This window comes from Clostridium collagenovorans DSM 3089 (assembly GCF_900130005.1).
GTDB lineage: Bacteria > Bacillota > Clostridia > Clostridiales > Clostridiaceae > Clostridium_D > Clostridium_D collagenovorans.
Map to the genome: position 1 here is coordinate 115,343 of NZ_FQXP01000003.1, position 230,686 is coordinate 346,028.

General features: G+C 29.2%; 214 protein-coding genes, 3 riboswitches and 2 other annotated features (1 of these 219 only partly in view). Of the genes, 194 read left to right on the forward strand and 20 right to left on the reverse strand.

Annotated elements, in window-relative coordinates; all coding sequences use genetic code 11:
- Positions 1-482 precede the first annotated feature (482 nt).
- The gene (locus BUA48_RS00620) at positions 483-755 is read left to right on the forward strand and encodes an ATP cone domain-containing protein (RefSeq protein WP_072829003.1); all 273 of its coding nucleotides are present in this window, start codon (positions 483-485) and stop codon (positions 753-755) included.
- A 286-nt stretch (positions 756-1,041) separates the two neighbouring features.
- Here BUA48_RS00620 and BUA48_RS00625 read toward each other — a convergent pair whose 3' ends face one another.
- Both BUA48_RS00625 and BUA48_RS00630 read right to left on the reverse strand, forming a co-directional pair.
- Positions 1,042-1,671, reverse strand: coding sequence for a Type 1 glutamine amidotransferase-like domain-containing protein (locus BUA48_RS00625; RefSeq protein ID WP_072829006.1), 630 nt, complete (start codon positions 1,669-1,671; stop codon positions 1,042-1,044).
- Between the two features lie 636 nt (positions 1,672-2,307).
- A complete protein-coding gene (locus BUA48_RS00630; RefSeq protein WP_072829009.1) occupies positions 2,308-3,072 on the reverse strand; it encodes a TSUP family transporter in 765 nt (254 codons plus the stop codon).
- 490 nt (positions 3,073-3,562) lie between these two features.
- On the opposite strand from BUA48_RS00630, the gene rlmD reads away from it, so the two are divergent.
- The 3 genes from rlmD (at position 3,563) to BUA48_RS00645 (ending at position 7,358) form a co-directional block, all read left to right on the forward strand.
- Positions 3,563-4,927 (forward strand): 23S rRNA (uracil(1939)-C(5))-methyltransferase RlmD, encoded by a 1,365-nt coding sequence (gene rlmD / locus BUA48_RS00635; RefSeq protein WP_072829013.1) that lies wholly within the window; start codon positions 3,563-3,565, stop codon positions 4,925-4,927.
- Between the two features lie 636 nt (positions 4,928-5,563).
- Complete coding sequence (locus BUA48_RS00640) at positions 5,564-6,202, forward strand: dTMP kinase (protein ID WP_072829015.1); 639 nt, start codon at positions 5,564-5,566, stop codon at positions 6,200-6,202.
- A 139-nt stretch (positions 6,203-6,341) separates the two neighbouring features.
- Entirely contained in the window at positions 6,342-7,358 is a 1,017-nt protein-coding gene (locus tag BUA48_RS00645; protein ID WP_072829017.1) for a serine hydrolase domain-containing protein, read from the forward strand.
- A 283-nt stretch (positions 7,359-7,641) separates the two neighbouring features.
- On the opposite strand, the gene BUA48_RS00650 is transcribed toward BUA48_RS00645, so the two are convergent.
- The 3 genes from BUA48_RS00650 to BUA48_RS00660 all read right to left on the reverse strand — a co-directional run bounded on the left by BUA48_RS00650 (position 7,642) and on the right by BUA48_RS00660 (position 11,222).
- Positions 7,642-8,076 (reverse strand): methyltransferase domain-containing protein, encoded by a 435-nt coding sequence (locus BUA48_RS00650; RefSeq protein WP_072829019.1) that lies wholly within the window; start codon positions 8,074-8,076, stop codon positions 7,642-7,644.
- A gap of 708 nt (positions 8,077-8,784) precedes the next feature.
- Positions 8,785-10,041: an MFS transporter gene (locus tag BUA48_RS00655; RefSeq protein ID WP_072829021.1), complete on the reverse strand. Its 1,257-nt coding sequence runs from the start codon at positions 10,039-10,041 to the stop codon at positions 8,785-8,787.
- An 11-nt stretch (positions 10,042-10,052) separates the two neighbouring features.
- Positions 10,053-11,222: a M20 metallopeptidase family protein gene (locus BUA48_RS00660; RefSeq protein ID WP_072829023.1), complete on the reverse strand. Its 1,170-nt coding sequence runs from the start codon at positions 11,220-11,222 to the stop codon at positions 10,053-10,055.
- A 204-nt stretch (positions 11,223-11,426) separates the two neighbouring features.
- Here BUA48_RS00660 and BUA48_RS00665 point away from each other — a divergent pair, with 204 nt between their 5' ends.
- Both BUA48_RS00665 and BUA48_RS00670 read left to right on the forward strand, forming a co-directional pair.
- Entirely contained in the window at positions 11,427-12,752 is a 1,326-nt protein-coding gene (locus BUA48_RS00665; protein ID WP_072829025.1) for a helix-turn-helix domain-containing protein, read from the forward strand.
- 169 nt (positions 12,753-12,921) lie between these two features.
- A riboswitch (NiCo riboswitch) is annotated at positions 12,922-13,013 on the forward strand.
- Positions 13,014-13,122: 109 nt separating this feature from the next.
- Positions 13,123-15,681, forward strand: a complete 2,559-nt coding sequence (locus BUA48_RS00670; RefSeq protein WP_072829026.1) for a cation-translocating P-type ATPase — start codon at positions 13,123-13,125, stop codon at positions 15,679-15,681.
- Between the two features lie 132 nt (positions 15,682-15,813).
- Here BUA48_RS00670 and BUA48_RS00675 read toward each other — a convergent pair whose 3' ends face one another.
- The gene (locus BUA48_RS00675) at positions 15,814-16,578 is read right to left on the reverse strand and encodes a 4Fe-4S binding protein (protein WP_072829028.1); all 765 of its coding nucleotides are present in this window, start codon (positions 16,576-16,578) and stop codon (positions 15,814-15,816) included.
- A 404-nt stretch (positions 16,579-16,982) separates the two neighbouring features.
- On the opposite strand from BUA48_RS00675, the gene BUA48_RS00680 reads away from it, so the two are divergent.
- From BUA48_RS00680 to BUA48_RS00695, 4 genes are all read left to right on the forward strand, one after another.
- Positions 16,983-18,005, forward strand: a complete 1,023-nt coding sequence (locus BUA48_RS00680) for an ABC transporter substrate-binding protein (RefSeq protein WP_072829029.1) — start codon at positions 16,983-16,985, stop codon at positions 18,003-18,005.
- A 26-nt stretch (positions 18,006-18,031) separates the two neighbouring features.
- Entirely contained in the window at positions 18,032-18,802 is a 771-nt protein-coding gene (locus tag BUA48_RS00685; RefSeq protein WP_242944283.1) for an ABC transporter permease, read from the forward strand.
- A 15-nt stretch (positions 18,803-18,817) separates the two neighbouring features.
- Positions 18,818-19,633 carry an ABC transporter ATP-binding protein gene (locus BUA48_RS00690; RefSeq protein ID WP_072829032.1) on the forward strand — a complete coding sequence of 272 codons (816 nt, stop codon included), beginning with the start codon at positions 18,818-18,820 and terminating at the stop codon, positions 19,631-19,633.
- A gap of 356 nt (positions 19,634-19,989) precedes the next feature.
- Positions 19,990-20,301, forward strand: a complete 312-nt coding sequence (locus BUA48_RS00695) for a hypothetical protein (protein WP_072829036.1) — start codon at positions 19,990-19,992, stop codon at positions 20,299-20,301.
- Between the two features lie 558 nt (positions 20,302-20,859).
- On the opposite strand, the gene BUA48_RS00700 is transcribed toward BUA48_RS00695, so the two are convergent.
- A complete protein-coding gene (locus BUA48_RS00700; protein ID WP_084665989.1) occupies positions 20,860-21,705 on the reverse strand; it encodes a putative RNA methyltransferase in 846 nt (281 codons plus the stop codon).
- Between the two features lie 121 nt (positions 21,706-21,826).
- Here BUA48_RS00700 and BUA48_RS00705 point away from each other — a divergent pair, with 121 nt between their 5' ends.
- From BUA48_RS00705 to BUA48_RS00835, 27 genes are all read left to right on the forward strand, one after another.
- Positions 21,827-22,069 (forward strand): GNAT family N-acetyltransferase, encoded by a 243-nt coding sequence (locus tag BUA48_RS00705; protein WP_143147647.1) that lies wholly within the window; start codon positions 21,827-21,829, stop codon positions 22,067-22,069.
- Positions 22,070-22,170: 101 nt separating this feature from the next.
- A complete protein-coding gene (locus tag BUA48_RS00710) occupies positions 22,171-22,848 on the forward strand; it encodes an ABC transporter ATP-binding protein (protein WP_072829042.1) in 678 nt (225 codons plus the stop codon).
- Complete coding sequence (locus tag BUA48_RS00715) at positions 22,848-25,373, forward strand: ABC transporter permease (protein WP_072829045.1); 2,526 nt, start codon at positions 22,848-22,850, stop codon at positions 25,371-25,373. Before BUA48_RS00710 ends, BUA48_RS00715 begins: the two co-directional genes overlap by 1 nt.
- Positions 25,374-25,481: 108 nt before the next feature.
- On the forward strand, positions 25,482-26,156 hold the full coding sequence (locus BUA48_RS00720) for a response regulator transcription factor (protein WP_072829048.1): 675 nt from the start codon (positions 25,482-25,484) through the stop codon (positions 26,154-26,156).
- Positions 26,157-26,299: 143 nt separating this feature from the next.
- Positions 26,300-27,343 carry a sensor histidine kinase gene (locus tag BUA48_RS00725; protein WP_072829051.1) on the forward strand — a complete coding sequence of 348 codons (1,044 nt, stop codon included), beginning with the start codon at positions 26,300-26,302 and terminating at the stop codon, positions 27,341-27,343.
- Positions 27,344-27,412: 69 nt separating this feature from the next.
- Positions 27,413-27,877 (forward strand): NUDIX hydrolase, encoded by a 465-nt coding sequence (locus tag BUA48_RS00730; RefSeq protein ID WP_072829054.1) that lies wholly within the window; start codon positions 27,413-27,415, stop codon positions 27,875-27,877.
- 162 nt (positions 27,878-28,039) lie between these two features.
- Positions 28,040-28,516 carry an NUDIX hydrolase gene (locus tag BUA48_RS00735; protein WP_072829056.1) on the forward strand — a complete coding sequence of 159 codons (477 nt, stop codon included), beginning with the start codon at positions 28,040-28,042 and terminating at the stop codon, positions 28,514-28,516.
- Positions 28,517-28,536: 20 nt separating this feature from the next.
- Complete coding sequence (locus BUA48_RS00740) at positions 28,537-29,760, forward strand: alpha/beta hydrolase (protein WP_072829058.1); 1,224 nt, start codon at positions 28,537-28,539, stop codon at positions 29,758-29,760.
- A gap of 125 nt (positions 29,761-29,885) precedes the next feature.
- Positions 29,886-30,449, forward strand: a complete 564-nt coding sequence (locus tag BUA48_RS00745; RefSeq protein WP_072829061.1) for a class I SAM-dependent methyltransferase — start codon at positions 29,886-29,888, stop codon at positions 30,447-30,449.
- 335 nt (positions 30,450-30,784) lie between these two features.
- A complete protein-coding gene (locus tag BUA48_RS00750) occupies positions 30,785-31,435 on the forward strand; it encodes a helix-turn-helix transcriptional regulator (RefSeq protein WP_072829063.1) in 651 nt (216 codons plus the stop codon).
- A 59-nt stretch (positions 31,436-31,494) separates the two neighbouring features.
- Positions 31,495-32,484 (forward strand): choloylglycine hydrolase, encoded by a 990-nt coding sequence (bsh, locus tag BUA48_RS00755; RefSeq protein WP_072829065.1) that lies wholly within the window; start codon positions 31,495-31,497, stop codon positions 32,482-32,484.
- A gap of 394 nt (positions 32,485-32,878) precedes the next feature.
- A complete protein-coding gene (locus BUA48_RS00760; protein WP_072829066.1) occupies positions 32,879-33,199 on the forward strand; it encodes a PadR family transcriptional regulator in 321 nt (106 codons plus the stop codon).
- A 3-nt stretch (positions 33,200-33,202) separates the two neighbouring features.
- Positions 33,203-33,886 carry a DUF1129 domain-containing protein gene (locus BUA48_RS00765; protein WP_072829068.1) on the forward strand — a complete coding sequence of 228 codons (684 nt, stop codon included), beginning with the start codon at positions 33,203-33,205 and terminating at the stop codon, positions 33,884-33,886.
- Between the two features lie 447 nt (positions 33,887-34,333).
- Complete coding sequence (locus BUA48_RS00770) at positions 34,334-35,206, forward strand: alpha/beta hydrolase (protein WP_072829070.1); 873 nt, start codon at positions 34,334-34,336, stop codon at positions 35,204-35,206.
- Positions 35,207-35,364: 158 nt separating this feature from the next.
- A complete protein-coding gene (locus tag BUA48_RS00775; protein ID WP_072829072.1) occupies positions 35,365-35,922 on the forward strand; it encodes an HAD-IIIA family hydrolase in 558 nt (185 codons plus the stop codon).
- A 495-nt stretch (positions 35,923-36,417) separates the two neighbouring features.
- Positions 36,418-37,134, forward strand: coding sequence for a response regulator transcription factor (locus BUA48_RS00780; protein ID WP_072829073.1), 717 nt, complete (start codon positions 36,418-36,420; stop codon positions 37,132-37,134).
- A complete protein-coding gene (locus BUA48_RS00785; protein ID WP_072829075.1) occupies positions 37,121-38,731 on the forward strand; it encodes a sensor histidine kinase in 1,611 nt (536 codons plus the stop codon). The genes BUA48_RS00780 and BUA48_RS00785 overlap by 14 nt, the downstream gene beginning before the upstream one ends.
- A gap of 205 nt (positions 38,732-38,936) precedes the next feature.
- Entirely contained in the window at positions 38,937-40,442 is a 1,506-nt protein-coding gene (locus BUA48_RS00790; protein ID WP_072829076.1) for an amino acid adenylation domain-containing protein, read from the forward strand.
- Between the two features lie 9 nt (positions 40,443-40,451).
- Positions 40,452-41,639, forward strand: a complete 1,188-nt coding sequence (locus BUA48_RS00795; RefSeq protein WP_072829078.1) for a diaminopimelate decarboxylase family protein — start codon at positions 40,452-40,454, stop codon at positions 41,637-41,639.
- Between the two features lie 18 nt (positions 41,640-41,657).
- Positions 41,658-41,888 (forward strand): acyl carrier protein, encoded by a 231-nt coding sequence (locus tag BUA48_RS00800; RefSeq protein ID WP_072829080.1) that lies wholly within the window; start codon positions 41,658-41,660, stop codon positions 41,886-41,888.
- A gap of 1 nt (position 41,889) precedes the next feature.
- Positions 41,890-43,473, forward strand: coding sequence for an MBOAT family O-acyltransferase (locus BUA48_RS00805; RefSeq protein ID WP_072829082.1), 1,584 nt, complete (start codon positions 41,890-41,892; stop codon positions 43,471-43,473).
- Positions 43,474-43,485: 12 nt separating this feature from the next.
- Entirely contained in the window at positions 43,486-44,424 is a 939-nt protein-coding gene (locus BUA48_RS00810; RefSeq protein ID WP_072829084.1) for an SGNH/GDSL hydrolase family protein, read from the forward strand.
- A 69-nt stretch (positions 44,425-44,493) separates the two neighbouring features.
- On the forward strand, positions 44,494-44,874 hold the full coding sequence (locus tag BUA48_RS00815; RefSeq protein WP_072829087.1) for a hypothetical protein: 381 nt from the start codon (positions 44,494-44,496) through the stop codon (positions 44,872-44,874).
- Positions 44,875-45,324: 450 nt separating this feature from the next.
- Positions 45,325-45,882: a non-canonical purine NTP pyrophosphatase gene (locus tag BUA48_RS00820; RefSeq protein ID WP_072829090.1), complete on the forward strand. Its 558-nt coding sequence runs from the start codon at positions 45,325-45,327 to the stop codon at positions 45,880-45,882.
- 238 nt (positions 45,883-46,120) lie between these two features.
- Positions 46,121-46,738, forward strand: a complete 618-nt coding sequence (locus BUA48_RS00825) for a class I SAM-dependent methyltransferase (protein WP_072829093.1) — start codon at positions 46,121-46,123, stop codon at positions 46,736-46,738.
- A 42-nt stretch (positions 46,739-46,780) separates the two neighbouring features.
- A complete protein-coding gene (locus BUA48_RS00830; RefSeq protein ID WP_072829096.1) occupies positions 46,781-47,344 on the forward strand; it encodes a GNAT family N-acetyltransferase in 564 nt (187 codons plus the stop codon).
- A 28-nt stretch (positions 47,345-47,372) separates the two neighbouring features.
- Entirely contained in the window at positions 47,373-48,200 is an 828-nt protein-coding gene (locus BUA48_RS00835; protein WP_072829099.1) for a GNAT family N-acetyltransferase, read from the forward strand.
- Positions 48,201-48,402: 202 nt separating this feature from the next.
- Here BUA48_RS00835 and BUA48_RS00845 read toward each other — a convergent pair whose 3' ends face one another.
- A complete protein-coding gene (locus BUA48_RS00845) occupies positions 48,403-48,777 on the reverse strand; it encodes a PH domain-containing protein (protein WP_072829104.1) in 375 nt (124 codons plus the stop codon).
- 557 nt (positions 48,778-49,334) lie between these two features.
- On the opposite strand from BUA48_RS00845, the gene BUA48_RS00850 reads away from it, so the two are divergent.
- The 10 genes from BUA48_RS00850 to BUA48_RS00890 all read left to right on the forward strand — a co-directional run bounded on the left by BUA48_RS00850 (position 49,335) and on the right by BUA48_RS00890 (position 60,757).
- The gene (locus tag BUA48_RS00850) at positions 49,335-50,189 is read left to right on the forward strand and encodes an alpha/beta fold hydrolase (protein ID WP_178138926.1); all 855 of its coding nucleotides are present in this window, start codon (positions 49,335-49,337) and stop codon (positions 50,187-50,189) included.
- A gap of 193 nt (positions 50,190-50,382) precedes the next feature.
- Positions 50,383-51,126 carry an SDR family NAD(P)-dependent oxidoreductase gene (locus tag BUA48_RS00855; RefSeq protein WP_072829110.1) on the forward strand — a complete coding sequence of 248 codons (744 nt, stop codon included), beginning with the start codon at positions 50,383-50,385 and terminating at the stop codon, positions 51,124-51,126.
- Between the two features lie 477 nt (positions 51,127-51,603).
- Positions 51,604-52,389, forward strand: coding sequence for a pseudouridine synthase (locus BUA48_RS00860; protein ID WP_072829112.1), 786 nt, complete (start codon positions 51,604-51,606; stop codon positions 52,387-52,389).
- A 187-nt stretch (positions 52,390-52,576) separates the two neighbouring features.
- The gene (locus BUA48_RS00865; RefSeq protein WP_072829114.1) at positions 52,577-53,248 is read left to right on the forward strand and encodes a response regulator transcription factor; all 672 of its coding nucleotides are present in this window, start codon (positions 52,577-52,579) and stop codon (positions 53,246-53,248) included.
- Between the two features lies 1 nt (position 53,249).
- Positions 53,250-54,263: a sensor histidine kinase gene (locus BUA48_RS00870; protein WP_072829117.1), complete on the forward strand. Its 1,014-nt coding sequence runs from the start codon at positions 53,250-53,252 to the stop codon at positions 54,261-54,263.
- 120 nt (positions 54,264-54,383) lie between these two features.
- The gene (locus tag BUA48_RS00875) at positions 54,384-55,151 is read left to right on the forward strand and encodes an ABC transporter ATP-binding protein (RefSeq protein WP_072829119.1); all 768 of its coding nucleotides are present in this window, start codon (positions 54,384-54,386) and stop codon (positions 55,149-55,151) included.
- Complete coding sequence (locus BUA48_RS00880) at positions 55,144-57,090, forward strand: ABC transporter permease (protein ID WP_072829121.1); 1,947 nt, start codon at positions 55,144-55,146, stop codon at positions 57,088-57,090. Before BUA48_RS00875 ends, BUA48_RS00880 begins: the two co-directional genes overlap by 8 nt.
- A gap of 351 nt (positions 57,091-57,441) precedes the next feature.
- The gene (locus tag BUA48_RS00885) at positions 57,442-57,816 is read left to right on the forward strand and encodes a hypothetical protein (RefSeq protein WP_072829124.1); all 375 of its coding nucleotides are present in this window, start codon (positions 57,442-57,444) and stop codon (positions 57,814-57,816) included.
- 376 nt (positions 57,817-58,192) lie between these two features.
- The gene (locus BUA48_RS15455) at positions 58,193-58,357 is read left to right on the forward strand and encodes a hypothetical protein (RefSeq protein ID WP_178138927.1); all 165 of its coding nucleotides are present in this window, start codon (positions 58,193-58,195) and stop codon (positions 58,355-58,357) included.
- Between the two features lie 135 nt (positions 58,358-58,492).
- Positions 58,493-60,757 (forward strand): ATP-binding cassette domain-containing protein, encoded by a 2,265-nt coding sequence (locus BUA48_RS00890; RefSeq protein ID WP_072829126.1) that lies wholly within the window; start codon positions 58,493-58,495, stop codon positions 60,755-60,757.
- A gap of 241 nt (positions 60,758-60,998) precedes the next feature.
- Here the strand turns inward: BUA48_RS00890 and BUA48_RS00895 are convergent, their stop codons facing one another.
- Entirely contained in the window at positions 60,999-61,526 is a 528-nt protein-coding gene (locus BUA48_RS00895; RefSeq protein WP_072829129.1) for a DUF4825 domain-containing protein, read from the reverse strand.
- Between the two features lie 963 nt (positions 61,527-62,489).
- On the opposite strand from BUA48_RS00895, the gene BUA48_RS00900 reads away from it, so the two are divergent.
- The 16 genes from BUA48_RS00900 to BUA48_RS00980 all read left to right on the forward strand — a co-directional run bounded on the left by BUA48_RS00900 (position 62,490) and on the right by BUA48_RS00980 (position 81,943).
- Positions 62,490-65,180, forward strand: coding sequence for a leucine-rich repeat domain-containing protein (locus BUA48_RS00900; protein ID WP_072829131.1), 2,691 nt, complete (start codon positions 62,490-62,492; stop codon positions 65,178-65,180).
- Between the two features lie 260 nt (positions 65,181-65,440).
- A riboswitch (cobalamin riboswitch) is annotated at positions 65,441-65,640 on the forward strand.
- Between the two features lie 196 nt (positions 65,641-65,836).
- The gene (locus tag BUA48_RS00905) at positions 65,837-67,759 is read left to right on the forward strand and encodes an aconitate hydratase (RefSeq protein ID WP_072829132.1); all 1,923 of its coding nucleotides are present in this window, start codon (positions 65,837-65,839) and stop codon (positions 67,757-67,759) included.
- Positions 67,760-67,780: 21 nt separating this feature from the next.
- Positions 67,781-69,010 (forward strand): NADP-dependent isocitrate dehydrogenase, encoded by a 1,230-nt coding sequence (locus tag BUA48_RS00910; RefSeq protein WP_072829135.1) that lies wholly within the window; start codon positions 67,781-67,783, stop codon positions 69,008-69,010.
- 130 nt (positions 69,011-69,140) lie between these two features.
- Positions 69,141-69,440 (forward strand): citrate lyase acyl carrier protein, encoded by a 300-nt coding sequence (gene citD / locus BUA48_RS00915; protein WP_072829137.1) that lies wholly within the window; start codon positions 69,141-69,143, stop codon positions 69,438-69,440.
- A complete protein-coding gene (citE, locus tag BUA48_RS00920; protein ID WP_072829139.1) occupies positions 69,440-70,339 on the forward strand; it encodes a citrate (pro-3S)-lyase subunit beta in 900 nt (299 codons plus the stop codon). Before citD ends, citE begins: the two co-directional genes overlap by 1 nt.
- Entirely contained in the window at positions 70,326-71,861 is a 1,536-nt protein-coding gene (citF, locus tag BUA48_RS00925) for a citrate lyase subunit alpha (protein ID WP_072829142.1), read from the forward strand. The genes citE and citF overlap by 14 nt, the downstream gene beginning before the upstream one ends.
- Positions 71,862-72,215: 354 nt before the next feature.
- Positions 72,216-73,052, forward strand: a complete 837-nt coding sequence (locus BUA48_RS00930; RefSeq protein ID WP_072829145.1) for an Mrp/NBP35 family ATP-binding protein — start codon at positions 72,216-72,218, stop codon at positions 73,050-73,052.
- Between the two features lie 197 nt (positions 73,053-73,249).
- The gene (locus BUA48_RS00940) at positions 73,250-73,693 is read left to right on the forward strand and encodes a DUF134 domain-containing protein (protein ID WP_072829149.1); all 444 of its coding nucleotides are present in this window, start codon (positions 73,250-73,252) and stop codon (positions 73,691-73,693) included.
- Between the two features lie 65 nt (positions 73,694-73,758).
- A complete protein-coding gene (locus BUA48_RS00945; RefSeq protein ID WP_072829151.1) occupies positions 73,759-74,247 on the forward strand; it encodes a Csac_0668 family 2Fe-2S cluster-binding (seleno)protein in 489 nt (162 codons plus the stop codon).
- Positions 74,248-74,600: 353 nt separating this feature from the next.
- On the forward strand, positions 74,601-75,167 hold the full coding sequence (locus BUA48_RS00950) for a biotin transporter BioY (protein ID WP_072829153.1): 567 nt from the start codon (positions 74,601-74,603) through the stop codon (positions 75,165-75,167).
- 1 nt (position 75,168) lies between these two features.
- Positions 75,169-76,134, forward strand: coding sequence for a biotin synthase BioB (bioB, locus tag BUA48_RS00955; RefSeq protein ID WP_072829155.1), 966 nt, complete (start codon positions 75,169-75,171; stop codon positions 76,132-76,134).
- Positions 76,131-76,817 carry a dethiobiotin synthase gene (gene bioD / locus BUA48_RS00960; protein WP_072829158.1) on the forward strand — a complete coding sequence of 229 codons (687 nt, stop codon included), beginning with the start codon at positions 76,131-76,133 and terminating at the stop codon, positions 76,815-76,817. The genes bioB and bioD overlap by 4 nt, the downstream gene beginning before the upstream one ends.
- A gap of 3 nt (positions 76,818-76,820) precedes the next feature.
- Positions 76,821-78,161, forward strand: coding sequence for an adenosylmethionine--8-amino-7-oxononanoate transaminase (gene bioA / locus BUA48_RS00965; protein WP_072829160.1), 1,341 nt, complete (start codon positions 76,821-76,823; stop codon positions 78,159-78,161).
- A gap of 398 nt (positions 78,162-78,559) precedes the next feature.
- On the forward strand, positions 78,560-79,921 hold the full coding sequence (locus BUA48_RS00970) for an O-antigen ligase family protein (RefSeq protein ID WP_072829163.1): 1,362 nt from the start codon (positions 78,560-78,562) through the stop codon (positions 79,919-79,921).
- Between the two features lie 96 nt (positions 79,922-80,017).
- Complete coding sequence (locus tag BUA48_RS00975) at positions 80,018-80,446, forward strand: hypothetical protein (protein ID WP_072829166.1); 429 nt, start codon at positions 80,018-80,020, stop codon at positions 80,444-80,446.
- A 174-nt stretch (positions 80,447-80,620) separates the two neighbouring features.
- Entirely contained in the window at positions 80,621-81,943 is a 1,323-nt protein-coding gene (locus BUA48_RS00980) for a CCA tRNA nucleotidyltransferase (RefSeq protein ID WP_072829170.1), read from the forward strand.
- Between the two features lie 125 nt (positions 81,944-82,068).
- On the opposite strand, the gene BUA48_RS00985 is transcribed toward BUA48_RS00980, so the two are convergent.
- Entirely contained in the window at positions 82,069-83,589 is a 1,521-nt protein-coding gene (locus BUA48_RS00985; protein WP_072829173.1) for a YfcC family protein, read from the reverse strand.
- 685 nt (positions 83,590-84,274) lie between these two features.
- Between BUA48_RS00985 and BUA48_RS00990 the strand changes: the two genes are divergently transcribed.
- The 3 genes from BUA48_RS00990 to BUA48_RS01000 all read left to right on the forward strand — a co-directional run bounded on the left by BUA48_RS00990 (position 84,275) and on the right by BUA48_RS01000 (position 89,318).
- On the forward strand, positions 84,275-85,636 hold the full coding sequence (locus BUA48_RS00990; protein WP_072829175.1) for a dicarboxylate/amino acid:cation symporter: 1,362 nt from the start codon (positions 84,275-84,277) through the stop codon (positions 85,634-85,636).
- 114 nt (positions 85,637-85,750) lie between these two features.
- Positions 85,751-85,959 (forward strand) — a binding site (T-box leader).
- Positions 85,960-86,036: 77 nt separating this feature from the next.
- Entirely contained in the window at positions 86,037-87,980 is a 1,944-nt protein-coding gene (gene thrS, locus BUA48_RS00995) for a threonine--tRNA ligase (RefSeq protein WP_072829178.1), read from the forward strand.
- Positions 87,981-88,280: 300 nt separating this feature from the next.
- On the forward strand, positions 88,281-89,318 hold the full coding sequence (locus BUA48_RS01000; RefSeq protein WP_072829180.1) for a patatin-like phospholipase family protein: 1,038 nt from the start codon (positions 88,281-88,283) through the stop codon (positions 89,316-89,318).
- A 120-nt stretch (positions 89,319-89,438) separates the two neighbouring features.
- On the opposite strand, the gene BUA48_RS01005 is transcribed toward BUA48_RS01000, so the two are convergent.
- Positions 89,439-89,933 (reverse strand): metal-dependent transcriptional regulator, encoded by a 495-nt coding sequence (locus BUA48_RS01005; RefSeq protein WP_072829182.1) that lies wholly within the window; start codon positions 89,931-89,933, stop codon positions 89,439-89,441.
- Between the two features lie 134 nt (positions 89,934-90,067).
- On the opposite strand from BUA48_RS01005, the gene BUA48_RS01010 reads away from it, so the two are divergent.
- The 6 genes from BUA48_RS01010 to BUA48_RS01035 all read left to right on the forward strand — a co-directional run bounded on the left by BUA48_RS01010 (position 90,068) and on the right by BUA48_RS01035 (position 96,579).
- Positions 90,068-90,307 (forward strand): FeoA family protein, encoded by a 240-nt coding sequence (locus BUA48_RS01010; protein ID WP_072829184.1) that lies wholly within the window; start codon positions 90,068-90,070, stop codon positions 90,305-90,307.
- A gap of 328 nt (positions 90,308-90,635) precedes the next feature.
- Positions 90,636-92,786 carry a ferrous iron transport protein B gene (feoB, locus tag BUA48_RS01015; protein ID WP_072829185.1) on the forward strand — a complete coding sequence of 717 codons (2,151 nt, stop codon included), beginning with the start codon at positions 90,636-90,638 and terminating at the stop codon, positions 92,784-92,786.
- Positions 92,787-93,297: 511 nt separating this feature from the next.
- The gene (tpx, locus tag BUA48_RS01020; RefSeq protein WP_072829187.1) at positions 93,298-93,786 is read left to right on the forward strand and encodes a thiol peroxidase; all 489 of its coding nucleotides are present in this window, start codon (positions 93,298-93,300) and stop codon (positions 93,784-93,786) included.
- A gap of 79 nt (positions 93,787-93,865) precedes the next feature.
- Positions 93,866-94,453: a rubrerythrin gene (gene rbr / locus BUA48_RS01025; RefSeq protein WP_072829189.1), complete on the forward strand. Its 588-nt coding sequence runs from the start codon at positions 93,866-93,868 to the stop codon at positions 94,451-94,453.
- Between the two features lie 343 nt (positions 94,454-94,796).
- Positions 94,797-95,897: a DEAD/DEAH box helicase gene (locus tag BUA48_RS01030; protein ID WP_072829191.1), complete on the forward strand. Its 1,101-nt coding sequence runs from the start codon at positions 94,797-94,799 to the stop codon at positions 95,895-95,897.
- Between the two features lie 151 nt (positions 95,898-96,048).
- Complete coding sequence (locus BUA48_RS01035) at positions 96,049-96,579, forward strand: phosphatase PAP2 family protein (RefSeq protein ID WP_072829193.1); 531 nt, start codon at positions 96,049-96,051, stop codon at positions 96,577-96,579.
- A gap of 30 nt (positions 96,580-96,609) precedes the next feature.
- Here the strand turns inward: BUA48_RS01035 and BUA48_RS01040 are convergent, their stop codons facing one another.
- The 3 genes from BUA48_RS01040 to BUA48_RS01045 form a co-directional block, all read right to left on the reverse strand.
- Positions 96,610-96,849, reverse strand: coding sequence for a hypothetical protein (locus BUA48_RS01040; RefSeq protein ID WP_072829194.1), 240 nt, complete (start codon positions 96,847-96,849; stop codon positions 96,610-96,612).
- Positions 96,850-97,102: 253 nt separating this feature from the next.
- Positions 97,103-97,270: a hypothetical protein gene (locus BUA48_RS15460; protein ID WP_178138928.1), complete on the reverse strand. Its 168-nt coding sequence runs from the start codon at positions 97,268-97,270 to the stop codon at positions 97,103-97,105.
- 81 nt (positions 97,271-97,351) lie between these two features.
- On the reverse strand, positions 97,352-98,248 hold the full coding sequence (locus tag BUA48_RS01045; protein ID WP_072829195.1) for a polysaccharide deacetylase family protein: 897 nt from the start codon (positions 98,246-98,248) through the stop codon (positions 97,352-97,354).
- Between the two features lie 407 nt (positions 98,249-98,655).
- On the opposite strand from BUA48_RS01045, the gene BUA48_RS01050 reads away from it, so the two are divergent.
- The 4 genes from BUA48_RS01050 (at position 98,656) to BUA48_RS01060 (ending at position 101,030) form a co-directional block, all read left to right on the forward strand.
- Complete coding sequence (locus tag BUA48_RS01050; protein ID WP_072829197.1) at positions 98,656-99,675, forward strand: tetratricopeptide repeat protein; 1,020 nt, start codon at positions 98,656-98,658, stop codon at positions 99,673-99,675.
- A gap of 58 nt (positions 99,676-99,733) precedes the next feature.
- The gene (locus BUA48_RS15465; RefSeq protein WP_178138929.1) at positions 99,734-99,892 is read left to right on the forward strand and encodes a hypothetical protein; all 159 of its coding nucleotides are present in this window, start codon (positions 99,734-99,736) and stop codon (positions 99,890-99,892) included.
- A gap of 169 nt (positions 99,893-100,061) precedes the next feature.
- Complete coding sequence (locus BUA48_RS01055; protein WP_072829199.1) at positions 100,062-100,673, forward strand: DNA-3-methyladenine glycosylase; 612 nt, start codon at positions 100,062-100,064, stop codon at positions 100,671-100,673.
- 18 nt (positions 100,674-100,691) lie between these two features.
- On the forward strand, positions 100,692-101,030 hold the full coding sequence (locus tag BUA48_RS01060; RefSeq protein WP_072829201.1) for an arsenate reductase family protein: 339 nt from the start codon (positions 100,692-100,694) through the stop codon (positions 101,028-101,030).
- A gap of 283 nt (positions 101,031-101,313) precedes the next feature.
- Here the strand turns inward: BUA48_RS01060 and lepB are convergent, their stop codons facing one another.
- Positions 101,314-101,850, reverse strand: a complete 537-nt coding sequence (gene lepB, locus BUA48_RS01065; RefSeq protein WP_178138930.1) for a signal peptidase I — start codon at positions 101,848-101,850, stop codon at positions 101,314-101,316.
- Between the two features lie 328 nt (positions 101,851-102,178).
- Between lepB and BUA48_RS01070 the strand changes: the two genes are divergently transcribed.
- The 14 genes from BUA48_RS01070 to BUA48_RS01135 all read left to right on the forward strand — a co-directional run bounded on the left by BUA48_RS01070 (position 102,179) and on the right by BUA48_RS01135 (position 118,173).
- Complete coding sequence (locus tag BUA48_RS01070; protein WP_072829203.1) at positions 102,179-103,537, forward strand: MATE family efflux transporter; 1,359 nt, start codon at positions 102,179-102,181, stop codon at positions 103,535-103,537.
- Positions 103,538-103,913: 376 nt separating this feature from the next.
- Positions 103,914-104,552, forward strand: a complete 639-nt coding sequence (locus tag BUA48_RS01075; RefSeq protein ID WP_072829205.1) for an HD domain-containing protein — start codon at positions 103,914-103,916, stop codon at positions 104,550-104,552.
- A 79-nt stretch (positions 104,553-104,631) separates the two neighbouring features.
- Entirely contained in the window at positions 104,632-105,879 is a 1,248-nt protein-coding gene (locus tag BUA48_RS01080) for an aminopeptidase P family protein (RefSeq protein ID WP_072829206.1), read from the forward strand.
- 189 nt (positions 105,880-106,068) lie between these two features.
- Complete coding sequence (gene manA, locus BUA48_RS01085; protein ID WP_072829208.1) at positions 106,069-107,016, forward strand: mannose-6-phosphate isomerase, class I; 948 nt, start codon at positions 106,069-106,071, stop codon at positions 107,014-107,016.
- Positions 107,017-107,170: 154 nt separating this feature from the next.
- Positions 107,171-107,503, forward strand: a complete 333-nt coding sequence (locus BUA48_RS01090) for a YqfO family protein (RefSeq protein WP_072829209.1) — start codon at positions 107,171-107,173, stop codon at positions 107,501-107,503.
- A gap of 342 nt (positions 107,504-107,845) precedes the next feature.
- Entirely contained in the window at positions 107,846-108,403 is a 558-nt protein-coding gene (locus tag BUA48_RS01095; protein ID WP_072829210.1) for a DUF3867 domain-containing protein, read from the forward strand.
- A gap of 106 nt (positions 108,404-108,509) precedes the next feature.
- The gene (locus BUA48_RS01100) at positions 108,510-109,913 is read left to right on the forward strand and encodes an MATE family efflux transporter (RefSeq protein ID WP_072829213.1); all 1,404 of its coding nucleotides are present in this window, start codon (positions 108,510-108,512) and stop codon (positions 109,911-109,913) included.
- A gap of 330 nt (positions 109,914-110,243) precedes the next feature.
- Positions 110,244-110,918: a uracil-DNA glycosylase gene (locus tag BUA48_RS01105; protein WP_072829215.1), complete on the forward strand. Its 675-nt coding sequence runs from the start codon at positions 110,244-110,246 to the stop codon at positions 110,916-110,918.
- Positions 110,919-111,198: 280 nt separating this feature from the next.
- Positions 111,199-112,419 carry a NupC/NupG family nucleoside CNT transporter gene (locus BUA48_RS01110; protein ID WP_072829217.1) on the forward strand — a complete coding sequence of 407 codons (1,221 nt, stop codon included), beginning with the start codon at positions 111,199-111,201 and terminating at the stop codon, positions 112,417-112,419.
- 231 nt (positions 112,420-112,650) lie between these two features.
- Entirely contained in the window at positions 112,651-113,118 is a 468-nt protein-coding gene (locus BUA48_RS01115) for a DUF4358 domain-containing protein (RefSeq protein WP_072829219.1), read from the forward strand.
- Positions 113,119-113,246: 128 nt separating this feature from the next.
- A complete protein-coding gene (locus BUA48_RS01120; RefSeq protein ID WP_072829221.1) occupies positions 113,247-114,653 on the forward strand; it encodes an MBOAT family O-acyltransferase in 1,407 nt (468 codons plus the stop codon).
- 14 nt (positions 114,654-114,667) lie between these two features.
- Complete coding sequence (locus tag BUA48_RS01125) at positions 114,668-115,807, forward strand: DHHW family protein (protein ID WP_072829223.1); 1,140 nt, start codon at positions 114,668-114,670, stop codon at positions 115,805-115,807.
- 202 nt (positions 115,808-116,009) lie between these two features.
- Positions 116,010-116,519, forward strand: a complete 510-nt coding sequence (locus BUA48_RS01130; protein WP_072829225.1) for a thioredoxin family protein — start codon at positions 116,010-116,012, stop codon at positions 116,517-116,519.
- Positions 116,520-116,811: 292 nt separating this feature from the next.
- On the forward strand, positions 116,812-118,173 hold the full coding sequence (locus BUA48_RS01135) for an MATE family efflux transporter (RefSeq protein WP_072829227.1): 1,362 nt from the start codon (positions 116,812-116,814) through the stop codon (positions 118,171-118,173).
- A gap of 286 nt (positions 118,174-118,459) precedes the next feature.
- Here BUA48_RS01135 and trpB read toward each other — a convergent pair whose 3' ends face one another.
- Complete coding sequence (gene trpB, locus BUA48_RS01140; RefSeq protein ID WP_072829229.1) at positions 118,460-119,644, reverse strand: tryptophan synthase subunit beta; 1,185 nt, start codon at positions 119,642-119,644, stop codon at positions 118,460-118,462.
- Between the two features lie 77 nt (positions 119,645-119,721).
- Positions 119,722-120,038 (reverse strand) — a binding site (T-box leader).
- Between the two features lie 173 nt (positions 120,039-120,211).
- Here trpB and BUA48_RS01145 point away from each other — a divergent pair.
- From BUA48_RS01145 to BUA48_RS01435, 59 genes are all read left to right on the forward strand, one after another.
- Positions 120,212-121,480, forward strand: coding sequence for a replication-associated recombination protein A (locus BUA48_RS01145; RefSeq protein WP_072829231.1), 1,269 nt, complete (start codon positions 120,212-120,214; stop codon positions 121,478-121,480).
- A 97-nt stretch (positions 121,481-121,577) separates the two neighbouring features.
- Positions 121,578-122,018, forward strand: a complete 441-nt coding sequence (locus tag BUA48_RS01150; RefSeq protein ID WP_072829233.1) for an RrF2 family transcriptional regulator — start codon at positions 121,578-121,580, stop codon at positions 122,016-122,018.
- 16 nt (positions 122,019-122,034) lie between these two features.
- On the forward strand, positions 122,035-123,216 hold the full coding sequence (gene nifS / locus BUA48_RS01155; protein WP_072829235.1) for a cysteine desulfurase NifS: 1,182 nt from the start codon (positions 122,035-122,037) through the stop codon (positions 123,214-123,216).
- A gap of 2 nt (positions 123,217-123,218) precedes the next feature.
- Complete coding sequence (nifU, locus tag BUA48_RS01160) at positions 123,219-123,650, forward strand: Fe-S cluster assembly scaffold protein NifU (protein WP_072829237.1); 432 nt, start codon at positions 123,219-123,221, stop codon at positions 123,648-123,650.
- A 115-nt stretch (positions 123,651-123,765) separates the two neighbouring features.
- On the forward strand, positions 123,766-124,842 hold the full coding sequence (gene mnmA / locus BUA48_RS01165; RefSeq protein ID WP_072829239.1) for a tRNA 2-thiouridine(34) synthase MnmA: 1,077 nt from the start codon (positions 123,766-123,768) through the stop codon (positions 124,840-124,842).
- Positions 124,843-124,895: 53 nt separating this feature from the next.
- Entirely contained in the window at positions 124,896-125,309 is a 414-nt protein-coding gene (nifU, locus tag BUA48_RS01170) for a Fe-S cluster assembly scaffold protein NifU (RefSeq protein WP_072829241.1), read from the forward strand.
- A gap of 185 nt (positions 125,310-125,494) precedes the next feature.
- A complete protein-coding gene (locus BUA48_RS01175) occupies positions 125,495-126,013 on the forward strand; it encodes a PRC-barrel domain-containing protein (RefSeq protein WP_072829244.1) in 519 nt (172 codons plus the stop codon).
- Positions 126,000-127,013 (forward strand): AI-2E family transporter, encoded by a 1,014-nt coding sequence (locus BUA48_RS01180; protein WP_072829246.1) that lies wholly within the window; start codon positions 126,000-126,002, stop codon positions 127,011-127,013. The genes BUA48_RS01175 and BUA48_RS01180 overlap by 14 nt, the downstream gene beginning before the upstream one ends.
- Before the next feature lie 275 nt (positions 127,014-127,288).
- Entirely contained in the window at positions 127,289-129,928 is a 2,640-nt protein-coding gene (gene alaS, locus BUA48_RS01185; protein ID WP_072829249.1) for an alanine--tRNA ligase, read from the forward strand.
- A gap of 119 nt (positions 129,929-130,047) precedes the next feature.
- Positions 130,048-130,281: an IreB family regulatory phosphoprotein gene (locus BUA48_RS01190; RefSeq protein WP_143147658.1), complete on the forward strand. Its 234-nt coding sequence runs from the start codon at positions 130,048-130,050 to the stop codon at positions 130,279-130,281.
- A 117-nt stretch (positions 130,282-130,398) separates the two neighbouring features.
- On the forward strand, positions 130,399-130,812 hold the full coding sequence (gene ruvX, locus BUA48_RS01195; RefSeq protein ID WP_072829253.1) for a Holliday junction resolvase RuvX: 414 nt from the start codon (positions 130,399-130,401) through the stop codon (positions 130,810-130,812).
- An 11-nt stretch (positions 130,813-130,823) separates the two neighbouring features.
- Positions 130,824-131,084, forward strand: a complete 261-nt coding sequence (locus BUA48_RS01200) for a DUF1292 domain-containing protein (RefSeq protein WP_072829255.1) — start codon at positions 130,824-130,826, stop codon at positions 131,082-131,084.
- A gap of 100 nt (positions 131,085-131,184) precedes the next feature.
- The gene (locus BUA48_RS01205) at positions 131,185-131,637 is read left to right on the forward strand and encodes a Fur family transcriptional regulator (protein ID WP_072829256.1); all 453 of its coding nucleotides are present in this window, start codon (positions 131,185-131,187) and stop codon (positions 131,635-131,637) included.
- 55 nt (positions 131,638-131,692) lie between these two features.
- Positions 131,693-133,360, forward strand: a complete 1,668-nt coding sequence (locus tag BUA48_RS01210) for a ribonuclease J (RefSeq protein ID WP_072829258.1) — start codon at positions 131,693-131,695, stop codon at positions 133,358-133,360.
- Positions 133,361-133,539: 179 nt separating this feature from the next.
- Positions 133,540-135,372: a translational GTPase TypA gene (gene typA / locus BUA48_RS01215; RefSeq protein WP_072829260.1), complete on the forward strand. Its 1,833-nt coding sequence runs from the start codon at positions 133,540-133,542 to the stop codon at positions 135,370-135,372.
- An 83-nt stretch (positions 135,373-135,455) separates the two neighbouring features.
- Positions 135,456-135,734 (forward strand): endolytic transglycosylase MltG, encoded by a 279-nt coding sequence (locus BUA48_RS16000; protein ID WP_084665999.1) that lies wholly within the window; start codon positions 135,456-135,458, stop codon positions 135,732-135,734.
- A gap of 104 nt (positions 135,735-135,838) precedes the next feature.
- Positions 135,839-136,120 (forward strand): endolytic transglycosylase MltG, encoded by a 282-nt coding sequence (locus BUA48_RS15870; RefSeq protein ID WP_072829262.1) that lies wholly within the window; start codon positions 135,839-135,841, stop codon positions 136,118-136,120.
- Between the two features lie 45 nt (positions 136,121-136,165).
- The gene (locus BUA48_RS01230; RefSeq protein ID WP_072829264.1) at positions 136,166-136,825 is read left to right on the forward strand and encodes an O-methyltransferase; all 660 of its coding nucleotides are present in this window, start codon (positions 136,166-136,168) and stop codon (positions 136,823-136,825) included.
- 1 nt (position 136,826) lies between these two features.
- A complete protein-coding gene (locus BUA48_RS01235; protein ID WP_072829266.1) occupies positions 136,827-138,053 on the forward strand; it encodes a peptidase U32 family protein in 1,227 nt (408 codons plus the stop codon).
- Complete coding sequence (udk, locus tag BUA48_RS01240; RefSeq protein ID WP_072829268.1) at positions 138,053-138,673, forward strand: uridine kinase; 621 nt, start codon at positions 138,053-138,055, stop codon at positions 138,671-138,673. Before BUA48_RS01235 ends, udk begins: the two co-directional genes overlap by 1 nt.
- 58 nt (positions 138,674-138,731) lie before the next feature.
- Complete coding sequence (locus BUA48_RS01245) at positions 138,732-140,486, forward strand: penicillin-binding transpeptidase domain-containing protein (RefSeq protein ID WP_084666001.1); 1,755 nt, start codon at positions 138,732-138,734, stop codon at positions 140,484-140,486.
- A gap of 103 nt (positions 140,487-140,589) precedes the next feature.
- Entirely contained in the window at positions 140,590-141,300 is a 711-nt protein-coding gene (sigK, locus tag BUA48_RS01250) for an RNA polymerase sporulation sigma factor SigK (protein WP_072829270.1), read from the forward strand.
- A gap of 235 nt (positions 141,301-141,535) precedes the next feature.
- Positions 141,536-142,801 carry a cell division protein FtsA gene (gene ftsA, locus BUA48_RS01255; RefSeq protein WP_072829272.1) on the forward strand — a complete coding sequence of 422 codons (1,266 nt, stop codon included), beginning with the start codon at positions 141,536-141,538 and terminating at the stop codon, positions 142,799-142,801.
- A 21-nt stretch (positions 142,802-142,822) separates the two neighbouring features.
- Positions 142,823-143,920 (forward strand): cell division protein FtsZ, encoded by a 1,098-nt coding sequence (gene ftsZ, locus BUA48_RS01260; protein ID WP_072829273.1) that lies wholly within the window; start codon positions 142,823-142,825, stop codon positions 143,918-143,920.
- A gap of 347 nt (positions 143,921-144,267) precedes the next feature.
- Positions 144,268-145,068 (forward strand): sigma-E processing peptidase SpoIIGA, encoded by an 801-nt coding sequence (spoIIGA, locus tag BUA48_RS01265; RefSeq protein WP_072829275.1) that lies wholly within the window; start codon positions 144,268-144,270, stop codon positions 145,066-145,068.
- A gap of 16 nt (positions 145,069-145,084) precedes the next feature.
- A complete protein-coding gene (sigE, locus tag BUA48_RS01270; protein WP_072829277.1) occupies positions 145,085-145,792 on the forward strand; it encodes an RNA polymerase sporulation sigma factor SigE in 708 nt (235 codons plus the stop codon).
- 75 nt (positions 145,793-145,867) lie between these two features.
- Complete coding sequence (gene sigG, locus BUA48_RS01275; protein WP_072829280.1) at positions 145,868-146,641, forward strand: RNA polymerase sporulation sigma factor SigG; 774 nt, start codon at positions 145,868-145,870, stop codon at positions 146,639-146,641.
- An 86-nt stretch (positions 146,642-146,727) separates the two neighbouring features.
- Positions 146,728-146,991, forward strand: coding sequence for a YlmC/YmxH family sporulation protein (locus BUA48_RS01280; protein WP_072829282.1), 264 nt, complete (start codon positions 146,728-146,730; stop codon positions 146,989-146,991).
- A 218-nt stretch (positions 146,992-147,209) separates the two neighbouring features.
- On the forward strand, positions 147,210-147,665 hold the full coding sequence (gene nrdR, locus BUA48_RS01285) for a transcriptional regulator NrdR (protein WP_072829284.1): 456 nt from the start codon (positions 147,210-147,212) through the stop codon (positions 147,663-147,665).
- A 210-nt stretch (positions 147,666-147,875) separates the two neighbouring features.
- The gene (pgeF, locus tag BUA48_RS01290; protein WP_072829286.1) at positions 147,876-148,586 is read left to right on the forward strand and encodes a peptidoglycan editing factor PgeF; all 711 of its coding nucleotides are present in this window, start codon (positions 147,876-147,878) and stop codon (positions 148,584-148,586) included.
- Between the two features lie 24 nt (positions 148,587-148,610).
- Entirely contained in the window at positions 148,611-149,306 is a 696-nt protein-coding gene (locus BUA48_RS01295) for a response regulator transcription factor (RefSeq protein ID WP_072829288.1), read from the forward strand.
- Positions 149,307-149,309: 3 nt separating this feature from the next.
- Positions 149,310-151,016 carry a HAMP domain-containing sensor histidine kinase gene (locus BUA48_RS01300; protein ID WP_072829290.1) on the forward strand — a complete coding sequence of 569 codons (1,707 nt, stop codon included), beginning with the start codon at positions 149,310-149,312 and terminating at the stop codon, positions 151,014-151,016.
- 266 nt (positions 151,017-151,282) lie between these two features.
- Positions 151,283-152,194: a phosphate ABC transporter substrate-binding protein gene (locus BUA48_RS01305; protein ID WP_072829292.1), complete on the forward strand. Its 912-nt coding sequence runs from the start codon at positions 151,283-151,285 to the stop codon at positions 152,192-152,194.
- A 29-nt stretch (positions 152,195-152,223) separates the two neighbouring features.
- Positions 152,224-153,114: a phosphate ABC transporter permease subunit PstC gene (gene pstC, locus BUA48_RS01310; RefSeq protein WP_072829294.1), complete on the forward strand. Its 891-nt coding sequence runs from the start codon at positions 152,224-152,226 to the stop codon at positions 153,112-153,114.
- On the forward strand, positions 153,115-154,002 hold the full coding sequence (gene pstA, locus BUA48_RS01315; RefSeq protein WP_072829296.1) for a phosphate ABC transporter permease PstA: 888 nt from the start codon (positions 153,115-153,117) through the stop codon (positions 154,000-154,002). It begins immediately after the preceding gene.
- 21 nt (positions 154,003-154,023) lie between these two features.
- Positions 154,024-154,776 (forward strand): phosphate ABC transporter ATP-binding protein PstB, encoded by a 753-nt coding sequence (gene pstB, locus BUA48_RS01320; RefSeq protein WP_072829298.1) that lies wholly within the window; start codon positions 154,024-154,026, stop codon positions 154,774-154,776.
- A 26-nt stretch (positions 154,777-154,802) separates the two neighbouring features.
- Complete coding sequence (gene phoU, locus BUA48_RS01325; RefSeq protein ID WP_423231105.1) at positions 154,803-155,465, forward strand: phosphate signaling complex protein PhoU; 663 nt, start codon at positions 154,803-154,805, stop codon at positions 155,463-155,465.
- 125 nt (positions 155,466-155,590) lie between these two features.
- The gene (locus BUA48_RS01330) at positions 155,591-156,925 is read left to right on the forward strand and encodes a DUF512 domain-containing protein (protein ID WP_072829300.1); all 1,335 of its coding nucleotides are present in this window, start codon (positions 155,591-155,593) and stop codon (positions 156,923-156,925) included.
- 3 nt (positions 156,926-156,928) lie between these two features.
- Positions 156,929-158,245, forward strand: a complete 1,317-nt coding sequence (der, locus tag BUA48_RS01335; RefSeq protein WP_072829302.1) for a ribosome biogenesis GTPase Der — start codon at positions 156,929-156,931, stop codon at positions 158,243-158,245.
- A 3-nt stretch (positions 158,246-158,248) separates the two neighbouring features.
- The gene (locus BUA48_RS01340; RefSeq protein WP_072829304.1) at positions 158,249-159,244 is read left to right on the forward strand and encodes an NAD(P)H-dependent glycerol-3-phosphate dehydrogenase; all 996 of its coding nucleotides are present in this window, start codon (positions 158,249-158,251) and stop codon (positions 159,242-159,244) included.
- A gap of 79 nt (positions 159,245-159,323) precedes the next feature.
- Positions 159,324-160,802: a stage IV sporulation protein A gene (gene spoIVA / locus BUA48_RS01345; protein ID WP_072829306.1), complete on the forward strand. Its 1,479-nt coding sequence runs from the start codon at positions 159,324-159,326 to the stop codon at positions 160,800-160,802.
- Between the two features lie 440 nt (positions 160,803-161,242).
- Positions 161,243-162,229 carry an asparaginase gene (locus BUA48_RS01350; RefSeq protein ID WP_072829308.1) on the forward strand — a complete coding sequence of 329 codons (987 nt, stop codon included), beginning with the start codon at positions 161,243-161,245 and terminating at the stop codon, positions 162,227-162,229.
- Positions 162,230-162,317: 88 nt separating this feature from the next.
- Positions 162,318-162,417, forward strand: a riboswitch (purine riboswitch).
- A 161-nt stretch (positions 162,418-162,578) separates the two neighbouring features.
- The gene (locus tag BUA48_RS01355; protein ID WP_072829310.1) at positions 162,579-163,946 is read left to right on the forward strand and encodes an NCS2 family permease; all 1,368 of its coding nucleotides are present in this window, start codon (positions 162,579-162,581) and stop codon (positions 163,944-163,946) included.
- Between the two features lie 180 nt (positions 163,947-164,126).
- A complete protein-coding gene (locus BUA48_RS01360; RefSeq protein WP_143147651.1) occupies positions 164,127-165,275 on the forward strand; it encodes an aminotransferase class I/II-fold pyridoxal phosphate-dependent enzyme in 1,149 nt (382 codons plus the stop codon).
- 101 nt (positions 165,276-165,376) lie between these two features.
- A complete protein-coding gene (locus BUA48_RS01365) occupies positions 165,377-166,255 on the forward strand; it encodes a YicC/YloC family endoribonuclease (protein WP_072829314.1) in 879 nt (292 codons plus the stop codon).
- A 15-nt stretch (positions 166,256-166,270) separates the two neighbouring features.
- A complete protein-coding gene (gene remA, locus BUA48_RS01370; protein ID WP_072829316.1) occupies positions 166,271-166,543 on the forward strand; it encodes an extracellular matrix/biofilm regulator RemA in 273 nt (90 codons plus the stop codon).
- On the forward strand, positions 166,536-167,168 hold the full coding sequence (gene gmk, locus BUA48_RS01375; protein ID WP_072829318.1) for a guanylate kinase: 633 nt from the start codon (positions 166,536-166,538) through the stop codon (positions 167,166-167,168). The genes remA and gmk overlap by 8 nt, the downstream gene beginning before the upstream one ends.
- Positions 167,161-167,385, forward strand: coding sequence for a DNA-directed RNA polymerase subunit omega (gene rpoZ, locus BUA48_RS01380; protein ID WP_072829321.1), 225 nt, complete (start codon positions 167,161-167,163; stop codon positions 167,383-167,385). Before gmk ends, rpoZ begins: the two co-directional genes overlap by 8 nt.
- Before the next feature lie 2 nt (positions 167,386-167,387).
- Positions 167,388-168,572, forward strand: coding sequence for a bifunctional phosphopantothenoylcysteine decarboxylase/phosphopantothenate--cysteine ligase CoaBC (gene coaBC / locus BUA48_RS01385; protein ID WP_072829322.1), 1,185 nt, complete (start codon positions 167,388-167,390; stop codon positions 168,570-168,572).
- Between the two features lie 38 nt (positions 168,573-168,610).
- Complete coding sequence (gene priA / locus BUA48_RS01390; protein ID WP_072829324.1) at positions 168,611-170,812, forward strand: primosomal protein N'; 2,202 nt, start codon at positions 168,611-168,613, stop codon at positions 170,810-170,812.
- A gap of 162 nt (positions 170,813-170,974) precedes the next feature.
- Positions 170,975-171,430 carry a peptide deformylase gene (def, locus tag BUA48_RS01395; protein ID WP_072829326.1) on the forward strand — a complete coding sequence of 152 codons (456 nt, stop codon included), beginning with the start codon at positions 170,975-170,977 and terminating at the stop codon, positions 171,428-171,430.
- Positions 171,427-172,356, forward strand: a complete 930-nt coding sequence (fmt, locus tag BUA48_RS01400; protein ID WP_072829328.1) for a methionyl-tRNA formyltransferase — start codon at positions 171,427-171,429, stop codon at positions 172,354-172,356. The genes def and fmt overlap by 4 nt, the downstream gene beginning before the upstream one ends.
- A gap of 37 nt (positions 172,357-172,393) precedes the next feature.
- On the forward strand, positions 172,394-173,722 hold the full coding sequence (rsmB, locus tag BUA48_RS01405; protein WP_072829330.1) for a 16S rRNA (cytosine(967)-C(5))-methyltransferase RsmB: 1,329 nt from the start codon (positions 172,394-172,396) through the stop codon (positions 173,720-173,722).
- Positions 173,723-173,730: 8 nt separating this feature from the next.
- A complete protein-coding gene (rlmN, locus tag BUA48_RS01410; RefSeq protein ID WP_072829332.1) occupies positions 173,731-174,765 on the forward strand; it encodes a dual-specificity RNA methyltransferase RlmN in 1,035 nt (344 codons plus the stop codon).
- A 12-nt stretch (positions 174,766-174,777) separates the two neighbouring features.
- Positions 174,778-175,524: a Stp1/IreP family PP2C-type Ser/Thr phosphatase gene (locus BUA48_RS01415; protein WP_072829334.1), complete on the forward strand. Its 747-nt coding sequence runs from the start codon at positions 174,778-174,780 to the stop codon at positions 175,522-175,524.
- The gene (gene pknB, locus BUA48_RS01420) at positions 175,499-177,688 is read left to right on the forward strand and encodes a Stk1 family PASTA domain-containing Ser/Thr kinase (protein ID WP_072829336.1); all 2,190 of its coding nucleotides are present in this window, start codon (positions 175,499-175,501) and stop codon (positions 177,686-177,688) included. The genes BUA48_RS01415 and pknB overlap by 26 nt, the downstream gene beginning before the upstream one ends.
- A 23-nt stretch (positions 177,689-177,711) precedes the next feature.
- Complete coding sequence (rsgA, locus tag BUA48_RS01425) at positions 177,712-178,578, forward strand: ribosome small subunit-dependent GTPase A (RefSeq protein ID WP_072829338.1); 867 nt, start codon at positions 177,712-177,714, stop codon at positions 178,576-178,578.
- Positions 178,572-179,222 (forward strand): ribulose-phosphate 3-epimerase, encoded by a 651-nt coding sequence (gene rpe / locus BUA48_RS01430; protein WP_072829340.1) that lies wholly within the window; start codon positions 178,572-178,574, stop codon positions 179,220-179,222. Before rsgA ends, rpe begins: the two co-directional genes overlap by 7 nt.
- Before the next feature lies 1 nt (position 179,223).
- Positions 179,224-179,859 (forward strand): thiamine diphosphokinase, encoded by a 636-nt coding sequence (locus BUA48_RS01435; protein ID WP_072829342.1) that lies wholly within the window; start codon positions 179,224-179,226, stop codon positions 179,857-179,859.
- Between the two features lie 375 nt (positions 179,860-180,234).
- Here the strand turns inward: BUA48_RS01435 and rpmB are convergent, their stop codons facing one another.
- Complete coding sequence (rpmB, locus tag BUA48_RS01440) at positions 180,235-180,426, reverse strand: 50S ribosomal protein L28 (RefSeq protein ID WP_072829344.1); 192 nt, start codon at positions 180,424-180,426, stop codon at positions 180,235-180,237.
- A gap of 194 nt (positions 180,427-180,620) precedes the next feature.
- On the opposite strand from rpmB, the gene BUA48_RS01445 reads away from it, so the two are divergent.
- The 6 genes from BUA48_RS01445 (at position 180,621) to BUA48_RS01470 (ending at position 186,383) form a co-directional block, all read left to right on the forward strand.
- Positions 180,621-180,971 (forward strand): Asp23/Gls24 family envelope stress response protein, encoded by a 351-nt coding sequence (locus tag BUA48_RS01445; RefSeq protein ID WP_072829346.1) that lies wholly within the window; start codon positions 180,621-180,623, stop codon positions 180,969-180,971.
- A 14-nt stretch (positions 180,972-180,985) separates the two neighbouring features.
- Positions 180,986-182,623, forward strand: a complete 1,638-nt coding sequence (locus tag BUA48_RS01450) for a DAK2 domain-containing protein (protein ID WP_072829348.1) — start codon at positions 180,986-180,988, stop codon at positions 182,621-182,623.
- 53 nt (positions 182,624-182,676) lie between these two features.
- Positions 182,677-184,713, forward strand: a complete 2,037-nt coding sequence (gene recG / locus BUA48_RS01455) for an ATP-dependent DNA helicase RecG (protein ID WP_072829349.1) — start codon at positions 182,677-182,679, stop codon at positions 184,711-184,713.
- A gap of 91 nt (positions 184,714-184,804) precedes the next feature.
- On the forward strand, positions 184,805-185,362 hold the full coding sequence (rsmD, locus tag BUA48_RS01460) for a 16S rRNA (guanine(966)-N(2))-methyltransferase RsmD (RefSeq protein WP_072829351.1): 558 nt from the start codon (positions 184,805-184,807) through the stop codon (positions 185,360-185,362).
- Between the two features lie 2 nt (positions 185,363-185,364).
- Positions 185,365-185,844 carry a pantetheine-phosphate adenylyltransferase gene (gene coaD, locus BUA48_RS01465; protein WP_072829353.1) on the forward strand — a complete coding sequence of 160 codons (480 nt, stop codon included), beginning with the start codon at positions 185,365-185,367 and terminating at the stop codon, positions 185,842-185,844.
- A 14-nt stretch (positions 185,845-185,858) separates the two neighbouring features.
- Positions 185,859-186,383, forward strand: a complete 525-nt coding sequence (locus BUA48_RS01470) for a hypothetical protein (RefSeq protein ID WP_072829355.1) — start codon at positions 185,859-185,861, stop codon at positions 186,381-186,383.
- On the opposite strand, the gene ylbJ is transcribed toward BUA48_RS01470, so the two are convergent.
- Both ylbJ and BUA48_RS01480 read right to left on the reverse strand, forming a co-directional pair.
- Positions 186,373-187,533, reverse strand: a complete 1,161-nt coding sequence (gene ylbJ, locus BUA48_RS01475) for a sporulation integral membrane protein YlbJ (protein WP_072829357.1) — start codon at positions 187,531-187,533, stop codon at positions 186,373-186,375. The genes BUA48_RS01470 and ylbJ overlap by 11 nt on opposite strands.
- 64 nt (positions 187,534-187,597) lie before the next feature.
- Positions 187,598-188,821, reverse strand: coding sequence for a nucleotidyltransferase (locus tag BUA48_RS01480; protein ID WP_072829359.1), 1,224 nt, complete (start codon positions 188,819-188,821; stop codon positions 187,598-187,600).
- Positions 188,822-189,043: 222 nt separating this feature from the next.
- Between BUA48_RS01480 and pta the strand changes: the two genes are divergently transcribed.
- The 19 genes from pta (at position 189,044) to BUA48_RS01575 (ending at position 206,492) form a co-directional block, all read left to right on the forward strand.
- Entirely contained in the window at positions 189,044-190,042 is a 999-nt protein-coding gene (gene pta / locus BUA48_RS01485; protein WP_072829361.1) for a phosphate acetyltransferase, read from the forward strand.
- A 69-nt stretch (positions 190,043-190,111) separates the two neighbouring features.
- A complete protein-coding gene (locus BUA48_RS01490) occupies positions 190,112-191,302 on the forward strand; it encodes an acetate/propionate family kinase (protein WP_072829363.1) in 1,191 nt (396 codons plus the stop codon).
- A 213-nt stretch (positions 191,303-191,515) separates the two neighbouring features.
- Positions 191,516-192,034 carry a YceD family protein gene (locus tag BUA48_RS01495; protein WP_072829365.1) on the forward strand — a complete coding sequence of 173 codons (519 nt, stop codon included), beginning with the start codon at positions 191,516-191,518 and terminating at the stop codon, positions 192,032-192,034.
- 50 nt (positions 192,035-192,084) lie between these two features.
- A complete protein-coding gene (gene rpmF, locus BUA48_RS01500; protein ID WP_072829367.1) occupies positions 192,085-192,267 on the forward strand; it encodes a 50S ribosomal protein L32 in 183 nt (60 codons plus the stop codon).
- A gap of 102 nt (positions 192,268-192,369) precedes the next feature.
- Complete coding sequence (gene plsX / locus BUA48_RS01505) at positions 192,370-193,392, forward strand: phosphate acyltransferase PlsX (protein ID WP_072829369.1); 1,023 nt, start codon at positions 192,370-192,372, stop codon at positions 193,390-193,392.
- Between the two features lie 180 nt (positions 193,393-193,572).
- Complete coding sequence (acpP, locus tag BUA48_RS01510; RefSeq protein WP_072829371.1) at positions 193,573-193,806, forward strand: acyl carrier protein; 234 nt, start codon at positions 193,573-193,575, stop codon at positions 193,804-193,806.
- Positions 193,807-193,864: 58 nt separating this feature from the next.
- Positions 193,865-194,569, forward strand: coding sequence for a ribonuclease III (gene rnc / locus BUA48_RS01515; RefSeq protein ID WP_072829373.1), 705 nt, complete (start codon positions 193,865-193,867; stop codon positions 194,567-194,569).
- Entirely contained in the window at positions 194,562-195,647 is a 1,086-nt protein-coding gene (locus BUA48_RS01520; RefSeq protein WP_072829375.1) for an elongator complex protein 3, read from the forward strand. The genes rnc and BUA48_RS01520 overlap by 8 nt, the downstream gene beginning before the upstream one ends.
- A gap of 211 nt (positions 195,648-195,858) precedes the next feature.
- Positions 195,859-199,434, forward strand: a complete 3,576-nt coding sequence (gene smc, locus BUA48_RS01525; RefSeq protein WP_072829377.1) for a chromosome segregation protein SMC — start codon at positions 195,859-195,861, stop codon at positions 199,432-199,434.
- 2 nt (positions 199,435-199,436) lie between these two features.
- Positions 199,437-200,351, forward strand: a complete 915-nt coding sequence (ftsY, locus tag BUA48_RS01530) for a signal recognition particle-docking protein FtsY (RefSeq protein ID WP_072829379.1) — start codon at positions 199,437-199,439, stop codon at positions 200,349-200,351.
- Between the two features lie 262 nt (positions 200,352-200,613).
- Positions 200,614-200,961 carry a putative DNA-binding protein gene (locus tag BUA48_RS01535; protein WP_072829381.1) on the forward strand — a complete coding sequence of 116 codons (348 nt, stop codon included), beginning with the start codon at positions 200,614-200,616 and terminating at the stop codon, positions 200,959-200,961.
- A 9-nt stretch (positions 200,962-200,970) separates the two neighbouring features.
- The gene (gene ffh, locus BUA48_RS01540; protein WP_072829383.1) at positions 200,971-202,326 is read left to right on the forward strand and encodes a signal recognition particle protein; all 1,356 of its coding nucleotides are present in this window, start codon (positions 200,971-200,973) and stop codon (positions 202,324-202,326) included.
- A 59-nt stretch (positions 202,327-202,385) separates the two neighbouring features.
- Positions 202,386-202,631: a 30S ribosomal protein S16 gene (rpsP, locus tag BUA48_RS01545; protein ID WP_072829385.1), complete on the forward strand. Its 246-nt coding sequence runs from the start codon at positions 202,386-202,388 to the stop codon at positions 202,629-202,631.
- Positions 202,632-202,649: 18 nt separating this feature from the next.
- Positions 202,650-202,877, forward strand: a complete 228-nt coding sequence (locus BUA48_RS01550; RefSeq protein WP_072829386.1) for a KH domain-containing protein — start codon at positions 202,650-202,652, stop codon at positions 202,875-202,877.
- Positions 202,878-203,079: 202 nt separating this feature from the next.
- Positions 203,080-203,571, forward strand: a complete 492-nt coding sequence (gene rimM / locus BUA48_RS01555; RefSeq protein WP_072829388.1) for a ribosome maturation factor RimM — start codon at positions 203,080-203,082, stop codon at positions 203,569-203,571.
- Entirely contained in the window at positions 203,572-204,285 is a 714-nt protein-coding gene (trmD, locus tag BUA48_RS01560; protein WP_072829390.1) for a tRNA (guanosine(37)-N1)-methyltransferase TrmD, read from the forward strand.
- Between the two features lie 114 nt (positions 204,286-204,399).
- Complete coding sequence (gene rplS / locus BUA48_RS01565; protein WP_072829392.1) at positions 204,400-204,744, forward strand: 50S ribosomal protein L19; 345 nt, start codon at positions 204,400-204,402, stop codon at positions 204,742-204,744.
- 65 nt (positions 204,745-204,809) lie between these two features.
- Positions 204,810-205,649, forward strand: coding sequence for a ribosome biogenesis GTPase YlqF (gene ylqF / locus BUA48_RS01570; RefSeq protein WP_072829394.1), 840 nt, complete (start codon positions 204,810-204,812; stop codon positions 205,647-205,649).
- Positions 205,650-205,658: 9 nt separating this feature from the next.
- Positions 205,659-206,492, forward strand: a complete 834-nt coding sequence (locus tag BUA48_RS01575; RefSeq protein WP_072829396.1) for a ribonuclease HII — start codon at positions 205,659-205,661, stop codon at positions 206,490-206,492.
- A 99-nt stretch (positions 206,493-206,591) separates the two neighbouring features.
- Here the strand turns inward: BUA48_RS01575 and BUA48_RS01580 are convergent, their stop codons facing one another.
- Positions 206,592-206,963 carry a YraN family protein gene (locus BUA48_RS01580; RefSeq protein WP_072829399.1) on the reverse strand — a complete coding sequence of 124 codons (372 nt, stop codon included), beginning with the start codon at positions 206,961-206,963 and terminating at the stop codon, positions 206,592-206,594.
- Between the two features lie 269 nt (positions 206,964-207,232).
- On the opposite strand from BUA48_RS01580, the gene BUA48_RS01585 reads away from it, so the two are divergent.
- From BUA48_RS01585 to infB, 20 genes are all read left to right on the forward strand, one after another.
- Positions 207,233-208,753, forward strand: coding sequence for a YifB family Mg chelatase-like AAA ATPase (locus BUA48_RS01585; protein ID WP_072829401.1), 1,521 nt, complete (start codon positions 207,233-207,235; stop codon positions 208,751-208,753).
- Between the two features lie 16 nt (positions 208,754-208,769).
- The gene (gene dprA, locus BUA48_RS01590; protein WP_072829403.1) at positions 208,770-209,846 is read left to right on the forward strand and encodes a DNA-processing protein DprA; all 1,077 of its coding nucleotides are present in this window, start codon (positions 208,770-208,772) and stop codon (positions 209,844-209,846) included.
- Positions 209,847-209,899: 53 nt separating this feature from the next.
- Positions 209,900-211,990, forward strand: a complete 2,091-nt coding sequence (gene topA, locus BUA48_RS01595; RefSeq protein ID WP_072829405.1) for a type I DNA topoisomerase — start codon at positions 209,900-209,902, stop codon at positions 211,988-211,990.
- Positions 211,991-212,198: 208 nt separating this feature from the next.
- Complete coding sequence (codY, locus tag BUA48_RS01600) at positions 212,199-212,972, forward strand: GTP-sensing pleiotropic transcriptional regulator CodY (RefSeq protein ID WP_072829407.1); 774 nt, start codon at positions 212,199-212,201, stop codon at positions 212,970-212,972.
- Between the two features lie 275 nt (positions 212,973-213,247).
- Positions 213,248-213,949: a 30S ribosomal protein S2 gene (gene rpsB / locus BUA48_RS01605; protein WP_072829409.1), complete on the forward strand. Its 702-nt coding sequence runs from the start codon at positions 213,248-213,250 to the stop codon at positions 213,947-213,949.
- 50 nt (positions 213,950-213,999) lie between these two features.
- On the forward strand, positions 214,000-214,917 hold the full coding sequence (tsf, locus tag BUA48_RS01610) for a translation elongation factor Ts (RefSeq protein ID WP_072829411.1): 918 nt from the start codon (positions 214,000-214,002) through the stop codon (positions 214,915-214,917).
- A gap of 77 nt (positions 214,918-214,994) precedes the next feature.
- Complete coding sequence (gene pyrH, locus BUA48_RS01615) at positions 214,995-215,705, forward strand: UMP kinase (protein ID WP_072829413.1); 711 nt, start codon at positions 214,995-214,997, stop codon at positions 215,703-215,705.
- An 18-nt stretch (positions 215,706-215,723) separates the two neighbouring features.
- Positions 215,724-216,281: a ribosome recycling factor gene (frr, locus tag BUA48_RS01620; protein ID WP_072829415.1), complete on the forward strand. Its 558-nt coding sequence runs from the start codon at positions 215,724-215,726 to the stop codon at positions 216,279-216,281.
- 221 nt (positions 216,282-216,502) lie between these two features.
- Positions 216,503-217,264: an isoprenyl transferase gene (locus BUA48_RS01625; protein WP_072829417.1), complete on the forward strand. Its 762-nt coding sequence runs from the start codon at positions 216,503-216,505 to the stop codon at positions 217,262-217,264.
- A 13-nt stretch (positions 217,265-217,277) separates the two neighbouring features.
- The gene (locus BUA48_RS01630) at positions 217,278-218,075 is read left to right on the forward strand and encodes a phosphatidate cytidylyltransferase (protein ID WP_072829419.1); all 798 of its coding nucleotides are present in this window, start codon (positions 217,278-217,280) and stop codon (positions 218,073-218,075) included.
- Between the two features lie 146 nt (positions 218,076-218,221).
- Complete coding sequence (locus BUA48_RS01635) at positions 218,222-219,178, forward strand: AI-2E family transporter (RefSeq protein WP_178138931.1); 957 nt, start codon at positions 218,222-218,224, stop codon at positions 219,176-219,178.
- A 14-nt stretch (positions 219,179-219,192) separates the two neighbouring features.
- Positions 219,193-220,350: a 1-deoxy-D-xylulose-5-phosphate reductoisomerase gene (gene dxr, locus BUA48_RS01640; RefSeq protein ID WP_072829421.1), complete on the forward strand. Its 1,158-nt coding sequence runs from the start codon at positions 219,193-219,195 to the stop codon at positions 220,348-220,350.
- Between the two features lie 26 nt (positions 220,351-220,376).
- Complete coding sequence (rseP, locus tag BUA48_RS01645) at positions 220,377-221,402, forward strand: RIP metalloprotease RseP (RefSeq protein ID WP_072829423.1); 1,026 nt, start codon at positions 220,377-220,379, stop codon at positions 221,400-221,402.
- Between the two features lie 11 nt (positions 221,403-221,413).
- Positions 221,414-222,463, forward strand: a complete 1,050-nt coding sequence (gene ispG, locus BUA48_RS01650; RefSeq protein WP_072829425.1) for a flavodoxin-dependent (E)-4-hydroxy-3-methylbut-2-enyl-diphosphate synthase — start codon at positions 221,414-221,416, stop codon at positions 222,461-222,463.
- A gap of 63 nt (positions 222,464-222,526) precedes the next feature.
- A complete protein-coding gene (locus BUA48_RS01655; RefSeq protein WP_072829427.1) occupies positions 222,527-226,858 on the forward strand; it encodes a PolC-type DNA polymerase III in 4,332 nt (1,443 codons plus the stop codon).
- Positions 226,859-227,049: 191 nt separating this feature from the next.
- Positions 227,050-227,508, forward strand: a complete 459-nt coding sequence (rimP, locus tag BUA48_RS01660) for a ribosome maturation factor RimP (RefSeq protein ID WP_072829429.1) — start codon at positions 227,050-227,052, stop codon at positions 227,506-227,508.
- A 2-nt stretch (positions 227,509-227,510) separates the two neighbouring features.
- Entirely contained in the window at positions 227,511-228,578 is a 1,068-nt protein-coding gene (nusA, locus tag BUA48_RS01665; RefSeq protein ID WP_072829431.1) for a transcription termination factor NusA, read from the forward strand.
- 27 nt (positions 228,579-228,605) lie between these two features.
- Complete coding sequence (gene rnpM, locus BUA48_RS01670; protein WP_072829433.1) at positions 228,606-228,872, forward strand: RNase P modulator RnpM; 267 nt, start codon at positions 228,606-228,608, stop codon at positions 228,870-228,872.
- Positions 228,865-229,176 carry a ribosomal L7Ae/L30e/S12e/Gadd45 family protein gene (locus BUA48_RS01675; RefSeq protein WP_072829435.1) on the forward strand — a complete coding sequence of 104 codons (312 nt, stop codon included), beginning with the start codon at positions 228,865-228,867 and terminating at the stop codon, positions 229,174-229,176. Before rnpM ends, BUA48_RS01675 begins: the two co-directional genes overlap by 8 nt.
- A 16-nt stretch (positions 229,177-229,192) precedes the next feature.
- Positions 229,193-230,686 carry the 5' portion of a translation initiation factor IF-2 gene (gene infB, locus BUA48_RS01680; RefSeq protein ID WP_072829437.1) on the forward strand. The gene runs 585 nt beyond the window's last position, so the window shows 1,494 of its 2,079 coding nt (coding positions 1-1,494); its start codon is at positions 229,193-229,195; the stop codon falls past the right edge of the window.

A 230,686-nucleotide genomic window follows, 5' to 3' on the forward strand; every position in this document is an offset into this window, starting at 1 on the left:
CAATATAGTTGAAGGTTTTTTTGATTTAAGGGGGAGTATCTTTGACATAAAGACTATGATAGACCTAATAATATTAAAAAACTTTTGTATTTATAAAATTAATTGTCACTATACTAAAATAAAGTAGATTATTAAGGAAACTCAAGAGCTTTAGGGAAAAAATAAGTTATTTTAGAATGAATTAAGATATTATAGAGAATACTAAGTATAAAATATTTAGCAAAGTTTCTACAATAAACTATAAAAATATTTCTATAAATAACAAAGCTTCAATAGCAAAGAAAAAGGAAATTCAAGAGTATTTGTAAGAAAAATTATTTTTAATATATAGATTAAGAATAAATCTTAAGAATATTTAGAAGTGATTATTATTAAGTAAAGCTAATCTTTTTAGTAAAGTTAAATTTCAATTAAAGTATAGATTCTTAATTGAAATTTAGATATTAATGTAATTTTAAAAGAAGAAAGGATAGGTGTTTTGAATGTTAGTAGTTAAAAGAAGTGGTATGAAACAAGAATTTAATCCAGATAAGTTAGTTAGCGCTATACAGAATGCAGCAGAGGATTGTAATGAACCTCTAAATGCTTCAGATTTAGAAGTTTTAATAAGAGCTATATTAAGAAGAATTAAGAACTTAAATGTACCAGAAATAACTTCAGAAGAAATATATGAAACTATAATTGTAGAACTTACTAAAGCTAGATTTTATCATTTAGCAAAGATATATAATGAAGGTGCCTTACAAAGAAGATAAAACTCTTCTAATAAAAATAAATGATTAAAATATAAGAATCTGTTTTAAAACAGTATCTATAATAGACAGTATGGGGATGTCGCCCTAAGAATAAACCCTACAATATATTGTTTTAATTTTAAATATGAAAAACAATATACTGTATGTAAATTCTTTAATGCGACAGTCCCCTTTTAAATTGCAATACTTTAAAGTTTTTTCTCATAATCTCATTTAGAAATTATTACTATGAAAACCATTGTTCAAAACTTTATATTCTATTATGAAATATGATTTAAAAGCTATGCTATGATTTAAATATATGATGGTCGCCATATATGCGTATATCCGCATCAATTACTGCTATAAAGGACTCATCAAAAAGTCCATAAATAGTAGAATGTTGAGATGCCTCATGAATTTCCTTAAGATGATTTTCATTGGATAAATCTAAATGAGGTTCGATGTTAATATCTACAAGACCAATTCCTTCATAAACACTTAATTCGGGAATATTATCCTCTAAATCCTTTGCAAGCACAACATTTTTAGCCATATTAATAGAACCAGCACTCATACCAATGGTAATTCCCTCTCTTTCTTGTAAAGCAGGAATTAGTTCGTAATCCTTTATAGAATTAATTTGCTTAAGAGTATTTCCACCAGAAAGAAATACAATAGCTGAATTTTTTATTAGATTAAGAGCTTCTTCCTTTGAAGTTCTAGAATCAATCACATATACATCATTAAAGAAAATATTCTTATTATTAAAATTGCTTATGATAGCATTAGAATACTTATCAGATTTATAAGTATTTTCAAAATCAGAAGCAACAAATACAAAGGAACCATCATTGTAATAATAGTCTTTTATGCATTTAATAAAACTTTGAGGGAACTCACCAGAAAAACCACTTGTCAAAATAGAAACTTTCATAATGTTACTTTGCAACTCCTTTACATAAGGTTTTTTTATGACACTTAGGACAATATAAAGTTTTATAATATATACCAGAGTTAATTCCAAAAACATTTTCCTTTAAGCTTATCTCAAAGCTCTCACCACAAACTTCACATATCCATTTATAATTCTTAGTACTCCAAGACATTAAGATATAAATACCTAAAAACAACATAACCAAGGAAATTAAAAAAAATATAAGATTATACACTATACCAATGATTAAAAAAATTAAGGAGAGTAGAGACAATGTAATACCTAGGATAAATTTAGGCTTATTTTTCAATGTAACACCTTCTTTTAGAAATATTAAAGTCTCAAAGTATTTTACAATTACAAAACATACAAAGCTTGGTTATATTTAACATGCTATGGGATAAAATAAATTCTAAGTCTTAAGTAGATCCTAGAATTTATTAAAATACTATAACATAGTATTTAGTTCTCTAAACCTTGGTACTTCATAGCTAAAAAATCTAGTAGTATCATAAGGAAACAATACAATATTCCTTGTAATACTTGGTATTAATAGCTAAAAAGCTAGTAATTTTATAAGGCTTAGACATAAGAATAAATTTAGTTATATTTATAATTAAATTATACAACCAACTGCTAAAATAATGAAGAAATCAAAGGAAATATAAGTTTAATAAAAACAGCAATAGACATAACAGCAAAAATCGGTTTAATAAATTTAGGGCCCTTATCTATAGCGAGTTTAGTACCAACCCTTGCACCTAAAATCATGAAAATTGCAACAGGAATTCCAAACAAGTAATTAATATTTCCTTGAATTGCAAACAAAATTAAGGCAGAAACATTACTTGTGAAATTAAGCATCTTAGCATTACCACTAGCCTTGGTAAAATCAAACTTGAAAATCTTAATAAATCCAAATATTAAAAAGGAGCCTGTCCCAGGACCGAAAAAACCGTCATAAAAACCTAAACAAAAGGCAAAAATCATACCAATAATTAAAGTTTTTTTCTCTATAACATCACAAGAATTATCCTCCATACCAAGGGTTTTTGATTTAAGAGAATAAACTCCTATAAGTAAAACCAACACTAAAACTATACTCTTTAAGAAGTCAGCAGGTATAAATTTAAGTACATAAACACCAGTAGCTGAGCCAATAAAAGTAAATGGAATAAGAAACTTTAAAAGCTTAAAATTAACCTTACCACTTTTAGCAAACTTAAGAGAACTAGTAAAAGAAGCCGTTGTAGAAGCAAACTTATTAGTACCTAAAACCATATGAGTAGGCAGATTAGTCATCATCAAAGCAGGTACACTAATAAGTCCACCACCACCAGCTATAGAATCAACTAAAGCAGCAATAAAACCCATAACACAAAGCAAAACCACAGTTAACATAAAACCTCACCTCTTTTGTAAAAATTCAAAATTTATCAAATAAAAACTTTTAAAATAAAACTTATATATTTTAGTAATGAAAGCTTTCAATAAAAATACCTACATTTAAAATATAGCTATTTCAATAATGAAGCTCAGGGCATTTAGAATTAATTATTAAATAGATATAACCCTAAATTACTGTATATAGTTACTTTGGATATATATTTAATAAAATAACTTCAATACTGATAAGAATATAAGTTTTAATTAATAGTTTATATTTGTAGTAATCCGTGTATTTATTCTATAATAAACCTTACATCTAAATAGAAAGAAGATTATTTATTAGAATATATAATAATAAGCTAAGTTAATTATATTAAAACTTCGCCATAATTAGAAGAGTATATACATAATAATACTTGATTTTATTTAAGGTTTTTATTAAGCTAGAAGTATTGATTATTTGAGGAAACATTATAGTCCTATGAAAAGGAGAAGAGCATACATGAGAAAAGGAAAAGATTACGAATTAAATATAGTAGAAACAGAATTTCCAGCAGTAGGAGTAGCATATCACGAGGGAGAAAGAGTCCTAGTTAAGGGATGCTACCCAGGACAAAAAATAACAGCAAAAATAAGCAAAAAAAGAAGAGATAAAATAGAAGGAAGATTACTAAAGGTACTAGAAGAAGCACCATACGCAATAGAAACACCTTGTCCAGTAACTCATTTATGTGGAGGATGTTCATCACAACAAATACCATATGAAAAACAATTAGAGTTCAAAAAAGAACAAATAGAAAAATTATTTAAAGCAGCTAAAATAGAAGGCTTTGAATATGAAGGAATAGAAGAAAGTCCAGAAGTATTTGAATACAGAAACAAAATGGAATTTACCTTCGGAGACATGGAAAAAGGTGGAGAACTAACACTAGGAATGCACGTAAAAAGACAAAGCTTCTCAGTTGTAACAGTAGACAAATGTAAAATAGTAGACGAAGACTTTACAACAATATTAAGAGTAACATTAGATTACTTCAAAAATAAAGGACTAAAATACTATAGAATAATGTCTAGAGAAGGATATTTAAGAAACCTAGTAGTTAGAAAAGGAATAAACACAGGAGAAATCCTAGTAAACCTAGTAACAACATCACAAGAAAACTTCGATTTAACAGAGTGGAAAGAACTAGTACTATCCCTAGAATTAAAAGGACAAATAGTAGGAGTAGTAAACACTATAAACGACAGCTTCTCAGATGTAGTACAATGCGATAGATTAGACATATTAGAAGGAAGAGAATACATATACGAAGAACTATTAGGATTAAAATTCAAAATAAATCCTTTTGCATTCTTCCAAACAAACACAAAAGGTGCAGAAAAACTATACAGCATAGTAAGAGAATACATAGGAAATACAGACAACAAAGTAGTATTCGACCTATACTGTGGAACAGGAACAATAGGGCAAATAGTAGCACCAAAAGCAGAAAAAGTAGTAGGAATAGAACTTATAGAAGAAGCAGTAGAAGCAGCAAAAGAAAATGCTAAACTAAACAATCTAAACAACTGTAAGTTCATAGCAGGAGACGTAGCCAAGGTAATAACACAAGTAAAAGATAAACCAGACGTTATAATCCTAGATCCACCAAGAGCAGGAATACATCCAGTAGCAATGAAATATGTAATAGAATTTAATGCCCAGGAAATAGTTTACGTATCATGTAATCCAAAAACATTAGTAACAGACCTACAAGTACTAATAGAAAATGGATACAAAATAGAAAAAGTAAGAGCAAAAGACATGTTCCCAAACACACCGCATGTTGAAACATGTGCCCTATTAGTGAAATCAAGTGAAGCGTAGATTGAACTTAGAGGCACAGTTGTTCTGGCGAATGAAATGAGAACAGAACTTCCTTAATCTTTACGAAGAGTGGAGCGACGAAGTAGGTTTTCTACAACTACCCATGCAAGGATTGCCCACAAAGCAGAGTGAAACGAAAGCTGAGTGGAAGCAATCTACTGCTTGAGGTAGTACTTAAGCGAATGAAATGAGAACAGAACTTCCTTAATCTTTACGAAGAGAGAAGCGATGAAGTAAGCTTTTTACTACCACCCATGCAAGGATTGCCAAGAGGCATTGAACACTTAGCGGAGCAATAGCTGAGCTTAGTGTGAAAGCCCATCTTACAGAATGAAATGGAGTAAGATGATCCATAAAAGGTAAAGAAAGCTGAGTGGATATAAAAACACTCATTTGTAGTAATAAAGAAAGACTATGAATTTGATTTAAATAATCAATTTTATAGTCTTTTTTTAAATAATATGACTGTTTTTATAAAGGAGTATAATATTTTTTGTAGAATAATATAATATTGTAAAAATTTATAAAATATATAAAAGCTAAGTAAATTCAAGCATCTAAGTCATACACTTAAAGTAGTTTAATTTGTTATTGCAATTTGCAATAAAATAAAATTATCAAGAGAGGAGTAATACAATGAAGAAACCATATACAATAGGATTTTGTGGTATAGATGGGGCAGGAAAAACTACACAATTGAATAAATTGAATGGATGGTTAGAAGATAATGGATACAAAACTAAATCAACAAAGGTTAAGTTTTCAGCTTTAGAGGTAATATACGAATTATCAGATAGACTTTATGGGAATCCATACCTTTATGGTAATATGCCTCCACTAGTTGTACGTTTAGGAATAGCTTATGATGTAGCATATCATTATCTTAAATTAAAAGAAGAACTTGAGGGAATAGATTTTTTGTTATGTGATCGCCATAAAATATGCTTTAAGGCATACGGTAAGGCATATGGTGTTTCAGACATGGAATGGATAGATAAAATTTTATCTATTGTAGATGAACCAGATATGATATTTTATTTTGACTCTGACCCCAATACATCGAAAGAACGTATTATGTGTCGTAAGGAAAAGCCATTAAGAGCTGATGAACTTCCAGAACATCTAAATGATGTTAAGTATTATTATGAGGAATTACTTAATGAACAGAGTAATGTAATAAGAATTAATGCTAATGCAAGCGTTGATGAGATTTTTGAAGTTATTATAAATAGTCTCAAAGATTTGAGCATCTTTGATAAATGCAAAGAAGAATAAAAATATAAATTAGGTGCTAGATATATTTTAGAAACGGCAGGTTTTCCAAAATATGTTGTGTTTTTGTGTATATATTTTATAATATATACAAGTAACTGAATAGTTACTTGTAAATAACAAAAAGGGGATTATAGATGGTATGAAAATGATGGATGAATTTATAGCTAATTATACAAAAAATAAAAGTGTGTCTCCGGGATTTTCATTGGCGGTAATGAAGGATGGAAAAAGTATATATAACAAGTCATATGGATTCAGTAGCATGGAAGATAAAGCTGAAATAACGGAGGATACATGTTTTTATATTGCATCACTTGCAAAGAGCTTTACAGCTGCAGCAATAATGTTATTATACAAACAATCTAAACTAGATTTAAAGGATAATATTAATAAATATTTTAAGGACTTGCCACATTATTATGATAATGTGAAAATTATTAATATGGTTAATCATACTTCAGGCATAAAAGATTACTTTACTGTTTACGAAGATAATAATAAAAGCACGGATAATATGACTAATGATGATGTTTATGATTTTATGCTTAGAGAAAAAGAACTGGAATATCCATGTAATAGCAGGTATGGTTACTCTAATACTGCTTATGTATTATTGGCATTATTAATAGAAAAATTATCAGGACAATCTTTTTCAGACTTTCTAGAGCATAACTTCTTTAAGCCTTTAGGAATGAAAGATACTTTTGTAGTTACAGAAAAAACGCAAACTATTCCTAATAGGGCTTATGGATATAAAAAAGAAGGGGATGAATTTTACGACTTTGATTATTGTGGACTGACTACAGGAGATGGAGGTATATATTCAACCATTAATGACTTAAAGCTATGGGTGGCGGCTTTTGAAAATGAAAGTATTTTTAATAAAGATATTATTGATAAAATCTTTACTTCAAACAAGTTAAATGATGGATCCATAGGAAAGTATGGATTTGGCTGGTTTATTTTAGACAAAGACAATGTGAAGGTTACTTTTCATGCAGGGCAGTATAATGGATTCACTAATGTAATATTAAAAGTACCTGAAGAAAAAGTTTCTATAATAATATTGTCTAATTATTATGAAGAAGGTTGGCAGAACATATTTAAGAATGGTCATGGGTTTGCTATGGAAACAAAAGAAATTGGTATCAATTAAACACTATGGAAATAGTTAAATCAATGTACTGTGTTTTTACATTTATAAAGGTAGAGAAATGAATATGACACAGCTATCTATACTTTTCCTAAAAAGGCTTTTCTTAAAGAATAGTGTTGATAATATGCAATTGTTTAAGGGAACTACTTAAAAAGTTCCCTAATTTAAATTGAAAATATTAATTTGCGATTAGATTCTTTTGGAAGATATAATATATCCATGAGGATTCTTCATCAATTGAAAGTTCTTTAACAAAGTTAAATTTCCAAAAGGAATATATTTGTCATTCTTCAAGTGTATGCAAATAAAACTCTCTATCATAGTTTTCACCTTCAATTGTTGTATAACTGGACTTTTCACTTTTACCTAGTCCGTCTCTCACAGCAATAAAAAGAAATCCATCATCATTTAAGACTTTATAAAGTTGATCAAAAGCTGTTGAAAGTTTCTCATTAGGAAGATGTACTAATTCTGCGATAACTGCACAAACATCAAATTTACCTAGATATGAATAGTCCTTAAGCATATCTTCAATAACAAATTCAACATCTGAATTTCGTTCTTTTACAATTCTTATACTTTCTTCACTAAAATCAAGACCAATTACAGTAGCACCAAGTTTTTTTATCCTCATACTTTCATATCCTGAACCACAGCATAAATCTAAAACATGAGGATTTTGAGGTAGATAATTAATAAATTCCTTTAGGTATGGCAATAATGTTTCATCATCATACCATTTATTAGCCCACTATGGTGCTGTTTTGTTATAGAAGTCTTTTATACCTTTCATAAAAATTCCCCCTTTTCATGGTATTATACATTACATGAGCATGGGATTACAAATATTTTACAGGAGTTACACAAAAAATTCTTCATAAACTCCAAAGTACTTTAATTTGCTATTAGTAGAGGATTGTATTCATTTGAAAAATATAAAAGTATAGACGTTTATACAGCAGTATTAGATCATGGAATTACTACTAAAGAAGAATTCTTAATAAAGCACAAAATAGAGCAAACATCTTGTAAATAAAATAATTTATTAAATAATAGTGTCATTAAAATTTATATGTAAGTTATAAGGGTTAACTTGTATCTTTTAAGTGCTACTTTAAAAGGTGGTATTTTAAAACAATTCTTATATGAAAGAAATTACAGTATTACTTTTAAAATAATATATAAGCTATAGTTATTATTACAAATAAATAGTAAGATTTATATAGAAATAAAAAAAAGAGTTTATTATATATAATTTAATAGATTGCATCTAATATTTAACATACAAGGTGCTTTTATTGTGTTTATATTTAAATATTTTTGTATTTATGCTTTATAAATTGTAAATTGATATAGTGTAAGAAAGGATAGAAAAGTAAAGATGAATTTTGCTTTTCTATCCTTTCTTTTATAATATTAAGTTTATTTATTTTGAAGGATTTGTAGAGCAATATTTTCTGGATAGAAGGTAAGAGCCAATCCAACCCAAATAAGTTATTGCTGTTAAAATTAATAAGATAATCCATGCTGGAGAATAAGATCCAAATATATCATATAGCGAAGCTATGAATAATGAGCCTAAAGCAAGACCTACTTGACTTGCACTATTAACAATACCATAAGCTTCTCCATACTTTTCTGAACCAAAAATCTCAGAGGTGATAAGTGGGGGAATAACTGTACCAATAGCAGTACCAAGTCCAAAAGAAATTGCCATTATATATAAAGTAGTAACACTGTTACCAAATAACATGAATACAAAAGCAAGACCAAAAGTTATACAACCAAAGGTAGTACTAGCAACGATCCCGAATTTATCATTAATCCATCCTATTAATAACTTACCAAAGATTCCTATTAGAGAATATAGAGATATAATAGCAGCTTGTACTTTTGCTCCTTGTAATTCTTCAATAGCAGGTGGAAAATGACCTAAAGCTCCTGAGTTTATAATAGAATTTGTAAACATTCCCAAAAGCAATATCCAAAAGAAAAGTTTTCTTTTAGAGTTCGTAACACTTAAAATTACACTAGAAGAAGTTTTAGAGGAATTATTATTTGAAGAAGAAACCTCATCAGCACCATAAGCTGTTAATCCCATGTCTTCTGGTTTTTTTCTAAGAATAAATAAAGCTGCAGGAAGAGCTAATAATAAAACTATAAGAGCCATAACTCTATAAGTAATTCTCCATCCGTAATTTGATAAAAGGATAGTTGTTATAGGACTAAATATAAACCCTCCTATACCGATTCCAGCCATAGCTAAACTCATAGCAAGTCCACGCTTTTTTATAAACCAGTTTGTAATCATCATACTTACAGGAATTAAAGTTGCATTAAGATAAAATACCCCTACAAAGAAAGCTGAAATATAAATATGAAAGATATTTTGAGCAAAGGAATAAGAAGCATAAGAAATAGCGAATCCAAGTATGCTCACACTTTGAATTTTTTTCATATTACCATTAGCAAGTTTTTTAGCAACTATAGGAGATAAAAATATTCCTAATCCTTGAAGTATTGTATTTGCAAGAGTAAATGAACTTCTACTTATATTCATTTCTTTAGTTACTTGAATAAGAAATTTATTTGAAAGTGACATAACTAAAGGAACTATGGTACTTGTAATAATTATACATCCTAAAATAATCCACCAGCCATAGAAAATCTTTGATTTTTTCATAATTGCCCTCCTTAATTGTTATTATTTAACCAGTTAAATGCACAGGTTGAGTAAATAGAAGCGCCATATGCCATAGCATTCTCATCAAATAGTACATTAGGATTATGATGAGGATAATCATTTCCAGGTACATGACAGCCTAACATGAAATACACAGTGGGAACCTCTTTTGATATAAAAGCAAGATCATCAGAAGGTGTAACACGATAATTAGGTATGTATTTCATATTCTCATCTATATCTTCAACATATGAAACTAGCTCTTTCAAAAGAGTAGGATCTGTATAAGTTGAAGGAACAGAAGAGAGAACTTCATATTGAATTTTAACATTACACATTAGTTCAGTAGACTTTATAATATCTTGAATTCTAGAAAAAAGTTTATTTCTTACTTCTGTATTATAAGTTCTTAATGTACCTTGAAGTGTAGCTATATTTGGAATTATATTAGGTGAATTTCCAGAGGAAAACTGTCCTAAGGTTAAGCTAGCCGTTTCCATTGAGGGAGTTTCACGTGCAATTAGTTCTTGAAAACTCAAATATATATGAACACCAGCATTTATAGGATCAATACCACTGTGAGGAAGGGCACCATGACAACCCTTACCTGTGATTGTAATTTTGAATCCATCACAAGAAGATGTCATATTTCCTTCACAGAAGGCAACAGAAGGGGCATCATAATCAAGCATAGTATGAATACCAATAGCTGCATCTACAGAAGGATTTTTAAGGACACCTGATTTAATCATATTTTGAGAACCTTGAAAAATTTCTTCAGCAGGTTGAAACATTAACTTTACATTACCTACAAGTTCTTTTGAAGATTCTTTTAGAAGTTGTGCTGCTGAAAGAAGCATTGAGGTATGGATATCATGACCACAATTATGAGCAGCATTTGTTTTGGATTTAAATAATAAATCATTAGTTTCAGACATAGGCAAAGCATCAGTATCACATCTTAATAAAATGGTTTTACCTGGTTTTTCTCCATATATGGTAGCTGTAACACCAGAATCGCAGATTTCTTCAGGATCAAGACCAATTTGTTTAAGTCTTTTTATAATGTACGCAGTAGTATTAGGTAAATGAGAACCACATTCAGCATTTTCATGCAGGTAGTGTCTGTCTTTAAGCATGTTAGGCATTAATTCAGTTGCTCTTTTAAAAAAATTATTCATTTACAGTTCCTCCTATATAATATAAAGACTATATAAAGACAAACGTCTTTATATAGTCTTTATATTATATTAATATTTTGAAAAAATCAATATATTTTTTGAAAATATAAAAAATTCAAATATGATAAAATTTACAGAAAAATATTTCTGAATAAGATAAATATGATAAAATAACAATAGAATTTAAATAAGGGAGTGCTTTAATTGAAAAAAAAGGTTGCTGTTATAACAACAAAATTTTTAGAAGAATTTCTAAATAATTCTTTTAATGAAATGAATATAGATTGTGACTTTCAAATATACATATATGAAACTTTTGAAGATATTAAAAATATATATTTAAATATACCCTTAGATACAGAGGGAATTCTAACAAGTGGTGTTTTCCCAGCACAAGTTATAAAAAAGAGTTTCCAAGAAAATACGATCCCTATTTCATATTTTAATATCGATGACGCTGATATATATAGACTATTTTTCTTGATTTTATATAAAAATAGAAATCTTGATATAAATAGAGTTTATGCAGATCCTCTTGGAGCGTTCGATATTGACTTAAATAAGTATCTTCAAAGTAATCATAAGCTTGATTACTCTGAAATGATAGAGCCTATGGTAAAAAATATGAGCTTAGAGGAATTAAAAGATATTGAAAAGGAACAACTTAAAAAGCATGTGACATTATGGAGAAATGGCCATATAGATATATCCGTTACACGATTTAGCAGTTTAGTAGAGCCATTGAAAAAATTAGGGTTAAAAGTATATTTTCCATTTCCAAGTCATGAGTATTTGAAGGATTCGTGTATGCAACTTTGTCAAAAAATTGATTTGATAAAAATGAAGGAAAATCAACCTGCTGCTATCAATATAACTATAGAGAATTCTGGTGTATTAGATGCAAACTTGGAAAGAAAGTATATTAATCTTCATGAGGCTCTTTTAGATTTTAGTGGAAGTTCTCTTATGGAATATGTGATTCAAAGAAATGCTTTAGGATTTGAAATACTTACACATAGAAAAAAGATTGAAGAAAAAACACTAAACTATACATCATGTACACTTAGAAACTTTTTAAAAGATAGATTAGATTTTAAAGTATATATAGGATATGGAATAGGAAATGATATGTATCAAGCTAGAATGAATGCAATAGATGCTAATAGAGAGGCTGTAATTAATCAAGTAGAAGGAAGTTTTTTGATTAATAATCTTAATGAGCTTATTGGTCCATTAGGCTTACCTAGTAATTTTATAATTCAAGATAATATATCAGAAAAAATAAAGAGCCTTACTAAAAATATCTCTCTTTCTCCTATAACTATAAGAAAAGTTGTTTCTGCATTTAAGTCTATGAGTAATGAACAATTAACAGCTAAAGAATTAGCATTAAAGTTATCTATAACTCAAAGAAGTGCGAATAGATTTTTAAGTTCCATGGAAAAGGGAAACATGGTAAAAATTATAGATGAGAGAAGGATAACAACAAAGGGACGTCCAGAAAGAGTTTATAAATTAAATGATCAATAATAAAAAATAAAGGTATGAAGATATGGATTATAGAAAATATAAGAATATAAACATTATATTTAATTATTTACTATATTTGTTAAATCTATGTTAAACCTATAAATTATTGTATACAAATTAATAGTCAATTGCTAAAATAATAGTATCTATTTGCGCTGCATATAAATCTACAGTACAAACTGATCAGGCAATAAACTTATTAAGTTTGTGAAGCCGGGCCTTAATTGGCAACAGGATGATTATTACGCCTGTGGGACAGTGAAATGTTCCACAGGTTTTTTATATTTAACCTTAGAACATTTCTGAAGATTGCAATGCCATAGAACTGTCTTTAATATTATGCTAGAAATAGCACATGGAGGTAATTGTTATGGTTGAACAACAGATCAAAGAAATTCAGGGGATCACGTCCCAAGAAGCAAAAAAGCTTCAAGAAAAGTATGGTAAAAATGAACTTATATCTGAAAAGAAGGAAAGTGTATTTCACAAAATTTTTCATGTCATTACGGAACCAATGTTTTTATTACTAATTGTTGCAGCAGGGATTTATTTTATTTTAGGAGAGCCTAGAGATGGAGCTATAATGCTCATTTTTGTTATTGGAATTATAAGTATAGAAGCAATTCAAGAATGGAAAACTGATAAAACACTAAAAGCACTAAAGGATCTATCTGCCCCTCATGTTACGGTACTTAGAGATGGAGCTAAAAAAGTAATAAATAGTGCTGATTTAGTACCAGGGGATATCATGTATATTAATGAAGGTGTTAAAATACCTGCAGATGGTATAGTGTTAAAGTCGAGCACACTTTGTGTTGATGAATCTTCTCTTACTGGGGAAGTGGAAGGAGTATGGAAAAGTATAACCGAGGATATAACTGAGAAAAATACCGACTATTGGCGTAAAGATTATTGTTATGCTGGAACATTAGTTATACAAGGTACTGGAGTTATATTAGTAGATAAGATTGGTTCGCAAACTGAGTATGGTAAAATAGGGCAAAATGTTATATCAGCACCAGAGGCCTCAACACCACTTCAAAAACAAACTGGAAAGTTAGTGAAGTTATGTGCAGGAATTGCAGTTGCTTTATTTATATTTGTGGGAATTATAACTTATTTCAATATACCAGATCATGGATTTAGTGATAGGATTATAGAAAGTATTTTATCAGGTGTTACCCTTGCAATGGCAATGATACCAGAGGAATTCCCAGTTATATTAACGGTTTTTTTATCTATGGGTGCTTGGAGACTTGCTAAAAAACATTCTCTTGTAAGAAGATTACCTTCAGTAGAAACCTTAGGTGCTGTTTCTGTTCTTTGTGTTGATAAAACAGGTACAATAACTATGAATCAAATGAATGTTAAAGAGACTTGGAGTATATTAGATGATACAAAAAATCTGATTCATATAATGGGAATGGCTTGTAAACAAGATGCTTATGATCCAATGGAAAAGGCTATGATTTCATTCTGTGAGAAAGAAGGAATTGCAAAAGATATTTTATTTGGTGGAGAACTTATAAAAGAATATGCTTTTACTGATGAAAATAAAATTATGGGTAATGTTTGGAAAAATTATGAGATCATTACAGTTGCAGCTAAGGGTTCACCGGAGCATATTTTAAAAATATGCAACTTAACAGATCATGAAAGAAAAATAGCTGAAGATAAAATACTAGAAATGTCTAAAGAAGGCCTGCGTGTTATTGCAGTAGGACAGGTGATTTTAAATAGTGTTTATGATATAGAAGAAGATATTAAGGATTGTAGATTACAATTATGTGGAATGATTGGACTTGCTGACCCGCCAAGAGAATCTGTAAAGGAAGATATCAAGATTTGTACTAAAGCAGGAGTCAGAGTAGTAATGATAACTGGTGATAATGGAATTACAGCTAGCTCAATTGCAAAGCAAATTAACATGCCAAATAGTGATAAGATTATAACTGGTGATGAGCTTAATGCAATGACTGATGATGAACTTCGTGAAAGAGTGAAGGATGTTAGTATATTTTCTAGGGTTATACCTGAGCATAAAATGAGAATTGTAAAGGCATTCAAAGAAAATGGTGAAATAGTTGCTATGACTGGTGATGGTGTCAATGATGCAGCTGCACTTAAATATGCTGATATAGGTATAGCAATGGGTAAACGTGGTTCAGAGGTTTCAAGAGAAGCGGCGGATTTAATTTTACTTGATGATAATTTTTCAACTATAATTGATACTATAAAAGATGGTAGAAGAATATATGATAATATTAGAAAAGCAGTTGGATATGTGTTTAGTATTCACATTCCTATTGCATTTGCCTCATTATTTGCACCTTTATTAGGAGTGAATCCAGCAAGTCTTTTATTATTACCATTACATGTTGTTTTGCTAGAGTTAGTAATTGATCCAACTTGCTCCATTGTATTAGAACGTCAACCAGCTGAGCATGACATTATGGATAGAAAGCCTCGTGATCCAAATGAAAAGTTATTAACTTCAAAAACACTTATTAAAAGTATCCTTCAAGGGTTTACTATTTTTGCAGTTTCATTTGGAACGTATTTTACATTCTTGGGGTATTATCCAGATAATGCAGCACTTGCAAGAACAATGGGTCTTAGCATCATATTATTAGCTAACTTATTCTTGGTTCAAGTTAATAGTTCAGATTCAGAGTATGCTATTCAATCTTTTAAAAAGCTTATAAAAGATAAAGTAATGTGGATAGTTAATTTAGGCACTGTACTTGGATTAGGAGTACTATTATATACGCCAATAAGTAAGTTTTTAAAGCTTACTTCCTTATCTATAGAGCAAATAGGGTTAGTTATTCTTATATCAGCAACATCAGTTGGGTGGTATGAAGTTGTTAAAATGATAAATAACATGAGTAGAGGTAAAAGCAAAAAATCAAGTTATGAAGAAAACTAAGATTTTAGATAATAGAAATAAATATTAGGTAACATTAGATAACTATTCATTAAGCTTATATAAAAATTAGAACTCCTGATTAAAGCTCAGGAGTTCTAATAAAAATCAAGTCTTTAATTTATAAGAGCATTTTTACAAAAAAAGTTCATTTTCATGATATACAGAACAGATTTTTTTCATCTTTTCTGAAGCTATTGTTAACATTACTTTACTAACACTACGAGCTTTAGAAGGACAAATAGCAACACAACGCATACAAGAGATGCATTCTGATTTATTTGTTTTTGATGGTGTATCCACTGCAATTGCATTTACAGGACATTTATTTACGCAAATTCCACATTTTATACAGTCTTTATTTACTGTAGGTTTCATAGGAACACCCTTATATTCTCTGTAAGGATAATTACCAGGAACAACTAGAGAGTTAAAGTTGTTTCCTGCTGTAAGTTTAGTTTTAATTTTTTCTGCAAAGGAAATTAATTCTTTATAATCATTATCATTAGGTCTTCCCGTTGCAAATTGATGCATAATGGAATGTTCAGCTACTGCTGCTATAGCAGCTACACAACAAAAACCACAGCTCTCCAATGTACTTTTTAATTCTAAAAGAGTGTCTTCATAGGCACGATTGCCATATACACAAATTAAAATTGCCTTTGAATTTTCAGCCTTCATTTCTTTAAGTCTTGAAACTGCAACTTGAGGTACTCGTCCACCAAATGACGGTACGGAAATAATACAAATATCATCATGGTTAAAGTTAAAAGAATTAAAATCCAGATTAGTATCTGTTAAATCTATAGAAGTGCTATTCTGGCAAAATGCTTTTGTAAAGGAATCAGCTACTTTTTGAGTTCCTCCTGTAGGACTGAAAGTGATATTATAACAAGTCATTAAAAATCCCCCATATTAATTAGTTAAAGAGAAGAAACTGAGTTCATTCTCTACAAATATCGATTTATATTGCCAATTATAGCATAATAATTAATTATATAGAAATATATGTAATTGTAATAAGTTTATACCATGGGTATAGAGAGAGGAAATAAGTTTTATTAATTGAGATTTTAATTACAAATTTATAAATCTTAATCTACAATTTTTATGGCAGTTAATGGTTTGAAATTGAATAATAAATAAAAAATGGTATTTGATTTCATGATAAGAAATGTAAAATCTATAAGAAAAATGTATTAGACAGGAATTAATTGTAAGTGGTAATATGAAGAACGTGTGGGCAAATATAAGTTAATTAAACTTATATTATTTATTTTATTAAAAATTAAAGGAGAGAGATCATGAAACACAAATTTTTAAAAGTACTTTCTGTACTTATAACCATTTCACTTTGCTTAGCTGGATGCGGGACATCTAATAAAAGTAGTGAGGTTACACCAGCTAATGCCAATGAAAAACAAAAGTATCCTGAAACTATAACAATAGGATATGTACCAAGTGCGGGTATATTACAAGTTCTACCTATAGTTGCAAATGACAAAGGGTGGTTTCAAGAAGAGTTTAAAGATACAAATACAAAAATTCAATTTGAAGCATTTAAAACGGGACCATTAATAATGGAAGCTTTTAATGCAAAAAAAGTAGATATTGGACATATAGGAGATCAGCCTATTTTTTCTAGTAGAGCTAATGGTGTTGATTTAAAAGCTTTTGGACTTCATTCTATAGGAGATAAGAATTACGGTCTTGTAGTTACTAATAAATCAGGGGCTAATGGTTTTAAAGATCTTAAAGGTAAAAAAATAGGAGTTTCTCTTGGAACAATTGGACAAAGAATATATAATCTTTATCTTGAAAAGTATGATTTAAAAGAAGGAGATATGGAAGTTATAAATATTCCACCATCTGATATGAAAACTGCACTTGAAACAAACAATGTAGATGGGGCAATAATATGGCAACCATGGATTGGAGTTATTGAAAATGAGAAAATAGGAAAACAGGTTGAGGATACCGTAGGACTAAAAGATAATATAAATATAACTATTGCTACTACAGAATTTATGAATGAATATCCAGAAACCATAAAAAAGTTACTTAAAGTATATATAAAAACAGAAAAGTGGGTTAATGAGAATAAACCAGAAGCTGCTAAAATTATAGCAAAAGAAATGAAGATTGATGAAAATATAATACTTAATGCTATAGAAAAAGAAAAATATGTGGTTAATATTACACAAGAAGCAATCGATTCAATGGAAGATACTTCAGAATTCCTTAGAAAAATAGGAGTGCTTCGCCAGGAAGTTCCAGCTAAAGAATGTGTTGAATTAAAATTCCTTAAGGATCTTGGTATTGAGTAATGACTATAGGCATTGATAAGGTTAAGATGAGTAATAAGAATATTAGGAAAATTAGGTCAATAATCACAATAATAATTATTATTCTATTTTGGGAGTATGCTAGTCAAACGGAACTTGTAAGAAAATCAATTTTACCAGCACCATCTACTATTGTGAAAACATTTTTTACTATGATATCAAGTGGTGAACTTATGGGGCATATAGGCATAAGTATTTTAAGAGTACTTGAGGGGTTCTTGATAGGAGCTATATTAGCAATTATAGTAGGGATACTTTGTGGTCTTTATAAAAAAGTTGAAGATTACTTAAGTCTTTTAATAGGTTTCTTGAGACCAATACCTGTACTTGCATGGACACCTTTATTGATTTTATGGTTAGGAATTGACGAAGCATCTAAGGTTGCACTTATAGCTATAGGGACATTTTGGACTGTATTGTTAAATGTTGTATCAGGAATAAAAGGTACTGATAAAAAACTTATGGAAGTTACATCTATGCTTGAGAAGGATAAAAGAACATTATTGTTAAAGGTAATATTGCCATCGGCTTTACCATCTATTTTTACAGGATTACGTTCAGGTATTGATATGGCATGGCGTTCAGTTGTTGGAGCTGAAATGATTGCAGCATCTAAAGGAATTGGATTTTTAATAACTTATGCTAGAGAAATTTCGCAACCAGATGTTATGATTGTTGGTATGATATGTATAGGAATAATTGGGATTTTAATTGAAAAGTTACTTGCTTTTTGTGAAAGGCATTTATTAAAATGGAATATATCCATTATTGAAAATTAAAATATAGGTGATCAAATGAATAATGAATATATTGATAATGTAAAATTAATAGATAAAGAAAATAAGGAAATATTTACAAGGAAAGTAGAAATTCTAAAATGTAATGCTATACATAAAAGTTTTCAAGTAGATTCAAAAAGTGTGCTTGTACTTAAGGATATTAACTTCACTATAAAACAAGGTGAAAGCATTGTATTACTTGGAGCAAGTGGATGTGGGAAGAGTACACTTTTAAGGTTAATAGCTGGACTTGATACAGAATATGAGGGTGACCTTTTCTTTCATGATGAAAAAATAAAGGGGACAAGTGTGAAAAGGGGAATGGCATTTCAGGAACCTAGGCTTTTTCCATGGCTTACTATAGAGGAGAATATAGAATTTGGACTAAAAAAGGATCTGGAAAAGTGTCAGAAGAAAATAGTGGTTGAGGAACATATGGAACTTGTAGGACTTAATAAATTTAAAAATGCCTTACCTCATCAGTTATCGGGTGGAATGCAACAGAGAGTAAGCATTGCTAGAGCTCTTGTTAATAAACCTGAAATATTGTTACTTGATGAGCCATTCGGTGCACTGGATGCTCTTACACGTACTAATATGCAAAAAGAGCTTTTGAAAATATGGGCAAGGGAAAAAATCACAATGATTCTTGTAACTCATGATATAGAGGAAGCTATATTGTTAGCAGATAGAATTTTCGTTATGACTCCACTTCCAGGAACTATTGCTGAAATAATAAATGTAGATATTGATAAAAATGATAAATTTACTTCAAAAAGGATTTTAGAATTAAAAAATTATATATATAATAAGTTCTTTAGTGGCAATTAGGATTATATATTATTTTAAATATGATATATCATGACTATTGAAATCAATTAATTAATAATAGCAATAAGTATACTAATAATTTAACCTATAGAGTAGATGAAAGAAAAAATCTACCTATAGGTTTTCTATATATTAGAACTATATATTTTATTGATTAAATAGCTATTCGCGGCCTTATATCTTCTTATCAGCGCATACAGGTGTCGTTGTAAAGTTGATTAAACAAAACTTGTACAAGTCAATCGAAAAACAATGGGGAACTTGGAACAAAGAAAATTTATATAATACACAGAAATATTACACCCCGATGTCAAGTTGGTTATGATATAATTTAGAAAAAAAGGAGGAAAATATAAATGGCACGCTTATCCGGGTTAAAAACCAAGCTACCTAGATTTAATATAGAGGAAAAAATAGCAAAAGAAATCATTGGTAACGGTGACCTTGTTGGTATTACGGAAAGAATGGAAAAACTACTCGATCCTGATATTACCTATCAAATTTTAGATTCAAGTGCTTGCGGGACTTCTCATAAGGAACTTCATTTGCTCAAACAAATTGAAGGTGAAACTTTACAGAAAAAGATTGAAAAAATAGCTTCTTTGGATGATTTTCATTCTGATTGGAATGTTAGTTTAAATAATGACAACACCTTAACAGCAGGGTGAAGCATTAAAGATAACGAGAGTTTTGCTTGTGTATGTTCAGCCTCTGTTAATAAAAAACAGAAAGTAAGGGAACTTTCACAGGAAGGTTGCACAATGCCACTTACATATTGTTTATGTTGTGCCGGTCATTGCAGACGTCATTTAGAAAAATTGCTTTGTGTACAGCTGAAAACAAAAGAAGTGGTTTCTTCACCAATTAACAGCAAAGGTCAAAAACCATGTGAATTTATTTTTGATATTCTAAAATAATTTCACTATTTTTTATTAATCTATTAATTTTATGGAAAGTCAAAAGGAAGAGGTCATATGCATATCCTTACAGAATCAGAAAGAGAAATGATAATTAAATTTTTAAAGTGATATTTATAAAGTTAGCATATTAAATATAAAAGCAAATGAGATTTAAAAAGGCACTACAGCTTATAATTAAGATTGAGTGCCTTTTATTTATTCATTAAACAAACTACATAAACATTTCTAACTTTAAGAAGACTAAAATTAAATAATGTAGTTTTAAAATTACAAGATATATACTAAAACAAAAATGAGTTATTAAATTTAAAGTTTCTCATAAATACTTACAGTAAAGTTTAAGTCAGTTTTTAAATGTTGAATCTTTTCAACTTCCTCGCGCATATCTTCTTTAATGCTCCAATAATATGGTGTCATTAAAATAAGGTTATTTATATCTTCTGAGTTGTCTATATCAATTGAATATTTTATCTCATCTTTGAATATAAGCTTAAGTCCTTCATAAGCAAATTCTTTTTCATCGTGTTTTCTAGGAATATTATATAGCTTTTCTTTTAAACCATATAAATGATCTATTCCAGGAGTTATTATTATAAGCTTACCAGATTTTTTTAGTGTTCTATAAAATTCATCATTACTTCCAGGGGCAAAGTTTCGTATAATGCAATTAAGACTATTAGACATAATTGGAAGATTGAAATTACTACCAACTATAAAATTAATTTCTTTATCGCGTTTTGATGCATATGCAGCGGCAAATTTAGAGATATCTAATCCATAAAACTCAATGTTTTTATTTCTGTTTTCCTTAAGAAGTTTTTCTTTTAAGTTAGCAACAAAATATCCGTCACCACAGCCAGAATCTAATATATTTAAATCCTCATCACATAAATTTTCTGAGATTATAGTATTTAATTTATCGGAAAACTGTTTATAGTAGCCTTTATCTAAGAAATTACTACGGCTTTTAACCATTTCTTTATTATCACCAGGATTCTTTGTTTTCTTTTGGTTCACCATTAAAAGATTAATATATCCATTTTTAGATAAATCAAAATTATGGTTATTATCACACATGAACTGTTTTTCATGCTTTTTTAAGTTTAACCCACATGTAGGGCACATATATATGTAATTATTGTTTTTCATCATAAAATTAAAAAAACCTCCTGAAATCAATTTGAAACTGTAATTTTGTTATAACCATAGATAATTATATTTAGCGTTAAAGTATCCATAGTTGCTTATAGCATATGTGAATTATAATATATTTTTGAATTTTAAACAACTAAGCAATAAGATGGTAAGTTTTGAGGCAGTTGCTTGTTTGATGGAGCATAGAAAGAAGGGAATAAGTAAAGCTATGATACTACATGAATTAAAGGCAGCTGAGAATTTAGGTGCAGAAGTTTCAACTGTTTTTACTCTTTGTCCAGAAAAGTTTTCATCACCAAATAGATTATATTCAGGAGTCGGCTTTAAGTTAGTTGGAAATATGTTTACATGGAAAAAATAAAAGAATAGAGGACAGTATAAAATCAATTCTGTCAGAACTTTGTAAGAAGTTTTATTTAAAATAATATTCATAGAGAGTAAATAAAGTTTGGAGTGATGAGAATGATTATTTTAAAAACAGAAAACTTAGTAAAGATATATGGTGAAGGTGAAAATACGGTTAGAGCTTTAGATAATGTAAGTATAGAGGTAAATGAAGGGGAGTTTGTTGCCATTATTGGTACATCAGGTAGTGGAAAATCTACTTTATTAAATATGATAGGGGGATTAGATAAGCCAACTAGTGGGGATACCATAATTTCAGGTAAAAAAATTAGTAATATGAAGGATGAAGAAATTACTGTGTTTAGAAGAAGAAATATAGGCTTTATATTTCAGTCATTTAACTTAGTTCCCATTTTAAATGTCTATGAAAACATAGTACTTCCTATAGAATTAGATGGAACTAAAATTGATGAGAATTATGTTGATTCCGTAATTGATACCTTAGGATTAAGTAGTAAAGTAACTAATATGCCTAATAATCTTTCAGGAGGACAGCAGCAAAGAGTAGCAATTGCAAGAGCCTTAGCTACAAAGCCAAGTATAATTTTAGCTGATGAGCCAACGGGTAATCTTGATAGTAAAACTAGTATGGATGTTATAGGGCTTTTAAAAACTACAAGTAAAAAGTTTAATCAAACTATGATTATGATTACACATAATGAAGAGATTGCACAAATGGCAGATAAAATTATAAGAATTGAAGATGGAAAGGTATTTATTAGGGGTGAGAAATAATGAAGCTTGAAAATAATAATAAGGAAGTTGTAAAAAGGCTCACAAATCGTTCTTTAAAAACAAATAAAATAAGAAATACCTTTGCAGTTTTAGCAATAGTTTTAACTACCTTTATGATATCTTCAGTATTTACTATTGGAATTAGTTTTGTAAAGAATTATAAGACAATGAACTTAAGAGTTCAAGGAACAACAGCAAGTGTTTCTTTAGAGGGTCCAAGTGAAAAGCAAATTGAAAAGATAAGATCCTTAGATATTATAAGTAACTTAGGTTCTGAAATTACAGTGGGACAAGTAGAGCTTGAAACACTGAGAAAAAATAGATGTGCTATTTTAATTAGATATGCAGACAAGGAGGATTTTGAGAAGCAAATAAGTCCTGCTATTAGTGATATTATAGGAACTTATCCAGAGCAGATAGATGAAATAATGATATCTAGAAGAGCTTTAGAGTTCTTAGGAAAATCAAATGCAGAGATAGGGGATGAAATAAAGCTGTCATACATAATAAATGGTGCAGTGCAGGAAAAAGAATTTAAGTTAAGTGGAATTTATACGGATTATGGAATAGTACAAGATATAGGAAATATATTGATTTCACATAAATTTATAGAAGCTAATAAGCTATCTGTAGAGAAAAATGGAAAGTTATTTATGACTTTAAAGCCAAGTGCTAGGTACACAGCTCAGGATATTCTTGAGAAGGAAGTCAAACTTGAGGGAAATCAAAAGTTTTCTTATAGTTATGATAGAAATGAAACTTTAGTAAAGACAGCCTTAGCAACGGCAGCCTTAGTAGTAATGATAGCCTTATTTATAGTTTTAAGTGGATATTTACTTATTTATAATGTGTTATATATTGCAGTTGTAAATGATATTAATTTTTATGGGCTTCTAAAAACTATAGGAACTTCTCCAAGACAAATTAAAAAGATAGTTAGGAATCAGGCTTTAAAATTATCTATTGTTGGAATTCCTGTAGGATTAATTTTAGCAGCTACAGTTTCCTTTATAATAGTTCCTTTAGCAATGAGTACTTTCTTTTCAGGAACCAGTGCAACAGCTATGCCAAGGGAAATATCTTTTAATCCATTAATATTTATAGGTGCAACTATATTTTCAATTTTAACTATTTTATTGAGTTGTAATAAACCAGCTAAAATAGCTGGAAATATATCCCCAACAGAAGCATTACGTTATACTGGGGCTAAGGCTAAAAAGGAAAAGAAAAATAGAAATTCAACCAAGGGTGGTAAGCTTTATAAAATGGCTTGGTACAATGTTTTTAGAGAAAAGAAAAGAGCTGTTTTAGTATTTTTATCATTGTTCATGGGGGTAATAACTTTCTTAAGTGTAAATACATTTTTAAGTAGTATGAATGTAGAAAATTATATAGAAAGGTATGTTAAAAATGATTTTACCTTACAAAATATATTAGATGAAAATCGTGATTTACAAGATAACTTAGATGAGGATTTAGTGAATTCTGTAAGGAGTATAGAAGGAGTTACAAGAATTAATTTAGTAAAGTCAAGTAAATTACAGATTGAAATGAATGAAAAGGTATTTTTACCTTCTTTATTAAATCAATATAAGAATCTTGAGGGTTCTACAGATGGAGCATATAAATTTTTAGAGTATATAAAGAAAAACCCAAAGGAGTTATTTACATCTGTTGTGGGTGTAGATGATGATTTGATAGAAAGAGTCAATGGAGAACTTAAAGAAAAAATTGATGTTGAAGCTTTTAAAAATGGGGAGTTAATATTACTTAATGCCTGGTACTATGGAGAGAATTATGAAGATATAAATGAAGAATTAACTATAGAAAATTCAGATGGCAAAGGCAATAAGAGCTTTAAAACTAAGCTAGTTAATGATACCAGTGGTAGATTACCTCATGGTTTAGGATCGCCTTTAGGAATTTCAACAATATATATGAGTAATTCTGCCTTAGAAAGACTTGATAGTGAAGCTAAGAATTTGAATGTATATGTGGATTGTGAAGAAAAATATGAGCCTAAGGTAAACTCTGAATTAAAGAATATAGCTGATAATAGAGGTCTTTGGTTAGAATCAAAAACAGGAGATACAGAAGAGTTTAATAAATCTCAAAAGGTAATGAATATATTAGGTGGTGGAGTTTCTATAATATTAATTCTTATAGGGATACTTAACTTTATAAATGTTATGATAACAGGAGTAAATATTAGACTTAAAGAATTTGCTGTAATGGAAAGTATAGGAATGACTAAAAAGCAAATTAAAAGATTATTAAGCTTTGAAGGAATGTATTATGCGGGTATAACGAGTATGCTTATTTGCACATTAGGAGTGGCTATTGTATATTTAGTTGCAGAAATGACGAAGAAAATAGTTGATTATGCACAATTTATATTCCCTATAACTCCTTTAATAATTCTTATAACTATTATTTTTTTAGTGTGTTTAATTGTTCCAAGAGTTGTATTTAAAATAGCATCAAAGAAAAGTGTAACAGAAAGAATTAGAAAAATAGAAAATTAGTGAAAGTGCGGTAGATGGCTATATCTATCGCATTTTGATATAATAGGATTTATTTATAAATTTTAAAATTAAGAATACATATAAGGTAAGATTTTGAGGGAGATAAAGATGGCAACTATACTTATAATTGAAGACGATAGGGTTTTAAATAAAGGAGTAAGTTTTGCTTTAAGAAAGGATGGACATGAGGTTATTTCTGCTTATTGCAAAACAGAGGGAAAGCAAATAATTTTAAATGAAGAGGTTGATTTTTTACTTTTGGATATTAATTTACCTGATGGCTCGGGGGTAGATTTGTGTAAAGAACTTAGAGAATATGTTAAGTTCCCAATAGTGTTTTTTACAGCTAATGACACAGAAGAGGATATGGTTAAGGGCTTTGAAAGTGGCTGTGATGATTACATAGCAAAACCTTTTTCAGTGGAGATTTTAAAACATAAGATTAATGCCATGCTTAAAAGAAATAATACAGTAAGCTTAAATTCTTTTGAGTATAATGGATTAAAGATAGATTTTGATAAAATGACTGTAGAGCTTAAGGAAAAGGAAGTATCTTTAACGGCTACGGAATATAAACTTTTAGAGCTTTTAGTAAAGAATAAGGGAAAGGTACTTACTAAAGAAATACTTATTGAAAAGCTTTGGGATAACAGTGGTAACTTTGTTGATGAAAATACTTTAAGTGTTAATATAAGAAGACTTAGAAAGAAAATAGAAGAAGATACTAAAAATCCACAGTATATAATAACGGTATTCGGCATAGGGTACAGCTTTGGAGAATAGTAGATAAGCTATAAAAGTTCATGAAAAATAAAAGTTAAGGCAAAGAAATTATAATAAGTTTTTTATAGAAGTTTTAGAGAGGAAGATGTATTGGAGTTTAGTTTTAATATATTAAAGTATATATTTATATTTGGGGAGTAGAGATGAAGAAAATTATTTATAAAGATAATATGGATAGGATTTTAGAATGGATTATGATAATTACTTTAATTATTTTAATTGGAGTTGTACATTTAATAGGTAGAAGCGTGTTATTAACCTATGTTGTAGCAGGATTCTCTTTAGTTATAATTATGGTAATGTTTTTTTATAAAGTTTTTCATAAAACCTATATAGAAAATATACTTGTTCAACTTTCTGACTTGTTAGATACAATAATAAATATTAGTGATGATCCTATATTTTCAACCACAGAGGATACTATTTTTTCAAAGCTTCAATTTCAAACTATAAAGTTAACTAATATTTTAAAAAAGAAAAATAAACAAATAAAAGAAGAGAGAGATGAAATTAAAGCTTTAATATCTGATATAGCACATCAATTAAAAACTCCTTTAACTAATTTAAAAATGTATGGAGAGTTTTTACAAGATGAAAGCTTGAGTAAAGAGGAAAGAAAAGAATTTAATGAAATAATGATTTTATCCTTAAATAGACTTACATTTTTAGTTGAAAGTATGATAAAGATGTCTAGACTAGAAAGCGGAGTAATTCAATTAAGAAGTCAAAGAAATAATTTGAATGATACTGTGCTTAGAGCTATAGCTCAAGTACAAAAAAGAGCAAAGGAAAAGCACATAAATATAAGGTTTGAAGAAAAGCATAAGGTAGAAATTAATTTTGATAAGAATTGGATATTTGAAGCAGTTCTAAATATCCTGGATAATGCAATAAAGTACACACCATCAAATGGTGAAATACAAGTTAAGCTGCAAAGCTACGAAATGTTTTCTAGAATTGATATTATAGACAATGGGATAGGAATTTTAGAAGAGGAGATAGCTTTAATATTCAAAAGATTTTCAAGAGGGAAAAATGTTGGAGATGTTGAAGGAATAGGTATAGGACTTTATTTAACACAGGAAATAATAAGTATGCATGGAGGATATGTAAAGGTGAATTCCTCTCAGGGAAAAACTAAGTTCTCACTATTTTTACCTATTGATATAAATAAAAGTGCTTATTAATCAAATAGATACTTATATATACTTTAGTATATAAGTTTAAATTTCAATTAAGATTTAAGGAGTAGTTAAATGGATTATGTAAAGTACATACGTGATAAAGTTGGGCATTCCGCAATTAATCTTACAGGGGTTAACGTATTGATTATGAATGAATGTAATGAGATTTTACTTCAAAAAAGAGGAACTTTTCCTTTGAAATGGGGATTAATCGGAGGGATTACAGAGTTAGGAGAATCACTTGAAGATACTGCAGTGAGAGAAGCTAAGGAAGAAACAGGACTAGATATTAAGGAGCTTATATTATTAGGTACAACTTCTGGAAAGGATTGTTTTATTAAGTTTCCTCATGGAGATGAAGCATATTTTATAACAGTGGGCTATGTTACTAAAAAATATAGTGGGGAATTATTAGTAGATGGAATAGAGACTAAAGAACTTAAGTTTTTTAGTTATGATGATTTACCAAATAATATTCCCAAAAGTCATTTGAAATTTATTGAAAAATATTATGCTCAGTCAGGTACCAAAGGATAAACTTATGGTACTGGACTGAGCATAATTAATTTAAAAGAAAAACTTCACTATAAGTATAAATTGTTATACTATGTAATTAATGCATTATATTATGATAATTAGAAGTTACATTAAAGAGGTTAAAGCTTAACTTTACAGAAGGAGAGCTTAGGGGGAGAGAGTATGGATGTAACATTTGAAATGGAAGATGGTAAATTTAACTATAGAGTATGTGGAATTATTATACATGAAGAAAAACTTCTTGCAATGAAAGATTATGGCTCACCACATCATTATTTACCAGGTGGTCGTGTACAACTTCATGAAACTGCAGAGGAAGCTGTTGTAAGAGAGATTAAGGAAGAATTAGAAATTGATTCGAATATTATTCGTCCATTATGGCTTAATCAGAATTTTTTTGTACAAGATATAACACAGGAAAAGTATCATGAATTATGTCTTTACTTTTTAATGGATGTAAGTAATAGTGATTTGATAAGTAGAGGAAATAAATTTTTAATAGATGAGGGTGAAGAGCATCATAGCTTTCAATGGATACCTTTTGAAGAATTAAGTGAAACATATCTTTATCCTAACTTTATAAAAAAAGAGATCTATAATCTTCCTAAGTCATTGGTAATGATTACAGAAAGAAAATAAAGAAAAGGGGAACATGAAAGATGGGGAATATAAAAGATATAGAGAGTTATAAGATAAGAAACTTATATAATGAATTAATCGAGGAAAATTATAAGGCACTAGATGTTTTCTGGGATGAAATAAAGGAAAGTGGTTCACCAATAATTGAGGCAGTAGAGGATGATAACACACAGGTTATGGTGACATTTATTTATAAAGCAGAAGAGAAGATTGAAAATGTAGTTGTTTATGGTGCTTTTCCAAGTTATAGATATAAAGAAAATCTTATGGAACAATTATTAGATTCAAATTTATGGTATAGAACATATAAAGTTAGAAATGATATAAAATTTTCTTATAATTATTCTGTAAATGATGCTTTAGATGATGATTACAAGAAAAGATCTAGTAATTTTAGTTTAGATAAATTAAATCGAAATATAATAGTGTTTCCTAAGGACCCAGAGGATGAAGAAGATAGGGAGCAAAGGAAATCATTAGTTAAATTATGCAATGTAAAAGAAGATATATGGAATAAAACTATGAAACACAGTAATCATGGAACTTTAGAATTACATAGATTTAAAAGTGAAATTTTAAATAATTCTAGAAGAGTTTGGGTTTATAAGCCATATAAATATGAAGAAAACCTTGATGAAAATAATCTTATTATATTTACAGACGGATTTTTGCATATCAATATACTAAATTCAGTAACTATATTAGATAATTTAATATATGAGGATTTAATTCATGAAAGTGTATGTGTATTTGTAGATAGTAATGATAATAGAGTTGAAGAGTTAGCTTTTAATAAGAGTTATGGTGAGTTTATTACAAAGGAAATATTACCATGGGTTCATTCTAACTATAAGGTAACTAATGAATTATCAAAAACAGTTATAAGTGGAGTAAGTCTTGGAGCATTGGCATCTACATATATAGCACTTAAATTTCCTAATGTATTTGGAAATGTACTTGCTCAATCAGGTTCATTTTTCTGGGATAATCATTGGTTAATAGATGAGTATGAAAGTAGTGAAAAAGTTCAATCAAAGTTTTATTTAAATGTAGGTATTTTAGAGGATAGACCATATGATGATGAACCTATAATGAAGGATTATATAGATAAACTTAGAGATGTCTTAATAGCTAAGGGATATGATGTCTTTTATGAAGGATTCCAATCAGGACATGATTTCTTAAGTTGGGGAGAAAAACTTGCAACGGGGCTTATTGCATTAATAGGAAAAAAGAACTTATAAAATAGATGAAGTTATAAGTAAATATTAAAGTGTTAAAGTTTGAAGATAAAAGCAAAATCTAAAATTTATTTTGAGAGGTGAAAAAACTGTTTAATTGGTATAAGAATAAATGTTTTCCTTGGATAATGAAAAAGAATATAGGAAGTAAAGCAATATTAGGAATTCGTAAAGGCGTATTATCTAAGGCTCACGGGAAAATTTTAGAGATAGGTATAGGGACAGGTACTAATCTTCCACTTTATCCAAGTGAGGTTAAAAGAATAACTGCTGTTGATAGCTATATTAGAAATGTACCAAGTTCGCTTATTAAGGTTGATTTAATAAATGAAAGTGCATGTAAAATGAGTTTTCCTGAAAATACTTTTGATACGGTGGTTTCTACATTTGCACTTTGTAGCATTGATGATTTAGAAATTAGTTTAAATGAGATCTATCGTGTACTTAAACCAGGTGGACAATTTTTGTTTTTAGAACATGGTAAATCTAAAAATAAATATGTTTCTTATATACAAAATACTTTTAATCCACTTTATAACATTTTTGCCTATGGGTGTAATATAAATCGAAGCTATGTAAATGAAATAGAAAAGAGTGGGTTTGTTATTGAGGAATCAGTATATGAAAAGGCCCCTATTTATCCAAGGATATTAGAGGGGTATATCTACAGAGGAGTAGCAAGAAAGTTTTAAGATGGGAATCTTTAGGATTCAACAAAATTAGGAAAAAATACTTATTTTATAGCAAGTAATAAAAGATATTTTAAAAGGGGAATATATAATTAAGATTAAATTTAATACTAAATTAGTAATAAAAAAACATAACTCTAATATTCTATAAAAATTTATGCTAAGAATATTAGAGCTTTGTAATTAAGTTAAGCTTATATTTTAAAATAAAAAATTAAATATGACTATATATGTCCTATTTATGGGTTATTATAAAGATAAATACTTTATTTGTTTAGGAATATAGAAGATAAAAGTCTAAATGATTTACAAAGATGTGATTAAGAAAGGATAAAGCTATGAGAATACTAGAAATACTATTTTATTTATTAAAATGTAATTCTAAAACTACTATAGGGGAATTAGCAAGGATATTCAAGGTATCAGAAAAAACTATAGGAAGAGATTTAGATAAGTTATCAGTTTTAGGTATTCCTATAATTTCATATAGAGGAGTAAATGGAGGAATAGAGATTGATAAAAATTATGTCATAGCTAAATATGTTTTAACAGAGAGTGATTACAAGAACCTAATATTATCACTTTATATAGCTGAAAATATAGTAGGATCATTGAAAAAATCAGATCTTATTGATAAATTTAAACTTATTAATAATGATGGGTGTAATGAAATATTATCTAAATTAGAAAAAAGGTTTATAATAGATTTTGATGAAAAAAAAAGAATTCCTGAAAATGATATATGTAAAGTTATTGATGAGGCTCTAGATAATAAAAGCTTTATAAAGTTAGAATTTAAGGAAGAGAATATAGAAGTTTTTCCAATTTGCTATGTTTTAAAAAGAGAGGGCTTATATTTATATTGTTATAATGAAGAATATAGGTTAGTTTTGATAGATAATATACATAGAGTATCACTGAACTATACATATTATGAAAAGGAAGTTATTCCATACGAAGATAATAAAGAGAATTTAATAATTATGTAGAATTTAATTTTAAATAATATAAGATTAAAGAAAATTAGAACACAAAGGAGAGATGGTATATGTGCACAGCATTAAGTATACAATCTAAGGAAGGTAAATGTTTCTTTGGACGAAATATGGATTTGGCTTATAATTTTAATCAATCAGTTATGATTATTCCTAGAAATTATAAATATGAAGATAAGGTTACAGGAAATATGGTAACTAATAAACGTGCTATTATTGGTATGGGAACAGTTATTGATAATCATCCAGCAATGGCTGATGCTATGAATGAAAATGGGTTGGCATGTGCAGGATTAAACTTTGATGGGTATGCTTATTTTGAAGAAGAGCCTATTTTAGGTAAGTTAAATATCGCACCTTATGATTTTATACAATGGGTATTATCTAATCATGAAACAGTTGAAGAAGTAAAAAAAGAAATTAAAAATTTAGAGTTGGTAAATATACCTATAAATAAAAATACACCAGTTTCAAAACTTCATTGGATGATTTCTGATAAAAGTGGAAAGTCAATAGTAGTTGAAAAAACTAAAAACAACTTTTCTGTCTATGATAATCCGGTGGGAGTTATGGCTAATAATCCAACTTTCGATTGGCATTTAACTAACTTAAATGAATATATGAATATTACTCCTACTCAGCCAAGAGAAACTAAATGGAGTGAAAAAAATTTAAAGGCTTTAGGAGTTGGTGCTGGAACCTTAGGAATACCTGGAGACTTTGCCTCTGTTTCAAGATTTATAAGAATTGCATATATTAGAGCTAATATGCCAAGTGTAGAAGGCGATAAAAAATCTATCTCTCAATTCTTTAATATGCTTGATTACGTTAAGATGGTAAGAGGCGGAGTAATTACAGAAGAAGGTATAGAGGACTCTACGATTTATTCTTCTTGTATGGACCAAGAAAAAGGAATTTATTATTACAGAACCTATGATAATAATAGAATAAATGCTGTAGATATGACTAAGGAAGAGTTAGAAGGGGAAGAAATAAAGACTTTTTCATATTTATCAGAGCAAGATGTAAATTATCAAAATTAAGATTACAGAGTTCGAGACGGATTTAATAAATGTTTTTTAGTATGTAAGATATAAAATTTATATAAAAGGCTATGGTATTAAGTGTAGATGCTACGTTATATAATTCTAACTTTATAAGTACAGAATTATATAGAGTTAGTAAGCTTATAAGTACCATAGCTTATTTTTTTATAATATAATTTTCCTTATATTAAAAGTAAAATAGAATATTTTAATTTCGGTTAACTATTTTTAAATTATAAGAAAAGCGTATTTAATAAAGTATATGATTAAGAGCAAAAGTTATATTATTTATAAAAATGGAAAATATAAGTTGAAGAACTACTTGACATTACATAGTAGCGGATATATTATGGAATTAACAACTATTACGTAATACAAAGTAGGTGATTTATTGGCTAGTGATACTCAGATATTAAAAGGGTTATTAGAAGGATGTATCCTTAAAATAGTAAGTGAAAATGAAACTTATGGATATGAAATATGTGAAAAATTAATAGAGTATGGTTTCGAAGCTATTTCTGAGAGTAGTGTATATCCAATACTTATAAGATTAGAAAAGAAAAAGTTATTATATTCTGTTATGAAAAAATCTCCCTTAGGACCAATGAGAAAGTATTATTATCTTACGGATGAAGGGGGAGAGGAATTAAAGGCGTTTACAGTATCATGGGGAAAAATAAAAAAGAATGTTGATAGTGTATTGGAGGGATAAGGTATGTTTACGGCATTGAAATTAAAAAAAATTAGAGTTAAAGAGCAAAGAAAATTAGATAAAAAGAATTTAGCCTTATACAAGAATATAACTTCTCATATGAAAGAAAGTAATTTAACATCAGATGAAAAGGAAGAAGTTTTGCAGCAAATTATGGATATGATGTTGCAAGCACAAAAGGAAGATAAGTCTATTGATTTATTTATAGGAGATGATTATGAAGTCTTTTGTAATTCAATTATTGAGGAATTTAATAACAGTAAAAATGTAGTTTATAAGATTCTTAATTATATACAAAAGTATTTAATAGAAACTGTATTAATACTAATAGTCATGGTATTAGGAACCTTTATAAAAAATTCATCATTTCCTACAAGCATTACAGTAGATCAATTTATACTTGCTAGTGCCATTTCTATAGCTATTATTCCGTTTTCTAAAAATAAGGAGATGCAATCGGTTCTTATACCTGTAAGTGAAAAAATTAATTTTAGTTTTAGAAAGGTGAAAAATCAAAATGCTTCATTTATTGTATTAATGGTAATACTCATTAGCAGATTCGGACTTATGGAGTTCTTTGCTCCAGAGTTTTTAAACTTCAACCTTATTTTTTCGATTATTGCATTAGGAGCTTTGCTAATAATAGCCACAATAGAGATATATAAGAAAGCTTATAATAAGGTGTAATGGGGAAAATTAAGAATGATTATTGAAAAATATATATGTTTTTCAATAAGAATTAAGAGTAATATAAAATTGTCTCATAAATAATATGAGGCAATTTTTTTTATAAGAAAAATAAAATATTTAGTGAGAAATTTAGAAATTTTTATTTAGAAATTGTTTGAATATATGAATATATGTAGAGTATAATTTAATTAATGTAAAATAATAGGTACAGTTCATAATATATTCCGTATTCCTGAAGATAGTTCAATTTAAGTTATCCATGTAGGAGTATTTTAATCAAAATAGAGTTTATGATGCAAACAGGAAATATTATAAAAATACTAACTAATATGATAAAGTCATCAATTATATTTAATCAAATAAGAATTATATTATTTTGAATTAAATATAATTGATGTAAATTTAGTACATGTTTTTGAAGTTTATCAGTAAAGGAAGAGAATTATGAGAAAATTAGATTTAGAGTATAAAATTATTGGAGAAGGTAGAGGTGTACTTGTTATAGAAACAGGTATAGGAGGGTCATTTTATGACTGGTATCCCATTGTGGAAAAGTTAAAGGAGCACTTTACTATTGTGTTATATCATAGAGCAGGTTATGGCAAAAGTCAAAACCCTAGTACACCAAGAACTACTAAGAATATAGCAAATGAACTAAATTGTCTTTTAGAAGCTATAGGAATAAAAGAAAAATTTATTTTAATGGGTCATTCTTTCGGGGGATTATGTGTACAGCAGTATGCAAAAATGTATCCTCATAAATTGAAGAGTATAGTTTTGCTTGACTCTACCTCATTTAATTTTAAATCGCTTTATATGCTTGATATACCAGTTATGAAAGAATTTATTGCAATAAATAAAATGGTAGAGAGCAATATTAATTCTTCAAAAAAATCTAAGGAAGAGTTGAAAAAACAAAATCAAAATATAATTTCAGCCTATAATAATCGTATAAGTGAAGAAGATATGGTGGCAGTAGAAGAATTTTTTACGAGTCATATGTTACATAAGACTATAGCACAGGAATTTGAAAACTGGGATACAGATAGCAAGGATATTAAGGACATGAGAGAATTTCCACAAATTCCGCTTATAGTAGTAGCAAGAGATATTGATTTAGCTATAAAAGAATGGATAGATTACGATATTCCGGAGAAAGAGGCTGTTTTGTATGAAAATCAGTGGCGTAGACTACAAAGAGAATTATCGGAAGTTTCAGAAAAAAGCAAATTTATAATTGCTCAAGGTAGTGGTCATGAGGTTTATTTAGATAGACCTGATCTTATAATAAATAGTTTAAATATCATAATATCATAAAACAATACTTTAATTTTAGGATGTTAGCTATATAAAAACTATATTAGAAAAAGAATTATATCAAAAATGAGATAAAATATATCTCTATTAGCAACTATTTATAGTAATCACTAACCTTGTAGTAAAAATATCGTATTTTCTATAAAGGAGCAAATTGAATGAGTCTTAAAAAGATACAAGCCATATTTATTGATAGGGATGGAACAATAGGTGGTACAGGAAAATTCATACATCCTAAGGATTTTCATTTATATCCATTTTCAGCAGAGGCTTTGAAATTACTTAAGGAAAGAGGCTTTAAAATTTTTGCTTTAACTAATCAGCATAGAATATCAAGAAGTGAAGCTACAATAGAAGAATTTACACATCAATTTAAAGAATATGGATTTGATGATGCTTTTATTTGTCCACATGAGGAAAATGAAAATTGTAATTGTAGAAAGCCTAAGGGAGGAATGTTATTAAGAGCTGCTAAGAAGTATAATCTTGATTTAGAAAAATGCATAGTTATTGGTGATGTAGGAGATGTTGATATGGTACTAGCAGATGAATTTAACTGTATAAAGGTTATGGTCAAAACTGGATGGGGAGAGAACTCATTGGGTGAATATAAATATTTATGGAAAGATGTAGAGCCAGATTATATTGGAGAGAATCTTTTGCAAGCAACAAATTGGATTATAAAAAATTATGAAAGTGATAAAAAATCAAAATAAATTGCTTATAATTCATCAATATATATCTAAGATAAAATTTGAAAAGTAGTTATAGTAGTTATAACAACCTAAAATCTACTCTATACATTTTTCATTTCCATTTTATTGGGTGCTTGATGGCAAATTAGATAGTATATAAAGGTATTTATTAAGTAAGAAGTTATTGCATAAAGAAATGTAACCTCAATATATGAAGTAAGTTACTTTATAAATAATAGTATGTTGACATTATAATTTAGTGCAATAGCTTTTTTTTTTATTGAAAGTTTAAAAAAAGGTTAAAATTTTTGAAATAGATTGGCACAAAAACATTAAAATGGTAAAATGAAGATGGAATTTAAGTGATTATTTTAAGTTGTAAAAGTAAATATCTAAATTTCTTAGGAAATAATTTAAGTTAAATAAATTTTAGATTAAAGAAAAATACTAAGATAATAATATTAAAATAATTATGTAAGTTAAATAAATTAAGTTGTATCAGAAAGGATGATAAATATGAACTATACTATATTAATTGCAGAGGACGATCCAGACATAGTTGAATTATTGAGGCTTTATCTTTCAAGTCAAGGATATAATATAGTTTCTGCATATAATGGTATAGATGCAGTTAAGATCACAGAAAATGAAAAAATAGATTTAGCTGTGATTGATGTTATGATGCCAGGAATGAATGGATATAGTGTTACGGAAGAGATTAGAAAACGTAGTAATATTCCTATTATTATGTTATCCGCGAAGAATCAAGAATATGATAAAATTCTGGGGCTTAATATAGGTGCAGATGATTACATAACGAAACCTTTTAGTCCTATGGAAGTAATAGCAAGGGTTAATTCTAATTTGAGAAGGTTTTATGATCTTGGAGACAGTAAAGCAAATATAAGCAACACTAATATTAATGGAACTTCCAAGATTTCTTTAGGGGAACTTTCCGTTGATATAAATTCTTTTAAGGTTGAAAAAAATGGAAAGTACGTCAATCTTGCACCTATGGAGTTTAAAATTCTTGTTAAGTTAATGAAATCACCAGGAAGAGTTTTTACTAAGACACAAATTTACGAAAGTATATGTGGAGAGTTTTTTGAAAGTGATGATAACACTATGATGGTACATATATCGAAACTAAGAGAGAAAATAGAAGAGGATCCAAAGAAACCTAAATACATTAAAACTGTAAGAGGATTGGGGTATAAAATTGAGCAACCATAATAAAGGACGAAGTACAGGAAGTTTTTTTTCACTGCTTGCTAAAAACCAAATAGTATTTATATCAGCATTTTTGAGTATAGTGTTTTTGATATATGGTGCAACTACAATATATACTTCAAGCATATCCTATAAGCCTAAATATACAGAACTAATAAAGGAAATTGGAAACTTAGAGGCAGAAAAGTACAGTAGCATTGTTTTGAATAAATATCTTGGAAAAAATCATGATATGTTCATTTTTGATGAAGAAGGAAAGATGATTTATTCAACTTCTAAAAGTCAATTCTCTGCCTTTTCTTTAGATGAAATAAATTGTATTCCTGATACACAAGAGGATTATATATACTCAGTATCTCAATATCAAACATCAGAAGGAACAAAAAAACTTATTGTGCAATTTGATGAAGGGCAGACTTCAAGTGATTACTTTAATGCATATTCAATACTTGATGAAGATTTATGCGTAATAGAGGGTGAGTTATTTTCCTTAGGAAAGATTTTTACGGAAGATGAATTAAATCTTTATATGGGTGTATATAGTGATGAAGCAGAAGTTAGAAAAATTAAGTTCTATAACAATTATGGGGAAGAAAGATACGCTGTATTTATGGTGAAAACTTTAAGTAATAATAAATATGAACAGATTATTTTTCTTTGGAAAAATAATTGGATATTATTTATTGTTATATATATCTTTATGATAATTATTTCTATTATTTGGTTAAATAAAAGGACCAAAAAGTTATTAGATCCCCTTAATAAAGCAATTGTTGATTATATGAATAAAAAAGACACAGATCTTAAGGGTTATGTAGGTCCATATGAATTTGTAGAGATAGTAGATAACTTTAGTGAGCTTGCTAATAGACTTGATGAAAGTGAAAAAGAAAGAATTAATTTAGATGAAGCTAGGAAAAAAATGCTTGCTGATATTTCACATGATTTTAAGACGCCTATTACTGTTATTCAAGGATATTCCAATGCTGTTAAAGACGGAATAGTTCCAGAAAATCAACGAGAAAGATATTTAGATACTATTTGTAAAAAGGTAGATACGCTTTCTCATTTAATAGACACTTTCAGTGAGTATAGTAAGCTTGAACATCCAGAATTTGTTTTGAATTTACAAAAAACTAATCTTTGTGAATTTTTTAAACAATTGCTTGCTGATAAGTATCAAGAATTAGAGCTTGCAGGGTATTTTCTTGAAGTAGATATCCCTGATAATCCAATCTATTATGAAATTGACAGAGCTCATATGAAAAGAGTAATAGATAATATAATAGGAAATTCTCAGAAGTATAATCCACCTAAAACCTCTATTTATTTTTCAATAAATGACGATGGGAGTAGTATAGAAATTACATTAGGTGATAACGGAGTTGGTATACCTAATGATATTATAGAAACAATATTTAATCCTTTCGTTATAGGTGATGAAGCAAGATCTAATAAGCAAGGTACAGGATTAGGATTATCTGTTGCAAAGGAAATAGTGGAGAAGCATGAAGGAAAAATATATCTTGCTAAGCATCCTATTCTACCATATAAGACACAATTTAATATTATATTTCATAAAAATACGCAAAAAAATTGAAAATAACTTTTTATTGTAAATATATCGAAAAGATTCTTTACAAATCTTAAGGTTTGATAAAGAATCAATTAAGTTTAAGCTGATATCATATTCATATTAAGTTGGTTGTTTTATATAAAGTTATAAAACGTGTATTACCACAAAAACTTATTTAACAAACTAGATATCAGCTTATATTTATTTTGTTAGAAAGGAGATTACACCTATGAAGAATGTACTTGAATATCTTGAAGATTCAGCTAAAAAATATCCTAACAAAATAGCTGTAAAAGATAATAAAAGTAGCTGTTCATATATAAATTTACTTGAGAATGCTAAACATATTGGAAGTTCTTTATTAGAATATGAAGAGCCAAGGAAACCAATAGTTGTATTTATGGAAAAGAGCGTACAGGCTTTAAGTACTTTTATGGGAATAGTACACGCTGGTTGCTTTTATGTTTTTATTAGTCCAGAGCAACCTGAAGCACGTATTCAGCAGATTTTAGAGGTTACGCAGGCAAAGTGTATAATAACACAACATGAATATGTAGATGATATTAGAAAGTTACAGTTTTCTGGTCATTTACTTGATTATAGTGAGCTTATAAAAGGTGAAATAAGAGAAGATGAGTTAAAGCGTATAAGAGCATTAACTTTAGATATAGATCCACTTTATTGTAATTTTACATCAGGTTCAACAGGTGTCCCTAAGGGGGTATTAGTAAGCCATAGAAGTGTTATAGATTTCATGGAGTACTTCCCTAATATATTTAATATTACGGAAAATGATGTAATTGGAAATCAAGCTCCTTTTGATTTTGATGTATCTGTAAAGGATATATACTCAACTTTAAAGCTTGGAGCAACTATGGTGATAATACCAAAGCAATATTTTTCAATTATTACCTTATTACTTGACTATATGTGTGATGAAAAAATTACAACAATGATATGGGCAGTTTCAGCATTATGTTTAATAACACAATTAAAGGGATTAACATATAAGGTTCCAACAAGTGTTAATAAAATATTGTTTAGTGGTGAAGTAATGCCTATAAAACATTTGAAGCTGTGGAAAGAAGCATTGCCAGAAGCAAGTTTTGTGAATTTATATGGTCCTACTGAAATAACTTGTAACTGTACATATTACTGTATCGATAAAGAAGTGAAAGACAGTGAGATTTTACCTTTAGGACAAGCATTTCCTAATGAAAAGGTATTTTTACTTGATGAAGATGATAAAGAGGTTAAAGAAAAGGATAAGATTGGTGAGATATGTGTATCAGGCACAGCACTTGCTTTAGGTTATTACAATAACAAAGAGCAAACAAGCAAAGCCTTTGTACAAAACCCTTTGAATTCACTTTATATGGAGCCTATATATAGAACAGGAGACCTTGCTTTTTATAATAGCAATGGAGATCTTTGCTTCTCAGGACGTAAGGATTTTCAAATAAAGTATATGGGACATCGTATTGAGTTAGAAGAAATAGAGGCTATATTAAATAGTTACCCTGAGGTTAATAGAGCTTGTTGTATTTTTGAAAGTGATAAAAATAGAATAGTCGCTTTTTATATTGGAAGTATAGAAAAGAAAGAATTGCAGAAAAGAATGAAAGAATCTTTACCTATTCATATGATACCAAGGATTTTTCATTCAATGGATGAGCTTCCGATAAGCAAAAATGGCAAGATAGACAGAAAAAAACTCAAGGATTATGGGAGGTAAAATAAAAAAATGTATGATAACTTTTTAGATGAGGCTATATCTAAATACAAGACACCTTTTTACATTTTTGATATAGATGTTTTAGTTAAGCAGATTAAAAAAATTAAATCTGTGCTTGGTAAAAATGTTGAGTTATGTTATGCAATGAAGGCCAACCCTTTTGTAATTAAGGGTATGGAGAATGTAATTGATAGCTTTGAGGTTTGCTCACCAGGAGAATTCCATATTTGTGAAAGAGCAAAGATAAATATGGAAAAAATAATTATGTCTGGTGTATACAAGAATGAAGATGATATAGAACATGCTATTGTAAATTATGGACATAAGATAACTTATACTGTTGAGTCATTAATGCAATGGCAAAACCTTAAAGAGTGTGCGTGCAAGCATAATGTAAGTATTAATGTCTTGCTTAGATTAACTATGGGAAATCAATTTGGTATGGATGAGAAGGTCATAGAAGAAATTATTTCTAATAGAAACTCATATAAGAATATTGAAATTGAAGGAATACAGTTTTTCTCAGGTACACAGAAAAAGTCTGGTGGAAGAATAAAAAAGGAACTTAATATGCTAGATGATTTTTGTGAAAATTTGAAAACTTCTTATGGTTTTGATGCAAAAAGATTAGAGTATGGACCAGGACTTCCTATTTCGTATTTTGAAGAAGAAAAAGATTGTGAAGATGAGGTTTTAAATATTCTTGCGGAGGAGCTTTCAAAATTAAAGTTTAAAGGAAGAATTGTATTAGAGGTTGGAAGATTTATTGCAGCAACTTGTGGTAGTTATATTACTAGTGTAGTTGATATAAAGTCTAATCAAGGACAGAATTACTGTATAGTTGATGGTGGTATTCATCACATTAACTATTATGGACAAATGTTAGCAATGAAAAAGCCTCCAATAATTCATTTAAATAAAGAAGAGTCTGGTGAAGTAGAGGAGTGGACAGTTTGTGGTTCTCTTTGTACCATGAATGATGTACTTATAAAACAATATCCTTTTATTAATCTTCAATTAAAGGACAAGTTAGTATTTAAAAAAGTAGGAGCATATTCTGTATGTGAAGGAATCTCTTTATTTTTAAGTCGTGAACTTCCACAGGTTATTTTATACTCCAAAGAAAATGGATTTTCTTTAGCTAGAAATAATTTTCCTACTGATAAATTAAATTATATACAAGATAAAAATTATTAAAAAAAGGTGGTACAAACTATGGAAAAATTACTTGAAATCTTAGATGAAATTGATTCTACAATTGATTATGAAAAAGAAAAAAGACTTATTGATGAGGGATACCTTGATTCATTATCTATTTTATCACTTGTTACAGAATTAGAAGATGGATTTGATATTGAAATTAGACCAGTGGATTTAGTTCCAGCAAATTTTAATTCAGTTGAGGCTATGTGGAATATGATTCAAAGATTACAAAGGGAGAGCTAATATGAGTTACCTTTCCCCTATTTATCTTATTATTTTTTTACCATTAGTTTTGCTTGCATATGGAATTACACCACGTAAGTATAGATGGTCAATCCTATTGATTGCAAGCTATACTTTTTTCTTTTTAATAAGTAATAAGTTAATTATTTATTTGGTATTATCTACGATTTCAATTCATGGCATTGGGCTTTGGCTTGATTCATGTAAGAAAAAATATCATGAGAAAGAAAAGAATACAGAGGATACTACTGAACTTAAAAATTGGTATAAAAAGAAAAGACACAGAATTTTGATTTTTGCTATTTTATTTCATATAGGTATATTGATATTTTTGAAATACTCGACCTTTATTTTTGATAATATAAATGATATTTTCAACTTAGTGTCACTACCTAAGTTATTACCAGAAGTAAAATTTGCATTACCAATAGGTATTTCATTTTATACTTTACAAGCGGTATCATATATTGCTGATGTTTATCAAGAAAAAATTGAAGCTGATGATAATTTAGCTAGGTTAGCTTTATATATGTCGTTCTTTCCAACAATAATGGAAGGATCTATTTGTAGATATTCGGATACAGCTCAGGATTTATATAAGGGAGAGCCTCTTAAATATAAAAATGTAACCTTTGGAATTCAAAGAGTTATATGGGGAATCTTTAAAAATCTTATTATAGCTGATAGATTAAATGCTCTTGTAAAAACTGTTTTTAATGATTATACAAAATATGGCGGAATAATAATAATAGTTGCTGCAGCTTGTTATACAATACAATTGTATATGAACTTCTCAGGAACTATTGATGTAACTATTGGTGTTGGTGAAATGTTTGGGATAAAAATTCCTGAGAACTTTAAACAACCATTCTTTTCAAGGACAGCATCAGAGTTTTGGCAGAGATGGCATATAACCCTTGGAACATGGTTTAAAGATTATATATTTTATCCCTTGTCATTAACTAAATTTGTGAAAAAGCTTGGTAAAAAGTCAAGAAAGAAATTTGGAAAACATATAGGACAAATTATTCCTACTATTATTCCATTATTGGCTGTATGGCTTTGTAATGGACTTTGGCATGGAGATAGATGGAGTTATATATTCTTTGGGGTATATTATTTCGTATTGATTTTACTTGGAAAGATAATAGAACCATGGAATAAAAAAATCTTATTAGCTTTAAAAATAAAAAGAGAAAATATATTTTATAGATGTTTTCAATTTATAAAAATGCTTATAATTATTTTTACTGGAGAGTTATTCTTTAGAGCTAATGGATTAAAAGCTGGTTTAATAATGTTTAAGTCTATATTTACAAAATTCTCATGGGGAGCTTTAACAGATGGATCTATATTTAAGCTAGGAGTTTCACAAAGTGATTTTATTATAGTTTTCATAGCGCTTATAATAATATTTATTTTTGGAGTGCTTAATGAAAAAGGAATTTGTATTCGTGAAAAAGTAGCTAGCTGGAATATTGTATGGCGTTGGAGTTTCTACTATTCAGTTTTACTTATAATAATTATTTTTGGTGCTTATGGACCAGGATATATTCCAGTAGAACTAATTTATGCAGGATTTTAGGAGGAGAGAGCTATGCGCTTTAAAAACATAATAAAACCAGTTGCATTTTTAGGTATCTTTGTGCTTATATTGGTTGTTGTATCCTTATTTTTTACGCCAAAAGCTACTGATAAGGGAGTTGAAAAGGAAGAGGCTAACACTATTGATTATCTAGTTATTGGAGATAGTGAAGCTTATGCAAGTATAGAGCCTATGGAGATATGGAATGAGTATGGATTCACAGGATATAATTTAGGTGTTCCAGGGCAAAGGTTGCAAGATACATATTATTTGTTACAAAAGTCACTTCAAAACCAAAGTCCTAAGGTAGTTATGCTTGAAACAAACTCTATACATAGAAGTGCTAATATAGGCAGTGAATTAAATAAAGTAGTAGATAGTATGGCTAAGGAAAATATTTCAATATACAAAGATCATGATGATTGGAAAAATGTTTTTGATAGTAAAAAAAGAGAAGAGAACAACAAAAAACGATATAAAGAAGGTGTTTTAAAAGGAGCATATTATAATAGGGTGGTAAATGCATATAAAAATGGTCCTTATGTAAAGCAAACTAATGATATTGAAGAGATTAAATCAGTTCCTATGTATTATTTAAATAAAATAGTAGAGCTGTGTAAAGAAAAAAATATTAAATTAATATTATATACATCACCATCACCAATTTGTTGGAGTTATGCAAAATATAATAGAATCAAATCCTTTGCTGAAGATAATGAATTAAATTTTATGGATCTAAACTTAAATACTGATGAACTTAATATAGATTGGGAAAAAGATACTCATGACAAAGGTGATCATGTAAATTTCTCTGGAGCTAGAAAGGTAACTAGGTATATTAGTGAATATTTATATCAAAACACTGACTTAACTGACCATCGTAATGATAAAAAGTATGACTCTTGGAAGAAAAACTTGGAAGAGTATTTAAAGTTGATAGGTGAAAATTAGTATAAGTAAATGAATATATGGAAAGTTTAAATTATATGGTTTATAAATGCTTTAAAAGGAGTGTTACAAATGAATAACTATATAATTGTGTTACCAGATGGAGAAACAAAGGGATTTAGGAAAGAAGAAGATACGCATATGTTTATTCAAGGATATTATGAAGAGAAAGTTGGACGATTAAATAATGATATAGACTTGAGTTATGAAGACTATGCAACGGAACCCTTAGAAGCTACTATTGGAATCTGTGTGAGTTTAGGAGCCTATGAAGGAGAATGTGTTATATATCAATTAGAAGATGTTCTTGAGAAAATTAATAAATCTGGACTTTTTCCAGAAGAAAAGCAAGAAATAATTGAGAAGTTAACACAAGATAAGATTGAATTTAATGTCTTTGATTATCAAATAGATAATATTTTAAAAGATGCTACTGTTATACCTCATAGGTAAATTACAATAACTTTAAATTCTAATAAGTGTAAATTGTAATTTAAGTTATATTTATTAACTTATTAGTAACTTAAATATGATGCTTAAGAGAAAATTAAATTTAACAGACTGTTATATTAGAAAACTTATGTATATTATATCATTTGAAGATATCATATAATATATTGGGTATTTTAATGTAACAGTCTTTTTGTATTCTTAAAGAAGCTTAAAAGAATAGGAATAGCATATAAAACCATATACTATAGAAGGTAAATATGATATAATAATTCATGTATATTAATTGGAAAAAATGATAAAAAATAGAACAAATCAAGTTAAGTATAAAGAATAATAGCATTTTAAAATGAATCTTAGTAAGCGTTATGGAAATAGTGTAAAAGTTCAAATTCTCATAAGTGTTTTATATTAAAGGAACATAATAAGTTAATAAGTTTTGGGGAATAAGTTATGCATATAAATTATGTTACAGGCAATAAAATGAAATTTGAAATTGCAGCCAATGTTTTTAGTGATAGTAAAATAACACTAATACAAAATAAATTAGATACACCAGAAATTCAAAGCTTTGATGTTTCAGAAGTTGCTAAATACTCGGCTATATGGGCTAGAAAACAATTAAAATCAGATGTTATAGTTACTGATGCAGGGTTTTACATTAATGGATTAAATGGATTTCCTGGACCATATATAAAATATATAAATAAATGGTTAAAAGCAGAGGATATACTAAAACTTTTAGAAGACAAAGAGGATAGAAGCATCATTATAAAGGATTGTTTAGTTTACTGCTCAATGTCTGGGGATACTAGAGTTTTTGAAAGTGAAGTTAAAGGTACAATAGTGAAAGAAGTTAAAAGCAAAGGTGGCTCTATGATAGATAGATTAGTTATACCAGATTCATTAAATTGTACTATAGGAGAACTTACACATGAAGAAGCTATAAAGTTTTGGAGTAACAACATTAATTTAGTTAATTTTAAGAATTGGATAAATAAAGAAAAGTAAGAAACAAGCAGAATTTTAGAGTAATGTAATCGTGTAGTATTTCAAAATCAATTTAGAAAACTAAATAATCAAATCAATAAAATATATTAATATATACTTCTAAATGTTAAAACTACATTAGTATATTTTATAAATTTTAATATTTTATTATAAGGTTATAACAATAAAAGGCTAAGTAGTTGGGTATGAGTTATTATATATACCCAAATTAATACTATGAAAGGAAAGGATATGTAAATTGAAAATTTCGGAGTATGTAGGGAGTCAATTTAGAAATCCTCAAGGTATATTAGGAAAAATAGCATGTTTTTTTATGAATAGAATAAATAAGATACAGTATAATCTTGTTCTCAACGAAATAATTAATAAAGATAATATGAGAGTATTGGATATAGGATATGGCAATGGTTATTTAATAAAGAATATTTATAATAAATGCAAGTGTGACATAAATGGAATAGATATTTCCGAGGACATGAAAGAAAATGCAATTAAGAGAAATAAAGAAGGAGTTTTACGTAATAAAATTAATTTAGAAATTGGAGACGTTTGTAACCTACACTATGAAGAAGAAAGTTTTGATTATGTAACTTCTGTTAATACAATTTACTTTTGGGATGATATGGAGAAGGGATTAAGAGAAATACAAGGAGTCTTAAAGCAAGGCGGTAGATTTGTAAATGCTATTTATTCTAAGGAGTGGCTTGAAAGTTTAGCTTATACTAAGCAAGGGTTTAAGTTATATGAAATAGAAGAAATAGCAGAAAAGGCTAGACAATGTGGATTTTCAAAAGTAACAATAAAAAACTCTAAGAATAAAAAATCCTATATTATAATTTGTGAAAAATCTAAGTAAATCTTAAGTTTAATTTTGAATTATGGGGAAGGGTGATTAAAAATGAATAAGTTAAGAAAATTAGTAGGGGAAAGATGTTTTTTATCTCCAGTAGATATCAGTGAAACAGAAATTGTTGCTAAGTGGAGTAATGATATAGATGTAGCACTTAAAACGGGGGATATATCTGATATGATTTCATATGAAATACAAAAATCATATTTAGAGGGGATGAATAGTAGAAGTGGATATGGATTTTATATAGTAGATAAATGCAAGGATGAAGTAATAGGAATTGCTAGACTTATGCGAATTAACTTTATTAGTAGAAATGCTGTTATGGGTATGTTTATTGGAGAAAAGGATAACAGAGGTAAGGGATTAGGAACTGAAGCTACTAAATTACTATTAGACTTTGGATTTAACATACTTAATCTTAAAAATATTATGGTTGAAGTTGTTTCTTTTAATGAAGCATCTTTAAACCTTTGTAGAAAATGTGGATTTAAGGAAATAGGTAGGAGAAGAAAAGCTATTATTTATGGAAAACATGAGTATGATGAGGTATACATGGATATATTAGATGAAGAATTTGAAGACTTTGTAATTGAGGAGCATTTAAGATAACATATAGTTTAAAGATTGGGGAAGTATAATGAGAAAAGTTAATATTATTACAGAGCGTTTAAGGAAAAAAATATTAGAATTATTATATAAAGATGAAATGTACAACTCTATTTTAATTGAATTAATTCAAAGCAGTAATAGTGAGTTAGGAGATTTGTATATAAGTGAGAATGAAAAAGAAATAACTGCAATTTTACATGTAAAGAATGATGGGAACTCAGATTTAACTAATTTTGCATATACATCAAAATTAGGATTAAATGATATAGGATGTAAGATTAAGGAGATAAAGTATAATAAAATTTTATTAGCAGGGAAGCTAAAGGATGTACAAGCCTTATTTGAAATTTTAGAATTCAAAAATACTATAAGTCCTGATATTTTTTATAGGTTAAATATTAAAAAATATCAAGATATTAATATGAAATTTAATTGCAAAATTAGATTGGCTACTTCTAATGAAGAAGATATAGATAAGGTGAAAAGTTTTACAACCTTATTTTTAGAAGCGAAGACGGAAGAAGAAATAGAAAGTATATCTAATAATGAAAAAATATTAGAGAAGATTAATAATGGTATTTATTTATTAGACTTCAAAAACAATTCCGTTGGAATGTCTAGGTTTATAGGAAGAACTAATAATTTTTTAGAAATAACAAGTGTTTATATACAGGATCCATATAGACATAAAGGATTTGGAAGGGAATTAGTTGCTCAAATGATTGAAATTGCAATTAAAGAAGATAAGATTCCTATGCTAGCTACATCACATGATAATATTAGTGCAATGAAATTATATGAAAAAATGGGTTTTGAAAAACAAGAAGAATATGCTTATGAATTTTTAATTCAATGATAATTTGAATAAAATAGAGTGGAAGATAAATATCAGGCTATTAGGTTAAGTATTACAATTGAAGAGGGTATTGAATATTTTTATGATAAAGTAAGATGTATAGGTTTACAGGAGAAAGTATATTTAAGTATGGTAAATTTACAAAAAATTAAAAGGTACTGCATGTCTACTTTAAAAAGAAGCTATGCAGTACCTTTATTTATTATAAGATGTAATTTCCTATAAGTTTGCTTAATGTACGTATGTCAAAGTTACCTTTGATTTCAAATTTAACTTTACCAAGACTACTGAACCATAATTCAAGTTCACAATCTAAGTCAAAAGTACCTGCAGTTTCAACTGAAAAAGCTTGTACCTTACTGTAAGGTAAAGAAGTATAATCTACTTTTGATCCAAGCATTCCTTGAACATTTACAGCGATTATACGTTTATCTGTAAAGATAACCATATCTCTTACGCTCTTTAGTGCAGCAAATATGTTTTCACCGTCAATTAGAAGTGGAGCAACTTTTTTATATCCATCTTGAGGATCAACAGGTTTTAATTTTAAATATGAAGCATTTTGAAAATCTATCATTTTATAATCTCCTTCGAATAATTATTTAATAATTTTGAACATTGCGATAAGTTAAATGATTATCTGTATTTATAATCTTAAGTTTATTATAATTAAGTTATATGGATTTCAATTATAAAACTACATTTAAATTTAGAATTAGGTTTAAAGTAGTAATAGTTAATTCTAAATAGAATGGAGAATGATTAATAAAATTATACAATAAAAGAATTATTAAGCAAATTAAATGATTTCTATAAAGATAAAGTGAAACACTTTACTAAGATAATAATTACTAAAAATTCTTTGACTTTAAACTTAAGATATCTTAAGCACAGTATATATTATTTTTATATTCATTGTAAATATAAATTATGTGAACTTATTTAAAATAAAGTTAATAAAACTTAAGAAAAGTAATTATTATAGTTTTAAAGTTTAAGTTTCGAAGAAGTATATTAATTATTATAAAGAATCAGATAAATAATAAAGGGGGATTTGGTAAGAGTGTTATGCATTGAAAGATACTCTTTTACTAAGTATAAACTATGAAAGAAAAATTTTTGAATAGTGGTGATATGAAAACTAGGGTTTATGAATGGGGAAATGAAGGAAAACCGACTCTTATTTGTATACATGGTTTAGGAAGTACAAGTCTTAGTTTTTTAGAAGTAGCAAATTTTTTAAAAGATGAGTATCATATTTTTTCTATTGATTTACCTGGACATGGAAAAACTACTGAATTTAAAACTGATAAAGAGTATGAAATTCCAAACTTATTAAAATGGCTTTGCAATGTAATTGACTTAATAGAGAAAGATGAACTTTATTTAATGGCACATTCTTGGGGTGGATGTATTGCTCTTCATTATGCGGTGAATTTTCCTGAGAAAGTAAAGAAAATTTTATTACTAGATGGAGGGTATCATGTAAAATCATTTGAGTATGAGTATTTTTCTAAAGTAGATAAAAGTAAACTTGGATTTAAACCTAGTTGCACTTTAGATGAGGAAATACAGTCTTATGAAAGCGATTTTGATGGATATGTATTTTCTAATTGGGAAAGTTTTTTAGAGTGTGAGAAAAATAATTATTTAAGATGGTCAGATTTATTAGAGGTTGCAGCTAAGGATTTAATGAAAAAAGAAGAAAGTGGAGAGATTAGGTTTGCAGTTAGGGGGAGAACTGCAAGAGGAGCTATTAAATCTATGTATAAGTATCCTACTGATGAATTATTTGATAAGATAGACGTACCTATATTACTTCTTCAGGCTACTCTTCCAGATGGCTGGAGAGAAATTAGAGAATTGCAGGTAAAGAAATTTAAAGAGGAAACTAACTCTATAGTGAGAGTCTTAGAGGGAACTACTCATTTGATTCATTGGGACAATCCATGGTTAATAGCAAAGTATACTATGGAATGGATGAGATAACATATTTTAAAATGATAGAAGGTAATAAATTGTATAAAAAAACGCACTTATTTTCAATAACTATTAAATAATAACTGTTATTTAATAAAGTGTGAAGTTTTTATATTTTTCATATATATAAATAAAAATGATGATATAATCACACTATATAGAATATTAATTTAAGTAGATAGATTAAGGAGGTAATGCATAAATGCTAAAGGGTAAAGTAGCTATTGTAACAGGTGGAACAAGAGGAATTGGTTTTGCTATTGTAAAGAAATATTTAGAGAACGGAGCAACAGTTGTTTTATGTGGCTCAAAACAAGAAACAGCAGATAAAGCTGTAGAAAAGCTTAAAGCAGAAGATAGTAATTATAAAGTAGAAGGTATTGCTCCTAATTTAACTTCCTATGAAGAAGTAAAGGAAGCTTTTAAAGATGTAAAAGATAAATATGGAAGCATAGATATACTTGTAAATAATGCGGGTATTTCAGCAAGAGATAGCATATATCAATATAAAGCAGAAGATTTTAATAAAATTATGGATTTGAATGTTAATGCAGTTTTTAATTGCTGTCAAGTTGTGTCTAACATAATGAAGGAGCAAAAGGGCGGAGTAATTTTAAACACAAGTTCAATGGTAAGCATTTATGGTCAACCAGCAGGTTGTGGATACCCAGCATCTAAATTTGCAGTTAATGGACTTACTAAATCTCTTGCAAGAGAGCTTGGCAAGGATAATATACGTGTTAATGCTGTTGCACCAGGTGTTATTAACACAGATATGGTGGCTAGTCTTCCAGATGAGGTTATAAAGCCTTTAATCGCTACTATTCCTTTAAGAAGAGTTGGAGAGCCAGAGGATATTGCTAATGCATTCCTTTTCTTAGCTAGTGACTTAGCAAGTTACATCACAGGAGTAATTTTATCAGTTGATGGAGCTACAATGAGTTAATAACTTAAAAAGTATTTTTTATAATTGAACAGTAAATTTGAAGAATATTTAAGATAAATAATATATAATGAAAATCCTAGGTTATTTAGAGCCTAGGATTTTTATTATTATATAAGTTATAATTAATGTAGTTCAGTTGTGTTAATAGCTATATTTATTTTATAAGGATAGTTAACCATAAATAGTTTTAAGAAAGCTTAGTAGAATATATAAGTTCTAATTAATAGACTACATTTATATTAATTATTAAATTTACTCTATAATGGACCTTATATAAATATAAGAAAGATTATTTATTAGAAGATATACATATATGATTTATTTTTCTTGAATTAAATATTAGAGTTTAGGTAAGGTGAATTATCATAACTTTACGCAAAATAAAAAGTATTGTATATTAGTATAAGAATTTTAGCATAATAGAAAGTAATTTAATGACTAAAGGTTTTAGTTAACTAAGGATTAAAAGGGGACAAGATGAGACTAGATAAATTTTTGGCAGAAGCATCTGTTGGAACAAGAAAAGATGTGAGAAATTATATTAAAGAAGGAAAAGTAAAGGTTAATGACGAAGTTATAATAAAAGCGTATTTAGAAATTGATGAAAATAAAGATGTTATTACATATCTTGATGATGTGGTTATGCATAGTGGAAGAGTATACTATATGTTTAATAAACCAGCAGGGTATATTACAGCTAGAAAAGACGAATTCAGCAAAACTGTGTTTGATTTTTTTCATGAAGAAAATTCAGAGGGAATATTTCATGTAGGAAGGCTTGATAAAGATACTGAGGGATTACTATTATTCACCAATGATGGTGACTTTAATAATAATTTAATGTGTCCAGAAAAGCATGTTAAAAAGAGATATTTTTTCATAGCTTTAGGATTTTTAGATGAAACTAAGATTAATTTATTGGAAAGTGGAATTTCTATTGGTGAAGATGAAGATATTACAAAACCCGCAAAGCTTGATAATGTAGAGTGTAAGGACTATGGATATTTTAATGAAACTACTAATGTAAGTAAGTTTTACTCTATGGAGCCTAGTAGATATGATGCACCAGTTGTTTCAGGGTATCTTACTATTTCAGAGGGACGTAAGCATCAAGTAAAGCGTATGTTGAAGGCTGCAGGGTGTTATGTTATATATTTAAAGAGAATTTCCATTGGTGATTTAAGCTTAGATGAAACTTTAGAAATGGGTCAATATAGAGCTTTAACGGAAAATGAGATAAATAGTGTTTTAAGAAAATCATAAGGATTCAAACTTATTGGTTTACAATACATATGTATAATCAGATATATTTTAAAGGTATTGAAGCTTTATTCTATAACTTATGTTTTGCTATGTTTTTTAAATAAGGATAAATGTAGACTCTTTAAGAAAATATAGTCTGCAGAAGGTAAGAGTAATATTATATAAATTATAAAATAGGGGTAATTTTATGTATAGGATTTTAATTGTTGAGGATGATATGATAATTGCAAAGGAGCTTGAGGGCGCTTTAAAACAATGGGGTTATGAAGCAAAATATGTTTCTGAATTTAATGATGTTATTACAGATGTGGTGTCTTTTGATCCTCAATTAGTACTTTTAGATATATCCTTACCATTTTTTAATGGTTATCATTGGTGTAGTGAAATTCGTAAAATATCAAAGGTTCCTATTATATTTATTTCGTCAATGTCGGACAATATGAATATTGTTATGGCCATGAATATGGGGGGAGATGATTTTATTTCTAAGCCCTTTGATTTAAATGTAATAGTAGCAAAGATCCAAGCACTTTTAAGAAGAACATACTCTTTTAATGGTACAATGAATGTAATAGAACATAAGGGAGTGGTTTTAAACCTTAATGATACAACTATTCAATATAAAGATTTCAAAATAGAGCTTACCAAAAATGAGTTTAAAATAATACAAATTTTACTTGAGAATGTAGGCAAGGCTGTATGCAGAGATGATATTATGACTAGATTATGGGAAAGTGATAGCTATATTGATGATAATACCCTAACAGTAAATGTGACTCGCTTAAGAAAAAAACTTAGCGAAATGGGACTTAGTGATTTCGTAAAAACAAAAAAAGGTATTGGGTATATGGTGGAATAATATGAATGAAGAATCTTTTATATACATTTTTTATAGATATCTTAGAGATAAGATAAAAAATTTGATTTTATATGGAATTTTTATAGTAATATTTTTAGGCGTTTTTTCTTTATATAATTTAGAAAAGGAAGCTATAGTATATGCTTTTGCTTTATGTTTTATAGTAGGGTTTATATTTATGGCAATTGACTTTTATAAGAATTATAAAAAGCATAATAAACTTTTGATTTTAAAAAAACAAATTAATAACTCCTTGGATGCAATGCCAGATGCAAAGGGATTATTAGAAGAGGATTATGCAAAGGTTTTAATAGAAATTTATAAATTAAAGCAAGATGCAGCTTTACAAAGTGATATGAAACAAAGTGAAATGATGGACTATTATACTCTTTGGGCACATCAAATAAAGACTCCTATTGCTGCTATGAGATTACTTCTACAAAAGTCACAAAATGAGCAAAATAAGGAATTATTAGAGCAACTTTTTAAAATAGAAGAGTATGTGGAGATGGTTTTAGGATATTTAAGAATAGAAAGCTCAACCTCAGATTTAGATTTTAAAACCTATGATCTGGATAGTATAGTTAAGCAAGCAGTTAGAAAATATGCTAAGATCTTTATAAGAAAAGGTATCGCTTTAGATTTTAAGAAAATAGAGTGTAATGTTATAACCGATGAGAAATGGTTAGTTTTTGTGATTGAGCAAATCCTCTCCAATGCATTGAAGTATACTTCAAAGGGAAGTATATCTATATACATCAGTGATGAAAAAGAAAAAACTCTTATAATTAAGGATACAGGAATAGGAATTGCAAAGGAAGACTTGCCTAGAATATTTGAAAAAGGCTTTACAGGATATAATGGCCGCATGGATAAGAAAGCTACGGGTATAGGATTATATCTTTGTAAAAAAATATTAAGAAAGTTATCTCATAAGATAGCAATTGATTCGGAGGTAGGAGTAGGTACTATGGTGAAAATAGATCTTTCTTCTATAAATACTATTATTGAATAGAAAGAATACCTTACAGAAGTGTAAGGTTGCAGGATAAGATGTAAGCTAAGGTTATGGATGCTTATATCTTTTTTTCTTATAATAAAAGTATAGTTAGAATTGAGTTAGGGGGAAGAAAAAATGGCATTATTAGAAGTTAATAATTTGAAAAAAGTATATACAACAAGGTTTGGAGGAAATCAAGTTCAGGCCTTAAGCAATGTAATATTCTCAGTAGAAGAAGGAGAATACGTTGCTATTATGGGTGAATCAGGTTCAGGGAAAACTACCTTATTAAATATATTGGCATCCTTAGATAAACCAACTAGTGGAGAAGTGCTTTTAAATGGAAAAAATATTGTATCTTTAAAAGAAAGTGAAATTACAGCCTTTCGTAGAGAGAATTTAGGCTTTGTATTTCAAGATTTTAACTTACTGGATACCTTTTCATTAAAGGATAATATATTTCTACCACTTGTATTATCACGTAAAAACTATGAAGATATGGAAAAAAGACTTGAGCCTATAGCAGTACAATTGGGAATTAAAGATATATTAGCTAAATATCCTTATGAAGTATCAGGTGGACAGAAACAAAGAGTTGCGGTTGCAAGAGCACTTATAACCAATCCAAAACTTATATTAGCGGATGAACCTACAGGGGCACTTGACTCTAAGGCAACAGATTATTTATTAAATTTATTCACAGATATTAATAAAAATGGGCAAACAATATTAATGGTAACTCATAGTACAAAGGCAGCAAGCCATGCTGGAAGAGTATTATTTATTAAGGATGGGGAGGTATTCCATCAACTTTATAAAGGGTCTATGAGCAATGAAGAGATGTTTGAAAAGATTTCTAACACACTAACAGTGATTGCCACTGGAGGTGGAGCAAATGAATAATTTATTTTATTCTAAATTAGCAATAAGTAATATAAAAAAGAATGGTAAAACCTATATTCCATATATAATTACTTGTATATGCACAATTATTATGTTTTATATTATGCATTCACTTTCTATAAATAAGGGATTAGATGAAGTAGCTGGCTCAGCAAATTTAAAAACTATTTTATCCTTTGGAACTGTTATAATAGCAATATTTTCTTTTATATTTCTTTTTTATACAAATAGTTTTCTTATAAAAAGAAGGAAAAAAGAAATAGGTTTATATAATGTATTAGGACTTGATAAAAAACATATTGCTAAGGTATTGTTATTAGAGAATCTTGTTATCTCAGTAATAAGTTTAGTAATTGGACTTTTAGGAGGAATAGTTCTAAATAAGCTAATGTTTTTATTACTTTTAAAAATGCTTAATTTTAAAGTAGTTCTTGGATTTCAAATAGATCCATCCTCAATAGGGTTAACAACTACTCTCTTTATTAGTATATTTTTAGTAAATTTACTGTGGAATTTGTTTCAAATTAAGCAATCTAATCCTATTGAGCTTTTAAAGGGTGGCCAACATGGTGAGAAAGAACCAAAAACAAAGATAATTATGACTATAATAGGCTTAATAGCTCTTGGTTCAGGTTATGGAATAGCATTAACAGTTGATAATCCACTAGAAGCTTTAAGTCTATTCTTTGTTGCTGTTATTTTAGTTATGATAGGAACTTATGAATTATTTACAGCTGGAAGCATAGCACTTTTAAAGCTCCTAAGAAAAAATAAAAAGTTTTACTATAAAACTAAAAACTTTATTTCAGTTTCAACTATGATGTACAGAATGAAGCAAAATGCAGTAGGACTTGCTAACATATGTATTTTAAGTAGTGCTGTTCTTGTGGTTTTATCTACAACAGCATCTTTATATGTAGGAATGGAAGATACCTTAAGGTATAGATATCCTAGAAATATTACAATTTACACTGAAAATATAAGAAGTGAAAATATAGAAAGAGTAGATGATATTTTAGATAAGGAATTAAAAGAAAATAACGTTAAAATTAAAAATGCTTTCAATTATACTTATAATTCTTTTGTAGTTTCTAAAATTAATGATGATAAGTTTTCCTTTGAGGCAGGATCTGCTTATGATTCAAAATTAAATGCAATAATGACTATTAATCTTAAAGATTATAATAGAATGGCAGAAAAAAATATTACACTTAATAGTGATGAAATTATGATATTCTCTACAGATAATAGCTATGAAAAAGATACTATCACTTTTGGAGAGAAGACTTTTAAAATAAAAGAAGAACTAAATAAGTTGCCATTTATGGATAAAAACCCACTTGATATAGTAAGCTCTTATGTAATTATTACTAATAATATTGAAGAAATAAACAGTGATATGAAAAGCTCAGCATATACAATAGCTTTTGATATGAATAGTGAAGATAAGGATATGATATCACTTAGCAATGATTTGAGAGCTAGATTTGTAGAGAATAATCTAGAAGCCTCAGTAGATAGTGTAGATGAAAATAGAGAATCATTTTTGCTTATGAATGGAGGATTATTTTTCCTTGGGATTTTCTTGGGAACATTATTTTTAATGGCTACAGTACTTATCATATATTATAAACAAATTTCAGAGGGATACGATGATAAAGAGCGTTTTGAGATAATGCAAAAGGTGGGAATGAGCAAAGAAGAAATAAGAAAAACCATAAGAAATCAAGTGTTAATGGTATTTTTCTTGCCACTGTTATGTACAATTATTCATATAGCTTTTGCTTTTCCTATGATTACCAAGCTACTTGCAGTTTTAAATTTAATAAATAAGCCGCTATTTATGATGACTACAATAGTTACTATTTTAATATTTACAGCTATTTATGCAATTGTGTTTGCTATAACGGCAAGAATCTACTATAAAATTGTTGAGTAAAACATAAAAAATGCATTATAAGTTTATAAGTATATTAAAAGTGATTTTATATAAATTTAGACTAGTATTTCAAATTATAGAGTTGAATTTAAAAAAGTTTGTAATATACAAGTATTTTAAGTTCAGTGTAAAGTTCATGTATAAGGATGATAGGATTAAAGCTATCATCCTTTTTATAAGTAAAAATCTTTGATACATAAATAGAGGGTGAAAAATATTAAATATAGTTTGTGAGGGACAAAGAAGAGCTTGGAAAAGTAAGGCACTAATTCATAGCTTTACATATATAGTTTTCCTTATGACTTAGAATAATATATATGTAAAAGATAATGCTATCTATGAGGTGATTAAATGAAAAAAATAATTTCTTTCATAGTTGCATTAATAATCTCTTTTTCATTTATGCAAACAGAAGTATATGCAGATAATAAGGATAATAGATTTACTAACTTAGTAAGTCATGGAATTTATAAAATACAGAGTCATGGAGGAGATTTTATACCTGGAGTTTATAAAATTGAATTATTAAGCAAGGAGTCTATAGGATATGTTTTCGTAATAAGTAAGGATAGTGATCTCAGATATATTAGAAGGTTTAAAAATTCATCAGAAACAGAATCAAGGGTGTGTGTAATAGGACCATTAGAAGAAGGAGATTCCGTTATTATATATGGTGAATGTGAGTTTTACTTCAATAAAATAAAAGATGGTTTTTATTGCAATTAACCTTAAAATATAATTATAAAACTGCATATATTTAATTAAGAGGCTATTTCACTAGAGTTATAAATATAATATAGAGATAGGTATTTAGAAGATAACTTATCAGATATATTATGAATAACTTTTGTGGTATAGCCTTATTTTTTTCATAGTATAAAGTAAAATATATATTAAATTTTTTATACTATTGTAGTTTATTATTAAGAATAATAAACCTAGGTAATAGCAGAAATTCTAAAATATTTCTTAAGGAATATAAATTTATATAAAAATTATATGAAAATGCTTTATAATATATATATAATAAAAAATAGTTGAAATAAGTTCTGTAAGAAACATACTAAATTAAAGGAAAATTCCTTGGAAGTTGGTGAACTATTTGAAAATAGTAGATATAATGATGAAATTTTTTATGGATTTTTGGTATTTATGGCTTTTAATTATTTTAGCATTAATATTAGAAGTTTTTATTCCAAGGACTAAAAAGTTTTTTAAAAACAGATTTAATAAGACTGTAGTGCAGAAGAATAACATTGATAAATAAGATTTAAAGAGTTACGGCACTAGTACTTTATATAAAAATTTTAATTTTGACATAATTTCTGCATAAGGATATAATTGTAATATTAATCAATCATTAATATTATAACTAAAATCTAGGCTGTAAAAGGAGCTAAAGGTGCAGAATTTTAAAGAGAACTTTATAAATATAATAAATGCTAAGGAAAATAATTTAAAAAGTGTATCAGTTAAAATACCTAAAAAGCAAATAACTGTTTTTACTGGAGTTTCAGGTTCAGGTAAATCTTCACTTTGCTTTGATACTATAGCTGCTGAATCAAGGAGAGAGTTAAATGAAACCTTTCCTATTTTTGTGCAACAATATCTTCCTAAGTATGGAAGGCCCAAGGTGGATAAAATAGAAAATCTTCCTGTTACTATAGTAATAGATCAAAAGAAACCTTCAGCAAATTCTAGATCTACAGTTGGTACATATACAGATATATACCCCCTTTTAAGATTGCTTTTTTCAAGAGTTGGAACGCCCTTTGTAGGATATTCAGATATTTTTTCTTTTAATCATCCTTCAGGAAAATGTTCTCGTTGTGATGGATTAGGTTTTGTTAAGGATTTAGATATACATAAACTTGTAGATTTTAATAAGTCCTTAAATGATGAGGGAGTTATAAATTACCCTGCATTTACTACAGGGGCATGGAGATGGAAAAGATATGCTTACAGTGGACTTTTCGATTTAGATAAAAAAATTAAGGATTATTCAAAGGAAGAATTAGAATTATTTTTATATTCTCCTCAAATAAAGCTTAAAAATCCACCAGAGCAGTGGCCTAAAACTGCAAAGTTTGAAGGTATTTATCCGAGAATGTATAGAAGTGTAATAAACACCAAGGAGGGGAAGTTACACGAAAAAATACTAAATAAAATGGTGAAAACAGGTCTTTGTCCAGAATGTAGTGGTTCAAGACTTAATGATAAAATAAGAAGTTGTAAAATAAATGATAAAAATATTGCAGAGGTAGCGGATATGCCTATACCGGATGCAATTGAATTTATAAAGAACATAGAAGATAACTTAGCTCAGGATTTAAAAAGAGAACTTGTGACGCGTTTAAGAGCTTTAATGGATATAGGACTTGGATATCTTTCTTTAAGTAGAGGAACTTCAACTTTATCAGGAGGAGAAGCACAAAGAATTAAGATTGCTAAATATATAAACTCAGCTTTGACTGATATGGTATATGTTTTAGATGAGCCTAGTGTTGGACTACATCCACAGGATATACAGCTTTTAAAGGACTCCATAATTAAATTAAAGGAACATGGAAATACAATATTAATAGTTGAACATCATAGAGAAATTATTAACATGGCAGACTTTATAATAGACATGGGGCCAGAAGCAGGAGCTAAGGGTGGAGAAATAATCTTTACAGGTTCCTATGAGGAACTTATAAAATCAGATAATTTAACAGGAAAATTAATTACCAATAAAACTTCAATGAAGAAATCCTTAAGAGAAGTAAAAAAATGGGTTACATTAGAACATGCTAATTTACATAATTTAAAAGATATTAATATTAAACTACCTTTGGGAGTATTAGCAGTAATAGCAGGGGTAGCTGGCTCAGGTAAAAGTTCTTTAATGGAATTTTTCAATGAAAATTATGATGAGGAAATAGTCTTAATTCATCAAAAGGATATTGGTATAAACTTAAGATCAACTCCAGCTACATATTTAGATATAGCAGACGAAATAAGAGATATTTTTGTTAAAGAAAATAAGGTATCTAAATCATTATTTAGCTTTAACTCTAAGGGTGCATGTCCTGCATGTGGAGGAAAGGGAGTTATTGTTTCAGAGATGGCTTTTATGGATTCAATAGAAACACTATGTGATCTTTGTCATGGAAATAGATACTCAAAGGAAGTCTTAGACTATAAATATAAAAATAAAACTATAGCAGAAGTTATGGATTTTACAGTAGATGAAGCGGTAGAGTTTTTTCATGGAGCAAAATTTCTTGAAAAGTTAGATTCTTTACAAAAGGTAGGACTTGGTTATCTTCATCTTAATCAATCTATGACAACCTTATCAGGGGGAGAACTTCAACGTATTAAACTTGCAAGCAAGCTTAATAAAAAGAACTCTATTTTTATAATTGATGAACCAACAGATGGACTTCATCTTCAAGATGTAAGAAAGCTAATGAAGCTTTTTAATGAGTTAGTAGATGAAGGTAATAGTTTATTTTTGGTTGAGCATAGTGTTGATGTAATGAAGGATGCAGATTATATCATAGAACTTGGACCAACTGGAGGAATGGCAGGTGGAAATGTGCTATTTCAAGGAAAACCAGAGGGTATGTTAAGTTGTAATAAGTCAATAACAAGAAAGTATTTACTTGAAAGCCTACCAAAGTAGATAGAATATGCAATTAAGTAAGAAGCTTTATGGTAATTATAATAATAGATTAAGTGAAAAGAAAGAGAAGACTTTTCAGTAAGTAAATTATTTATCATTTCATAAGTGGTTTTTAGAGTCAGTGATATAGTAATAAAAAGTTATAATAAATATAATAGTCCCCTTTAGAAAGAACTAACCTATTCAGAGCTTTCTAAAGGGGATTGTTTATTTTGAAAAGTTATTGAATATATAAGTTGGTTTATTTTAGTGTAGATTTTATAAAGTTTTCTAAGGCTTTTTCCTCTTTAGTTATTTCCTCAAGATTATCTCCAAAGTCTTTTTTATAAGCATCTATAAGTTCATTCTTTTTATAAGTAATAGTTACACCTTTATCAAATTTGAAGTTTATTACATCAGCATTTTTTACAAGGGAAATTATGATCATAGCATTTTTAATTAATACATCCTCAAAGGGAAGAGATAATATGGATTTATCATCAAATTCAATAGAAGCAGAATCAAAATCTTTATAATTCACAGTTAATCCATAGGGTGTATGATCAGTTTGCAATTCAAAATCTTTAACATATTTATTAGCAGGTAAGTTCAATAGTATACCGCTGATAGATGAATTATCCCCTATATTGCAATCCTTATATTGAAGCAATTTGCTTATATTAATACTATTGTTAGTTTTAGATTTTTCAGTTATAGAGCAACCTATTAAACCTAGAGTTAGTATAAAACTTATAATTATTAATGAAAATCTAAATTTATTAAAAGTCATAGTTTATTTTAGTGAGAAGGTATGTTGTAAGTACCAAAGTCTCCCTAAATCCTCCTTTTGCACTATTGCGTATTTCTTAATGTACAATAAGTTAGTTTTTAACTTACATATTTTCTAAAGGGGTTTTATTATGCTCTTTATATAATGTTTCAGTATATTTAAAGCAACTAATAGTTATTTCCTTTAAATAAGTACTTATGAATAAGAAAAAATATATTACTAAAATTATTACATAGAATTATAAAGTAATCAAGAATAGGTGTAAAGTAAGTATAAGTTAACTTACATCATAAATAAACTAAATTATAAAGAATGGAGTAGGGTACAATGTACATTAAATAATAGTAATAAAATTAAAGTTTTTTAGATAATATATTTAATTTGAGTGTTAAAATACTATCCACGTTTTGGATTTGTTCTAGCAAGCATTTACAAAATTACTGCTCCATTTAAAGTTCCAGATGAATCATTTATGGCAATTGAATTAAAAAAGAGGCTTTAAAGGATAAAGAAGGAACAGTTATTTATGCACAGGAGTTTTTTATGTAGAGAGTATTTCTTTATTTGATTTTTAGTTTACATAAATTTTGTTTTGAAAAATTCAAAACATATGAATGTTAAACTTATTAAAAGATATAGAAATAATATTGAAAAGATAAATTCAAAATACTATAAAAACTTAACATAAGTTTACAAAGTCAAAAAATACTTGGGGAAATTGTTTGTTAACAAAAATTTAACAAAATCATAAAAAGTCGAAAAAATAAATAAAGTGTAAAAATGAGTAAAATTTAACGTTAAACCTTAATATATTATAAAAATTACCAATAAAACAATAAATAACTATTATAAATAGCAATAGTTAGGTTTATTTACAAAAAATATACATAGGAGTATATTGAGAGGGCATGCATGCGAATATTTTTATATTTTTAGTAGAAAAAATAAGAAAGGAAGAAAGTTATGCAAAAAAAGATGAAAAAAAGAACAAGATTTTTAGCATTATTAGTATCATTTTTTATGTTATTCTCAATTGCTGGAACTCAACAAGCTATGGCTTATGTAATAAATAAAGATGAGCTTGTAACTCCTAATGAAAATGATATAGTACCAGATAATTTATTAAACTGGGTTTTAAGATATTATATGACACGCCAAACAAAGAACTATAAGCAAATTAAACCAGAGGATTTTAAAGGATTAGAGGAAATCTATTATTCTGAAGGTGACCATTATGATTTGTATGAATTTAATGTATTTGTAAAAAGCATGGAAGGGCTTCAATATGCTACAGATGCATATAGAGTTTTATTACCATATAATAAAATTTCAGATTTAAGTCCTATATCTAAATTAACAAAAGTAAATAAAATTAATTTTAAAGATAACTTAATAACTGATCTTAGTGATTTATCTAAATTAACTAATATACAGAGTCTTGAATTAGGTTTAAATAAAATTGAGAATTTAGAACCTCTTAAAGATATGACTAAACTTGAGGAGTTAGATCTTCCATATAATAAAATTTCTAATATAGATGTGTTGAAAAAATTCACAAATTTAAAGAAATTAGACTTGCAAAATAATAAAATAAAAGATATTACTGCCTTAGAAGGTTTAACTAAATTAGATGATAGATTAATTTTAGGAAATAACCAAATAGAAGATATTACTCCACTTGCTAATTTAACTAAAGTAAAAGAGTTAGATCTTTCTTCAAATAATCTTTCTGATATTAGTGTTTTGAAAAATCTTAGAGATTTAAAAATATTAAGATTAAGCAATAATCCAAAGATTAATGACTTTGCGGCACTTACTAACTTAACTCAGTTAGATAAATCAGAATTATGGTTAACTGGAACTGGAATAGGAGATAAAAAAGATGATTTATTTAAAGTAATAGATGTTAACAAAATAATAAATAGATTTAATGCTAACAACATAACTCTAGAGGATAAAGATAATGTAGAAGCAGCAAGAAATGAATATAATGCTTTACCTCAAGAATTAAAAGCTTATATTCCTGAATTAAGAATTACTGGAGCAGAGAATAATATAAGTAATCTTAAAAAAGGACAACCAACAAAATACTACGAAGAATTAAAAGAATTTGATAACATAGCAGATCCTATTGAAATTAAATCTTTAAAAATTAAGGTAGTAGATGAAAAAGGACAACCATTAAAGGATGTTAAATTTAATCTCCAAAATACATATGGAGATGTATTAAAAACTCTTGTTTCTGATGATAATGGAATAATTAATCATAAAGTAGCTTCTTATGATCAATACATGACAGAGGATATAGTAGTTGCTGATTCAGATAAGTATATTTCTAATGTTGATAAAATTAGATTTAAAACAGATGGGAAAGCAAAAATTGTTGAAGTAAATGGAATGGCACCTACAGGAAAAGAAGATTTAAAATTTATACTTAAAGCTAGAAATGAAGAAATTAAAGTTGACAAAACAAATTTAGAAAATAGTATAAAAGAAGCAGAAGGAAAAGATAAAACTGCTTATACAGAAGAATCTTATAAAGCAATGGAAGATGTTTTAGCAAAAGCTAAAAAAGTATTTGCAGACCTTAAAGTAACACAAGAGGATGTAGATAACATTACAAAGGTTCTTTCAGATGCTATAAAGGCATTAGTTGAAAAGGTTGTTGTGCCAGAAACACCAGCTGCAGATACTATTGTTATTACAGCAGTAGACCATAATGGAAAGCCATTATCAAATGTGGATTTTAATATTAAGAATTCATTTAATCCAACAGTAAGCAAAGTTACTTCAGATGGAAATGGAGTTATAAAATATACTACTCCATCATATATGATGTACACAATGTTTACTGTAACTTTAGCTGATGAAGAAAGATATTCTTCAAATCCTAAAAATATAACATTCTCAATAGGAGAAGATAATAACATAGTTAAAGTAAATAATGAAAAGATAGGTGGAATTGAAGATTTAAAAGTTAATATGACAGTTTTAGATAAAGTAGCTATTGAAAAAGAAAATCAAGCAAAAATTGATGCTATAAAAGAAAATGTAAAAGATACAACTGCTGATAATGTTAAGAAAAATGATGAAGTAGTTATAAATAAAGCAGTTACTGACTTAGAAGATTTATTAGCTAATATTGAAACTCTTACAGAGACTCAAAAAGCTGATATAAATACTGAAATTGCAAGATTAAAGGAAGTTGTTAATGTTTTTGAAACTGTAAAAGGCGTAGAAGAAAAAATTAATAATTTACCTGAAATTGATGATATTTCTGAAAATGATAAAGAAGCTATAAAAGCAGTAGAAAATGAGTTTAATGCTATTTCTGAAAATGCTAAATCATTAGTAAGTGCTGAAGCTAAGGAAAAGTTAAACAATACTTTAAAGGAATTAGAAAGAGTTATTAATGATAATAACAATGATGATGAGATAACTACTAATGAAAACAACAATAGCAATGTCAATAAAGAAACTGCTAATGACAATACTGTAAATAAAGAAAATAATAATGCTACTAATAAGAATAGTCAAAATGTAACTACTCCAATTACAGGAGATAATATGCCAATATTAGCATTAGGGGTTCTTATGATTATTAGTGCTATAGCAATAGTTTCTTTAAAAAGAAGAAATCAAAAAAGAGCCTAAGAAATAATATAAAAGCTTTATTTTGTTGATGGCAAAACTTCAAATTAAGTTATAAAAAACCATGAGTTAGAAACAATTTAAAAGGTTAAATGTTAGTTTACAATAAATCTTTTAAAGACCTATACTCATGGTCTTTTTTATTATCTTTAAATAGTTGGTACTATAGTTAAAAATAATTTTAAATAAAGTACCTATTTACATTTTTTAATAATAAATAAAGTTATTGACTATAAAGTTATTTAAGACTATAATGAAATAAAATTTAATATGTCAATAGAGGTACAAATAAAAAGTAGAATTTATTTTTTATTTGTTTAAAAGGGAAGTAGGTTAAAATCCTACGCGGTCCCGCCGCTGTAATGGTGAGAAACTTCAATTTATGCCACTGATTTTTAAATTGGGAAGGTTTGAAGAGACGATGATCCTAAGCCAGAAGAACTGCCTTTATTATACATTTCATAACTCTACGAGCGATAGGGGGGATGTCTAGGAATTAATTATAATTCTTTTTTGTCATGTAATTAATACCACTGGATTATTGCGCCACTTAGCTTTTAGCTGAGTGGTTTTTTTATGTTTGTTAAGTAATAAATCAGGTAGATTAAAGTGTTTATGTAGATATTAAAAGATATCTACACTAGTAGGGGGAGTTAACAATGTCAGGAACTATAACAGAGAAGATATTATTCTCACATATTGTTGAGGGAAAACCAGTAATAGGAGAAGAAGTTGCTTTAAAAGTTGATAATACATTAACTCAAGATGCTACAGGAACTATGGCTTATTTACAATTTGAAGCTATAGGCATAGACAGAATAAAAACTGAGTTAAGCGTAAGTTTTGTTGACCATAATATGTTACAAACAGATTTTAGAAATGCTGATGATCATAAATTCTTAAAGACTATTGCACAAAGATATGGATTGCATTTTTCAAGACCAGGAAATGGTATATGTCATCAAGTATTTTTAGAAAGATTTGCAACTCCAGGCAAAACCTTGATTGGTTCTGATAGCCACACTCCAACGGCTGGAGGAATGGGAAGCTTTGCTATGGGTGCTGGAGGATTAGATGTTGCAGTAGCTATGGCTGGTGAAGCTTTTAGAATAAAATACCCTAAAATTGTGGGAATCAAATTAAGTGGAAAACTTCAAAAATGGGTTTCTGCAAAGGATGTAATATTAGAGCTTTTAAGCAGAGTTGATGTAAAAGGTGGAGTAGGTAAGGTATTTGAATACTTTGGACCAGGAGTTAAAAATTTAAGTGTTCCAGATAGAGCAACTATAACTAATATGGGAACTGAAACAGGATGTACAACTAGTATATTTCCAAGTGATGAAATAACTAGGGAATTTTTAAAAGCTCAAGGAAGAGAAAATGATTGGATTGAATTAATTGCAGATGAAGATGCCAAGTATGATGAGATCATTGAAATTAATTTAGATGAAGTTGAGCCTATGGCAGCACTACCTCATAGTCCAGGAGCTGTAAAAAAGGTATCAGAAATTGCAGGTATAAAGGTAGATCAAGTTTCAATTGGTTCTTGTACAAACTCTTCACTAAGAGATTTACTTATTGTATCAAAAGCCCTTAATGGAAAAACTATATCTGAAGATCTTCACTTAACTATAAGTCCAGGTTCTAGACAAGTAGTAGAACACTTAATAAATAGTAAAGATATGAACTCTTTAGTACAATCAGGAGCAAGAATTTTAGAAAATGGTTGTGGACCATGTATAGGAATGGGTTGTGCACCAAGTTCAGCAGGAATTTCAGTTAGAACATTCAATAGAAACTTCCTTGGAAGAAGTGGGACTAAAGATGCACAGGTTTATCTAACAAGTCCTGAAACTGCTGTTGCTACAGCTTTAACAGGAGTTTTAACTGATCCAAGAACTTTAGGTAAATGTCCAGATTTTGAGATGCCTAATAAGTTTGAAATCAATGACAATATGATAATAAAACCATTACCTGCGGAAGAAGCAAAGAATATAGAGATTGCTCATGGACCTAATATTAAGCCATTACCAAAGTTCTCTCCATTACCAGATAAATTAGAAGGTAATGTTCTTATAAAACTTGAAAATAACGTTACTACAGATGATATTATGCCAGCGGGAGCTAAGATTTTACCTTTACGTAGTAATATACCTGAAATTTCAAAACATGTTTTTGAAAGTGTAGATGGAGAGTTCCATAATAGAGCAATAGAAAATCAAGGTGGATTTATAATTGCAGGGGAAAACTATGGACAAGGTTCTAGTAGAGAACATGCAGCTTTAGCACCGAAATACTTAGGAGTTAGGGCGGTTATTTCCAAATCCTTTGCACGTATTCATATGGCTAACTTAATTAATTTTGGTATTGTGCCATTGGTGTTTGAAAATTCAAAAGATTATGAAAAGATTTCAGCGGGGGATAAATTAGAAGTAGTTATAGGTGATTTGAGAGGAAAAGCTCTTTTAAGAAATATTTCTAAAAATGAAGAAATTGCTCTTACTCATAGCCTTTCAGAATTAGATGCTTCTATATTGAAGTTTGGCGGTAAATTACCTTGGATTAAAAGTAAAATTAAATAGTTAAAAGGGGAGAAAATTAGTATGATAAATAAAAAAATAGATATGATAGTTCCATTAGTGGAGATGGATGGAGATGAAATGACTCGTGTATTATGGAAAATGATAAAGGACATCCTTATTACTCCATATGTGAATCTTAAAACAGAATATTATGATCTTGGTGTTGAAAAAAGAGATGAAACTGATGACCAAATAACTATTGATGCAGCAGAAGCTATTAAAAAATATGGAGTAGGTGTAAAGTGTGCAACTATTACTCCAAATGCAGCAAGAGTAGAAGAGTATAAATTAAAGAAAATGTGGAAGAGTCCAAATGGAACAATTAGATCTATTCTAGATGGAACTGTATTTAGAGAACCAATTATAGTTAATACAATTCATCCATATGTTAAGACATGGAATAAGCCTATTGTTATTGCAAGACATGCTTATGGAGATGTTTATAAAAATGTAGAGTATAGAGTTGATGAAGCAGGTAAAGCTGAATTAGTCTTTACTAACAATGAAGGAAAAGAGTTATCAAGACAAACTATACATGAATTTAAGGACAAGGGTGTATTGATGTCAATGCACAATAGAGATAAATCAATAGAAAGCTTTGCAAAATCTTGTTTTAATTATGCTTTGGAAAAGAAAATTGATTTATGGTTTTCTACTAAGGATACAATATCTAAAACTTATGATGCTAACTTTAAAGAAATCTTTGAAAGAATTTTTGAAGCTGAATATAAAGACAAATTCCAAAAGGCTGGAATCGTTTATTTCTATACATTAATCGATGATGTAGTTGCTCGTATAGTAAAATCAGAGGGTGGAATGTTATGGGCATGTAAGAATTACGATGGAGATGTTATGTCTGATTTAGTTGCAACTGCTTTTGGTAGTTTAGCAATGATGACTTCTGTACTTGTTTCTCCTCAAGGGTATTTTGAATATGAAGCTGCTCATGGTACTGTTCAAAAGCATTACTACAAGCATTTAAAAGGAGAAGTAACCTCTACTAATCCTATGGCTACAATTTTTGCATGGACAGGAGCTTTAAGAAAACGTGGTGAGCTAGATAAGATTGAAGAACTTGTTACTTTTGCTGATAAATTAGAAGTTGCATGTATCAAAACAATAGATCATGGGACTATAACTAAGGATTTAGCAGAGCTTTCAGATGCTAGTCATAAAAATGTAGTTACTTCAGAGGAATGGCTACGTGCTACAGCAAAATATTTAGAAATTTTACTTTCACAAAATCTATAAGCAATAAAAGAGTTGTCTCACTAAAGGATATAAGTAGCAGATGGTGTTATTAAATTTATTTGTGGGACATCTCTTAATAAAATATTATAAATTTATATTATTAAAGAAATGTTTAAGGGTGGCGAAGTATATGAAAATTATTAAAAAATCATTAGCTGGTACCTTGGAATCAAATGATATTCAAATAATGATTTCACCAAATGAAGAAAAGGGCATAGAAATTGAACTTACAAGCAATGTAGAAAAGCAATTTGGAAGACAAATAAGAAAGGTAATTAAAGAAACTATAGAAAAATTAGGTGTTGAAGATGCTATAGTTTTTGCTAATGATAAGGGTGCCTTAGATTGTACAATTCAAGCAAGAGTACAGTGTGCAGTATTTAGAGGCTGCGACACTGAAGGAAAGTATAATTGGGAGGTAATTGACTAATGGAACAGTTAAGAAGAACTATGTTATTTGTTCCAGGAAGCAATGCTGGAATGATTAAGGATGCAGGAATTTATGGTGCTGATTCTCTTATGTTTGACTTAGAAGATGCAGTTGCTATAAGTGAAAAAGATTCAGCAAGATTATTAGTTTATAATGCAGTAAAGACTTTGGATTATGGGAAAACAGAAATAGTTGTAAGAATTAATCCATTAAGTAGTCCTTATGGTAGAGATGATATAGAGGCTATGGTTAGGGCTGGAGTTGATGTTATTAGATTACCTAAAACAGAGACTAAAGAAGATATAGAAGATGTAGAAGCTGTTATTGAAGAAGTTGAGAAAAAGATAGGGCGTGAAGTAGGAAGTACTAAGATGATGGCAGCTGTTGAGGGTGCACTTGGTGTTGTTAATGCATATTCTATTGCCACTGCTAGTTCAAGACTTATTGGTATTGCATTAGGTGCTGAAGATTATGTAACAAATATGAAAACTAAAAGATATCCAGATGGAATGGAATTATTAGGTGCAAGAACTCAAATTATTATAGCTGCAAGAGCTGCAGGAATTTATGCCTTAGATACAGTTTACTCTAATGTAGATAATGAAGAGGGATTCAGAAGAGAAGTTGAACTTATAAAACAGCTTGGGTTTGATGGTAAATCTGTTATAAATCCAAGACAAATTAAGCCAGTTCACGAGATTTATAGTCCTACAGAAATGGAAATAAAAAAATCAATAGATATTGTTACAGCTGCAAAAGAAGCTGCAAAACAAGGATTAGGCGTTATTTCATTAAATGGCAAGATGATTGATAAACCTATTATAGATAGAGCAAGCAGAGTTTTACAGCTAGCAAAGGCTGTAGGTTTATACAAGGAGGATAGCCATGATGAAGAATAGTATAGGAAGAGAAATTCCAAAGGAAGTAATTAATGAAAGAAGTTTATTTCAAGGAGCTTTTTTTAAGGAAGAAGAAATAAAAAAAGTAGCTCCTATTATTAAGCCAGTTAAGCCTTCACATAATAAATTATTAAGTACCATTGAAGAAGCCATAATTAAATGTGGTTTGAAAGATGGTATGACTATTTCTTTTCACCACCATTTTAGAGAGGGTGACTATGTATTAAATATGGTAGTAGATATCATAGCTAAATTAGGAATAAAGAACCTAACACTAGTACCTAGCTCTCTAAACAATGTTCATAGCTCCATTATTGAACATATAAAGAATGGTGTAATTACAAAGATTTCAACTAGTGGCTTAAGGGGAAAACTAGCAGAAGAAATTTCTAATGGACTAATGGAAGAACCAGTAATCATAAGATCCCATGGAGGAAGAGCTAGGGCTATTGAAAATGGAGACATAAAAATAGATGTAGCCTTTTTAGGTGCACCTTCCTGTGATGAATATGGAAATGCAAGTGGTTCAAGAGGAAAAGGTAACTGTGGTTCCTTAGGGTATGCGAAAATTGATGCACTTTATGCAGATAAAGTTGTAATAATCACAGACTCTTTAGTTGAATTTCCTAATATGCCTGCAAGCATATTACAAAATAATGTAGATTATGTTGTTCAGGTTAATAGCATAGGGGATCCTGCTGGTATAGCTTCAGGAGCTACAAGATATACTAAAAATCCAAAGGAATTATTAATTGCGGAGTATTGTAGCAAAGTTATAACTAACTCTGGATATTTTAAAGATGGCTTCTCTTTTCAAACAGGTACAGGTGGGTCATCCTTAGCTGTAAGTAGATTTTTAAGAGAAGAGATGAAAAAGCAAGAGATAAAAGCAAGTTTTGCCTTGGGAGGAATAACAAAACCAATGGTAGAAATGCTTGAAGAGGGACTGATAAAAAATATATTTGATGTACAGGGATTTGATTTAAGTGCAGTAAACTCAATAGATAAAAATTTAATGCATCATGAAATAGACTCCTCTTTTTATGCAAATCCTCATAATAAGGGATGTATTGCTAATAAGCTGGATGTAGTAGTCCTGTCAGCACTAGAAATTGATACAGATTTTAATGTAAATGTTATAACTGGCTCAGATGGAGTGGTTAGAGGTGCATCAGGTGGACATTGTGACACGGCTGCTTGTGCTAAGTTAACAGTAATAGTTACTCCAACTATTAGAGGTAGAATACCATGTATAGTAGATGCTGTTAATACGGTTGTTACTCCAGGAGAAAGCATTGATGTATTAGTCACAGAATTGGGAATTGCAATCAATCCTAGAAGAAATGATTTAATTGAGAAATTTAAAGGAATAGATATTCCTATATACACAATTAATGAATTAAAAGAAAAGGTAGAAAGCATTGTTGGTATTCCAGATAATATTCAATATGATGATAAGGTAGTAGCTATTGTTGAATATAGGGATGGAAGTATTATTGATGTTATAAAAAAAGTTAAATAAAGACAAAGGTTAAATAATTTTCTTAATGATTTTATATGTAACTTTCAATTCATAAAAAATATAAGAAATATTTAACTTTGTAAAGTGTTTTATAAAGTATATTAATTTAACGATAGGAAACTGTGGTAATAAATAAGTTATATATGGGGATATTGATTGCAAATTTTAAATTGGCAAAATATAAAACCTATAGATGATTTAGTGCTACAGTTTCTTTTTACATAAGGTAAAAGTAATTAAAGACATAAGGATCTAACAAGAATATTTAACATATAAAGTTAATAGCATTTGACAATAACTAATGATGGTATTATTATATAATTAGCAAATGCCAATAATTAAGGAGTGGATTTTATGTCAAATTGTAGTACATGCCCTTCAAATAATGGGTGCACTAAGGATAAAACTGAATGTATGATTGAAAATAATCCTATGAATAACATTAAGAATGTTATAGGAGTTATGAGTGGTAAAGGTGGAGTGGGAAAATCTACTATATCTACTATGATTGCAAGAGGATTAAAGGATTTAGGCTATAGTGTAGGAATTTTAGATGCAGATATAACAGGACCAAGTATACCAAGATTAATGGGTTTACAAAATAAAAGAGCTGATGGAACTGATTATATGATATATCCTTTAGAAAGTGATGATGGAATAAAAGTTATTTCATTAAACTCTTTAATAGAGGATGAGAATCAGCCTGTAATCTGGAGAGGGCCAGTAATTGCAGGAATGGTAAAACAATTTTGGACAGACGTACTTTGGGAGGAGTTAGATTATTTGATAATAGATATGCCTCCAGGAACAGGGGATGTAGCTTTAACAGTTATGCAATCAATTCCTATAGATGGGTTAGTTATGGTATCAGTACCTCAAGATTTAGTTTCTATGATTGTTACGAAGGCAATAAATATGGCCAATAAAATGGATGTAAAGGTTTTAGGTATAATTGAAAATATGAGTTATATACTTTGTCCTGATTGCAATAAAAAAATAAAATTATTCAATGAAAGTAATTTAGAGGATTTTACAAAGGTAAGTAATATTAAGCTTTTAGGTGAATTACCTATGGTAAGTGAAATATGTAATTTATCTAATAATGGATATAATTCTTCCAAGGAAACTTTAAATACATTATTCAGCCCTATAGTACAAAATGTATTATCAGCTTTAAATGAAGTTAAATAATAAAGGCTTTAGGAAAAAACCTATTCATATACATTTTAAATGTAATAAGTGTAATAGTATAATAGATATAGATTACAAGAATTTAGTATTAGAATATTTAAAGTTAAATACTTTTATTGAAAAAGAGAATGGGTTATTAATTTATGATGAAGAAATAATGCTAAATGGAGTATGTCATAAATGTATGGAGGATAGCAATGCCTAGACCAACTAAATTTAGAAAAGTAGAGTTTTTTCCGGAGAGTAATTATTTTGTGCCAATAGGAAAAGCAAAATGTGAGCTTCAAGAAGTTGTATTAAAAGTAGAAGAGCTGGAGGCTATGAGGTTAAAGGATATAGAAGACTTAAATCAAGAGCAATGTGCTGAGAACATGCAAGTATCAAGACAAACCTTTCAAAATATTATTGATAGTGCTAGAAAAAAGGTTGCAATTGCACTTACAGAAGGAAAAGCAATCAATATAAGTGGAGGTCATTATACAACCAATCATTGCAAATTTAAATGTATGGACTGTGATAACGAATATAACATAAAATATGAACAAGATAAGTCATCTTGCCCTAAATGTGGTTCTCATAATGTAATATGTAGTAAGAAAGCAAAGTTTTGTGGTAAGTGGTGCAATGATAAAAGAATATAAGGTATTAATATATCATATTAATTTAGTATAATAAAAAAATCTTATTATATTAGGGAGCTGTGAATATGAGAGAGAATGGTAATATTTGCTGTAATGATAAAAAAGAGAGAGTTAAAAGAGTAGAGAAAAATCAAATTTGTGCAATATGCGGTAAGAAGGGACAAGGTGTTTTAGAAGCAACAGTAAAGAATTTAATAAAAGATGAATTTAAATATAAGATTAAAGAAAAAGTATATTACTTATGCATGGATAAGAACTGTGAAGTAGCATATTATGACGTATATGGTGAGTATATAAAAGCTAATGAGTTAAAAGTTCCACTTTGGTTTAAAGATGGAGCAAATCCTAAGTATATTTGTTATTGTAATTATGTTACTGAGGAAGATATAGTAGATGCAGTTGTAAATAAGGGAGCTAAGGATATAAAAGAAGTAGCAGAAATTACTGGAGCTATGAAGAATGGCAATTGTAAAATGAATAATCCCTTAGGAAAATGCTGTGGTCCATTAATTAAAGAGATTATAAAAAGAGAGTTGGAGTTAAAAAAGAAATAATATTTAAAGGTCTATTTTCTATAAATATAAATTTAGAGGTAATTTAAGTTTATAGAAAATAGATTTTTTTATTTATATATAGATATAAGTAATAGAGATTTCAAGTAATTCTTCTTAGAATATTTATAGCTAACTTGGACTATGCAATGAAATTAGTTATGAAAATAAATGAAAACTTAAATATATTTTTATTGGTAAAAAAAGTAAAAAATAATACGAAACATATTGTAAACCTTGAATTTATATTGGGTTGACAATATGCTTTTTTTATTATACAATCAAAAACATAAAATATCCAGTATATTTATAATCTATAGTTTGTAAGTAAAAATATATTTAGGAGAAGACTTTAAATGGTAGAAACAAGTAAAAAGTATAATACAAAATCACTTATTATGTGTTCTATATTTGTGGCACTTATTTCTATTGGAGCATTTATAAAAATACCCATTCCTGTAGTTCCGTTTACATTGCAATTATTGTTTACTACTTTAGCAGGGGTAATATTAGGATCTAGATTAGGAGCGATTTCAGTTTTACTTTATATAATTTTAGGGTTAATAGGAATACCTATATTTACCAATGGTGGCGGTATTGGATATGTACTTCAGCCTACCTTTGGATATCTTATTGGTTTTTCTATTGGAACTTATTTAACTGGACTTATAGTGGAAAAATCAGAAAAAATTACAGTTAAGTCTTTAATGATAGCTAACTTTATAGGATTAGCTGCTGTTTATATAATTGGAATGATTTATTATTACATTGTTGCTAATACTTTTACGAATTCCCCTATAGGAGTTTGGTCTTTAATATTGTACTGCTTTATATTGGCGGTTCCGGGAGATATAGTTATTTGTGTTGGAAGTGCATTTTTTTCTAAAAGGTTACTTAAGATTTTAAAGGGTGGTGTCAGGTAGTATGAGCTGTATAAAAGAATTAAAAGATAAGATTTTAAAAGGTTATGAAATTAATAGGGATGAAGCTATAAGGCTTGTCACTGCACCTTTAAAAGAATTATGTGAATCAGCTAATGAAATTAGAGAAAAACTTTGCGGTAATTCCTTTGATCTTTGTACTATTATTAATGGTAAAAGTGGAAGGTGCTCAGAGAATTGTAAGTTTTGTGCACAGTCTATACATTACAAAGTAAAAATAGATGAGTATCCAATTTTATGCTCAGATAAGATTTTGAAAGAAGCTATTTATAATGAAAAACGTGGTATTTTAAGATATTCAATTGTTACTTCAGGAAGAAAACTTTCAAATAATGAATTTGAAAAGGTATATGAAAGCTATAAATTATTAAAGGAAAAAAGTGAAATTTCTCTTTGTGCGTCTCATGGTCTTTTATCCTTTGAGCAATTTGAAAAATTGAAAGAGGTGGGTGTTCTTAGATATCATAATAATTTAGAGAGTTCTAGAAGATATTTTAAAGAAATATGTACAACTCATAGTTATGATGAAAAGATTAATGCAATTAAGAATGCTCAGAAAGCAGGTTTGGAGGTTTGCAGTGGAGGAATAATGGGCATGGGAGAAACTATGGATCATAGGATTGATATGTTTTTAGAACTTAGAGAATTAGGAATTAAGTCAATTCCTATTAACATATTAAACCCTATAAAAGGAACACCCTTTGAAAATTTAGAGGTTCTTAAGAAAGAAGAAATATGTAGAATAGTTTCTATTTGCAGATTTATAGTACCTAGTGCTGCTATTAGATTAGCAGGAGGAAGAGGGCTTATGGATGACAAGGGAAAAGACGCTATAAAATCAGGTGCTAATGCTGCAATATCAGGCGATATGCTTACCACAGCAGGAATAAGTATAGAAGAAGATATGAAAATGATAAAAAGCTTGAATTTTGAGGTGAAGAGAATATGAGTAAGGGTATATTTATTACAGCTACGGGTACGGATATAGGTAAAACCTATATTACAGCTTTAATTGTAAAGTTACTTAGAGAGTCTTCAGTAAATGCAGGTTATTATAAAGCAGCACTTAGTGGTGCACAAAGACAAGGTGATAGTTTAGTACCAGGAGATTGTAAATTTGTTTGTGATGTTGCAAAACTTAATTTAAATCCTTGTGATTTAGTTTCATATGTATATGAAACTGCTGTATCTCCACATTTAGCATCAGAAATAGAAGGAAATCCTGTGGAACTAGAATGTATTATTGAAGACTTTGAAAATATTGAATCAAAGTTTGATTATGTTGTAGTTGAAGGTAGCGGAGGAATAGTATGTCCTCTTAGGCTTAAGGATAAAACTATAATGCTAAAGGATGTTATTACAAGTTTAAATCTAGATATTATTATTGTAGCTTCAGCAGAATTAGGAACTATAAACAATGTAGTTTTAACTGTGGAGTATGCTAAAAATCATGACATTAATGTAAGAGGTATAATTTTAAATAACTATGATGAAAAAAGCTTTTTACATAAAAATAATAAAAAGGTTATTGAGGATCTTACGAATATTCCTGTAATTTCATGTGTAGGAAAAGATGAAAAAAATATTGAAATAGATATACATGGGTTATGTAGTTTATTTAAGGAGGTATAAAGCATGGATTTTATAAAAAAGGACTTAGAACATATTTGGCATCCTTGTTCTCAAATGAAAGATTATGAGGAGTTACCTCCTATAGTTGTGGATCATGCTAAAGACATGTATTTATATGATATAAATGGAAAGTCATATATGGATGTGGTTAGTTCATGGTGGTGTAATCTTTTAGGACACTGCAATCCCCGTATAAATGAAGCTCTTAAAAATCAAATTGATAAATTAGAGCATGTAATCTTTGCTAACTTTTCACATGTTCCAGCTATAAGTTTATGTGATAAGTTATCTAAGGTATTACCAAATGGATTAAATAAGTGTTTCTTTACAGATAACGGCTCCTCTGCCATAGAAGCAGCAATGAAAATGAGTTTTCAATATCATTATCAAACAGGTAAGGCTCATAAAAAAAGATTTATGGCCTTGTCAGATGCTTATCATGGTGAAACTGTAGGTGCTTTATCGATGGGTGGAATGGACTTATACTCAGAAATTTATAAACCTATGCTTATGGACATTATTCATGTGGAAGCTCCTGACTGTTATAGATGTAAATATGGAAAGTGTAGAGAAAATTGTGATGCACAATGTTTTGAAGAAGCTGAAAGAGAGTTTGAGAAATACGGTGAGGAAACAAGTGCTTTCTTTGTGGAACCCTTAGTTCAAGGTGCGGCAGGTATGAGAATATATCCTTCTATATATTTAAAGAAACTAAGAAAGTTATGTGATAAGTACAATGTTCATATGATTGCAGATGAAATAGCAACGGGCTATGGAAGAACAGGAAAAATGTTTGCTTGTGATCATGCAGAGATTTCACCAGATATTATATGTCTTTCTAAAGGGTTAACTGGGGGATACATGCCTATGGCTTTAGCTGTTACAACAGACAAAATTTATAATGTTTTTTATGCTGATTATAATGAAGGTAAAGCTTTTATGCATAGTCATACTTACAGTGGAAATCCTTTAGCTTGTGCTGCAGCTATAGAAGTTCTTAATATATTAGAAGAAGAGAAAATTTTAGAGACAGCAAAGGAAAATGCAACTTATTTTAATAATTTAATTTGTGATAAACTTAAAAATCATAAATATGTAGGAGAAATTAGAAGCATAGGATTGATAAATGCTATTGAATTAGTGGAAGATAAAAAGAATAAAAAATCCTTTGATTCTAAGAAAAGGTATGGATATGAAATTTATAAAAAAGCTTTAGAAAAGGGAATTTTATTAAGAACTCTTGGAGATATTATATATTTTAACCCACCATTAATTATGACTCGTGAAGAGATGGATATTGCTGTGGAAGTATGTGTGCAATGTATAAATGAAGTATTAAAGTAAGTTAAGTGAGAAAAATCATATAAAAAATTTAAAATCAAAGAATGTAATAAGATATCCATAGTAGATTTTTTGAAATTTCATGATTTTTTTCAAAATAAATATACATATCCTTAAAAGGAAAAATTATTTATAAATTAAATTTAGCTTAGGGATTGTAATAAAATAAACTTTAAGAGACTATAAAATAAGAATTTTACAAACTAGATACTGCTTTGCAAATTTTAAATTAGCAAAACATCTAGTAAGGTATTCTTAATTTAATAGTTTCTTTTTACTTTGAAGTTAATAGCATAATAAGAAAAATATGAAAAACATGTTTACGAAATATGAACATATATAGTAATATATTCTTAATATCATATTTTACGGTTTTACTTTAATAATTGGAGGGGGAATAATTGAATAGTGTTTTAAAGGATGTGAATAAACTTAGAAAATGTGAGACTTTAGAGGAGTTTTTTAGAAAAATTCCTAAAAGTTTTTATGAAAAGTGTTCATTGTTACTCATGTTATATTGGGCTATTTCACCAATCATTGTTATTACAATATCTATGATAACGAAAGAAAGAGCAGATATAGAATTATCATCAATGGTTTATGAAATAGGATATATAGGATTAATATTAGGGGCATTTTTACTAATAAGATCGATAAGCTTAAAAGAATATAATAAGAAAAATTATAGCACAAAAGAGTATATTAAAAATAACATTCATCATATTTTATTGCTATTAATGTTAACTTATAGTTTAATAGCATCTATAAATGCCAATAATACAGTACTTTCATTTTACGGAGATAACTTCAGACGAGAAGGATTTTTTAGATACCTTTCATATGCAGGATTTTATATATCAGCTTTAAATTTAAAAAATGAAAAATATAAAAAAATATTTTATTATGTTTTGGTGGGAGTATCAACAATATTATCAATTTTAACAATATTACAATTTTACGAATTAAGAGTATCAGTTTTATCAATGTATATAACATATGCTGGGATTTTTAACGCTTTAAATCATTTTGGATATTATTTAACAATTACAACAGTAATTGTAGCAATTTTATGTGTTCAAGAAACTAATAAGTATTTAAAAGCTCTATGTTATTTTCAATATTCATTAATGATTATGGCGATGATCATTAACAATACTTTTGCCACATATATAGCAGTTTTAATGGGACTTATATTTTTGATAATTGGTTATTTTATTAAAGGAGAAAAGAATAGAAAGTATTTTATTCCTTTGATAATTTTTACATTTATAAGTATAGTTATGAATAGTTTATATGGTGGGCTAATAGGAGAAAATTTTTCGATTTTAAGTAGTGATACTAAAAAAATTATGATGATGTCAGATGATAGGGGAAGAGCTGGTTCAGATAGATGGATGCTATGGGTAAGTGGGATTGATTTTGTAAAAGAAAAACCATTATTAGGATATGGGCCAGATAATTTAGAAGAAGAATATAGAAAGATAGGAATATATCAAAGCCGACCTCATAATGAGTATCTTCAACATGCTGTTTGTTTAGGTATACCAGCACTTTTACTATATCTTAGTGCACTTTTTAATATATTCATAAGAAACTTTAAGCGAAGAAAAATTTTAAATGAAGGTAATATTATTGCTCTTGTAGCAACCTTTGCATATCTTGCATCAGCTTTTTTTGGAAATACTATGTATTATACAGCACCATACTTTTTTATTATATTAGCTATTGCGGCTCAACTAAGCAATTTAAAGGAACATATATAATTAATAAGTTTTATGTTAAACTCATTATATCTGTAAATAAAATCATGTTTTAATCATAGTATATAGTAAATTAATTCAAACTAAGATGAGGTAAATATGAGTAACACAGCTAGTAGTGGAAGTAAAAATAATACAAAACTTAAAGAACAAGTTTCAATTATAAATATTTCGTTGATAGCTACATTTTTTATAATTTTATCAATTATATTATCATCTATAGCATTAAATAAATCTAGGGTTCAGATGTTAGATAAAATCAATGGTACTAGTAGTGCAAAGAAACTTCCAGAAACTGCTGGATTTCAAAATACAGCTAACATATTAGCCTTAGGAGCTAGTTTAGTTTTCTTTTATTTTTCATGGCAAGGAATGATGGATAAGTCAGTTAGGATAAATCAGCAGAAAGTAAATTATAATAATTTTTTAGCTAGTGGATTAGTAGTTCTTGCAACCTTTATTAGGTATGTGACATTAGTACAAAACCCAGGACCTGTTACTGGTTTAGAGGAAGAAGAAACTTTTTAATATAATGAGTAATTAAGCATAGAATTCAAATAATAGTACTAAATATTTTCTTGGAATTGTTGTAAAATAATTAATGAGAGTTAAGTTTACAACAATTCTTTTTTTGAAAATTATAATTAATTAAGGAGTATTTAGTGAAGAAAAATAAAATCGGATGTTCACTAAGAATTATTTATGAATAAATTTAAGATTAATATAGATAGTGGTGCAAAAAAAATTATAGAGATTTTAAAATATAATAATTTTGAGGCTTATGTAGTAGGTGGTTGTGTAAGGGATAGTTTATTAAAGAGAGCCCCTGGAGACTGGGATTTAACTACCAATGCTTTACCACAAGAGGTTATGGATATATTTAAAAATTTGGGTTATAAAGTAATACCCACAGGGATAAAGCATGGTACTGTAACTATTTTAATTGATAAAAATAGTTATGAAATAACCACCTATAGAATAGATGGAGAATATGAAAATAGCAGAACACCAAAAGATGTAGAATTCACAAAGTCTCTTAAAGAAGATCTAAAAAGAAGAGATTTTACTATTAATGCTATGGCCTATAATGATCTTAATGGTTTGATAGACTATTTTAATGGGGTTGAAGATTTAAATAATAGGATAATTAAATCCGTTGGAAATGCAGAAAAAAGATTTACAGAAGATGCTTTAAGAATGATGAGAGCTGTTAGATTTATGGCACAACTTGAATTTAAAATTGAATCATCAACCTTAAATGCACTTCGTAGTTTAAGTAAAAATATAGGTGTTATCTCCGTAGAAAGAGTGAGAGAAGAATTTAATAAGTTAATTTTAAGTAATGTGTATTACATGAATGAATTAAAATATACGGGATTGCTTCATTATTTTTTGAAGATTCATATGAATAATTATGAGTTTATAAAGGAGTTAAATTATGAGGATTTTATTAACAAATCCAGTGTAAGCATTAATTATATAAAAGAAAATTATGGTGAGATATCCCTTGAATTAATTTTAACTATATTACTATATAATTTAGAAAGACAAAACTTAAGCGAAATTAATATTTCCGAAGAAATATTAAGGATTATGAGGTATGATAAAAAATTCATATTAAAGGTTAAGTTATTGATAAAATTCATGAAAAAGGAAATTTTAAATGATAATAAAGATATTAAATATGTTCTAAGGGATATAGGAGAAGAGAATTTAAGAGCGGTAATAAATCTTAAGAAGGCATGTTTACTAAATGAAACTGAAGAATATAGAAGAATAAAGGAATATGAATTAAATGAAATCTTATATAAATTAGAGAGTATTTTAGAACTTAAAGAATGTTATGTAATAAAGGATTTAAAAGTAAAGGGAAAGGACTTAATTGAATTAGGTATAAGCCCTGGTAAGAACATAGGAGAAATACTAGAATATTTATTATGTAAAGTTATTGAAGATAATAAAGTTAATAATAAAGAGAAGTTGATTAAAATTGTAGAAAAAAATTTTATAAAGGTAGAATATTAATTAGAACTTATCAATAAATAAGTTATGGTGATTAAATCTTAAGCTTATTATTGTATATATTATAAAGAACTGTATGAATAATAAAGGGCTGTGGTAGAAACATATTGTACCACAGCCCTAATATTTTAGAAATTAACTTGGATTAATAACATTACTGCACTAAATAGAGCTAGATAGCCCATGAGTGGCATAATGAATTTGAGCCATTTATCATAGGTTACTTCAACCATAGATAAGGTAGCTAATATTAATCCCGTTGGTGTTATAAAGGCAATTAAACCTATTCCATATAAGTAAGATGAAATTATAACATCTCTTGGAAGTCCAACTGCATCTGCAAGTGGAGCCATTATTGGAATGGATAAAACAGCTAAACCAGAAGATGAAGGAATAAAGAATCCTAATATTACGAAGATTGCAAGCATTAAGATTATAAATATATTACTATTCATTCCAGTTATAGCAGTAGAGAAGAAGTTAAGTATAGAGTCAGCTATTCCCCCGCTTTCAAGAACGATGTTAATACTTCTTGCAACACCGATAACCAAGGCAACACTGATTAAATCTGCAGCACCTTCAACAAACTTATTAACAAATTGCTTTTCTCCCATGCCAGATAATATACCAAGTATAATACCAGACACTAAGAAAAGTGCGGTCATTTCTGTGAACCACCAACCTTTAACAGCAACACCGTAAATCATTATTACAAAGGTTGCGGCAAAGATAATAAGCATTAATTTTAATCTTAATGTTAATTTTGGAGCTTCACCCTTATCAATAGAGAATTTCTTTTGAATTTCTTCTTTTTGGTCATATATTAAAGATTTAGTAGGATCGGCTTTAACCTTTTTAGCGTAACGAAGAATATAAACTAAGGTGATGATAATTGCAAGAACTAAACCTACAACTCTAAAGGTTAATCCATCCATAAAGCTTATTCCAGCTGCATTAGAACCTATAACTGCTGAAAATGGATTTGTAGTTGAGAACATAGTACCAATGGATGAACCCATATATATTGCAGCGATACATACTAAAACATCATAATTAGCTGCTAAGAATATTGGTACTAAAATGGGATAAAGTGCTATAGTTTCCTCTGCCATACCAAAGGTTGTACCACCTAAGGCAATTAAAAATGTTACAAATATGATTAAAATATATTCTCTTCCTTTTGTTATACGAGAGAGACTGGCTATACCAGCATTAAAAGCACCAGAGAAATTTAAAACACCAATAACTCCTCCAATAATAAATACAAACATAATAATATCAATTGTGTCGTACACCCCTAAAATAGGAGCTTGAATAATCTCTTTTAAACCTTGAGGATTTTGTTCTATTTTTTCATAGGTACCAGGTACTGATACAGGTTTTTTTATACTACCATCAGTAAATTTTTCAAGTGTAGCTTTTACATTAAGTTTATCTAAAGTTTCTTGAGTAGCAGGCATTTCTTTAGTATCACCATTAGGACTTAATAAGGTAAATACACTTTTATCACTATCGTAACTAAGTTTAACATAAGAACCTGATGGTATTATAAATGTTAATAAAGCAGATAGGATTAAAACAATAAAGAGTACCGTAAAGGCAGTGGGAAAACTTCTTTTCTTTTTAGTTTTGTTTGCTTGTTTTGCCATGAAAATTCCTCCTTTTTCTTTATTTTATGAAGATTATATTATGAGTATACGCTTTTTATAAATACTTAACAATAACTGAAATAATGAATAAATATTGGAAGCATAAACTTTACTGAAAAATAATGAATAAATATTCATTTAAACAAGGTGAATACTCATTTATTCTATCTTTCATAAAATGATAAACTTTGGGTAATAATATGTTTTATGTCATTAAAATTCTAATAATATAAAACATATATAATTATTTTATTCACTTACAATTATTTTAATGAATAATTGTGAAAAATTTAATGAAATTCAAAATAAATATTTATTAACTTGAAATGAATATATATATTGTAAAAATTTCCTCAATAGTTATTTTAAATTAAATCCATAAGGAAAATAAATAGCAAAAAAACTTTTAATTTAATAATAAAAATAGAATAATCTCTAATAAGGATGAGAGAATTACATAAGTTTAAAATAAAACTAATATATTACTAAGAAAAAAACAAAGATAAATGTAGAATATTGACTTTGTAAGCATAGTAAGGTATATTAAAAGCGTAGGATACCTTTAAGTTAGTCCAGAGAGACTAGTAAGGCAAATTACGCAAGACGTGCTATTTTCCTTAATATCTTTATAGGTATTAAGGTTTTTTTATGGTGTCCTATTAGAAAATTTTAGGAGGATACTATAATGACTTTAAAGAAAAAAGTTTTAAAACAAAAAAGCAATAATCAATTAGCCATTAATATGGCAATATCACTACTAGTTGGTCTACTAGTAGGGGGAGCATTTATTTTATTAAGAGAATACTTAAATGGAAGTGGAAAAGATGCAATTTGGGCATCTATAAATAATTTTCTATTTCAAGATATAAGTAAGCCAGAGGGTGTTAAGTCTATAGGTTTATTTTATATAATAGGACAACTATTCATAAATTCATTACAATTAGTAATTGTACCAATGGTATTTACTTCAATTGCTTTAGCAATGTGTCATATTACAGATACTAAAAAATTAGGACGTATTTCATATAAAACAATTTTAGGATTTTTAGGAACTTCAGTTTTTGCCTTAATACTTGCAGGAGCTTTTGGGCTTATAGCTAATAGATTAGGACTATTTAATGTAAATATCTCAAATATAGGAGCATCCACAGCTAATGGCACAAGTAGCAATCCATTACTTGTATTAGTGCAAGCAGTACCTAATAATATAACTTCAGTGTTTTCAGAAAATGGAAGAATACTTGCTGTTGTTTTCTTAGCAGTAATTACAGGGCTTTCAATTAATAAATTAGGTGATCAAATAACCATGTTAAAGAAGTTATTAGAAGAAGTTAATAAAATAATAACGGTATTTTTAACATTTATTATAACTAAATTTGGTCCTATAGCAATCTTTGTATTAATTACAAGAACCTTTGCTATATATGGAATTGATCATTTAAAACCAGCTCTTGCTTATGTAATTACGGTAGTAATTGCTTTACTAATATTCTTAGTTTTTGGATATGCTATATTTATATTTGTTACTACAAGATTAAATCCTATAACTTTTATAAAGAAAATTTCAAAGGTTGCATTATTTGGATTCTCAACATCTTCTTCAGCTTCATCTTTGCCATTAAATACAAAGACTACAGTTGAGGAGTTAGGTGTAAGTGAGGATGTGGCATCATTTGTATTACCATTAGGTATGACAATAAATATGAATGGAACAGCTATAATGCAAGTAATAGCAGCAGTATTTATTGCATCTAGTGCTGGTTATGAAGTTACAATTGGAAGTATAGTTATAATAGGTATTTTAGCTTTAATATCTTCCATAGGAACACCGGCAGCACCAGGAGCAGGGGCTATAATATTATTCACAGTGCTTACTGGAATGGGTTATAATAATGATGCAGCAGTTCTTGCTTATTCATTAATACTTGCTATTAATAGACCAGTTGAAATGTTAGTAACGTCACTTAATGTAGTTGGAGATTCAGCTACTGCTGTTGCAGTTTCTAAATCAGAGAACTCATTAAATGAAGACATTTACAATTCGTAATTTGACTTAAGGTGCTATTAAAGTTCTTAATTTAATATTTATTTTTATTTTTTATTAAAGTAGGGCTTTAATTATTAAAAATTTGTGATATAATAAAAAAATAAATTCAATAAATATAACCCATTGATGAGAAGAGTAAGTATGAAAATACTTTTTCAGAGAGAAAGCATTATAAGCTGGAAGTGCTTTTAAAAGAATCATGCTGAAGACTACCTCAGAGGGGCTTTAATACAGTCCGGTGACAACGTTATAGTCATTTCAAAGTGGTCCTAAAATTTATTAGGACAATTTGGGTGGAACCACGGGTATAACTCGTCCCTTTTCTTAGGAAAAGAGACGAGTTTTTTTATTACAAAAATACATAATATTTATAAATAAAATTGTGAAAGGAGTTTTTCAAATGATTAAAATAACATTAAAAGATGGATCAATTAAAGAATTTGAAAATGAAATTAGTGTTTTAGATATTGCAAAAAGTATTTCAGAAGGACTTGCTAGAGTTGCTACTGCTGCAATTGTAAATAATGAAGTTGTAGACCTTAGACATATAGTTAAAGAGGACTCTGAACTTAGCATATTAACTTTTGATAACGAAGAAGGAAAGAAAGCTTTTAGACATACTGCATCACATATTTTAGCACAGGCAGTAAAAAGATTATTCCCAGAAGCTAAACTTGCTATAGGACCTGCAATAGAAAATGGATTCTACTATGATTTTGATATAGAAGGCGGTTTTTCTAATAGTGATTTAGAAAAAATAGAAGCTGAAATGAAGAAAATAGTTAAGGAAGATTTAAAGATTGAAAGTTTCATATTACCTAGAGAAGAAGCTATCAAATTTATGCAAGAGAAAGATGAGCCTTATAAGATTGAGCTTATTGAAGATTTAGATAAGGATGAAGTTATTAGTTTTTATAAGCAAGGTGATTTTGTTGATCTTTGTGCTGGACCACATTTATTATCAACTAAAACTGTAAAGGCCTTTAAATTAACTAAATTAGCAGGTGCTTACTGGAGAGGAAATGAGAAAAACAAAATGTTAACTCGTATCTATGGTACAGCATTTACTAAAAAATCTGATTTAGATACATACTTAGAAGCTGTAGAAGAAGCTAAAAAGCGTGATCATAATAAGTTAGGAAGAGAACTAAAACTTTTCACAACAAGTGAATGTATAGGTCAAGGACTTCCATTATTAATGCCTAAGGGAGCTAGAGTGGTTCAAACTCTTCAAAGATTTGTAGAAGACGAAGAAGAAAATAGAGGATACCAATTAACAAAAACTCCTTTAATGGCTAAGAGTGATTTATATAGAATTTCAGGTCACTGGGATCATTATAAAGATGGTATGTTTATACTTGGAGATGAGGAGCAATCTGATGAAGTTTTCGCACTTCGTCCAATGACTTGCCCATTCCAATTCATGGTTTATAAAGCTGACAAGAAAAGTTATAGAGATTTACCAATAAGATACGGTGAAACTTCTACTTTATTTAGAAATGAATCTTCAGGAGAAATGCATGGGTTAATTCGTGTAAGACAGTTTACAATATCAGAAGGACACTTGGTATGTACTCCAGAGCAATTAGAAGAAGAATTCAAGGGTGTAGTCGATTTAATTGATTACATGATGAACACTTTAGGAATAGCTGAAGATATTTCTTATAGATTCTCTTTATGGGATGAAAATAATAAAGAAAAATACATTGATAGACCAGAAGAATGGTATGCAACTCAAGATAAGATGAGAGAGATACTAGAACACTTAGGTATTGAATATACAGAGGCTATAGGTGAAGCTGCATTCTATGGTCCTAAGTTAGACCTTCAGTTTAAAAATGTACATGGTAAAGAAGATACTATAATTACTGTACAAATAGACTTCTCATTAGCTGAGAGATTTGGAATGACTTATACTGATAAAAATGGGGAAGAAAAATATCCATATGTAATTCATAGAACTTCTATTGGATGTTATGAAAGAACTTTAGCTATGCTTATTGAAAAGTATGCAGGAGCATTCCCAACTTGGCTTGCACCAGTACAGGTTAAGCTTCTACCAATATCAGAAAAGTACCATGATTATGCTGATGAAGTTTATAAAGAACTTAGAGCACATAACATCAAAGTTGAAGCGGACTACAGAGCAGAGAAGATTGGTTATAAAATAAGAGAAGCTCGTAATGAAAGAGTACCTTACATCTTAGTTGTAGGAGAAAAGGAAGCAGAAAACAAGGAAGTTGCAGTAAGAAGCCGTAAGAATGGTGACGAAGGTTCAATTGCTTTAAATGAATTCATTGAAAGAATAGCAAAAGAAATTGCAAATAGAGAAAGAGAAGTTTAAGAAACTGTATACTATTAAAAATAAGGACTAAACTAATTTTAATTAATATATATATTGCATTAAATAAGCTTCATTCATATTTTATAGGATAAAAAAATTTAATATGTAATAAATTATGATGATGTAGATTTAATATTACAAAGTATATACTAAGAAAAAATAAAATTTATTAAATGTAATATATGGAAATCTCATTAATAAGTCTTTTAAAGATTTGTTAATGAGATTTTTTTATTTTAAAGAACTTACTTTAGAAAAATATAATACTATATTATAAACAGTAATATAGGAGTAAAGTTTATGGAGTTAATAAGAATACTTTCTATTGATGGAGGGGGAATAAGAGGAGTAATTCCAGCTACAATCCTCGTTACCTTAGAAAAACTTATACAAAAATATAGTGGAAGAAGTGACGCTAGAATAGGAGAATATTTTGATTTTATAGCAGGAACTAGCACTGGGGGAATACTTACAGCTTTATATTTATGTCCAGATAAAAAAAATCCTAAGAGGGCTAAAATGTCAGCAGAAGAAATTGCTAAATTTTATATAGAAGATGGAGAAAATATTTTTCACAAATCTATAAAACATACTGTAGCAAGTGCTTTTGGATTGTTTGGTAGTAAATATGGATGTAAGAACTTAGAGGACAAATGTAAAGAACTAGTGGGGGATATAAAATTAAGTGAAATTTTAAAACCCTGTTTAATTACTTCTTACGATATTAATAATAATTCAACGATATTTTTTAATAAAGCTGATGCTTTTGCAGATAAAGAAAAGGATTTTTACTTAAGAGATGTAATAAGAGCAACATCAGCAGCACCAGCATATTTTGAGCCTGCTTATATTAAATCAATATCAGGAACTTATTATACTATGATAGATGGAGGAGTATTTGCTAATAATCCTTCTATGTGTGCTTATGTTGAAGCAACTAAATTAAGATACAACTTAAATGCGGATAAGATGATAGTCTTATCTATAGGAACAGGGTCCTATAATAAAAATTTCAGAATTAATAAGAATAGTGGACTTATAAATTGGGCCTTTCCTTTATTCTATATGAATATGTCTGGAGTATCTGATAGTGTAGATTATCAATTAAGAACTATATATGAGTCAGTGGATAAAAATTATTATTATTTGAGAGTGGATAAGGATTTAAGAGAATATCCTAGAAGTATTTTTGAAATTGATAATACCTCTAAAAGAAATATAAGGTTACTACAAGAAGCTGGATCTAAGGCAGCCTATGAATCCCTACATGAATTGGATAATTTTGCTAAGCTGCTTGTTTACAAAGATTTTTCATTAATAAAAGAAAAAAGTTCATAAATTTTTTAAAGGCTATAGTATTAAGAATAACTACTACACTAGATTATTGTAGAGTTCTTAGTAACATAGCCTTTTAGCTTTATAATAACTATTAATTTTCAAAGAGAAACTTAAATAGAATTATTTATTATTTAGAGGTAAAAGCTTCTTATTCTTAAAATTAATAAAATCATTATATATTTTAGGATTTATATTTATAAATTCATTAAAAATCTTTATAGAATCTATGGTGTTTTTTGAAAGATGATGTTCAATTAATTCTGTTTCAACTAAGGTATTTTCATTAGGACTTATAATATTTAAAAACTCTTCTATTATGTTATGTCGATTAAGTAAAAATTCTCCTATGCGTGTGCCTTCTTCACTTAAGGATACAAGACCATATTTTTTAGAATTAATAAGTCCAAGATTAATTAATTTTTCTACCATTTTTGTAGAGGAAGAGGGCTTTACATGAAGTAGTTTTGCAAGTTCTCCAACTTTTAAATATTCATTATTCTTAGTAACTCTATATATCATTTCTAAATAATCTTCCATAGAAGAGGTAATAACTTTATTTTTAGAGTCCATTAATTCATACCCTCTAAAGGTACAAAATATTTGAGAGTTATCCATATTTTTATCCTCCAATAAAATCTTAATAATAACATTATATTAGTAACAAAGTAAATTTATTTCACATATATTAGTCTAGGGAAAGAAATTTTCCCTAGACTAATATAAATTTATATGAACTGAGGTGTTGTTTTATGTATGATAATTTGACATCATTAAGCAGTTTAAGCTTAGGAAAAGTAGGAAAAATAAAAAGCTTACAGTGTGATGGAATGCTTAGAAGAAGAATGCTAGATTTAGGGTTAATAGACGATACTGTTATTGAAGCGCTTTATAAAAGCCCATCAGGAGATCCAACTGCTTATTATGTTAGGGGAGCTGTTATAGCAATCCGTTCTGAAGAAGCAGAAAAAATTCTAGTAGAATTAAACTAATATATATTAAAGATAAAATTATTTTGAAATATAAGTTTTGCTATGGAAGAAAGTTAATAGTACTATGTGTTAAATAACTTCCTAGTTAGTATAAAAGCAAAATTCATATAAAAAGAGGGTAAGTAGAAAATTGAAAATAAAGTAAATTATCCTCTTTTTATAAATATCAATTTTCAAGGATTATTTGAGTTGTAATTAGTTAGTTCTAGTTAGATTTATGTTGTAAGTACATTAACTCTAATAAGATAGTGATTATTAAATATACTTATAACTTTAGATTTTATTTCACAATAAAGAAGGCAACTTAAATGAAAGGAGTGAATGATAAATGGGTTTAACGAAAAAATCTATGGGAAAAGACATTTTAGGAGACAATTTTAAAATAGTAAAGGAAGGTAAAGAGGATAAGGTAGTAGCTTTAGCTGGAAATCCTAATGTAGGAAAAAGTACTGTATTTAATGGACTTACAGGACTTAATCAACATACAGGAAATTGGCCAGGAAAAACTATAACTAATGCACAAGGAAATTATAAACATAAGGATAAAAACTTTGTTATTGTAGATATACCAGGCACTTACTCCTTAATGGCAAATTCAGCAGAGGAAGAAGTAGCAAGGGATTTTATATGTTTTGGCGATCCTGATATTACTGTAGTGGTGGTTGATGCTACTTGTCTTGAAAGAAACTTAAATTTAGTGCTTCAGACAATTGAAATAACAAATAAAGTAGTGGTTTGTGTAAATCTTTTAGATGAAGCTAAGAAGAAAAAAATATATATAAACTTAGATAAATTAGCCTCTGAACTTGGAGTTCCTGTTGTTGGAACAAGTGCAAGAGAAGGTAAAGGGTTAAAGGATTTAATGGATATAGTATACAATGTAACAGAAAATAAAATAAGTACTAATCCTATTAAGATAAAATATGAGGATAAAATAGAAAAGGCAATAAGTAAAGTAGAAAATTCTATCACTCCTTTATTGAAGGGTAAATTAAAAAGTAGATGGGTAGCATTAAAACTCCTAGAGGGAGATGTAAAGTTAATTGATTCAATAGATAAATATTTAGAAATTGACTTAATGAAAAATGGTGATATAGATAATAGCTTAAAAGAAGCAAAAGAGTTTTTAAAAGAAAATAATTTTAAGCAAGATGAACTTAGGGATAAACTTGTTTCCACTATTGTACGTATAGGCGAGAATATAAGTGAAAAGGTTATAAATAAGAAAAATAAAAATTACAATAATTTAGATATTAAAATAGATAAGATATTAACATCCAAAGCTTTAGGTATTCCTATAATGTTATTGCTTTTAGGTGTTGTATTTTGGATTACTATTGTAGGAGCAAATTATCCGTCACAAATGCTAGCAGAGTTATTATTTTCTTTAGAAGATAAGTTTGCCATATTTTTTAATTATATAAATGCACCAGAATGGATGTACAGTTTACTTGTAACTGGAATGTATAGAACTTTAGCTTGGGTAGTTGCAGTTATGTTGCCACCTATGGCAATTTTCTTCCCCTTATTTACAATACTTGAGGATTTGGGATACTTACCAAGAGTAGCCTTCAACATGGATAACTTCTTTAAAAAATCCTGTGCCTGCGGTAAACAAGCCCTTACAATGTGCATGGGTTTTGGGTGTAATGCTGCAGGTATAATTGGATGTAGAATTATTGATTCACCAAGAGAAAGATTGATAGCTATTATAACAAATAACTTTGTTCCATGTAACGGAAGATTTCCAACTTTAATAGCTATTATTACTATGTTTTTTGCTGGTGTAGTCATGGGACCATTTAAATCAGTTATTTCTACTTTAATGTTACTGGGAGTAATAGTATTAGGAATAATTATGACTTTGCTTGTATCTAAAATATTATCTAAAACTATTTTAAAAGGAGTTCCATCTTCTTTTACTTTAGAATTACCACCTTATCGTAAACCTAAAATAGGTTCGGTTATTGTAAGATCTATTTTTGATAGAACCTTATTTGTATTAGGAAGAGCAGTTTCAGTAGCCATTCCAGCGGGAATAGTTATTTGGATTATGGCAAATATAAAAATGGGAAATTTAAGTATATTAGATCACTGTGCTAAGTTCTTACAACCCTTTGCACATTTAATTGGATTAGACGGATATATTTTAATGGCATTTATTTTAGGTTTCCCTGCTAATGAAATAGTATTACCTATAATTATTATGAGTTACATGGCAAGTGGAAGTTTAATTGAATTCGATAATTTAGTTAAGTTAAAAACCTTATTACTAGACCACGGTTGGACATGGCTTACAGCTTTATGTACAATGGTTTTCTCACTTATGCATTGGCCATGTAGTACAACCTGCTTAACTATAAAGAAAGAAACTCAAAGTTTTAAATGGACACTTGTATCATTTTTAGTTCCTACTATATGTGGAATAGTTATATGTTTTATAATTGCTAGTGTAGCTAGACTTATAGGTTTAGCATAAGTTTTAAAAAGCTGTTGCATTAAGAATAAGATTTATAAGATATTGTGATTAGGGTAAATTTCAAATCAATATAAATCTTTATGTGACAGCTTTCTTTTTACGTTATTAATTAAAATATATTATGGTAAACAAGATTAATAAGAAATGTTTTTAATAGTAAACATATGGTTGAAATAAGAATTATGAAATTACCGTAATTAATCTCATAAATATATATCTTGCATTAAATAATCTTAATTTATATTTTATAGGATAAAAAAATTTAATATGAAATAAATTAGGATGATGTAGCTTTAAATTGCAAAATACATATTTTAAATATGCATTGAAATTTTTTGAATACATAATTTCCTAATTTGCTTAATGATAAAAAGCAAAAACTTAAATGAATTTTTAAGAGTTTTAAGAAAAAAAATAAAATGAAGAGTATAAAATAAATTCCTAAAGGAAAGATAAAAGAGAATGAATTAATGGAACTTATAACTAAAAGTTAAGTAGAGGAGGAAGAAAAATGACTGTTAAATTTAATGGCAATCCTGTTACTTTAGAAGGTAAAAATATAAAAGTAGGAGATATGGCACCAGAATTTATTCTTAAAGATAATGCTTTAAATGATGTTAAATTAAGTGATACAAAAGGTAAAAGAGTTTTTGTAAGTGTACCATCTATTGATACAGAAGTATGTGATATGGAGGTAAGAAGATTTAATAAAGAAGCTGCAAGCTTTCCTAACACTACAATATATGTAGTATCAATGGATTTACCCTTTGCACAAAGCAGATGGTGCGGAAATGCAGGAATTGAATCCGTAAAAACTTTATCTGATTACAAAGATAGAAGTTTTGGTATGAATTACGGTACTTATATTAAGGAACTGGGGTTATTAGCTAGAGCTGTTTTCGTTGTAGATGAAAGCAATAAAGTTACCTATGTTGAATATTGTGAGGAAATAACTAAAGAACCTAATTACGAAAAAGTACTAGAAGTAATTAAAGCTTAATTAATATTATTACTACATAGTTTTTTATTTATTATACTAATTTCAAGAAATAATTAAAGGATATAGAGGAGGAAAAATAATGAATTTAAAAGATAGTAAGACTAAAGAAAATTTAATGAGAGCTTTTGCAGGAGAAAGTCAAGCAAGAAATAGATATTACATAGCATCAGAAGTAGCTAAAAATGAAAAGTTATTTATAGTGCAAGAGGTGTTTAAATATACTGCAGATCAAGAAAGAGCACATGCTAAGGTATTTTATGATAAGTTAAAAGAATTTGCTGGAGAAAACATAGAAATATGTGGGGCATATCCATTAGATACATATACAACAACTTTGGAGTTATTAAAAGCTGCTCATCATAATGAAATGGAAGAACATGATGATGTATATAAAAATTTTGCTAATGTTGCTAAAGAAGAAGGTTTTCCAGATATAGCAGCTACTTTTGAAAAAATAGCTTCTATTGAAAAGGTTCATGGTAATAGGTTCCTATCTTTTGCTAATGAACTTGAAAATGGAACATTATTTAAAAAAGCTGAAGATATACAATGGATGTGTACACACTGTGGCTTTGTATATGAAGGAAAATCTGCACCAGTAGTATGTCCAGTTTGTCAATATCCTCAAAGTTATTACATAGTTTTTGGAAATTCTCTTTTTGAATAAATGATGCTTTAAAATACATTTAAAGCCACTTAAAGGCTGTTGTATAAAGAAGATTAATAACAATATACTAATTTAACTCTATTAAAGAATAGTATCTTGTAAATTATATATCTCTATACAACAGCCTATTTATATAGATTTTTATAAAACTGTACTTTAAAATATAAGAAAATAAATCTTAAATAAAGCAATGATTCCTTAGTATTTAGATAGAATACTTTTTATTAAGGCTACAATGTGATATGATTAATTGATTGTAATAAAAGTGCTTTACTAAAGAATAGATTCAATTAATTTAAGTAGAGCTGAAGAAAAAGTATTGAAAGTGAAGGGTAACTAATTTATGAATTTTAAAGAACTTGGAATAAATGAAGATATTATAAAAACTCTGAAAAAACATGGTATTACTAAACCTACAGAGATTCAAGAAAAGGTAATAGGAAAGATAAAAGGCGGCTCTGATGTTATAGCAGAAGCACAAACAGGTACAGGTAAAACTCTTGGATTTTTACTGCCTATATTTGAAAATATCTCTTTAAATAGAGAGGGGATACAAGTTTTAATACTTACTCCTACGAGAGAATTAGCAATTCAAATTACTGAAGAAGCTAAAAAATTACAAGAAGCTAAGAATGTTAATATACTAGCTGCTTATGGTGGAAAGGATATTGGATCACAATTAAATAAATTAAAAAGAAATGTTAATTTAATAATAGCGACACCAGGAAGACTTTTAGATCATATTAAAAGAAAAACTATAGATTTAAAGCAATTAAAAACTTTAGTTTTAGATGAAGCAGATCAAATGATACTTATGGGATTTAAAAAAGAAGTAGAAGAAATTATAAGGGAAACTTCAAAGAAGCGTCAGACCTTATGTTTTTCGGCTACTATGAGTTCAGATGTAAAAAAATTAGCTTATAGATATATGAATGATCCGGAAATAGTTAAAATAGAAAAAGAAAAAATAACTCTTGAAAATATAAATCAAGAAATTGTAGAGACTATAGATAGAGAAAAACAAGATGCATTATGTAAGGTGATGGATGAAGATAATCCATTTATGGCCATTATATTTTGTAGAACTAAAAGAAGAGTAGATAATTTAGAAGAAGTTCTACATAAAAGAGGATATAATTGTGAAAAACTTCATGGAGATTTACAACAATCTAAACGTGAAAGAATTATGAAGTCTTTTAGAAAAGCTGATATACAATACTTAATTGCAACTGACGTTGCAGCTAGAGGCTTAGATGTAAACGGAGTAACTCATATATATAACTATGACATTCCTGAAAATGCTGAAACATATATTCATCGTATAGGTAGAACAGGAAGAGCTGGAGAAATGGGATACACATGTTTGTTTGTAGATCCTAAGGATACAAGTACATTAAAAGAAATAGAAAAACAAATAGAATTTAAGATACCTAAAAGAGCATAAGAATATTACATTACATATTTTAATTAGAAATTTTTATTTATTGTAAAACATAATAAATGAAATATTCCTTGAAAATAAGTTAACAAATCTTTAAAATGATATGTATAACCGAATAACAAAGTATTTTTTACTATTGAGGGGAAGAACATATATGATAGATTTTTTAAAAAAAATTGATATGAAGATATTAAATTTTATAAACGCTCATTTTAAAAACAATTTTTTGGATAAAATGATGCCATTTATAACGGTTTTTGGGGATATGGGTTTTATATGGATTGTTTTAGCTGTTGTTTTAATGACAAAGCAAAAATATAGAGAAATGGGCGTAGTTATAATACTAACTTTGATGTTTACTACTATTATGGGTGAAGGGGTTATAAAGAACTTAGTTAAAAGAAAAAGGCCTTTTACTAATAATATAAAAGATAATGCATTGCTTATAAGAAAGCCTATAACCTATTCTTTCCCATCGGGGCATACAGCATCATCTTTCGCTGTAGCTGGAGTATTTATTGCATATGAAAGTAGTCTTAGTATATATATAACTATATTAGCTGTGTTAATTACTTTTTCAAGACTATATTTGAATGTTCATTATCCTTCAGATGTTTTATTTGGTGGAATTTTAGGAATGACATGTTCCTTTATTATAACGTATTTATGTTTGAGAGTAATGTAAAAAACTACGGAGAATTCCGTAGTTTTTTTATTAATAATTAATATCTGCTGCAAGAATATTTTCTTTATTTGATGAACTACAAGGAGTAACCCCATATACCATGCCACAATGAGGACATTTATCTACACAAGTAGTCATTAAAAAGGTCTTATTGCAAGAACACTGAATTTCATGAGGAGTTTTAAGTAGAAATTCTGCTTTCCCTTTCCCTCTTACTAAATCTACTATATTCTTACCGTTTTTATCTAAATTATTACAATTGCAACTCATTATTTAAACCTCCTAAAATATAAAAGTATTATAAAAATATTATATTAAATTTTATAAATTTAATATGTAACAAAGGTTACATAATTAAAATAAGGAAATCATAAAGCATAAACTTTATGACTTCCTTTAATACTTACTATGTTATATTTTGAGTAGTTTAAATTCTATGTTATAAATAAATTTCTGTAGAGGGGAAATTAAACATAGAGACTTAATGAAGTTAAATGCTAATATTTAAGAAAAGCTAGAAAAATTAATAAATTTTCTTTTGTTCTGTATAATGATCACCGGTTTTATCATCAGTATAATAAAAAGTTACACTAGCTTTTTCATTACCTGTTTTAGCTTTACCGTTAATCTCTGGAACTATTGCCTCTTTACTATGTTTTTCATAATATCTTTTCATTCCTTTTTTAGCCATTTACTTTACCACCTTTCATAGTTAGTATAGTAATAGTATTTTCATTAATTAAATTAATATAATAAGTAAATAGTGGAATAGTTAATTATAGTCTGGCAAATCTCTTAAGGATTTTATTTCATAACCATCAGCTTTCCATTCCTTAATAAGATCGTCTAATATTTCAGAGTTAGTTTTGGAAACTGCATGAAGTAATAAAATACCTCCATCCTTCATTCTTTTTTTAATTAAGGCTTTAGAAGGTTCGGGTGCAGGCTGAGCATTAACATCATAGTCCTTATAAGCATTGCTCCAGAAAATAGATTTATATCCTAATTCTTTGGTAAGTGCTAGAGAAGCTTCACTAAATTTACCCATAGGAGGTCTAAAGAATTTTTCCATAGGTTTTCCTAAGGCTTCTTCATATTTTCTTTCAAGCTCTTGAATTTCTTTATAAGCAGGTTCTCTTCCTTGGGCAGCTTTTTCAGCCATAGAAGGATGTTTATTTGTATGATTTCCAACAACATGCCCTTCATCCACCATTCTTTTTACAAGATCACTTGAAGTTTTAAGATAGTCAGAAGTTATAAAAAATGCTGCATTAACATTATTTTCTTTCAAAACATCTAAAATTTTAGGAGTTATACCATTTTCATAGCCACAGTCAAAGGTAATATAAATTTCTTTTTTAGTGTTATCACCTTCATAATATAAGTCATATTTTTCTTTATAAGGTTCAGCTTCTGGAGGAGTATTAGGTGCAAAATACCAAGAATATTCTTTTTTATCCAAAGTAGATAAATCAAATTGCTCAACTTTAGATTCCTCAGAAGAGTTTGGAGTTTCTTTCTGTTGTTCCTCAATTTTTTCAGGTGATTTTTTTTCCACCTTTGAAAAGGTAGGTATTTCTTTTGATAGATGATTATCATAATTAAGAGTATAACTAAATCCAGTTATACCTAAAGAACATAACAATAATAAAATAACTTTTTTTTTCATTATAAATGCCTCCAATACATCTTTAGTATTTAAAAATTTCATAAGTAGTCATATAAATTTTCTAACAATATATAATATTATTATCTTTTAGCCTATAATTAATTCCATAATTAAATTTTAAGATTATATAAAAATCACAGTTAGTGAAATAATGTAATTTAGTCTTATAAAAAAAGTTAATATATATTGCATTAAATAAATTACATTCATATTTTATAGGATAAAAAAACTTAATATCTAATAAGTTACTATGATGTAGATTTAATATTGCAAAGTATATATATAAGAAATAACACATAAATAGAGAGAATAAGAGAGAAGTTGTAAAATCTTGTATTTACTATTAATTTACAATGATGTATAATTTAATCTAGAATATGTGAAGTTTAGTTTATATGGAGGAGAATATGAGTATAGGGGATAATATATGCAGGATATGGTTTAAAATATTAAAAAATATTAATGAAATTCCGTGGTATTTGGAAAATAATTATAAAGATATTTTAAAAGATTTATATACAATAACTAAATTAATTATAGAAACACTATATGATAAATTTTTTTTGGAACCTTCCAATGAATTACTTACCTTAGAAGATAAAGTATACAAAATAAAAAATACAGGATATTTAAATTTAGCAGAAACGTCTATTCTAATTTCTATTATTAAATCAAAAGACAATGATATAAGTGATTTTTTTTTAGTTGATTCTAGCAATGCGGGTATATTATTAAAGTCTATATTAAAAAATTGTGAACAAAAGTACAATACGGTCTGCAAAGAAAATTTAGAATTTAAAGAATGTAGAGAATATTTCCAACAAAATCGCGTAAGTATATTAAAAAAACTTGATACCCATATACTGAGAATACTAAGTAATGAGCTGCTAAAAGATATTAATGCATATGAAAATAATTATAAAAGTGATAAGGAAGCTATTAATTATGTAATTGATTTGAAGGAAGCCTTTAAAAATTTAAGCTTAAATAGTTCAGCGGAATACGTAACAATAGGAAAGTATTATGGTTTTAAAGGAGGTAAGTTCGAATACAATTATGATAAAGCGGTAAAGTGGTATTATATAGCTACTGAATTAGAAGATAAATTTGGATATTTATACTTATCGAGATGTTTTTATTGGGGACTAGGTGTGCAAAGAAATTTAAATCTATCATTTAAATTTTGTGAGAAAGCTGCGAAATTAGGAGTAGTAGTGGCACAAAACGATTTGGGTTCTCATTATTTTTCTGGTAATGGTGTAAAGGCAGATGCAGTAAAAGGGATATATTGGTATAAGAAAGCTGCAGAAGCCGGAAGCAAAGTAGCTATTGAGAATTTATCTATAGCATATAATGAAGGTATAGGCGTAGAGGTAGATTATGAAGAATCTTTGAGGTGGTTAGAAAAATTAAATAGTCAAAAATAGAATTCTTATGCTTTGAAAGTGTAATACTAATAAAAAAGTATTATAAGGAGGCAAAAGAATGAATAAAAAAGATAGTAGCTCAATGATGAATATGTCTAAGGTTGGTAATTATACCAAAGGTGCTGTACAGCAATTTGAAGAAAATATAGTAAGTAAGCATAATTATTTAGAGGAAGTAAATGAGAATTTAAGTAAGAATCATAGTAATTTTAAATAATGAAAATAAAACCATGTAAAAGTGTAGAATAAAATCTATACTTATACATGGTTTTTATATAGAATATTAATAGGCTTAATATTATAATTTTTATTTAAAATAAAAGGTTGTTATAATATAAGTAAATCTTCAAATTTATTTAAAGAAATATTTTAAGGATAGAGTTGTTATGAAAATATTGAAAAAAGAATTTTATAGTAGGGATGCTAGAATAGTAGCTAAAGATTTACTAGGAAAATATTTAGTAAGAAATTATGATGGTAATATATTAATAGGTAAAATAGTAGAAACAGAAGCATACATAGGTAAAATAGATAAGGCGTGTCATGCTTATAATAATAAGAGAACACCTAAAGTAATGCCTCTATATGGAGAACCAGGAATAGCATATATATATTCTATTTATGGTATGTATAAATGTTTTAATGTTATAACTGGAGAATATGATAATCCACAGGGCGTACTTATAAGGGCTGTAGAACCAATTAATGGGGTAGAAATCATATCACAAAATAGATTTAATAAAGCATATGAAAAACTTAATAAGAAAGAGATTATAAATTTAACTTCCGGACCAGCGAAGTTATGTATAGCTTTTAAGTTAGAAAAGGATCTTAATAATATTGACTTATTTCATGAAAAACTTTATTTAAGTGAAGGAATAAGTGAAAAAGTAGAGATTATAGAAACGACAAGGATAGGAATAGATTATGCTGAAGAAGCAAAAGAATTTAATTGGAGATATTATATAAAAGATAATAAATATATATCTAAAAAGTAGAGGAGTAATAAACTGAATATGAATATACAAATCTTTGGAACTAAGAAGTGTTTTGATACAAAAAAGGCTGAGAGATATTTTAAAGAAAGAAAAATAAAATTTCAATTTATAGATTTAAATGAAAAATCCTTGAGTAAGGGTGAATTATCAAGTGTAAAAACTGCAGTTGGATTAGAAAATTTAATAAATAAGGAAAGTAAGGAGTATGCTAAAGCTAATATGGATAAAATTCGAACAGCATCTGTAAGAGAAGAGATTTTATTAAAGACGCCTAAGCTTTACAAAACTCCAATAGTGCGTAATGGAAAAAGTGCTACTGTTGGGTATAATCCTGAAGTATGGTGTACTTGGGAGTAATATAAAATTTAATTCTGAATATTTCTCTTAAGCAAGAGAGCTATAGCTATAAAGGATGATAAAAAATTAATTATTAATATAAAATCTTGCAATGTTAAAAATACATTGCAAGATTTTATCATATATAAATAAATTTGAATTTAGAACTTATTTATATATTAGTTATATTTACTACAAGATAGTTTATCTTATATCTTTAAGGAATATTTTGGTGAGGGGGAAAGCTATATAAAATCTGAGAAAGGTCTTGATATAGGAATACATATACTATATTTATATATTTTCAATGAAAAAGTAGCTTAGTAGTTAAAGATTTTAAAGGTATGGTTCCTATTGACCTACTGTCACAGGAGTTATTTCTATTGTCACCCATGACAAAGATACAATTATCAGGAACTATACATTCAATGAATTCAGAGGAATCCATAGGTTCCTTTATATATTTTTCATGTATTAATTCATCATTAATAAAAAGATTTCCTTCTGAAATAATAACCTTATCTCCAGGCAAACCAATAACTCTTTTTATAATACTTTTTCCTCTAGCATTGAAGGTTACTATATCTTTATACTTTGGTAGTTTAGTGTTATTTTCTTTGTAGCATATTGCTAAGTATCTTGACTTATCTTTTAAGGTATACTCCATAGAAGTACCATCAATTTTTATTATGGAGTATTGCGTTGTAAATATAATAATCCATAATATAAAAAACAGACAAAAAATCAAAGAGATATAATAGAATTTCTTTAATAATAAAAAATCTGGATTCAAAGGTAAAAGCTTTATTTTTGATAAAGAAGTTTCATCATTTTTGAACACTAAAATCACCCACAATCTAGAAAATATATCATATATAAAATATATTTAGAGTTTTTAAATTATATGTTTATAAATAGAAAATAAGTTTCTAATTGAGAATTTAAATAAATAAAAATAGATAAAAATAAATGAAACGTGTATAATTATCTTAGTAATGATTGGGAGGACATTATAACTTTAGAAGAGAAAGTATAAATAATTATTTAAATTAACTTTTATAAAACATTTATGAAGAGATGCTTAAGTGATAATTGACAAAATAATTTGAAAATTAAAATCATAAGGAATTAAGGGGATGTTAATAAATATAAGTTAAGGAGGATGTTATATGGATAAACAGGGGAGAAGAGACTTTATACTGAATGGAGATATGTATAAAGTAATAATTACATTAGCAATACCAATAATGATTAATAACTTAATTCAAACTTTATACAACTTAGCGGATGGGGTTTGGGTAAGTAAAATAGGTTCTGTACAATTTGCAGCAACCACCTTTGTATGGCCAGTAAACTTTTTATTTATATCTATAGGTGCAGGATTAGGTATAGCGGGAACTTCTATATTATCGCAACTATTAGGTAATGAGGACATAAAAAGTGCAAAGGAATATTCTAGTCAAATAATACTAATAACATTTATTTGCTCAATAATATTTTCAATTTTAGGTTTTGTTTTAACTCCTTTTATTGTTAAAATAATGGGGGCTACGGGGGAATTAGCTAAATATAGTAATATATATTTAAGAATAACTTTTTTAGATATACCATTTACTTTTTTTATATTTAATTTCAATTCAATTTTTAATGCACAAGGGAATACTGTTACACCAACAATTCTAAGTGGTATAAGTGCCATATTAAATGTAATATTAGATCCTATATTCATATTTGGACTTAATTTAGGGATAGCAGGAGCAGCAATAGCAACATTATTATCAAAGGCATTACTTGCAGTTACTGCTGTGTACATACTTAAAAAAAATTATGGAATTATTAAACCTAGGTTTAGGGGAGTTAAGTTAAATAAAGAAATGGCTAAAAAGATCTTTTCTGTTGCAATTCCATCATCTGTTGGACAATCTGGTTCAGCTTTAGGATTTATGGTTTTAAATAGTTTTATAGCATCCTATGGTAATGCTACCTTAGCAGCCTTTGGTATGGTAAATAGAATAACTTCTTTAATTATGCAACCAGCCATGGGAGTAGGAGCTGCACTAACTTCTATAATTGGACAAAACTTAGGGGCTCAGAACTTTAAAAGAGCAGAAGAGGGGTTTAAAAAATCTATAGTTTTCACAATTATATTTTCTGTAATTGGAGCATTACTATTAATTTGGCAGGATAATTTAGTAATAAATTTCTTTATGCAATCTAAGGATGATATGGAAGTTATAAATCAAGGAATAAGATATCTTTGGTTTACTTGCGCTTCACTGCCACTTATGGGTATATTCAGTGTTTTACAGGGGGTATTTCAGGGGTCAGGACATACTAAATATTCTATGTACATGGAGATAGGACGTTTATGGATGGTACGATTACCTATGATATTAATATTTAAATACTTAACTACTGTAGGTCAAAATGGAATATGGTTCTCTATGAGCTTTAGTAATTTGATAATATGCATATATGGATATTACATTTATAAAAAGGATTCATGGAAGGAAGTTGTTATTAGATAGCATAATAACAATTAAAGCTTACTTTTAAAAAGATAAGTTTTATTAAATAAACTATAATATTTGTTTTATGATTTTAAGAAGTTTATTATAAGATAAAGGACTATAGTATATTTTAAAATAGTACTTTGCAAGCTCTTAATATTTAGAAAAATGACTTGATCTCAATTTTAATTATTAAATAAACTTAAATAACTAAACTAAATTATAACTTATATAATTATAAGTTATATAATATAAAGTTTAATGGAAATAATAAAATGGATAATTTATATTTAGTATACTTTAAGCATTAGATTTTAAAAAAAGAATATAATACTAATTAAAAAGAAATTTTATTATAGGTGACAAAATATTAATTAAAGTAGAGGTATAACAAATGGATAACAAAGCTATATTTCAGGAAATTGAAATGCATCTTTTAGAGGATGAAAAGCCCTCTATTTTTCTAGAAAATTTAAGGGATAATAGAGTTTTAGAAAAAAGTGTATTTAAAATTTTAGGAGAGCTTGCATATGTGCCACAGGAACCAAAACATCATCCAGAGGGAAGTGTCTGGAATCATACAATGATGGTTTTAGATGAAGCTGCTTTAAGAAAAGGTTTAGTGAAAAATCCTAAGGTATTTCTGTGGTCTGCACTTTTACATGACATTGGAAAAAAGGATACAACGAAAATGAGACATGGAAGATTGACAGCCTATGATCATGATACTGTTGGAGGAAACATAGTAAAGGATATACTAAGTGAGGTTAGTGAAGATAAAGAATTTATAGATGATGTATCTAATTTAGTTAGATTTCATATGCATACTTTTTATATAACTAAAAACCTACCCTTTGCAGATAAAGAGTCAATGATAAAAAGCGTGGATATAAGAGAGTTATCATTACTTTCTCTTTGCGATAGATTAGGAAGAGGAAAGTTAACACAGAGAAAAATTGAAGAAGAAAAGGAAATGATAAATCGATTCTTAAATATAATGTCTTATGATTTAAAAGAAAGCATAAAATTATAGAAAGAGTTTTAATATTTGAATAATACGAAAAATTGTATTAATATAATATTGTAGTATAAAAAATGGGGGGAAGGTATACATGAACAAAGAATTTTTTATAAATAATAGAAAAAAACTTATAGAAACTATAGAAGATAATTCTGTGGTAATTTTATTTGCTGGGGATGCACCTTATAAATCAGCTGACTATAAATATAGTTTTGTACCAAACAGAAACTTTTACTATGTAACAGGTTTTCCAAGAGAAAATGCTATTTACATGGTAGCTAAAAAAGGTGAGAAGGTTTTAGAAAATATATTTATAGAAAGAAAGGACCCAATGGTTGAAAGATGGTTAGGTCCAAGATTATCTGTTGATGAAGCAAAAGAATTAACAGGGATTGAAAATATAAGATACATTGACGAGTTTAATAGTGAGTTTGAGCGTTACCCAGAGAGATTTGAAATTGACAATATCCTATTAGATTTAGAAAGACAAGAATACGGTAAAAGATCAACTATATCAGAGGATTTTGCTAATGAAGTAATTAGAAAATATCCATATTTAAGAATCAAGAATGTATTTAACGAAATTGGTGACTTAAGATTAGTTAAAACAGAAGAAGAAATAGATTTACTTAAAAAAGCAATTGCAATTACTAAAGAAGCAGTAGAAAATGTAATGAAGCATGCTAAAGCTGATATGATGGAGTATGAACTAGAAGCATTCTTTGATTATACATTAAAGAAACATGGAGTTAAGTTTACATCATTCAATACTATTATGGGATCAGGTCATAATGGAACTGTTCTTCACTATGAATCAAATAATTGTAAAGCTGAGGATGGAAGCTTAGTATTATTGGATTGTGGAGCACAATGGAAGTTTTATAATGGAGACGTAACACGTACTTTCCCTGTAAATGGTAAGTTTACAGAAAGACAAAAGGCTGTTTATAATGCTGTTTTACGTGCTCAAAAAGCAATAGAAGCAGCAGTAAAAGCAGGCGCTAAATGGAGCGATATAAACGAACTTTCTAAGAAGGAATTAGCAAAGGGATGTATGGAATTAGGATTAATAAAAGAAGAAAGCGAAGTAATTAAATATTACTTCCATACTTTTGGACATTCATTAGGACTTGATACTCATGATGTAGGAAGAGCAGATGAGTTAAAACCAGGAATGGTATTCACTAATGAACCAGGATTATATATTCCAGAAGAAGGAATAGGTGTAAGAATAGAAGACGATTTATTAGTAACTGAGGATGGATGTATTAATTTATCTAAGGATATAATAAAAGAAGTTGATGAAATAGAAGCATTTATGGCTAAAGTAAATAAATAATAATAAATAAACTAAGCTGTCTAAAGGAAGAATTTCATGATTATTAAGGTATAATTATACTAATAATATGCTTTAATATTATAAATTTAAATTTTAGGCAGCTTTTTTAGGTGGATTATGAATTCTTTATACAACTTAAGATATGTTTTTACATACAATAATTGTATATTAATATTTAGGAGATATTGAATGAATGATGCACCTATATTTTTAAGACCTATATTTAAGGAGGCTATTTGGGGAGGAAGCAATCTTAATAAGGTTTTTAAATATAATATACCAAGTGACTCAACCTCAGAGTGTTGGGGAATAGCAGCGCATAAAAATGGAGATTGTATTATAGAAAATGGAGAATATGAGGGCAGAACCTTAAGTGATTTATGGAAAAATAATAGAGAATTATTTAATAACTCAACTGCAGATAGATTTCCATATTTAATTAAGATATTAGATGCTAATAAGAATTTATCTGTTCAAGTTCATCCAGATAGTGATTATGCTAAAATAAATGAGAATGGTGAATATGGAAAGTATGAGTGTTGGTATATATTAGATTGCGAGCCTAATACTAAATTAATATTAGGTCATAACTGTAATAGCAAAGAGGATTTAATAAAGAGTATAGAAGATAATTTGTGGGATGATATATTAAGAGAGGTAGATATTAAAGCTGGAGATTTTATATTAATTCCTCCAGGAACTATTCATGCTTTAAAGGGTGGAACCTTAGCTTTAGAAATTCAGCAAAACTCTGATTTAACTTATAGATTATTTGATTATAACAGAAAAGATAAAAGTGGAAATTTAAGAGAGCTTCACTTAAAAAAGGCTTTAGATGTAATAAGAGTGCCTTTTGAACCAAGTTATATTGATGAAAGAGATATTTTAAAGAAAAATATTTCTATTGCTCAATATGTTAATAGTGATATTTTCAAAATAGAAAAGTGGTCACTTAAGGGTCAAAGTGACTTTGAAAATAAATCATATATATTAATAGCTGTTATAGATGGACAAGGACAAGTCATATATGGAAATAATATGGTTAATTTTTCTAAGGGACAGTATTTTATAATCCCAAGTGGATTAAAAAACTTTTCTTTGAATGGAGAAAGTGAGCTTATGGTATGCATGCCATAAAATTTAATAGGTATTACGAGAAATTCTGGTGAGAATATATAAATATGCTTACCAGAATATTTTATTTTTTAGTTAACAATTTATATAAAGGCTTTATTTTAAAAATTATTATGATAATATATAAATTAATAAAATGTAGATGGAGAGTGGATAGATGGATTTTTCGATTATAAAGATAGAGACCTTTATTCCTGTAAAATATGTAGATGTTTTAAGAGAAGAACTAAATAAAGTTGGAGCTTTAACAATTGGTGGGAATTATGATAATTGCATGAGCTACTCCATGGTAAAAGGTTCCTTTAGACCTCTAGAGAATGCAAATCCATTTTCTGGTGAAACTAATAAATTAAGTATAGTTGATGAGGCTAAGGTTGAATTTTCTGCTGAGTATAAGCTACTAAAAATAGTAATAGATACAATTAAAAGAGTACACCCTTATGAAGTACCAGTTATCAATGTTATACCAACCTTAAACATACCTTTGTAGAGAAATAAATATACTTTGTAATATTAAATCTACATCATCGTAATTTATTACATGTTAATTTTTAAAAACTTATAAAATATGATTGAAGTTTATTTAATGCAAAATATATAACATAGGATATAAGAGATGTAGCTTTATAGTATAGAAATTAAAAGGATTTTTAATCCCTATAATTATATGGTGTAACTACTTAAGTTGTTTAGAAAGATAGATATGATAAATTTATATGAAAACAATGAGTAGACATAATAAGTTAAAGTAAGTAATATAATATATGGGTAGAATTTTAGATTTTACTTGAGTAAAAACACTGCACATGATATTGTGGAAAGGAAGAAAAGTATGAACGAAATTATTGATTTTGAGCAATTGAAGAACAAAGCTAAAGACACTGATGTAGATAAATTTGAATTATATATGCAAGACTTATATTTTTCCATGGCACAAGGTGAACTTAATATGTTTGAATTTTCAAGACAAATTCAAAAGTATATGGAAGAAAATAATATATCTAATGAGAAGCTTTTAAATATACAAGAAAAGTTAATGAGTCGTTATGGAATAGGCATGGATGACGTATATGGTCAAATGAAAGATATGGGAATAGACACTTCTTCCTTAAACTTAGAGAATAATGACTATGAATCAATGAGAAAGACTATGGGGTTTTATGATAAGTATAAAAGCAGAATAAAGATGAAGCCTACAACGATCTATAGTATAAAAAATGATATTAATGATATAGAAATTTTTATTGATGAGGAAAATGTTACCTTAAGAAGTCATGAAAAAGTAAACTTGAGTGATAATGAGTTAAATGAGTTCTTATGTTCATATAAAAAATGTTTAAAAGATAAAAACTTAAAGGTGTGTATTTGTGATAATATGTATGAATATTAGTTCATACAATATTGTTGACAATAGTATTTAAATTTCATAAAATTTTAAGTGAAAGAAGTAAACCACTTTGAAACCCTTCAAAGTGGTTTTTATTATGGGGGGAAATATGAAAAATCTAAAGTTAAAAATTGGGGAATTGTTTAACGATAAACTGTTTTATAAGAGTTTATTATTTTTAGCTTTTCCTATAGTTATTCAAAATTTAATAGCATCATCATTAAATATGTTAGATACAGTGATGATAGGAAACCTAGGTGAAGTAGAATTAGCTTCAGTTGGTATAGCTAATCAATATTATTTTTTATTTAGTTTACTTATAATGGGTATAAGTTCAGGAGCATCAGTATTTATATCTCAATTATGGGGGAAAAAAGATACTGAGAACATAAAGAAAACTTTAGGAGTAGGTGTTATAAGTGGAATAATTATATCCCTTATATTCACAGTTATAGCTTTGACAATACCAGATAAAATAATAGGGATTTTTAATACGGATAAAGAGGTAATAAAAATAGGAAGTCAGTATTTAGTTATTGTATCTATAAGTTATATTTTCACATCCATTACTTTTAATTATGCTGCGGCATGTAGAAGTGTTGAAAATACAGTAATTCCTATGATTGCTAGTTTTGCCGGATTATGTTGTAATGCACTTTTAAATTATATTTTGATATTTGGAAAGTTTGGGGCACCTATATTAGGTGTTAGGGGAGCTGCTATTGCTACTTTAATCTCAAGAATTTTAGAGTGTGGAATTCTTATGATGTATATATATATGAAAAATCATATACTAGCTACTAGATTTAAGGATATGAAAAATTTATCCATGACCTTAATTAAAAGAGTATATGCAACTATTACTCCAGTGCTTTTAAATGAAGCTTGTTGGGGATTAGGAAATGTGACATATGCTATAATCTATGGAAGAATAGGTACTCACGCAACAGCATCAGTACAGATTTGTAGTACTGTATTAAATTTATTTATGATTGTCACCTTTGGATTAGCTAATGCTTCTGTTGTGGTAGTTGGCAAAGAAATTGGCTGTGGAGATGAGAAAAAGGGTAAATTATATGCAAAAAGACTTTGTGCAACTTCTGTTGTAGTTGGTTTAGTTTTAGCTTTATTATTAGGATCAACAGCACATTTGATATTATCTATATTTAATGTCTCTGATATAGCTTATTTTAATTCCATAAGAATTTTAATATTCTACTCACTAATTATGCCTATAAAAGTATACACTGGAATAATGATTGTAGGTATATTAAGAGGGGGAGGAGATGCAAAGTTTGGAACAATCCTTCAAGGAATAACTTTGTGGCTTATAGGAATTCCATTATCCTTTATAGCAGCCTTTGTTTTGAATTTAGAAGTTTATATTGTAGTTGCTGTAACCGGTATTGAGGAATTAATTAAATTTATAGTTATATTGAAAAGATTTAAGTCAAATAAGTGGATTAATAATGTAATAAATGATATTGAAGAGAAGAGTACAATTACTGTATAAAGTTTGATATTAAATCTGTGGTAGAGTTGAAGTAATGCATAACTTAAGATATTTATAAAATAATTGTGAATATTTTAGTTTATGAATTTAATTTCTAGTATCACAGATTTTTTATTTTAGAAAAAAACAACTATATATTAAATTTGAAAATATAAAAATAAGTATTTTGAATTATAACTTGCTTTTATGGTAATATATATTTTGTAATATTAAAATCAAATTGATCCATTTTAGCTTATATTAATCCCTTTAAAACTACAAATATAGGATTAGTTTACTTAATGGAGAAGATAAAATAAATTATTGACTAGTTAAAGAAGGTAATAAAAAATGATTAAATTTAATAATGATTGGGATGAATTATTAGGCCCAGAGCAATATGAAGAATATTATTTAAAATTAAGAGAATTTTTGAAAAATGAATATAGTAGCAAGGTTATATATCCTAATATGAATAATATTTTCCAAGCCTTACAGGTTACTTCTTATAAAGATACAAAGGTGTTGATTTTAGGGCAAGATCCATATCATGGACCTAATCAAGCACACGGTATGGCATTTTCCGTGAATGTAGGAGTAAAAACACCACCCTCTTTATTAAATATGTATAAGGAATTAAAAGAGGATTTAGGATGCTGCATACCTAATAATGGATATTTGATGGATTGGGCAAAACAGGGAGTATTGCTATTAAATACTGTTTTAACTGTAAGAGATGGAGAAGCTAATTCTCATAAAGGAAAAGGATGGGAGATTTTCACAGACAAGATAATTTCCTCATTAAACGAAAGAGAGGATCCGGTTATTTTTGTATTATGGGGCAATAATGCAAAGGATAAGACAAAGTTAATAACTAATAAAAGACATATAATTTTATCAACAGTACATCCAAGTCCATTATCGGCTAGTAGAGGATTTTTTGGATGTAAACATTTCTCAAAGATAAATAATGCTTTAATATCCTTAGAAAAAAATCCTATAGATTGGCAAATAAAAAATGTATAAACTATGATCAAATAAAAGAGAATACTCTTAAGGGTATTCTCTTTTATTATTAAAAAAATTGTATAAAACATTAAAAATAACGGATATTTTTTAGAATAATTCAAAAAAGATAAAAAAACCGAAAATAATTATGAATAATTATTGAATAAAAAGTCAAAAAAGTGTATATTAAAAAAGTTCCCATAGAATAATATACAAATGATAGTTGAACAAAGAAAAATACCAATGAATTATCTTTTACATTCTTAGGGAGAGAAAGTACTATACGAAGGAGAACAAAATGAATAAGTTTATAGGAATAATAGGAATTCTAATTTTTTTATTAATTGCATATTTAATTTCTGCTGATAAAAAGAAAATAAATTGGAAATTAGTATTAATGGGAATGGTATCCCAAGTTATATTTGCACTTATTATTTTAAAATTACCAATAGGACAAAAATTCTTCCAAGGCATTAGTGATGCTATAACTAGACTTCTTAATTACGGTGCAGAAGGTGCAAGCTTCGTATTTGGAGATTTAGTAGATACAAATAAGTCAGGATTTATATTTGCTATACAGGTATTACCAACTATAGTGTTCTTTTCTGCTTTAATGAGTGTATTATATCACATAGGTATAATGCAAATTATTGTAGGCGCTTTATCAAAGGTGATATGTAAATTATTGGGAACAAGTGGAGCAGAAACTTTATCTGCTGTGGCTAATATATTCGTAGGACAAAATGAGGCTCCTTTAATGATAAAACCATATATACCATCAATGACAAGGTCAGAATTGTTTTCTGTTATGGTTGGAGGTATGGCTACTGTTTCTGGTGGTGTAATGGCAGGGTATGTAGCTATGGGTGTAAATGCCGGACATTTATTGGCAGCAAGTGTTATGGCGGCTCCTGCAAGTTTAGTTATATCTAAAATTATGTTTCCAGAAGTAGATGTTCCTGAAACTAAAGATAATGTAAAAGTTAAAACTGAAAAAACTGCATCTAATGTAATTGAAGCAGCAGCTAATGGAGCTTCAGAAGGAGTTCAATTAGCATTTGCAGTGGCAGGGATGTTAATTGCATTCGTAGCATTAATAGCTTTACTTAATGCTATACTGGGATGGTTTGGTTCATTTGTAGGAATGGATTATTTAAGCTTAAACTGGATATTTGGAAAATTATTTGCACCTGTAGCATATTTAATGGGTGTACCTACTGGAGATATATCAATGGCTGGAAATCTATTAGGACAAAAGGTTGTTTTAAATGAGTTTGTTGCTTATTCAGGATTAAGCACAGAAATTGCAGCTAATGCATTAGCTCCTAAGACAATAGTTATCTTAACTTATGCTCTTTGTGGGTTTGCAAACTTTAGTTCTATAGCAATTCAAATTGGAGGAATAGGTGGTTTAGCTCCAAGTAGAAAGTCTGATATAGCTAAATTAGGATTAAAAGCAGTTTTAGGTGGTACATTAGTAACATTTATTACAGCGACTTTAGCTGGATTACTTTTCTAGAGAATTAATAAAATATATTTTAAAATAAATGAAGCTTACTATAAAGCTTAAAAGGATTAAAAACCTATAAAAATTAATTTATTTAATTTTTATAGGTTTTTTTAGGTATAAATTTAGGCTAAATGTTACAAAATATACATTAAGGTTACATAATTTATATTTTGTTGAGGCTTAAATAAGGCTATGATATAATTTAATAAATACAAATACTACATTTAAGGAGAGAGTGGCGTGAAAAAATTAATGACATTATTTATATCTATTATTGCTATTTTTGCATTAGTAGGGTGTGGAAATTCAAACAAAGACGTAAAAGTTGTACCGGTTAAGGATTTAATGGAAAGTGTATCTTCAAAGGTTGAAGCTAAGCTTGCTCCACCTTTTGAAGGAGAAAATATCGAAGAGATTTATGGTCTTAAAGCTGATGACTATGATGAAGTAGAAATAAGAAAATCTCCAATTAATGTTCAAGCTAATGAAATCATAATAGTTAAAGCTAAAGATGGTAAAGTAGATGCAGTTAAAAAGTCTTTAGATGAACATGGTAAAGCACTTGAAAAGCAATGGTCTACTTATTTACCAGAGCAATACGAATTAACTAAAGCTAGAGTTGTTGGTAATAAAGGTGATTATGTTTACTTAATTATTGATTCAAATGCTAAAGATTTAGAAAAGGAACTTTTAAATAACTTAAAATAGAAGTTTATATTAAAGTTTTTTAAAGATATTTATTTGTATAGAATATTTGAAAATTGAAATAGTTAAGCTTATTTTGGTGAAAAATTACATCATCAAAATAAGCTATTTTTATTCGAGGAGAAACAGGGATGGTTTTTAGTAGTCTTTTATTTTTAACAATATTTTTGCCATTAACTATTTTTATATATTATATTTCTCCCAAGTTTTTAAGAAATACGATTTTATTTGCAGTAAGTTTGATTTTTTATGCTTGGGGAGAACCTATATATGTATCAATAATGATTTTTTCTACTGTGGTAGACTATGTACATGGTTTATTAGTGGAGAAATATAGAGATAGACCTAAAGTAGCTAGAAGGTTTGTTATATCTTCTATGATAATTAACTTATCACTATTAGGTTTCTTTAAATATAGTGACTTTTTTATTAGTAATATAAATTCATTGTTTGGTAGTAATATACCTTTATTACAATTAGCATTACCTATAGGTATTTCATTTTATACCTTCCAAACTATGTCTTATACTATAGATGTTTATAGGGGGGATGCAAAGGCTCAAAGAAATATAATTTCTTTTGGAGCTTATGTAGCATTATTTCCACAATTGATTGCTGGACCAATAGTTAGATATAAAACAATTGCTGACCAGTTAGATCATAGACATGAGAATGTAGATAGTTTTGCACAGGGTGTAGATAGATTTGTTATAGGTCTAGGGAAAAAGATTTTACTTGCAAACAATATAGGGTTACTATGGAATGAAATTTCTTCAAAGGCCTTTGGTGATCTGACAGTTGTTGCTGCCTGGTTAGGAATTATAGCCTTTACTTTCCAAATATACTTTGATTTTAGTGGATACTCTGATATGGCTATTGGTCTTGGAAAGATGTTTGGATTCACTTTTCTTGAAAACTTTAACTATCCATACATATCAAAAAGTATAACTGAGTTTTGGAGAAGATGGCATATGTCTTTAGGAACTTGGTTTAGAGAATATGTATATATACCTTTAGGTGGAAATAGAGTTGGAAAAGTTAAATTTTATAGAAATATATTTATTGTATGGTTTCTTACAGGATTTTGGCATGGAGCAAATTGGAACTTTATATTTTGGGGATTGTACTTTGCAGTTATATTAGTAGTTGAAAAGACTTTCTTACTGAAATATTTAGAAAAGGGACATAATATTATTGCTCACATTTATACAATGTTTTTAGTTATAATTGGATGGGTGTTATTCTCCTTTGATAACTTAGCTAATTTAGGAAATTACTTAAAGGCTATGTTTGGTATAGGTGGAATACAATTTATTAATAGTGAAGCTGTATATTATTTATATACTAACTTAGCATTGTTTATAATTTTGATTATTGCATCAACTCCTTTACTAAAAAATGTTTCTGAAAAAATTAAGAATAAGAATGAGAAAATCTACTATGTATTAAAGAATATAGTTATTGTTTTAATTATAGTAGTGAGCTTTGCATATCTTGTTGATGCAACTTATAATCCATTCTTATATTTTAGATTTTAAGAGGAGGATTTAAGATGAAGCTATCAAATAAGATAACAACAGCATTATTTTTAATATTTATATTTGGAGGATTTGTTTTAAATGCTATTTCACCAAGCAAAGGGTTTTCAGAAGAAGAAAATAGATATTTAGAGCAAAAACCTAAATTTAGTTTTGCTGATTTGAAATCTGGAGAATATACTTCGAAGTTTGAAAAGTATGTAACAGATCAAATTGTATTTAGAAATTTCTGGGTTGGATTTAAATCGGATATGGAGTCCCTAAGAGGTATGAAAGAAAATAATAGTGTTTTTGCAGGAAAAGATGGACATCTATTAGGTAAATTTGTAAAACCTAATGGAGAATTGTTAAATACTAATATAAACAGTGTAAACTCTTTTAAAGATAATAATAAGGATATACCTGTTAGTTTAATGGTTGTTCCAACAGCTACAGAGATTTTACAAGAGAAATTGCCTTATGGAGCACCTACCTTTGATCAAAAGGCAATTATAGATTATATAAAAGACAATATAAGTTCAGAGGTTAATTTTGTAGATGCATATAATGAACTTCTAGTACATAATAAAGAGGATATTTATTATAAAACGGATCACCACTGGACATCTTTAGGAGCCTATTATGGATATGTTGCTGCCTCTAAGGCCTTAGGGTTTAAAGCCTTAGATATAGATGACTTTAATAGAGAAGTATTAAGTGAGAGTTTCTATGGAACTACTTACTCTAAGTTTAACAATAAAAGAATTGAACCGGATAAAGTAGAGGCATTTTATCCAAAACAAGATGTTGAACACAGATTACATTATGTTGATGAACAAGAGGATCATGAGGGATTATACAGAAAAGAGTTTTTAGCGAAAAAGGATAAATATTCAGTTTTTTTAGGTGGAAACCATAGTGAAGTAGAGATAAAAAACAAAATTTCACAGGGTGAAAAAAAGGATAAGAAATTACTTGTAATAAAGGATTCTTATGCACATAGTATGATGCCTTTTTTAGCAAATCATTATAAAGAAATAGATATGTTAGACTTAAGATATTATAAGAAAAACATAAATGAATATATAAAAGAAAATCACATAGATGAGGTTTTGGTATTGTATAATGCTGATAACTTTACAACGGACACTTCTATAAAGAGACTTTCTAAATAATAGTGGTTGTCATTAATCAAAATATAATATATAATCGTAGTTAAATAAAAGTCCATTAATAGTTAATATTAATGGACTTAAATATATGCTTTAAAGTTTTATTAAGAGTATATATTTATAGTGTATAAAATTATAATTATGAGCAAATATAAGACAAAAGAAAAGTAAAAAGTATATATTTATGTACTATTTGGAGGTATATATGAATTTAAAAGAATTATATTTACATGGAATTGATTATGATAAGTATTTAAATTCAAAGGGTGTTTCAGAAAAGGAAAAGTCAGAAAAAATATATAATGATATAGTACTTACAGAGGAAGAAGTAAAAGAAATAGAAGAAGTTAAGGAAAAAGTAAATATATTGGCTTTTGCAGAAGTATGGTGTCCGGATTGTATTGTTAGTGTACCAGCCTTAAAAAAACTAAATGATATAAATTCTCTTATAGATTTTTCAGTTGTAGGAAGAGAAGGCAATGAAGAATATTTAGAAGATTATAAGGAAGATAATAAAGCTAAAATTCCAACCTTCTTAATAATGGATGAAGAGTTCAAAGTTAAGGGAGCTTTTATTGAGAGACCTAAAGCAATTAAGGAAATTGAAAAAAGTGGCGATCAAGTAAAAATCATAGTTGAAAAAAGAAATTATAGAGCAGGTAAATATATTAATGCTACTATAAAGGAAATATTGGATATAATAAAAAATTCTTAATTAAATAAGATTATGAAATAAAATAAAAAAACTATAATAATATAAATATATTATTGTAGTTTTTTTATGGAGCAAAGAAGTATTATATAGTTTTACCTTAAGCTTTAAATAATCATATTACAGAGTTTTATATTTAAGTTTACTTGTGTGAAAGTTTTATATTTATATGGCATATAAATTTTTGAATAATAAAAATTTATAATTAATAAAATTAAAGTTATTTACTCAATGAGGAAATTATTATATAGCTTTTAGAAAAAACTTATAAATTCAAAAAGAAGGGGGATGTGTTATGGAGTTAGGCGTAAATAACAAAAAAACGTTTTTAAAAAGTATGGTAGCATTGGCATTACCAATAACTTTACAGAATTTGGTATCATCATCTTTAAATATGGTGGATACTATGATGATTGGAAAGCTTGGAGCCAATGAAATAGCAGCAGTTGGACTAGCTAACCAATTTTATTTCTTATTTTCTTTAATAATTTTTGGTATAAATAGTGGGTGTGCTATTTTCATATCACAGTTTTGGGGAAAGGGTGATAGAAAAAGCATTAAAAAAGTTTTAGGAATATCTTTAATAATTTCTGCTTTAGTAGGAGTTATATTTACAATTATGGCTGTATTTACACCAGGACTTATAATGAAGTTTTTTACAGGTGATTTCGTTGTAATAGGTATAGGTAAGGAATATTTAATTATAACAGGTATAAGTTATATATTAACAGCGGTAAGTTATACATATTCTTTTGCTTCTAGAAGTGTTGGACAACCTAAATTACCATTGTTCACTAGTGGAGTTGCTTTATTATGTAATACTGTATTTAATGCAATTCTTATATTTGGATACTTAGGGTTCCCTGCTTTGGGAGTTAAAGGAGCTGCAATAGCTACTTTATTATCAAGAATAATAGAAATGTTATTGATTGTTGGAATTATATATGCTCAAAAGGGTGTATTAGCAGCAAAAATAAGTGAAATGCTTAATTTAAGCAAGGAGTTTATAAGAACTATATTAATAACTATATATCCTGTTATTTTAAATGAGTTTTTATGGTCTTTAGGAATGACAATGTATTCTGTTGCTTATGCTAAAATAAGTATTGACGCAGTGGCTTCTGTTCAAATTGCAACCACAGTTAAGAACTTGTTTATGGTTGTTGCCTTTGGACTTGGTAATGCTTGTGCAATAATGATAGGAAATGAAATAGGTTCAGGTAATGAAGATATGGCTATGACTCTTGGAAAAAGATTTATTAAAATCACAATAGGAGTTGGTGCAATACTTGGAGTTATAATATTTGCAGCTTCAGGATTTATTACTTCATTCTTTAATGTAACAGAGGCTGTATCACTAAGTACTGAGAATATATTAAAATTATATTCTTTTATAATTCCTGTTAATATGCTTTGTTCTCTATTCGTAGTAGGTATTTTAAGAAGTGGAGGAGATACAAAATTCTCATTATTCTTAGAAGGAGGAACTATATGGTTTATAGGAGTTCCATTCTCATTTATGGGAGCTATGATATTTAATATGTCTATTGAAGGAGTAGTTTTATTATCTGGATTAGAGTTAGTTGTTAAGATACTTATTGCTTTTCCAAGATTCTTCTCACAAAAGTGGGTTAAGAATTTAGTTAAAGACATATAAGCTTGAAATTAAAAGTGAATAGATAAAAGGTAAAAGAGAGAGGTTTTTGCATTGATTTTCTACATTGGAGCTTTTTTTAGGAATATTCAATAATGAATCATAGCTCTAGAGGATAAAAAATTATTTACTGAAAAAATATATTGAAAATAAAAGCTGTCTTACTAAAAATAGTAGGACAGCTTTTAAATTTCAAAAGGAATAGTAAAATATAATAACTGATTGAACTTGTAACTAATTTGAAAGTACAATCATGTATATAAATTATTAATTTAAGGGCTGAAGATTTTTAAAATAATTTTACTTGCTCAAATTCTGCAACAGTATGAACGTCTTTATCTCCTCTACCAGAAAGGTTAACTAAGATTATTTCATCTTTCTTCATTGTAAGAGCTAGCTTCATTGTGTAAGCTAAAGCATGAGAGCTTTCTAATGCTGGTATTATACCTTCAGTTTTACATAAAGTATGGAATGCATTAAATGCTTCCTCATCAGTTACTGAAGTATACGTAACTCTATCTATATCTTTAAGATATGCATGCTCAGGTCCAACACCAGGATAATCAAGTCCAGAAGAAATAGAGTAAGAAGGTACTACCTCATCATTATCATCTAACATGAAATAAGTTTTCATACCATGTAAAGTTGAAATCTTATTCATTGCAAAAGCAGAACTGTGCATTCCAGTAGCAATACCTTTACCGGCAGCTTCTACACCAACAATAGAAACTGATTCATCTTTTATAAATTCAGAGAATAATCCAATAGCATTACTTCCTCCACCAACACAAGCTATTATTGTATCAGGTAATCTGTTTTCAACAGCTAAGATCTGAGCTTTGGCTTCTTCACCTATTATTTTTTGGAATTCTTTTACCATAGTTGGGTAAGGATGAGGACCAACAGCTGAACCTAAAACATAGAAGCTTTCATCACATTCCTCAACCCATACCTCTAAAGCCTTATCCACAGCTTCTTTAAGACTTTTAGTTCCTTCAGTAACAGGGTGAACCTTAGCACCTAAAAGTTCCATTCTATAAACATTAAGGGCTTGTTTTCTCATATCTTCTTCACCCATGTAAACATGGCATTCCATACCGAAAAGAGCAGCTCCTGTAGCAGTGGCAACCCCATGTTGACCTGCACCAGTTTCAGCTATAACTTTTTTCTTGTTCATTTTCTTTGCTAAAAGCATTTGTCCTATTACGTTATTTATTTTATGTGCCCCAGTATGATTTAAATCTTCTCTCTTAAGATATATTTTTGCTCCATTTAAGTGTTTTGTTAAATTCTCAGCATAGTAAAGAGGAGAAGGTCTTCCTACATAATTATTTAAATAGTACATATATTCCTTTTTAAATTCTGGATCCTGAATATAGTGCATAAAGTTTTTTTCAAGATCATCTAATACAGCTAAAGTTTTTTCAGGTACGTATTGACCACCAAATTCTCCAAAAGTTTTACTTAATTTCATGATATAATCCCCCTTGATAGTTAGTAGAATTTTAGTAATTTCTATGTAAAATAAAAAAGACCATATAATCCCATAGGCTATGGGACGATATAGTCGTGGTGCCACCCAATTTTATATACATTAAGATAATATAAATAAAAACACTTCAACCTAAAAATAGGATGAAGTGTAAATTTCATTATGCCACCTAAATGTATAACTTTAATTTAGATACAAAGCAAAGGTTGCTTGATATCTCACCTCTATAACGTGAGGACACGGCTCAGGCTACTATAACTTTCACCCTGCATCTCATGGACCCATTCCTAATAAATTTTATTATGGAGCATCACACCAAACCTCCACTCGCTGAAATAAACAATATATTAGTACTATTTCCAATCTATGATTTTAATGATTAATAATTTCTTTGAATTACATAAAATTCTTGTTAAAAATAATATTAGTATATTCTAAGTAAGCTGTCAAGGTATTGTTATAAATTTAATGTATATTTTTATATTATTTGGTATAATTAAATTCCTATGATTTTTTTAAAATACAAGAATTAAGAAATGAGGTGAAAGCATGAATCCACTAGCTTATAAAATGAGACCCGAGGAGATTAGTGAGGTAATAGGTCAGGAGCATTTGCTTGGAGAAGGAAAACTACTGCAAAACATGATAGAGTCAGGATATATTCCTAATATGATTTTCTATGGGCCTCCAGGTACAGGGAAAACTACTGTTGCCAATATTATTGCTAAGTGTGCAAATAAAAAATTTTATAAGTTGAATGCTACTACTGATTCATTAAAAGATATAAAAAGCGTAATTAATGAACTTAATACTTTTTCAGGATATGAGGGAGTGCTTTTATACATAGATGAGATACATCACTTCAATAAAAAAACTCAACAAAGTCTTTTGGAATTTATGGAAAGTGGTCAAATTACTTTAATAGCAAGCACAACTGAAAATCCATATTTCTATATATTCAAGGCTATTCTTAGTAGAGCCACAATACTAGAGTTTAAGCAATTAGAAGAAGAGGACATAATAACTGGTATAAGAAGGGCTATTAAAAATAGTAAAGAAGAATTTAAGAATAAAGAAATTTCTTACGATGAAGATGCTCTAAAGGCTATAGCAGAATTAAGTGAAGGGGATATGAGAAGAGCATTAACCTTGCTTGAGTTATTATTATACGGAGTTAAGTATGAAAGTAAAAATAATATTGACATAACTAGGGAAAAAGTTGAGGAATTAGGACAAAAGAAACTGCTCAATTATGATAGAGATGGAGATAGTCATTATGATATATTAAGTGCTTTTCAAAAGTCCATTAGAGGGAGTGATCCTGATGCAGCCATAATTTATTTAGCTATGCTTGTAAAGGCAGGGGATTTAATTTCTATATGTAGAAGGTTATTAGTAATAGCTTGTGAGGATATTGGTCTTGCCCATCCACAGGCTATAAGTATAGTAAAATCCTGTGTAGATGCAGCTAATCAGTTAGGATTTCCAGAGGCTAGAATTCCTTTAGCAGAGGCAACAATTTATTTAGCTACCTCTCCAAAGTCTAATTCAGCCATAACTGCTATTGATTCAGCTTTAAGCGATTTAAATAAGGGTACTGTAGGAGAAATACCAAGTTATTTAAAGGATGGTCACTATGAGGGAGCAAAGGAATTAGGTAGAATGCAAGGCTATAAATATCCTCATAGCTATAAAAATTCCTATGTAAAACAAGAGTATATGCCTAAAAATTTAGTAGGAAAAAACTATTATATTTACGGCGAAAACAAGATGGAAAGTATAAGCAAAAGTTATTGGGATACCATAAAAGGGAAATAAAAAAATAGTGAAATTTATTGTTGACATAAATACTCGGATTTGATAATATTAAGACAGGAAATCCGAGTAGTTTACTCGAGATTAAGGAAGTGATTAAATGAAGTTATCAACGAAGGGAAGATATGGAGTTAAGGCTATGGTAGAACTAGCTATTAACTATGGAAAGGACCCTGTTTCTATAAAATCTATATCAGAGAGGCAAAATATTTCAGAGTCATATTTAGAACAACTATTTTCTACTTTAAGAAAAGTTGGGCTTATAAAGAGCATTCGAGGAGCTCAAGGTGGATATGTGTTAAATAAGGAACCTGCTGAAATAACTATATACGATGTTATAGAAGTTTTAGAGGGACCTATAGAAATCTCCACATGTCTTACTGATAATTCTTGTGGAAACACAGAAGAATGTCCTACTAGATTATTATGGATAAAGATAAAAGATAGCATAGATAGTGTTACTAAGTCAGTAACTCTTCAGGACATGGTTGATGATTATAGAAATATAAAGACTAGCAAAATAGATTTTATTAAGGATTAAAAAGGAGAGATTATCTATGAAAAAGCACGTTTACATGGATCATGCAGCTACAACATACACTAAGCCAGAAGTTTTAGAGGAGATGCTTCCATACTTTACAACATATTATGGAAACCCTTCTTCAATATACTCTTTATCAAGAGAAACTAAAAAAGCCTTAGATAAGTCTAGAGATAGAGTTGCTAAAGCAATAAATGCAGAAAGTAATGAAATTTACTTTACTGGTGGTGGTTCAGAAGCAGATAACTGGGCAATCAAAGGTATAGCAAATGCATATAGAGATAAAGGTAATCACATTATAACAACAAACATTGAACACCATGCAGTGTTACATGCTTGTGAATATCTTGAGAAACATGGATTTGAAGTTACATACTTACCAGTGGATAAAGAAGGATTTGTTAGTGTAGAGGACTTCAAAAATGCAATAAAAGAAAATACTATATTAGCAACAATAATGTTTGCTAACAATGAAATAGGTACTATAGAACCAATAAAAGAAATAGGGGCTATATGTAAAGAAAAGAAAATAATATTCCATACAGATGCGGTTCAGGCTGTTGGTCATATACCTGTAGATGTTAAGGAAATGAATATAGATGCTTTATCAATGGCAGCACATAAATTTTATGGGCCAAAGGGTGTAGGTGCTTTATACCTTAGAAAAGGAATAAAAATACATAATTTAGTTCATGGAGGAGGCCAAGAAAGAGCAAGAAGAGCAGGAACTGAAAATGTTGCTGGAATAGTTGGTCTTGGTAAAGCTCTAGAATTAGCTACAGAGCATATGGAAGAGCATAACGCTAAAATGACTAAATTAAGAGATAAATTAATAAATGAATTATTAAAGGTTCCTTACACTAGATTAAATGGACCTAGAGAAAATAGATTACCAGGTAATGCTAATATATGTTTTGAATTCATAGAAGGAGAATCAATATTATTATTACTTGATGCAAATGGAATAGCAGCTTCAAGTGGTAGTGCATGTACTTCAGGTTCATTAGATCCTTCACACGTACTTTTAGCTTTAGGATTGCCTCATGAAATAGCTCATGGATCTTTAAGATTAAGTATAGGTGATGAAACTACAGAGGAAGAAGTAAATCATGTTTTAGAGGTTGTACCACAAATAATAACTAGATTAAGAGATATGTCACCACTATGGGATACTTTTAATAAGAAGGGAGAAAAATAATTATGATATACAGCGATAAAGTTATGGACCATTTTACAAACCCAAGAAATGTTGGAGAAATTGAAGACGCAAATGGTATTGGAGAAGTAGGAAATGCTAAATGCGGAGATATAATGAGAATTTACCTAAAGGTTGAAGATGATATAATTCAAGATGTTAAATTTAAAACTTTTGGATGTGGTTCTGCTATAGCTTCTTCAAGTATGGCTACTGAATTAATAAAAGGTAAGTCAATAGATGAAGCTTGGGAATTAACAAATAAAGCAGTTGCAGAGGCTTTAGATGGACTTCCACCAGTAAAAATGCACTGTTCAGTTTTAGCAGAAGAAGCAATTCATAAAGCTATCAATGATTACAGAAATAAAACAGGTCTTGAAGTGTGGGATTATGAAGAGCATGATGATATTCATGATCATGTACATGGAGATGAGTAGAATATACTAATTTTAAGCCCTTCTTAAATTAAAGTTTAAGTAGGGCTTTGATTTTATTTGAATTTTGAAGTACAATAAAATATCAACAGAAAAAATAAGAGATAGGTGATAAATAATGAAAAAGAAAGTTGTTATCGGTATGAGTGGTGGAGTAGATAGTTCAGTTGCAGCCTACCTTTTAAAGAAGCAAGGCTATGAAGTCATAGGAATTATGATGAAACTAGCACCAGATGATCCTGATTATGCAGAAAATGAGGGTGGTTGTTGCTCTTTATCAGCAGCTAATGATGCAAGAAGAGTAGCGGACATTTTAGATATACCTTTTTACGTTATGAACTTTAAAAAGCCTTTTAAAGAAAAAGTTATAGATAATTTTATTGATGAATATTTAGAAGGTAGAACACCTAATCCATGTGTACAATGTAATAAGCATATAAAATTTGCAGACTTTTTACAAAAGGCTCAAGCATTAGGTGCGGATTATGTTGCTACTGGACATTATGCACAAATAATAAATGAAGATGGTAGATATTTACTTAAAAGAGGCGTAGATGATAAGAAGGATCAAACATATATGCTATATAATTTAACACAGGAGCAATTAGCACATACACTAATGCCTTGTGGTGAATATAATAAAACGGAAATAAGGGCTATAGCAGAAGAAATAGGATTACATGTTTTTAGAAAGAAAGATAGCCAAGAAATTTGTTTTGTACCTGATAATAATCATGGAAACTTTATAATTAAGAATATTAAGGATAAAGTGAAACCAGGCAAATTTGTAGATAAATACGGTAAGATATTGGGTGAGCATAAAGGAATAGTTTATTATACAATTGGTCAAAGAAAAGGTTTAGGTATAGCCGTAGGAAGACCTGTTTTTGTAACAGGTATAGATGCTAAAAATAATACAGTTATTTTAGGTGATGAAGAAGATATATTTAAGACAGATTTAATAGCTAAGGATTTAAACTTTATAAGCTTTGAAAAGCTTACAGAACCTTTAGAAGTTGAGGCTAAAATTAGATATTCCGCTAAGATGTATAGCGCCGTAATCTATCCATTAGAAGATGGTAGAGTAAAAGTTAGCTTTAAGGAAAAACAAAGAGCTAGTACAAAGGGGCAATCAGTGGTGTTTTATAAGGATGACTTTATAGTTGGTGGCGGAATAATCGATGAAGTGCTATAATGTAATTGATATTATAATTTAACATTTCAGAAAATTTTAAGGGGATGAAAAAAGTGGAATATAGTGATAAAGTTTTAGAACATTTTTATAGTCCAAGAAATGTAGGAATACTTGTAGATGCAAATGGTGTTGGAGAAGAAGGAGACGCTAATTGCGGTGACGTTATGAAGATGTATCTTAAAATAGAAGATAATATTATTAGGGATGTACGGTTTAAAGCTTTTGGATGTGGTTCAGCTATAGCCACTGCTAGCATAGCTACAGAGTTAGTTAAAGGAAAGAGCTTAGAAGAAGCATGGAAAATAACTAATAAGTCAGTAATAGAGGCTTTAGATGGACTTCCAGCTGAAAAAATACATTGTTCTGTATTGGCAGAGCAAACTATTCATGCAGCTATTAATAACTATAGATCTAAGGAAGGCTTAGAGCTTTGGGAAGATAAATATAAACATGTAGCAGAACACTAAAATCTAAGTTTATCTATAGTCATGTAAAGTATATAAAATTAAATTTTACATAAAGAATTAAGTATTAAAAAGAGTCTTTTAAATAAGGCTCTTTTGTTTTTTTTGTATAAATTTACATTGATTGAGCAAAATAGAATATATATTTGATAATTTATATGAAATTTCATATGAAAGAGATGATGAGAATGTATAGAAGAAAAGATTTTGTGTTTATGAATGTTCTTAACTTAAAAGGCAAAAAGATAGGGTATATAAAGGAATTATTAATAGATTGTAATAAAAATAAAGTTATAGGTTTTGCAGTAGCAAACCAAGGAATGTTTTCTAAGGATATTAGCGTATTAATTAAAGATGTAATATATCATAATAAAGATATTATAATAAAGAATTTTACAAAGGAAAGTTATTATAGTTTTGATAAACTTGAGGATATGGATGTAGTTGATTTGAATGGTGATATTTTAGGACTTGTAAAAGACATTATCTTTGATGAAGAAAGCTTTGTTATTAAGGGGGTAGTAGTATCTACGGGTATTATTAGAGACTTTACTAAGGGTAAAAAAATATTGCTTATGAAAAACCTATTAATAGGTGATGAAAATATACTTTATTACTCAAGAGGAGATGAAATCCAATTTTCAAGTAGAGCTCATAAAATAAGTAAATTTGATGAAGAGTGTGTGGTAAAGAATGAAAAATCATAATAAGAAGATTTTAAAAATGACCTTAGTTTCTTTGGGACTTCTTCTTGTAGCTTATGTACTATATAAATGGGAGTTTTCAAGAAATTTAATAAATGTTATATTTATGTCCTTTGTAATATCATATTTTCTAAAACCTGCTTATTTAAAGTTAATTGAAATTGGAATAGATAAAAGATTATCAGCAGCTATAATGATTATTGTATTACTACTTATATTTGTAATATGTTTTTCTATAATTATACCTATGATTGTAAAAGATAGTAACAATATTTTAAATACTGTGGAAGAAATAAGAGCATATTTTATGAATTTAATAAGTAAAGTTCCTATTTTAAATCAAAGTAATATAGTTGAGCTTATAATGGAGAAGGCTTCAGTCTTAGGTTCGGTATTTCTAGAAAGAGTCTTTAATGGTGTAATAGAATTTGGAGAAAATGCTTTTTTATATTGTTTAATACCTATATTGATTTACTATTTTTTAGCAGATAGAGATGCTATGGGTAATAAAATACTGCTTATATTTCCAGTTAATAAAAGACAATTAATGAAAGAGGTATATAGTGATATAGATAAAATATTAAGTAGGTATATAATGAGCCAATTGTTATTATGCATTATAATAGGTATGCTTACTTTAATTGTATTATTAACCTTAGGTGTTAAGTATGCTTTTATACTTTCTATCATAAATGGAGTATTCAATATAATACCCTATTTTGGACCTGTTTTTGGAGCTATACCTGCAGTATTAAGTGCATTGCTTATATCTCCTCAAAAGGCTATATGGACCTTAATTTTATTAGTTATATTGCAACAAGCAGAGGGAGATATTATTTCACCTAAAATAATAGGGGAAACAGTTAGTATGCATCCTTTAATTATTTTAGTATTACTTATAATAGGTGGAGAACTAGGTGGACTTTTAGGAATGGTTATAGCTGTACCTATAGGTGTTGTTATAAAAGTTATTTATAATGATTTAAACTATTACTTGTTTTAATAAAAGGCACTTTGAAAATTTGTGCAAAGCCTCAGATATGGTGATATCAAAGGTATAAAATATTGACATAAGTATTAATTTTTTTTATAATCGAAATAACTAATAGTAAGAAAACAAAAGATTTATATTCATTATTATATTGTAGTAATGATAACTTTTGTCTCATTTCGAGGTGAAAGTTTTTTTTCTTAAAAGCACTTATTTAAGAGTACATATGAGAGTATTATTATGTATAATTAATAGAATAGATACTACTAGGTTGGAGGAGAGATATTATGAGAACTATGGGAGCAAATGAGATTAGAAAATCTTATTTAGAGTTCTTTGAAGGAAAAGGTCATTTGGTTTTACCTAGCTTTTCTTTAGTACCAAAGAATGATAAAAGTTTATTATTAATAAACGCAGGTATGACACCTATGAAACCTTATTTTACAGGTTTACAAGTGCCACCAAGTAAGAGAGTAACAACTTGCCAAAAGTGTATAAGAACAGGTGATGTTGAGAATGTAGGAAAGACTTCTAGACACGCAACCTTCTTTGAAATGTTAGGGAACTTCTCTTTTGGAGATTATTTTAAAGGAGAAGTAATTCCATGGGCATGGGAGTACATAACAGAAGTTTTAGAAATTCCAAAGGATAAATTATATGTAACAATATATTTAGATGACGATGAAGCTTTTGATATTTGGACTACAAAAACTGATGTAGATCCTTCAAGAATTTTTAGATTAGGAAAAGAAGATAACTTCTGGGAACATGGAAATGGACCTTGTGGACCATGTTCAGAAATACACTTTGATAGAGGTGCCGGAAAAATAACTACAGCTGAAGAATTTATGAAAGCTTCAGATGAAGATAAAGTTATTGAGTTCTGGAACTTAGTATTTACTCAATTTAATAGAGAAGAAGATGGAACATATTCTAATTTAGAAAATCCTAATATTGATACAGGTATGGGATTAGAAAGAATAGCAACTATTATGCAAGGTGTTGAAAACATTTTTGAAATAGATACTATGCAAAATATATTAAAAGCAGTATGTGATAGAGCTAAGGTTGAGTATAAGAAGGATAAAAGCCTAGACACATCAATAAGAATAGTTACTGATCATATAAGAAGTATTGCTTTTATGATAACTGATGGAATTTTACCTTCAAATGAAGGAAGAGGCTATGTTTTAAGAAGATTATTAAGAAGAGCGGCTAGACATGGAAGAGTTTTAGGATTAAATGAAAATTTCTTGTTTGAATTATGTGATGTAGTTATAAATAATTCGGGAGATGCATATCCTGAGTTAAAAGAAAAAGCGGATTATATAAAGAAAGTTATAAAATTAGAAGAAGAAAGATTTACTGAAACTATTGATGCTGGTACGGAAATATTAAATGGCTTTATTGAAGAAATGACTAAGGAAAATGAGGATACTTTATCTGGAGATAAGGTGTTTAAATTATATGATACTTATGGATTCCCAGTTGAATTAACAGAAGAGATTCTTGAGGAAAAAGGATTGAAACTAGATGCAGAGGGCTTTAAAAAAGCTATGCAGATTCAAAGGGAAACAGCAAGAGCTGCAAGAGGAGAGTCAAATTATTTAGGTAAAGAAGAATCAGTAATTGATAAAATAGATAATAACATAAGTACAGAATTTAAAGGTTATGGTGATTTATCTTTAAACTCTAAGGTTATATCTTTAATCAAGGATGATGAATTTGTATCTGAACTTGAAAAAGGTGATAAGGGTATAATTGTAGTGAATGAAACTCCATTTTATGCTGAAATGGGTGGTCAAGTAGGAGATCGTGGTGTTATTGAAGGCAAAAACTTTAAAGCTACTGTTTTAGATTGTAAAAAGAATATGGGTGGTAAGATAATTCATTTTGTTGAAGTTATAGAAGGTAAAGTTCAAGAGAATGAAGAAATTACTTTAGTTGTAAACAATGAAAGAAGAAATGATGTGTGTAAAAACCATACAGCAACTCATATGCTTCATAAAGCTTTAAAAGAGGTCTTAGGTGAGCATGTTCATCAATCAGGTTCTCTTGTTACAGAAGAAAGATTAAGATTCGATTTTAACCATTTTGAGGCTATGACAGAGGATGAGATAGTTAAGGTTGAAAAATTAGTTAATGAAGAAATTATGAAAGCTTTAAATGTTAAAACTGATGTAATGACTATAGATGAGGCAAAATCAAGTGGAGCTGTTGCTCAATTTGATGATAAGTACTCAGATGAAGTAAGGGTTGTTTCAGTAGGAGATTTTAGTAAAGAATTATGTGGTGGAACTCACGTTTGTAATTCTGGAGAAATAGGATTATTTAAGATTTTAAGTGAGTCAGGTGTTGCAGCTGGTATAAGAAGAATTGAAGCTATAACAGGTAAAGCAGCGTTAAATCATGTTGAAAGTAAAAATCTTTTATTAAAAGAAATAACATCAACTTTAAAATGTGCTGAAAAGGATATAATTAATAAATTATTATCTCAGCTTTCAGAATTAAAAGCTAAAGATAAGGAAATAGCTGCATTAAAAGCTCAATTATCTAAGGGTGCAGAGGAAGAAATTTTAAATTCAGTTAAAGAGGTTAAAGGGGTAAAAACTATTGTTGCATCTTTAAAAGATGTGGATGGTAATGCTTTAAGAGACTTAGCTGATAAATTAAGAGATAAATTAGTTGAAGGCTTTGTATTCCTAGGAAGTGAAGTAGATGGCAAGGTTATGTTTGTAGCTATGGCATCTAAGGGAGTAGTTTCTAAGGGTATACACTGTGGAAACATAATTAAAGAAGCAGCTAAGATTGCTGGTGGAGGCGGAGGCGGTAGACCTGATATGGCACAAGCTGGTGGTAAAGACGCTTCTAAATTACCAGAATCAATAGCTAAAGTAGAAGAGTTAGTGGATTTAATGATTAAATAACAATTTAAAAATTTTGAAAACAAATCATTAAAACATTTCCACTTCTTTATAATATAAGTTATAATTAGTATATAAATGAAGAATAGAGGTGAGGTAAAGTGGGAGATAATCAAAATACAATGCAGTTCAATGTTGTTAAGGACAAAAGTGATGTTACTAAAGCAATATTAACAGAAGTTTATAACTCATTATTAGAAAAAGGATATAACCCAGTGAATCAGTTAGTTGGTTATTTTATTTCAGGAGATCCTACTTATATTACTAACTATAACGGCGCAAGAGCTATGGTAAGAAAACTTGAAAGAGATGAGATATTAGAAGAGGTATTAAAAAATTATTTAGAAATAAAATAAAAATGCCATTATGGCATTTTTATTTTATATTTTAACTTTGTTGAAAAATATAAAATAAATAGAATATTTTAAATATAATTGAGAAAATTAATATTAGAATAAACTTAGGAGTAATTAATGAGAATTTTAGGATTAGATATTGGAGATAGAACTATAGGTGTTGCAATAAGTGATCCTTTGGGATTTACAGCGCAAGGAATAACTACAATTAGAAGAAGAAATGAAGAAAAAGATATAGAAGCTTTAAAAGAGATTTGTAATGAGTATTCAGTTGAAACTATAGTTTCAGGTCTACCTAAAAATATGAATGGAACAATAGGAGAACAAGGAGAAAAGGTTCTTGCCTTTTGTGAAGTCATAAAGGAAAACTTAAATTTACCTATTGAGATGTGGGACGAGAGATTAACTACTGTTGCAGCTCATAGGGTAATGCTAGAAGCGGACTTATCTAGGAAGAAAAGAAAGGGACTAGTAGATAAAATAGCGGCTACGTATATTCTTCAAGGATATTTAGATAGAAAAAAATTTTAGGAGGTAACCACATGGAAAATTTTGTAGAGAAAGTTACGTTATTTGATGAGGATGGAAAAGAGGAGTTATTTGAAGTAATAACTAAATTAGATATTGAAGAAAAAGAATATCTAATTGTTGCTAAGGAAGATGAGGAAGAAGAGGCTATTGCTTTAAGAATAGATAAAGATGAGAAGGGTGAAGAAATTCTTATGGTAGTACAAGATGACGTTGAATTTGCTATGGTTGCAGAAGCTTACGAAATATTATTTTGTGAAGAAGAAGAGGAATAAGAATTAACTACTAATGATTATCAATTGACAGCAATGATTGAATGTATTAAACTATATCTAAGTGAAATTTAAATTGTTAATAATAAAGAGAGGTTTAATGATGTCAACAATAACTCCAGAGAGAGTAAATCATTTAAAAGAAATTTTAAAAGAAAGAGGATGTAAATTAACTCCTCAAAGAAGAGCTATTCTAAATGGAATAATAGATAAAGATGGTGACCATTTAACTGTAGAAGAGTTATATGATGTGGTCAAAACGAACTGTCCAGAATTAGGATTAGCAACTGTATATAGAACTGTTCAATTATTTGAAGAGATAGGTCTTATATGTAAATTAGATTTAGATGATGGATGTAGCAGATATGAATTAGTAAATGAGGATGAGGAACATCAACATCATCATTTAATATGCAATAACTGTGGAAAGGTCATAGAAGTTGAAGGGGACTTGCTAGAAGACCTTGAGAAAAGCATTGAAGATAAATATCTTTTTAAGATTTTAAACCATAGTGTAAAATTTTATGGTTTATGTGATGAATGTAGAAAAAAGTAAGGGGGTAACACCTTTAACTTATAATATATAAATATAAAAAAAGGAGGGTAGAACTTTGAGACGAGATAAAGATAAATTAAAAATTATTCCTTTTGGGGGCTTTAATGAGATCGGAAAAAATTTAACTGCTTTTGAATATAAAAATGAAATTGTAGTTATAGATTGTGGTCTTAAGTTCCCAGATGATGAGATGTTGGGTATTGATGTAGTTATACCTGATGTATCTTATTTAGTTAAGAATGCGGATAAAGTAAAGGGAATCTTTTTAACTCATGGACATGAGGACCATATAGGAGCATTACCATATGTGTTAAGACAATTAAATGTTCCGGTATATGGCACAAGGCTTACTATTGGTATGGTTGAATCAAAATTAAAAGAACATGGGTTATTAAGTTCAGTGGAGTTAAGATGTGTAAGCGCTAAGGATATAGTTAAGTTAGATAACTTATCTGTGGAGTTCATTAAAACTAGTCACAGTATAGCTGATTCAGTAGCAATTGCAATTCATACTCCAATTGGTATAGTACTTCATACAGGGGACTTCAAAATTGATTTTACACCTATTGATGGATGTGCAGCGGATTTAGCAAGATTTGCAGAATTAGGTAAGCAAGGAGTTACTGTAATGCTTGCAGAAAGTACTAATGTGGAAAGACCAGGATATACAATGTCAGAGAGCACTGTAGGAGAGGCATTCCAAAGTATTTTCTTGAAGGCAGAAGGAAGAATAATAGTAGCTACATTTGCTTCTAATATTCATAGAATACAACAGATTTTTACTGCTGCTAATAAGTTCGGTAGAAAGGTTGCAGTTTCAGGAAGAAGTATGGAAAATATAGTGGGAGTTGCCTTAGAGTTAGGATACCTAAAAGCAGAAGAAGGTATGCTTATAGATATAGATGAACTTGACAAATATCCAGAGGATCAGATAGTTATTATTACTACAGGAAGTCAAGGAGAACCTATGTCAGCTCTTTCAAGAATGGCTGCTTCAGAACACAGAAAGGTTAATATAATTAAAGGCGATATGGTAATTATATCAGCATCACCTATACCAGGAAACGAAAAATTAGTTTCTAAGGTAATTAATCAGTTGTTTAAAAAAGGCGCAGAGGTTATATATGAGGCTTTGGCTGATGTCCATGTTTCAGGGCATGCATGTCAAGAGGAATTAAAATTAATGCATACTTTAGTTAAACCAAAATTCTTTATTCCTGTTCATGGAGAATATAGACATCTAAAACAACATGGTGAATTAGCTATGAAATTAGGAATGGATGAAGAAAATATAATTTTAGCTGATAATGGTGATGTTATAGAAGTTACTCGTGATAGCATTAAGAAAAATGGTGCTGTTATATCAGGTCAAGTTTTTGTTGATGGACTTGGCGTTGGAGATGTAGGTAATATTGTTTTAAGAGATAGAAAACATTTATCACAAGATGGTATACTTACAGTGGTTGTAACTATTGAAAAGCAAACAGGAAAAGTTGTAGCTGGTCCTGATATTATATCAAGAGGATTCGTTTATGTAAGAGAATCTGAAGATTTAATAGATGAAGCTAAGAACCAAGTAAGAAATGTATTAAAAGATTGTGAAAATAAAAAAATAAAAGAATGGGCAACTATAAAGTCCAGTGTAAAAGATGTTTTAAGAAACTTCCTTTACGAAAAAACAAAACGAAACCCTATGATATTACCTATAATTGTAGAAGTATAATTAAGAATTTAGCCCCCATATAAGTTATGGGGGTTTTAAGATTAAAATGAAAGCTTTATTGACTTTTTATACACATGCTATTAGAATTATATAAGGTTGATTTAAATTGGGTGCCGAAGTATCCAATTTTTTGTTGTATAGAGTACTTATGCGAAATAGTACCGACACGGAGGAGAAATATGAGTTTATTTAAAAGAGAAGATATAAGAAACATTGCTATTATAGCCCACGTAGACCACGGTAAGACAACACTAGTGGATGCGCTATTAAAACAAAGCCATGTTTTTAGAGAAAACGAAGTAATTGACGAGAGAGTAATGGATTCTAATGATCTAGAAAAAGAAAGAGGAATCACTATTCTTTCAAAAAATACAGCACTTACATACAAGGATGTTAAAATTAACGTTATCGATACGCCAGGCCATGCGGACTTTGGTGGAGAAGTAGAACGTGTACTTAAAATGGTAGATAGTGTTCTTTTAGTTGTAGATGCTTATGAAGGAGCAATGCCACAAACTAAATTTGTACTTAAAAAAGCTTTAGAGCTACACTTAAAACCTATAGTTGTAATAAATAAAATAGATAAACCTAATGGAAGACCTACAGAAGTAATAGATGAGGTGTTTGACCTATTTGTTGAGTTAGGTGCAAATGATGAGCAATTAGATTTCCCAATCGTTTATTGCTCAGCAAGAGATGCATATGCAATGTCTGAAGTAGATGAAGAAAATGATGATATGGTTCCATTATTTGAAACTATATTAAGCAGAGTTAATCCACCAGAAGGATATATAGATGAGCCAACTCAATTATTAATATCAAGCTTAGACTACAATAACTTTGTAGGTAAAATTGGTATTGGTAAAGTTGAAAGAGGAGTAATTAAGAAAAACCAACAGGTTGCCTTAATGAGAAGAGATGGAAGCGTAAAAAATGTTAAAATCTCAAACTTATATGTTTATAATGGCTTAAAAAGAGAAGAAACTGAAGAAGCTAAACTAGGTGATATAGTAGCTGTTTCAGGTATTCCAGATATAAATATTGGAGAAACTTTAGCAGATGCAAGTTGTCCAGAAGCTCTACCATTCGTAGAAATTGATGAGCCAACATTAAGCATGAACTTCATAGTAAACAACTCACCATTCGCAGGTAAAGAGGGAGAGTTTGTAACATCAAGACACTTAAGAGATAGACTTGCTAAAGAATTAGAAACTAACGTAAGTTTAAAAGTTGAAGAAACTGATTCAGCTGACTGTTTCAAAGTAAGCGGAAGAGGAGAACTTCACTTATCTATCTTAATAGAAACTATGAGAAGAGAAGGTTATGAGTTCCAAGTTTCTAAACCAACTGTTATATACAAAGAGAAAGATGGTAAGAAATTAGAACCTATAGAAGAGTTAACAATTGACGTTCCAGAAGAGTTTATGGGAGCTGTTATGGAGAAACTTGGGCCTAGAAAAGCTGAAATGCAAAATATGACTTCAGCAGTTAATGGTTATGTAAGATTAGAGTTTATTATACCTTCAAGAGGATTAATCGGTTTTAGAAATGAATTTATGACTGATACTAAGGGTAACGGAATAATGAACCATGTACTTTCAGGATATGATACTTTCAGAGGAGATATTCCAGAGAGAAGTAGAGGATCATTAGTAGCCTTTGAAGCTGGTACATCTTTAACTTATGGATTATTTAATGCTCAAGAGAGAGGAACATTATTCATAGGGCCTGGATTAGATGTATATGAAGGAATGGTAGTAGGAGAAAACTCAAGAATTGATGATTTAGAAGTAAACGTATGTAAAAAGAAACATTTAAGTAATACAAGATCATCAGGATCAGACGATGCATTAAAACTTATTCCACCAAGAGAAATGAGTTTAGAGCAAGCTTTAGAGTTCATAGCATCAGATGAGTATGTAGAAGTTACACCTGAAAGCATAAGATTAAGAAAGAGAATCTTAGATTCTAATGAAAGAAAGAGAATGGCAAACAGAAGTAAATCTAACTAGTCATAAACAAAGAAAATACAAGTTTAAATATCTTTATTAGAGTATTATCTGAAGGAAATAGTGATGAGTAAGTTCAAGTCACTATTCCTGAAGGTAAGAACATAGAAGGAATAGGGGCTATACTTGAAGCCATAGAAGTTATAACTAAAAACTACTTTATAAAAGCCATAGAAGGATTTGAACTTCCTAATTATTTAGCTAAAAGTAATAAAGTAAGATATAACTTAGAAGGATATTTATATCCAGATACATATAATTTGAAAAAGAACATGGATGCTCATGTTATTATAGAAAAAATGATTAGTAATTTTGAAAGGGTTATGAAAGAAACTTTAGAAGGTGAAAATTTACCCACGAAGTAAGTACATAACCTAATAACCTTAGCATCTATAGTTGAAAAGAGATAGCTACTCCGAATGAGAGAGCAAAAGTAGACTCAGTATTTTAAAATAGATTTTAAATTAATATGCCTCTTCAATCCTGTGCTGCAGTTTTGTATGCACTAGGATATCATAAGGATGTAGTTTATGAAAAAGACTTACAAATAGAGTCACCTTATAACACCTATAAAGTAGATGCTTTACCAGTAGGACCAGTAGCATGTCCAGGAAAGGCTTCTATAGAAGCTGTATTAAAACCTGAAGAAACAAATTATTTATATTTTGTTTCGTTGAATGATGGTACTCACTTCTTTACGTATGACTATGATAAGCATAGAGAAATCATGGAAAAAACTCAAAGTAAGTAAAGTCTTTGAGAAGCTTTATAGGAATTTTATGTGGAGGAAGTTTAAATGAGTGGAATTACCTATGAATATATGGAAGAATATTTAAGAGGATTAATTGGAGAAACTAATAGTGTATTAAAAGAATTAGAGGAATATGCACAGGAAAATAGAGTACCTATAGCACAAAAGGAAACTGCAAATTTTCTAGAGTTTATGATTAATCTTAAAAAACCTAAAAAAATTCTTGAGCTTGGTACAGCCATAGGATATTCTTCGATTATAATGGCTTTAAGTTCTCAAAGCGTAGAAAAAATTATTACCATAGAACGTGATGAAAATATGGTTAATATAGCAAGAGAAAATATAAAACGCTTTAACTTAGAAGATAAGATAGAAGTAATTGAAGGTGATTGCATAGAAGTTGTAAAGAATTTAGCCAAGGAATATCCAGGTGAGTTTGATATGATTTTTATGGATGCAGGCAAAGGTCATTATAATCATTTATTACCTGATTGTTTAGAGCTTATGACTAAGGAAGGGCTTATTATAGCAGATAATGTTCTGTTTAGAGGAATGGTTGCCTCTAGTGAGCTTGTAGTTAGAAGAAAAATAACAATTATAAAAAGAATGAGAAAGTATTTAGAAATGGTATCAGATAAGGAAAAATTCATAACCTCAGTAATCCCTATGGGTGATGGAATTGCAGTAACAATGAGGAGGAATTAAAATGAGAAAACCAGAAATATTAGCTCCAGCAGGAAATTTAGAAAAGTTAAAAACAGCTATAAACTTCGGTGCAGACGCTGTTTATGTTGGTGGAAGTAAATTAAACCTTAGAGCTTTTGCAGACAACTTCACTAATGAGACTTTAGCAGAAGGAATAAAATATGCTCATGATAGAGGTAAAAAAGTTTACGTTACATTAAATGTATTTCCACATAATGATGACTTAGAAGGATTAGAAGAATATTTAGTGGAGTTATATGAACTAAATGTGGATGCAGTTATAGTTTCTGACCCAGGAATTATTATGACTGCTCAAGAGGTAGTTCCAAATTTAGAGTTACATTTAAGTACTCAAGCAAATAATGTGAACTATAAGTCAGCAATATTCTGGCACAAACAAGGTGTTAAAAGAATTGTTTTAGCTAGAGAGTTATCTATGAAAGAGGTTAAGGAATTAAAAGATAAAATTCCAGATAGCTGTGAAATAGAGGCTTTTGTTCATGGAGCTATGTGTATGTCTTACTCAGGAAGATGTTTGCTATCCAACTACATAGTAGGAAGAGATTCAAACAGAGGAGAATGTGCACAGCCATGTAGATATAAATATCACCTAGTTGAAGAGAAAAGAGAGGGAGAATATTTCCCAATCGTAGAAGATGATAAGGGAACTTACATAATGAATTCTAAGGATTTATGTATGATTCAATACATCCCAGAACTAGTTGAAGCAGGAATTGATTCTTTAAAGATAGAAGGTAGAATGAAAAGTGTATTCTACGTTGCATCTGTAGTTAAGGCATACAGAGGGGCTTTAGATGCTTACTTTGAAGATCCAGCTAATTATAAGTTTAATGAAAAATGGTTAGAATATTTAATGATGCCTAGCCACAGAAAGTACTACACAGGTTTTTATTTTGATGAACAAGAGAAACAGGTGTATGACTCTTCAGCTTATGAAAAATCTTATGATGTAATAGGCATTGTTAAATCTTTTGATGAAAAAACAATGACTGCAACAATAGAACAGAAAAATAAGGTTTTAAATGGCGATACTGTTGAGGTTCTTAAGGTTCTTGGAGATAATGTAGAGATAGTATTAAAAGATATGAAAAACTCTAAAGGAGAGCCAATTGAAGCAGCAGCAGCAGCTAAGATGATATATACAGTTACTATAGATGAATGTTTAGAAGAAAATGATATACTTATTCAATTTAAGGGGGAAAAATAATGGATCGTCCAGTTATTATAGGTATAACAGGTGGTTCCGGATCTGGAAAGAGTACTATAGCTAAAGAGATCTTTAATAGATTTGGTGGCGAATGTATTGCTACTTTAGAAATGGACTCTTATTACAAAGATCAAAGCCATTTATCCTTTGAAGATAGACAAAAGACAAATTATGATCATCCTGATGCTTTTGATACAGAATTACTAATAGAACATATAAAAATGTTTGCAGAGGGTAAAGCTGTAGAAAAACCTATATATGATTTTGAAATACATAATAGAAAATCTGAAACAGAACCAGTATTACCTAGAGAAATATTGATAGTGGAAGGAATTCTTGTATTAGAAGATGAGAGAATTAGAGACCTACTAGATATAAAAATATATGTAGATACTGATGCAGATGTTAGATTTATAAGAAGAGTAGTTAGAGATATAAATGAAAGAGGTAGAACTCTTGAGTCTGTTATAGAACAATACTTAGGTGTTGTTAGACCAATGCATATGCAGTTTACTGAAACAACAAAGAGATATGCAGATATAATAATACCAGAAGGCGGACACAATAAAGTAGCTATAGACGTTATAACAGCAAATATAAAACAAATATTGAAATTGTAGATCAATTGTATAAAACACCTTATTTTGGCAATAATTTAGCTGAGTGAGGTGTTTTTTTATGTTTAGTTTTAAAAGAAATAAAAAGAAAAAAGAATCTAAGAAGACTGTGAAAAAAGAAGAAAACCGAGAGTTTTATAAGCCATATAGAGTCGAATATAAAAAACTTAAAAATGCAAGTATGATTTTAATAATACCATTTCTAGGATTAGGTTTTAGATATGCTTATTTAGGAATAATTAAAGCTAATACTTTAGCTACAATAGGAAATGGTCAATATGTATATAAAGAAAACTTAGAGGATATTCCTTATAGAGTTTATGATTGTAATGATAAAAACTTTTACGAAAGTATTAAAAAATATTCTATAGTAATTGATCCTATTGCATATAAAAAATTTAATACTGATATGGAAGCAGAAGCTATAAAAACTTTAAAGTATATTTTAAGAAATTATAATAAGGATTATCTTCTTCCAGATGAAATAAATAAGACATTAAATGACAAAATAACCTATGACATTGATTTGGAAACTTATAACAAAATAAAAGAGATGAATAACCTTAATTTTATAAAAGGTGTGTATATTTATGAAAGTACAAATACAGATAAAAAAAATAACTGGGATATAGTAAATCTTTTAACCAATCCCTTAGATAATAAGGATGGAAGCAAAAAACCAAAAGATACATTGGAGGCTATGATAGCAGATAAAACAAAGGATAACATTATACCTAAGATAGTTTATGAAAAAGATGTAACAGGAAAGCTCATGGAACCTAAATATATTGAAGGGGAACATAATGTTAACCTTAAATTAACTTTAGATAAAAATCTACAGGATTCGATACATGATATGTTACAAGATGAAATGTATGAAAAGTATGATGAGGTAGGAGTAGTTTTAATGGAGGCTGATACTGGAAAAATCAGAGCTTTGACACAGAGAAATTATAATTTGCCTAATGTAAATATAGGAGCTACCTCCAATCATGGATATTTCCCGGGATCAATTTTCAAAGTTATAGTACATGAAATGGGGATGGAAAAGGGAATAACGTGGCCTACTAAAGTATATAAAAGAAATAAAAATATAAAGGAATTTAACAATAAGGATCAACTTACAGTTAGGGAAGCATTAATATGGTCTTCTAATGATATTTTTTATCAAATAGGAGAAGAAGTTGGTTTTGATAACATAAAGAAAATAGCTAAACAACATGGTATGATGGAAAAAGTTCTTGGACTTTATCATGAACAAGCTGGGAATTTTGAGGTTGATGAAAATAATTTAACTACAGACCAAGTAAGACATTCTGCAATTGGACAGAAAATTAGAATAACGCCCCTAGAAGCTTTAAGTATACCTTCAACTGTAATTAATGATGGATATTATGTTAAGCCACAAATTATAGATTCATTTGTTGATAATGAGGGAAAGGAAATTGAGGGTTATGAAGTTGAAAAAGAAAGAATAATCAAAAAGAGTACAGCAAGTAGTTTGAAAGAAAATATGAAGGATATAGTTAATTCTGCTACAGGTACAGGTAATAATGCTAAATTTGATGGCTTTGATGTAGGTGGAAAAACAGGAACTACTGAGTATTTTGAGATAAATGATAAAGGTGAAAGAGAAAAGCATTGTGATGGATGGTTTACAGGGTTTTTTAATTACAATGATAAAAACTATGTAATGGTGGTATTTGTTCAAGATATAAAATGGGATACAGAGTATCCAGAAGAAGGTGGAACTACTGCTGCACCAGTATTTCATAAGGTATTAGATTTAATGAAAGAAAATAAATATTTAAAGTAGAACAAAATAAATAAAAATTAAGTTTTAAGTAAAATTAAAAAATACGAAACTTTTCCTCCTAGTATTCATATTATTATAATAAGCACTATTAGGAGGAATTGCTTTGTTAATTATTAACTATTTACTGGAACTTGTAACGAATACTACTCTTTTGACAGCTTATATTTCAGGAAACAACTCTTTTCCTCAGCCCTTAGAGGAAAGCGAAGAAAGAGAATATTTAATGAAATTGAAGGAAGGAGACATAGAGGCCAAGGGTGTACTAGTAGAGAGAAACTTGAGACTTGTAGCCCATATTGTTAAGAAATATTCATATTCTAATAAAGATGTTGACGATTTGATTTCTATTGGAACTATAGGTCTAATCAAGGCGATCGATTCCTATGATCCATGTAAGGGAACAAGACTTGCTACATATGCGGCAAGGTGTATTGAGAATGAAATACTTATGCTTATGAGAAATAGTAAAAAAATAAAAAAAGAAGTGTATTTACAAGACCCTATTGGGGTTGATAGAGAAGGGAATGAGATATCTCTTTTAGATATATTAAGCAGCGAAGATGACTCAGTTATTGATATAGTTGAAAGTAAAATACAAATAAAAAGATTATATGATAAGATGAACACTTCTCTAATGGAAAGAGAAAGAGGAATAATTCAAATGAGATATGGTCTCGTTGATGGAAAGCCTAAGACACAAAGAGAAATAGCTTCTATTTTAGGAATTTCTAGATCTTATGTATCTAGAATAGAAAAAAGAGCATTGAAAAAGTTATTTAAGGAATTAAATGGATCTAAAAGAATTTCTGTATAAATATGTTGTAATTAATCAGCTTTTATTAAATTGAAGGCTGATTTTTTATTATTTTAAAGTTTTTTTCAAAATTTTACTTGTGATATATTGTAATTTATTGAGATTTATTTTATATTGATAGGAGGTAAAACTTTTTTGAACACAAATAATACAATTATTATAACCAGAAAAAAGGTAAAATAATCTTTGTGTTGAATATATAGTCTTAGATATTCTCTTGAAGGGGGAAGATATTATGAGTAAACACATAGTAGCAATAGACATTGGTGCTTCAAAAGTATGTGCCTCTGCAGGATTTATAGATAATAATGGAGATTTACAAGTTGAAGCATTGGCTACTGCTAAATGTACAGGAGTTAAAAATTCTGTAATTATAAGTATAGATGACGTTGTTAAAGCTATAGTAAAGTGCAAAAATCAATTAGAAGATATACTAGAAACTAGTATAGAAAGAGCATATATGGTTATTCCTAATGCCATGTGTGAATATTGTAAAAACAAAGGTGTTATTGCAATTTCTCAGGAAAGTGGTGTAATAAAGGAAAAAGATATAAAAAGAGTCTTGGATTCTTCTAAACTTATGCACGTAAGTGAAGGCAAGGAAATAATTGAAGCAATACCAATGGAATATTATGTAGATGGATATAGGTGCTATAAAAATCCTATAGGCATGGAAGCGTCAAGATTAGAAGTTGATGCACTAGTTGTAATGGCAGAGATGGATCCGTTGGATGATTTTATAAGAAGTGTAAATAGAGCAGGTATTAAAGTTGAAGGAATTTCACTTCAATCTATATCCTTAGCTATGGCATGTTTATCAAGAGAACAAAGAAATAGTGGTGTTGCAGTTGTAGATATAGGCTTAGAAACAGTTGATATTTCTGTTTATAAAAATGATAAAACATGTTATAATTCTAGTATGATTATTGGTGGACATAATATTTCTAAGGATATTTCTCTTTGTTTAAAAGTCCCTTATAATAATGCTGAGGATTTAAAAATACAATATGGAATAGTCAGTGATGAAGAAAAAAGAAAAGAGTCTATAAAAGTTAAGACCTCCTATGATGATATTGTAGAGGTGGGATTAGGCACTTTATCTCAAATTATTGAGGCTAGAGTAGAGCAAATATTACAAATTATTAAGACTGAGCTTGAAAAAAATGAATTATATGACAAGATTTCTAACATTGTATTAGTTGGTGGGGGAATAACACAGTTTAAACATATAATAGATATTGCTGAAGACATATTTAAGATGCCAATAGAAATAGGAATGCCGAGACATGTAGGTGCTTTAAGTCCAGTATATGCCAATGTAGTTGGAGTCTTAGAGGATGTCGCTAATTCCTTAAAAGAAGAGTTGGAAGTTAATGAGCTTAATAGTACTGAGCATGAAGAATCTGACTTTGAAGATGATTCAGAGGAAGATTTAGATGAAGAAAAAAATAAAAGTGGAATAATGAATAAAATAAAGGGATTTTTGGAAGAATTCTTCTAGAACTAGGGAGGTAGTAATAATATGTTAGATTTTGATGTAGATATCAAGGATTTCGCTCAGATAAAGGTAGTTGGTTGCGGTGGCGGAGGAAATAACGCTGTCAATAGAATGATTAAAGAAGGACTAAAAAATGTAGAATTTATCGGAGTAAACACGGACAAGCAAGCCTTAGCAGTATCGCAAGCTGGTCAAAAAATTCAAATAGGTGATAAACTTACTAAGGGACTAGGTGCAGGTGCTAATCCAGAGATAGGAAAAAGTGCAGCACAAGAAAGTAAAGACGAAATTTCACAAGCAATAAAAGGTGCTGATATGGTATTCATTACTGCTGGTATGGGTGGTGGAACAGGTACTGGTGCAGCTCCTGTAGTGGCAGAAATAGCTAAATCTATGAACATATTAACAGTTGGTGTTGTTACTAAGCCTTTCCCATTTGAAGGTAGAAAAAGAATGATTCAAGCCGAAATGGGTATTAAAGAATTAAAGGATAAGGTAGATACTTTAGTTACAATTCCAAATGAAAGATTACTTGCTATGGTAGATAAGAAAACATCATTAGTAGATGCTTTTAAATATGCTGATGACGTTTTAAGACAAGGTGTACAAGGTATATCTGACTTAATAACTATTCCTGGATTAGTAAACTTAGACTTTGCAGATGTTAGAACTATAATGTATGACAAAGGTCTTGCTCATATGGGTGTAGGTAAAGCAACTGGTGAAAATAGAGCACAAGAAGCTGCTAAGCAAGCTATTTCAAGTCCATTACTTGAAACATCTATTGTTGGTGCAACAGGAGTTCTTTTAAATATTACTGGTGGAAGTGATTTAGGATTACTTGAAATCAGTGAAGCAGCAGGAATTGTACAAGAAGCAGCAGACCAAGACGCTAATATTATATTTGGTGCAGTTATAGATGAGAGTTTAAATGATGAGTTAAGAATAACAGTAATAGCTACTGGATTTGAAAATGAAAGAGCAGAAAAAGATTCATTTATAAAGAAAGAAATAGAAGAAGAATCTAAGAAAAAACCTGCTGAAAGTTCAAATTCAAGAGGTATGGACTATGATTCTTTAGATATAGAAATTCCACCTTTTTTAAGAAGGCAAGGTAGATAATATTTTATTTATATAAAGTAAATCTAATAATAAAGATTATAAATTTAAATATAATAAAAAATATGAGTTCTTATTTTAATTAAATGAGAACTCATATTTTTTTTATTTAATTAAAAGATTATAAGATATAAGTTTAGATTAATTTTCTACATATATAATGACATAAGCATTTTAAATAGCTAAATTTAAGGGTGTTATATAAAATATTTTTAATTTAAAAATATATACATAAATTATATGAGGTAATATATCAAAAAATACAAAAAGAAAAATTTATTTGGAGTATAAAAAATGACAAAATTTTAAGAAAAATAATTGTATAATATTCCCAAAAGGGGGAAGTGCTTATGGAGATATATTTAGATATGTTGCTCTTGGAAAATTTTTTAGTTAATTTTTTTTTAATTTATGTTACCACAAGAACTATGAGAATAAGAGTTAAGTTAAAAAGAGTTTATTTAAGTGCATTTATAGGAGCTCTTTCTTGTATTTTGGTGCTTATATATCCTATGAACGCTATTTTACAATTAATATTAAAGTTTGGTGTGGCATTTATTATGCTATGGATACCCTATGGTAATAAGATTACAACAATAATAAAAAGTACTCTTATTTTTATAATGTATTCAATGGTTTTAGCGGGTATGTGTGTCTTTATTAAATTTAATGAAATGGGAGCTTTACCAGCTGACGGAATCATATGGGATTTTTCTTACAAAAAGTTGCTTTTATCAGTTATGATCTTAGCTATTTTTATTGATAGAATGGTAATTTATATAAAAGACAGAAAAGATATACATAAACTTGTTTATAATGTGGACATTTTCTTTGATGAATCTAAAAAAACTGTACAGGCTTTTTTAGATACGGGGAACGAGTTAAGAGAACCAGTGACTAACTTACCAGTTATAGTCATTGAAGAGGGGATTATTAATACTATGACCTTAAAGGAGGATGACATGTTTACTATTCCCTATAGGGTAGTTAATGGAAATAAGGGTAACTTATATGGAATCAAACCAAAGCATGTTGATATACACATAGATGATAAAAATATAGAGAGTAAAGAAGTGATAATAGCATTTTGCAAAGATAAATTAAGTAATAGTGGAGATTTTAATGGACTTTTATCAAGAGGAGTCTTATAGGTTTAGGGGGGATTATATGTTAAAGATTAAATTATGGTTTAATAAGATAGTAACAAGGTTAGGATTATTTTGCAAAGAGATATTTTACATTGGAGGAAATGATGCTTTACCACCTCCTTTAACAAAGGAAGAAGAAACAGAATTAGTGAGTAAAATAGTGCAAGGTGATGAACATATAAGATCAACTTTAATTGAGCGAAACCTCAGATTAGTTGTTTATATTGCTAGAAAATTTGAAAATACGGGAGTTAACATAGAGGATTTAATTTCTGTTGGGACTATAGGTCTTATAAAGGCTGTTAATACCTTTGATCCTGAAAAGATGATAAAACTTGCAACATATGCTTCAAGGTGTATTGAAAATGAGATACTAATGTATTTAAGAAGAAATAGCAAGATGAAAGCTGAGATATCTTTCTATGAGCCTTTAAACATAGATTGGGATGGTAATGAATTGTTACTATCAGATATATTAGGAACAGAAAATGATATGGTATATAACATGATAGAAGATGAAGTAGACAAGCATCTTTTAGTACTTGCTATGGATAAATTAAATACAAGAGAAAGAGAGATAGTACAGCTTAGATTTGGTTTAAATGGTACTTTGGAAAAAACTCAAAAGGAAGTTGCAGACATGCTTGGAATTTCTCAATCTTATATTTCAAGATTGGAAAAAAGAATTATTAAAAGATTAAAAAAAGAAATTAATAAAATGATATAGGTTTGTCTATAGTATAAAAGCTTTTGAAGCGGGAAATAATAAAAAAGCAACTATACTGAAGGGATGGATGACCTTATGATGATAAATAAAGTTGAAATTTGCGGAGTCAATACATCTAAATTGCCTGTATTGAATGAAAAAGAGATGAAAGAACTTTTGCAAGCTTTAAAAAATGGAGATAAAGAATCCAGAGAAAAGTTTATAAGAGGAAACTTAAGGCTTGTGTTAAGTGTAATCCAAAGGTTTAACAATAGAGGCGAAAATGTAGATGATTTATTTCAAGTTGGATGTATCGGACTAATAAAGGCTATAGACAATTTTGATTTATCTCAAAATGTAAAGTTTTCAACCTACGCAGTACCTATGATAATAGGTGAAATAAGACGTTATTTACGTGACAACAACTCTATTAGAGTCAGTAGATCTTTAAGAGATATAGCCTATAGAGCTCTGCAGGTAAGAGATGCTTTAATTAATAAAAACAATAAAGAGCCTACTATATCTCAAATAGCAGAAGAATTACAAATACCAAGAGAAGATGTTGTATTTGCATTAGATGCAATTCAAGATCCTGTATCTTTATTTGAACCAATATATCATGATGGTGGAGATGCTATTTTTGTAATGGATCAAATAAGTGATGGAAAAACTGGAGATGAAAACTGGATTGAAAGTCTATCTATAAATGAGGCTATGAAAAAATTAAATAAAAGAGAAAAATTAATCTTGAATTTAAGATTTTTCAATGGTAGAACTCAAATGGAAGTTGCTGATGAGATTGGCATATCTCAAGCACAGGTTTCAAGACTTGAAAAATCAGCATTAAAGCACATGCGCAAATACGTATAGAGCCGCAAGGCTCTATTTTTTTTAGCATATTTTATAAGAGTTCATAATATATTTATGGTAAGAGAAAGTATAAGGGGGATTAAAGTATGTTAGAAGAGGATCTATTTTCTATAAACAATATGAGAAATATGGAAGTTATCGATATAAATACTGGCAGGAAATTAGGCATAATAAAAGATTTTGTTATAGACTGTGATGAATATAGAATAGCTAGTATTGTAATTCCAACACAGAAGGTTTCATGGCTTGCTAAGGAAAGTGATATTGAAATACCTTGGAATAGAATAACTAAGATAGGCGTTGATGTAATCTTAGTTGATGCTATAGATTTAGGGGAAAGTGAATTTTAAACATAACAGCATATTAATAAAACATATATAAAAATGTAGAAAAAATAATAAAATAATGATAATATTATTTTATCTATAGTGTAAGGTCTATAATAATTTAAGTTATAGAAAAATATAATAGTTTACAGGTATAGATGAAAAATGTAAAAGAAGACTTTGGTATTGGGCTAAAGAGATTTTATTATTATAAAAATATATAAGGAAAAGATGTGAATAAAGTGAAATGTCCATATTGTAATTATGCTGAAAGTAAGGTTGTTGATTCAAGAGCTACAGATGATGATTCTGCAATAAGAAGAAGAAGAGAATGCTTAGGTTGCGGAAAAAGATATACAACCTATGAAAAAGTTGAAAATATACCTATTTTGGTAATTAAAAAAGATTGTAGTAGAGAATATTTTGATAGAACTAAGATTATAAATGGCTTGATGAAAGCCTGTGAAAAAAGACCTGTCTCTAGACAAAAAATAGAGGATATAGCTGAAGAGGTTGAAAAGCAGCTATATAATAATATGACTACTGAGGTATCTTCAGATCATATAGGGGAAATAATTATGAACATATTAAAGGAAACTGATGAAATATGCTATGTAAGGTTTGCATCAGTATATAGACAGTTTAAGGATATTAATACCTTTATGGAAGAAATAAGAGGATTAATTGATAAGAGATAGTTCTATTAAGAGAAATTCATAATCTAAATAAATTTTTCAAGTAATGAAATAATTTAAGGGATTGAAAATGGAGAAAACTTGAAGTTTTCTCCATTTTTGATTATTGAAGAGGATTTTAAGTTAAAACTATGTTAAAAATGTATAAATACTATAAAGCTTATGTAAGGTTTAACAGTATAATAGTATTACATGAAGTGGGAGGGCAATACTATGAAAATAATAAATAATGATATGGGAACATTTATTACTTATGATTTAGAAAATGTAAAAATAGTTTTTTCAACAGCTGAAAAAAACTTGGATTTTAATAAGAATACTGTTATAGGTAAGCAAAATTTGAAGAAGCTAATTAATTATCATAATGTAAGGGAATTAAATTACTTAAATCAAATACATAGTGATTGTATTTTTATAAATCCTCATGATGTCAAAGAAGGAGATGCGATTATAAGTAATAAAAGGGAAGAGATAATTGGGGTATTTACAGCAGATTGCGTTCCTGTTATATTGTATGATGAAAAAAATAATGTAGTAGCAACTGTACATAGTGGATGGCAAGGTACTATAAAAGAAATAGTACTTAAGACATTAACTAAGATGAAAGAGGTATATGGAAGTAATGGTGAAGATATTAAAGCTTTTATAGGTCCTCATAATAGAGAATGTTGTTATGAAGTTAGTGAAGAATTAATAAATAGTTTTAAAGAAAGGGATTTGTATAAAAACATAGAAATAAATAAAGGGAGACATTTAAGTTTATACAATTGTATATTAAAACAGCTAAAAGAATTCGGGGTTATGGAAGAGAATATAATAGATATTAAATTATGCACATATTGCAATAAAGAATTTAAATTACATTCTTATAGAAAAGATAAAGAAAATTCAGGAAGAATGTTTTCCTATGTGTATATAAAATAATTAAGAGCTTATGGAGGAAAAATTATGCCAAATTCTAAAATACTTGTTGTAGACGATGAAATTCACATCTTAGAGCTTATAGGCTTCAATTTGGAGAAAAATGGTTATGAAGTTATAAAGGCTACAGATGGGATAGAGGCTTTAAAGCTTGCTAAGGAACACACACCACAAATAATCTTACTAGATTTAATGTTACCAGGTATGGATGGATATGATGTATGTAAGGAACTTAGAAAGTGTAGCTATACTGCTAATATTCCAATAATAATGTTAACTGCTAAGGGTGAGGAATTTGACAAAATATTAGGGCTAGAATTAGGTGCGGATGATTATATGACTAAGCCTTTTTCAGTGAGAGAGCTTTTAGCTAGGGTAAAGGCTATACTAAGAAGAACTACTCAACAATATGAAGAGAAGAAATATGTTTTTGGAAATATTACTGTAGATTTTGAAAAGCATGAAGTTCTTAAGGATGAAGTAAAGATAGAGCTTACACTTAAAGAGTTTGAATTATTGGAAACTTTAATTAAAAATAAGGGGAGAGTTATTAATAGAGAGTATCTTCTAGAAAAAATATGGGGTTATGAATATATTGGAGAAACAAGAACCATAGACGTTCATATAAGACATTTAAGAAAAAAGATAGAGGAAGATGATAAAAATCCTATTTATATTCAAACAGTTAGAGGAATTGGATATAGATTTAATGAGGTGCAATAGAAGTTGAAGAAAAAATTGATGATGGTGATACTGGCTATTATTATAAGTGTACTTTTGGTTGTATCACTAATGTTTAATTTTATATTTAGAAAATCTAATGAGGAAAATGTAAAAGACTATTTAAGAAGCAATAACGATTTTATAAAAAATTATTTAATTAATAATGACTATGATTACAGTAAAATATTAACCGATAATAATTTCCAAGGTATCCCTATTAGAGTCACTTATATAAGTACAGAAGGAAATGTAGTTTATGATAATAGAACTGATTGGGAAGCTATGGACTCTCATGATTCAAGAGAAGAGTTTATTAAAGCTAAAGAACATGGAGTCTATGAAGTTATTAGGGAAAGTGATACATTTAATCTTAGTATGCTTTATGTGGCAACTACATGTCCAGATGGAAGTGTTATTAGAAGTTCTGTGAAATTAAATTCTTTAGAGTTTTTTCAAAATGAGTATTTAAAATATTATTTATGGTTAGTGCTTTTAGCATCTATTATAGGACTTGGTGCTAGTTATAAGTTAGCATACTATTTTACTAAACCTATCCAAGACTTAGATTTAGTTACTTCTCAAATGGCTAAGGGAGAGTTCTATAGAAGAGCTAATATAGTAGGTACAGATGAAGCTGGAACCTTAGCTAAAAATTTCAATTTAATGGCTAATAAATTAGAGAATACTTTGAAACAATCAAGAGAAGAACATAATAAGTTAAAAGCTATAATTGAAAGCATTGACAGTGGGATTATTGCTATAGATAGAGATGAAAATATAATTATGATAAATCCCTATGCTTTAAATTTATTTCATATGACTAAAGAAGTTATTGGAGAAAATATTTTAAAGTCAGAACAATGCAAAATGCTTAGTGAAATGCTTAAAAATGACGAAAATAATTATGAAGAAATACAATTGTTCAATATAGATAATAAGGAACTTAGAATAAAGAAGGCTGACATAATAAATAGAAATGAACATATAGGTATGGTAATAGTTATACAGGATATAACGGATATAAAAAGATTGGAGAATATTAGATCTAGATTTGTAACTAATGTAACTCATGAACTTAAAACGCCACTTACTTCTATAAAGGGTTTTGCAGAGACTTTAAAAGAAGTGGATGACCCTAAAATTAGAGAGAAGTTTTTGGATATTATAAACGAAGAAGCTGAAAGGCTTACTAGACTTATAAATGATATATTATTATTGTCTCATTTAGAACAACAAGGAGAAACAAGTTTTGGATATATAGATGCTAATAAAATAATAAGAGATGTTTATTATATGATTAAGGTTGCTGCTCAAGAAAAAAGTATAAATATAAAAATAACAGGTGATATGCTACCAGATATTTATGGAGATGAAGATAAATTTAAGCAAATGATAATAAACTTAGTTGATAATGCTGTTAAGTATTCAGGTGAGGGAAGTATTGTAATTGTAAATAAGGAGCTTATGGGCGATAAGGTTAAAATTACAGTGGAGGATAATGGAATAGGAATAGAGGAAGAACACTTGTCAAAGCTTTTTGAAAGATTTTATAGGGTTGATAAAGCTAGATCTAGAAATAATGGTGGAACAGGACTAGGACTTGCTATAGTTAAACATATAGTAAAATTATTTGATGGTAAAATCTTTGTAGAAAGTAAGATAGGGGTAGGTACAAAGTTCACTGTTATTTTAAATGTAAATTCAAAATAACAATTGATATAATTTATAAAAGGCTTAATAGTAAACTTGAAATTATTATTATAGAAAATAAGGGCGCTTTGCAGCGATTGCAAGGGGTCCTTTGTTTTTTTATTTCCTTGTGTTAAGTTTATTTAACTTAACATAACTTTGTTTAACTTATACATAATATGGGCTTAACTATGGAAAGATATAATTAAAAATGTAAAGAACATTTGAAATCATCTTATGAACGTTAAATATTAAAAAAGTTCATTAAGTACATGGAGGGGAATAAAATGAAATCAAAAAAAATGAAGGCTTTAATATGTGTGTTAACAATATCTTTAATGGCTGGTGCTTTTGTAGGATGTACTAATAAAGATGAGGGTAAAGAATCAAATAATCAAGTAAGTTCAGGGGAACAACAAAAAGAAAAAATAGAAGGTACTATTACTAGTTTAGGATCTACTGCATTACAACCACTTGTTGAAGAAGTAGCTAATAATTTTAGAGCTAAATATCCAGATGCAATTGTAAATGTTCAAGGTGGAGGAAGTGGAGCTGGAATAAATCAAGTATCAGAAGGTACTATAGAAATAGGAAACTCAGATGTTCCAGCAGAAGAAAAGTTAAAAGATGAAGCTAAAGCAAAAGAATTGGTTAATCATGAAGTATGTGCACAAGGATTTGCGCTAGTAACTAGCAAAGATGTGAAAATAGATAATTTAACTAAGGATCAAATTAAGAAAATATTTAAAGGTGAAGTAACTAACTGGAAAGAAGTTGGGGGAGAAGATAAAGAAATCAATATAATTAATAGAGAAGCTTCATCAGGAACAAGAGCAACATTTGTTAAAAGTGTAATGGATGGAGAAAAGGAAAAAGAAGGTTTAGGAACAACTCAAACATCAAGTGGAGGAGTAAGAACTTCCTTAAAACAAATTCAAGGTGGAATAGGATATTTAGCTCTTTCTTATTTAAGTGAAGATGTTAAGAAAGAAGTTAATGTTATAAAAATAGATGGAACAGAAGCAACAATTGCAAATATAGGAGAAAAGAAATATCCTTTCTGGTCTTATGGATACATGTATACAAAGGGTGAAGCAACTGGAGTAACTAAAGCTTTCTTAGATTACATGGTAAGTTCAGAAAATGAAGCTGTTCTTGAAAAAGCTGGATATATACCAATGAGTAAATTTAAAAAATAATTATTTTGATGATAAGAAGGTAGAAAATTATGAAAGGCAAAAACCTTTGTAAAAATATAAAAAATGAATATTTAGGAAGAGGGCTAGTAACCTTCTGTGGATTTTTAATAATATTTTTAACAATAAGTATAATTGCTTTTCTAGGAGTAAAAGGAGTAAGTACCTTTACTAAACATGGATATTCCTTAAAGGACTTTATATTTAGCTTTAAGTGGAATCCAGGAGCAGAGGTCCCAGAACTTGGGGCCATGACTTTTATAGTTGGTTCATCAATAGTGTCTATAGGTGCTGTCTTAATAAGCACACCTATAGCGCTATCTATGGCTATATTTAGTAATTTTATTTCTCCTTCCCTAGGGAAAAAAGTTATACAACCAGTAATGGAACTTTTTGTGGGAATACCTTCAGTTGTATATGGATTAATAGGTATTAATGTATTAGTTCCATTCATTCGAGATAGATTTGGTGGTCTAGGGTTTAGCGTATTAGCTGGTATTATTGTACTAAGTGTTATGATTTTACCAACCATTGCTACTATATCTTCAGATGCTATAAAAAGAGTTCCTAGAGAATATTTAGAAGGATCTTATGGCTTGGGTGCAACTAGATGGCAGACTATAAAAAAGGTTATTTTACCAGCTAGTAAAAGTGGAATTTTAACTTCAGTTATTTTAGGACTTGCAAGAGCTTTTGGAGAAGCTTTAGCGGTTCAGATGGTAATTGGTAATAATGTTAAGGTGCCGATGAATCTTTTAGATCCTACAACTACTTTGACAAGTGTTATAACCATGGACATGGCAAATACAGTTTCAGGAACCTTATGGAACGATGCTATATGGTCACTTGCACTTATACTACTTGTAATATCATTTTTATTTATTATAATTACTAAAGCCCTTGGAAAGAGAGGGGATCTATAGATGAAGGCTAAAACATCGGATAAAATTTGGACAATAGTTTTTTATATAGTAAGTTTTTTAATATCATTTTTATTGGTTGCAATGTTTGCATATATATTATTAAAAGGAAAAAATGCATTTAATCCTAAGTTTTTATTTGGGACACCTAAATTTGGAGCATCAGGTGGAGGCATAGGACTTCAATTATTTAACTCCTTTTATATGTTAATAATATCACTTGTATTAACAGTACCTTTAGGGGTTGGAGCAGGAATTTATTTAGCTGAATATGCTAAGGAAGGTATGTTTTTAAATATAATAAGACTATGCATAGAAACTATGGCATCATTGCCTTCTATAGTAGTTGGGTTATTTGGATTTTTAGTTTTAGTAAATATGACAAAATGGGGATTTACATTATTTTCGGGAGCCTTAGTAATAACAATATTAAATCTTCCATCTTTAACTAGAGTTACAGAGGATGCCATAAGAAGTTCATCTAAGCTTGTTAAGGAAGCAAGTTTAGGATTAGGAGCAACAAGATGGCAAACTATAAAAAGGGTTATATTACCGAGTGCTTTCCCTCAGATTTTAACAGGGGTTATACTAGCATCAGGTAGAATTTTCGGAGAATCTGCAGCTTTATTATACACTGCAGGTATGAGTGCACCACCACTTAATTTCAGTAGTGCTGCATTATTTACAAAGTCATCACCATTTAATATATTTAGACCAGCAGAAACTTTATCAGTTTATATTTGGAAGCTTAATACAGAGGGAATAGTTCCTGATGCTGCACAAATTGCTGCAGGAGCTGCTGCGGTACTTATAGTTATGGTGATAATATTTAATGTTTTATCAAGAATAATAGGTAATAAAGTATATAAAAAGTTTAGCGGAGAAAGTTAGTTTTTTAGAGGAGAAGTTGATATGCAGGTTTTAGAAACTAAAAATTTAAATTTATTTTATGGGAATAATCATGCTTTAAAAGATATAAATTTAAAGATAGAAAAGAATGAGGTAACTGCATTTATTGGTCCATCAGGATGTGGAAAGTCTACTTTTTTAAGAACTTTAAATAGAATGAATGATTTAATACCTTCTGTAAAAATAGAGGGTGAAGTTTTATATGAAGAAAAAAATATATATAAAGAAGATTATGATGTAATAGAATTAAGAAAAGGTATAGGAATGGTATTCCAAAAACCAAATCCATTTCCTATGTCAATTTATGATAATGTTGCATATGGACCAAGAATTCATGGTATAAGAGAAAAGAAAAAGTTAGATGAGATAGTAAGGAGAAGCTTAGAGGATGCTGCTATATGGCAAGAAGTTAAGGGAAGACTTAATAAAAGTGCTTTGAGTTTATCAGGAGGGCAGCAACAAAGAATATGTATAGCTAGAACTTTGGCTGTTGAACCAGAAGTTATTTTAATGGATGAACCAACATCAGCCTTAGATCCTATATCTACATCTAAAGTAGAAGAATTAATAGTGCAGTTAAAAAATAAGTACACAGTCATAATAGTAACTCATAATATGCAACAAGCGGGTAGAATTTCAGATAAGACAGCTTTCTTCTTATCAGGAGAAGTTGTGGAATTTAACGATACAAAAGAAATCTTCTCTAATCCAAGGGATAAAAGAACTGAGGATTATATAACAGGAAGATTTGGTTAAAATAAAAGAAAAATTAAAATGAGGTGTTGTCTGTGAGAGATAGTTTTGAAAACAGTATGAAAGAGCTTCAAAATGATTTAAAGACTATGGGGAATATGGTGGAACAACAGTTAGATAGGGCAGTTAAATCTTTGTTAAACGAAGATTGTGATTTAGCTGAGAAGGTAATTAAGGAAGATGATGAAATAGATGCTTTGGAAAAGGAAGTAGAAAACAAAGCAATTATATTAATAGCTACTCAGCAACCTTTAGCAACAGACTTAAGAAAAATATTCACTATAAGTAAAATTGTTACTGATTTAGAACGTATTGCAGACCATTGTGTGTCTATAGCACGAATTACTCAAAGATTAGATAATGAAAAGGAGTATATTAGACACCTAAAGGAAATTAGTGATATGAAAAATATAATATCCTATATGATAAAAGGATCTATAGAATCTTATATACATGCTGATAAAGATAAAGCTTATGAAGTGTGCAAAACTGATGATAGCTTAGATGAATTATATATGAGTTTACATTCTCTTATATTGAATGATATGAAGGATGAAAAGGTTTTAATAGAAAATGGAACAAAATTACTATTCATGCTTAAATTCTTAGAACGTATAGGTGATCATTTAACCAACATATGTGAATGGACAATTTATCTTGTTACAGGCCATCAAGTGTCATTAAATGATTAGAGTAAAAAACTATTGGGAATAATATTTCCGATAGTTTTTTTTATAGGGTCATGTATACGTTGACTTAGAGACGTCAATAGGTTAATATTATTTAATGGATAAATCTAATGGTTAAGGAGGAAAAAATGAATAACATAATAGAAAAAGTTCTTCCGAATAGCATAGCTGAAGAGGTTGAAATAGAACCAGGTGATAAGCTAATAAGTATTAATGGTAATGCGATAAAAGATATAATAGATTATAGATTTTTAATTACAGATGAATATTTAGAACTTGAAATAGAAAAAAGCTGTGGAGAGATTTGGGAAATAGAAGTAGAAAAGGATTATGATGAAGAGCTAGGTATAGAGTTTGCAGAAGCTATACTGGATAAGGCTAAAACTTGTACTAATAATTGCATGTTTTGTTTTGTTCACCAGCTTCCAAAGGGAATGAGAGAAACACTGTACTTTAAAGATGATGATTCAAGACTATCTTTTTTACAAGGAAACTTTGTTACTTTAACAAATATGAAGGAAGAAGATATAGAAAGAATAATAAAATATAGAATTAGTCCTATAAACGTTTCAGTACATACTACTAATCCTGAACTAAGGGTTAAAATGCTAAACAATAGATTTGCAGGGAAGGTATATGAATACTTAAAGAGATTTAGTGAAGCAGGTATTTCGATAAATTGTCAATTAGTGCTTTGTCCTGGATTGAATAATGGAGAAGAGTTAGAGAGAACTATAAAGGACTTATATGAACTTTATCCATCAGTACAGAATATAGCAGCTGTACCATTAGGAATTACTAAATTTAGAGATAATCTACCTAAGCTTAAAACATACACTAAGGAAACAGCGAAGCAAGAAATTGAATTAGTGAAAAAGTATTCAGATAAATTTATGAAAGAGATAGGGCATCCTTTTATAAGATTATCTGATGAGTTTTATGTTATGGCTGAAGAGGAGTTACCACAAGCTGAGTTTTATGGTTCCTACGATCAATTAGAAGATGGTGTTGGTATGCTAAGACTTTTAGAGAATACTATAAAAGAGAACTTAGAGATTTTAGATATAAACAAGGGTGGTAAATTCACTTTTGTAACAGGTAGTTCAGCATATAAACATATAAACAAGATATCTAAAATGATAATGGATACAAATCCGAATATACATATTGAAGTGAAAAAAATAATAAATAACTTCTTTGGTGATACTATAACAGTAACAGGGTTATTAACTGGAGAAGATATAATAGATCAACTTAAAGGTGTTGACCTTGGAGATTACATAGTTATGCCTAATAATTTATTAAAAAAAGGATATGAACTAGGAAAATGTGATGAACAGTTACTTTTAGATAACTACACAGTTCCAAAGTTAGAGGAAATATTAAAAAAGAAAATAATTATTTGTGATTTCACAGGTGAAGATCTAATTCAACTTATAGATGATCATTGTAGGGAGGTATAATAAATGGCAAAACCGATAGTAGCAATAGTTGGAAGACCAAATGTAGGTAAATCTACATTGTTTAATAAAATTGCTGGAAAAAGAATTTCTATAGTACAGGATAGTCCAGGAGTTACAAGAGACAGAATATATGCAGAGGGTGAATGGTTAAATAAAACATTCACTATGATAGATACTGGTGGTATTGAGCCAGAAAATGAGGATATAATTTTTTCTCAAATGAGAAGACAAGCAAACATAGCAATTGAAACAGCTGATGTTATCATGTTCATAGTAGATGGTAAACAAGGATTAACAGATTCAGATAATGAAGTTGCATTAATGCTTAGAAAAAGTTCTAAACCTGTGGTATTAGTTGTTAATAAGATTGATAGAATAGCAGAAGAGGATAATTTATATGAATTCTATAACTTAGGTTTAGGAACTCCTATTGCAATTTCTGCTAATCAAGCTTTAGGTTTAGGAGATATGTTAGATGAGGTAGTTGCTAACTTCAAAACAGAAAGTGAAGAAGAAGAGGAAGATGCACCTATTAGCATAGCAGTTGTAGGAAAACCAAACGTAGGAAAGTCATCTCTTATAAACAAAATACTAGGAGAAGATAGAAATATCGTAAGTAATATTCCAGGTACAACAAGAGATGCTATAGACAGTAATATTGAAAATGAAATTGGTAAATTTACATTAATAGATACTGCTGGAGTTAGAAGAAAAAGCAAGGTTAAAGAAGAAATTGAGAGATATAGTGTTATTAGAAGTTTTGCATCTGTAGAAAGAGCTGATGTTTGTATACTTGTTATAGATGCAATAGAAGGTTTAACAGATCAAGATGAAAAAATAATAGGATACGCTCATGAGCAAAACAAAGCTATTTTAGTTGTTGTTAACAAGTGGGATCTAATGGAGAAAGATGATAAAACTTTAGATATTTACACAAAACAATTAAAAAGTACATTAAACTTTATGCAGTATGCTGACTTTGTATTTATTTCAGCTAAAACTGGTCAAAGAGTAAATAAAGTATTAGAAATGGCTAAACAATGCTACGATAACTATGAGAAACGTGTTTCTACAGGTATCTTAAATGAAGTAATAAGTAAAGCTATTTTAATGAAAGAGCCACCAGTAGTTGGTGGAAGAAGATTAAAAATATTTTATGTGAGTCAGGTTGGAGTTAAACCACCTACATTCATATTCTTTGTTAACAATCCAGAATTAGTTCACTTCTCTTATAGAAGATACTTAGAAAATCAATTAAGAGCAAGTTTTGGATTTAGAGGAACAGGAATTAAATTTATCTTTAGAGAAAGGAAGGAATAAAATATGGCAAAGGTCGCTTTCATAGGTGGCGGGAGCTTTGGTACAGCTCTTGCTATAGCACTGGCACAAAAGAAGATACAGATTTCTATCTGGGCTAGAGATGAAAAAGTAGTTAATGATATTAATATTAACAAAAGAAACTCTAAATATCTAAAGGAGGTAAAACTTCCAGAAGGTATAAGTGCGTATACAAATATGAGAGATGCCATAGAAGGTGCTGATGTAGTAGTACTAGGCACCCCTTCTCACGTTATAAAAGAAGTAAGTGAGAAATTAAAAGATATAATTAATAAAGATGCTATTGTTGTAAATATAGCTAAAGGTATAGAACAAAACTCCTTAAAGAGGCTATCACAGGTTATTCAAGAAGAACTTCCTAATAATAAGGTGGTTGTATTATCTGGCCCTAGTCATGCAGAGGAAGTTGCTGTTAATATACCTACTACCTTGGTTTCTTCATCCTTTGATGAAGAATCCGCAAAGGTAATACAAGATTTATTTATGACTGATAGAATTAGAGTTTACACTAACACTGATTTAGTTGGTGTTGAAATAGGTGGTGCAGTTAAAAATATAATTGCTTTAGCAGCTGGTATATTAGATGGCATAGGCTATGGTGATAACACAAAGGCAGCACTTATGACTAGAGGTATGACTGAAATAGCTAGAGTTGGTATGAGAATGGGTGGTAAACCTGAAACTTTTTATGGCTTAACAGGCATGGGTGATTTAATCGTAACTTGCACAAGTATGCATAGTAGAAATAGAAGAGCTGGTATACTTATAGGTAAGGGATATACCATGGAGGAAGCTAGTAAAGAAGTTGGCATGGTGGTAGAAGGAATGAAAGCATGTAAAGCTTTTCATTTGTTAAGTGAAAAGCTTAATGAAGATATGCCTATTACTAAAACCCTTTATTATGTCCTGTTTGAAAATAAAAATCTTGATGAAGCAGTTCATGAATTAATGACGAGAGATAAAAAACAAGAAATTTATTAATATATTAAAAAAAGTTGTAATACTTTTTTAGTTTTTCAATATATATATAGTGTAGAAAGTATATAGGAGGGTATATATATTGGAAAACTTTGATATATATAAAGAAATAGCAGAAAGAACTCAAGGGGATATATATGTAGGAGTTGTTGGTCCTGTAAGAACAGGTAAATCTACATTTATTAAAAGGTTCATGGACCTTATGGTTATTCCGAACATAGATAATCCACATAAGCAAGAAAGAGCTAAGGATGAATTACCTCAAAGTGCCTCTGGTAAAACTATTCATACAACTGAACCTAAATTTATACCTAATGAAGCTGTAGAGATTTTGTTTGATGAAGATACAAGATTGAAGGTTAGAATGGTAGACTGTGTAGGATATATTGTTAAAGGAGCTCTAGGCTACAAAGAAGGAGAAACACCTAAAATGGTAAATACTCCTTGGTATGAGCATGAGATACCTTTTGAAGAGGCAGCAGAAATAGGAACTAAAAAGGTAATTACAGATCACTCAACTATAGGCATTGTAGTTACTACAGATGGTAGTATTACAGGAATAAGCAGAAATGATTACTTAGAAGCAGAAGAAAGGGTTATAAAAGAGCTTAAAGCTATTAAAAAACCATTTATTATAGTATTAAACTCTAATAAGCCTAAAGACAAGGAAACTATTGAACTTCAAGAAAGTTTGATGGAAAAATATGATGTTCCAGTACAAATTTTAGATGTCATGAGTATGAGTGAAATGGATATTGATAAGATTCTTGAGACAGTTTTAAAAGAATTCCCAATAAAGGAAATTGAAATTAACATGCCTCAATGGATTGAAAAGTTATCTCCATCTCATTGGTTGAAAGAACAATTTATGTCTGTAGTGAGAGAAATGTGTAAGAACATATTTAAAGTTAGAGACGTGAAAAAGAGCTTCCTTGGTTTCTCAGAACTTGACTTCTTAGAAAATAGTAGAATAAATGATATTAACTTAGGATGTGGTACAGTTAGCTTAGCTTTAAATCCTGAGTCAGGATTATTCTATAAAATTTTAAGTGAAGTTTGCTCTTGTGAAATTAGGGGGGAAGATGAACTTCTTGATATAATGAGAGAATTTAACGAAGCTAAATTAGAGTATGATAAAATAAAAGATGCTTTAAGAGATGTAAGAGAAACAGGGTATGGAATGGTAGCACCACAACTTACTGAAATGAGATTAGAAAAACCAGAAAAAGTTAAGGGTAGAAATGGCTATGGAGTTAAACTTAAAGCTAGTGCACCATCATTACATTTAATTAAAGCTGATATAGAAACAGAAGTTTCACCAATAATGGGTACTGAAAAAGAAAGTGAAGAATTAGTACAATCTATTTTAGAACAATTTGATAATGACCCATCAGAAATTTGGCAAAGTAATATGTTTGGCAAATCTTTAGAGGAATTATGTAAAGAAGGACTTCAAAAGAAACTTTACAAAATGCCAGAAGATGTTCAAACAAAAATACAAAGAACCTTAGAAAAAATAATAAATGATGGTAATGGCGGATTAATTTGTATAATACTATAAATAAAAATAAGAATACTCTTTAAGGGTATTCTTATTTTTATGCTTAAATGTGAATTTTGCAATGTATATATAGCTATGAAAAAAATATTAATTGAAAAATAAAGCCTTTAAATAATGCAAAATTGAAAGATATATAAGTTTTAAAGTTATATATAATTAAGAGGTATAGAATAAAAAATTAAAGTACAAATGAAATATTTAAAGAAGTCTAAACATAGAGTAACTATATATGTTATTATTTACAATAATAAATTTCAATGGTATAAGAAAATGCTATAAAATTAATTGAATTTAAAAAAATCAAATAATAGATGTTTTTTAAAAAAGGTGATGTAAAGTTACTTTAAATGAAGTACAATTAAGATTGTGTGATAAGTATTATGAATTAATAGTACATAAAAGTATTTAAAGTTATTTATAGGATATATGGGAGGATAAAAATGAAAAAGGTAGCAGTAATATTTAATGGTGGTACCATATCCATGAAGGTAGACCCAAAACTTCAAGCAGCTGTACCAACTTTAAGTGGAGAAGAAATAATGGCAATGGCAACGGGGATTGAAGAATATGCAGAGGTTGAATCTGTAACGTTTTCAAGTTTGCCAGGTCCTCATATGACTCCACAAACTATGATGGAACTAGCTCGTTATGTAGAGACATTTTTGGGAAGAGAAGATATTGCAGGGGTAGTAGTTACTCATGGAACAGATACCTTAGAGGAAACAGCATACTTTTTAGATTTAGTTATAGATAATAAGAAACCAGTAGTAGTTACAGGATCTATGAGAAATAGTTCGGAATTAGGCTATGATGGACCAGCAAATTTAACAGCATCTATATGTACAGCAATTTCAGAAGAGGCTGCTTCAAGAGGAGTATTAGTGTGCTTAAATGATGAGATAAATTGTGCTAGTGAAGTAACTAAAGAACACTCTATGCACTTGAATACATTTAAGAGTCCAGAGTTTGGACCTATTGGTATAGTAGATACTAATAAAGCTATTTTTTATAGAGATGCAGCAACTAAAGAGCATTTAAAAACAAATGTAGTAGAAGATAAAGTTGATTTAATCAAAGCTGCTACAGGGATGGATGGCAAATTAATAGATTATTGTGTATCAACAGGAAGCAAAGGTATTGTAATAGAAGCTATGGGAAGGGGAAATATACCTCCTAAAATGGCAGAGTCTGTAGATAAAGCTATAAAAGCTGGTGTTGTAGTTGTTATGGTATCAAGATGCTATAAAGGAAGAGTTCTTGATTCTTATGGATATCCAGGTGGAGGAAAAGGCCTAAGAAATTCAGGTGTTATATTTGGAGATAGACTACCAGGGCAAAAGGCGAGAATAAAGCTTATGTTAGCTTTAGGACTTACACAAGACAAAGAAGAAGTTAAGAGAATATTTGAAAAGGGCTTATACAACTAAAATACGAAATATATATAAAAAACTTATAGAAACATTCGTAAAATCCTTGACTACCATGGACAAGTATATTATAATGAATGCATGAAACAAATACTTATTCCATAAGACTTATATAAGACTGATAATATGGTTCAGTCGTTTCTACCGAATACCGTAAATATTCGACTATGAGTTATCTGAGGATTAATATAGTTTTTTACATATTTCTTATTTAAAGATATATTAAATGCTATTAAGTCGCTAAGGTTGCTCGCAAACTTAGCGACTTTTTTATTTGAACTTATTATATTTACTATTTAAGACTTGGATACTTATGGGGAGTTAACAACTATAATGGAGGTAAGAAAAAATGAAAAATTCAACAGTGGAAAACTTCTTTAAACTTGAACAAAATGGAAGTACAATCAAAAAAGAAGTTCTAGGCGGCATTACGACATTTTTAACTATGGCTTACATCATCGTTGTAAATCCAGATATTTTAAGTGCGGCAGGAATGGATAAGGGAGCTTTAATTACAGCAACATGCTTAACAGCAGCTATAGCATGTATATTCATGGGGTTATATGCTAATTTACCTTTTGCTTTAGCATCAGGAATGGGTTTAAATGCATACTTTGCGTTTACTGTTTGTGGAGAGATGGGGATTCCATGGCAGGTTGCATTAACAGCGATTTTCTTAGAGGGTATAATATTTATACTATTATCAATAACTAATCTAAGAGAAGCCGTGGCTAACTGTATACCTAAGAATCTTAAGTTAGCTGTAACAGGTGGTATAGGTTTATTTATAGCATTTATAGGTTTTGTAAATGCAGGAATAGTAGTTTCAAGCGAAGCAACTAAGGTTGCAGTAGGACATTTAGGGTCATTACCAGTAATTATTACTTTTATTAGTATAATAATAATAACAGTATGTTATAAAAAAGGAATTAAGGGATCGATTTTACTTGGTATAGTTGCAAGTACAGTATTAGCATGGGTAGTAGCTCTTATAGCTCCAAACTTAGCTAGTGAGTATCATATAGCATTACCAGGAAAAGTTTTTGAATATGCATCTATAAGTCCAATAGCTATGAAGATGGATTTCTCATACTTTACTGATCCACAAAAATTAATGACATTATTAGGTGTAACGTTAACCTTCTTATTTGTAGACTTCTTTGATACATTAGGAACCTTATTAGGAGTTGCATCTAAAGCAAACATGATAGATAAAGAAGGAAGAGTTAAAAATGGTGGAAAAGCTTTATTAGTTGATGCTGTTTCTACTACTGCAGGAGCTATGTTAGGTACATCAACAGTTACAACATATGTTGAAAGTGCATCAGGTGTTGCTGATGGTGCTAGAACAGGTTTAGCAGCTGTTGTTACAGGAGTATTATTCTTTGTAGCTATGTTCTTCTCACCAGTTATTATGGCTGTTCCAAGTTTTGCAACTGCACCAGCTTTAATATTTGTTGGATTATTTATGATTCAAAATGTTGTACAAGTTGACTTTAATGATTTTACAGAAGGTGTACCAGCTTTCTTAACAATAGCATTAATGCCTTTAACATACAGCATAGGAGAAGGTTTAACTATAGGTATATTATCTTATGGAGTAATTAACTTCATATCTAACTTATTTGAAAAAGATAAGAGTAAGAAAAAGAAGGTATCTCCAATAATTTATGCCTTAACAATCATATTCATAATAAGATATGTTTTGATTAAATAGTTTAAAGTTATTGTATTTGAATGTAATATACAATTGAAAATAAATTTATTTTAATAAAAGGGAAATTGCTGAGCGATTTCCCTTTTATTTATATTTATTACTGTTATATATTGATAAAAGACTATCACATTGGTAAAATAAGAAGAATATTATAGAGTATACTAATGGAGGAATATAATCATGAGAACAAATAATAGGATAGATAAAATAAAAGAATATCATTTTAAAAACTTAGATATAATAAAAAATCAAGTAATTAGTACTGGAATAGATGTTGTGGACCTGAGTATAGGCGATTCTAATATTCCTGTAGATAATAGAATAATAGAAGCTTTAAAAAATTCTTTCTTGAAAGATGGATTTAATAAGTACCCACCATATGAGGGTATCAATGAACTTAAGGAAGCTGTTATAAAATATTATAAAAGTAGATATGATGTAGAACTAGATTTAGATGAAGTTGTAATTTTAATAGGTTCTAAAGAAGGTATTAACAATATAATACCTGCTATATGTGATATAGGAGAGTATATTATAGCACCTAACCCAGGATATCCTGTATACGCTACATCTGCCTCTTTGTGGGGATGTAACACTTATAAGGTGGATTTATATGAAGAGGATGGATTTCTCCCTAGAATGGAGGATATAAGTGATGAAATGAAAAAAGCAGCCAAGCTGTTCTTTATAAATTATCCTAATAATCCAACTGGGGCTATAGCTAATGAAAAGTTTTACAAGGAAATAATTGAATTTTGCAAAAACAATGAGATCTTATTATGTAATGATGGAGCTTACAATGAAATTGTGCAAGGTGATACTAAGACAAGCAGTATATTGCAATTTGATAAGGAGAAAACTTCAATAGAGTTTGGAAGTCTATCTAAACCTTATAATATGACTGGCTTTAGAATAGGGTATGCTGTAGGAAATAAAGAAGCTATAAGAGCATTGGCTAAGATAAAAAGTAATGTAGACTCTGGACAGTTTAAACCTATACAATATGCAGCTATTGAGGCTTTGAGTTTAGGTGAGGAATATCTTTCACAGATTCAAAAGATATACAGTGAAAGAAGAGAGATAGCTGAAAAAGTATTGAAAGAAAAAAATATAGAATTTTTTGAAACTACAGGTGCTTTCTATATACTTGCTAAAACTCCTAAGGGATATACAACTAAGGAATTTTGTGAAGAACTTTTAAGAAAGCATGGAGTTGCAGTAGCTCAAGGTGGTATATTTGGAACTGTAACTGAGGGATATTTTAGAATTGCTTTAACCCAAGATAAGGAAAGAATTTATGAAGGATTAAACAGATTAGATAGATATTAATTATAATAAAGGCAAGAGTTACAATTTTACTTGAAATTTGTTGCACCTTTTATGTATAATGAGTAGTATGAATTTAAATGCGTATGAGAAGGTGGATAATAATGGTTTATAGTATGACTGGCTTTGGGCGAGGAAGTAGTACTGAGAATGGTAAAACTTTCATTGTTGAAATTAAAAGTGTTAATCATAGATACTTAGATATCAACATTAAGATGCCAAGAGTTCTCTTGCCTTTAGAAGATAAAATAAGAAAAGTAGTAAGTAGCAAGTTAAAAAGAGGAAAAGTTGATATTTACATAACTCAAAAAAATTATTCAGTTGATAATTCAGAGGCTATTCTAAATAAGAGTTTATTAGAAAGCTACATTAATTGTCTTAATGAGATAAAAGAAGGGTATAATTTAAAAGACGATTTATCTATTGCTACAGTAGCTAGATTTCCAGAGGTTTTAACACTTCAAACAAAGGAAGAGGATATAGAAAATGTATGGTCTATATTAAGTTCTGCATTAGAGGAATCTTTAAATCTACATGTTAATATGAGACTAGTAGAGGGTGAAAAACTTTGCAATGATATGAAAGAAAAATGTAGAGTTATTAAAGAGCAGGTTTCTAGTATAGAAGAAAAGGCTCCACTTGTTGTAAATGAGTATAGAGAGAAATTGCACGATAGATTAAGTGAAATTTTAGAGGACGGAAAAGTAGATGAAAGTAGAATAGCTATGGAAGTTGCTTTATTCGCAGATAAAGCTGGTATAGATGAGGAAATAACAAGGTTATATAGTCATCTTGACCAAATACATACTACATTAGAATTAAATGAAGCTATAGGTAGAAAATTAGATTTCATAGTTCAGGAGATGAATAGAGAAACTAATACAATTGGATCTAAAGCAAATAATTTAGAAATTTTAAATAAAGTATTAACTATTAAGAATGAAATAGAGAAAATTAGGGAACAAATACAAAATATAGAGTAGTACTGGGAGGTCAGCATGAGTATAAAATTAATTAATATAGGATTTGGAAATATAGTTTCAGCTAATAGATTAGTTGCTATTGTAAGTCCAGAATCAGCACCTATAAAAAGAATCATTCAAGAAGCTAGAGATAGAGGGATGCTTATAGATGCAACTTATGGAAGAAGAACAAGAGCAGTTATAATTACTGACAGCGATCACGTAATCTTATCAGCAGTTCAACCAGAAACAGTAGCACATAGATTATCTACAAAGGATGAAGAAGCTACTGACGAGGTGGATGAATAATATGAGCAAGGTTAATGATAGGGGCTTACTAATTGTATTATCAGGCCCATCAGGAGCTGGTAAAGGAACTGTATGTAAAGAATTACTTAAAGGAAATGATTATTGGTTATCTGTATCAGCTACAACAAGAAACCCAAGAGAGGGTGAAGTTGATGGGGTAAGTTATTACTTTCTAAAGAAAGAAGATTTCCAAACTAGAATAAAAAATAATCGTTTTTTTGAATATGCTGAGGTATATGGTAACTACTACGGTACTCCAAAGGATGAAATATTTGAAAAACTTGAAGCAGGAAAAGATGTTATTTTAGAAATAGACATTCAAGGTGCTTTACAAGTAAAAGAAGTATATAAAGAAGGTGTATTCATTTTTATACTTCCTCCATCAATGGAAGAACTTAAAAATAGAATAATAGGTAGAGGTTCTGAAACAGAGGAATCTTTAAACACTAGGTTTGAATCAGCATATAAAGAATTAAACTATGTATCAAAATACAACTATGCTGTTGTAAATGATTATGTAGAAGATGCTGTTAAAAAAATAGAATGTATAATAAAAGCAGAAAGATGTAGAGTTGATAGAATTAAAGACTCTATTGTCAATGAGGAGGGTATTATAAATGGTTAAATCAGATTCAATGATAAATCCATCAATAGTAAATTTATTAAAGCATGTAGATAACAGATATTCATTAATTGTAGCTACTTCAAAAAGAGCTAGACAATTAATAGATAAAGAGCCTGTTTTAATAGAGAGGAATTTCTTGAAGCCTTTAACAACAGCTATCAATGAAGTTCACGAAGGTGCTATTATAGTAGAAAGAATTAAAGAAGGTATTAAATAGAAATGAGTAAAAAGACTGTAGTTGTTGGGGTTACAGGTGGAATTGCTGTATATAAAGCTTTAGACGTTATAAGTAGACTTAAAAGGCAGGATATAGAAGTTCATGTGATAATGACTAAATCAGCAAAGGAGTTTGTTACTCCATTAAGTTTTCAATCGCTAAGCCAAAACATGGTTATACACGATATGTTTGAAGAACCAAAAGCATGGGAAATTCAACATATATCTTTAGCTAAGAAAGCAGATTTGCTTTTAGTTGTGCCAGCAACAGCTAATATAATTGGAAAAGTAGCAAATGGAATAGCTGATGATATGCTCTCAACAACTATAATGGCAACAAAGGCTCCAGTTATTTTTGCACCAGCTATGAATACTAATATGTATAAAAATCCTATAGTTCAAAGAAACATTAAGGAACTTGAAAATTTAGGATATGGATTTATAGAACCATATAGCGGTAGACTTGCTTGTGGAGACGAAGGAAAGGGCAAATTGGCGCCTACAGATCTTATAGCAGAGACTGTAATTAGTAAGTTATATGATGTAAAGGACTTAATAGGCAAAAAAGTTCTTGTTACAGCTGGACCTAATGTAGAACCTATAGATCCTGTGAGATTTGTTACTAATCATTCTTCAGGGAAAATGGGCTATGCAATAGCAGAAGAGGCTAGAGATAGAGGTGCAGAGGTAGTTTTAGTAAGTGGACCAACTAACTTACCTAAACCTTTTGGAATAGAGGTTATCGATGTTAAAACAAACGAAGACATGTACAAAGCTGTAATGGATAGATTTCAAGTGCAGGATATAGTTATTAAATCTGCTGCAGTTGCTGATTATAGAATTGAACATTATTCAGAGAATAAAATTAAAAAAACAGGTGATACTTTAGAATTAAAATTTGTTAAGAATAAAGATATTTCACTTGAATTAGGTAAGATTAAAAAATCACAGATTTTAGTTGGATTTGCCGCTGAAAGTGAGAATGTTATAGAAAATGCTAAGGGCAAACTAAAAAGAAAGAACTTAGATTTTATAGTTGCCAATAATATTAAGTCTGATAAAATTGGCTTTAAATCTGATTTTAATGAGGTTACTATTATTTCAGAAAATGAAGTTATTTCATTAGACATAATGAGTAAAAGAGAAGTTGCAAAAGAATTATTTAATTTAATAAATAAAAAGCGCTAATGCGCTTTTTTATTTATCTTAAATTTTGAGGTGGTTAGGTGTTTTTTTATGCAGGCATTATAATTAATAATATTTCTGTACATATAGATAAAGTATTTACTTATGAAATACCTGAGGAACTAGTTGGTGTTTTAGATATAGGTTATAGAGTAAGAGTTCCCTTTGGAAGGGGAGATAAGGTTGTTGAAGGCTTTGTTTTAGAAATGAAGGAAAGCTTTGCTCAACTAGAAAAAACTAAAAAGGTTATTTCTTTGTGTGATAAAAAACCTTTACTGAGCTATGATGATGTTGAATTAATAAAGAAAATAAGAAATAAGTATTTAAGCACCTATATAGAAGCTATAAGACTTATGTTACCCCCTGGTATATTTAAAGGTATGAAAAAAAAGACTACAAATTTACTTTATATAGGAAGACCTTTGGAGGAAAAGTATTTAAAAGAACCCTATATCAAAATTGTAAAGGTGATTGATGAAAATAAGGGACAATACAATAAAGCTGAACTTAGCAAGAAGTTTAATGTATCTTTATCATCAATTAACACTTTAGTAAAGCATGGATTTATATCTTTAGAAGAACATGAAGAAAGTAGGGCAGATTTTAGAGAATTTATACCTTATGAAGAGAAAGTTTTAAAGGATTTTCAAAAAAATGCTATTGATATTATATTAAATAGCTGTGAAAAAAAGTTCTTGCTACATGGAGTAACTGGTAGCGGTAAAACGGAAATATATTTAAATTTAGTTAGTAAGTATTTAAAAGAAGGAAAAGAAAGTATAATACTTGTACCTGAGATTTCTCTTACACCTCAAATGGTAGAACGTATAAAGGGAAGATTTGGAAAGGACGTTGCGGTATTTCATAGTAAACTTTCAGATGGAGAACGCTATGATGAGTGGATGAGAGTAAATGAAGGAGCTGCTAAGGTTGCTATAGGGGCAAGGTCAGCTTTATTTTTACCCTTTAGAAATTTAGGACTTATAGTGATAGATGAAGAACATGAAAATAGCTATAAATCAGATAGTAGCCCTAAGTATAATGCTAAGGAAGTTGCTTTTATGAAAAGTGATATTTCGGGTTGTAAAGTGGTTTTAGGCTCTGCTACGCCATCAATAGAAAGTTATCATTCCTCATTAAGGGGAGAAGTTAAGTTAATAACCCTAGAGAGAAGGGTTAATAATAGACCTCTACCTGAAACTAAGATAATAGATATGAGAGAAGAACTTATCTCAGGAAATAGATCTATATTTAGTAGAGAACTATATAGTGCTATTGAGGAGACCCTTAGTAGAGGAGAGCAGATAATTTTATTCTTAAATAAAAGAGGATTTTCATCCTTTGTATCTTGTAGAGAATGTGGCTATGTTTATAAATGTGATAATTGTGATATTTCCTTGACTTATCATAACTTTAGCAACAAACTTATATGTCATTATTGTGGTTGCAGCAAAGAAGTATCTAAGCTTTGTCCTAAGTGTAAAAGTAAATATATAAAGCAATTTGGAGTTGGAACGGAAAGAGTAGAACAAGAACTACATAGATATTTTAAAGGGATAAGAACATTGAGAATGGATTTCGATACAACTAGAAAAAAGAATTCTCATGAGGAAATTTATAATAGCTTTAAAAGAGGAGATGCAGATGTTTTAATAGGAACTCAAATGATAACAAAGGGATTAGATTTTGAAAATGTAACTTTGGTTGGTGTCCTTGCAGCAGATTTATCCCTTAACTTACCGGATTATAGAGCCTCAGAAAGAACCTTCCAGATAATTATGCAGGTAGCAGGAAGGGCAGGAAGAGCGGATAAAAGCGGTAGAGTTATAGTGCAAACATATAGCCCAGATGAAATTAGTATACAGAAAACTGTTACCAATGATTATGAAGGCTTTTATGAAAATGAGATTAAAATAAGAGAGTTAATGAACTATCCGCCCTTTTCAAAGCTGCTTGTTATAAATGCAACTTCTATAAAGGAAAGAGAGCTTATTGAAGCTATGAATTACTTAGGAATTAAATTGGATGATATATTGAAGGAGTTTCCACAGGTTTCTAAGCTTGGACCTTGTAGTTGTGGAGTGTCAAAGATTAAAAATGAATATAGATGGCAAATAATACTTAAGGGAGAGTTAAATGATGAAATTAACAATCTCATGAAAAATACAGCTTATGAAACTTTAAAGGAAATTAATAATGGAATAAAGATTTCCTTAGACATAAATCCTAATAGCTTAATGTAAAGAGGCTTTTAAAATAATATGTTACATTAAGGTAAAAATTAATAAATATAGTTGCATAAGTAGACATAAAAGAAAGTATAATGTTAAAATAAAAGTTAATCATAAAAATATTAAGTTTACGAAGAAAAAAACTTGAATTTGAATTCAAAGTAGGAGGAAGTTATGGCTTTAAGAAGGGTAACAATTAACGGTGAGGAAGTATTAAGAAAAGTAGCAAGTAAAGTTGAAAATATAGATAAAGATTTATTGAAACTTATTGAGGACATGAAAGATACTATGTATCACTGTGATGGAGTTGGTATTGCAGCACCACAAGTGGGCGTATCTAAAAGACTTATAGTAATAGATATAGGGGAAGGTCCTATTGTGTGTATTAATCCTGAAATAATTGAAATGTCAGGAGAAGAAATTGATATAGAAGGATGTTTAAGTGTACCTGAAGTAGAGGGTGAGGTAAAAAGACCTAAGAATGTTAAGGTGAGATTTATAAATGAAAAGGGTCAATTATGTAATATGAAAGCTAGTGGATTATTAGCAAGAGCTTTTTGTCATGAGATTGACCACTTAGAAGGGATTTTATTTATAGATAAGGTTGAAAAAAGGAGAAGTAGAATATGAAAATAGTTTTTATGGGTACACCAGATTTTTCAGTACCTACATTAGAAAAACTTATAGACAATACAGAGGTTGTTGGAGTTCTTACTCAACCAGATAAACCAAAGGGTAGAGGAAAAAAAATGAGTATATCTCCTGTTAAGGAGGTTGCACTACAGCATAATATTCCTGTATATCAACCTATAAGATTAAGAAAAGATACTGAACTTATAGAAAAGTTAAGAGAACTTGCTCCTGACTTTATAGTAGTTGTAGCCTTTGGACAAATTTTATCACAGGAAGTTCTTGATATTCCGAAATACGGATGTATCAATTTACATGCATCTTTACTTCCTAAGTATAGAGGCGCTGCACCATTAAATTGGGCTATAATAAGAGGAGAAAAGGTATCAGGTAATACTACCATGTTAATGGATGCAGGACTGGATACTGGAGATATGCTTTTAAAGCAAGAGGTTGAAATAACAGAAAATATGACTGCTGGAGATTTGCATGATATATTATGTGCACAGGGAGCAGACTTATTACTAGAAACTCTACATAAGTTAAAGGATGGAGAAATAAAGGGTATAAAGCAAGGAGAAGCAGAAAGTGAATATGCTTCAATGCTAAATAAAGATATAGCTAAGATAAATTGGAATTCTACAAGTGGAGATATACATAATTTTGTTAGAGGATTGAATCCTTGGCCAATAGCGCATACTTCTTATAAGGATATGACTATTAAAATATACGAAACAAGACTTACTGAAAAGGATTCTAATAAAGAACCAGGTACAATAGTTAATGTAAGTAAAGAAGGTATGATGGTTTCAACTAGTACAAAGGATATCTTGGTGAAAACAATACAGGTACCAGGTAAAAAGACTATGAATGTAGGAGACTACATAAGAGGTAATGAAATAGAAGTTAATGTAGTGCTTAAATAATAAACTTCTTAATATTAAGAGTAAATGAGGTTAAAGAATGGATAACAGTAGAAAAATAGCAGTTAAGGTTTTAAATGAGGTTTTTGATAAGGGTGAGTTTTCTAATAAAAATCTTAACATAAGATTAATCAATTCGGATTTAGATAGTAAGGATAAAGCCCTAGTTACAGAAATTGTTTACGGAACCATAAAATATAGATATACTATAGATAGAATTATTGATAACTTTCTTAAAGAAGGTATTAAAAAATTAGATACTACTATCTTAAATATTTTGAGAATATCAATATATCAAATGAAATATTTAGATAAGATACCTGACTTTGCAGCTGTTAATGAAGGTGTTAATTTAGCAAAAGCAATGAAATCAGTGGGAATGTCTAAGTTAGTTAATGGTGTTCTTAGAAATTACTTAAGAAATAAAGAGGAAAGATACTGTGATGATAGAGATATTGTAAGTAACCTTTGTTATGATTATTCTTTTCCAAAATGGATGGTTAAAACCTTTATTACTCAATATGGTGAAGATACAGCAACTAAAATTTTAGAGGGGTTAAATAAAAGACCCGCTGTTACAGTTAGAGTAAACTCACTTAAAGCTGATTTTGAAGAGGTTTTTGATCTGCTAGAAGAAAACGAATATAGTGTAAGTGAAGGGTATATATGCCCAGAAGCCATTAGAATAGAAAAGGGTAGAAGTATAGAAAAGAATCCCTTATTTAAAGATGGATTAATTACTGTTCAAGATGAAAGTGCTATGCTTGTTGCTCCATCAATGGATTTAGAGGAGGGCATGACTGTATTAGATCTTTGTAGCGCTCCAGGTGGAAAAACAACTCATATAGCTGAACTTTTAGATAATAATGGGAAGGTATATGCTTTTGATCTTCAAAGGAGTAAACTACCATTAGTAGAGGAAAATGCAGAGAGATTAGGAGCTACTATAGTTCAATGTGATAAGCTTAATGCAGAGATCTTCAATGAAAAACTTGTAGATTTAGGTGATAGAGTTTTAATTGATGTACCTTGTTCAGGTTTAGGTATAATAAGAAAAAAACCAGAAATAAAGTGGAATAAATCTAAGAATCAACTAGATGCCTTAGCTCAAATGCAAAGAAGAATTATGAGTAATGCTTGTAAATATGTAAAACAGGGTGGATATCTTATTTACTCTACTTGTACTTTAAACAAGGATGAAAATGAAAAGAACATCAATTGGTTTTTATTAAATCATAGTGGATTTAAAGTTGAATCTCTTAACTTTGGGAAAGCTGAAAACATTATATATAACAAAGATGGATCAGTAACAATACTTCCAAATGATTATATGGATGGCTTTTTCATATGTAAAATAAAAAAACTATAGGTGGTTATATGCAAAATATACTTGATTTTACTTTAGAAGAATTACAATTATGGATGAAATCTAAAGGTCAACCAGCTTTTAGGGCAAAGCAAATATTTGATTGGATATATAATAAGGGTATATTTGATTTTAATAAAATGACTAATTTGCCTAAGGCTATGATTGAATCTTTAAATGAGGAACTTATTATAAATATACCTCAAGTAGTAGATAAGTTTATTTCTAAACAAGATGATACTATAAAGTTCTTAATGTCCTTACATGATGGAAACTTAATAGAAAGCGTAGTTATGAAATATTCACATGGAAACTCAATATGTATATCTACTCAAATAGGGTGTAGAATGGGATGCAAGTTTTGTGCATCTACTATTGATGGAATGGTAAGAAATTTAAGTTCAGGTGAAATAATTTCTCAAATATTATTAGCACAAAGTGTTTTAGGAGAGAGAATATCCAATATAGTACTTATGGGTAGTGGAGAGCCTTTAGATAATTATGAAAATGTTAAAAAGTTTTTATATTTAGTTAATGCTCCATATAGCTTGAACATTGGTCAAAGACATATAACACTATCTACTTGTGGAATAGTACCTAATATAGTGGATTTAGCCAATGAAGATATGCAAATAACCTTAGCTATTTCTCTTCATGCACCTAATGATTTTATAAGAAAGCAAAGCATGCCAATTGCTAATAAATACTCCATAAGTGAGTTGCTTGGTGCTTGTAAGTATTATGTAGATAAGACTAATAGAAGAATTACCTTTGAGTATGCGTTAATTAATGGGTTTAATGATGGTATTAAAGAGGCGGAGGAGCTTAGTAAATTATTAAAGGGGTTACTATGCCACGTTAATTTAATACCTGTAAATGAAATAAAAGAAAGAGATTTTAAAAAGTCAAAGTTAGAAAATATAAATAAATTTAAGGAATGCTTAGAAAGCAAAGGAATTCCAACGACAATACGTAGAGAAATGGGCTCAGACATTAATGCTGCTTGCGGTCAACTTAGGAGAAGTTATATTGAGAAAAATTCGTAAGGGGGTCTAAGTATGGTAGGGATGATTTCAGATATTGGGAATTTTAGGAAACTCAATGAAGACTTTGTTGGATGTATAGAAGAAAAAGCTTATAGGTGTTATATTGTAGCAGATGGTATGGGTGGACATAATGGTGGCGAAATAGCTAGTAGTACAGCGGTTCAGTATATTACGGATACAATAAACAACAGTGGTGAAACTGATGATATAGATAACCTTATAAGGAAAACTATTGATGAAGCTAATAAAGAGATATATGAATTAGCTAGGCAAAAGGAATCTCTAAATGGTATGGGAACAACTCTTACCTTATGTCTTGTGAAGGGTAATATGATGAAGGTGGCTAATATAGGTGATAGTAGCTGCTTTATATTAAAGGACAAAAAAGTTGAAAAGGTAACTAAGGATCATTCCTTAGTTCAAGAATTGATAGATTCTGGAAGCATAACAGAGGAAGAAGGGAAGAAACACCCTAATAAAAATATTATAACAAGAGCTTTGGGAACTAAGCTAGATGTAAAGGTAGATATTTTTAATGTAAGCTTAAGTGAAGTTGAAAAAGTTGTATTATGTACAGATGGATTATCCAATTCTGTAAGCAAAGATGAAATGGAAGAAGTGCTTTGCAAATATGATAATAATCAAAGGTCTTGTGAGGAACTTATAGAGATAAGTAAAAGAAATGGGAGTAAAGATAACATATCAGTTATAGTATTTGAAGGAGCGTGTGAAAATGAAGGGAACTATACTAGGGACTAGATATGAAGTTATTGAGAAGATTGGCGAAGGTGGAATGTCAGAGGTATATAAGGCGAAGTGCCATCTTCTTAATAGATTTGTAGCTATAAAAATTCTAAAGAAGGAGTTTGCTAGAGACAAAGAGTTCGTAGAAAAGTTTAAAAGAGAGGCTGCCTCATCAGCTGCATTGAATTGTAATAATATAATAAATATATATGACGTAGGTACTCAAGATGATATTAACTATATAGTTATGGAGCTTGTTACAGGAAAAACTTTAAAAGATATAATAAAAGAAAATAATAGAATAGAAATTGGAAGAGCAATAGATTATTCTATACAAATAGCAAAAGCATTAGAATGTGCACATAAAAATAATATAATTCATAGAGATATTAAACCACAAAATATAATGGTTACAGAAGATGGAACTATAAAGGTAGCTGACTTTGGGATTGCAAAGGCAACGGATTATAATACTATAATCAATACAACTAAAATAATGGGATCAGCGCATTATTTTTCACCAGAGCAAGCTAAGGGTAGTTTTGTAGATTTCAGAACTGATATATATTCTTTAGGTATAGTAATGTACGAGATGCTTGTAGGTAAGGTTCCATATGATGCAGATACAGCTGTTTCAGTGGCATTAAAGCATATACAAGAAACCCCAAAAGAACCTATGGAATTAAATCCAGCAGTTTATAAAGGGTTAAATGACATAGTATTAAAGGCTATGGAAAAAGATGCGGCTAATAGATACAGCACGATACATGAATTATTAGCTGATTTAAATGAAATAAAAGGTAATCCCTATTATCAAATAAAAAAATCAAACTTTGAGGATGATTTTACTAGAGTAATGGATGCTGTAGAAGTAGATGATAATACTATGATAAAAGATAGTACTATGATAAGAGATGGCATGAACTTTAAAAAGGCATTACATGATGATGAATATGAAGATGATGATGAGTATGAAGATGATGACGAGTATGAAGATGATGATAATGTTGGACATAAAAAAGGCAAGAAGAAAAAGATAGGTTTTTGGGCTATAATAGCTGCTATGGTTGTTGTTATAGGTGTATCTTTAGCTGTTCTGTTTAATATGATGGGTACAGGGTCTTCTAAAAATCAAATAGAAGTTCCTAAAATTGAAGGTTTAAGTAAAGATGATGCTACTAAAAAATTAGAAGAATTAGGATTAGTTTTAGAAGTAGCTGGAGAAGAAGATAGTACTGAACCTAAGGATACCATTATACGTAGTAATCCTAAGGAAGGGTATAAAGTTAAAAAAGGATCTAAGGTAAAAGTAATAGTTAGTAATGGTGGAGAAGGTATTACTTTAAAAGATTTCTCTAAGATGACTTTAGAAGAAGCTAAAAAAGCTTTAAAGGATCAGGAATTAGAATTAGGGCAAGTTAGTGAAGCTAGTGATGACAACATAGAAGAGGGAAAAATAATAAGTCAAAATCCTAAAGTTGGAACAAAGGTTAAAAAAGGTGATAAAATATCCTTAGTAGTAAGTAAAGGAAAAGAGTCTAAGGAAGTAGAAGTGCCAGATATAATTGGTTTAAGCAAAGAGGATGCTACTAAAAAGTTAAGTGATGCTAAACTTGTATTAGAAGTTGAGTCAGAAGAAGAAAGTGATAAGCCACAAGGAACAGTACTTAAGTGTAATCCTACTGTAGGCGCTAAGGCTAAACAGGATTCAAGAATTAGAGTTGTTCTAAGTAAGGGAAGACAATTTATAACTTTAGATGATTTTAGTAAGTATTCTCAATCAGCAGCAGCTGATAAAATAGAGCAATTAGGTTTGAAATGTAAAATTGAAGAACAAGAAAGTGATAAGCCAAAGGGCACTATAATATCACAAAATCCAGCTCCAGGAAAGACAGTTAAGCCAGGAGAAACCGTTACTTTGACAGTAAGTAAAGGACAAGAGACGGTTAATATTCCTGGAAATATTGTACGTATGGATGGAAAAGAAGCTTATGATAAATTGAAATCATTAGGATTAAATGTAGTTCAAGATACAAGGATAACCACAGATTCTACCCTTTATGGAAAGGTTATAGAGTGTAGTGCAAGTGGATCAGTTCCTAAGGGTAGCACAGTTACTATATATATAGGAGTATCTGGCAACCAAGGTGAAAAGCCTAATCAAGAGGAAAATAGATAAATAGTATAAATTATGGAGGACTAATGAGAGGCATCATAATCAAAGGTGTAGGCGGATTATACACCGTTAAAACAGAAGAAGGTTTAAAAGAGTGTAAAGCAAGAGGAAGATTTAGATATGACAAGGATAAGCCTTTAGTTGGTGATAGGGTAGAAATATCATTAGAGGGTAGTTCTTGCGTTATTGAGAAGATTTATGAGAGAGAAACAGAGTTAATAAGACCTTTGGTTTCAAATGTAACTCAAGCCTTTGTAGTATTTGCTTTAAAAAAACCAGATATTAATGAAGACTTATTAAATAAGTTTTTAGTAATATGTGAAGATAATAATTTAAAAGTTACTGTATGTTTTAATAAAATGGATTTGGTTTCACCAGAGGAAATTGAATGCGTTAATATGGTAAAAGAAGCTGGATATGATATGGTCTTTACTTGTGCTAAAGAGGGTATTGGTATAGACAACTTAAAGGAAAAGTTAAAGGGAAATATATCAGTATTATGCGGTCCTTCAGGAGTTGGAAAGTCAACTTTACTAAATGCTTTGCTAGGAAGAGAGCATATGGAAACAGGGGAAATCAGCAAAAAACTAGCTAGAGGAAAGCATACAACAAGACATAGTGAACTTATTGAATATGAGGATGGATTCCTGGTTGATACACCAGGATTCTCATCCTTAGAAACAATAATAATAGATAAAGATAATTTAATTCATTGTTTTCCAGAATTTGAAGAGTATAATGGAGAATGTAAATTTTCTAACTGTTCTCATCATAAAGAGCCTGGGTGTAAGGTGAAGGAAGCAGTGGAAGAAGGTAAAATACATAAAATGAGATATGAATTTTATCTTAAATTGCTACAAGAAGCTAATGATAGGAGGAATAAGTCATGGTAAAAATAGCACCATCGATTTTATCAGCAGATTTTGCAAATTTGGGGAGAGATGTAAAGAGTTTAGAAACTTATGGAGCAGATTGGGTACATATTGATGTTATGGATGGAAGTTTTGTACCTAATATATCCTTTGGTGCACCTATAATGAAAAGCATAAGAGAATTAAGTACTTTAGTTTTTGATGTGCATTTAATGATAGAGGAACCAGGAAGATATATAGAGGATTTCGTTAAAGCTGGAGCTGATATGATAACTGTTCATTATGAAGCAGATAGACATATAGACAGAACTATAAATTATATTAAAAGCTTTAATGTTAAGGCAGGGGTAGCTTTAAATCCAGGAACACCAGTAAGTCTTATAGAGGATTTAATTCCTAATTTGGATATGGTACTTATAATGTCTGTTAACCCAGGTTTTGGAGGACAGAAATATATACCGTACTGTGGAAACAAAATAAAGCAAGTAAAGGAATTAGCAGAAAAGTATAATAAAGAATTATATATACAAGTAGATGGTGGGGTATGCGCTGATAATATTAAAGAAGTAGTTCAGTGTGGAGCCAATAGTATAGTTGCTGGTTCAGCGGTATTTAAAAATGGAGAAATAGAAAAGAATATTAAGGTGTTAAGAGAGAGTATTTAAAATGAAAGTGCTTATAGTTACAGGTGGAAGTAAACCTAATGATAAATTGCTTTTACAAAAGTATGAAGAAGCAGAACTAGTAATTGCAGCGGATAGTGGATGTAATGTTTTATATGAAAATGCTTTGATGCCTAACATAATTTTAGGTGACTTTGACTCAGTGGACAAAAATATCTTAGAAGAAATAAAAAAAAGTAAAATAGAAGTTAAGGTGTATAATCCAGAAAAAGATTATACAGATACTGAGTTAGCTGTTTATAAAGCAATTGAACTTGGTGCTAGGCAAATTACTATGTTAGGTGCCACAGGAAGTAGACTTGATCATGTAATGGCTAATATAGGCCTTTTAAATCTCCTACTAGATAAGGGTATAAAAGCTAGTATTATAGATAGTAATAATGAAATATTTATTATAAATAAAGACACTGTCTTACAAGGAGTCTTTGGTCAAACTTTTTCCCTTCAAGCATATGAAGGAGTAGTTAAAAACTTGACTATTAAAAATGCTAAGTATGAGCTTAAAGACTATGATTTGAAAGTTGGGTCACCGCTTACTGTTTCTAATGAATTTTTACATGGAAATGTGGAGATAAATTTTGAAAGTGGAAAATTGATAGTGTTTTATACTCAAGATTAAAAGATATATTTAAATAAGAAAATAAAGAGTTGAAAAATGTGTTCCTTTTTTAAAAAAATGGGAACATATTTTTTTTTATTACATATAATGATAGTAGAGAATTTTTAGGAGGTACAAAAATATAGGATATTATTTAAAAAAGGAAACATAAGAAAATTATAAAAGGAAACATATAATTTTGAATGATTAATTTATTATAGGTAGACCATATAATAAATGCAGTAATAAGATAATTAATAGGTTAAGAAGTGGGGGGGAATTTGCTATGAAGATTATTGCTATAAAAATGCCTAAATTTATATCCAAAATAATAAGAATATTTTATAGAAAATAATAAGAATAAAAAAAATGCAGTGATAAACTGCATTTTTTATATTATACTGCACGTTGAACTTTACCAGAACGTAAACAACTAGTACAAACCTTAACTGTTCTTGGAGTACCGTTAACTACAGCTTTAACTTTCTTTAAGTTTGGAGCCCAAGTTCTATTAGTTTTATTTTCAGCGTGGCTACGTTGTCTACCATATACAACACCTTTTCCACAAACTTCGCATTTTCTTGCCATGTAAAACACCTCCTCTTGCCATAAAATAAAACAAAGGAATTAAACAAACATTATTTTATCATAAAGAATTAATATAAGCAAGTAATATATGAGATTTAAAGCAAATTAATATCATAATTAATATATTAACTTGAATAAAATACATATATAATATAAAATGTTTTATATGGTTTATATTAAAGGAGGAATTTAATATGAAAGGAAATGTTATTACAGAGCACGGCAATATTTTCTATACAGAAGAAGTCATAGCTAATATCGTTGGTCTTGCAACGATGGAGTGTTATGGTGTTGTTGGGATGGCTTCAAAAAATGCTACGGATGGATTATGGGAACTTTTAAGAAAAGAAAACCTAAATAAGGGTGTTAAGATACAAGCAAAAGAGGAAGGTCTTTATATAGAAGTATTTATTATTGTAGAGTACGGAACTAAAATTTCTGTAATTGCAAATAATATAATTCAAAAGGTTAGATATACAGTTGAAAATTTAACAGGATTAAAGGTTTCTACTTTAACTGTTAACGTTCAAGGTATAAGAGTTTAAGGGAGGGACAACAAGTGGAACATTTTAAAATAAATGGGCAGCAGTTTTACAACATGGTTGTAAATGCTTCTAATAGATTAGAAGAACAAATGGAGTATGTTAATGCATTAAACGTATTCCCAGTTCCGGATGGAGATACAGGGACTAATATGTCAATGACATTTACAACTGCTGTTAACGAAATTTCAGGTATGGAGTCTAAAACTATCAGTGAAATTTCAAAAACTTTAGCTAAGGGTGCCTTAATGGGCGCTAGAGGAAATTCAGGGGTTATATTATCACAAATTTTTAGAGGAATAGCTAAGGGCTTAGAAGGTCATACCGAAGTTACTTCTGATATGGTAGCTAATGCTTTACATGAGGGAGCAGTTTTTGCATATAAGGCGGTTATGAGACCAACAGAAGGAACTATACTTACAATAATAAGAGCAGCTGGTGATAGTGCTTTATCTATAGCTATTGAAGAAGAAGATATAGTAGAACTTCTAAGAAAAGTATGCATAGCTTCAGAAGATATGTTAAATAAAACACCAGAGATGTTACCTCAACTAAAAAAGGCAAAGGTTGTTGATGCTGGAGGTATGGGTCTTTTAATTTTATTTAAAGGAATGTTAGAAGCTTTAGAAACAGGTTTAGTATGTAAACCTTCAAAGGTTAAACAAGAGCCAGTAGTTAAAGCTGAAACAGCTAATGTTGGAAGCGTTCAAGAAATAGAAAATGGATATTGTACAGAGTTCTTTGTTAATGGTGAAAATATAGATGTTGATAAGTTTAAAAATGAAATTTCTAAACTTGGAGATTCTATGGTTGTTGTTGGACTTGAAGATATAGTTAAAGTTCATATCCACTCAAATGATCCAGGCAGAGTATTATCTATAGCAGCTAAGTTAGGAGAATTAACTAAGATAAAAATAGATAATATGAGAGAACAACATAGAAATCTTAACAATATAGTTGAAGAAGCTTCACCTTCTATAATTGAAGAAGAGGAAATGAAAAAATATGGCTTCATATCAGTTGCAAGAGGAAAAGGAATAGAAGCTATATTATCAGATTTAGGTGTAGACTGTGTTATAGAGGGTGGTCAAACAATGAACCCAAGTACGCAAGACATCTTAGATAGTATAAATAAAATAAATGCAGAACATATATTTATATTACCAAATAATAAAAATATAATAATGGCTGCTAATCAAGCTGTTGAATTAACAGAAAAAAATGTTCATGTAATACCTACTAAAACAATACCACAAGGAATTACTGCCTTAACAATGGTAGACCTTGAAGCAGAAGTAGAAGCTAATATAGAAACTATGAATGATGCAATGGCTAATGTTGCTACAGCATCAGTAACTTTTGCTGTAAAGGATACTGAAGCAGAAGGTAAAGCTATAAATGAAGGTGATATATTAGGATTAGTTGAAGATAATATAACTGAGGTTGGATCTGATATATTCAAGGTATGCTCAAGTGTAATAGAATCAATGGTAGATGAATATAGTGAACTATTAACAATCTACTTTGGTGAAGACGTGGATGAAGAAGAAGTTTCTAAGTTCGTAGAAGAACTTGAAGAGAAATATCCAGACTTAGATGTTCAGTGCTATGATGGTAAGCAACCATTATATTACTTTATAATGTCTGTAGAATAATAAAAAGAGCCTTAGGGCTTTTTTTATTTTACATTTAATTAATGGAGGAAAAAATGGAGCTTAATGAAGATATAAAGTATGTAAAGGGCGTTGGGCCTAAAATGTCAGAGGAACTAAATAAGATGGGCATTTTTACAGTACTAGATTTATTGTTATATTTTCCTAGAGATTATGAGGGTATAAACGGAGTAAATGATATTACTTTAAGTAAAGAAAATGAAAAAATAATAATTAAATGCAAAGTTCAAGGATATCAGCAGGATATTAGAACTTCTACGGGAAAGGTTTTAACAACTGTAATATTAAATGATGGAAAAAATTCTTTTAAAGCTAGGTGGTATAATCAGCCTTATATAAAAAAGAGTTTTTTGTTAAATCATGAATATCTCTTAAGTGGGAAAATTGAAAAATATAAGAATCAATGGATTTTAAATAATCCTAAAATAATTAGAAATTCAACCTTGGATAAGGATAATATATTAGTTAAATATCCTCTAAAGGGAAAAATGAGCAATAACTTTTTAAATAAGATAATATCCAATTTATTATGTGAAATAAAAATAACTGAAAATATGCCTATTAATATTTTAGAAAAATACAATTTATGTTCTCTTGATAAGGCTTTGAGGAATATACATAGTCCTAATAATAGGAATGATTTAGAAGAAGCAAGAAATAGACTTAAGTTTCAAGAATTATTTGCATATTCTATGAAAATACTTATGCTAAGAAGTTATATGGATGAATCTAGTGAAGGTATAACCTATACTATGAGCAGTGAATTATCAGAGTTAAAAGAAAGTTTACCCTTTAAACTTACTAATGCTCAAAGTAGGGTAGTAAGAGAAATTCTTATGGATCAAAAGAAAAGCAGACCTATGAATAGATTAGTTCAAGGGGATGTTGGAAGTGGAAAAACTATAGTAGCTATAATTGCTATGTTTAATGTGGTTAAAAATGGGTACCAGGCTGCTATGATGGCTCCAACAGAAATTTTAGCAAAGCAACATTATATAGAAGTATCTAATATGCTAGAAAAATTCCATATAAGAGTTGAACTTTTAGTGGGAAGTACTACAAAGAAAAATAAAGAGATAATAAAAGAAAAATTAAAAAATGGTGAAATTGATATAATTGTTGGTACTCATGCTTTAATTGAGGATGACGTTGAGTTTGAAAATTTAGGATTTGCAATTACAGATGAGCAACATAGATTTGGAGTAAATCAAAGATGTAGATTTTGTAGCAAGGGTAAAAATATAGATGTGCTTGTTATGACAGCAACTCCTATTCCAAGAACCTTGAATTTATATCTTTATGGAGATTTAGATGTTTCGATTATAGATGAATTGCCTCCAGGAAGACAAAATATAATAACTGATTATGTATGTAAAAATGAAAGAGAAAGAGTATATCAATTAGCCGTGCAGGAGATTAAGCAAGGAAGACAGGTTTATATAGTATGTCCTTTAGTTGAGGAAAATGATGAACTTAAAATAACATCTGTAGAGGAATTATTTAATGAGCTTAAGGAAAAATACTTTAAGGATATAAAAATAGCTATGTTACATGGTAAAATGAAGGCTAAAGATAAAGAAGCTATAATGGAAGAGTTTAAAGCTAATGAAACTAAGGTACTAATATCAACCACTGTAATAGAGGTAGGAGTTAATGTACCTAATGCTACTGTTATGATTATAGAAAACTCAGAGAGGTTTGGGCTTGCGCAGTTACATCAACTTAGAGGTAGGGTTGGAAGAGGAAGTCATCAATCCTATTGTATGTTAGTAGCAGATATAAAAAGTAATGTTACTAAAAAGAGAATGGAAATAATGAAGAGAAGCACAGATGGATTTTTAATTTCTGATGAGGATTTGAAAATTAGAGGTGCCGGAGAAGTCTTTGGTTTTAAACAAAGCGGAGACAATGAACTTATATTGGCGGATATTATAGATGATATTAATATAGTTAAAGCAGCAAATAAAGAAGCAAGAGAACTTATTTCTAGTGAAAATTTGGAGTATATAAAAATAAAAAAAGAAATATTAGAGAAAATAGAAAAAAGTTCAACATATATTTGTTATAATTAAAATAGGTACTTTAAATTAATATAAAACTTGTGTTATATTATGTTATAAAGTAAAATGTTTAACAAAAGAAGTATTTTAGGAGGTTTACAAGGTGAGAATAATTGCAGGAAAAGCTAGAGGTAGAAAGATCTTATCACCAGAAGGATTGGTTACAAGACCTACACTTGATAGGGTAAAAGAATCTATGTTTAATATCATACAAAATAGAACACCGGATGCTGTTGTAGCAGATATGTTTTCTGGTACAGGAAGCTTAGGGCTAGAAGCAGCTAGTAGAGGAGCAAAACGATGTTATTTAATGGATAAAAATGATGACACTTTTGCATGTTTGAAGGAGAATATAGATAATTTAAAATTTAATGATGTTTGCACATGCCATAAAGGTGATTGCTATGAGTGGATGAAAAGATTTTCTAAAGAAGGGGTAGTTTTTGATATAATTTTCATAGACCCACCATATGCAAAGGAAATGATACCTCCTGCTATAGATGTAATAATGCAACATAATCTATTACAAAAAGATGGGATTATAGTATGCAAAATTGATTCTTCTGAAATAATCTTTGAGGGTAATGAAGAAATTACTTTAACTAATAAAAGAAAGTATGGAAATACAACAGTACTTTTTTATGAGTATAAGGAAAGATAAAAATGAAAAAAGCAATTTATCCAGGTAGTTTTGACCCTATTACAAAGGGACATTTAGATATAATAAGAAGAGGGTCTAAAAGCTTTGATAAGGTAATAGTAGCAGTACTTATTAATTCAGAAAAACAAGGATTATTTTCTATAGAAGAAAGGGTATCTTTGATTAGAAAAGCCACATTTGGAATTGACAATGTTGAAATTATAAGCTTTGAGGGTTTATTAGTTGATTATATGGAGAAGAACCACATATCAATTATACTAAAGGGATTGAGAAATAGTAAAGACTTTGAATATGAGTTACAAATGGCAAATGTAAATAAAATCTTAGGAAATGAGATTGAAACTATATTTATGATAAGTAACCCAGAAAACTCTTACATAAGTTCCTCTATGGTTAAAGAAGTTTGTAAACTTGGAGGAAATATAAGTGGCTTAGTACCATCAGAGGTGGAAAGTATTATAAAGAAAAAAATTATGGGGTAAGGAGAGAAGAGGGAATGGAAGTATTAGAGCTAATAGGATATTTATATGAAATTTTAGATACATCTTCTAAGGTTCCTATGACTAATAAGGTAGTTGTAAGCAAATCTGAACTAGAGAGTATTTTAGATGAAATAGAAAATAAACTACCTGAAGAATTTAAAAAAGCTAAGTGGATATGTGAAGAAAAAGCAAGAATATTAAAAGAGGCTCATGAACAAGCTGAAATTATTAAAAAAGAGAGCATAGACATGATAAATAAAAAGGTTCATAATCATGAATATGTTAAAATTGCTGAAAGCAAGTCTGAAGAAATGCTTAACAATGCTCAGAGAAATGCTAAATATCTTCAAAATAGTTCTGTAGAATATGCATCTAATATTCTATTAGATGTAAAAAGGGAAATAAACTATCAACATAGCGAAATGATGGAAAATATAAAGCGAGAAATGGAAAAGTTTATAATTGAGATGGAAAAGGCAGCTATGAAAACCACAGCTACCTTAGACGATAATCTAGAGCAATTAAAACTTAAGAAGTAGGTTTGAATATTTTCTTTAATACTAAGGGAATTAATAGAATAATTAATAACATGTAAAAGGGCAATGGATTAAATTGTCCTTTTATAGTGTTTGAACTAACACTTAAATAATTATTAAATGGTAGATATAATATACAGCTTAATAAACTACAAAGTATGCCTTGAATAAACTTTCTACTTATGTATTTGCTTAAGGGAAAGTTATATTTATATGTAAATGAATACACTTGTGCTATAACTGAAAAACCACTAAAACTAATAAAGAAACTACATAAGCATATCTTTACTATATTTGCAACATTAGCATTGCAAATTAAGTTACATCCGTTAGTCATCTCTAAAGAACCTAAAAATGAATCGAAAATCAATGTCTTATAAAAGACAAAGGATTCAGAACCACTTTTAAGTAAGTATTGTAATATAGAACTGTTTTTAATTATTCCTGTAATCACAGAGAAAAGTACTATGAATCCACCTACTAATAAAGTTGTACTTATGGCGTCTTCTACACTTTTCTTTAAAACTGCCCCTACGTTATAAGAGTTAGCCTCAGAATTGCTGTGAGAAACCCTATATTTATAAGAGGAGTTTTTAGGGGTAATAACTAAGGACATAATAAAACAACTTAAATAATGAGAAATTAGGATTAAATAACCTAATCGTATATCGCCTAGCATAGTAGCACCTAAGGTACCTAAGATAAATATTGGACTTGCATTACTAGCTATATTTAATAATCTATCAGAGGTATTATAATCAATAGTGTTAGATTCTAATAAATCACAGGTGTATTTTGCACCTAAGGGATAACCACATAAACAACTAGTTAAGATAACAATACTACAATCTCTTGGCAGCCTTAGGGGTTTACAAAGAATACCACCTAAAAACTTAGAATAAAACTTGATTCCTCCAAAACCTATTATCATGTTAATAAGCATTAAGAATGGAAAGATTGAAGGAAATACAGCGTTAAAAAACAAAACAGCTCCATTTATAGCATAGGATATACTAGCTTTTGGATCAATTAGTATGCCTATAATAAATATACTACATATAAAAGTAGGTATAAGTTTGAAGCCTTTGTTTTTAAATAGTTCAAGTAAAAGATATACTATAACAATGCAAAGAATAAACAATAATATAAACAAAATATCCTCCTTATGCAGTAAGTGTTTATAAACTATTTATATTTGCAATTTATATCTTTAATACCTAAATTTTAAGGATCATAGGTTTTTTTAGGTAATCATCCTTTGAGGAAATGGAGGTATTTAATAAACTATATGCTTTTGTGCATTGTATATCTAAGTCAAGGATTTCATTAGACTCCTTAGGTAGTTTAGTATATACAGGTATAGAGGAAGTACTTTTTAAGGTTCTTAATATTTCTTGTCCTTTAGTAGTAAAACCTAGAACTCTAGCATAAGGACAAGGAGTTCTTCTTAAGGTATCTATATTATACTTTTCAAAGCCTATGAAGTATTGACAAAGAATTCTAGATATTCTCGTCATTGCATAACGTTTACTTTTTATATTCCCTAAAATATCTTCATAATTTATTAAGGATTCTAAGGTCTTTATGATTTTATTATCTAGACCCTCAGAAGCTTCAGGAATAGTTGATAAGCAGCTATGCTTACTGCAAAGAGCCTTAAATCTAAGATAAGGAACCATGGCATCTGGATACACAAAATTATCATAGGATTTAAGTTTATAAAAAACATTATCAGGCACAGTATCTTTTAAAACTTCAATGGAAGTATTGTCTTTCAAAGAATTTCTTATGGCTGTTGCACTGGAAAATATGTTATTTAAGTTCTGAGAGTTATATGTTCCACCTTCTCTTTTAATGGTAACTGGAGTTATGGAGGAAGCTAAGTTTAAAAGGCTCTTACAATATTCAATAGCTAAAATATTATTAGAGGAATTTAAAATTTCTGATATATTGTCTTTTTTAGTAATAGTATCACTAAGTAATTCTTTAAAATAGTATTCTAAGGCATTGTTTCTAGCTACTGCATAAGAATATCCCAAATCTAAGTTATTTTTTAGCTGGATAAGATATTCTTTTGGTTCTTTTATTAAAACTTCACTTATGGAATTTAAAAAATTAACATCGCCAAGTTCACTTCCAAAGGATATGTTGTCTATTACTCCTAAAGAATTTAATAAACTTATAGCCCCAAAGGAAAAAAACTCAGCTGAGGATATGGCATATATAGAAGGAAGCTCTAAAACCAAATCAACTCCATTTCCTAAGGCAAGATCTGCTCTAGTCCATTTATCCATAATAGAGGGAAGACCTCTTTGAACAAAATTTCCACTCATTACACAAACAATTGCATCGCAATTTGTTAATTCTTTAGTTTTATCTATATGGTATTTATGACCTTTGTGAAAAGGATTATACTCAGAAATAATACCGCAAATTTTCAAAAAAAATCACTCCTAAATAAAAATGTTATTTAGGATATTATACAATAAAATTTTAAATTTAAATCTCATTTTATTAAAAAATAAATTATTAGAAAATTATTAATTTACAAATTGGCATAGAAATTTTAATTTTTTCCTTGAAATTTGTGGGGTAAAAAGGGTATATTATATAATGTATGTATGTGACTTTGTTAAGTATCCTTTTGAAAGGGGAAATGAATTATGGAATTTATGAACAAAGTAAGGGAAATGGCTAAGGAAGATATTAGAAGAATAGTTCTTCCAGAAGGCGATGAAGAAAGAACTCTAAAAGCAAGTGAGATAATTAAAAAACAAGGTTTAGCACATGTAATATTAGTAGGACCAGAGTCTGCTATTAAAGAAAATGCTAAAAATTTATCTGTAAACCTTGAAGGTATAGAGATTGTAGATCCAGAAACATCAGAAAAAACTCAAGAATATTCTAATGCTTTCTATGAATTAAGAAAGAAAAAAGGAATGACAGAGGAAAAAGCTCTTCAAACAATTAAAGATCCAATGTACTATGGTGCTATGATGGTTAAATGTGGAGATGCAGATGGTATGGTATCAGGCGCTGTTCACCCAACTGGAGATTTACTAAGAGCAGGACTTCAAACTGTTAAAACAGCTCCAGGAATAAGCGTTGTTTCAAGCTTCTTCTTAATGCAAGTACCAGACTGTACATATGGTGAAGATGGTTTCTTACTATTCTCAGACTGTGCGGTAAACCCAAATCCAACTGCTGAACAATTGGCTTCTATAGCTATTTCAACTGCTGAAAATGCTAAAAATTTATGTAAGATAGAGCCAAGAGTTGCTATGTTATCATTCTCAACTATGGGAAGTGCTAGCCATGAGTTAGTTGACAAAGTTAAAGAAGCTACAAGAATAGCTAAGGAACAAAGACCTGATTTAATGATTGATGGAGAATTACAATTAGATGCTGCTATAGTTGATAAGGTAGCTTCATTAAAAGCTCCAAATAGTAAAGTTGCAGGTAAAGCAAATGTTCTTATATTCCCAGACCTTCAAGCAGGTAATATAGGATACAAATTAGTTCAAAGATTTGCAAAGGCTGAAGCAGTAGGTCCAGTATGCCAAGGATTTGCAAAACCAATCAACGACTTATCAAGAGGATGTAGCGTTGAAGATATAGTTAATGTTGTTGCATTAACAGCAGTTCAAGCTCAAAATAACTAATTTATAGTTATTAATATATAATATACGCAGTCTCTACTAAGAGACGTAAAAGTTTTAGGAGGAAAAATCATGAAGATTTTAGTAATCAACTGTGGTAGTTCTTCATTAAAATATCAATTAATCGATATGCAAAATGAAGAAGCTTTAGCAATAGGACTTGTAGAGAGAATAGGTATAGAAGGATCTATATTAACTCAAAAAGCTAATGGAGAAAAATATGTAATCGAAACTCCAATGAAAGATCACCAAGTTGCTATAGAATTAGTTTTGGATGCTCTTAAAGATGAGAAGCACGGAGTAATTAAGAGCATGGATGAAATTTCAGCTGTAGGACACAGAGTTGTTCACGGTGGAGAAAAATACGCTCATTCAGTAGTAGTTACTGATGAAGTAATGAAAAACTTAGAAGAGTGTGCAAAACTTGCTCCATTACACAACCCAGCAAACATAATTGGTATCAATGCTTGTAAAGCACTTATGCCAAGTACACCAATGGTTGTTGTATTTGATACAGCATTCCACCAAACAATGCCAGAAAGTGCATATATATATGCTTTACCATACGAAGCTTACACTGAGCATAGCGTAAGAAGATATGGTATGCACGGAACTTCTCACAAGTATGTATCTGATAAAGTTGCAGAAGTTATGGGTAAAAACATAGAAGACTTAAAAATCATCACTTGTCACTTAGGAAATGGTGCAAGTTTAACAGCTGTTAAAAATGGTAAATCAGTTGATACATCAATGGGATTCACACCACTTGAAGGTTTAGTAATGGGTACTAGATGTGGAGATATCGATCCAGCTATCGTTCCTTACTTAATGAAAGAAATGAATATATCAGCTGCTGAAGTTGATACATTAATGAACAAAAAATCAGGTGTATTAGGAATTTCAGGTGTAAGCTCAGACTTCAGAGATATCGAAGGTGCAGCTAAAGAAGGAAACCACAGAGCGGCATTAGCTTTAGATGTATTCCACTATAGAGTAAAACAATACATAGGTGCTTATTCAGCAGCTATGAATGGTGTAGATGTAATAGTATTTACAGCTGGTTTAGGAGAAAACTCAATTGCTTCTAGAGCAGAAATCTGCAAAGATATGGAATACTTAGGAGTTAAATTAGATGAAGAAAGAAATAACGTTAGAGGAAAGATTGCAGAAATAAGTGCAGCTGATTCTAAGGTTAAAGTATTTGTAATTCCTACAAACGAAGAGTTAATGATAGCTAGAGATACTAAAGAACTAGCTTTCTAATTACCATATAAATAATATTTTGGGATTTTGGGCAGAATTTCTGCCCAAAATTTTTTAAACCAAGAAAATATCCTTGACTTTTTTTTATATTATTTATATAATAACTCATGTACGTTGTAAGGTATAAAGGATTTTTACTTGACAGTATAAAGATAATGATTTATCTTATATATTAAGGTTAAATTTTTAATATTAAAAAAGAGGTAGTTATACATGAAAATTGATATCACAGAACTACTTAAAAAACAACGTGGTACATATGAAGTTCATAATATAATTGAAGATTATAATGGGACTTATATAGGTAAGGATATTAAGTTTTTATCACCTTTAGAATTAAAGGGAACCTTTACTAAGGTAGGGGATAGCATTAATTTTAAAGGAAACGTAAAAGCTGATTTATTATTAAATTGTTCAAGATGTTTAGAAGAATTCACTTATAATTTGGATTTAGAATTAGAAGAGGATTTCTGTAAAAAACAGCAAGAACAAGAGGAAGCAATGATTTTAGAAGGAAATACTGTTGATTTTGAAGAGATAGTATTGAACGCTATAGATTTTGCTCTCCCAATTAAAAAATTGTGTAAAGAGGATTGTAAGGGTATTTGTTTCAGTTGTGGAACAAATTTAAATACAAAAACTTGTTTATGCAATAATGATGACGATGAATCAGAAGATGAATTCATCGACCCAAGATTTGCTAAATTAAAGAATTTATTTAAGGACAAATAAATTCTTAAATGATTCATAATTTACTTATACGCTTTTAAGGAGGTGTTACAATGGCTCATCCAAAGAGAAAAACTTCAAAAGGTAGAAGAGATCAAAGAAGAGCTCAAAACTTTAAGTTAAGCATGCCAGGTATAGTTGAGTGCCCTCAATGCCATGAAATGAAATTAGCTCATAGAGTATGTAAAAGCTGTGGATACTACAAAAATACAGAAGTTGTTTCAACTGAGAAATAGTAAAGAAAGTCGAAAGACTTTCTTTTATTTTTGTATTTATAATGGAAAAAATAACAAAACTAATATATAATAAAGAATATTGCTTAGATTGGAGGAGAGAAAATGAAAGTAGTAGTAGATGGAATGGGCGGAGATAATGCACCATATGCTATTGTAGAGGGCGCAGTTCAAGCTCAAAAGGAATATGGCATAGAAATAGTCATTACAGGTCCAGAAGACCTTATACAGAAGGAATTAGATAAATACGACTATGATAAATCTAAAATAAGTATATTACATGCATCGGAAGTTATTGGAACTAATGAACATCCGGCAATGGCAATTAGAAGAAAAAAAGACTCAAGTATAAATAAAGCCTTGAATCTTGTTAAAAATGGAGAAGCAGACGCTATTATATCCGCAGGAAGCACAGGAGCCTTTCTAACAGGTGCAACTCTTATAATTGGGAGAATAAAAGGGGTTTTAAGACCAGCTTTAGCACCTATAATGCCAGGAAAGAATGGTCCTTTTATGTTAATTGATTGTGGTGCCAATGTTGATTGTAAGCCAAAGAATTTAGAGCAATTTGCTTTAATGGGAAAAGCTTACTTTGAAACTGTAATGCAAGTAAATAATCCAAGTGTTGGACTTATAAATATAGGATCTGAAGAAGAAAAAGGAAATGAACTTACTAAGGAAGCTCACAAGTTATTAAAGGAAGCACCTATTAATTTTGCTGGAAACGTGGAGCCAAGGGATATTCCATTAGGAAATGTAAATGTTCTTGTTTGTGACGGTTTCGTTGGTAATACAGTTCTTAAAACTATTGAGGGTGTAGCAGGAAATATATTTTCTGTTTTAAAAGAAGAAATATATTCTAGTTTTAAGACAAAAATTGGAGGAATGCTTTTAAAATCTGTTTTTTCCAAGTTTAAAAAGGACTATGATTACAAAGAATATGGTGGAGCAGGATTTTTAGGAGTAAAATCTATATGTGTAAAGGCTCATGGAAGTTCTGATGCTAAAGCTTTAAAAAATGCCATAAGACAAGCAAAAGTGTTTTATGACAATAGAGTAATTGAGACAATAACAGAGTACATTGAAAACAGTATTGCAGATAATGATGAAAATATAAAAGCAGAATAATTTGATAAATAAGAATAAATTAATAGTGGTTCAATATAATATAAATATCAGATAGTATTTATTTAAATAAAAAATTAAAAATATATAAAATAATACTTGAAGAAATATGATAAAACTATTAATATTTATTTATAAAAGAAATTATGAATATTTTATAAGAAGTTTTTTGGAGGCGAATTTATGGTATTTGAAAGAGTAAAAGCTATAATAGTTGAACACTTAAGTGTGAATGAGGATGAAGTTACATTAGATGCTTCATTTGTGGATGATTTAGGAGCAGACTCATTAGACGTTGTTGAATTTATCATGGCTTTAGAAGAAGAATTCGATATGGAAATCCCTGATGAGGCGGCAGAGAAAGTTGCTACAGTTGGAGATGTTATTGAATACATAAAAACACGTGTAGAAGAATAATTTAGTCCCGCTTTAAGCGGGATTTTTTAAATAACAAATCTATAAAAGGAGTAGAATCATGCAAAAACAAAATAATACTGTGGAGCTATTAGAACAGGTTCTAGGTATAAAGTTTACTAACAAGTCTATTTTGAAAGTGGCTCTTACCCATAGTTCTTTTGCAAACCAAAAGAAAAAGGTAGAATATAATGAAAGGCTAGAGTATTTAGGAGATGCAGTGTTAGAACTTATAATAACAGAGCATTTATTTAAAAATTGTAGTGACAAGTCTGAGGGTGCTTTAACTAAGATAAGATCTTTAATTGTTTGTGAAAATTCTCTTTATGAAATAGCACAAAATTTATATTTAGGAAAATACATGCTTATGAGCAAAGGGGAAGAGCTTACGGGTGGAAGAGAAAGAAGTTCTATTTTAGCAGATTGTGTTGAAGCTGTTATAGCTGCAATATATTTAGATAAAGGACTTGAGGTTGCTAGAAAGTTTATAATAGATAATTTTCAAGATATAATAGAAAGAGCTATTGATAATAAAATTATATTGGACTATAAAACTAAGCTACAAGAAGTTATACAAAGCAAAGGCGAGGTTTCTATTAATTACAATATGTTAAAGTCAGAGGGTCCGGCTCATAGACCAACCTTTGAAGTTCAATTAGTTATCGATGGAGAAAATCAGTCGCAAGGTATAGGCTCTAGTAAGAAGGAAGCAGAACAAAATGCTGCTAAAAATATGCTTACAAAGATGGAGATGAAGTATGAATAAGAAACATTACATAATTCCTATATTTGTTCCTCATGAAGGATGTCCACATAACTGTGTATTTTGTAACCAAGATAGCATAACAGGTACTTCTGGTGATAATGTAGATGAACATTATGTTAGAAATACTATAGAGGAATATTTACATACCATAGAAGGCAATAAACATCCCGCATCAATTATAGAGGTTTCTTTCTTTGGTGGGACTTTTACAGCTATTGACATAGAAAAACAAAGAAAATTGCTTCAAGTTGCAAAGGAATATAAGGACAGAGGCAAGATACATAATATTAGGTTATCAACTAGACCGGATGCAATAGATATTTTAATTTTAGAGCATCTTAAAAAATACTCTGTGGATATAATTGAATTAGGAGTACAAAGTTTAGATGATGAAGTGTTGATTAAATCTGGAAGAGGACATAATGCTGAGCAAGTAGAAATTGCTTCTAAATTAATAAAGAGTTATGGCATTACATTAGGCCATCAAATAATGTTAGGGCTTCCTGGTGATAATTTTGAGAAGGATATAGAAACAACTAAAAAAGTTATTAGCATGAAACCCCATATATGTAGAATTTACCCTGCATTAACGGTAAAAAATACACCTATGGAAAAGATGTATTTAGATGGTACATATATTCCGTATTCCCTAGAATATGCTGTTGAAATAAGTAAGGTCATATATGGAATGCTAGAAGCTGAGGATATAAAGGTTATTAGATTAGGTCTACAGACTACAGAAGAAATAGATGAAGGTGCAGAAATTATAGCAGGGCCTTTCCATCAAGCCTTTAGGGAACTAGTAGAGGGGAATATTTTAATAGATATGATCGAAAGTATTATAAAAGATAAAAAAGGAATTAAGGAAATTGTTATAGAAATAAATACAAGAGATGTATCTAAACTTTATGCTAAGAGAAAATTCTTTTTTAATAAGTTAAAAGAAAAATATAATACTGTAAATTTTAAAGTTACTCAATCTCAAGATGTAGAAAGAAAGAATCTTAAGATACTAGTAAATAATGAGATATATAGTATCAATGAAAAAAGTTATTTAAAGGGCTTGTATTTAAAATAATACAGGCCTCTTTAATAGTATAAAAGTAAGTATTTAAATTGAAATTTTAGGACAAGTAATATAAACTTGTTTTATATAGTTAGTTTAGGAGTGGTTGTTATGAAAAGAAAACAAAGAGAAAAATTAACCAGAATTTTGGCTATTGCAATATTAGTGATATTTCTAGCAGTTACATTTTTATCGATATTATAGTTAAGTAGGTGACTTAAGTATGTTTCTTAAATCATTAGAGGTGAGAGGTTTTAAATCTTTTGCCGATAAAACGGAATTACAATTTAAAAATGGAATTACTGCTGTAATTGGACCTAATGGTAGTGGTAAAAGTAATGTTACTGATGCTGTAAGATGGGTTTTAGGTGAGCAAAGTATTAAAAATCTAAGAGGAGCAAAAATGGAAGATGTAATTTTTGCGGGTACTCAATTTAGAAAGCCAGTAGGTCTAGCTCAAGTATCTATAACCTTAAACAATGAAGATAAAGCATTAGATATAGATTATTCTGATGTTAAAGTAACAAGAAGACTTTATAGATCAGGAGAAAGTGAATATTACATAAATAATAATAAGTGTAGATTAAAAGATATACAGGAATTATTTATGGATACTGGTATAGGAAAAGAAGGTTATTCACTTATTGGACAAGGAAAAATTGAAGCTGTATTAAGTGGAAGACCTGAAGAAAGAAGAGGGCTTTTAGAGGAAGCTGCTGGAATTGTTAAGTTTAAAAGCAGAAAAGAAGAAGCAGAAAAGAAGCTTGGCAATACAGAACAGAATTTAATAAGAATTAATGATATCATTGGAACTTATGAGGAAAGATTAGAGCCTTTGAGAATAGAGATGGAAAAGGCAAAGGAGTTCTTAACTTTATCAGAGGAACTTAAGGTTAAAGAAATTAATTCTATCATAGAGAAAATCAAGGATTTTGATAGTAAATCTGAAAAAATTAAAGAAGATATTGAAAAAGTAAACAAGGACATTGAGAATAACTTAGGTGTGAAAAATGACTTTAAAGATAAAAGTCAATATTGGAATGATCAATTAGAAAAGTATGAAGAAGAAAATAAAGAGAATCAGGAATCATACTATTCAAATAAGGCTCTGAAACAAGAAAAGGAATCAGAAATTAAGGTTTTAGAGGAAAAAATTAATAACATAAAAAGCTTTATTTCAAATAGTCAAAGGTCAATGGAAGAGCTTACGGCTAAGTATGAACTTACTTCAGAGCTAAAGGCAAAGGAAGAGAAGGCTCTTATAGAACTAGGTAAGGAAAAAGATGAGCTAGTAAGCAAGATAACGGAGCTTGAAGGCTTAATACAAGACATGGAGAGTTCTGTTAAAAATGAAAATGCCGAACTTCAAAGATTGAAATTAGAAGAGATAAATATAAATAATTCAATATTAGAGAAAAATAATATTGTTATGAATCTTAATAGAGATATTGAATCTTTAGATAAAGATATTGAGAACTTAAAAGCAGAGTGTGAAGGTTACGAAGGTAATTTAAAAATTAATAGTAGTACAGAAGTAGCGCTTGTAACAGAGAAAAAAGAAGTTAAGCAAAGAATTGAAAGTTATGAAAAAGAAACAGAAGAAAATAAAAAGCAGTTATCTAAGTGGAGAGCTAAGTTAAGTAATGTTGAGAGAACTCATAAGGAACTTACAAATAGCTTAAATAAGATTGAAGCTAATAAAACAGTGTTAATAAATCTTGAAAAGCAATTTGAGGGTTATACAAGAGCTATTAAGGTTTTGATGACCCATGTTAGTAATGGAAGTGTTAAGGGGCTAAAGGATAAGTGTTACATTCTAGGAGAAGTTATAGAGGTTAATAAAGAGTATGAAATTGCTATAGAAATAGCTTTGGGTGCTGGAATTTCAAATGTAATAACTTCAAGTTCTGAGGATGCTAAGATTTTAATTAATCACTTAAAACGAAACAATATAGGAAGGGGAACTTTCTTACCTTTAGATATAATAAGAGGTAAAAAGTTAACTATAAGCAATGAGCTTAGAAGTTACAATGGATTTATAGGTGTTGCTAGTGAATTAGTTTCTTATAGTAGTAAATTCTCTAAGGCTATTGAATATGCCTTAGGAAATATAGCTATAGTTAAAACTATGGATGATGCTTTATATATAGCTAAAAAAACTAATAGTAGCTTTAGAATTGTTACTTTAGAGGGAGAGGTTGTTAATCCTGGAGGATCTTTAACAGGAGGAAACACTTTTCATAAATCTACAAGCATCATAAGTAGAAAAAGAGAAATCAAAGAATTAGAGGAAAAACACAGTGAAACTCTAAGCAGGTTGAAGGAAGCAACTTCCGATATAGCAACTCTTAGTAAAAGCATTGGAGAACTGGATGATCATAATTTAAACTTAAAAGATAATATACACTATGAGAACATAGAGTTAACTAAAATTGAATCTAGGATCAATGTTATATTAGAGGAAAATAAAAAGATTATAGCTTCTTTAGAGGTAAAACAAAGTTTATTGAATAAGCTTACTTCAGGTTTGGAAAATAATAAAGAAAGATTAATCAGTGAAGAAAGCACATTAGAAAACTTAAAGGAAAGATATAAAGAAGTTATTTCTGGCATGAAGATTCTTGAAGAAAGGGTTAAGGGTATATTAGAAAAGGTTAATAATAATAAAGAGGACTTAACAGATTATAAAATAAACAAAGCTAAGTTGGATGAGGTATTATTAGCTAAAAGTAAAGAAATTGAAAGAATAAGTAGGGAATCTTTAGAGTGCAAGGAAAAATTAAATTCTATAGTAAAAGAAGTTGAGAGTAGCTCTATATCAGAAAAAGAGTTCATTACTAATATAGATAAAGCTAAAAAAGCTATAGAGGACATAGATTTAGAACTTGAAAACTTAGAAGAGGCTATAAAGAATGTAGAAATAGAAAAGATAAAAATTAAAGAATTCATAAGAAATCATGGGGATAAATTAGAAGAGTTATCTAATGTGATTGGAAAGTTTGATAAAGAATTAAACAAGCAGCTTATGTTACTTACAAAGTTAGAAGCGGAAAGAGAAGCTTATTATAGTAAATTGAATGAGGATTTCAGTTTAACTTATGCTGAAGCTTTAGAATATAAGATTGAAAACTTGGAAATTAATAAGTTAAGAGCTGAAATTAATGAAATTAAAAATAAAATTTCAGATATGGGCTTGGTTAATGTAGGTGCTATTGAAGAGTATAAAGAAATAAAAGAAAAATATACTTTTATGAGCACTGAAAGAGAAGATTTATTAAAAGCCAAGCAAGAAATTGAAGAAGTTATTGAAGAGATAACTGTAAAAATGAAAGAAGTATTCAGAGAGAATTTTGAAATATTGAATATTAACTTTGATGAAACTTTTAAAGAGTTATTTAAAGGGGGAAGTGCTAGTTTAATATTAGGTGAAGGTGATGAATTAACAGGTAAGATTGATATAAATGTTCAACCACCAGGAAAGAAACTTCAAAATATAAACTTAATGTCCGGTGGTGAGAAGGTTTTATCAGCTATTGCCTTGCTTTTTGCTATATTAAAAATGAAGCCTACTCCATTCTGTATACTAGATGAGATTGAAGCTGCTTTAGATGACGCTAACATTTCAAGATATGCAGAGTTTTTAAGGCAATTTTCTGATAGAACTCAATTTATAGTTATAACTCATAGAAAGGGTACTATGTCTGTTAGTGATGTTTTATATGGAGTTACTATGGAAGAAAAGGGAATATCAAAAATTGTTTCTGTAGATTTAGCAAGTGAAATGGTAAAGGAGAGTTAAAGATGTTTGGTAAGTTTTTTGAAAAATTAAAAGATGGTCTATCAAAAACAAGAGATAATTTAACTGATAAAATTAATGAGGTTTTAAATTTAGCTGTTGCAATAGACGATGATTTATATGAAGAATTAGAAGAAATTTTAATTACAGCCGATGTAGGAGTAGAAACTACAATGGATATAATTGAAAGATTAAGAGTTAAAATAAGAAAAGAAAAGATAAATGAAGTTAGTGAAGTTAAGCCTTGCTTAAAATCAGTAATAGCAGAAATGATGGAAGATGAAGAAGAAGAGTCAGCTGTATGTGAGGATGTACCAGAGGTGATTTTAGTTATAGGAGTAAATGGAGTTGGAAAGACAACATCTATAGGTAAAATAGCTTCTAGATTAAAAAATGAAAATAAAAAGGTATTATTAGCTGCTGCTGATACTTTTAGAGCTGCTGCTATTGATCAGTTAGAGGTCTGGAGTAATAGAGCAGGTGTTGATTTAATAAAACATCAAGAGGGAGCAGATCCTGCAGCGGTTGTTTTTGATGCTATACAAGCAGCCAAGGCTAGAAAAGCTGATGTCTTAATATGTGATACTGCTGGAAGACTTCATAATAAGAAAAACTTAATGGATGAACTTTCTAAAATTAATAGAATAATAGAAAGAGAGTATTCAGAGGCTAAGAAACAAACTTTATTAGTTTTAGACTCAACAACAGGACAAAATGCTGTTCAGCAAGCTAAACAGTTTATGGAAGTGAGTAAAATTGATGGAATAGTTTTAACTAAATTAGATGGTACTGCTAAGGGTGGTATAGTTATATCAATTAAAAATCAGCTTGGAATACCTGTTAAGTTTGTAGGTGTTGGTGAGGGAGTTGATGATTTACAAGAATTTAACTCTAATGATTATGCAGAAGCGCTTCTGTAGTTGAAAAATTATAAGGATATATATTTTGGTAAATAAACTAAGTATATCGATATAGTTGCATAAGTATATACTAAGGATTAATAAATATATAGCAATAGGTTATCAATATTTTAGAATATATATTATAGAGTAAAGAAGTCTTTCCAAGTGGATTTAGACTTCTTTATTTTAAGAAATAAAAAAAATAAAAAAGTGTTAAGTAAAAATACTTGACATATAAAAAATCTTTTGTTAAGATGTAATCTGTAAGTAAGGTGATGTTATGGATAAGAGAATAGAAATATCAATTTTATTAGATATTTATGGAGTATTACTTACAGAAAAGCAAAGAGATATTATGGATTTATATTTCAATAATGATTTATCATTAGCAGAGATTTCTGAGAATACTAATACAAGTAGGCAGGCTATTCACGATCTTATAAAAAGATGTGAAAGACTATTATCAGAATATGAATCCAAGCTATGCTTGATGAAAAGAAATACTGAGTTACATAGGATGAAAAAGTCAGTAGATGAGCATTTAGATAAATTATTAGAAAAAGATTTAGATATAGATAGTAAAGATAGAATTAATAATATAAGATACTTGATAAATGATTTAAACTAGGAGGGTCTTATGGTATTCGAAGGTTTATCCTCAAAATTACAGGATACAATTAAAAAGTTAAAGGGTAAGGGAAAACTTACTGAAAAAGATATAAAAGAAGCCATGAGAGAAGTAAAGCTTGCATTATTGGAGGCTGACGTTAACTTTAAAGTTGTTAAAGACTTTGTTAAGGTAGTTAGTGAAAAATGTATGGGCTCAGAAGTATTAGAGAGTCTTACTCCAGGTCAGCAAGTCATTAAAATAGTTAATGATGAGTTAACTCGTTTGATGGGAGAAACTGAAAGCAAATTAGAATTCTCTCCTAAGGGAATGACTGTTATTATGTTAGCAGGTCTTCAAGGTGCTGGTAAAACTACAATGTGTGGTAAATTAGCATTGAATCTTAGAAAGGCTAATAAAAAACCTCTATTAGTAGCATGTGACGTTTATAGACCAGCAGCTGTAAAACAATTGCAAGTTGTTGGAAAACAAATAGATGTTCCTGTATTCACAATGGGAGATAAGGTAAGTCCAGTGGATATTTCAAAGGCTGCTATAGAATATGCTAAAAACAACGGTCAAAACGTTGTTATAATAGATACAGCAGGTAGACTTCATATTGATGAAACTTTAATGGATGAATTAAAACACATTAAAGAAGAAGTGGTACCAGATGAAATATTACTAGTAGTTGACTCTATGACAGGGCAAGATGCTGTTAATGTTTCAAAAACTTTCAATGAAGCTTTAGATGTTACGGGAGTTATCTTAACTAAGTTAGATGGTGACACTAGAGGGGGAGCAGCACTTTCAATTAAGGCTATGACTGGCAAACCAATTAAGTTTGTTGGTTTAGGTGAGAAAATGAGTGATTTAGAAAGCTTCCACCCAGATAGAATGGCATCAAGAATACTTGGTATGGGAGATGTACTTTCTTTAATAGAAAAAGCTCAAGCAGCTATTGATGAAAAAGAGGCTTTAGAGTTAGGAAATAAAATGTTAAACAATGATTTTAACTTTGAGGATTTCTTAACTACAATGAATCAAATGAAGAAATTAGGGCCATTAAATAAATTAGTTGAAATGGTTCCAGGTGTAAATTCTAAGCAATTAGAGGGCATAGATTTGTCAGAGGGAGAAAAAGAAATGGTTAAAAAAGAAGCCATGATTAACTCTATGACAGCTAAGGAAAGAAGAAATCCAAATCTAGTTGCGTCTTCATCAAGTAGAAAGAAAAGAATTGCCAAAGGTTCAGGCACAACTGTTCAACAGGTAAATAAATTCTTAAAAGAATTTGAAATGATGAGGAAGATGATGAAGCAGATGAAAGGCATCCAAAAGGGTGGTAAAAAAGGTTTATTAGGAAAACTACCTTTCAAGTTTTAGTAAAAGGTTAATTATATTTTAAGATATAGTTAGAAGAAATAAAAGGAGGTGAATTTTAAATGGCAGTTAAAATGAGATTAAAAAGAATGGGTGCTAAGAAAGCTCCTTTTTATAGAATTGTTATAGCTGATTCAAGATGTCCAAGAGATGGTAGATTTATCGAGGAGATTGGTTACTACAATCCATTAACTGAGCCTGTAACTGTAAAAATCGACGAGGCTAAAGCAACAGAATGGTTAAACAATGGTGCACAACCTTCAGATACAGTTAAGAGACTTTTAAACAACGCTGGTCTTTGTAAATAATGATTGGAGGATTATCTCATGAAAGAAGTATTAGAGGTAATAGCTAAATCACTAGTAGACAATCCAGAAATGGTAGATGTCAAAGAGGTAGTAGGTGAGCATTCAATAATTTTAGAACTTAAAGTATCTCAAGAAGATATGGGTAAAATTATTGGTAAGCAGGGAAGAATAGCTAAGGCTATTAGAACTGTTGTAAAAGCAGCCGCTATTAAGGAAAACAAAAGAGTCGTTGTAGAAATTATTTAACTACATAAATAAGAGTTAGGGAAACCTAACTCTTGTTTTATGTTAAAGAAAATTTTAAGATAATTTTATGGATATAGATAAATATGAAGTTTGGTAGAAATTAATTAATTAAACTTCATTTAATTATATATAGAAGTTTAAATATGAGATATAATATTTAATATGATTTGAAAGAAAAAAGATACATAAAGGAGTTATATGCATGAAGGAATTTTTAGTAATAGGACAGATAACTAAAGCTCATGGATTAAAGGGTGAGGTTAAGGTTTTATCTTTAACTGATGATTTAAAAAGATTTAAAAAATTAAAGAGTGTATTCATTGATGGAGCTGAAAAAAATATAGAGGGATGTAAGCTTCAAGGTGATAGAGCTATTTTGAAAATAGAGGGAATTGATACTGTAGAAGCTACGGCTAAATATAAAGGGAAATATTTATCAATACATAGAAGTGAAGGAATACAGTTGGAAGAGGATGAATACTACATTGCGGATTTAATTGGATGCACAGTTTTTGATGAATTAGGTGCAGAGTTAGGTAATGTTTATGATGTGCTAGCAACAGGAAGTAATGATGTGTATTGGGTTAAGAATGGTAAGGAAGAAGTTTTAATTCCGGCTTTAGGTGACATAGTAATTTCTGTAGATATTGAAAATAGTAAAATAATAATTAAACCAGTAAGTGAGTGGATGTAAGTGAAAATAGATATATTAACTTTGTTTCCGGAAATGTTTGATATTTTTAATCATAGCATAATTGGAAGGGCTATAGATAAGGGTATATTAGAAATAAAGGCTACTAATATAAGAAACTTTGCGGAAAATAAACATAAAAATGTAGATGACTATCCTTATGGAGGAGGGGCAGGTATGTTAATGTCTCCTCAACCTATAGTATCTACAATAAAACATATAAAAGAAAATAATAGAGGCAAAGTAATATACTTAGGACCTAGAGGAAAAACCTTTAATCAAGACTTAGCTAAAGAACTAGCTAAAGAAGATGAGTTAGTATTTTTATGTGGACATTATGAAGGAATTGATGAGAGAGCAAGAAAATATATTGATGAAGAGATATCTTTAGGAGACTTTGTCCTTACAGGGGGAGAAATGGCTTGTATACCTGTAATCGATAGTATATGTAGATTGGTAAGTGGAGTTTTATCTTCTAATGTTAGCTATGAAGATGAATCTTTTTATAGTGGTGTTTTAGAGTATCCACAGTATACAAGACCAGAAGTTTTTGAAGATATGAAAGTTCCGGCGGTACTATTATCAGGGCATCATGAAAACATAAGAAAGTGGAGACGATACCAATCTTTAAAAATCACTGAAAAACATAGACCTGATTTATATAAAAAGATTACTTTGTCAAAGGAAGATAAAAAAATATTAAAAACTTTTGAATAAAACATTGAATTAATTCGAAAAATATGTTAAAATAACATTCGTGCTAATCCGGATGGTCCTCTGTCACAAAAGCGTGTTAAGAACATCTAAATATTTATCGGGGAGGTAGTACATATGTTAGATATAATAAGATCAATAGAAGCAGAACAATTAAGAAACGACTTACCAGAATTTAATGTTGGTGATAACGTAAAAGTTCACATCAAAATTAAAGAGGGAAGCAAAGAAAGAGTCCAAATTTTTGAAGGTACAGTAATCAAAATTCAAAATGGTGGATTAAGAGAAACTTTCACAGTTAGAAGAGTAGCTTACAACTGTGGTGTTGAAAAAACTTTCCCAATGAACTCTCCAGTTATCGATAAAATCGAAGTATCTAGAAGAGGTAAAGTAAGAAGAGCTAAGTTATTCTACTTAAGAGACAGAGTAGGTAAAGCTGCTAAAGTTAAAGAAAGATTATAAGGAAATGGGGCTGTATAGTCCCATTTTTTATATACCAAAAATTAATGCAAAAGGAAGTGTGTATTATGGCTATAAATTGGTATCCAGGGCATATGGCTAAAACTAGAAGACAAATAACGGAAAATTTAAAGCTAGTAGATGCGGTTATAGAGATAAGAGATGCAAGAATAGTAAAGTCTAGCGCAAATCCTGATATAGAAAAAATATGTAAGGATAAGCCTAGAATAGTGCTTTTAAATAAATTTGATTTAAGTGACCCTGTAGTAACAAATGCATGGATAAAAAAGCTTGAAAAGAAGAATGTAAGAGTAATTTTAACTAATAGTCTTTTAGGAAAAGGGTTAAATCAAATTAAGCCTACTTTAGATGAGCTTTTTAAAGAAAAAAAAGAAAGACTGAAAAATAAAGGGGTAATGGATCTAACAATTAGAGTTATGGTTGTAGGTATACCTAACGTAGGAAAGTCTTCCTTTATTAACAAGATGGCTAAAAATAAGATTGCTAAGGTTGGTGACAGACCAGGGGTTACTAGAAATAATCAATGGATAAAAACTAAGGTAGGTATCGAAATGCTAGATACGCCAGGAGTACTATGGCCTAAATTTGAAGATGAAGAAACAGCTTTGAATTTAGCTTTCACTGGTGCTATTAAAGACGAAATCATGGATATTGAAGAATTAGCTTACAAGTTAGTTGAAAAATTAACTCAATATTATCCAGAAAGACTAAAGGAAAGATATAAACTAACAGAGCTTTCAGAAGACCCATTAGAGAATTTAGATATGATAGGCAAAAAAAGAGGAATGGTTATATCTGGTGGTAATATAGATTATAACAGATTAGCTGTAATGCTTCTAGATGAGTTTAGAGGTGGAAAGTTAGGCGGCATATCTATGGATAGATAGGAGTTACTTATGGAAATGATAAATCAATTATTGAGCAAAGGTGTATCAGAAATAAGGGCTTATGTAGTAGGTATAGAAAATAACTTATATAATATAGAAGAAGGTTTTTTGGAACATCTTATAGAAACTTTTTTAAATGATTCAAGAAAAGGTGTGCAATCACTTGGAAAGAGACTTGAAAAACAAAGAAATGATTTAAATAAAGAAATAGTAAGAGTTCAAAATTTATATGACTTTGATAAGTCCTTTGGTGACTATAAGGTTGTAGCTGGAGTGGACGAGGTAGGAAGAGGACCTTTAGCTGGTCCTATAGTAGCTGCAGCAGTTATAATGGATTTGAATTATGCAAGTGCAAAGGATTTAATTCTTAGGGTCAATGATTCTAAAAAGATCAAAGAAGAATTAAGAAAAGAACTTGCAGAGATAATTAAAAAAAATGCTATAAGCTATAGCATAGCTGTAAAGAGTAATGAAGAGATAGATGATAAGGGTATAGCCTATTGTAACCATATGGTCTTTTTAGAGGCTATAGAAGGGCTAAACAGGGATTGTGACTTAGTTTTAAGTGATGGTTATAAGGCTAAGTACTATAATGGAAATAATGAAGCTGTAATAAAAGGAGATACTAAAAGTTTTAATATAGCTTGTGCATCTATAATTGCTAAGGTATATAGAGATGAACTTATGAAGGAATATAGTAAGAAGTATCCGGATTATGGTTTTGAAAAGAATGTAGGATATGGTACAGAGGTACATATAAAATCCATTAAAGAACATGGAGTTACACCTATACATAGAAAAAGTTTTTTAAGTAGTATTATGGATAGTAATATAATACGATAATTAAAAGTATAAAGCAAAGCTTATGAAGGTGGAGTAAATTTAAAAATGTTTTAAATGAGGAAATATCTCATTTAAAACATTTTTTTATGCGCAAGATTATTAATATAATCTAAAGGCATCTTGAATAAAGTTTATTATTGGAGTAGAATAATTCATATCGAAGGAAACTTCTAAGGCATCAAATCTACAATTAAAGTTTCTTAAATTAAACTTTGTTATATAATATTTAGAAAGCCTGATAAGTTGATTCTGTTTGGCTATGCCTATAGATTCACAGGGATATCCAAAGTTATTTGAAAATCTACTTTTTACTTCGATAAAGCAAATAATATCTTTATATTTACATACTAAATCAATTTCTCCAAGATTGCATCTGAAATTCTTATCTAAAATAATATATCCTAGATTTCTTAAATAATTTTCAGCTAAATCTTCGCCATAAGAACCTATAGATTTATTGAAACATTTCATAAAAAACCTCCTATATTTTTATAAGGTTACTGAAAATTAAAATATAAATAGGGCTTAATATTTAAATTTTTAATAACTAATCTTTTAAAAATGTGTTAAATTATCTAAAAATTTTGAAAAATTTATAGTTCTTCATAGAAAATACCTTATGAAACTAAAAGGACTATAAAAGAACATTTAATTAATAAACTTATATAAAAGTAAAAAATAAATTATATTTATATTAATTTTGGTCAATAATGTAAAAAAATATAAGTGATGGTGATAAAATGTCTATAAAAATTTTTAGTGCTTCCTTTAGTGGCATTGAAGGTATTTTAGTTAAGGTTGAGATAAATATTTCTAAGGGGCTTCCTACATTTAATATTGTTGGATTAGGAGATACCTCTATAAAGGAGTCAAAGGATAGAGTAAGAGCTGCTCTTGTGAATTTAGGATATGAGATGCCTTTGGGACACATAACCATAAATTTGGCTCCAGCTGACTTGAAAAAAGAGGGGTCATTATTTGATTTGCCAATAGCTATAGGAATACTAATAGCATCAAATCAAATAAAAGTAGATAATTATGAGGATTATTTGATGGTTGGTGAACTATCTTTATCAGGGGAAATAAATAAAGTAAAGGGTTTACTACCTTTAGTAATTGAAGCTAGAAATAGAGGAATAAAAAACTTAATAATACCCGTTGAAAATGTAAAGGAGTGTAGTTTAATAAAGGATATAAATTTATTTCCCTTTAATCATTTAAGTCAAGTTATAGATTTTATTATGTACAAGGATTTACAGCCTTATAAGGAGAATATGGAATTCAAAAAAAGAAATAACTTTTATGATTTTAATGAAATATATGGTCAAGAAAGTGCAAAGCGTGCATTGGAGATAGCTGTTGCTGGAAATCATTCTATTTTAATGTTTGGCCCTCCAGGATCAGGAAAATCTATGTTAGCTAATAGAGTGTCAACAATAATGCCTGAATTGAATTATGAAGAGCTACTAGAAGTTATGAAGATAAGTAGTGTATCTGGAGAGGGTAGTAATGAAGAGGATATTATAATAGATAGACCCTTTAGAAGTCCACATCATACAAGTACACCTATTGCATTAGTTGGTGGAGGAAGAAATTTATTGCCAGGGGAGATTACTTTGGCTCATAACGGGGTATTATTTTTAGATGAGGTGGTGGAGTTTAAGAAATCTACTTTAGAATTATTAAGACAGCCACTAGAAGAAAGGGTTATGAGAATAGATAGAGCAAGTGGCTCTGTAGAATACCCTTGTAACTTTATGCTTATATGCGCTATGAATCCATGCCCATGTGGCTTCTATGGTACAAATCGTAAGCAATGCACCTGTGAAGAGTATATAAGAAACAAGTATATTTCAAGATTATCAGGTCCGTTTTTAGATAGGATAGATATGTTTGTATCTATAAATGGAATTGATTATGCAGATATAAATAAAGGGGGAAGTGGAGAAAGTTCTGAGAGTATAAAAAGTAGGATTATGGAGGCTAGAAAGCTTCAGAGTGAAAGATATAAAAATAAGAAGTTTAATACCAATAGCTTAATGGGAAACAAAGAAATAAAAAGTTATTGCAAATTAAAAAAAGAAAGTGAAGATACAATGGAAGAGATATATTCTAGATTTAACTTGAGTGTAAGGGCATATAATAGAATTTTAAAAATATCTAGAACTATAGCTGATTTAGATTCATCAGTTCAAGTGCAAAGATCTCATATAATTGAAGCTTTGAATTATAGAAGATTTATAAATGGTGAAATAATTTAGTATAGGAGAGTAAAAATTGAAAGATGAAGATCTATGGCTAGCATTAGCTCAAATTTCTAATAAAACCAAGCTAGAATTACTGGAGATCTCTGAGAGTACAGAGGAGTTATTCAAGGGGTTTTCAGAAAATTATCACAAATTTAAAAATAATAAAATTAAGCTTGCATTGAAAGAAGCTTTGGAAGAAGATAAAATAAAAAAGTTAAAAGAGATAATGTATGAAAAAAATATTAAGTACGTAACTATAAAAAGTAAAAGTTACCCAAGTAGATTAAAAACAATAGATAGTGCTCCATATATTTTATTTTACAGAGGAGATATAAGTAAATTAGAGTATGAAAAGTCTGTATCTCTTGTAGGTTCTAGAGAGTGTACTGTTTATGGAAGGGAAGTTGCAGAAAGTATAAGTGAAGAATTAAGTAATTATGATGTTATAATGGTAAGTGGTCTTGCTAAGGGAATCGATACAATATGTCATGAAGTTGCTTTGAAAAATAATAAATTTACTTGTGGAGTATTGGGATGTGGTGTAGATGTAGTTTATCCTAAGAGTAACAGTAAAATTTATGATAAGATAATAGAGAATGGATGTATAGTGAGTGAGTTTCTTCCTGGCACTCCACCATTAAGTAGAAATTTTCCGCAAAGAAATAGAATTATAAGTGGACTTAGTGATTTAGTTATAGTTGTAGAAGCTAATATAAAAAGTGGTTCCTTAATTACAGCTAGAGTAGCGGCGGAACAAGGAAAGGAAGTTGTTGCTGTTCCTGGGTCTATATTCTCGAAATTAAGTCTTGGGACCAATAAATTAATTAAGGATGGAGCAATACCTTATACTGATTTAGAAGATTTATTATTTTTAATAGGAATATATAATATTAAAAGAAATAATAATAAAGTAATAAGAAAAGAAAAAAATATAGATGAAAATATAAGCAGAATACTAGAAGTATTAAGCGATAGACCTATACATATTAATGAAATAGTAAAACTAACTAATATTGACATAAAGCATTTATATGAGTTATTATTTGAAATGCAGATTAATTTTGGAGTTAAGTGTATAGATATGAACTTTTATGTAAAGCTTTAAATTTTATTGAAAGTTAAATAATATATAGTTAAGCAACTTATTGGAGGGAGAATATGGGACAAAAATTAGTTATAGTTGAGTCTCCTACTAAGGTGAAAACAATAAAAAAATATTTAGGACCAAATTATGTAGTTGAAGCGACTATGGGACATGTAAGGGATCTACCTAAAAGTCAATTAGGTGTTGATATAGAAAATAACTATACTCCTAAGTATATTACAATTAGGGGTAAAGGAGAAGTTCTTGATATTCTAAGAAAAAATGCAAAAAAATGCGATAAGATATATCTTGCAACGGACCCTGATAGAGAAGGAGAAGCTATATCTTGGCATCTAGCTAAGGCATTGAAACTAGATGAAACTGAAAAATGTAGAATTGAATTTAATGAGATTACTAAAACAGCAGTAAAAAATGCCATAAAGAATCCAAGAAAAATAAATGAGAGTTTAGTTAATGCTCAACAAGCAAGGAGAGTATTAGACAGATTAGTTGGATATGAAATAAGCCCAATTTTATGGAAGAAAATAAAGTGGGGATTAAGTGCAGGTAGAGTACAATCTGTTGCATTAAAGATGCTTTGTGATAGAGAGAAATTAATTAATGATTTTATACCGGAAGAATATTGGACTATAGAGGGTAAATTAAAATCAGAACATGAGAAAAAAGAGCTACAAGTGAAATTAGTATCAGTAAAGAATGAAAAGCCTGTTATTAATAATTCTGATACGGCCTATGCAATTGAAAAAGATTTGCAAGAAGGAGAATTTATAATTCAAAAAATTAAAAAATCTAATAAGTCAAAATCTCCTTTAGCACCTTTTACAACTAGTACTTTGCAACAGGATGCATATAAAAAGTTAAATTATACAACTAAAAAGACAATGTCTGTTGCTCAGCAATTATATGAAGGTATAGAAGTAAAGGGATATGGAAGCGTTGGTTTAATTACGTACATGAGAACAGACTCTGTTAGAGTATCTGATGAAGCTCAAAACTCAGCTAAGGAATTTATAACTAATTCCTATGGAGAAAAGTATGTTCCGGAGAGCTTTAGGAATTTCAGTACAAAGAAAAATAGTCAAGATGCTCATGAAGCTATAAGACCTACATATATTGAAATAACACCTGAAAAAGCTAAGGCGGATTTAAAAAGTGATCAATATAAACTATACAAATTGATTTGGGAAAGATTTGTAGCTAGTCAAATGGCCAATTGTATTTATGATGCTACTAGCATAGATGTTAAGAACTCGGATTATGTATTAAGAGCTACAGGAACTACAACGATATTTGAAGGCTTTAAAAAAATATATAATAATGAAGAGGAAAAGGATCAAAAATTACCTAACTTATCTGAAGGTGATAAACTTTCAAGTTTAGGAATAGAAGGTAAGCAACATTTTACTCAACCACCAGCAAAATTTTCAGAGGCATCTTTAGTTAAAACTTTAGAGGAAAATGGTATAGGAAGACCGAGTACTTATGCACCAACTATTTCTACTTTATTAAGTAGACAATATATTGAGAGAGATAAAAAAATATTACAACCTACGGAACTTGGTAATATAGTAAATGATATAGTTTCTCATTATTTTAAGCAGATAGTTGATATTGAATTTACTGCTGAAATGGAGCGTAAATTAGATAGAATTGAACTTGGAGAAATTCAGTGGGAAAGCGTAGTAGGAGAATTCTTTGAACCTTTAAAGGAAGCAATAGAGATAGCAGAGAAGGAAATTGCTAAGATTACTATAGAAGATGAGGTATCAGATGTTCCATGCGATAAATGTGGAAGGATGATGGTTATAAAAAGAGGTAGGTTTGGAGACTTTTTAGCATGTCCTGGATATCCAGAGTGTGAGAATACAAAACCTATTGTAAAAGAGTTGGATGTTGAGTGTCCTAAGTGTGGTGGAAAAATATTAGTAAGAAAAAGCAAAAAGGGAAGACAATTTTATGGATGTTCTAATTATCCTAATTGTGATTATGTTAGTTGGCAAGAACCAGTTAATAAAAAATGCCCTAACTGTGAAACTTTACTTGTAAAAAAATCCACAAAAACCAAAGGTGACTGGTTACAGTGTCCAAATAGTGAATGTAATTATAAAGAAAAGCTAGAAGAAGTAGAAAAAGACAAAAACTAAAGTAGAATTAGTCGAAAGTGTTTAAAAAATGTCGAAAAAAGTAAAGTGTGCTTGAAATTAAGTTTCTATTATGCTATCATTATATAGTATTATAAATAAATTTAAAAAATATGAGCAGATTAAAAAAGTGTATGGTTATTAAAGTGTTAATTTTATGTTATGTTAATTTATAAAGTGTAATTTAAGAGAAAAAAAGGGAGGAAATGAAATGTCGTTATTAGAAAAAACAAGAATGTTAAACAAAATACTACAAAAGACAGGAAATGATCCAGTAGCATTTTCAGATATATGTACATTATTAAGTGAAGTACTAAGTTGTAATGTGTACATAATAAGTAGAAAAGGTAAGGTTTTAGGATATGATTTATCAGCAGGCTTTGAATGTGAGATGGTTAGAGATCATGTTATAAAAGAAATGAGATTCCCAGATCATTATAACAATAAGTTATTAAATGCTGAGGAAACTAAGGCGAATTTAACTAACACTGGATTCTGCGTATTTGAAGAAGGAACAAGTTGTGATATGGATAATAAAATAACAACAATAGTTCCTATAGTTGGAAACAGAGAGAGATTAGGTACTTTATTATTAGCAAGATTTAATACTCTTTTCACTGAAGAGGATTTAGTGTTAGCTGAGCATAGTGCTACAATTGTAGGACTTGAAATATTAAGGTCTAAAAATGAAGAAATTGAAGAAGAAGCTAGAAAGAAAGCTATAGTTCAATTAGCAATAGGAACTTTATCTTATTCTGAACTTGAAGCTGTTGAGCATATATTTAATGAATTAGACGGTAATGAAGGATTATTAGTTGCATCTAAGATTGCAGATAAAGTTGGTATAACTAGATCTGTAATAGTAAATGCATTAAGAAAATTCGAGAGTGCTGGAGTAATTGAATCTAGATCTTTAGGAATGAAAGGCACTCACATTAGAATTTTAAATGATAAACTATTAGATGAATTAGAAAAAATTAAATAGTTTATAAGATTCTAATTAATGTATAAAAATAAGTTATTAAGATAATTATATAAATAAGAAAGTAAAACAGGATTATCCTGTTTTATTTTTTTAAAATAAAATAATGTAGAAATACAAATTTTATGTTGAATACGCTAAAACCTTATGATATACTACATAAGGTAAGAAAATACACACATTATCTGAATTTCTTAGAGGGTGCTCTTAGAAATTTATCTATGAGTCTTTAAGAAAGATGAGGATAATGGAGGTAAAACCATAGGAGGGAAAATTAAATGGCAGTTATAAGCATGAAACAATTATTAGAAGCAGGTGTTCACTTTGGACATCAAACAAGAAGATGGAACCCTAAAATGGCTCCATACATATTCACAGAGAGAAATGGTATATACATCATTGACTTACAAAAAACAGTTAAAAAAGTTGATGAAGCTTACGATTTCATTAAATCAGTATCAGAAGAAGGAAAAGATATCTTATTCGTAGGTACTAAAAAGCAAGCTCAAGAAGCTATAGCTTCAGAAGCTGTTAGAGGTGGAATGCACTACGTTAAAAATAGATGGTTAGGTGGTATGTTAACTAACTTTACTACTATCCAAAAGAGAATAGCAAGAATGGAAGAGATCGAAAACATGGAGAAGGACGGAATATTTGAAGTTCTTCCTAAGAAAGAAGTTACTAACTTAAGAAACGAACATGAAAAGTTAGAGAAAAACTTAGGCGGAATCAGAAACATGGACGTTTCTAAAATCGGTGCTTTATTCGTAGTAGATCCAAGAAAAGAAAAGAATGCTATATCAGAAGCTAAAATATTAGGAATTCCAGTTGTAGCTATAGTTGATACTAACTGTGACCCAGATGTAGTTGATTTTGTAATTCCAGGTAACGATGACGCTATCAGAGCTGTAAAATTAATCACAGCTAAAATGACAGACGGAATCATTGAAGCAAGACAAGGTGAGCAATTAGCTGAATAATCCTATTTATATAGGCAAAAAGAAAGATTAAAATAGGAGGCATTACTATTATGATAAGTGCAAAAATGGTAAAAGAGTTAAGAGAAATAACTGGCGCTGGTATGATGGAGTGTAAGAAAGCTCTTACTGAAACAAACGGAAATATGGAAGAAGCAGTAGAATACCTAAGAAAGAAAGGTTTAGCTGCTGCTGCTAAAAAAGCAGGCAGAGTTGCTGCAGAAGGTTTAGTTAAGACTTTTGTTACTGAAGATGGAAAAGTGGCTTCAGTTGTAGAAGTTAACTGTGAAACAGATTTCGTTGCTGCTAACGAAGAATTCATCGCTTTTGTTGATAGAATTGCTGAATTAGCTGCTACTACAAATGTTTCAAATGTAGAAGAATTATTAGCTGCAAAATTTAATGAAAATATGACTGTTGAAGAAGCTAGAACAGCTTTAATCGCTAAATTAGGTGAAAACATGTCAGTAAGAAGATTTGAAAGATTTACAGTAGAAAATGGAGTTATCAACGGATATGTTCACGGTGGTGGAAGAATCGGTGTATTAGTTGAACTTGAAAGTGATAAATCTGAGGCATCTTTAATCGAAGCTGCTAAAGACGTAGCTATGCATGTAGCTGCTGTTAATCCTTTATTCTTAAATAAAGATGCAGTAGATCATGAGAGCTTAGAAAAAGAAAAAGAAATTTTCAGAGTTCAAGCTATAAATGAAGGAAAACCAGAAAACATCGTTGAGAAAATGGTTGTTGGAAGAATCAACAAATACTATAAAGAGAACTGTCTTGTAGATCAACAATGGGTTAAAAATCCTGATTTAACTATAACTCAATTCTTAAATGAAGAAGCTAAGAAAATAGGTGCTGCTAAAGTAACTGTTGCTAAATTCGTAAGATTTGAAAGAGGCGAAGGTATCGAGAAGAAAGAAGAAAACTTTGCTGAAGAAGTTGCTAAGCAAATGAATTCAAAATAATATAAAAGAGAACACTTTGTGTTCTCTTTTTTTAAGATATAATACTAATTTTATACAGTCGGAGGTATAATAATAACATGGAAACAGCCAAATATAAAAGAGTAATGTTAAAATTATCAGGAGAAGCATTAGCAGGAGAAAAGGGTTACGGAATAGATTTTGCTATAGCACAAGAAATAGCAGCTCAAATTAAAGTTTTAGTTGAAATGGGTGTTGAATGTGGAGTAGTAGTTGGTGGTGGAAACATATGGAGAGGCAGAAATGGTGAAGATATGGACAGAACTACTGCTGACTATATGGGGATGATGGCTACATGTATAAATGCTTTAGCGTTACAGGACTCTTTAGAAGGAATAGGTGTTCAGACAAGAGTTCAAACTGCTATAGAGATGAAAGAAGTAGCTGAGCCATATATAAGAAGAAGAGCTATGAGACATCTTGAAAAAGGAAGAGTTGTAATATTTGCAGCAGGTACAGGTAATCCTTATTTCTCAACTGATACAACAGCAGCTTTAAGAGCAGCTGAAATAGAGGCAGATGTAATTTTACTTGCTAAAAAAGTTGATGGAGTTTATGACAAAGATCCATATAAATATGAGGATGCTGTTAAATTTGACGAATTAAAATATATAGAAGTATTAGAAAAAGGTTTACAGGTAATGGACTCAACTGCTACTTCACTTTGCATGGATAATAATATTCCTATTTTAGTATTTGGTCTAGATAAACCAGAGAATATTATTAGAGCCATTGGCGGAGAAAAAATTGGGACTTTAGTTAAAAAATAATACAGGGGGAAGTTAAGAATGTTAAAAGAACTTTATAACTCAATTTCGGAAAAAATGAATAAAACAATTTCTGTTTTAGTACAAGAATTAGGATCTATGAAGGCTGGAAGAGCAAATCCAAAAATGCTAGACAAAATAGAAGCTGAATATTACGGAAGCTTAACTCCATTATCTCAGCTTGCAAATATTTCAGTGCCAGAAGCAAGGATTTTATTAATTCAACCTTACGATAAAACATCATTAAAAGAAATTGAAAGAGCTATTTTAAAATCAGATTTAGGATTAAATCCTTCTAATGATGGTTCTGTTATAAGATTATTAATACCAGAGTTAACAGAAGAAACAAGAAAAAATTTAGTGAAAAATATCAAAAAGGCTGGAGAAGATTCTAAAGTTGCTATAAGATCTATTAGACGTGATGCTAATGATAAAATAAAAGCTTTAAAAAAGAATAATGATATAACAGAAGATGAAGTAAAAATTGCAGAAGAAAAAATTCAAAAAGAGACAGATGGATTTGTTAAAGAAATAGAAAAATTAGTAGAAGAAAAAGAAAAAGAAGTTATGACAATATAGTCTTAATACCTAGAAAACCTGCTTTTGCGGGTTTTCTTATTAAATAATACTTTATACTTTTGAAATATTATAATATCTTATGGTACAATGATTAAAGAAATTATAATAATTTTAAGCTTATACAGGTAATAGTGAATGTATTTTAAATTTATTAGTAAAATATATATTATAGGTATATTCACTTTGTGTAAACTGAAATAGAGAAGAATGGAGAGAAAAACATGGCAAAGTTTTTAAATTTCTTTACATCTGATAAGAGTGAAGAAATAACTTTAAATATGGATAGTATACCTAAGCACATAGGTATTATAATGGACGGAAATGGAAGGTGGGCTAAGGCTAAGGGACTGCCAAGAAGTGCAGGTCACAAGGCTGGTGTAGAGACTATAAGAGAGGTATTAGTTGAATGTAATGATCTAGGTGTAAAATATTTGACTATATATGCTTTTTCATCTGAGAATTGGAAGAGACCTAAAGATGAAGTAAATACTTTAATGAGTTTGCTTGTTCAGTATTTAAGAAAAGAGTTAAATGAAATACATAAAGAAAAAGTAGTAATAAAAACTTTAGGAGATTTATCTGCTTTACCAGAACTTTGTGTAAAAGAAATAGAGGATGCCAAGGAAAAAACTAAGGATAACACAGGGTTAGTTTTTAATATTGCATTAAATTATGGTGGAAGAGATGAAATTATTCATGCAGTAAAGAAGCTATATAAGGATGTAGAAAGTGGAAAGGTAAAAGAAGAGGAAATAGATAAAGAGATTTTTGAACAATATTTATATACTGCGGGAATGCCGGACCCTGATATAATAATAAGAACAAGTGGTGAGCAAAGATTAAGTAATTTCTTACCATGGCAATCTACTTATTCAGAGTTCTGGTTTACTGATATAAATTGGCCAGATTTTAAGAAAGATACTTTGAGAAAAGCAATATATGATTATCAAAATAGGGAAAGAAGATTTGGCGGAGTAAAATAGAGGTGGTTTATTTATGGATAAACGATATGTTGGAGCTGCAATTTTGGCACCATTTCTTATATTTTTATTTATAGGTGGCGTATATTTAAAGGTTTTACTAGGATTAGTATCTTTAATGGGTATGTATGAATTTTATAAGGTTGTAAAAAGTAAAGGAATTAACTGTTTTTATCCCTTAGGATATTTAGCTTGTGTTATTTACTTTGTTTTTTTAGAGTATATGTACAGTGGAAATAATTTAATGTATTTAGTAATTGCATTAACCTTTATTTCTATGTGTATTCCTGTATTTAACAATAAATATAATTTTATAGATGCAGGTATTACTGTTATGGGATTCATATATATTGCTATGGCGTTTAGCTTTATTGTATTACTAGAACAAAAGGAATATGGCAATTATTTAATATGGTTTATTTTTATTGTTTCTTGGGTTGCAGATAGTGCAGCTTATTACTGTGGTAAGACATTTGGTAAACATAAGCTTTCTCCTATAGTAAGTCCTAAAAAATCTGTTGAAGGTTTTATAGGTGGAATATGTTTTGCTATGATAGCAGCAGCTATATATGGAATTATAATAAGTAAATATGGTGTTAATATAGAAGTGTATCATTATATTATAATGGGTCTCTTAGGAAGTATATTTGGTACTGTTGGAGATTTAATAGCATCTTCTATAAAAAGATATGTTGGAGTTAAGGATTATAGTAACCTAATTCCAGGACATGGTGGTATTTTAGATAGATTTGATAGTATTTTAATGGTATCAGTAGTGTTTTTTTATTATGTAACATTTATTATAAAATTATAATCTTATAAAGGATTACATTTAAACTTTAAATGTAATCCTTTATGCTTTTATAAGTCTAGTTAAAGAAAATATATCCTCATTGAATTAAATACTAATATATTAAATGTGTTCTTAATATAATTAAATATAATAATTATTATGGAGATGTGAATGTTATAGAAAAATATGATAAAATTATAAAGAGTCTATTTATTTTATGCATTTTTATAGGATGCACTTTTTTTCTTAAAAGATATTTTACACCAGCTTTTGCTATAATACTATTGATATTTGTTTGTAATCCCATATATAATGTATTGCATAGAAAATTTCAATTTAATGATAAAATAGCTTCTATAATAAGTATACTGTTTATTAATTTTACTGTTATATTTATTATTTATAATTTAGGTAACTGTATTATTTGCAATTATGGAGATAAAATAAATAACATTAAAGATTCTTTTATGGATATTGTTGGGAGACTGAATGAAATATTTAAAGCATTCAACATACCTAATCAAGATTTTTCTATTAGCTCTCTTATAAATAGTAATCTAATAAAGGAAGGGGCAAGGTATACTTCAGACGGATTAATTATTTATTTTATGTCTAATATAATAGTTTATTTTATATTGGTGGATAAGGAAAATATAAGAAAGTTCCTAAATAACTTATTTTATAAAGAAAATATGGATATACTTATTAATAAATATATGGATTTAAAAAACATATTTGTTATAGAAGCTAAGCTAGTAGTATTATTTACTATAGAAACAATAATAGGTTTTTTGATTTTAGGGGTAGATAATGCTATCTTACTAGGATTAATCTGTGGTATATTGGATTTATTACCTTATATAGGTACTATAATAGTATTTATACCATTGATTTTAAGTGAGTTATTACATAGCAATTATATAGTAGTAATTGGATTAACAGCCTTATATTTTATGTTGATTATTACTAGACAAATTATGGAGGCAAAATTCATAGGTGATAAATTAGAACTACATCCCTTAGCTCTTATAATATCCTTATATATAGGTATAAAGATATTTGGAATTTTAGGTGTATTTATTGGACCTATGTATGTAATAACAGTAAAAGAATTTATAACATAAAAGGAGATAATATTGTGAAGAACATAAGTATTTTAGGGGTAACTGGGTCAATAGGAACTCAGAGCTTAGATGTTATTAGAAAGAATATAGAAGAGGTGAAATTAATTAGTATAGCAGCTAATAATAGCCATGAGGAAGTTATTTCAATAATAAATGAGTTTGCTCCTAAGTATGTAGCTATGATGAGTGAAAAGGCTACTGAAATAATAAAAAACTATGTAAGAGAAAATTCCTTAGACATTGAAGTATATAGTGGAATTGAAGGGTTAAATAAAATTGTAACAATAAAAGAAGTGGATTTGGTAATTACTTCCGTTGTTGGAATGATAGGACTTGTACCCACAATGGAAGCAATAAAGGCAGGAAAGGATATAGCTCTTGCTAATAAAGAGACTTTAGTAGCAGCTGGAGATATTGTTATGAAAGCAGCAAAGGAATATGGAGTGAAAATACTTCCAGTTGATTCAGAACATGGTGCTATATTTCAATGTTTGAGAGGAAATGAAGAGGAAAAGGTAAGTAGAATAATTTTAACAGCATCAGGTGGACCATTTAGAGGGAGAAAAAGAGAGGAATTAGTGCATATAAAAGCTAAGGAAGCATTAAAGCATCCTAAATGGAATATGGGACAGAAAATTTCCATTGACTCATCAACCTTAATGAATAAGGGATTAGAGGTAATAGAAGCACATTGGCTATTTAATGCTAGTTATGATGATATAGAGGTTGTAGTGCATCCTCAAAGCATAATACACTCTATGGTGGAATATAATGATGGAAGTGTAATGGCACAGCTTGCAGACCCAGATATGAGATTGCCAATACAATATGCTATTAATTATCCTAAGAGAGAGGAAAAGGTAATTAAACCCTTAGATTTTTCAAAGATATCAACTTTAACCTTTGAAAAACCTGATATGGATACTTTTAGATGTTTAAAAATAGCATATGAAGCAGGAAAACAGGGTGGAAATTGTACTGCAATCATGAATACGGCTAATGAAATGGCAGTGGAACTTTTTTTGAAAGATAAAATAGGCTATCTAGATATAGAAAATATAATAGAAGATAGCTTGAATACTTTTGAATATGTAAGCAATCCAACACTAGAAGAAATAATAGAGTTGGATAGAAAGGTAAGAGAATATATAATAAAAACTTACAATGCTTAAATATAAATTTTAAGGAGGGGAAATCAATGTCAACAATATTAAGTTATATACCCTACATACTTTTAGCTTTAGTGGTGTTCAGTTTACTTATAATAGGTCATGAATTTGGACATTTTATACTGGCTAGAATTAATGGGGTTAAAGTAAATGAATTTTCTTTGGGAATGGGGAAAAAAGTTTGGAGTTATAAAGGAAAGAAAACAGAGTATTCTTTAAGAATAGCTCCAATTGGTGGCTTTGTAGCTATGGAAGGAGAAGCAGAGGATTCAGAAGATCCAAGTGCCTTTTCAAATAAAAGTCCCCTAAGAAGAATATCTATAATTGCAGCAGGACCAATTATGAACTTTATTATGGCAATTTTATTTTTTGCTATTTCCTCATATATGATGGGCTTTGCAATACCACAAATTAGCAAGATAGAAGCCAATACACCAGCTCAAGTTGCACAACTTAATGTTGGAGACGAAATTGTAAAAGCTGATGGAAGAAAAATTAATACATGGAGTGACTTCTTATTAGTAATGAGTGAACAAGATGGAAGCAGTATGGATTTAGAAGTTAAAAGAGATGGTGAACTTATAACTAAATCTATAACTCCACAAAAAAAAGATGATGCGTTTACAATAGGTATAAATGCTACTATAGTTAAACCTAATTTATGGCAAGCCATAACTAATGGTGCTAATGAAACAAAAACTATGGTAAAAGAAACCTTTAAGTTCTTTGGTAAGCTATTCCAAGGAGATGTAAGTAAAGATGATGTTGGTGGTCCAGTTTCTATTGTTAAACTATCAGTAAACATGGCACAACAAGGATTAGCTCCACTAATGTTCTTTGCAGGTTTCTTAAGTGTGCAATTAGGAATATTTAACTTAATACCTTTCCCAGCATTAGATGGTGGATGGATTACAATACTATTAATTGAATTTATTTTAAGAAGAAAAATAGATGAGAATAAAATAGCAATAATCAATAATATTGGATTTACTATTTTAATAGGACTTATGATATTAATTACCATAAAGGATATAATTAGTCCTATTCAGTTTTAGGAGTTGAGTTAATGAACAGAAAGACAACTAGAAAAGTTAAGGTTGGAAAGATTTCTATAGGTGGAGATTCTCCTATAGCAGTTCAATCTATGACTAATACAGATACTAGAGATGTAGAAGCTACAGTAAAGCAAATTCTTAGCTTAGAAAAAGCTAAATGTGATATAGTTAGATGTGCAGTTCCTGATATGGAAGCTGCAGAAGCTATTAAAGAAATAGTGAAAAAAGTTAGTATACCAGTAGTTGCAGATATTCATTTTGATTATAAACTAGCTTTGAAGTCTATAGAAAATGGAGTTTCGGCAATTAGAATAAATCCAGGAAATATAGGTAGTAAAGATAGAATAGAAGCTGTTGTTAAAGCTTGTAAAGAAAAAAATATTCCTATAAGAATAGGAGTTAACTCTGGTTCTCTTGAAAAGGAAATTCTTGAAAAGTATGGGCGAGTTACTTCTGAGGCGCTAGTTGAAAGTGCTTTGAAACATGTAGAAATACTAGAAGAACTAGGATTCTTTGATATAGTTATTTCAATAAAATCTTCAGATGTTTATCAAACAATAGAGAGTTATAGACTTTTATCAGAAAAAGTTGATTACCCACTTCATATAGGTGTAACTGAAGCAGGAACTATTTTTGCGGGTACAATTAAATCCTCTGTAGGAATAGGTACACTAGTAGCTGAGGGTATAGGTGATACCTTGAGAGTATCTTTAACAGGAGATGTTATAGATGAAATTAAGGTTGGTAGAGAAATCTTAAAATCTCTTGGACATATAAATGAAGGTATAAAATTTGTATCTTGCCCTACTTGTGGTAGAACTGAAATTAATCTTATTAAAATAGCAGAAGAAGTAGAAGAAAGATTAAAAGATATGGATAAGGACATAAAAGTTGCTGTTATGGGCTGTATTGTTAATGGGCCAGGAGAAGCAAAAGAAGCTGATATAGGCATTGCTGGCGGAAAGGGTCAAGGATTAATCTTTAAAAAAGGTGAAATTGTTAAAAAGGTAAAAGAAGAAGATTTAGTTGAGGAACTTATTAAGGAAATAGAAAATCTATAATTAAAAGGGCTGTGAATTTCATAGCCTTTCTTTCTTTAAGATTATTTAAGGGAGGTGTACATTATGATAGATTTAGATAGCTTTTTTACTGAAAATATAAGCAAAGAGGAATACAATCTTATAAAAGATATTACTTTTAAGCGAATACAATATTTAAGAAAGGAAAGCATTTTAAGAGTCATTATAAAGTCTTCTACTGTAATAGAAGAGAAAGTAAAGGAAGTTATAAAGAAAATAATAGTTGATAAGCTATATTACATAGATAATGTTGAATTAGTATGCTTGAAGGATATAAGTGAAGTTAGTCTTGAAGAAATAATAGAAAAATATTGGAATGACATAGTATCCTTTGTTACTAAAAGCATACCTGTTGGAAAAGAGTGTCTTACAAATTGCAAAAAAGAATTGAGTGATGGTAATCTTAATATATATTATGGAAATGAGTTTGTATGTAGAATACTTAAAGGTAAGAATATAGAGGGAATTGTGAAGCATACAATTAAAGACATGTTTGGAGTAAATCCTTTAGTTAAGCTAATATATAGCAAGGAGTTAGACACTGGAGAGTACTTTAGGGAAAAAGAAAGTGAAAATATAGGAATAATAAAGGATGTTGTAAGTGGAAAGATTGTTTCTACTAAGGATAGCAAACCCAAAGAAGCACCTAAGAAAAATAAAGAATACGGTGGGGGAAGTAAGGGGAGCTATAAAGAAAATAGAAATTATGGACCTAAAGACAAAAATGCTATTTTAGGCAGAGGTGTTAATGAAGAACCTATTGAAATGAAAGAGATAGTGCCTGATATTGGTATAGTTTCTATAAAGGGAGATGTATTTAAGGTTGAACTTAAAGAAACTAGAACAGGTAACATAATAATGACATTCTTTATTACAGATTATACAAGTTCTATAGCAGTAAAGATTTTCATTAAAGGAGAAAAGGGAGAGCATCTTTTAGATGAAATAAAAAATGGCGTTCACTTAAAAATAAAAGGCCAAGTGGAATATGATATGTATTCTAGAGACTTGGTATTAAAACCAACAGATATAGTTAAGATGGAAAAGATAGAAAAAATGGATTTATCTTCTGAGAAGAGAGTAGAGTTACATTTACATACAACTATGAGTTCCATGGATGGTTTAACCCCTGCTAGCAAGCTTATAGAAAGAGCAGGTAAATGGGGTCATAAAGCAATAGCAATTACAGATCATGGAGTAGCTCAAGCCTTTCCAGAGGCACAAAGTGCAGGGAAGAAGCATGGGGTAAAAATCATTTATGGAGTTGAGGGATATTTAGTTGACGATGGAGAAACCATAGCAATTGGAGGAGAAGATAGAAGCTTAGAGGATGAATATGTTGTTTTTGATATAGAAACAACAGGATTTTCTAGCGATAATGATAAGATAATAGAAATTGGGGCTGTGAAAGTTAAAGATGGCCAAATTATAGATAGCTTCAATGTTTTTGTAAATCCTGAAAGAAAAATTCCTTTAAATATAATAGAATTAACAGGGATAAATAACGATATGGTTAAGGATGCAGAAACTATAGAAAATGTTCTGCCTAAATTTATGAAGTTTATAGGTGAATCTGTAGTTGTAGCACATAATGCTACCTTTGATACATCATTTATAAGAAAGAATTGTAATAAAATAAATCTAAAATTTAATAATCCTATTATGGATACAATACCTTTGTGTAAATATATCTTTCCAGACTTAAAAAGGTATAAGTTAAGCACTATAGTTAAGCATTTAGGTATAACTTTAGAACAACATCATAGAGCAGTAGATGATGCTAGAGCAACTGCGGATATATTATTACATTGTTTTAAAGAATTAAAAGAAAAAAATATAGAAAATATAGGACAATTAAATGCAGAGTTTATTAAAAACTTTAATGTGAAAAATGCAGCTACTTACCACATAATAATTTTAGCTAAAAATCAAGTTGGAATTAAAAATTTATATAAGCTGATTTCAGAAGCCAATCTAGAATACTTTAAAAGAAGACCTAGAATGCCTAAGAGTCGAATAAATTATTATAAGGAAGGACTTATAATTGGCTCTGCCTGCGAAGCTGGGCAAGTATTTAAGGAGTTATTAAGCGGTAAATCCTTAGATGAGTTGGAATCAGTAGTAGATTTTTATGATTATGTTGAAATTCAACCCATTGGAAATAATCAATTTATGATTAAAAATGGAACCGTAAATGATGAAAAAGATTTACAAGAAATAAATAAAAAGTTATATGAATTAGGTAAAAGATATAATAAGCCAGTAATAGCCACAGGAGATGTTCATTTTATGGATCCTGAGGATGCTGTATTTAGAGCTATATTAATGGCAGGACAGGGCTTTGATGATGCAGATGATCAAGCGCCCTTATATTATAGAACAACTGAAGAAATGCTAAGGGAATTTAGTTATTTAGGTGAAGACATAGCAAAGGAAGTTGTAATAACTAACCCTAATGCTATAGCGGATATGGTAGAAGAAATAAAACCTATTCCTGATGAAACATTTACACCTAAAATAGAAGGTGCAGAAGAGGACATAAGGAATATGACTATGGAAAAAGCTCATAGCATATATGGAGAACCATTACCTGAAGTTGTTCAAAAAAGATTGGATAAGGAGCTTAATTCTATAATAAGTAATGGATATGCAGTATTATATCTAATTGCACATAAACTAGTTGCCAAATCTTTATCTGATGGTTATTTAGTTGGATCGAGAGGATCTGTTGGTTCCTCTTTAGTAGCTACAATGAGTGATATAACAGAGGTAAATGGATTGCCACCTCATTATGTTTGCCCTAAGTGTAAGCATAGTGAATTTATATTAGATGGATCAGTTGGTGCGGGAGTAGACCTTCCAGAAAAAAATTGTGAAAAATGTGGAGAACCCTATATAAGAGATGGTTTTGATATTCCCTTCGAAACTTTCTTAGGTTTTGAAGGAGATAAGGAACCTGATATAGACTTAAACTTCTCAGGAGATAACCAAGCTGATATTCATAAATATACAGAGGAGCTATTTGGACATGGGCATACTTTTAAGGCAGGAACAATAGGTACAATTGCAGATAAAACTGCTTATGGATATGTAAAAAAATATTTGGATGAAAGAAATAAGGTTTCAACTACTGCGGAGATTGAAAGATTAACCATAGGATGCACTGGAGTTAAAAGAACTTCAGGGCAACATCCAGGGGGGATAATGGTTGTGCCAAGTGATAATGAAATATTCAATTTTTGTCCAATACAACATCCGGCAGATGATCCCAATTCAGATATAGTTACTACGCATTTTGATTATCATTCAATAAGTGGTAGATTACTTAAGTTAGATATTCTAGGGCATGATGACCCTACTGTACTTAGAATGTTAAAGGATTTAACAGGCATTGATCCAACAACGGTACCCTTAGGTGATGAGAAGGTGTTAAGTATATTTACTACTCCAGAGGGACTTGGACTTACAGAAGAGGAGCTTGGATGTGAAGTTGGTTGTTATGGTATACCTGAATTTGGTACTAAATTTGTAAGACAAATGCTTATAGATACTCAGCCTAAAACTTTCTCGGATTTAGTCAGAATATCAGGACTTTCTCATGGTACTGATGTTTGGCTTAACAATGCCCAATATTATATAAAAGAAGGCTATACAACTCTGAAAGATTGTATAGCAACGAGAGATGATATAATGGTATATCTTATTTATCAAGGATTACCACCTAAAACAGCCTTTACTATAATGGAGAAAGTAAGAAAAGGAAAGGGATTATCTGAAGAGCATGAAAAGGTAATGAGAGAAAATAATGTTCCAGAATGGTATATAGGATCTTGTAAAAAGATTAAATATATGTTCCCTAAGGGGCACGCAGCAGCTTATGTAATGATGGCTATTAGAATAGCGTATTTCAAGGTGTATTATCCAGAGGCTTATTATACAGCATATTTTACAGTTAGAGCTGATGAATTTGATGGTGATTTAATAATAAAGGGAAATGATGCTATCTTAGCAAAAATGAAAGAATTATATGATCAAGGGAACAATATAAGTGTTAAGGATAAAGGATTGCTTACAACTTTGGAATTGTGTCATGAAATGGGCTTAAGAGGAATAGATTTTTTAGAAGTAGATTTATATAAGTCGGCTGCAACTAAATTTACCATAGAAAATGGTAAAATTAGAATGCCTTTAAGTGCCTTAGAGGGCGTAGGTGATAATGCGGCTGATAGTATTGAACTTGCAAGGAAAGATGGAGAATTTATTTCTAAGGAAGATTTAAGACTTAGAACCAAGGTTTCTAGAACTGTAATTGAAGCTTTAGATCATCATGGATGCTTAAAAGGAATGTCTGATACTAACCAATTATGTCTATTTTAAGATTTTACTTGAATTGTAAAGGTATATGTGGTAAACTTAGTTAAAGTAACATTGGTATAAATAGTTAGGGGAAAGAGTAGGTTAAATCCTGCTCTTTCTATTTGTTAAAACGCAGCTTCTGGTTGCGTTTTAATTTATACTATAATAATTTTGTAAAATTTGAGGAGAATATTTATAAGGAGGTTTAAAAAATGAAAGAAGCATTGGTTTGTAAAGTAGTAGAGATTGTAGAACCTATAGTTACAAACTTAGGATATGAATTATATCACGTTGAGTTTGTAAAAGAAGGCGGAGAAGATTATCTTAGAATATATATAGACAATGAAGAAGGCATAAAACTAGATGATTGCGTTAAAGTAAATAAAGCAGTTGGAGAGATATTAGACATAGAAGATCCTATACCAGATTTTTATTATTTAGAGATTTCATCACCAGGTATGGAAAGAGAGTTACATACTGATAAACATTTACAAAGATACATAGATTACTCTGTGTCTATAAAATTAAAATCATTAATTAATGGTAAAAAGAAATTAGAGGGAACACTAAAGAGTTTTGATTCATTAAATTTAGTTATTTTAAATGAAGAAGGAGAAATAGTGGTTCCTAGAGAAAAAGTTTTAATAATTAAGCTAAAAGGGGAGTTTTAAAAATGAACGAGGAATTTATAGGTGCACTTAAAGAAATAGTTAAAGAGAAAAATGTAAGTGAAGATTTTTTATTTAAGGCTATTGAGGACGCTTTGGTTTCAGCTTATAAGAAAAACTACTCAAAATATACTAATAATGCCCAAAGTGTAAAAGTAACAATCAATAGAGAAACAGGAGAAATCCACGTTTATGCTCAAAAGAAAGTTATTGATGGTCTTTGGGATGAGATAACAGAAATTGAACTTGAAGATGCAAAAGAAATAGATCCACGTTACGAAGAAGGAGATATAGTTGAGATTGAAGTTACTCCAAGAGAATTTGGAAGAGTAGCTGCTCAAAATGCTAAACAAGTTGTAGTTCAAAGAATTAAAGAAGCAGAAAAAGAAATAATATACAATGAGTTTTTAGAAAAACAACATGATATAATAACAGGAATAGTTTTAAGAAAAGAAAAAGACAATGTTTTCATAAACCTTGGGAAAATGGAAACTATCTTAGGGCCAAATGAGCAAATACCTTCAGAGCCATATAACTTTAATGAGAGAATAAAGTTATATATTGTTGAAGTAAAGAAAAACTCTAAGGGACCTCAAGTTGTTATTTCAAGAACTCATCCAGGCTTAGTTAAGAGATTATTTGAATTAGAAGTTCCTGAAATATTCACAGGAGTTGTAGAAATAAAAAATATTTCTAGAGAAGCTGGTTCAAGAAGTAAAGTTGCTGTATTTTCTCATGATGAAAATGTAGATCCAATGGGTGCTTGTGTAGGTCCTAAAGGTGTAAGGGTTCAAAACATAGTAGATGAACTAAACAATGAGAAAATAGATATAATAAAATGGAGTGAATCTCCAGAAGAGTTTATAAGTAACTCTTTAAGTCCAGCAAAAGTTTTAAACGTAGAAATCGTAGATGAAGAAAACAAATGTGCTAAAATAGTAGTGGATGATAGTCAATTATCACTTGCTATAGGTAAAGAAGGACAAAATGTAAGATTAGCTGCGAGATTAACTGGATGGAAGATTGATATAAAAAGTAAATCTCAAGCTGATAAAGAGAACGTAGAAGCTTAAAAATTTGTTTTTAGAGGTGAGGCTTTTATGAAACAGAAAAAAATTCCACAAAGAATGTGCATTGGATGCATGGAAATGAAACCTAAAAAAGAGTTGATTCGTGTTGTTAAAAATTCTGAGGATGAAATATGTGTAGACTTAACTGGAAAAAAACCAGGAAGAGGAGCTTATATTTGTAAATGCAATGAATGTCTAGAAAAGGCAATAAAAAGCAACAGATTAGCTAAGAACCTATCTCATAAAATTGATGAAGAAATTTATGAAAGATTAAGGGTAGAATTAAAAGATGAATAATAAGTTTTATAATTTTTTAAATATCACTAGAAAATCAGGAAATGTACTAATCGGATACAATAAATGTGAAGATGCAATTAAACATGGAAAGATGAAGTTGGTGATGATGACTGAAGATTTATCTCAAAACTCTAAAGACAAATTTACAAAATATTGTTATGATAGAGACATAACGATAATAAGAGATATGGATAAAGAAGAATTAAATGCCTACCTATGTAGCAAAGAAATAAAAATAATAGGTATTACTGATGAGAATATGAGTAATAAATTATTAGATTTATGGCGAACTACAAATAATTAATTTGGGGGTGCAAATAATGGTAAAAGTAAGAATTTATGAATTAGCAAAAGAGTTAGATGTATCAAGTAAGGACTTAATCAATACACTAGCAGAAGAGTTCGGAATTGAAGTTAAAAACCATATGAGTGTTATTGATGAGGAAGATGCGGAATTAATAAAAGAATTATATAGTGATGCAGAAAACTCACCAAGAAAAAGTGATGATGAATCAGATATACTTGAACATTATGAAGAGATTGAAAACATTAATGCTGAAAAAGGATTCAAGAAAAAGAAGAATCCTAGAAAAGGCAAAGGTGGAGAAAAATCAGAGGATAATGAAAATCAAGATTTCCCAGGTGGAATGATAGAAATTGAAGAAACTATAACTGTAAAAGAATTTGCAGAATTATTAAAGAAACCAGCTAACGAAGTTATTAAAGAGATAATCTTTGCAGGTGTTATGGCTGGAATAAACCAAGAGATAGACTTTGCAACAGCTGAAAAGGTTGCTAATAAGTTTGAGGTTGAAGTCTTCTTAAAAGAAGAAGAAGTTGGTAAGGTAGAAGAAGATACAGAAATAGAAGAGGTTGATGATAACATAGAAAAGAGACCTCCTATCGTAACTGTAATGGGACACGTTGACCATGGTAAAACTTCTTTACTTGACGTTATTAAGAAAACAAGAGTTACAGATACAGAGGCTGGCGGAATCACTCAACATATAGGTGCGTATATAGCAACTGTAAATGGAGAAAAGATAACATTCTTAGATACTCCTGGACATGAAGCTTTCACATCAATGAGAGCTAGAGGAGCGCAAATAACTGATATTGTTATATTAGTAGTTGCAGCAGACGATGGTATTATGCCTCAAACTAAAGAAGCTATAAGTCACTGTAAAGCAGCAGGAGTTCCAATGATCGTTGCTATTAATAAAATAGACAAAGTTGGCGCTAATATAGATAGAGTTAAACAAGAATTAACAGAGCATGGCTTAATTGCAGAAGATTGGGGCGGAGATACAATCTGTGTGCCGGTTTCAGCTCACACTGAAGAGAATATAGATACCTTATTAGAAATGGTTGTATTAACAGCTGAAATGTTAGAATTAAAAGCTAACTCAGCTAGAAATGCAAAGGGTACAGTTGTAGAAGCTAAACTAGATAAAGGTAGAGGTCCAGTAGCTACTTTACTAGTTCAAAATGGTACTCTTCATATAGGAGATTCTATTATAGTAGGAACTACTTATGGAAGAATAAGAGCTATGTTTGATGATAAAGGAAATAATATTAAATCAGCAGGACCATCAGTTCCAGTTGAAATTTTAGGATTATCTGACGTTCCTCAATCAGGTGATAGATTCATCATGGTTAAGGACGAAAAGACAGCAAGAAATAGAGCTGAAGCAAGAAAAGAAAAGATAAGACAAGATAACTTCCAAAAGAGTCATAAGATTTCTTTAGAAGACTTATATAGTCAAATACAAGAAGGAAAAGTTAAAGAGTTAAGTATAATTGTTAAAGCTGAC

Bases quoted from the DNA above. Each gene is read 5' to 3' on its own strand.
- BUA48_RS00645 (WP_072829017.1), top strand. From the start codon at position 6,342: ATGAAAATGATGGATGAATTTATAGCTAATTATACAAAAAATAAAAGT.
- recG (WP_072829349.1), top strand. From the start codon at position 182,677: ATGGAGCTTAATGAAGATATAAAGTATGTAAAGGGCGTTGGGCCTAAA.
- BUA48_RS01130 (WP_072829225.1), top strand. From the start codon at position 116,010: ATGAATTTAAAAGAATTATATTTACATGGAATTGATTATGATAAGTAT.
- BUA48_RS00735 (WP_072829056.1), top strand. From the start codon at position 28,040: ATGGATGTAACATTTGAAATGGAAGATGGTAAATTTAACTATAGAGTA.
- smc (WP_072829377.1), top strand. From the start codon at position 195,859: ATGTTTCTTAAATCATTAGAGGTGAGAGGTTTTAAATCTTTTGCCGAT.
- ftsA (WP_072829272.1), top strand. From the start codon at position 141,536: ATGAGTAAACACATAGTAGCAATAGACATTGGTGCTTCAAAAGTATGT.
- BUA48_RS00945 (WP_072829151.1), top strand. From the start codon at position 73,759: ATGAGAGAGAATGGTAATATTTGCTGTAATGATAAAAAAGAGAGAGTT.
- BUA48_RS01490 (WP_072829363.1), top strand. From the start codon at position 190,112: ATGAAGATTTTAGTAATCAACTGTGGTAGTTCTTCATTAAAATATCAA.
- BUA48_RS00810 (WP_072829084.1), top strand. From the start codon at position 43,486: ATGCGCTTTAAAAACATAATAAAACCAGTTGCATTTTTAGGTATCTTT.
- rpmB (WP_072829344.1), bottom strand. From the start codon at position 180,426: ATGGCAAGAAAATGCGAAGTTTGTGGAAAAGGTGTTGTATATGGTAGA.
- rlmN (WP_072829332.1), top strand. From the start codon at position 173,731: ATGCAAAATATACTTGATTTTACTTTAGAAGAATTACAATTATGGATG.
- BUA48_RS01350 (WP_072829308.1), top strand. From the start codon at position 161,243: ATGAAAAAGGTAGCAGTAATATTTAATGGTGGTACCATATCCATGAAG.
- tpx (WP_072829187.1), top strand. From the start codon at position 93,298: ATGACTGTTAAATTTAATGGCAATCCTGTTACTTTAGAAGGTAAAAAT.
- rbr (WP_072829189.1), top strand. From the start codon at position 93,866: ATGAATTTAAAAGATAGTAAGACTAAAGAAAATTTAATGAGAGCTTTT.
- BUA48_RS01575 (WP_072829396.1), top strand. From the start codon at position 205,659: ATGGAAATGATAAATCAATTATTGAGCAAAGGTGTATCAGAAATAAGG.
- fmt (WP_072829328.1), top strand. From the start codon at position 171,427: ATGAAAATAGTTTTTATGGGTACACCAGATTTTTCAGTACCTACATTA.
- ftsZ (WP_072829273.1), top strand. From the start codon at position 142,823: ATGTTAGATTTTGATGTAGATATCAAGGATTTCGCTCAGATAAAGGTA.
- ftsY (WP_072829379.1), top strand. From the start codon at position 199,437: ATGTTTGGTAAGTTTTTTGAAAAATTAAAAGATGGTCTATCAAAAACA.
- rsmB (WP_072829330.1), top strand. From the start codon at position 172,394: ATGGATAACAGTAGAAAAATAGCAGTTAAGGTTTTAAATGAGGTTTTT.
- BUA48_RS00685 (WP_242944283.1), top strand. From the start codon at position 18,032: ATGAGTAATAAGAATATTAGGAAAATTAGGTCAATAATCACAATAATA.
- BUA48_RS00710 (WP_072829042.1), top strand. From the start codon at position 22,171: ATGATTATTTTAAAAACAGAAAACTTAGTAAAGATATATGGTGAAGGT.
- BUA48_RS01230 (WP_072829264.1), top strand. From the start codon at position 136,166: ATGAGTGGAATTACCTATGAATATATGGAAGAATATTTAAGAGGATTA.
- BUA48_RS01045 (WP_072829195.1), bottom strand. From the start codon at position 98,248: ATGAAAAAAAAAGTTATTTTATTATTGTTATGTTCTTTAGGTATAACT.
- topA (WP_072829405.1), top strand. From the start codon at position 209,900: ATGGGACAAAAATTAGTTATAGTTGAGTCTCCTACTAAGGTGAAAACA.
- bioD (WP_072829158.1), top strand. From the start codon at position 76,131: ATGAGTAAGGGTATATTTATTACAGCTACGGGTACGGATATAGGTAAA.
- BUA48_RS00850 (WP_178138926.1), top strand. From the start codon at position 49,335: ATGAAAACTAGGGTTTATGAATGGGGAAATGAAGGAAAACCGACTCTT.
- BUA48_RS00975 (WP_072829166.1), top strand. From the start codon at position 80,018: ATGAGTAACACAGCTAGTAGTGGAAGTAAAAATAATACAAAACTTAAA.
- BUA48_RS01060 (WP_072829201.1), top strand. From the start codon at position 100,692: ATGAATATACAAATCTTTGGAACTAAGAAGTGTTTTGATACAAAAAAG.
- BUA48_RS00835 (WP_072829099.1), top strand. From the start codon at position 47,373: ATGAGAAAAGTTAATATTATTACAGAGCGTTTAAGGAAAAAAATATTA.
- nusA (WP_072829431.1), top strand. From the start codon at position 227,511: ATGAACGAGGAATTTATAGGTGCACTTAAAGAAATAGTTAAAGAGAAA.
- BUA48_RS01470 (WP_072829355.1), top strand. From the start codon at position 185,859: ATGGAAGTATTAGAGCTAATAGGATATTTATATGAAATTTTAGATACA.
- BUA48_RS00845 (WP_072829104.1), bottom strand. From the start codon at position 48,777: ATGATAGATTTTCAAAATGCTTCATATTTAAAATTAAAACCTGTTGAT.
- BUA48_RS01110 (WP_072829217.1), top strand. From the start codon at position 111,199: ATGAATAAGTTTATAGGAATAATAGGAATTCTAATTTTTTTATTAATT.
- BUA48_RS01630 (WP_072829419.1), top strand. From the start codon at position 217,278: ATGGATAAACGATATGTTGGAGCTGCAATTTTGGCACCATTTCTTATA.
- pyrH (WP_072829413.1), top strand. From the start codon at position 214,995: ATGGAAACAGCCAAATATAAAAGAGTAATGTTAAAATTATCAGGAGAA.
- rnpM (WP_072829433.1), top strand. From the start codon at position 228,606: ATGAAACAGAAAAAAATTCCACAAAGAATGTGCATTGGATGCATGGAA.
- coaBC (WP_072829322.1), top strand. From the start codon at position 167,388: ATGAGTAAAAAGACTGTAGTTGTTGGGGTTACAGGTGGAATTGCTGTA.
- BUA48_RS00885 (WP_072829124.1), top strand. From the start codon at position 57,442: ATGAAAAAAATAATTTCTTTCATAGTTGCATTAATAATCTCTTTTTCA.
- frr (WP_072829415.1), top strand. From the start codon at position 215,724: ATGTTAAAAGAACTTTATAACTCAATTTCGGAAAAAATGAATAAAACA.
- codY (WP_072829407.1), top strand. From the start codon at position 212,199: ATGTCGTTATTAGAAAAAACAAGAATGTTAAACAAAATACTACAAAAG.
- BUA48_RS00620 (WP_072829003.1), top strand. From the start codon at position 483: ATGTTAGTAGTTAAAAGAAGTGGTATGAAACAAGAATTTAATCCAGAT.
- BUA48_RS00720 (WP_072829048.1), top strand. From the start codon at position 25,482: ATGGCAACTATACTTATAATTGAAGACGATAGGGTTTTAAATAAAGGA.
- BUA48_RS00745 (WP_072829061.1), top strand. From the start codon at position 29,886: ATGAAAAAGAATATAGGAAGTAAAGCAATATTAGGAATTCGTAAAGGC.
- BUA48_RS01585 (WP_072829401.1), top strand. From the start codon at position 207,233: ATGTCTATAAAAATTTTTAGTGCTTCCTTTAGTGGCATTGAAGGTATT.
- ruvX (WP_072829253.1), top strand. From the start codon at position 130,399: ATGAGAATTTTAGGATTAGATATTGGAGATAGAACTATAGGTGTTGCA.
- pstB (WP_072829298.1), top strand. From the start codon at position 154,024: ATGCAGGTTTTAGAAACTAAAAATTTAAATTTATTTTATGGGAATAAT.
- pknB (WP_072829336.1), top strand. From the start codon at position 175,499: ATGAAGGGAACTATACTAGGGACTAGATATGAAGTTATTGAGAAGATT.
- BUA48_RS01040 (WP_072829194.1), bottom strand. From the start codon at position 96,849: ATGAGTTGCAATTGTAATAATTTAGATAAAAACGGTAAGAATATAGTA.
- BUA48_RS01105 (WP_072829215.1), top strand. From the start codon at position 110,244: ATGATTAAATTTAATAATGATTGGGATGAATTATTAGGCCCAGAGCAA.
- BUA48_RS00750 (WP_072829063.1), top strand. From the start codon at position 30,785: ATGAGAATACTAGAAATACTATTTTATTTATTAAAATGTAATTCTAAA.
- BUA48_RS01075 (WP_072829205.1), top strand. From the start codon at position 103,914: ATGGATAACAAAGCTATATTTCAGGAAATTGAAATGCATCTTTTAGAG.
- BUA48_RS01330 (WP_072829300.1), top strand. From the start codon at position 155,591: ATGAATAACATAATAGAAAAAGTTCTTCCGAATAGCATAGCTGAAGAG.
- BUA48_RS01550 (WP_072829386.1), top strand. From the start codon at position 202,650: ATGAAAGAAGTATTAGAGGTAATAGCTAAATCACTAGTAGACAATCCA.
- typA (WP_072829260.1), top strand. From the start codon at position 133,540: ATGAGTTTATTTAAAAGAGAAGATATAAGAAACATTGCTATTATAGCC.
- BUA48_RS00695 (WP_072829036.1), top strand. From the start codon at position 19,990: ATGGCACGCTTATCCGGGTTAAAAACCAAGCTACCTAGATTTAATATA.
- bsh (WP_072829065.1), top strand. From the start codon at position 31,495: ATGTGCACAGCATTAAGTATACAATCTAAGGAAGGTAAATGTTTCTTT.
- BUA48_RS00660 (WP_072829023.1), bottom strand. From the start codon at position 11,222: ATGAATAATTTTTTTAAAAGAGCAACTGAATTAATGCCTAACATGCTT.
- BUA48_RS01030 (WP_072829191.1), top strand. From the start codon at position 94,797: ATGAATTTTAAAGAACTTGGAATAAATGAAGATATTATAAAAACTCTG.
- citD (WP_072829137.1), top strand. From the start codon at position 69,141: ATGAAAATTATTAAAAAATCATTAGCTGGTACCTTGGAATCAAATGAT.
- BUA48_RS00690 (WP_072829032.1), top strand. From the start codon at position 18,818: ATGAATAATGAATATATTGATAATGTAAAATTAATAGATAAAGAAAAT.
- BUA48_RS00700 (WP_084665989.1), bottom strand. From the start codon at position 21,705: ATGATGAAAAACAATAATTACATATATATGTGCCCTACATGTGGGTTA.
- rimM (WP_072829388.1), top strand. From the start codon at position 203,080: ATGAAGGAATTTTTAGTAATAGGACAGATAACTAAAGCTCATGGATTA.
- trpB (WP_072829229.1), bottom strand. From the start codon at position 119,644: ATGAAATTAAGTAAAACTTTTGGAGAATTTGGTGGTCAATACGTACCT.
- BUA48_RS00680 (WP_072829029.1), top strand. From the start codon at position 16,983: ATGAAACACAAATTTTTAAAAGTACTTTCTGTACTTATAACCATTTCA.
- BUA48_RS00675 (WP_072829028.1), bottom strand. From the start codon at position 16,578: ATGACTTGTTATAATATCACTTTCAGTCCTACAGGAGGAACTCAAAAA.
- BUA48_RS00860 (WP_072829112.1), top strand. From the start codon at position 51,604: ATGAGACTAGATAAATTTTTGGCAGAAGCATCTGTTGGAACAAGAAAA.
- coaD (WP_072829353.1), top strand. From the start codon at position 185,365: ATGAAAAAAGCAATTTATCCAGGTAGTTTTGACCCTATTACAAAGGGA.
- sigG (WP_072829280.1), top strand. From the start codon at position 145,868: ATGATGATAAATAAAGTTGAAATTTGCGGAGTCAATACATCTAAATTG.
- BUA48_RS01445 (WP_072829346.1), top strand. From the start codon at position 180,621: ATGAAAGGAAATGTTATTACAGAGCACGGCAATATTTTCTATACAGAA.
- BUA48_RS00950 (WP_072829153.1), top strand. From the start codon at position 74,601: ATGGTAGAAACAAGTAAAAAGTATAATACAAAATCACTTATTATGTGT.
- BUA48_RS00905 (WP_072829132.1), top strand. From the start codon at position 65,837: ATGTCAGGAACTATAACAGAGAAGATATTATTCTCACATATTGTTGAG.
- BUA48_RS01625 (WP_072829417.1), top strand. From the start codon at position 216,503: ATGGCAAAGTTTTTAAATTTCTTTACATCTGATAAGAGTGAAGAAATA.
- rplS (WP_072829392.1), top strand. From the start codon at position 204,400: ATGTTAGATATAATAAGATCAATAGAAGCAGAACAATTAAGAAACGAC.
- rimP (WP_072829429.1), top strand. From the start codon at position 227,050: ATGAAAGAAGCATTGGTTTGTAAAGTAGTAGAGATTGTAGAACCTATA.
- acpP (WP_072829371.1), top strand. From the start codon at position 193,573: ATGGTATTTGAAAGAGTAAAAGCTATAATAGTTGAACACTTAAGTGTG.
- pta (WP_072829361.1), top strand. From the start codon at position 189,044: ATGGAATTTATGAACAAAGTAAGGGAAATGGCTAAGGAAGATATTAGA.
- BUA48_RS01180 (WP_072829246.1), top strand. From the start codon at position 126,000: ATGAAAAATCATAATAAGAAGATTTTAAAAATGACCTTAGTTTCTTTG.
- pstA (WP_072829296.1), top strand. From the start codon at position 153,115: ATGAAGGCTAAAACATCGGATAAAATTTGGACAATAGTTTTTTATATA.
- BUA48_RS01080 (WP_072829206.1), top strand. From the start codon at position 104,632: ATGAACAAAGAATTTTTTATAAATAATAGAAAAAAACTTATAGAAACT.
- rnc (WP_072829373.1), top strand. From the start codon at position 193,865: ATGCAAAAACAAAATAATACTGTGGAGCTATTAGAACAGGTTCTAGGT.
- alaS (WP_072829249.1), top strand. From the start codon at position 127,289: ATGAGAACTATGGGAGCAAATGAGATTAGAAAATCTTATTTAGAGTTC.
- BUA48_RS01090 (WP_072829209.1), top strand. From the start codon at position 107,171: ATGGATTTTTCGATTATAAAGATAGAGACCTTTATTCCTGTAAAATAT.
- feoB (WP_072829185.1), top strand. From the start codon at position 90,636: ATGGGTTTAACGAAAAAATCTATGGGAAAAGACATTTTAGGAGACAAT.
- BUA48_RS01035 (WP_072829193.1), top strand. From the start codon at position 96,049: ATGATAGATTTTTTAAAAAAAATTGATATGAAGATATTAAATTTTATA.
- BUA48_RS00930 (WP_072829145.1), top strand. From the start codon at position 72,216: ATGTCAAATTGTAGTACATGCCCTTCAAATAATGGGTGCACTAAGGAT.
- tsf (WP_072829411.1), top strand. From the start codon at position 214,000: ATGATAAGTGCAAAAATGGTAAAAGAGTTAAGAGAAATAACTGGCGCT.
- BUA48_RS00655 (WP_072829021.1), bottom strand. From the start codon at position 10,041: ATGAAAAAATCAAAGATTTTCTATGGCTGGTGGATTATTTTAGGATGT.
- BUA48_RS00670 (WP_072829026.1), top strand. From the start codon at position 13,123: ATGGTTGAACAACAGATCAAAGAAATTCAGGGGATCACGTCCCAAGAA.
- BUA48_RS01435 (WP_072829342.1), top strand. From the start codon at position 179,224: ATGAAAGTGCTTATAGTTACAGGTGGAAGTAAACCTAATGATAAATTG.
- BUA48_RS00715 (WP_072829045.1), top strand. From the start codon at position 22,848: ATGAAGCTTGAAAATAATAATAAGGAAGTTGTAAAAAGGCTCACAAAT.
- rsgA (WP_072829338.1), top strand. From the start codon at position 177,712: ATGAGAGGCATCATAATCAAAGGTGTAGGCGGATTATACACCGTTAAA.
- BUA48_RS00800 (WP_072829080.1), top strand. From the start codon at position 41,658: ATGGAAAAATTACTTGAAATCTTAGATGAAATTGATTCTACAATTGAT.
- BUA48_RS00980 (WP_072829170.1), top strand. From the start codon at position 80,621: ATGAATAAATTTAAGATTAATATAGATAGTGGTGCAAAAAAAATTATA.
- BUA48_RS00795 (WP_072829078.1), top strand. From the start codon at position 40,452: ATGTATGATAACTTTTTAGATGAGGCTATATCTAAATACAAGACACCT.
- udk (WP_072829268.1), top strand. From the start codon at position 138,053: ATGGATCGTCCAGTTATTATAGGTATAACAGGTGGTTCCGGATCTGGA.
- rpsP (WP_072829385.1), top strand. From the start codon at position 202,386: ATGGCAGTTAAAATGAGATTAAAAAGAATGGGTGCTAAGAAAGCTCCT.
- pgeF (WP_072829286.1), top strand. From the start codon at position 147,876: ATGAAAATAATAAATAATGATATGGGAACATTTATTACTTATGATTTA.
- citF (WP_072829142.1), top strand. From the start codon at position 70,326: ATGATGAAGAATAGTATAGGAAGAGAAATTCCAAAGGAAGTAATTAAT.
- der (WP_072829302.1), top strand. From the start codon at position 156,929: ATGGCAAAACCGATAGTAGCAATAGTTGGAAGACCAAATGTAGGTAAA.
- bioB (WP_072829155.1), top strand. From the start codon at position 75,169: ATGAGCTGTATAAAAGAATTAAAAGATAAGATTTTAAAAGGTTATGAA.
- ispG (WP_072829425.1), top strand. From the start codon at position 221,414: ATGAACAGAAAGACAACTAGAAAAGTTAAGGTTGGAAAGATTTCTATA.
- plsX (WP_072829369.1), top strand. From the start codon at position 192,370: ATGAAAGTAGTAGTAGATGGAATGGGCGGAGATAATGCACCATATGCT.
- BUA48_RS01055 (WP_072829199.1), top strand. From the start codon at position 100,062: ATGAAAATATTGAAAAAAGAATTTTATAGTAGGGATGCTAGAATAGTA.
- BUA48_RS01070 (WP_072829203.1), top strand. From the start codon at position 102,179: ATGGATAAACAGGGGAGAAGAGACTTTATACTGAATGGAGATATGTAT.
- BUA48_RS00910 (WP_072829135.1), top strand. From the start codon at position 67,781: ATGATAAATAAAAAAATAGATATGATAGTTCCATTAGTGGAGATGGAT.
- BUA48_RS00830 (WP_072829096.1), top strand. From the start codon at position 46,781: ATGAATAAGTTAAGAAAATTAGTAGGGGAAAGATGTTTTTTATCTCCA.
- BUA48_RS01100 (WP_072829213.1), top strand. From the start codon at position 108,510: ATGAAAAATCTAAAGTTAAAAATTGGGGAATTGTTTAACGATAAACTG.
- BUA48_RS01295 (WP_072829288.1), top strand. From the start codon at position 148,611: ATGCCAAATTCTAAAATACTTGTTGTAGACGATGAAATTCACATCTTA.
- BUA48_RS00820 (WP_072829090.1), top strand. From the start codon at position 45,325: ATGCATATAAATTATGTTACAGGCAATAAAATGAAATTTGAAATTGCA.
- nifS (WP_072829235.1), top strand. From the start codon at position 122,035: ATGAAAAAGCACGTTTACATGGATCATGCAGCTACAACATACACTAAG.
- BUA48_RS00740 (WP_072829058.1), top strand. From the start codon at position 28,537: ATGGGGAATATAAAAGATATAGAGAGTTATAAGATAAGAAACTTATAT.
- nifU (WP_072829237.1), top strand. From the start codon at position 123,219: ATGATATACAGCGATAAAGTTATGGACCATTTTACAAACCCAAGAAAT.
- BUA48_RS00780 (WP_072829073.1), top strand. From the start codon at position 36,418: ATGAACTATACTATATTAATTGCAGAGGACGATCCAGACATAGTTGAA.
- rpe (WP_072829340.1), top strand. From the start codon at position 178,572: ATGGTAAAAATAGCACCATCGATTTTATCAGCAGATTTTGCAAATTTG.
- BUA48_RS00765 (WP_072829068.1), top strand. From the start codon at position 33,203: ATGTTTACGGCATTGAAATTAAAAAAAATTAGAGTTAAAGAGCAAAGA.
- BUA48_RS00870 (WP_072829117.1), top strand. From the start codon at position 53,250: ATGAATGAAGAATCTTTTATATACATTTTTTATAGATATCTTAGAGAT.
- BUA48_RS01675 (WP_072829435.1), top strand. From the start codon at position 228,865: ATGAATAATAAGTTTTATAATTTTTTAAATATCACTAGAAAATCAGGA.
- BUA48_RS01095 (WP_072829210.1), top strand. From the start codon at position 107,846: ATGAACGAAATTATTGATTTTGAGCAATTGAAGAACAAAGCTAAAGAC.
- spoIIGA (WP_072829275.1), top strand. From the start codon at position 144,268: ATGGAGATATATTTAGATATGTTGCTCTTGGAAAATTTTTTAGTTAAT.
- BUA48_RS00725 (WP_072829051.1), top strand. From the start codon at position 26,300: ATGAAGAAAATTATTTATAAAGATAATATGGATAGGATTTTAGAATGG.
- def (WP_072829326.1), top strand. From the start codon at position 170,975: ATGGCTTTAAGAAGGGTAACAATTAACGGTGAGGAAGTATTAAGAAAA.
- BUA48_RS00625 (WP_072829006.1), bottom strand. From the start codon at position 1,671: ATGAAAGTTTCTATTTTGACAAGTGGTTTTTCTGGTGAGTTCCCTCAA.
- rpmF (WP_072829367.1), top strand. From the start codon at position 192,085: ATGGCTCATCCAAAGAGAAAAACTTCAAAAGGTAGAAGAGATCAAAGA.
- thrS (WP_072829178.1), top strand. From the start codon at position 86,037: ATGATTAAAATAACATTAAAAGATGGATCAATTAAAGAATTTGAAAAT.
- BUA48_RS01050 (WP_072829197.1), top strand. From the start codon at position 98,656: ATGAGTATAGGGGATAATATATGCAGGATATGGTTTAAAATATTAAAA.
- citE (WP_072829139.1), top strand. From the start codon at position 69,440: ATGGAACAGTTAAGAAGAACTATGTTATTTGTTCCAGGAAGCAATGCT.
- BUA48_RS00775 (WP_072829072.1), top strand. From the start codon at position 35,365: ATGAGTCTTAAAAAGATACAAGCCATATTTATTGATAGGGATGGAACA.
- BUA48_RS01655 (WP_072829427.1), top strand. From the start codon at position 222,527: ATGATAGATTTAGATAGCTTTTTTACTGAAAATATAAGCAAAGAGGAA.
- BUA48_RS15460 (WP_178138928.1), bottom strand. From the start codon at position 97,270: ATGGCTAAAAAAGGAATGAAAAGATATTATGAAAAACATAGTAAAGAG.
- BUA48_RS01200 (WP_072829255.1), top strand. From the start codon at position 130,824: ATGGAAAATTTTGTAGAGAAAGTTACGTTATTTGATGAGGATGGAAAA.
- manA (WP_072829208.1), top strand. From the start codon at position 106,069: ATGAATGATGCACCTATATTTTTAAGACCTATATTTAAGGAGGCTATT.
- BUA48_RS01175 (WP_072829244.1), top strand. From the start codon at position 125,495: ATGTATAGAAGAAAAGATTTTGTGTTTATGAATGTTCTTAACTTAAAA.
- BUA48_RS01535 (WP_072829381.1), top strand. From the start codon at position 200,614: ATGGATAAGAGAATAGAAATATCAATTTTATTAGATATTTATGGAGTA.
- remA (WP_072829316.1), top strand. From the start codon at position 166,271: ATGAGTATAAAATTAATTAATATAGGATTTGGAAATATAGTTTCAGCT.
- BUA48_RS00985 (WP_072829173.1), bottom strand. From the start codon at position 83,589: ATGGCAAAACAAGCAAACAAAACTAAAAAGAAAAGAAGTTTTCCCACT.
- BUA48_RS00730 (WP_072829054.1), top strand. From the start codon at position 27,413: ATGGATTATGTAAAGTACATACGTGATAAAGTTGGGCATTCCGCAATT.
- BUA48_RS01120 (WP_072829221.1), top strand. From the start codon at position 113,247: ATGGTTTTTAGTAGTCTTTTATTTTTAACAATATTTTTGCCATTAACT.
- BUA48_RS00880 (WP_072829121.1), top strand. From the start codon at position 55,144: ATGAATAATTTATTTTATTCTAAATTAGCAATAAGTAATATAAAAAAG.
- ffh (WP_072829383.1), top strand. From the start codon at position 200,971: ATGGTATTCGAAGGTTTATCCTCAAAATTACAGGATACAATTAAAAAG.
- mnmA (WP_072829239.1), top strand. From the start codon at position 123,766: ATGAAAAAGAAAGTTGTTATCGGTATGAGTGGTGGAGTAGATAGTTCA.
- ylqF (WP_072829394.1), top strand. From the start codon at position 204,810: ATGGCTATAAATTGGTATCCAGGGCATATGGCTAAAACTAGAAGACAA.
- BUA48_RS01135 (WP_072829227.1), top strand. From the start codon at position 116,812: ATGGAGTTAGGCGTAAATAACAAAAAAACGTTTTTAAAAAGTATGGTA.
- BUA48_RS01360 (WP_143147651.1), top strand. From the start codon at position 164,127: ATGAGAACAAATAATAGGATAGATAAAATAAAAGAATATCATTTTAAA.
- BUA48_RS01580 (WP_072829399.1), bottom strand. From the start codon at position 206,963: ATGAAATGTTTCAATAAATCTATAGGTTCTTATGGCGAAGATTTAGCT.
- pstC (WP_072829294.1), top strand. From the start codon at position 152,224: ATGAAAGGCAAAAACCTTTGTAAAAATATAAAAAATGAATATTTAGGA.
- BUA48_RS01355 (WP_072829310.1), top strand. From the start codon at position 162,579: ATGAAAAATTCAACAGTGGAAAACTTCTTTAAACTTGAACAAAATGGA.
- BUA48_RS00865 (WP_072829114.1), top strand. From the start codon at position 52,577: ATGTATAGGATTTTAATTGTTGAGGATGATATGATAATTGCAAAGGAG.
- BUA48_RS00990 (WP_072829175.1), top strand. From the start codon at position 84,275: ATGACTTTAAAGAAAAAAGTTTTAAAACAAAAAAGCAATAATCAATTA.
- BUA48_RS01305 (WP_072829292.1), top strand. From the start codon at position 151,283: ATGAAATCAAAAAAAATGAAGGCTTTAATATGTGTGTTAACAATATCT.
- BUA48_RS00900 (WP_072829131.1), top strand. From the start codon at position 62,490: ATGCAAAAAAAGATGAAAAAAAGAACAAGATTTTTAGCATTATTAGTA.
- BUA48_RS01280 (WP_072829282.1), top strand. From the start codon at position 146,728: ATGTTAGAAGAGGATCTATTTTCTATAAACAATATGAGAAATATGGAA.
- BUA48_RS00805 (WP_072829082.1), top strand. From the start codon at position 41,890: ATGAGTTACCTTTCCCCTATTTATCTTATTATTTTTTTACCATTAGTT.
- BUA48_RS00640 (WP_072829015.1), top strand. From the start codon at position 5,564: ATGAAGAAACCATATACAATAGGATTTTGTGGTATAGATGGGGCAGGA.
- BUA48_RS01010 (WP_072829184.1), top strand. From the start codon at position 90,068: ATGTATGATAATTTGACATCATTAAGCAGTTTAAGCTTAGGAAAAGTA.
- BUA48_RS00770 (WP_072829070.1), top strand. From the start codon at position 34,334: ATGAGAAAATTAGATTTAGAGTATAAAATTATTGGAGAAGGTAGAGGT.
- BUA48_RS01150 (WP_072829233.1), top strand. From the start codon at position 121,578: ATGAAGTTATCAACGAAGGGAAGATATGGAGTTAAGGCTATGGTAGAA.
- BUA48_RS01145 (WP_072829231.1), top strand. From the start codon at position 120,212: ATGAATCCACTAGCTTATAAAATGAGACCCGAGGAGATTAGTGAGGTA.
- BUA48_RS15465 (WP_178138929.1), top strand. From the start codon at position 99,734: ATGAATAAAAAAGATAGTAGCTCAATGATGAATATGTCTAAGGTTGGT.
- gmk (WP_072829318.1), top strand. From the start codon at position 166,536: ATGAATAATATGAGCAAGGTTAATGATAGGGGCTTACTAATTGTATTA.
- BUA48_RS01365 (WP_072829314.1), top strand. From the start codon at position 165,377: ATGGTTTATAGTATGACTGGCTTTGGGCGAGGAAGTAGTACTGAGAAT.
- rlmD (WP_072829013.1), top strand. From the start codon at position 3,563: ATGAGAAAAGGAAAAGATTACGAATTAAATATAGTAGAAACAGAATTT.
- BUA48_RS00895 (WP_072829129.1), bottom strand. From the start codon at position 61,526: ATGACTTTTAATAAATTTAGATTTTCATTAATAATTATAAGTTTTATA.
- BUA48_RS00790 (WP_072829076.1), top strand. From the start codon at position 38,937: ATGAAGAATGTACTTGAATATCTTGAAGATTCAGCTAAAAAATATCCT.
- rseP (WP_072829423.1), top strand. From the start codon at position 220,377: ATGTCAACAATATTAAGTTATATACCCTACATACTTTTAGCTTTAGTG.
- BUA48_RS00875 (WP_072829119.1), top strand. From the start codon at position 54,384: ATGGCATTATTAGAAGTTAATAATTTGAAAAAAGTATATACAACAAGG.
- BUA48_RS01190 (WP_143147658.1), top strand. From the start codon at position 130,048: ATGCAGTTCAATGTTGTTAAGGACAAAAGTGATGTTACTAAAGCAATA.
- BUA48_RS01235 (WP_072829266.1), top strand. From the start codon at position 136,827: ATGAGAAAACCAGAAATATTAGCTCCAGCAGGAAATTTAGAAAAGTTA.
- BUA48_RS01205 (WP_072829256.1), top strand. From the start codon at position 131,185: ATGTCAACAATAACTCCAGAGAGAGTAAATCATTTAAAAGAAATTTTA.
- rpsB (WP_072829409.1), top strand. From the start codon at position 213,248: ATGGCAGTTATAAGCATGAAACAATTATTAGAAGCAGGTGTTCACTTT.
- BUA48_RS01000 (WP_072829180.1), top strand. From the start codon at position 88,281: ATGGAGTTAATAAGAATACTTTCTATTGATGGAGGGGGAATAAGAGGA.
- BUA48_RS00940 (WP_072829149.1), top strand. From the start codon at position 73,250: ATGCCTAGACCAACTAAATTTAGAAAAGTAGAGTTTTTTCCGGAGAGT.
- BUA48_RS01005 (WP_072829182.1), bottom strand. From the start codon at position 89,933: ATGGATAACTCTCAAATATTTTGTACCTTTAGAGGGTATGAATTAATG.
- BUA48_RS01245 (WP_084666001.1), top strand. From the start codon at position 138,732: ATGTTTAGTTTTAAAAGAAATAAAAAGAAAAAAGAATCTAAGAAGACT.
- BUA48_RS01125 (WP_072829223.1), top strand. From the start codon at position 114,668: ATGAAGCTATCAAATAAGATAACAACAGCATTATTTTTAATATTTATA.
- BUA48_RS00815 (WP_072829087.1), top strand. From the start codon at position 44,494: ATGAATAACTATATAATTGTGTTACCAGATGGAGAAACAAAGGGATTT.
- BUA48_RS01495 (WP_072829365.1), top strand. From the start codon at position 191,516: ATGAAAATTGATATCACAGAACTACTTAAAAAACAACGTGGTACATAT.
- sigE (WP_072829277.1), top strand. From the start codon at position 145,085: ATGTTAAAGATTAAATTATGGTTTAATAAGATAGTAACAAGGTTAGGA.
- BUA48_RS00855 (WP_072829110.1), top strand. From the start codon at position 50,383: ATGCTAAAGGGTAAAGTAGCTATTGTAACAGGTGGAACAAGAGGAATT.
- BUA48_RS15870 (WP_072829262.1), top strand. From the start codon at position 135,839: ATGCCTCTTCAATCCTGTGCTGCAGTTTTGTATGCACTAGGATATCAT.
- BUA48_RS01520 (WP_072829375.1), top strand. From the start codon at position 194,562: ATGAATAAGAAACATTACATAATTCCTATATTTGTTCCTCATGAAGGA.
- bioA (WP_072829160.1), top strand. From the start codon at position 76,821: ATGGATTTTATAAAAAAGGACTTAGAACATATTTGGCATCCTTGTTCT.
- rpoZ (WP_072829321.1), top strand. From the start codon at position 167,161: ATGGTTAAATCAGATTCAATGATAAATCCATCAATAGTAAATTTATTA.
- BUA48_RS01415 (WP_072829334.1), top strand. From the start codon at position 174,778: ATGGTAGGGATGATTTCAGATATTGGGAATTTTAGGAAACTCAATGAA.
- BUA48_RS00630 (WP_072829009.1), bottom strand. From the start codon at position 3,072: ATGTTAACTGTGGTTTTGCTTTGTGTTATGGGTTTTATTGCTGCTTTA.
- BUA48_RS01340 (WP_072829304.1), top strand. From the start codon at position 158,249: ATGGCAAAGGTCGCTTTCATAGGTGGCGGGAGCTTTGGTACAGCTCTT.